The sequence below is a fragment of the Paenibacillus litoralis genome (assembly GCF_046244365.1).
Taxonomy (GTDB): Bacteria; Bacillota; Bacilli; order Paenibacillales; family NBRC-103111; genus Paenibacillus_V.
On sequence record NZ_CP176395.1, the window covers coordinates 7,163,043 to 7,393,728 of the forward strand.

The 230,686-nt window shown below is 51.7% G+C and carries 198 protein-coding genes, 1 tRNA gene, 2 rRNA genes, 5 pseudogenes and 1 riboswitch (1 of these 207 running past the window's edge); of the genes and pseudogenes, 27 read left to right on the top strand and 179 right to left on the bottom strand.

Annotation, left to right across the window (positions count from 1 at the left end; all coding sequences use genetic code 11):
* The 6 genes from ACKGJP_RS30155 to ACKGJP_RS30180 form a co-directional block, all read right to left on the bottom strand.
* Window positions 1-65 (bottom strand) — tRNA-Asn (locus ACKGJP_RS30155) (it extends 11 nt beyond the left edge of the window).
* A gap of 107 nt (window positions 66-172) precedes the next feature.
* Window positions 173-3,092: ribosomal RNA gene (locus ACKGJP_RS30160) — 23S ribosomal RNA — on the bottom strand.
* Window positions 3,093-3,268: 176 nt separating this feature from the next.
* Window positions 3,269-4,809: ribosomal RNA gene (locus ACKGJP_RS30165) — 16S ribosomal RNA — on the bottom strand.
* Together the 16S and 23S rRNA genes with 1 tRNA gene alongside form the textbook arrangement of a ribosomal RNA operon.
* Window positions 4,810-5,235: 426 nt before the next feature.
* Window positions 5,236-6,063: a carbohydrate ABC transporter permease gene (locus ACKGJP_RS30170; protein ID WP_409342455.1), complete on the bottom strand. Its 828-nt coding sequence runs from the start codon at window positions 6,061-6,063 to the stop codon at window positions 5,236-5,238.
* Window positions 6,060-6,941 (bottom strand): carbohydrate ABC transporter permease, encoded by an 882-nt coding sequence (locus ACKGJP_RS30175; protein WP_409342456.1) that lies wholly within the window; start codon window positions 6,939-6,941, stop codon window positions 6,060-6,062. The genes ACKGJP_RS30170 and ACKGJP_RS30175 overlap by 4 nt, the downstream gene beginning before the upstream one ends.
* Window positions 6,942-7,076: 135 nt before the next feature.
* Entirely contained in the window at window positions 7,077-8,360 is a 1,284-nt protein-coding gene (locus tag ACKGJP_RS30180; protein WP_409342457.1) for an ABC transporter substrate-binding protein, read from the bottom strand.
* A 434-nt stretch (window positions 8,361-8,794) separates the two neighbouring features.
* Here ACKGJP_RS30180 and ACKGJP_RS30185 point away from each other — a divergent pair, with 434 nt between their 5' ends.
* The gene (locus ACKGJP_RS30185) at window positions 8,795-9,577 is read left to right on the top strand and encodes an IclR family transcriptional regulator (protein ID WP_409342458.1); all 783 of its coding nucleotides are present in this window, start codon (window positions 8,795-8,797) and stop codon (window positions 9,575-9,577) included.
* A gap of 70 nt (window positions 9,578-9,647) precedes the next feature.
* On the opposite strand, the gene ACKGJP_RS30190 is transcribed toward ACKGJP_RS30185, so the two are convergent.
* From ACKGJP_RS30190 to ACKGJP_RS30200, 3 genes are all read right to left on the bottom strand, one after another.
* On the bottom strand, window positions 9,648-10,421 hold the full coding sequence (locus ACKGJP_RS30190; RefSeq protein WP_409342459.1) for a thiazole synthase: 774 nt from the start codon (window positions 10,419-10,421) through the stop codon (window positions 9,648-9,650).
* 67 nt (window positions 10,422-10,488) lie between these two features.
* Window positions 10,489-10,689, bottom strand: coding sequence for a sulfur carrier protein ThiS (gene thiS, locus ACKGJP_RS30195; RefSeq protein ID WP_409342460.1), 201 nt, complete (start codon window positions 10,687-10,689; stop codon window positions 10,489-10,491).
* Window positions 10,690-10,835: 146 nt separating this feature from the next.
* Window positions 10,836-10,977: riboswitch (TPP riboswitch) on the bottom strand.
* 38 nt (window positions 10,978-11,015) lie between these two features.
* Window positions 11,016-11,879 carry a nucleotidyltransferase-like protein gene (locus ACKGJP_RS30200; RefSeq protein WP_409342461.1) on the bottom strand — a complete coding sequence of 288 codons (864 nt, stop codon included), beginning with the start codon at window positions 11,877-11,879 and terminating at the stop codon, window positions 11,016-11,018.
* A gap of 113 nt (window positions 11,880-11,992) precedes the next feature.
* On the opposite strand from ACKGJP_RS30200, the gene ACKGJP_RS30205 reads away from it, so the two are divergent.
* The gene (locus tag ACKGJP_RS30205) at window positions 11,993-12,361 is read left to right on the top strand and encodes a YgzB family protein (RefSeq protein WP_409342462.1); all 369 of its coding nucleotides are present in this window, start codon (window positions 11,993-11,995) and stop codon (window positions 12,359-12,361) included.
* Window positions 12,362-12,416: 55 nt separating this feature from the next.
* On the opposite strand, the gene ACKGJP_RS30210 is transcribed toward ACKGJP_RS30205, so the two are convergent.
* From ACKGJP_RS30210 to ACKGJP_RS30290, 17 genes are all read right to left on the bottom strand, one after another.
* Window positions 12,417-14,165 (bottom strand): glycosyl hydrolase family 18 protein, encoded by a 1,749-nt coding sequence (locus tag ACKGJP_RS30210; RefSeq protein ID WP_409342463.1) that lies wholly within the window; start codon window positions 14,163-14,165, stop codon window positions 12,417-12,419.
* A gap of 207 nt (window positions 14,166-14,372) precedes the next feature.
* Window positions 14,373-14,822 carry a peroxide-responsive transcriptional repressor PerR gene (gene perR / locus ACKGJP_RS30215; protein ID WP_409347292.1) on the bottom strand — a complete coding sequence of 150 codons (450 nt, stop codon included), beginning with the start codon at window positions 14,820-14,822 and terminating at the stop codon, window positions 14,373-14,375.
* Between the two features lie 230 nt (window positions 14,823-15,052).
* The gene (locus ACKGJP_RS30220) at window positions 15,053-16,219 is read right to left on the bottom strand and encodes a DUF4097 family beta strand repeat-containing protein (protein WP_409342464.1); all 1,167 of its coding nucleotides are present in this window, start codon (window positions 16,217-16,219) and stop codon (window positions 15,053-15,055) included.
* A 17-nt stretch (window positions 16,220-16,236) separates the two neighbouring features.
* Window positions 16,237-16,854 carry a hypothetical protein gene (locus tag ACKGJP_RS30225; RefSeq protein ID WP_409342465.1) on the bottom strand — a complete coding sequence of 206 codons (618 nt, stop codon included), beginning with the start codon at window positions 16,852-16,854 and terminating at the stop codon, window positions 16,237-16,239.
* 26 nt (window positions 16,855-16,880) lie between these two features.
* Entirely contained in the window at window positions 16,881-17,357 is a 477-nt protein-coding gene (locus tag ACKGJP_RS30230) for an anti-sigma factor family protein (RefSeq protein ID WP_409342466.1), read from the bottom strand.
* Entirely contained in the window at window positions 17,305-17,910 is a 606-nt protein-coding gene (locus tag ACKGJP_RS30235) for an RNA polymerase sigma factor (protein ID WP_409342467.1), read from the bottom strand. The genes ACKGJP_RS30230 and ACKGJP_RS30235 overlap by 53 nt, the downstream gene beginning before the upstream one ends.
* Before the next feature lie 59 nt (window positions 17,911-17,969).
* Entirely contained in the window at window positions 17,970-18,404 is a 435-nt protein-coding gene (locus ACKGJP_RS30240; RefSeq protein ID WP_409342468.1) for an NUDIX hydrolase, read from the bottom strand.
* 94 nt (window positions 18,405-18,498) lie between these two features.
* Window positions 18,499-19,191 carry an MgtC/SapB family protein gene (locus ACKGJP_RS30245; protein WP_409342469.1) on the bottom strand — a complete coding sequence of 231 codons (693 nt, stop codon included), beginning with the start codon at window positions 19,189-19,191 and terminating at the stop codon, window positions 18,499-18,501.
* A gap of 126 nt (window positions 19,192-19,317) precedes the next feature.
* A complete protein-coding gene (locus tag ACKGJP_RS30250; RefSeq protein ID WP_409342470.1) occupies window positions 19,318-20,898 on the bottom strand; it encodes a stalk domain-containing protein in 1,581 nt (526 codons plus the stop codon).
* Between the two features lie 185 nt (window positions 20,899-21,083).
* Window positions 21,084-22,529, bottom strand: coding sequence for an Asp-tRNA(Asn)/Glu-tRNA(Gln) amidotransferase subunit GatB (gene gatB / locus ACKGJP_RS30255; protein WP_409342471.1), 1,446 nt, complete (start codon window positions 22,527-22,529; stop codon window positions 21,084-21,086).
* Window positions 22,530-22,546: 17 nt separating this feature from the next.
* A complete protein-coding gene (gene gatA / locus ACKGJP_RS30260; protein ID WP_409342472.1) occupies window positions 22,547-24,004 on the bottom strand; it encodes an Asp-tRNA(Asn)/Glu-tRNA(Gln) amidotransferase subunit GatA in 1,458 nt (485 codons plus the stop codon).
* Between the two features lie 26 nt (window positions 24,005-24,030).
* A complete protein-coding gene (gene gatC, locus ACKGJP_RS30265; protein ID WP_409342473.1) occupies window positions 24,031-24,318 on the bottom strand; it encodes an Asp-tRNA(Asn)/Glu-tRNA(Gln) amidotransferase subunit GatC in 288 nt (95 codons plus the stop codon).
* Window positions 24,319-24,515: 197 nt separating this feature from the next.
* Entirely contained in the window at window positions 24,516-24,812 is a 297-nt protein-coding gene (locus ACKGJP_RS30270; RefSeq protein WP_409342474.1) for a transposase, read from the bottom strand.
* Between the two features lie 143 nt (window positions 24,813-24,955).
* Entirely contained in the window at window positions 24,956-25,228 is a 273-nt protein-coding gene (locus tag ACKGJP_RS30275) for a hypothetical protein (RefSeq protein ID WP_409342475.1), read from the bottom strand.
* Between the two features lie 127 nt (window positions 25,229-25,355).
* Window positions 25,356-27,038: a b(o/a)3-type cytochrome-c oxidase subunit 1 gene (locus ACKGJP_RS30280; RefSeq protein ID WP_409347293.1), complete on the bottom strand. Its 1,683-nt coding sequence runs from the start codon at window positions 27,036-27,038 to the stop codon at window positions 25,356-25,358.
* 36 nt (window positions 27,039-27,074) lie between these two features.
* Window positions 27,075-27,548 (bottom strand): cytochrome c oxidase subunit II, encoded by a 474-nt coding sequence (locus tag ACKGJP_RS30285; protein WP_409342476.1) that lies wholly within the window; start codon window positions 27,546-27,548, stop codon window positions 27,075-27,077.
* 186 nt (window positions 27,549-27,734) lie between these two features.
* Entirely contained in the window at window positions 27,735-27,863 is a 129-nt protein-coding gene (locus ACKGJP_RS30290) for a cytochrome c oxidase subunit 2A (protein WP_409342477.1), read from the bottom strand.
* Window positions 27,864-28,167: 304 nt separating this feature from the next.
* On the opposite strand from ACKGJP_RS30290, the gene ACKGJP_RS30295 reads away from it, so the two are divergent.
* Both ACKGJP_RS30295 and ACKGJP_RS30300 read left to right on the top strand, forming a co-directional pair.
* Window positions 28,168-28,893: a Crp/Fnr family transcriptional regulator gene (locus ACKGJP_RS30295; RefSeq protein WP_409342478.1), complete on the top strand. Its 726-nt coding sequence runs from the start codon at window positions 28,168-28,170 to the stop codon at window positions 28,891-28,893.
* 116 nt (window positions 28,894-29,009) lie between these two features.
* Window positions 29,010-29,273 carry a DUF2533 family protein gene (locus ACKGJP_RS30300; RefSeq protein ID WP_409342479.1) on the top strand — a complete coding sequence of 88 codons (264 nt, stop codon included), beginning with the start codon at window positions 29,010-29,012 and terminating at the stop codon, window positions 29,271-29,273.
* Between the two features lie 21 nt (window positions 29,274-29,294).
* Here ACKGJP_RS30300 and ACKGJP_RS30305 read toward each other — a convergent pair whose 3' ends face one another.
* The 5 genes from ACKGJP_RS30305 to ACKGJP_RS30325 all read right to left on the bottom strand — a co-directional run bounded on the left by ACKGJP_RS30305 (window position 29,295) and on the right by ACKGJP_RS30325 (window position 33,442).
* Window positions 29,295-29,654, bottom strand: a complete 360-nt coding sequence (locus ACKGJP_RS30305) for an STAS domain-containing protein (protein ID WP_409342480.1) — start codon at window positions 29,652-29,654, stop codon at window positions 29,295-29,297.
* The gene (locus tag ACKGJP_RS30310) at window positions 29,638-30,093 is read right to left on the bottom strand and encodes an ATP-binding protein (RefSeq protein ID WP_409342481.1); all 456 of its coding nucleotides are present in this window, start codon (window positions 30,091-30,093) and stop codon (window positions 29,638-29,640) included. The genes ACKGJP_RS30305 and ACKGJP_RS30310 overlap by 17 nt, the downstream gene beginning before the upstream one ends.
* A gap of 82 nt (window positions 30,094-30,175) precedes the next feature.
* A complete protein-coding gene (locus ACKGJP_RS30315; protein ID WP_409342482.1) occupies window positions 30,176-31,975 on the bottom strand; it encodes a BTAD domain-containing putative transcriptional regulator in 1,800 nt (599 codons plus the stop codon).
* A 557-nt stretch (window positions 31,976-32,532) separates the two neighbouring features.
* On the bottom strand, window positions 32,533-33,000 hold the full coding sequence (locus tag ACKGJP_RS30320) for a RidA family protein (RefSeq protein WP_409342483.1): 468 nt from the start codon (window positions 32,998-33,000) through the stop codon (window positions 32,533-32,535).
* A gap of 64 nt (window positions 33,001-33,064) precedes the next feature.
* Window positions 33,065-33,442: an ATPase gene (locus tag ACKGJP_RS30325; protein WP_409342484.1), complete on the bottom strand. Its 378-nt coding sequence runs from the start codon at window positions 33,440-33,442 to the stop codon at window positions 33,065-33,067.
* 91 nt (window positions 33,443-33,533) lie between these two features.
* Here ACKGJP_RS30325 and ACKGJP_RS30330 point away from each other — a divergent pair, with 91 nt between their 5' ends.
* A complete protein-coding gene (locus tag ACKGJP_RS30330) occupies window positions 33,534-34,646 on the top strand; it encodes a HupE/UreJ family protein (RefSeq protein ID WP_409342485.1) in 1,113 nt (370 codons plus the stop codon).
* Window positions 34,647-34,699: 53 nt separating this feature from the next.
* Here ACKGJP_RS30330 and ACKGJP_RS30335 read toward each other — a convergent pair whose 3' ends face one another.
* The 14 genes from ACKGJP_RS30335 to xylA all read right to left on the bottom strand — a co-directional run bounded on the left by ACKGJP_RS30335 (window position 34,700) and on the right by xylA (window position 45,673).
* Entirely contained in the window at window positions 34,700-35,482 is a 783-nt protein-coding gene (locus ACKGJP_RS30335) for an ABC transporter permease (RefSeq protein WP_409342486.1), read from the bottom strand.
* The gene (locus ACKGJP_RS30340; protein ID WP_409342487.1) at window positions 35,479-36,390 is read right to left on the bottom strand and encodes an ATP-binding cassette domain-containing protein; all 912 of its coding nucleotides are present in this window, start codon (window positions 36,388-36,390) and stop codon (window positions 35,479-35,481) included. Before ACKGJP_RS30340 ends, ACKGJP_RS30335 begins: the two co-directional genes overlap by 4 nt.
* The gene (locus ACKGJP_RS30345; protein WP_409342488.1) at window positions 36,390-36,578 is read right to left on the bottom strand and encodes a PLD nuclease N-terminal domain-containing protein; all 189 of its coding nucleotides are present in this window, start codon (window positions 36,576-36,578) and stop codon (window positions 36,390-36,392) included. The genes ACKGJP_RS30340 and ACKGJP_RS30345 overlap by 1 nt, the downstream gene beginning before the upstream one ends.
* 39 nt (window positions 36,579-36,617) lie before the next feature.
* Entirely contained in the window at window positions 36,618-36,842 is a 225-nt protein-coding gene (locus tag ACKGJP_RS30350; protein ID WP_409342489.1) for a sigmaY antisigma factor component, read from the bottom strand.
* Complete coding sequence (locus ACKGJP_RS30355; RefSeq protein WP_409342490.1) at window positions 36,839-37,225, bottom strand: YxlC family protein; 387 nt, start codon at window positions 37,223-37,225, stop codon at window positions 36,839-36,841. The genes ACKGJP_RS30350 and ACKGJP_RS30355 overlap by 4 nt, the downstream gene beginning before the upstream one ends.
* Window positions 37,197-37,748: an RNA polymerase sigma factor SigY gene (sigY, locus tag ACKGJP_RS30360; protein ID WP_409342491.1), complete on the bottom strand. Its 552-nt coding sequence runs from the start codon at window positions 37,746-37,748 to the stop codon at window positions 37,197-37,199. The genes ACKGJP_RS30355 and sigY overlap by 29 nt, the downstream gene beginning before the upstream one ends.
* 208 nt (window positions 37,749-37,956) lie before the next feature.
* Window positions 37,957-38,379, bottom strand: coding sequence for an RbsD/FucU family protein (locus tag ACKGJP_RS30365; RefSeq protein ID WP_409342492.1), 423 nt, complete (start codon window positions 38,377-38,379; stop codon window positions 37,957-37,959).
* A gap of 35 nt (window positions 38,380-38,414) precedes the next feature.
* Entirely contained in the window at window positions 38,415-39,338 is a 924-nt protein-coding gene (gene rbsK / locus ACKGJP_RS30370; RefSeq protein WP_409342493.1) for a ribokinase, read from the bottom strand.
* A 6-nt stretch (window positions 39,339-39,344) separates the two neighbouring features.
* A complete protein-coding gene (locus ACKGJP_RS30375; protein ID WP_409342494.1) occupies window positions 39,345-39,956 on the bottom strand; it encodes an SIS domain-containing protein in 612 nt (203 codons plus the stop codon).
* Window positions 39,957-40,108: 152 nt separating this feature from the next.
* Window positions 40,109-41,101 (bottom strand): LacI family DNA-binding transcriptional regulator, encoded by a 993-nt coding sequence (locus ACKGJP_RS30380; protein WP_409342495.1) that lies wholly within the window; start codon window positions 41,099-41,101, stop codon window positions 40,109-40,111.
* Between the two features lie 79 nt (window positions 41,102-41,180).
* Window positions 41,181-41,588 (bottom strand): GNAT family N-acetyltransferase, encoded by a 408-nt coding sequence (locus ACKGJP_RS30385; RefSeq protein ID WP_409342496.1) that lies wholly within the window; start codon window positions 41,586-41,588, stop codon window positions 41,181-41,183.
* Between the two features lie 480 nt (window positions 41,589-42,068).
* Window positions 42,069-42,794, bottom strand: a complete 726-nt coding sequence (locus ACKGJP_RS30390) for a ThuA domain-containing protein (protein WP_409342497.1) — start codon at window positions 42,792-42,794, stop codon at window positions 42,069-42,071.
* Window positions 42,795-42,824: 30 nt separating this feature from the next.
* On the bottom strand, window positions 42,825-44,318 hold the full coding sequence (xylB, locus tag ACKGJP_RS30395; RefSeq protein WP_409342498.1) for a xylulokinase: 1,494 nt from the start codon (window positions 44,316-44,318) through the stop codon (window positions 42,825-42,827).
* A 41-nt stretch (window positions 44,319-44,359) separates the two neighbouring features.
* Window positions 44,360-45,673 carry a xylose isomerase gene (xylA, locus tag ACKGJP_RS30400; protein ID WP_409342499.1) on the bottom strand — a complete coding sequence of 438 codons (1,314 nt, stop codon included), beginning with the start codon at window positions 45,671-45,673 and terminating at the stop codon, window positions 44,360-44,362.
* Window positions 45,674-45,851: 178 nt separating this feature from the next.
* Here xylA and ACKGJP_RS30405 point away from each other — a divergent pair, with 178 nt between their 5' ends.
* A complete protein-coding gene (locus ACKGJP_RS30405) occupies window positions 45,852-47,015 on the top strand; it encodes an ROK family protein (RefSeq protein ID WP_409342500.1) in 1,164 nt (387 codons plus the stop codon).
* Window positions 47,016-47,078: 63 nt separating this feature from the next.
* On the opposite strand, the gene ACKGJP_RS30410 is transcribed toward ACKGJP_RS30405, so the two are convergent.
* Genes ACKGJP_RS30410 through ACKGJP_RS30435 form a run of 6 tightly spaced genes read right to left on the bottom strand, consistent with a single transcriptional unit; the run spans window position 47,079 to window position 52,703 of the window.
* The gene (locus ACKGJP_RS30410; protein ID WP_409342501.1) at window positions 47,079-47,837 is read right to left on the bottom strand and encodes a DeoR/GlpR family DNA-binding transcription regulator; all 759 of its coding nucleotides are present in this window, start codon (window positions 47,835-47,837) and stop codon (window positions 47,079-47,081) included.
* Window positions 47,838-47,865: 28 nt separating this feature from the next.
* A complete protein-coding gene (locus ACKGJP_RS30415; protein ID WP_409342502.1) occupies window positions 47,866-48,921 on the bottom strand; it encodes an aldose 1-epimerase family protein in 1,056 nt (351 codons plus the stop codon).
* Between the two features lie 3 nt (window positions 48,922-48,924).
* On the bottom strand, window positions 48,925-49,473 hold the full coding sequence (locus tag ACKGJP_RS30420; RefSeq protein WP_409342503.1) for a D-lyxose/D-mannose family sugar isomerase: 549 nt from the start codon (window positions 49,471-49,473) through the stop codon (window positions 48,925-48,927).
* A 25-nt stretch (window positions 49,474-49,498) separates the two neighbouring features.
* Window positions 49,499-50,701 carry a carbohydrate kinase family protein gene (locus tag ACKGJP_RS30425; RefSeq protein ID WP_409342504.1) on the bottom strand — a complete coding sequence of 401 codons (1,203 nt, stop codon included), beginning with the start codon at window positions 50,699-50,701 and terminating at the stop codon, window positions 49,499-49,501.
* A gap of 2 nt (window positions 50,702-50,703) precedes the next feature.
* Window positions 50,704-51,861 carry a Gfo/Idh/MocA family protein gene (locus tag ACKGJP_RS30430; RefSeq protein WP_409342505.1) on the bottom strand — a complete coding sequence of 386 codons (1,158 nt, stop codon included), beginning with the start codon at window positions 51,859-51,861 and terminating at the stop codon, window positions 50,704-50,706.
* Window positions 51,861-52,703, bottom strand: coding sequence for a class I fructose-bisphosphate aldolase (locus tag ACKGJP_RS30435; protein ID WP_409342506.1), 843 nt, complete (start codon window positions 52,701-52,703; stop codon window positions 51,861-51,863). Before ACKGJP_RS30435 ends, ACKGJP_RS30430 begins: the two co-directional genes overlap by 1 nt.
* Window positions 52,704-53,020: 317 nt before the next feature.
* On the opposite strand from ACKGJP_RS30435, the gene ACKGJP_RS30440 reads away from it, so the two are divergent.
* Window positions 53,021-53,119 carry a YjcZ family sporulation protein gene (locus ACKGJP_RS30440; protein ID WP_409342507.1) on the top strand — a complete coding sequence of 33 codons (99 nt, stop codon included), beginning with the start codon at window positions 53,021-53,023 and terminating at the stop codon, window positions 53,117-53,119.
* A gap of 32 nt (window positions 53,120-53,151) precedes the next feature.
* Window positions 53,152-53,256, top strand: a complete 105-nt coding sequence (locus tag ACKGJP_RS30445) for a YjcZ family sporulation protein (protein WP_409342508.1) — start codon at window positions 53,152-53,154, stop codon at window positions 53,254-53,256.
* 108 nt (window positions 53,257-53,364) lie between these two features.
* Here ACKGJP_RS30445 and ACKGJP_RS30450 read toward each other — a convergent pair whose 3' ends face one another.
* The 3 genes from ACKGJP_RS30450 to ACKGJP_RS30460 all read right to left on the bottom strand — a co-directional run bounded on the left by ACKGJP_RS30450 (window position 53,365) and on the right by ACKGJP_RS30460 (window position 54,919).
* On the bottom strand, window positions 53,365-53,613 hold the full coding sequence (locus tag ACKGJP_RS30450; RefSeq protein WP_409342509.1) for a DNA-binding protein: 249 nt from the start codon (window positions 53,611-53,613) through the stop codon (window positions 53,365-53,367).
* A 74-nt stretch (window positions 53,614-53,687) separates the two neighbouring features.
* Window positions 53,688-54,092, bottom strand: coding sequence for a nucleoside 2-deoxyribosyltransferase (locus ACKGJP_RS30455; RefSeq protein WP_409342510.1), 405 nt, complete (start codon window positions 54,090-54,092; stop codon window positions 53,688-53,690).
* Window positions 54,093-54,109: 17 nt separating this feature from the next.
* Window positions 54,110-54,919, bottom strand: coding sequence for an inositol monophosphatase family protein (locus tag ACKGJP_RS30460; RefSeq protein ID WP_409342511.1), 810 nt, complete (start codon window positions 54,917-54,919; stop codon window positions 54,110-54,112).
* A 205-nt stretch (window positions 54,920-55,124) separates the two neighbouring features.
* Here ACKGJP_RS30460 and ACKGJP_RS30465 point away from each other — a divergent pair, with 205 nt between their 5' ends.
* Entirely contained in the window at window positions 55,125-55,664 is a 540-nt protein-coding gene (locus ACKGJP_RS30465; protein WP_409342512.1) for a hypothetical protein, read from the top strand.
* A 188-nt stretch (window positions 55,665-55,852) separates the two neighbouring features.
* Here ACKGJP_RS30465 and ACKGJP_RS30470 read toward each other — a convergent pair.
* The 20 genes and pseudogenes from ACKGJP_RS30470 to ACKGJP_RS30565 form a co-directional block, all read right to left on the bottom strand.
* Window positions 55,853-56,230 (bottom strand): annotated as a pseudogene (locus tag ACKGJP_RS30470) (GNAT family N-acetyltransferase).
* Between the two features lie 394 nt (window positions 56,231-56,624).
* The gene (locus ACKGJP_RS30475; RefSeq protein ID WP_409342513.1) at window positions 56,625-56,807 is read right to left on the bottom strand and encodes a hypothetical protein; all 183 of its coding nucleotides are present in this window, start codon (window positions 56,805-56,807) and stop codon (window positions 56,625-56,627) included.
* 48 nt (window positions 56,808-56,855) lie between these two features.
* Window positions 56,856-57,317, bottom strand: a complete 462-nt coding sequence (locus ACKGJP_RS30480) for a hypothetical protein (RefSeq protein ID WP_409342514.1) — start codon at window positions 57,315-57,317, stop codon at window positions 56,856-56,858.
* A 123-nt stretch (window positions 57,318-57,440) separates the two neighbouring features.
* The gene (locus tag ACKGJP_RS30485) at window positions 57,441-57,836 is read right to left on the bottom strand and encodes a VOC family protein (protein ID WP_409342515.1); all 396 of its coding nucleotides are present in this window, start codon (window positions 57,834-57,836) and stop codon (window positions 57,441-57,443) included.
* A 440-nt stretch (window positions 57,837-58,276) separates the two neighbouring features.
* Complete coding sequence (locus ACKGJP_RS30490; RefSeq protein WP_409342516.1) at window positions 58,277-58,690, bottom strand: SRPBCC family protein; 414 nt, start codon at window positions 58,688-58,690, stop codon at window positions 58,277-58,279.
* A 45-nt stretch (window positions 58,691-58,735) separates the two neighbouring features.
* Window positions 58,736-59,470: a class I SAM-dependent methyltransferase gene (locus ACKGJP_RS30495; RefSeq protein ID WP_409342517.1), complete on the bottom strand. Its 735-nt coding sequence runs from the start codon at window positions 59,468-59,470 to the stop codon at window positions 58,736-58,738.
* A gap of 737 nt (window positions 59,471-60,207) precedes the next feature.
* Window positions 60,208-60,678: a hypothetical protein gene (locus tag ACKGJP_RS30500; protein ID WP_409342518.1), complete on the bottom strand. Its 471-nt coding sequence runs from the start codon at window positions 60,676-60,678 to the stop codon at window positions 60,208-60,210.
* Between the two features lie 61 nt (window positions 60,679-60,739).
* Window positions 60,740-62,062: an FAD-dependent oxidoreductase gene (locus ACKGJP_RS30505; protein ID WP_409342519.1), complete on the bottom strand. Its 1,323-nt coding sequence runs from the start codon at window positions 62,060-62,062 to the stop codon at window positions 60,740-60,742.
* A 333-nt stretch (window positions 62,063-62,395) separates the two neighbouring features.
* Complete coding sequence (locus tag ACKGJP_RS30510) at window positions 62,396-63,490, bottom strand: TolB family protein (protein ID WP_409342520.1); 1,095 nt, start codon at window positions 63,488-63,490, stop codon at window positions 62,396-62,398.
* Between the two features lie 13 nt (window positions 63,491-63,503).
* A complete protein-coding gene (locus ACKGJP_RS30515) occupies window positions 63,504-65,837 on the bottom strand; it encodes a helix-turn-helix domain-containing protein (RefSeq protein WP_409342521.1) in 2,334 nt (777 codons plus the stop codon).
* 74 nt (window positions 65,838-65,911) lie between these two features.
* Window positions 65,912-67,507 (bottom strand): extracellular solute-binding protein, encoded by a 1,596-nt coding sequence (locus ACKGJP_RS30520; protein ID WP_409342522.1) that lies wholly within the window; start codon window positions 67,505-67,507, stop codon window positions 65,912-65,914.
* Window positions 67,508-67,587: 80 nt separating this feature from the next.
* Window positions 67,588-68,454, bottom strand: a complete 867-nt coding sequence (locus ACKGJP_RS30525; protein WP_409342523.1) for a carbohydrate ABC transporter permease — start codon at window positions 68,452-68,454, stop codon at window positions 67,588-67,590.
* Window positions 68,455-68,503: 49 nt separating this feature from the next.
* Window positions 68,504-69,469, bottom strand: a complete 966-nt coding sequence (locus tag ACKGJP_RS30530; RefSeq protein WP_409342524.1) for an ABC transporter permease — start codon at window positions 69,467-69,469, stop codon at window positions 68,504-68,506.
* Window positions 69,470-69,706: 237 nt separating this feature from the next.
* Window positions 69,707-71,671 (bottom strand): glycosyl hydrolase family 28 protein, encoded by a 1,965-nt coding sequence (locus ACKGJP_RS30535; RefSeq protein WP_409342525.1) that lies wholly within the window; start codon window positions 71,669-71,671, stop codon window positions 69,707-69,709.
* A 43-nt stretch (window positions 71,672-71,714) separates the two neighbouring features.
* The gene (locus ACKGJP_RS30540; RefSeq protein WP_409342526.1) at window positions 71,715-72,611 is read right to left on the bottom strand and encodes a carbohydrate ABC transporter permease; all 897 of its coding nucleotides are present in this window, start codon (window positions 72,609-72,611) and stop codon (window positions 71,715-71,717) included.
* Between the two features lie 17 nt (window positions 72,612-72,628).
* The gene (locus tag ACKGJP_RS30545; protein WP_409342527.1) at window positions 72,629-73,543 is read right to left on the bottom strand and encodes an ABC transporter permease; all 915 of its coding nucleotides are present in this window, start codon (window positions 73,541-73,543) and stop codon (window positions 72,629-72,631) included.
* Window positions 73,544-73,619: 76 nt separating this feature from the next.
* Window positions 73,620-75,314: an extracellular solute-binding protein gene (locus ACKGJP_RS30550; RefSeq protein ID WP_409342528.1), complete on the bottom strand. Its 1,695-nt coding sequence runs from the start codon at window positions 75,312-75,314 to the stop codon at window positions 73,620-73,622.
* Window positions 75,315-75,455: 141 nt separating this feature from the next.
* Window positions 75,456-77,066 carry a response regulator gene (locus ACKGJP_RS30555; RefSeq protein ID WP_409342529.1) on the bottom strand — a complete coding sequence of 537 codons (1,611 nt, stop codon included), beginning with the start codon at window positions 77,064-77,066 and terminating at the stop codon, window positions 75,456-75,458.
* Window positions 77,053-78,795, bottom strand: a complete 1,743-nt coding sequence (locus tag ACKGJP_RS30560; RefSeq protein ID WP_409342530.1) for a sensor histidine kinase — start codon at window positions 78,793-78,795, stop codon at window positions 77,053-77,055. The genes ACKGJP_RS30555 and ACKGJP_RS30560 overlap by 14 nt, the downstream gene beginning before the upstream one ends.
* Before the next feature lie 52 nt (window positions 78,796-78,847).
* Window positions 78,848-79,732 carry an AraC family transcriptional regulator gene (locus ACKGJP_RS30565; protein WP_409342531.1) on the bottom strand — a complete coding sequence of 295 codons (885 nt, stop codon included), beginning with the start codon at window positions 79,730-79,732 and terminating at the stop codon, window positions 78,848-78,850.
* Window positions 79,733-79,858: 126 nt separating this feature from the next.
* Between ACKGJP_RS30565 and ACKGJP_RS30570 the strand changes: the two genes are divergently transcribed.
* Window positions 79,859-80,875 carry a hypothetical protein gene (locus ACKGJP_RS30570; protein ID WP_409342532.1) on the top strand — a complete coding sequence of 339 codons (1,017 nt, stop codon included), beginning with the start codon at window positions 79,859-79,861 and terminating at the stop codon, window positions 80,873-80,875.
* A gap of 110 nt (window positions 80,876-80,985) precedes the next feature.
* Here ACKGJP_RS30570 and ACKGJP_RS30575 read toward each other — a convergent pair whose 3' ends face one another.
* The 12 genes from ACKGJP_RS30575 to ACKGJP_RS30630 all read right to left on the bottom strand — a co-directional run bounded on the left by ACKGJP_RS30575 (window position 80,986) and on the right by ACKGJP_RS30630 (window position 94,547).
* Window positions 80,986-81,918 carry a VOC family protein gene (locus tag ACKGJP_RS30575; protein WP_409342533.1) on the bottom strand — a complete coding sequence of 311 codons (933 nt, stop codon included), beginning with the start codon at window positions 81,916-81,918 and terminating at the stop codon, window positions 80,986-80,988.
* 48 nt (window positions 81,919-81,966) lie between these two features.
* A complete protein-coding gene (locus ACKGJP_RS30580; RefSeq protein ID WP_409342534.1) occupies window positions 81,967-82,101 on the bottom strand; it encodes a hypothetical protein in 135 nt (44 codons plus the stop codon).
* Between the two features lie 87 nt (window positions 82,102-82,188).
* Window positions 82,189-83,325, bottom strand: coding sequence for a helix-turn-helix domain-containing protein (locus tag ACKGJP_RS30585; protein ID WP_409342535.1), 1,137 nt, complete (start codon window positions 83,323-83,325; stop codon window positions 82,189-82,191).
* A gap of 146 nt (window positions 83,326-83,471) precedes the next feature.
* Window positions 83,472-84,548: a sialidase family protein gene (locus tag ACKGJP_RS30590; RefSeq protein ID WP_409342536.1), complete on the bottom strand. Its 1,077-nt coding sequence runs from the start codon at window positions 84,546-84,548 to the stop codon at window positions 83,472-83,474.
* A gap of 72 nt (window positions 84,549-84,620) precedes the next feature.
* A complete protein-coding gene (locus tag ACKGJP_RS30595; protein WP_409342537.1) occupies window positions 84,621-85,526 on the bottom strand; it encodes an N-acetylneuraminate lyase in 906 nt (301 codons plus the stop codon).
* Between the two features lie 147 nt (window positions 85,527-85,673).
* On the bottom strand, window positions 85,674-86,426 hold the full coding sequence (locus ACKGJP_RS30600; RefSeq protein ID WP_409342538.1) for an RraA family protein: 753 nt from the start codon (window positions 86,424-86,426) through the stop codon (window positions 85,674-85,676).
* Between the two features lie 17 nt (window positions 86,427-86,443).
* Window positions 86,444-87,244: a polysaccharide deacetylase family protein gene (locus ACKGJP_RS30605; protein WP_409342539.1), complete on the bottom strand. Its 801-nt coding sequence runs from the start codon at window positions 87,242-87,244 to the stop codon at window positions 86,444-86,446.
* A 38-nt stretch (window positions 87,245-87,282) separates the two neighbouring features.
* On the bottom strand, window positions 87,283-88,194 hold the full coding sequence (locus ACKGJP_RS30610; protein WP_409342540.1) for a carbohydrate ABC transporter permease: 912 nt from the start codon (window positions 88,192-88,194) through the stop codon (window positions 87,283-87,285).
* The gene (locus tag ACKGJP_RS30615) at window positions 88,195-89,070 is read right to left on the bottom strand and encodes an ABC transporter permease (protein WP_409342541.1); all 876 of its coding nucleotides are present in this window, start codon (window positions 89,068-89,070) and stop codon (window positions 88,195-88,197) included. It lies immediately after the preceding gene.
* 140 nt (window positions 89,071-89,210) lie between these two features.
* On the bottom strand, window positions 89,211-90,878 hold the full coding sequence (locus ACKGJP_RS30620; protein WP_409342542.1) for an ABC transporter substrate-binding protein: 1,668 nt from the start codon (window positions 90,876-90,878) through the stop codon (window positions 89,211-89,213).
* 100 nt (window positions 90,879-90,978) lie between these two features.
* Window positions 90,979-93,774 (bottom strand): sensor histidine kinase, encoded by a 2,796-nt coding sequence (locus ACKGJP_RS30625; RefSeq protein ID WP_409342543.1) that lies wholly within the window; start codon window positions 93,772-93,774, stop codon window positions 90,979-90,981.
* Window positions 93,771-94,547, bottom strand: a complete 777-nt coding sequence (locus ACKGJP_RS30630) for a response regulator (protein WP_409342544.1) — start codon at window positions 94,545-94,547, stop codon at window positions 93,771-93,773. The genes ACKGJP_RS30625 and ACKGJP_RS30630 overlap by 4 nt, the downstream gene beginning before the upstream one ends.
* A 302-nt stretch (window positions 94,548-94,849) precedes the next feature.
* Between ACKGJP_RS30630 and ACKGJP_RS30635 the strand changes: the two genes are divergently transcribed.
* A complete protein-coding gene (locus ACKGJP_RS30635; protein ID WP_409342545.1) occupies window positions 94,850-95,194 on the top strand; it encodes a n-acetylglutamate synthase in 345 nt (114 codons plus the stop codon).
* Window positions 95,195-95,409: 215 nt separating this feature from the next.
* On the opposite strand, the gene ACKGJP_RS30640 is transcribed toward ACKGJP_RS30635, so the two are convergent.
* Together ACKGJP_RS30640 and ACKGJP_RS30645 are read right to left on the bottom strand one after the other, a co-directional pair.
* Window positions 95,410-96,531 carry a mandelate racemase/muconate lactonizing enzyme family protein gene (locus ACKGJP_RS30640; RefSeq protein ID WP_409342546.1) on the bottom strand — a complete coding sequence of 374 codons (1,122 nt, stop codon included), beginning with the start codon at window positions 96,529-96,531 and terminating at the stop codon, window positions 95,410-95,412.
* A 296-nt stretch (window positions 96,532-96,827) separates the two neighbouring features.
* A complete protein-coding gene (locus ACKGJP_RS30645) occupies window positions 96,828-98,186 on the bottom strand; it encodes a sulfatase-like hydrolase/transferase (protein WP_409342547.1) in 1,359 nt (452 codons plus the stop codon).
* An 85-nt stretch (window positions 98,187-98,271) separates the two neighbouring features.
* Here ACKGJP_RS30645 and ACKGJP_RS30650 point away from each other — a divergent pair, with 85 nt between their 5' ends.
* Entirely contained in the window at window positions 98,272-99,132 is an 861-nt protein-coding gene (locus ACKGJP_RS30650) for a helix-turn-helix domain-containing protein (protein ID WP_409342548.1), read from the top strand.
* A gap of 191 nt (window positions 99,133-99,323) precedes the next feature.
* Here ACKGJP_RS30650 and ACKGJP_RS30655 read toward each other — a convergent pair whose 3' ends face one another.
* Complete coding sequence (locus ACKGJP_RS30655) at window positions 99,324-100,841, bottom strand: malate:quinone oxidoreductase (protein WP_409342549.1); 1,518 nt, start codon at window positions 100,839-100,841, stop codon at window positions 99,324-99,326.
* 573 nt (window positions 100,842-101,414) lie between these two features.
* On the opposite strand from ACKGJP_RS30655, the gene ACKGJP_RS30660 reads away from it, so the two are divergent.
* Together ACKGJP_RS30660 and ACKGJP_RS30665 are read left to right on the top strand one after the other, a co-directional pair.
* The gene (locus ACKGJP_RS30660; RefSeq protein ID WP_409342550.1) at window positions 101,415-102,524 is read left to right on the top strand and encodes a glycosyltransferase family 4 protein; all 1,110 of its coding nucleotides are present in this window, start codon (window positions 101,415-101,417) and stop codon (window positions 102,522-102,524) included.
* A 331-nt stretch (window positions 102,525-102,855) separates the two neighbouring features.
* Window positions 102,856-104,025, top strand: coding sequence for a beta-propeller fold lactonase family protein (locus ACKGJP_RS30665; RefSeq protein WP_409342551.1), 1,170 nt, complete (start codon window positions 102,856-102,858; stop codon window positions 104,023-104,025).
* Between the two features lie 191 nt (window positions 104,026-104,216).
* Here ACKGJP_RS30665 and abc-f read toward each other — a convergent pair whose 3' ends face one another.
* The 8 genes and pseudogenes from abc-f to ACKGJP_RS30705 form a co-directional block, all read right to left on the bottom strand.
* The gene (gene abc-f / locus ACKGJP_RS30670; protein ID WP_409342552.1) at window positions 104,217-105,719 is read right to left on the bottom strand and encodes a ribosomal protection-like ABC-F family protein; all 1,503 of its coding nucleotides are present in this window, start codon (window positions 105,717-105,719) and stop codon (window positions 104,217-104,219) included.
* Window positions 105,720-106,128: 409 nt separating this feature from the next.
* The gene (locus ACKGJP_RS30675) at window positions 106,129-106,302 is read right to left on the bottom strand and encodes a GNAT family N-acetyltransferase (RefSeq protein WP_409342553.1); all 174 of its coding nucleotides are present in this window, start codon (window positions 106,300-106,302) and stop codon (window positions 106,129-106,131) included.
* A gap of 377 nt (window positions 106,303-106,679) precedes the next feature.
* Window positions 106,680-107,060 (bottom strand): hypothetical protein, encoded by a 381-nt coding sequence (locus ACKGJP_RS30680; RefSeq protein ID WP_409347357.1) that lies wholly within the window; start codon window positions 107,058-107,060, stop codon window positions 106,680-106,682.
* A gap of 38 nt (window positions 107,061-107,098) precedes the next feature.
* Window positions 107,099-107,713 (bottom strand): annotated as a pseudogene (locus tag ACKGJP_RS30685) (OmpL47-type beta-barrel domain-containing protein); the annotation flags it as partial.
* The gene (locus ACKGJP_RS30690; RefSeq protein WP_409342554.1) at window positions 107,670-108,452 is read right to left on the bottom strand and encodes a VOC family protein; all 783 of its coding nucleotides are present in this window, start codon (window positions 108,450-108,452) and stop codon (window positions 107,670-107,672) included. The gene ACKGJP_RS30690 and the pseudogene ACKGJP_RS30685, both read right to left, overlap by 44 nt.
* 119 nt (window positions 108,453-108,571) lie before the next feature.
* Window positions 108,572-109,081 carry a GyrI-like domain-containing protein gene (locus ACKGJP_RS30695; RefSeq protein WP_409342555.1) on the bottom strand — a complete coding sequence of 170 codons (510 nt, stop codon included), beginning with the start codon at window positions 109,079-109,081 and terminating at the stop codon, window positions 108,572-108,574.
* A gap of 202 nt (window positions 109,082-109,283) precedes the next feature.
* Entirely contained in the window at window positions 109,284-109,667 is a 384-nt protein-coding gene (locus ACKGJP_RS30700; protein ID WP_409342556.1) for a hypothetical protein, read from the bottom strand.
* 150 nt (window positions 109,668-109,817) lie between these two features.
* A complete protein-coding gene (locus ACKGJP_RS30705) occupies window positions 109,818-110,666 on the bottom strand; it encodes a DUF1648 domain-containing protein (protein WP_409342557.1) in 849 nt (282 codons plus the stop codon).
* Between the two features lie 448 nt (window positions 110,667-111,114).
* Between ACKGJP_RS30705 and ACKGJP_RS30710 the strand changes: the two genes are divergently transcribed.
* Window positions 111,115-111,549, top strand: coding sequence for a DUF4259 domain-containing protein (locus ACKGJP_RS30710; protein ID WP_209979401.1), 435 nt, complete (start codon window positions 111,115-111,117; stop codon window positions 111,547-111,549).
* A gap of 218 nt (window positions 111,550-111,767) precedes the next feature.
* Here ACKGJP_RS30710 and ACKGJP_RS30715 read toward each other — a convergent pair whose 3' ends face one another.
* The 15 genes from ACKGJP_RS30715 to ACKGJP_RS30785 form a co-directional block, all read right to left on the bottom strand.
* Window positions 111,768-112,496, bottom strand: a complete 729-nt coding sequence (locus ACKGJP_RS30715) for a hypothetical protein (RefSeq protein ID WP_409342558.1) — start codon at window positions 112,494-112,496, stop codon at window positions 111,768-111,770.
* On the bottom strand, window positions 112,483-113,028 hold the full coding sequence (locus ACKGJP_RS30720; protein ID WP_409342559.1) for an RNA polymerase sigma factor: 546 nt from the start codon (window positions 113,026-113,028) through the stop codon (window positions 112,483-112,485). Before ACKGJP_RS30720 ends, ACKGJP_RS30715 begins: the two co-directional genes overlap by 14 nt.
* 656 nt (window positions 113,029-113,684) lie before the next feature.
* Window positions 113,685-114,971, bottom strand: a complete 1,287-nt coding sequence (locus ACKGJP_RS30725) for an IS110 family transposase (RefSeq protein WP_409342560.1) — start codon at window positions 114,969-114,971, stop codon at window positions 113,685-113,687.
* A gap of 122 nt (window positions 114,972-115,093) precedes the next feature.
* Entirely contained in the window at window positions 115,094-115,258 is a 165-nt protein-coding gene (locus ACKGJP_RS30730) for an HIT family protein (protein WP_409347294.1), read from the bottom strand.
* Window positions 115,259-115,767: 509 nt separating this feature from the next.
* Window positions 115,768-118,059, bottom strand: coding sequence for a helix-turn-helix domain-containing protein (locus ACKGJP_RS30735; RefSeq protein WP_409342561.1), 2,292 nt, complete (start codon window positions 118,057-118,059; stop codon window positions 115,768-115,770).
* Window positions 118,060-118,257: 198 nt separating this feature from the next.
* Window positions 118,258-120,135, bottom strand: a complete 1,878-nt coding sequence (locus ACKGJP_RS30740; protein ID WP_409342562.1) for a hypothetical protein — start codon at window positions 120,133-120,135, stop codon at window positions 118,258-118,260.
* Window positions 120,136-120,254: 119 nt separating this feature from the next.
* Complete coding sequence (locus ACKGJP_RS30745) at window positions 120,255-121,874, bottom strand: extracellular solute-binding protein (protein WP_409342563.1); 1,620 nt, start codon at window positions 121,872-121,874, stop codon at window positions 120,255-120,257.
* A gap of 126 nt (window positions 121,875-122,000) precedes the next feature.
* The gene (locus tag ACKGJP_RS30750; protein WP_409342564.1) at window positions 122,001-122,867 is read right to left on the bottom strand and encodes a carbohydrate ABC transporter permease; all 867 of its coding nucleotides are present in this window, start codon (window positions 122,865-122,867) and stop codon (window positions 122,001-122,003) included.
* A gap of 15 nt (window positions 122,868-122,882) precedes the next feature.
* Complete coding sequence (locus ACKGJP_RS30755; RefSeq protein WP_409347295.1) at window positions 122,883-123,749, bottom strand: ABC transporter permease; 867 nt, start codon at window positions 123,747-123,749, stop codon at window positions 122,883-122,885.
* Window positions 123,750-124,979: 1,230 nt separating this feature from the next.
* On the bottom strand, window positions 124,980-125,468 hold the full coding sequence (locus tag ACKGJP_RS30760; RefSeq protein WP_409342565.1) for a GNAT family N-acetyltransferase: 489 nt from the start codon (window positions 125,466-125,468) through the stop codon (window positions 124,980-124,982).
* Window positions 125,469-125,735: 267 nt separating this feature from the next.
* Window positions 125,736-129,041: a carbohydrate binding domain-containing protein gene (locus tag ACKGJP_RS30765; protein ID WP_409342566.1), complete on the bottom strand. Its 3,306-nt coding sequence runs from the start codon at window positions 129,039-129,041 to the stop codon at window positions 125,736-125,738.
* Window positions 129,042-129,065: 24 nt separating this feature from the next.
* Complete coding sequence (locus tag ACKGJP_RS30770; RefSeq protein ID WP_409342567.1) at window positions 129,066-130,418, bottom strand: ABC transporter substrate-binding protein; 1,353 nt, start codon at window positions 130,416-130,418, stop codon at window positions 129,066-129,068.
* Window positions 130,419-130,487: 69 nt separating this feature from the next.
* Window positions 130,488-131,462, bottom strand: coding sequence for a LacI family DNA-binding transcriptional regulator (locus ACKGJP_RS30775; RefSeq protein WP_409342568.1), 975 nt, complete (start codon window positions 131,460-131,462; stop codon window positions 130,488-130,490).
* Between the two features lie 159 nt (window positions 131,463-131,621).
* Window positions 131,622-132,686 (bottom strand): alpha/beta hydrolase family protein, encoded by a 1,065-nt coding sequence (locus ACKGJP_RS30780; protein WP_409342569.1) that lies wholly within the window; start codon window positions 132,684-132,686, stop codon window positions 131,622-131,624.
* Window positions 132,667-133,908: a Gfo/Idh/MocA family protein gene (locus ACKGJP_RS30785; protein WP_409342570.1), complete on the bottom strand. Its 1,242-nt coding sequence runs from the start codon at window positions 133,906-133,908 to the stop codon at window positions 132,667-132,669. The genes ACKGJP_RS30780 and ACKGJP_RS30785 overlap by 20 nt, the downstream gene beginning before the upstream one ends.
* Window positions 133,909-134,569: 661 nt before the next feature.
* On the opposite strand from ACKGJP_RS30785, the pseudogene ACKGJP_RS30790 reads away from it, so the two are divergent.
* Window positions 134,570-134,923: pseudogene (locus tag ACKGJP_RS30790) on the top strand (transposase); the annotation flags it as partial.
* 477 nt (window positions 134,924-135,400) lie between these two features.
* Here the strand turns inward: ACKGJP_RS30790 and ACKGJP_RS30795 are convergent.
* Window positions 135,401-135,763: a hypothetical protein gene (locus ACKGJP_RS30795; RefSeq protein ID WP_409342571.1), complete on the bottom strand. Its 363-nt coding sequence runs from the start codon at window positions 135,761-135,763 to the stop codon at window positions 135,401-135,403.
* A 193-nt stretch (window positions 135,764-135,956) separates the two neighbouring features.
* Window positions 135,957-136,532 (bottom strand): dihydrofolate reductase family protein, encoded by a 576-nt coding sequence (locus ACKGJP_RS30800; RefSeq protein WP_053435337.1) that lies wholly within the window; start codon window positions 136,530-136,532, stop codon window positions 135,957-135,959.
* A 353-nt stretch (window positions 136,533-136,885) separates the two neighbouring features.
* On the opposite strand from ACKGJP_RS30800, the gene ACKGJP_RS30805 reads away from it, so the two are divergent.
* Window positions 136,886-138,088 carry an IS110 family transposase gene (locus ACKGJP_RS30805; RefSeq protein WP_409342572.1) on the top strand — a complete coding sequence of 401 codons (1,203 nt, stop codon included), beginning with the start codon at window positions 136,886-136,888 and terminating at the stop codon, window positions 138,086-138,088.
* A gap of 189 nt (window positions 138,089-138,277) precedes the next feature.
* Here the strand turns inward: ACKGJP_RS30805 and ACKGJP_RS30810 are convergent, their stop codons facing one another.
* Together ACKGJP_RS30810 and ACKGJP_RS30815 are read right to left on the bottom strand one after the other, a co-directional pair.
* On the bottom strand, window positions 138,278-138,679 hold the full coding sequence (locus ACKGJP_RS30810) for a hypothetical protein (protein WP_409342573.1): 402 nt from the start codon (window positions 138,677-138,679) through the stop codon (window positions 138,278-138,280).
* A gap of 256 nt (window positions 138,680-138,935) precedes the next feature.
* Complete coding sequence (locus ACKGJP_RS30815; RefSeq protein WP_409342574.1) at window positions 138,936-139,358, bottom strand: GNAT family N-acetyltransferase; 423 nt, start codon at window positions 139,356-139,358, stop codon at window positions 138,936-138,938.
* Window positions 139,359-139,905: 547 nt separating this feature from the next.
* Between ACKGJP_RS30815 and ACKGJP_RS30820 the strand changes: the two genes are divergently transcribed.
* Window positions 139,906-141,552, top strand: coding sequence for an RNA polymerase sigma factor (locus ACKGJP_RS30820; RefSeq protein ID WP_409342575.1), 1,647 nt, complete (start codon window positions 139,906-139,908; stop codon window positions 141,550-141,552).
* A 194-nt stretch (window positions 141,553-141,746) separates the two neighbouring features.
* On the opposite strand, the gene ACKGJP_RS30825 is transcribed toward ACKGJP_RS30820, so the two are convergent.
* From ACKGJP_RS30825 to ACKGJP_RS30850, 6 genes are all read right to left on the bottom strand, one after another.
* Window positions 141,747-142,640: an IS3 family transposase gene (locus ACKGJP_RS30825; RefSeq protein WP_409342576.1), complete on the bottom strand. Its 894-nt coding sequence runs from the start codon at window positions 142,638-142,640 to the stop codon at window positions 141,747-141,749.
* Complete coding sequence (locus ACKGJP_RS30830) at window positions 142,541-142,852, bottom strand: helix-turn-helix domain-containing protein (RefSeq protein WP_409347296.1); 312 nt, start codon at window positions 142,850-142,852, stop codon at window positions 142,541-142,543. Before ACKGJP_RS30830 ends, ACKGJP_RS30825 begins: the two co-directional genes overlap by 100 nt.
* A gap of 236 nt (window positions 142,853-143,088) precedes the next feature.
* Window positions 143,089-144,027 carry a hypothetical protein gene (locus tag ACKGJP_RS30835; protein ID WP_409342577.1) on the bottom strand — a complete coding sequence of 313 codons (939 nt, stop codon included), beginning with the start codon at window positions 144,025-144,027 and terminating at the stop codon, window positions 143,089-143,091.
* Between the two features lie 6 nt (window positions 144,028-144,033).
* The gene (locus tag ACKGJP_RS30840) at window positions 144,034-145,023 is read right to left on the bottom strand and encodes a GyrI-like domain-containing protein (RefSeq protein WP_409342578.1); all 990 of its coding nucleotides are present in this window, start codon (window positions 145,021-145,023) and stop codon (window positions 144,034-144,036) included.
* A 337-nt stretch (window positions 145,024-145,360) separates the two neighbouring features.
* Window positions 145,361-146,017: an HAD family hydrolase gene (locus tag ACKGJP_RS30845; protein WP_409342579.1), complete on the bottom strand. Its 657-nt coding sequence runs from the start codon at window positions 146,015-146,017 to the stop codon at window positions 145,361-145,363.
* 131 nt (window positions 146,018-146,148) lie between these two features.
* Complete coding sequence (locus ACKGJP_RS30850) at window positions 146,149-147,519, bottom strand: flavin monoamine oxidase family protein (protein ID WP_409342580.1); 1,371 nt, start codon at window positions 147,517-147,519, stop codon at window positions 146,149-146,151.
* A 724-nt stretch (window positions 147,520-148,243) separates the two neighbouring features.
* Between ACKGJP_RS30850 and ACKGJP_RS30855 the strand changes: the two genes are divergently transcribed.
* Complete coding sequence (locus tag ACKGJP_RS30855) at window positions 148,244-149,044, top strand: type II CAAX prenyl endopeptidase Rce1 family protein (RefSeq protein ID WP_409342581.1); 801 nt, start codon at window positions 148,244-148,246, stop codon at window positions 149,042-149,044.
* 137 nt (window positions 149,045-149,181) lie between these two features.
* Here the strand turns inward: ACKGJP_RS30855 and ACKGJP_RS30860 are convergent, their stop codons facing one another.
* The 5 genes from ACKGJP_RS30860 to ACKGJP_RS30880 form a co-directional block, all read right to left on the bottom strand.
* Window positions 149,182-149,595, bottom strand: coding sequence for an HIT family protein (locus ACKGJP_RS30860; RefSeq protein WP_409342582.1), 414 nt, complete (start codon window positions 149,593-149,595; stop codon window positions 149,182-149,184).
* A gap of 183 nt (window positions 149,596-149,778) precedes the next feature.
* The gene (locus ACKGJP_RS30865) at window positions 149,779-150,165 is read right to left on the bottom strand and encodes an ankyrin repeat domain-containing protein (protein ID WP_409342583.1); all 387 of its coding nucleotides are present in this window, start codon (window positions 150,163-150,165) and stop codon (window positions 149,779-149,781) included.
* Window positions 150,166-150,189: 24 nt separating this feature from the next.
* Window positions 150,190-151,044 (bottom strand): ankyrin repeat domain-containing protein, encoded by an 855-nt coding sequence (locus ACKGJP_RS30870; protein WP_409342584.1) that lies wholly within the window; start codon window positions 151,042-151,044, stop codon window positions 150,190-150,192.
* A gap of 147 nt (window positions 151,045-151,191) precedes the next feature.
* Window positions 151,192-151,710, bottom strand: coding sequence for a GNAT family N-acetyltransferase (locus tag ACKGJP_RS30875; RefSeq protein ID WP_409342585.1), 519 nt, complete (start codon window positions 151,708-151,710; stop codon window positions 151,192-151,194).
* A gap of 177 nt (window positions 151,711-151,887) precedes the next feature.
* Complete coding sequence (locus tag ACKGJP_RS30880; protein ID WP_409342586.1) at window positions 151,888-152,844, bottom strand: phosphotransferase enzyme family protein; 957 nt, start codon at window positions 152,842-152,844, stop codon at window positions 151,888-151,890.
* A gap of 528 nt (window positions 152,845-153,372) precedes the next feature.
* On the opposite strand from ACKGJP_RS30880, the gene ACKGJP_RS30885 reads away from it, so the two are divergent.
* Entirely contained in the window at window positions 153,373-154,575 is a 1,203-nt protein-coding gene (locus ACKGJP_RS30885; protein ID WP_409342587.1) for an IS110 family transposase, read from the top strand.
* A 283-nt stretch (window positions 154,576-154,858) separates the two neighbouring features.
* Here the strand turns inward: ACKGJP_RS30885 and ACKGJP_RS30890 are convergent.
* The 3 genes and pseudogenes from ACKGJP_RS30890 to ACKGJP_RS30900 all read right to left on the bottom strand — a co-directional run.
* Window positions 154,859-154,951: pseudogene (locus ACKGJP_RS30890) on the bottom strand (short-chain dehydrogenase); the annotation flags it as partial.
* Window positions 154,952-155,062: 111 nt separating this feature from the next.
* Window positions 155,063-155,716 (bottom strand): response regulator, encoded by a 654-nt coding sequence (locus ACKGJP_RS30895; protein ID WP_409342588.1) that lies wholly within the window; start codon window positions 155,714-155,716, stop codon window positions 155,063-155,065.
* Window positions 155,713-157,863 carry a sensor histidine kinase gene (locus ACKGJP_RS30900; RefSeq protein WP_409342589.1) on the bottom strand — a complete coding sequence of 717 codons (2,151 nt, stop codon included), beginning with the start codon at window positions 157,861-157,863 and terminating at the stop codon, window positions 155,713-155,715. The genes ACKGJP_RS30895 and ACKGJP_RS30900 overlap by 4 nt, the downstream gene beginning before the upstream one ends.
* A gap of 201 nt (window positions 157,864-158,064) precedes the next feature.
* Here ACKGJP_RS30900 and ACKGJP_RS30905 point away from each other — a divergent pair, with 201 nt between their 5' ends.
* Entirely contained in the window at window positions 158,065-158,625 is a 561-nt protein-coding gene (locus ACKGJP_RS30905) for a hypothetical protein (protein WP_409342590.1), read from the top strand.
* A gap of 683 nt (window positions 158,626-159,308) precedes the next feature.
* On the opposite strand, the gene ACKGJP_RS30910 is transcribed toward ACKGJP_RS30905, so the two are convergent.
* Both ACKGJP_RS30910 and ACKGJP_RS30915 read right to left on the bottom strand, forming a co-directional pair.
* Window positions 159,309-161,090: a copper amine oxidase N-terminal domain-containing protein gene (locus ACKGJP_RS30910; protein WP_409342591.1), complete on the bottom strand. Its 1,782-nt coding sequence runs from the start codon at window positions 161,088-161,090 to the stop codon at window positions 159,309-159,311.
* 64 nt (window positions 161,091-161,154) lie between these two features.
* On the bottom strand, window positions 161,155-161,316 hold the full coding sequence (locus ACKGJP_RS30915; RefSeq protein WP_409342592.1) for a hypothetical protein: 162 nt from the start codon (window positions 161,314-161,316) through the stop codon (window positions 161,155-161,157).
* A gap of 375 nt (window positions 161,317-161,691) precedes the next feature.
* Here ACKGJP_RS30915 and ACKGJP_RS30920 point away from each other — a divergent pair, with 375 nt between their 5' ends.
* Genes ACKGJP_RS30920 through clpP form a run of 3 tightly spaced genes read left to right on the top strand, consistent with a single transcriptional unit; the run spans window position 161,692 to window position 163,153 of the window.
* Window positions 161,692-162,288: an ArsR/SmtB family transcription factor gene (locus ACKGJP_RS30920; protein WP_409342593.1), complete on the top strand. Its 597-nt coding sequence runs from the start codon at window positions 161,692-161,694 to the stop codon at window positions 162,286-162,288.
* Between the two features lies 1 nt (window position 162,289).
* On the top strand, window positions 162,290-162,532 hold the full coding sequence (locus ACKGJP_RS30925) for a hypothetical protein (protein WP_409342594.1): 243 nt from the start codon (window positions 162,290-162,292) through the stop codon (window positions 162,530-162,532).
* A gap of 42 nt (window positions 162,533-162,574) precedes the next feature.
* On the top strand, window positions 162,575-163,153 hold the full coding sequence (gene clpP / locus ACKGJP_RS30930) for an ATP-dependent Clp endopeptidase proteolytic subunit ClpP (protein ID WP_409342595.1): 579 nt from the start codon (window positions 162,575-162,577) through the stop codon (window positions 163,151-163,153).
* Between the two features lie 84 nt (window positions 163,154-163,237).
* On the opposite strand, the gene ACKGJP_RS30935 is transcribed toward clpP, so the two are convergent.
* The 30 genes from ACKGJP_RS30935 to ACKGJP_RS31080 form a co-directional block, all read right to left on the bottom strand.
* A complete protein-coding gene (locus ACKGJP_RS30935; RefSeq protein ID WP_409342596.1) occupies window positions 163,238-163,456 on the bottom strand; it encodes a hypothetical protein in 219 nt (72 codons plus the stop codon).
* Between the two features lie 249 nt (window positions 163,457-163,705).
* Window positions 163,706-163,879: a hypothetical protein gene (locus ACKGJP_RS30940; protein ID WP_409342597.1), complete on the bottom strand. Its 174-nt coding sequence runs from the start codon at window positions 163,877-163,879 to the stop codon at window positions 163,706-163,708.
* A 47-nt stretch (window positions 163,880-163,926) separates the two neighbouring features.
* Window positions 163,927-164,748 (bottom strand): sugar phosphate isomerase/epimerase family protein, encoded by an 822-nt coding sequence (locus ACKGJP_RS30945; protein WP_409342598.1) that lies wholly within the window; start codon window positions 164,746-164,748, stop codon window positions 163,927-163,929.
* 45 nt (window positions 164,749-164,793) lie between these two features.
* Window positions 164,794-165,960 carry a dihydrodipicolinate synthase family protein gene (locus ACKGJP_RS30950; protein WP_409342599.1) on the bottom strand — a complete coding sequence of 389 codons (1,167 nt, stop codon included), beginning with the start codon at window positions 165,958-165,960 and terminating at the stop codon, window positions 164,794-164,796.
* Window positions 165,961-165,972: 12 nt separating this feature from the next.
* Window positions 165,973-167,124, bottom strand: coding sequence for a Gfo/Idh/MocA family protein (locus ACKGJP_RS30955; protein ID WP_409342600.1), 1,152 nt, complete (start codon window positions 167,122-167,124; stop codon window positions 165,973-165,975).
* Between the two features lie 134 nt (window positions 167,125-167,258).
* Window positions 167,259-168,086, bottom strand: coding sequence for an AraC family transcriptional regulator (locus tag ACKGJP_RS30960; RefSeq protein ID WP_409342601.1), 828 nt, complete (start codon window positions 168,084-168,086; stop codon window positions 167,259-167,261).
* Between the two features lie 258 nt (window positions 168,087-168,344).
* Window positions 168,345-169,535 (bottom strand): M24 family metallopeptidase, encoded by a 1,191-nt coding sequence (locus ACKGJP_RS30965; protein ID WP_409342602.1) that lies wholly within the window; start codon window positions 169,533-169,535, stop codon window positions 168,345-168,347.
* A 195-nt stretch (window positions 169,536-169,730) separates the two neighbouring features.
* The gene (locus ACKGJP_RS30970) at window positions 169,731-170,213 is read right to left on the bottom strand and encodes a hypothetical protein (RefSeq protein ID WP_409342603.1); all 483 of its coding nucleotides are present in this window, start codon (window positions 170,211-170,213) and stop codon (window positions 169,731-169,733) included.
* 146 nt (window positions 170,214-170,359) lie between these two features.
* Window positions 170,360-170,785, bottom strand: coding sequence for a hypothetical protein (locus ACKGJP_RS30975; protein WP_409342604.1), 426 nt, complete (start codon window positions 170,783-170,785; stop codon window positions 170,360-170,362).
* A 26-nt stretch (window positions 170,786-170,811) separates the two neighbouring features.
* The gene (locus ACKGJP_RS30980; RefSeq protein ID WP_409342605.1) at window positions 170,812-170,958 is read right to left on the bottom strand and encodes a hypothetical protein; all 147 of its coding nucleotides are present in this window, start codon (window positions 170,956-170,958) and stop codon (window positions 170,812-170,814) included.
* A gap of 15 nt (window positions 170,959-170,973) precedes the next feature.
* A complete protein-coding gene (locus ACKGJP_RS30985) occupies window positions 170,974-171,123 on the bottom strand; it encodes a hypothetical protein (protein WP_409342606.1) in 150 nt (49 codons plus the stop codon).
* 96 nt (window positions 171,124-171,219) lie between these two features.
* Window positions 171,220-172,122 (bottom strand): hypothetical protein, encoded by a 903-nt coding sequence (locus ACKGJP_RS30990; protein ID WP_409342607.1) that lies wholly within the window; start codon window positions 172,120-172,122, stop codon window positions 171,220-171,222.
* Between the two features lie 60 nt (window positions 172,123-172,182).
* Complete coding sequence (locus ACKGJP_RS30995; protein WP_409342608.1) at window positions 172,183-173,136, bottom strand: hypothetical protein; 954 nt, start codon at window positions 173,134-173,136, stop codon at window positions 172,183-172,185.
* Window positions 173,124-174,524, bottom strand: a complete 1,401-nt coding sequence (locus tag ACKGJP_RS31000; RefSeq protein ID WP_409342609.1) for an ATPase, T2SS/T4P/T4SS family — start codon at window positions 174,522-174,524, stop codon at window positions 173,124-173,126. Before ACKGJP_RS31000 ends, ACKGJP_RS30995 begins: the two co-directional genes overlap by 13 nt.
* Window positions 174,521-175,846 (bottom strand): CpaE family protein, encoded by a 1,326-nt coding sequence (locus ACKGJP_RS31005; RefSeq protein ID WP_409342610.1) that lies wholly within the window; start codon window positions 175,844-175,846, stop codon window positions 174,521-174,523. The genes ACKGJP_RS31000 and ACKGJP_RS31005 overlap by 4 nt, the downstream gene beginning before the upstream one ends.
* Window positions 175,847-175,865: 19 nt before the next feature.
* Entirely contained in the window at window positions 175,866-176,582 is a 717-nt protein-coding gene (locus tag ACKGJP_RS31010; RefSeq protein WP_409342611.1) for an SAF domain-containing protein, read from the bottom strand.
* Window positions 176,583-176,765: 183 nt separating this feature from the next.
* Window positions 176,766-177,197: a threonine/serine exporter family protein gene (locus tag ACKGJP_RS31015; RefSeq protein WP_409342612.1), complete on the bottom strand. Its 432-nt coding sequence runs from the start codon at window positions 177,195-177,197 to the stop codon at window positions 176,766-176,768.
* 21 nt (window positions 177,198-177,218) lie between these two features.
* On the bottom strand, window positions 177,219-177,980 hold the full coding sequence (locus tag ACKGJP_RS31020) for a threonine/serine exporter family protein (protein WP_409342613.1): 762 nt from the start codon (window positions 177,978-177,980) through the stop codon (window positions 177,219-177,221).
* Window positions 177,981-178,040: 60 nt separating this feature from the next.
* Entirely contained in the window at window positions 178,041-178,748 is a 708-nt protein-coding gene (locus ACKGJP_RS31025) for a response regulator transcription factor (protein WP_409342614.1), read from the bottom strand.
* 2 nt (window positions 178,749-178,750) lie between these two features.
* Window positions 178,751-180,904, bottom strand: coding sequence for a sensor histidine kinase (locus ACKGJP_RS31030; RefSeq protein ID WP_409342615.1), 2,154 nt, complete (start codon window positions 180,902-180,904; stop codon window positions 178,751-178,753).
* A 164-nt stretch (window positions 180,905-181,068) separates the two neighbouring features.
* A complete protein-coding gene (locus ACKGJP_RS31035; protein ID WP_409342616.1) occupies window positions 181,069-181,668 on the bottom strand; it encodes a TetR family transcriptional regulator in 600 nt (199 codons plus the stop codon).
* Between the two features lie 133 nt (window positions 181,669-181,801).
* Window positions 181,802-182,950: a YhgE/Pip domain-containing protein gene (locus ACKGJP_RS31040; protein ID WP_409342617.1), complete on the bottom strand. Its 1,149-nt coding sequence runs from the start codon at window positions 182,948-182,950 to the stop codon at window positions 181,802-181,804.
* Between the two features lie 519 nt (window positions 182,951-183,469).
* On the bottom strand, window positions 183,470-185,659 hold the full coding sequence (locus tag ACKGJP_RS31045) for a hypothetical protein (RefSeq protein ID WP_409342618.1): 2,190 nt from the start codon (window positions 185,657-185,659) through the stop codon (window positions 183,470-183,472).
* Between the two features lie 199 nt (window positions 185,660-185,858).
* The gene (locus ACKGJP_RS31050; RefSeq protein ID WP_409347297.1) at window positions 185,859-188,204 is read right to left on the bottom strand and encodes a DUF4838 domain-containing protein; all 2,346 of its coding nucleotides are present in this window, start codon (window positions 188,202-188,204) and stop codon (window positions 185,859-185,861) included.
* A gap of 155 nt (window positions 188,205-188,359) precedes the next feature.
* Window positions 188,360-189,220 carry a carbohydrate ABC transporter permease gene (locus ACKGJP_RS31055; RefSeq protein WP_409342619.1) on the bottom strand — a complete coding sequence of 287 codons (861 nt, stop codon included), beginning with the start codon at window positions 189,218-189,220 and terminating at the stop codon, window positions 188,360-188,362.
* Window positions 189,221-189,232: 12 nt separating this feature from the next.
* On the bottom strand, window positions 189,233-190,120 hold the full coding sequence (locus ACKGJP_RS31060) for an ABC transporter permease (RefSeq protein ID WP_409347298.1): 888 nt from the start codon (window positions 190,118-190,120) through the stop codon (window positions 189,233-189,235).
* A gap of 131 nt (window positions 190,121-190,251) precedes the next feature.
* The gene (locus ACKGJP_RS31065; protein WP_409342620.1) at window positions 190,252-191,844 is read right to left on the bottom strand and encodes an extracellular solute-binding protein; all 1,593 of its coding nucleotides are present in this window, start codon (window positions 191,842-191,844) and stop codon (window positions 190,252-190,254) included.
* 27 nt (window positions 191,845-191,871) lie between these two features.
* Entirely contained in the window at window positions 191,872-193,860 is a 1,989-nt protein-coding gene (locus ACKGJP_RS31070) for a hypothetical protein (RefSeq protein ID WP_409342621.1), read from the bottom strand.
* Window positions 193,861-194,022: 162 nt separating this feature from the next.
* Window positions 194,023-196,335 carry a helix-turn-helix domain-containing protein gene (locus tag ACKGJP_RS31075; protein ID WP_409342622.1) on the bottom strand — a complete coding sequence of 771 codons (2,313 nt, stop codon included), beginning with the start codon at window positions 196,333-196,335 and terminating at the stop codon, window positions 194,023-194,025.
* Window positions 196,336-196,651: 316 nt separating this feature from the next.
* Window positions 196,652-196,774 carry a hypothetical protein gene (locus ACKGJP_RS31080; RefSeq protein WP_409342623.1) on the bottom strand — a complete coding sequence of 41 codons (123 nt, stop codon included), beginning with the start codon at window positions 196,772-196,774 and terminating at the stop codon, window positions 196,652-196,654.
* A 696-nt stretch (window positions 196,775-197,470) separates the two neighbouring features.
* Here ACKGJP_RS31080 and ACKGJP_RS31085 point away from each other — a divergent pair.
* Window positions 197,471-199,810, top strand: a complete 2,340-nt coding sequence (locus ACKGJP_RS31085) for an alpha-galactosidase (protein ID WP_409342624.1) — start codon at window positions 197,471-197,473, stop codon at window positions 199,808-199,810.
* A 66-nt stretch (window positions 199,811-199,876) separates the two neighbouring features.
* On the opposite strand, the gene ACKGJP_RS31090 is transcribed toward ACKGJP_RS31085, so the two are convergent.
* From ACKGJP_RS31090 to ACKGJP_RS31130, 9 genes are all read right to left on the bottom strand, one after another.
* A complete protein-coding gene (locus tag ACKGJP_RS31090; RefSeq protein ID WP_409347299.1) occupies window positions 199,877-199,987 on the bottom strand; it encodes an IS3 family transposase in 111 nt (36 codons plus the stop codon).
* Between the two features lie 547 nt (window positions 199,988-200,534).
* Window positions 200,535-201,836 carry a neutral/alkaline non-lysosomal ceramidase N-terminal domain-containing protein gene (locus tag ACKGJP_RS31095; RefSeq protein WP_409342625.1) on the bottom strand — a complete coding sequence of 434 codons (1,302 nt, stop codon included), beginning with the start codon at window positions 201,834-201,836 and terminating at the stop codon, window positions 200,535-200,537.
* A 37-nt stretch (window positions 201,837-201,873) separates the two neighbouring features.
* A complete protein-coding gene (locus tag ACKGJP_RS31100) occupies window positions 201,874-203,226 on the bottom strand; it encodes a DegT/DnrJ/EryC1/StrS family aminotransferase (protein WP_409342626.1) in 1,353 nt (450 codons plus the stop codon).
* Window positions 203,227-203,323: 97 nt separating this feature from the next.
* Entirely contained in the window at window positions 203,324-204,247 is a 924-nt protein-coding gene (locus ACKGJP_RS31105; RefSeq protein ID WP_409342627.1) for an AraC family transcriptional regulator, read from the bottom strand.
* A 168-nt stretch (window positions 204,248-204,415) separates the two neighbouring features.
* A complete protein-coding gene (locus ACKGJP_RS31110; RefSeq protein ID WP_409342628.1) occupies window positions 204,416-206,809 on the bottom strand; it encodes a hypothetical protein in 2,394 nt (797 codons plus the stop codon).
* 26 nt (window positions 206,810-206,835) lie between these two features.
* On the bottom strand, window positions 206,836-207,672 hold the full coding sequence (locus ACKGJP_RS31115; protein ID WP_409342629.1) for a carbohydrate ABC transporter permease: 837 nt from the start codon (window positions 207,670-207,672) through the stop codon (window positions 206,836-206,838).
* Between the two features lie 15 nt (window positions 207,673-207,687).
* Window positions 207,688-208,635, bottom strand: a complete 948-nt coding sequence (locus ACKGJP_RS31120) for a carbohydrate ABC transporter permease (RefSeq protein ID WP_409342630.1) — start codon at window positions 208,633-208,635, stop codon at window positions 207,688-207,690.
* A 92-nt stretch (window positions 208,636-208,727) separates the two neighbouring features.
* Window positions 208,728-210,185, bottom strand: coding sequence for an ABC transporter substrate-binding protein (locus ACKGJP_RS31125; protein ID WP_409342631.1), 1,458 nt, complete (start codon window positions 210,183-210,185; stop codon window positions 208,728-208,730).
* A gap of 202 nt (window positions 210,186-210,387) precedes the next feature.
* The gene (locus tag ACKGJP_RS31130) at window positions 210,388-212,652 is read right to left on the bottom strand and encodes a helix-turn-helix domain-containing protein (protein WP_409342632.1); all 2,265 of its coding nucleotides are present in this window, start codon (window positions 212,650-212,652) and stop codon (window positions 210,388-210,390) included.
* Window positions 212,653-212,811: 159 nt separating this feature from the next.
* Between ACKGJP_RS31130 and ACKGJP_RS31135 the strand changes: the two genes are divergently transcribed.
* Window positions 212,812-214,389 (top strand): extracellular solute-binding protein, encoded by a 1,578-nt coding sequence (locus tag ACKGJP_RS31135; protein ID WP_409342633.1) that lies wholly within the window; start codon window positions 212,812-212,814, stop codon window positions 214,387-214,389.
* A gap of 208 nt (window positions 214,390-214,597) precedes the next feature.
* Here the strand turns inward: ACKGJP_RS31135 and ACKGJP_RS31140 are convergent, their stop codons facing one another.
* The 3 genes from ACKGJP_RS31140 to ACKGJP_RS31150 form a co-directional block, all read right to left on the bottom strand.
* Complete coding sequence (locus ACKGJP_RS31140; protein ID WP_409342634.1) at window positions 214,598-217,441, bottom strand: phage tail protein; 2,844 nt, start codon at window positions 217,439-217,441, stop codon at window positions 214,598-214,600.
* A gap of 541 nt (window positions 217,442-217,982) precedes the next feature.
* Window positions 217,983-218,195 carry a hypothetical protein gene (locus ACKGJP_RS31145; protein ID WP_409342635.1) on the bottom strand — a complete coding sequence of 71 codons (213 nt, stop codon included), beginning with the start codon at window positions 218,193-218,195 and terminating at the stop codon, window positions 217,983-217,985.
* A gap of 201 nt (window positions 218,196-218,396) precedes the next feature.
* Entirely contained in the window at window positions 218,397-219,707 is a 1,311-nt protein-coding gene (locus ACKGJP_RS31150; protein ID WP_409342636.1) for an ABC transporter substrate-binding protein, read from the bottom strand.
* Between the two features lie 788 nt (window positions 219,708-220,495).
* Here ACKGJP_RS31150 and ACKGJP_RS31155 point away from each other — a divergent pair.
* Window positions 220,496-221,368, top strand: coding sequence for an AraC family transcriptional regulator (locus tag ACKGJP_RS31155; RefSeq protein ID WP_409342637.1), 873 nt, complete (start codon window positions 220,496-220,498; stop codon window positions 221,366-221,368).
* 306 nt (window positions 221,369-221,674) lie between these two features.
* Here the strand turns inward: ACKGJP_RS31155 and ACKGJP_RS31160 are convergent.
* The 5 genes and pseudogenes from ACKGJP_RS31160 to ACKGJP_RS31180 all read right to left on the bottom strand — a co-directional run.
* Window positions 221,675-221,929 (bottom strand): annotated as a pseudogene (locus tag ACKGJP_RS31160) (M81 family metallopeptidase); the annotation flags it as partial.
* Between the two features lie 514 nt (window positions 221,930-222,443).
* Complete coding sequence (locus ACKGJP_RS31165) at window positions 222,444-223,235, bottom strand: VanW family protein (RefSeq protein ID WP_409342638.1); 792 nt, start codon at window positions 223,233-223,235, stop codon at window positions 222,444-222,446.
* An 88-nt stretch (window positions 223,236-223,323) separates the two neighbouring features.
* Window positions 223,324-223,953: a zinc dependent phospholipase C family protein gene (locus ACKGJP_RS31170; protein ID WP_409342639.1), complete on the bottom strand. Its 630-nt coding sequence runs from the start codon at window positions 223,951-223,953 to the stop codon at window positions 223,324-223,326.
* Window positions 223,954-224,287: 334 nt separating this feature from the next.
* Window positions 224,288-229,240 (bottom strand): sugar-binding protein, encoded by a 4,953-nt coding sequence (locus tag ACKGJP_RS31175; RefSeq protein WP_409342640.1) that lies wholly within the window; start codon window positions 229,238-229,240, stop codon window positions 224,288-224,290.
* A 230-nt stretch (window positions 229,241-229,470) separates the two neighbouring features.
* The gene (locus ACKGJP_RS31180; protein ID WP_409342641.1) at window positions 229,471-230,628 is read right to left on the bottom strand and encodes a TolB family protein; all 1,158 of its coding nucleotides are present in this window, start codon (window positions 230,626-230,628) and stop codon (window positions 229,471-229,473) included.
* Between the last annotated feature and the right edge of the window lie 58 nt (window positions 230,629-230,686).

The following is a 230,686-nucleotide window of genomic DNA, read 5'->3' on the forward strand; positions in this document are numbered from 1 at the left end:
ACAGGACTCGAACCTGTGACAACTCGATTAACAGTCGAGTGCTCTACCAACTGAGCTATCAGGGAATGTTTATCCATTATATCAGGTTTGCTCCCTGAAAACTAGATGCGAAGTAATGTTTTTTTGTCCTTTTTGTGTCTTTGTAGTCCTTACACCTGTCGATGCAAAGATGTTGGATAAGCCCTCGACCGATTAGTATTCGTCAGCTGCATGCATTGCTGCACTTCCACCTCGAACCTATCTACCTCGTCGTCTTCAAGGGGTCTTACATACTGGGAAATCTCATCTTGAGGGGGGCTTCACGCTTAGATGCTTTCAGCGCTTATCCCGTCCGTACTTGGCTACCCAGCGATGCTCCTGGCGGAACAACTGGTACACCAGCGGTACGTCCATCCCGGTCCTCTCGTACTAAGGACAGCTCCTCTCAAATTTCCTGCGCCCGCGACAGATAGGGACCGAACTGTCTCACGACGTTCTGAACCCAGCTCGCGTACCGCTTTAATGGGCGAACAGCCCAACCCTTGGGACCTACTTCAGCCCCAGGATGCGATGAGCCGACATCGAGGTGCCAAACCTCCCCGTCGATGTGGACTCTTGGGGGAGATAAGCCTGTTATCCCCAGGGTAGCTTTTATCCGTTGAGCGATGGCCCTTCCATTCGGTACCACCGGATCACTAAGCCCGACTTTCGTCCCTGCTCGACTTGTCTGTCTCGCAGTCAAGCTCCCTTATGCCTTTGCACTCTTCGAATGATTTCCAACCATTCTGAGGGAACCTTGGGGCGCCTCCGTTACGCTTTAGGAGGCGACCGCCCCAGTCAAACTGCCCGCCTGACACGGTCCCTCTCCCGGATCACGGGAGTAGGTTAGAACCTAGATACGATCAGGGTGGTATCCCAACGTCGCCTCCACACAAGCTGGCGCTCATGCTTCTAAGGCTCCCACCTATCCTGTACAGATCGTACCCAAGTCCAATATCAAGCTGCAGTAAAGCTCCATGGGGTCTTTCCGTCTTGTCGCGGGTAACCTGCATCTTCACAGGTATTAAAATTTCACCGGATCTCTCGTTGAGACAGCGCCCAAGTCGTTACGCCATTCGTGCGGGTCAGAATTTACCTGACAAGGAATTTCGCTACCTTAGGACCGTTATAGTTACGGCCGCCGTTTACTGGGGCTTCGGTTCACAGCTTCGGGTTACCCCTAACCGCTCCCCTTAACCTTCCAGCACCGGGCAGGCGTCAGCCCGTATACTTCGCCTTGCGGCTTCGCACAGACCTGTGTTTTTGCTAAACAGTCGCTTGGGCCTTTTCACTGCGGCCCCCTCGGGCTATTCACCCTACCGAGGCACCCCTTCTCCCGAAGTTACGGGGTCATTTTGCCGAGTTCCTTAACGAGAGTTCTTCCGCGCGCCTTAGCATGCTCTGCTCGCCTACCTGTGTCGGTTTGCGGTACGGGCACCTTCGCCTCACTAGAGGCTTTTCTTGGCAGCATGAGTACAAGACCTTCGGTACTTTCGAAATTTCCCTCCCCATCACAGCCCAGCCTTCACGATGTGCGGATTTGCCTACACATCAGCCTCACTGCTTGGACAGACACTTCCATCCGTCTGCGTCCTTGCCCTTCTGCGTCACCCCGTCGTTCAAACGGCTACGGTGGTACAGGAATATCAACCTGTTGTCCTTCGACTACGCCTTTCGGCCTCGCCTTAGGTCCCGACTTACCCTGAGCGGACGAGCCTTCCTCAGGAACCCTTAGGCTTTCGGCGGACAAGATTCTCACTTGTCTTTTCGTTACTCATACCGGCATTCTCACTTGTGTACTGTCCAGCCGTCCTTACGATCGACCTTCAACCTATACACAACGCTCCCCTACCCAACAACATTGCTGCTGTAGCCATAGCTTCGGTGGCGTGTTTAGCCCCGTTACATTTTCGGCGCAGAGTCACTCGACCAGTGAGCTATTACGCACTCTTTAAATGGTGGCTGCTTCTAAGCCAACATCCTGGTTGTCTTTGCAACTCCACATCCTTTCCCACTTAACACACACTTGGGGACCTTAGCTGATGGTCTGGGCTGTTTCCCTCTTGACAATGGATCTTAGCACTCACTGTCTGACTCCCGGACAGAAGTATGTGGCATTCAGAGTTTGACTGGACTTGGTAACCCTTGGCGGGCCCCGCACCCAATCAGTGCTTTACCTCCACTACTCTCATTCCGAGGCTAGCCCTAAAGCTATTTCGGGGAGAACCAGCTATCTCCGAGTTCGATTGGAATTTCTCCGCTACCCCCACCTCATCCCCGAATTTTTCAACATTCGTGGGTTCGGGCCTCCAGTGCGTGTTACCGCACCTTCACCCTGGACAGGGGTAGATCACACGGTTTCGGGTCTACGACCACGTACTCATTCGCCCTATTCAGACTCGCTTTCGCTGCGGCTCCGCCTCTTCAGCTTAACCTTGCACGTGAACGTAACTCGCCGGTTCATTCTACAAAAGGCACGCCATCACCCATTAACGGGCTCTGACTTCTTGTAAGCACACGGTTTCAGGTTCTATTTCACTCCGCTCCCGCGGTTCTTTTCACCTTTCCCTCACGGTACTGCTTCGCTATCGGTCGCTAGGGAGTATTTAGCCTTGGCAGATGGTCCTGCCGGATTCATACGGGGTTTCACGTGCCCCGCACTACTCGGGATCCGTCTAGGGATACGTTCGTTTTGAGCTACAGGGCTGTTACCTGCTATGGCGAGCCTTTCCAGACCGCTTCACCTAACGAACTTTTCCCACATTGACGTCCCACAACCCCAAGGAGCAAGCTCCTTGGTTTGGGCTAATCCGCGTTCGCTCGCCGCTACTGACGGAATCACTATTGTTTTCTTTTCCTCCAGGTACTTAGATGTTTCAGTTCCCTGGGTATGCCTCTACATCACCTATGTATTCAGTGATGAGTACACGCGCATTACCACGTGTGGGTTCCCCCATTCGGACATCCCCGGATCGACGCCTGCTTACGGCTCCCCGAGGCATTTCGTTGTTCGCCACGTCCTTCATCGGCTCCTAGCGCCTAGGCATCCTCCGTGTGCTCTTAGTAGCTTAACCAATGATCTCTCTCGAGATCGCTACAAAAAAACTAAGGATGTTTTGCATTGCTTCGCTATCTAGTTTTCAAGGAACAAACGTTTGAAAGATCAAAAATTGACCCTTCAAAACTGAACATGAGCGAGATAAAACCAGCTTAATGATCCGACAGCCTACAGCCATCATGATCTCCATAGAAAGGAGGTGATCCAGCCGCACCTTCCGATACGGCTACCTTGTTACGACTTCACCCCAATCATCTACCCCACCTTCGGCGGCTGGCTCCTTGCGGTTACCTCACCGACTTCGGGTGTTGTAAACTCTCGTGGTGTGACGGGCGGTGTGTACAAGACCCGGGAACGTATTCACCGCGGCATGCTGATCCGCGATTACTAGCAATTCCGACTTCATGCAGGCGAGTTGCAGCCTGCAATCCGAACTGAGACCGGCTTTTTAGGATTCGCTCCACCTCGCGGTTTCGCAGCCCGTTGTACCGGCCATTGTAGTACGTGTGTAGCCCAGGTCATAAGGGGCATGATGATTTGACGTCATCCCCACCTTCCTCCGGTTTGTCACCGGCAGTCATCCTAGAGTGCCCAACTGAATGCTGGCAACTAAGATCAAGGGTTGCGCTCGTTGCGGGACTTAACCCAACATCTCACGACACGAGCTGACGACAACCATGCACCACCTGTCTTGGATGTCCCGAAGGAGGGCGCTATCTCTAACGCTTGCATCCAGATGTCAAGACCTGGTAAGGTTCTTCGCGTTGCTTCGAATTAAACCACATACTCCACTGCTTGTGCGGGTCCCCGTCAATTCCTTTGAGTTTCACTCTTGCGAGCGTACTCCCCAGGCGGCATGCTTAATGTGTTTACTTCGGCACCAAGGGTATCGAAACCCCTAACACCTAGCATGCATCGTTTACGGCGTGGACTACCAGGGTATCTAATCCTGTTTGCTCCCCACGCTTTCGCGCCTCAGCGTCAGTTATAGGCCAGAAAGTCGCCTTCGCCACTGGTGTTCCTCCACATCTCTACGCATTTCACCGCTACACGTGGAATTCCACTTTCCTCTCCTACACTCCAGTTGCCCAGTTTCCAATGCGACCCAAGGTTGAGCCCTGGGTTTAAACATCAGACTTAAACAACCGCCTGCGCGCGCTTTACGCCCAATAATTCCGGACAACGCTTGCCCCCTACGTATTACCGCGGCTGCTGGCACGTAGTTAGCCGGGGCTTTCTTCTCAGGTACCGTCAAATGAAGAGCAGTTACTCTCCTCACCCTTCTTCCCTGGCAACAGAGTTTTACGATCCGAAAACCTTCATCACTCACGCGGCGTTGCTCGGTCAGACTTTCGTCCATTGCCGAAGATTCCCTACTGCTGCCTCCCGTAGGAGTCTGGGCCGTGTCTCAGTCCCAGTGTGGCCGTTCACCCTCTCAGGTCGGCTACGCATCGTCGCCTTGGTGAGCCGTTACCTCACCAACTAGCTAATGCGCCGCAGGCCCATCTGTAAGTGACAGTTTGCGCCGTCTTTCCTGATCTCTCCAGGTGGAGAAACCAACTATCCGGTCTTAGCACACGTTTCCGTGAGTTATCCCGGTCTTACAGGCAGGTTGCCTACGTGTTACTCACCCGTCCGCCGCTAACCTTTCCCGAAGGAAAGATCCGCTCGACTTGCATGTATTAGGCACGCCGCCAGCGTTCGTCCTGAGCCAGGATCAAACTCTCCATAAAAGTTGAAGCCGAGGCTTCGTTTTATTTCGATATTGACTTGCTCATGCGATTTGTTGCTTGTTTTGCTGGCTTTATTCGCTCATTGTTCAGTTTTCAAAGGACAATTCGTTTTGCCTTTTTTGTCGCTTTGTTTTTCAGCGACTTTTATATCTTACCACATCTTCAGCTTCTAATGCAAGAACTTTTTTTAAGTTTTTTTCTTGCAGTTCGTTGCTCGTTTGTTTTATCGAGCTGCCTTCCGAAGCGGCGAAATCTAATTTATCACATGATTCGACATTAAGTCAAGCACTTTTCTCAACATTTTTTTCAGACGATACTTTGCTCGAATTAACGCCCTTCTTCTTATCCTCAATCTTAATGGAAAAGCGGCCTGTGCAACCCTCTCATCCAAAGAGGAATCGAACACGGACCGCCTACTGTACAGCCTTATCCTTTTACAGCACCTGCGGATAAGCCTTTGACAAAATAGCGCTGGAAGCTGACGAAGATAACAAGAATCGGGAGCAGCGTAAGCGAAATGCCGCCAAACAGCAAACTGTAGTCCCCCATCCCTCTCCCCGCGAAAAACTTGTACAGGTTGATGCTGATCGTCGGATAGTCCTTCGAATTCAGGATAACGAGCGGCAACAGCAGATCGTTCCATATATAGATGAATTGCATAATGATCAACGTAGCGGTGACCGGCTTCAAGAGAGGAAAGATGATTTGAAAAAACGTCCGGAAAGGCGAGCTGCCGTCGATATAAGCCGATTCCTCCAGCTCGAACGGCAGCGAGCGCATGAACCCGCTATAGGTAAAGATGCAAAATGGCGAAAGCACCGCCATGTAGACCAACGAAATGCCGATGAGATTATTATGAAGATGAAGATCCTTCAATAAGAAGACGATCGGAATCAAGGCGGATTGAACCGGAATTAAGATGCCCGACAGAAAGACCCAATACATCGCATTGAAGAACGGATGCTTCACTCTCGCTACGGAATAAGCGGCCAGAGCGGACAAGCTTACGGCAAAAAACAGCGTGATCCCGCCGATCAAGAACGTAACGCCGTAGGAACGCACGATGTCCATTTTCTCGAACGCCGAAACAATATTGCCGAATCCTACGCTGAAATCCGGGAACGCCAGCGGTTTGGTCGCGATTTGCTGATGCGTTTTGAACGTGTTGATAATAATGACGTAGAGCGGTATGGATACGATTAAAGCCAGACATATGGAGAAAAGCTCGAATGACCCGCGGCGCAATTTCTTCATGAATGAGCCCCCTCCTCGTATTTACGGGAAAGCGATACGAAAAAGATCGTAATAATCAGCGCGACCGCCGTCAATACGAAGGAAGCCGCCATCCCGTAAGCAAACTCGGTCGATTGGAACGCATAGCGGTATATGCGAATGGCGAGCGTTTCGCTCGAATACGCAGGACCGCCTCCGGTCAAAGCAAACGGAAGGTCGAAAATCCGGATGCCGTTCGCCAAGCCGATCAGTACGTTAACCGTAATGCCAGGCGCAATCATCGGCAATGTAATGGAGAAGAACTGTCTCCAACTGGAAGAGCCGTCAATCATGGCCGCTTCCTTTATCTCATGGGGAACGCCTTGCAATGCCGCAAGATACACGATAATGATCGGCCCCATCATCTGCCATACCGTAATGAAAATAAGGGAATAGACGACATAGTCAGGGGAATCGATCCAAGGAATCGTTTGTTTATCCCCCAGCAGCTTGCTGAGCGTAACGTTGATCAAGCCCGTATTAGCGTCTAGCATATAACGCCAAACAAATGCGGCAACGACAATCGGAATAATATTGGGAATGTAAAATAATGACCGGAGAAGCGTCTTCGTTTTCAGCTTCTGGTCGAGCAGAATAGCCAGCAGCAAGCCGAACACATTGGCCAAGCACGCCGTCGTCACGCCGATAAACAGCGTCCTGTTCAGCGCTTTCGTAAAATCCTCGCTTTTGAAAATATCGATATAGTTGTCCAGACCGATAAACTTGTAAGCGCCTACCCCTTTCCAATCGGTAAAGCTATAGTAGACCGACTGAAGGATCGGAAAAAACAGAAATACGCCCAGTATGACCGTTATTGGAAGGATAAAGATCACGCCTGTCATGAACATCTTCTTCTGCATAGCCTAGCCCCTTTATCGCTTCAAATTTGTTGGCTCCCGCGCTATCTTTACTCGGAATGGAAATGGACGAAGAGGCGGCGGCAGTTCGCGGCCCCCGCTTCGTCCTAACGTCCCTTTACGGTGACGTGCTCCACCCTATTTCGTTTTCGTTTTATCGTATTCGGCGATGAATTTGTCGACCGCCTTGTTCAAATCGTCCTTAAAGGAGTATTCCTGTGCCGCATTCCCTAAGGCTACCCAAGTTGCGCTAGGGATCGGGCCCGTATTCGCGAACGAAACGACCCGGTTCGTTTCCAGCCACTTCGGTACGTCTTTGTACGATTCGTCAAGCTTGCCGACACCGGTTTGCGCGGAGAACGTGCCTTTGGTCTCCTGAATTTTCGCATACGTATCCTTGCTGAAGAGCCAGTTCAAAAAGGTTTTGGCGGCTTCTACGTTTCTGCCCTTCGCATTGATGGCAATGCCGTCCTCCGGAACGAAGATGTACGGATTTTTGTCTTCGGACAAGTATGGCAGGTTCATGAAGCCCATATCCATCTTCGGCGCAAGCTTCCGCAAAGCCCCCGCTTCCCAAGTACCGCCCATGAGCATAGCCGCTTCCCCATTTGCAAACGCCTGCTGGGCAACGGAGTATTCGTTCGTGAAGCTTCCCGTACGCACGTACTGATTCAATTCCTTAAACTTCTTGAAGCCCTCTTCTACCAATGCGCGGTTTTCGGACTTGCTGAAATCGATGCTATTGGATAAGTAAGCTTTCTTGAACGCTTCATCGCTAACCGCTTTCGCCCCGAACGTCCAGTGGAACACGTTAGCGATACCGGTCTCCCATTTGGAAGAATACACAAGAAGGTCTTTCCCCTTGGCCTTGAGCTTTTTGCCGAGGTCGAGCAGCTCGTCCCACGTTTTGGGCGGCGCCGAGTAGCCGGCATCTGCAAACGCTTTCTTGTCATACGTAAAGCCCATTACGCCAACGCCGAGCGAGAACAACGCTGTTTTTCCGTCCAACGTCGTCGCCTTGCGAATCGAATCGGCGTAGTTTTTGCTCGACTCCAGGGAGCTCAAATCATAAATATACCCGCCCTTATTGGCCATATCCGTCGTCACGTGACCGATGTTGATTTGATACAGATCGGGCACTTCGCCGGTCGAAATTTTCGTCCGGAGCGAATCGTAGATAACGCCGTCCGGCAGCGTCTCCGCTTTAACCTTGATGTTCGGGTATTTGGTTTGGAACTCCTTGATCAAATCCTCATGAATTCCGGCAAACAGCGATTCCGCGAACGTCATCGAAAGCGTGACGGAGTCGGATGATTTGGACGAGCCCGAGGAGGATGCATTATCCTTTCCGCCGCAGCCTGCGAGCAGTGCAGCTACCGTCAGAGCGGAAGCGCCGAGTTTTAATACCTTGCTTGTTCCCATGGTTGGTGACCTCCCGAAGTTGTTGTTCGCGTTGCATAGATTTGTTTTGTATGTTAAACAACGTTTATAAATTACATGATAAACTATAGCTATTTTTGGTCTTTTTGTCAATGAAGCGTTTTCAAATTCATATTGTCGTGCTATTATTTGTGAAATCAGTTTAAAATCCTCTGTTTTTTAAACGATGTTTTAGAAAATACATGTTATTCCTCATCCTATCGCAAACCATTTCCTAAACTTTCCGATCAATTCGGTATCATTCTCCACCATTTTGTGAATATTTGTTTAACAGGAAAACTGGTGTTTGTTTTTTTGAGAAGTAAACCAGAAGGTGCTATACTAGATCAGGGTGAAAACGTTGTCACCGCATGTCCGTACCCGCGAGACATAGGAGCTTACGCCAGCGGACAGCAGAACGATATTGAGGTGAAAGTATGGACACGTCAAAAAAATACACCGTTCCTGCTTTGGAGAAAGCCATTGCCATAATCGAGACGTTGTTCAAGCACGATGAACCGATCGGCGTCAGCGAGCTATGCAAAATGGTCGACATTCCGAAGACGAGCGTTTTCTTCATTCTGAATACGCTCGACCATCATGAATACATCACGAAAACGGAAGACGGCAAATACAAGCTTGGGACCAAGTTCCTTACTATAGGCCTCACCCAACTCAGCAAAATCGAGATCCGTGAACTCGCCCGTCCCCTTATGGACAAGCTGCTTCGGGAAACCGGATTTACCGTGCATTTAGCCGTCCTGGACAACGGCGAAGCCATGTACTTGGAGAAAGTGGAGAGCGGGAAATTCGTTAAGTTCTCCACCTATGTAGGGCAAAGACTTCCGCTGCACGCCTCCGGAGTGGGCAAAGCTATGGCGGCCTATATCCCTGACGACCGGCTCGATCAAATTCTCGAAACGAGAGGCATGCCCCAGAAGACCGAAAATACGATTACGAATGCGGCCGATTTCAAAAAAGCGCTTGACGTCATCCGCAAGCAAGGGTACTCCACTGAGGATGAAGAGGGAGAGCTCGGCATCCGCTGCATCGGTTCCGCCATTTTCGATCACACCAAGCAGCTCAAAGCTGCGATCAGCATAACGGGACTTCGCACGGATATGCCGATCCAGCAGATTCCAGCGTTAGGCGCGCTGGTGAATCAAGCCGCTCAGGACATTTCCCGACGGCTTGGATTTCCGCAGCAGGTGGAAGCTTGACGTCCAAAAGCAAAAAAGCTGTTTGAATCCGCATCCTTCGCGGTTCAAACAGCTTTTTTTACATTATCGTTTATTCGATCATGCCTTCGACCGGGCTGCTGGCGGAAGCATAACGCTTCTTCGGAATGCGTCCAGCCAGGAAGCCTTTGCGTCCCGCTTCTACCGCAAGCTTGAACGCTTCGGCCATAAGAACGGGATCTTGTGCAAGCGACACAGCCGTGTTGAGCAGCACGCCGTCCGCTCCGAGCTCCATCGCAAGCGCCGCGTCGGCCGGTCCGCCGATTCCGGCGTCCACGATAATCGGCACTTTGGCCTCTTCGATGATAAAGCGCAGATTGTTCGGGTTGATGATCCCTTGGCCGGAGCCGATCGGAGAAGCGCCCGGCATCACTGCGGCCGCTCCCGCCTCCTGCAGCTTGCGGGCCAAAATCGGATCGTCCGACGTATACGGGAGAACGATAAACCCTTCGTCCACTAATATTTTAGTCGCCTCAAGCGTGCCTACGGGATCGGGCAGCAGCGTTTTCGGATCGCCGATCACTTCCACTTTGATCATGTCGCACAACCCGCTGGCTTTGGCGAGACGGGCGATACGGACGGCTTCCTCCACCGTATAAGCGCCGGCGGTGTTCGGCAGCAGCGTATATTGCTTCAGGTTCAGCGTTTCGAGAAAATTAGGCGAATCCGGATTGTCGATCGGAAGACGGCGGATGGCGAAGGTCAATACTTCCGTTTTGGATGCTTCAACCGCTTTGCCCTGGATATCCAGAGCGGGAAACTTGCCTGTTCCGAGAAGCAGGCGGGACTGAAATTCATAGGGTCCGATTTTCAAAAGATCTTTCATGATTAGCGCTCTCCTTCATTTATCCGTAGTTTGATAATGTCCTGTTCTGCTAGCGAAATGTCGCGCTTTATCCGCCGCCGACAAAATGCACGATTTCCACTTGATCGCCGTTTTGAAGCTTCGTATCGCTATAATGGGTACGTTCGATAATCGTACGGTTCAGTTCGACGACCAAAATTTTATGCTCAAGCTTGAATGCGGCGAGCAGCTCGCTGACCGTGCCTACGTTCTCCACATCCCGAAGCTCCCCGTTGACGGTAAGCTGCATGGTGTTCCCTCCTTCATGTCTTCTCTGGACTTGCTCCCGGATCGAGAAACAGCGCAATAATAACCGCCGTTCGGGAACCTCCTTGCTTTCTTCGGAAACGAAAAAAAGCCAACCGCATAGGGTTGACTTCAAGGGCTACACGCCAAAAAAACGCATAACCACTTCCCTACGCTGGTATGATCCAGGCGGCGCACAAAAGCGAAATCCGCTATGCGCCTTTTCAGGTTCCAAGGGTTTCAGACGGCGTCTGTTCTCAGCCCGGCAGTTCAGGCTCCCCTAGTGGTAAAAAAGTATTCAATAAGCAATAGTATAGCACATACGGCAAACTATTTGGTATAGCGGATTTCGAGCTCGGCAAAATCGTCCGTCAGCGCTACGGCCACTTCATTGACGAGCGACTTTTTGACGAGCTTGTTCAGCAAGAGCGTCAACTCCTGCAAGTCGCTGAATTCTGGCATTGCCAGGAGCTCCGCGGAGCTCCACGGCTCCTCCCGGCTGCTCAGTGCACGGAGCAGCGGCATACAGCAGCTTTCCATTTTGGACATGACGGAAAACTCGCAGGCCAGCAGCACAAGCTCGACGCGCTGTCTGAGCGTCTCCATGCTCGAGGTCAGCTCCTCGTACAGTTTGTACACGCCCGGATTGATCCGGTGAACCTGCTCCCATACCGTCATCTCCGGATGGCTCCCGTGCTCGATAATGACGATTCGCGCCCAATGATGCAGAGCCGCCATTACACAGCTGTAGGCATCCATGACATGATCCTCGCGCAAGTAATCCTTGGCTTTGGAATACGTTCGTAAAAATGCGGCAAACTCCGCCATCATCTTCCGTTCGCGCAGCCGATCCGGAAATTCAAGCAGCCGGTGACGCAAATGCTCCAGCTCCCCTCTGCGATCCAACAAGATTTCACCTCGTACGATCCACTCCATCGTGTTCCGGTTCTCTTCACCTTGAACCAGGCTCTCCAGCTCGTCCGCTTTCAGCCATCGTTCTTGTATACGGCTTCCGTCTTTTATATAATGAAATAGATTATCGGTGCATAATTCCCGATCGTAGACGATCAGCACCAGCCGATGGAAATGATCGGTCATAGGTCCATGCGCCGTCTCATATTCGTACAGAAGCACACTCATGACGTGTACTTCCATTTTCAATCGTTCGATGAGCTCGGTTTTGAATCGGTCCATGCCAGCCTCCGTCGTAGCCTTAATTTCTGTATACTGTACATTTCTACACCGAACACAACTTTCCTGCCGAATGGGAGAAAAGTCACATTTTCTGATGGAAGAAGAGGAAACGGATGTTATTTAAATCAAGTAAAGTCAATGAATTTCGGCTTTGGGGCCTATTGCTGACGATGTTCGGCCTGCTGATTATGGTACTGGGCATGGCCGGTATCGTGTTCGAGTGGGGCACGTTCGGTCGCGTCATCGCCGCTATATTTCTTGTCCTCGGGCTCATTAGCGTATTTGCAAGCATGGCCGTTTATTTCTGGGCAGGCATGCTCTCGACGAGCGCAGTCGTGCTGGAATGCCCGGAATGCGGCAAAACGACGAAGCTGCTCGGCAAAACCGACCGCTGCATGTTCTGCAAAACGATTTTGACGCTCGATCCGACACATGCGCCGAAAGAAACGGCGGAGGCTGCGACGCAGCATTCCTCACAGTAAGCCATTCAAAAAAAGCACCCGCTCGCGATGAACTCGCTTGTCGGGTGCTTTTGCGTTACGGCCTCTTCTCGAGGGTTTCCTTGATTACGTTCCAAATATCGGGCGTTTCGAATGTCCGGCTCCAGGAGGCGATGCCGGCAAGATCGTGCTTTTTGACAAGCTCGGCCCTGCTCTTCATGGAAACCGCGTCTTCGATCCAGATTTTGATCGTTTTGCCGTCTTCTTTATACTCCACGTAATTGTTGCCGGCTTCCTGATCGTACGTCGGCGTAAGATTTTTGTCTTTGATCGTTTTCTGAATGACGTCCATCCCGACGGCCTTGGAGCTGACCTTCGTTTTGCCGTCCTTCGTTTCCTCGGTCCATACGCGCGAGTAAAAAGGAACGCCTAGCAGCAGCTTGGATGCGGGGACGTCGTCTTCCTTCATGATTTGCGTAATGCCCTTCTCCACCCAGGACAGCGATGCGACGGGTCCGGCTTTCTGACTGGAAGCCCAGTGCTCGTCGTACGTCATGACCATCATATAATCGACCACCTCGCCGACGGCGCGCCGGTCCATGAAGAGGGAATACACCTCCGACCCGTCTTTCACCGTTACGTCGATCGACACGACCAGCCCCTGCTCGTGCAGGAAAGGCGTCAGTTCGCGTACGAACTGAACGACATTCGCTTTATCCTTCAGATAGACGTTCTCGAAGTCGATGTTGATGCCGTCGATCTGATACATTTGCGCGAAGCTGACAAGCTGCTTGATCATTTTGATCCGCTTGTCATAAGTGGAGAGCGCCTCGGACGTCTGCTTCGGCTCGAAGCCGTTCGAGAATAGAGCCCATAGCTGGTAGCCCTGCGCATGCGCCCATTTGACGAAAGCGGCGTCGCCGTTATTTTTCAAGTTGCCCTCGCCGTCGGCCAGATGGAACCACTGCGGGCTGATGACGTTCAGGCCCGGCATGGCGCCGATTTTGGACGTATCGGGATTTTTGTTGTAAACCTGCTGCCAAGTCAAATTGATTTTGCCGCCCAGCGGCTTCCATGGCGCCTTCGGTTCCTTCCGTTCTTGGACCGGAATGGTCTCGACGCGATCGAGCGACACTTCGCTTTTCTTCATGTAGCCGATGTACCCGTTCGCCAGCTGAATCTTATACCAATCCTTCTCGTCCGCAAGCAGCATGACCGCCTCGCCTTGCTTGACGTCGGCGGCTATCGGCGCTTTGACGGTAGGCTCCGTACGCATCGCGCGCAGCTTATCCGGCTTGTTCGCCGAAGCGGCCGCTTTGCCCCACTGGATAACGTCGCCCGCTTTGTGAAGAATGACGGCTCCGGTTTCGGCGGACTCCCGAATCTCCAGCTTGTAATAGGTTAATAGAGGATCAACGGGCACATATGTCGTATTATCGATCTTCTCTACGGGAAAACGGAGCGTAAACGGCTTCTCGTTGACGAGTCCGGTGAGCTGGCTTGTTTTGAGCCGCACGACCTTGTCCTGCGTCGTGATGATAACCGACTGGCTCTGTTCCTCGTAGCGAATGTTAGGATCTATCAAGTCCTTATAGACGTCGATCGGCAGCTTCAACGATTCTTTCTCGCCTGCAGCAGGCAGCCTCAGCATTTCGCCGCGGTAAAAAACAGGCTTTTTGGAGCCGTCGAAGTCAGGCGTCTGGTGCATCGAATTCGGCCAGTAAAAGTGCCAATATCCGTAACCGGCACCGCCGATCATGGCAATCAAAAACAGGATGACAAGTAGCGGGACGACCCTTCTCGGCTTGCGGCCGCGAGGCTCGGCATTCGTTGCTGCCGGTTCCATAATTCACTTCCTTTATTTGTATTGACGCGCCAAAACGCGCGAATGTTGCGGAATAAGGGAAAATTAGGGCCATATCGACCCTACGGGCATAAAAAAAGACGCATCGCGCTGCATCGCGCGCCGATACGTCCTATTATACTATATTTTACGACAAATCTCGCAATCTTTTACAATTGTTCGATTATGGAAAGTTCGTTTGACGTTTGACTAATGCTTAATCGTGCTTGCGCAATCCCGGCAAAGCCCATATACCTCGAGCCGGTGGCCGCGTACGACAAAGCCCGTTTCCTCCGCCGCTATATGTTCCACATCATGCAGCTTCGGATAGTTAAAGTCGACGATTACGCCGCAGCTTTCGCATTGGGCGTGGTAATGCTCCGACATGTCCGCATCAAACCGGCTGGAGCTGTCTCCGTAGGTCATTTCACGCACAAGTCCGGATTCGATAAATACCTTCAGGTTGTTGTACACGGTCGCTACGCTCATGCTAGGGAAACGACCTTCCAATGCCCGATAAATCTCGTCGGCTGTCGGATGCGAAGTCGTATCCAACAAATAGGAAAGTATGGCATGCCGCTGCGGAGTCATTCGCACTCCCGTCGACTTCAGCTTATCCAGCGCTTGTTCAAACCGGGCTCCCAAAGTTATCACCACCATCATTCTTATGCTCGCCTATTCGGCGTACTTGCGAGTTATTCTCATTGTACGTTTGAAATGTTCGTTTTGTCAATGAAACATCCCCCCATAACGCGAAGCCGGCTGCAGCGTAAGAAGAGAGTCGCTCTGTCAAACCTCCGGAAATGACGCTTTCCGCCGCCAGGCAGACCGCTCAAGGCTCCCATCTTATTCCTATTCGGGAGCCTTGAAACGATGCCAGGAAATCGGGATCAATCGATTTTGTTCACCGCGATGTGTCCGTTGCTCGAACGGATCAGCAGCTTGAATTGGCCCGATCCGATTTTGCCTTCGATGCTGTTCTTATCCTTGGTCAGCGGCAGATCCGAATCGATGGAGCTGTTCGTCGTAGCGCCGTCGACCGTGAAGCTTCCTGATGACGGAACTTTAACCTCCACCTTCGAATTCGTCGTACGCAGCTCCCAATTGCCGCCCATCGTACCGCTCTTCGCCTCGATTTTGCCGTTCGTCGTGACGGCGGTAACTTGATCGCTCGCTTCATCGAGCTGAATTTTGGCATTCGTCGTTTCCGCCTTCAACTTTCCTTCGATTCGGCTGATATCCATGGAGCCGTTCGTAGATACAAGCTGCGTGTCTCCCTTGATGTTGGCGGCGTTAACGGAACCGTTCGTCGTCCGCGCCTCCGTGCTGCCGACAATGTCGGTGAGCGTGAGCGTGCCGTTCGTCGTTTGCAGCTTCAGCTTGCTTAGGGCCGTAAGGCGGCTCGCTTCGAGCCTGCCGTTGCGCGTCTCCACATCGTAATCGTATTTGCCGGTCTCCGGCACCGTTACGACAAGCTCCATTTTCGGCGTTCTTCTGACGCCCAGCTTGCCGCTGTAGGATTCGCCTTTTGCTTCTATGGAAAGCTTACTGCCTTCCTTGAATTCGATCTTCGAATTGTCGGCGATGCGTTCCGCTTCCGCGGTGTCAGACAGGTCGACCCAAACCGTCGTTTCTACTTGAATCTTGTCTACCGCGCCCGTCTTGATCACGATAGGACCGTTCGCATTATCGAGCTCGATCTGTTCCGTACCGGAGGCGATCGGGATGCTCGTCACGCCCTTCTCGAACTTTTGTCCGCCGTTCGAAATCACGTTGAACCAATCGAATGAAAATTTGCCGACCTGCGTCGTGCCGATGACAATGGCGGAAATAATGACGGCGATCAGCACGCCGCCCAGATCCAGCTTGAGCTGACGCTCCCCCTTATGATAAATAAAGCTGAACAGCATATACTCGACGCCAAGCGCGATAAGCACAGCCGGCCACCAACCGACGACTTTCCCGAGCAGCGAGCTGCCCGTCGTCTGGTCGATCAGCAGAAGCACGCCTACCAGCACCATCAGCGCCGCAGCCGTATATCTCCCTACTTTCAACATAGCCATTCTCCTAACCGTTATTTTTTGCGCGATTCCATGACGAACAGAACGATGCCCGCTCCGATCAAAATGGCAGCCCCTATATAAGAACCGTTCATCCGGAACAGCTCGCTGAACCAAGCGGGTCTGTTAAACAGCAGGAAGAAAACGACTCCCGCTCCGATCAGCACAAGGCCGAGACGATTCGGACGATCCGCGCCATTTAAAGGATCCGTCCCCCACGCTTCCGGCGGAAGCTCGCCCGACTGCACCATTCTCGCACGCGCATTCACCTTATCCGCAAGCTGCAGCGCATCGAAAACGTTGTAAAAATAGACGACCGGCAGAAGACAACTGATCAGCACGACAAGCGGGATGAAATTATCCCCCTCCATGCTGATGACTACCGTCGGGATCGCCGCGACGTTCAGAATGAACAGCAGCATGACGACAAGCCCCTTTTGCATGAGACCCAAATAGAAATGGCCGATGCCTGGGAACAGAAAGGCGAACAATCCCGTGAGCGCCTTGCTTTTGCGCGGCGGCGCAACGAACGGAACATTCGGATAAGGCGGCATAGGGAACTGCTTCATGCGTTCCTCTAAGAAATCGTCCTTCTTCTTGGTCTCGCTCTGAAAATCATGGTTTCCTTCCATTGCACATTCCTCCATCTATTGGCGCATTAATGACGCATTTGAACGGTCACTTTGTCTACAAATCCAATCACGATTTCAACCTTCCCCCGCAATCCGCTCTCGAGAAGACCGGTGTCCAGGGTGACGATCTGCTGTAAAATACCCAAATGAATGAACAAATAGGTCGCGGCGGCCGCAGCGAATAAATTCGTCAGCTCGGGACGCCAGTAGCGAATGGGAACAGACGTTCTCTTTCGACTTGCGACACTTTGCTCTTGCCTCCCTTGCTCTTCCCGGAGCCGTTCCGAGGCCAAAGCCGCCATGACGTTATCCGTAAATGCCGGCGACGGCAGCTCATCCTCCATCTCTTCTAGCCGCTTATCCAGCTCCAGGTAACCATCCGCAATCCGTCTGCACGGCTCGCAGGTTTCCACATGCTTGCGGACTCTGTGCCGCTGAACCTCGTCGCAGCTACGGTTTGCGAACTGCTGAAGCTCGCGCTCGCTCGGGTGCTTCCGATTCATGCCCGTTCACCTCGATCCATTTTTGCTTTAGCATCGTTTTGCCCCGGTACAGGCGGGTTTCCACCGTTTTGACCGGGATCTGCATAATGTCGGCGATTTCCTGGTACGACAGCTGCTTATAATGATACAGGTGCATGATGATCCGGTACTTGTCGGGAAGCGAGGCGAGAAGCGCCTGCATGTCATCCTGCTCTTCTTGCCGGACGACCTGCTGCTCGGGTTCCGCGGAGCGGTCGCCGAACCAGTTGCGTACCCGGTCCAGCACCGCCTCCAGCGGCTTTCGCCGCTGCGACCGACGGTAGTCCTGCACGAGATTGACGGTCAGCCGGTACAACCATGTCGTAAACTTCGCTTCCCCGCGATAATGGAGAAGCGTCCGGTACAGCTTCAAGAACACTTCCTGCGACAAATCCTCCGCAGTCTCGCGCTGGTCCACCATGCGCAGGATAAGCGTAAACACATACGATCGATGCCGGTCGACGAGTACCCGGTAAGCGTCTTGACGGCCTTGACGAACCGCTTCCGCCAGTTCTTCATCCGTCAAATGATCCATCGTTTCACCGTCCCGTCTCCCCCGAGTATTGATTTTTTTGTCGTATACCTGATTAGACGTTATTTTCTCAAGCAACCCTTCAAATCATTTCGATATTTTTTGAAAAAATATCGCTCCAGCTTGTCCAGCAGCGGTCCGTCGATCGGGAGCCAAGCCACCTCCTGCAAAAACTTGACGTCCCAATCCGCATGCTCCGGATCGTAACCTAGCGTTAACGTCCCCCCCACCGCTTCTACGACGAAGGTCACCGTTCCTGCATATCCTTGACTGACGCCGGCAAAATGCTGCTCGCCCAAATGAGCCGCGATGCGCACGGTCAGCCCCGTTTCCTCCTGCAGCTCGCGGACAACCGCTTGCTCCGGCTGCTCGCCCTGTTCGATCCCGCCTCCGGGCAAGCACCAATACTGCTCGCCGATCGTCGTATCGAAGTGGCGCACCATGAGCAGGCGCCCCCGCTCGATGAGAATGGCCTGCGCACGTTTTTTTATGATCATCCCGAGAATCCTCCTTTCCGCGCTATTGAAAAGCCTCCTCTTCGCTATCGCAAAGAGAAGGCTCCGGTTAAACGTATGATACCCCGGCTTAAGGCTACTCTACCGAAACGCCGGTAATGCCGTTCAGCCGTTCAATTCCTTCGATAAGCGGAACCAGCACGCTCGGCTTCGGAATTTTAACCGAGAGCGTGACGTAAACGAGATTGCTGCCGTCTTCCTTCTGCTCTTCCTCCATCGACAGCTTGCGGACATCGACGCCTTTCTCCTCCAGCAAGCCGGAAATGCGCCCTAGCGTCCCCGCCTGATTGGCCGTACGGATTTTAATGGCGTACACCCGCTTGTCTCGGAAATACTTTTTCTCGACGATGTTAAGCACATATAAGCTGAGCAGCACCATGAACGTCGATAAGATGGCGGCGTAGTAAAAGCCCGCTCCGACCGACAAGCCGATTGCCGCAACGACCAGCAGGGTAGCCGAGGTCGTCAGGCCGGTCACCGTCAGGCCGTTCCGCAAAATGGTTCCCGCGCCCAAGAAGCCGATTCCAGGGAGAACTTGCGCTGCGAGCCGCGCCGGGTCCATCCGCACGTTGTATTCGTCGACGAATGCAGAAAAGCCGTACATCGACAGCAGCATGATCAGCGTCGATCCTAGACAAACCAAAATATTCGTTCGAAATCCCGCCGCATGGCTGTGACGTTCCCGTTCGAAGCCGATCAAGCCGCCCAGCAGCAAGGCTAGCGCCAGCCGCAGCGTTAAATGCAGCGGATCGATTTCCCAAGGGCTCATGCTTGTTCCCCCTTTTACTCCACCCTTTGCGCATCTTTTTGGAAAGGAATGATAGCGTTATCTTATAAATGATCTTATTGTAGCACGATTTTCCAGAGGGTCAATACTTAATCCCCGCCCGGCTTACTACTGGATAAACGCGTTGTCCTTAAACAACCCGTTGTACTTAACGTTGCCGCGTTCGTCGTATACGGTTCCTTGACCGTCAGGCTTGCCGTCGCGCAGCGTACCGACGTAACGCGAGCCGCTGTCGTAATATAGCGTGCCTTGACCTTCTACCTTGCCGTCCCTGAACGCGCCTTCGTAAACGAGCTTGCCGGCTTGGTAATACCGGCCGAATCCTTCGAACTTCCCTTGCCGCAAGTCTCCGACGTACTTCCAGTCCTTCCCGTAATAAATACCCGGATACGGTTCGTTTGCGGCGGCTTTCCGCTTCCAATCGTCGGCCCACCGGTCCTCGAGCTCCTTGAGCGTATGATTCGTAATCAAACGAAGCTGCTCCCCGAAAATCCCGTGCGTATAAAACACGGAGGCGATCGCAGGCTCCCCGTACCGTTCGGCCAAATAGGCGTAAATCGACTGGGAAAGCGCATAGCCGAGCTCGACATCGCTCCATTTGTCCGCCGATTGGGACAGCTCGTCCCATGTCATCAGTTTGCCGGCAGCGAGCGCCTCGTAAATTTCCTTCTCGCGCATCGCCGCGTAGAACGGAGCATCCAGCTCGTGATAGGTAGCCGCCCCTTCCATAAACCAGTACGGATACGTTTTGTCCTTGGACGCGTCCGACGACAGCGTAACGGCGTGAACCGTTTCATGCAGCGCCGTCAAAAGCAGCCGCTCCATCGACGCCTCATCCTGCTTGATCAGCATCGTTCGCTTCTGCACGTTCCATTCTCCTTCGGACCAAGCAAGCGTGACGGCCTTCTCATAGTCTTCCTTGCCGAGGAAGACCAGAGGAATTTTGTAGGAAAGCTTACGATCGAGCGATTCCGTCACCTGACGATAAATCGCATCCAAATGCTGCGCGATCGCAAACACGCTTTCCTCCTGTGCGGCGTAATACACCTCATAGTTCGCTGTGGAAAAGGTTTTCCATTCCCGTGCAGTCATTGCATCTAGAGGCAATGGACCGGCTTTGGCCGAATGCCACGTCTGCCGCTGCCCGGATGGCGGCTCGGCCGCAGGCGAAACAACTATTTCCTTGACGTCGAGCGGCTTGCGCGGCTTCGGCTTGGCTATGGAAGGCCCGGTCGCAATCGCAACGGTTCGCGTGGCGTTGTCCCAGGTCACGGCCGCGCCGAGAGACTCGCCGATAAAACGCGCCGGCACCATCGTGCTGTCCTGCAAAATGACCGGCGCTTGGGCAAGCGCGACCGGCTCCCCGCTGATGAATGCTACCGGAAAGCCTATCGTCAGCTTGATTTGCGTATACGTCTTAAGCGCCGTAACGGTGCGGGTTTCGTTATCCCAGTCGATTTTAGCTCCCAACGCTTCAAAAATGCCGCGCATCGGCACCATCGTCGTTCCTTCGACAATAACGGCCGGTTGATCGAATGTTTGCCGCTTGCCGTCGATCGTAATCGTAACAGCCGTATCTTCCGGTGCCGACTTCGCTTCTTCAGCCAGAACACCCGGCGTGCCGCTCCAAAACGGAAGGCATATCGCGAACAAAACTGCCGCGCTCCATTTCATGAAACGACTCTTCAAGTTATTCCCACCCTCTCCGCGTATTGCCGTAGACGATTCGCCACACGGAGGGGAAATTCCTTCTATTTGTTAAAAATGAAAAAACCGGCAATCGCCGGTTTTTCATTCGCATATCGGAAAGTAAATCCGCGGGTGCCGCTCTCCGCCTACGGTAAACGCCGGCGTCAAAAGACGCCGGCAGTCGTTTAGCGGTTCAGGCATTCGAGAATCAGCTTGTTGGCCAATCCCGGATTTGCTTTGCCTTTCATTTCTTTCATGACTTGTCCGACGAGGAAGCCGACGGCTTTATCCTTGCCGGCCTTGAAGTCGGCAACCGATTGCGGGTTGTTCGCGACAACCTGCTCGATAACCGCCATTATCGCGCCTTCGTCGCTGATTTGGACGAGCCCTTGCTCCTCGACGATCGTCTGCGGCGCCTTGCCGGTTTCGATCATCGCTTTAAAGACGGTTTTGGCGATTTTGCCGCTGATCGTGCCTTTCTCGATGAGCGCGATCATTTCGCCCAAACCTTGGCCGGTCAGCTTCACGTCGGCAAGCTCCAGGCCGTTCTGGTTGAGGAAACCGAGCAAATCGCCCATGATCCAGTTCGATGCCGCTTTGGCATCCTTCGTATACTGGAGCGCTTCTTCGAACAGGTCGGCTATTTTCTTCGATGACGTCAATACGCCCGCATCGTACTCAGGCAGCCCGTACTCGCTGATGTAGCGCGTGCGGCGCGCATCCGGCAGCTCCGGGATGGACGCTTGGATGCGGGTTTTCCATTCGTCGTCGATGAACACCGAGACCAGATCCGGATCCGGGAAGTACCGGTAATCATGCGCTTCTTCTTTGCCGCGCATCGAAATCGTTTTGCCCTGCGCTTCGTCCCAGCGGCGCGTCTCCTGCACGACCTTCCCGCCCGAATCGAGCACGTCCGCTTGGCGCTCCTCCTCGTATTCGAGTCCGCGCTGCACGCCGCGGAAGGAGTTCATGTTCTTGAGCTCGGCCCGCGTGCCGAACTCCGCTTGCTCCCATGGACGAATGCTGATGTTGGCGTCGCAGCGAAGCGAGCCCTGCTCCATCTTCACATCCGATACGTCGCAGTATTCCATGATCGCCTTCAGCTTCTCCAGATATGCCTTCGCTTCCTCGGGCGTCCGGATATCCGGCTCGGATACGATCTCGATAAGCGGGGTACCGACGCGGTTGAAGTCGACCAGCGACGCGTATCCGCCGTCCACGTGAGTGAGCTTGCCGGCGTCCTCCTCGAGATGGAGGCGGGTAATGCCGATCCGCTTCGTCTCGCCGTTCACTTCGATGTCGATCCAGCCGTGCTCGCCGATCGGTTTATCGTACTGGGAAATCTGGTACGCCTTCGGCGAATCGGGATAAAAGTAGTTTTTGCGGTCGAACTTCGTGGTCGTCGCCACTTGGCAGTTCAGCGCCATTGCGGCTTTCATCGCATATTCGACCGCTTGCTTGTTCAATACCGGCAGCACGCCGGGATGGCCGAGGCAAACCGGGCATGTATGCGTATTAGGCGGCGCTCCGAATTCGGTGGAGCAGCCGCAAAAGATTTTGGACTTCGTATGCAGCTCGACGTGTACCTCGAGCCCGACGACGGTTTCGTATTTGCGTTTCGTTTGTGTCATGATCCGCTGCCACCTCCCTACAATTGCGGCCGAAGCTTATGAAATTCGGTGTTCTGCTCGAATGCGTGAGCGGTACGCAGAACGGTAGCTTCGCCAAGCGCCATGCCGATAATCTGCAATCCGACCGGCATGCCGTCTACAAGGCCGCATGGTACGCTGATTGCCGGGATTCCCGCCAGATTGACGGGGATCGTTAAAATATCGTTTAAATACATCGTCAGCGGGTTGTCCACCTGCTCGCCGATTTTGAATGCCGGCGTCGGTGCCGTCGGCCCGATGATGACGTCATAGTTCGCAAAAACTTGATCGAAATCTTGCTTGATCAAAGTACGCACCTTCTGCGCCTTCAAATAGTAAGCGTCATAATAGCCGGAGCTGAGCGCGTACGTGCCGAGCATGATCCGGCGCTTCACTTCGGGACCGAACCCTTCGCTGCGGGATTTGCGGTACAGCTCGATAAGGTTCGTCGCATTAGCCGTCCGAACGCCGTAACGCACCCCGTCGAACCGCGCCAGGTTCGAGGACGCCTCGGAAGAGGCAAGCAGGTAGTAAGCGGCTACCGCATATTCCGTGTGCGGGAGCGATACTTCCTCCCACGTCGCGCCGAGTCCTTCCAGCACCTTCAAGGCGGACATGACGGATTCCTTCACGCGCGGATCCACGCCCTTGCCGATGTACTCCTTCGGCACGGCGATGCGCAGCCCTTTCACGTCACCGGAAAGCGCGCTGATGTAATCCGGAATTTCGACTTTTGCCGATGTCGAATCTTGAGGATCGTGCCCGGCGATCGCCTGCAGCACGTAAGCGGCGTCTTCGACGTTCTTGGTCAGCGGTCCGATCTGGTCCAGCGACGAAGCAAACGCTACAAGGCCGAAACGCGAAACGAGGCCGTAAGTCGGCTTCATGCCGACTACGCCGCAATAAGCCGCCGGCTGCCGAATGGAGCCGCCGGTATCGGAGCCGAGCGCGAAATAGACTTCGCCGGCGGCAACCGCCGCCGCGGAGCCACCGCTCGAACCGCCCGGAACGTACTCCGTGTTCCACGGATTGTACGTAGGGTGGAAGCCGGAGTTTTCATTGGAGCCGCCCATCGCGAATTCGTCCATGTTCAGCTTGCCGATCGTAACGGCTTGCGCCGACTTCAGCTTCTTCATGACGGTAGCGTCGTAGATCGCTTTATAGTTGGAAAGGAATTGGCTCGCGCAGGTGGTCAGCAAGCCCTCGGTTGCAATATTGTCCTTGATGCCGGCAGGCAGCCCGAACAACAGGCCGCGTTCGCCGCCTTGCTGCAGCTGCTCGTCCATCTGCTTCGCGGCAGCTTTGGCATTCTCCTCGTTCAGCGTCAGGAACGCCTTCACTTTACCGTCCACTTCGTTAATGCGGCGGTACGATTGATCGACCAGCTCGGAAACGGTTAGCTCCTTTTGGGCCAGCCGCTTATGTACGTCTTGTAATTTCAGCTCAAACAACGACAATCTGAGCAACCTCCTTTACGATTCGATTATTCCAGTACCGCAGGCACTTTGATTTGCCCTTCTTCTTCATCCGGCGCGTTCAGCATCACCTGTTCGATCGAAAGCGACGCACGCACTTCGTCTTCGCGCATGACGTTCGACAGAAGCATCGCATGACTCGTCGCTTCGACGCCATCGGTATCGAGCTCGTTCAGCTGGTCCGCATATTTCAAGATCTCGTTCAACTGCTCGGTAAGCATCTGCTTTTCTTCTTCCGCCAGCTCAAGCCGCGCCAGATTGGCGACATGCTCGACGTCTTTAATGGTAATACTCATCGGAAAGACACCTCTTTCTATTGATCCAACGGTCTTTTTCGCCAAAAAACGCTTTATTCATTATATCGGTTATGCTCGGACAAAAACAAGCAAATTGCGCGCGAATCCTGCACAGCGCCCTATGCGTCATGCAAGAGTGATGGCTAATTCGACGAAAAACGCGTCAAGCCGGCAGGCTGACCCTGCCGGCTTGCTTCTCACAGCGCCCGGTAGCGATTGAACATATGCATGCACAGCTTGGCGATTCCGTAAATGCCCAAGTAACCGGATGTCAGCAGAAAGAGGTCGTTCGTAAACAATTTGTGAATATCGGTCATAAACACGGTACCGTCGCGCCGTATTTCATATACCGCGAGAGCGGCGATGATTCCGGCGCATAGCGCGCATAAAAGCGCCGCCGCATCGATCAGAAAGCTCCATCTGCCGAACATCCACTGCAGCGCGATCAATAACAGCGGCAGCAGTATGACGGCTGCGGTCATGAGTAGGCCCATCCCGCAATCACCTCATTCACAGCTTATCCTTTTGCGGGCGGAACATACGTCATCCGGCTGCCGGACATCCCCGGTCGCTCTCTCCCGATCTGCCGTCCGTGCAAGCGCAGAGAAGCTTATTCCGCAAAAGCTCTCCCGGCAGGTTAAATAAGCGCAATCGCGAGCAAATCAAACAGCGCGAGCGGTACGATAGCGTCCCCGAAGCCAAAGCCGTTTCCATACCAAAAAGCCGAGGTTTTCGCTTTTTTGCCTTTTTTGACGGATAAGGTGCCTGCCCGGTCGGACGTATCGATATAGACGTTCCGTTCATCCACGCCGACGATCATGCCCTCGTAACGCGTCCCGTTCACGGTAACGACGGATACCCGGCGATGCATGAAGCGTTGACAAGCATAATATCTTTCATAGACATCCATCTCAATCCCTCCCCAATACTTCGTTATTGTACGGCAGGAAGAAAGAGTCCGTGAGGGCTGGAGTCCTGGCGGGAAAGCAAAAACCTGCCGGCAAGGCGATCGCCTTCGGCAGGTTTTTGCTTTCCGATTACCACGTAACGAACGGCTTCGAGCCCGGTGCCGGGTTCTGAAGCATGTCGACGAAAGGAATCGTGTAGGCGAACAAAATGAGCACCACGACCAGACCGATCCATACGCCCCACCGCTCGAACAGCTTCGGCGTATGCTCCGGCGCTTCCGCCGTTTCTCCGATCGGATATTCCGTGACCCCTTTCGGCTGATTAAGCAAGGCCACGATGTTGTAAATCATCAGGATGACGCCGGCGAACAGAATCATCCCCCCGACCGCCATCGCCACATGGTAAGGCATCCATCCCACTGCATCGGCATTGTCCGAATACGTGGTGTACGCGGTGCGGCGAGGCGACCCCAGCAAACCGACGGCATGCATCGGGCCCGACATGAAGAACATGCCGACCATCCAGATGATCGATTGGATAATGCCCAGCCGGTTCATCCGCGCCGTCAGCACGCGGCCCGTCATCGCCGGAATGAGCCAGTAGGTAATGCCGAAGAACGTCATCGCCACGCTCGTAGCCACCGTCAGATGGAAGTGGCCCGTTACCCAAAGCGTATTGTGCACGACCCCGTTCATCTGGTTGCTCGCATTGATAATGCCGCCCGCGCCGGCCGGAATGAAAATGAGCATGCCCATGAACGGAGCGAAAAAGCGGACGTCTTTCCATGGTAAAAACTTCAGCCAGCCGAACAAGCCCTTTGCGCCTTTGGAGCGGCCGAACGTCTCGAACGAGGCGAACAGCGAAAATGCGGTCATAAGCGACGGCACGACGACCATGAACGTCAGCACGACCTGAATATATTTCCATACGGATGGGATTCCCGGCTCCATCAGCTGATGGTGGAAGCCTACGGGAATCGAGAACAGCAGCAGCAGCAGAAACGACAGGCGAGCGAGCGAATCGCTGAAAATTTTGCCCCCGATAATTTTCGGAATAATGACATACCAGCACATGTACGCCGGCAGCAACCAAAAATAAACGAGCGGATGGCCGAAATACCAGAACAGCGTACGCGAAACCATCACGTCGATCGTGTCCACCCAGCCGAACGACCAAGGGATGAACTGTACGAGCACCGTAGCCGCTACGCCAAGCGTCGCGATCAGCCACATCAGCATCGTGACGACGGCCATGAACGAGAACAGCGGGGTCAGCTTGGACGGATTCGTTTTGCGCCACTGCTTGTAGTTGTAGAACATCCCGAAGCCGCTGAGCCAGCTGCCGACGACGAGGAGCGCAAGCGCAATGTAGAAATACGGCGATGCTTTCATCGGCGCGTAGAACGTATACAGGACGGTCGCCTGATTGAGCAGGATGCAGACGGTTGCGATCACCGTCCCCGCCGCCATCAGCGTAAAACCGGCCCAGCCCAGCTTGCGGGTGAGCGGCAGCAGCTTGCCGCCCAGCGTCTTGGTTACGCCGGAGTACATGAAGCCGATGATGAAAAAAGTCGTAAAGACGAGCGCCATCAGCACCCCGTGCGCGGTGAGCAGCTGGTAATAGCCGATGTTCAGCGGCAGCTCGATCATCCCGCCGCGGACGAGCCCCTGCAGCATGCCGGCAATGCCGCCCAGCAGCAGCGCCGCGAAGGCAAAAAAGATATGGACGAGCGTCAGTGCCGCATCGCTCCGCTCGAAGCGCAATTCATTCGTAAACACCGTATCGGCGAGCGATTTGGTTTCTTCGGGCATATAAGGTTCGCGTATGATCATCGTTTATCATCCTCTCTATTTCACAATGATCGTCGTGGCCATGAATTGATGGCCGACGCCGCAATACTCATTGCAAAGAATCAAATATTCGCCGGGCTTTTTGAAGGTGTAGGTCAAATGATTGATCTGGCCGGGAACGACCATCATGTTGACGTTCGTTCCGGGGATTTGAAAGCCGTGCACGACGTCCGTGCTCGTCACCTGAAAATGAATCGTAGCCCCTGCGGGAACCTCCATTTTCTCGGGATTGAAGCCGAAGGCGAGAGCAATCATATAGGCGTTGTATTCGTTGTCGCCGATTTTCTCAAGCCCCGGTTTGTCGAAGGGCGGCGTCTGCGCGACCTTCTCGGGATCGATCGTATGATGATGCTCCGAGGTCGGCGGCGCCATCCCTCTTGCGAACGTGCCGATTCCAAGCACGATCAGAAATACGGCCAGCATCGATAGCCCGAATACCAGCCACATTTTTTCAAGGCGGTGAATGTTCATTGTGGGTTCCTCCTAAACGTTTTGCGGATGCAAAACGACATCGTAAGCATAAGCCGCGTTTTCCGGCAGGAAAACGACTTCGTAAGCATAGACTGCGTTTTGCGGATGCAAAACGACTTCGTAAGCATAAGCCGCGCTTTCCGGCAGGAAAGCGGCCGGCGAATCATCGTAAGCTATTGCGCTCCGCTACGACCTTGCGATAAACAAGAAAAATACGGCCGCCCAGGTTACGACCAGGAATGCTCCCAGCAGCATAACCGACGCGAACGTTCCTCTCAGATCGTGGTCGTCGTGAGAATCTTTTCGTTTGCTCATAGCGCTGCCTTCCTTTCTGCTTGCGGATTCGGCCCTGCGCCAGAGCGGCGGGTCCGTCGAAGACAGCTTCATTGTACGTTGCGTCCGCATCCCGCTCTGTGACGGATGTCACAACAGGGCGCCGTGATTTGTTACACCTTTGTGTCCGATAAGCCAATCCGTCGGCAAGCGCCGTTCCTCACCGGCAAGGCTTGATTGCAGCGCCTGAACGGGTTTGAAGGCATTCCAAATCTGTGACATTTCTCACAAAAGACAAAAGCGGATTTTCGGTATACTACTACCAACAGGCTGGGAGGGATTCGAAATGGAGACGAACTGTCCGACTGCGCAACCGAACAATCCGATGGGGAACTCGCACTGCTTCTCGCAGGAGCATCTGCAGAAGCTGTTCGGCGCGATGCAGGCGGCGAAGGTGCCGGCGGGTACGTATTTGTATTGGGAAGGCGATGCGGCGGATAAGCTGTATTACGTCCGTTCGGGGAGAGTCAAAATGACGAAGGCGAACAGCGAAGGCAAGCAGTTTATGATGTACATGTTCCAGGAAGGCGATTTTTTCGGACAGCTCGATCCGTATTTCGATTCCAGGCAAGCCTTTAACGCGCTCACGGTGGAGGATTGCTGGATCGGCACGATAGCGAAGCCCGAGCTGGAGACGCTGCTATGGCAGCAAGGGGAGCTTGCGGTTGCGTTTATGAAGTGGATGGGGCTCATGCATCGCATGACGCAAACGAAATTTCGCGACATGATGCTGTACGGAAAGCCCGGCGCGCTATGCTCCACGCTGATCCGTATGGCCAACACGTTCGGCGCGAGGCAGGGTGACGACATTTTCATTTCGGAGAAGCTGACCAATACGGACTTGGCCGAATATATCGGCGCCGCCCGCGAAAGCGTCAACCGGATGCTGGCCGATTTGCGCAAAGCGAACGTGATTGAATACGAGAACGGCTATATTACGATTAAAAACATCGATTATTTAAGAAACATATGCCATTGCGACAACTGCCCGACGGAAATTTGCCGGCTGTAGCGCAGCGGCTTTTTTTCGTTTGCCGGCGACCTTTTTGGTTGCATGTTCGTTGAAAAACTTTTATGCTATCTTGTAAAGAACGACGTACATTTTCATTTAAGAAGGGAAGTATCAGCATGAGCGTACATCACGCCATTTCGGAACACTCACGCCGCCAAGCCTCGCGGATCGAAAACTTCAACCGGCTGGACGGCTTGCGCGAGCAGCATATCGAGGAAGCCGTTGCCAAATGCGTACGGGGGGAAGCGTTCACGGTTGCGGCCATTAACGAAATAACGGCGGCGATCAACGAGCTTGCAAGACAAGGCATCGTGCCGACTCGCCGATCAGTCACGGAGCAAATGGTGCGGGATTATGCGGAATCGTTAAAAAATAGCTAAAAATCCGGCGCTCGAGCAGCCTTACCGGATGTCCAGCTTCGTCAGAATCGCGTACTCGTCCGGGTAAATAAGCATGTGGGTCGTCAATCCGACGATCCTGAACAGCTTTTGATAGTGGGCGTTCATCCCGTAAGCGTACGTTTGGCGCCCCGCCTTCGCCCCGCTCCGAACAATGCGGATCAGCAGGGCGATTCCCGCGCTGTTGATATACGGCACTCCGGTAAAGTTCAAAATCAGACTCGTTCCGCCTTCGCCTAACGGCTCGTTCCATGCATGAAGGCCCAGCAGCCTTTCTTCCGCTTGCTTGGTCAAGTCGCCCTTCATATCGACGATAAGCGCGCTGCCTGCGCTGCGTACTCCTGCTTCAAACGATCCTTCCATCCCGATCCCCCTTAACGCTTCTCTGAAATTGAATTTCCATGTACGACTGCCCGTCTTCCGCTCCTACCCGGTATTCATCCGCCAGGGAAGCGATCAGGAACAAGCCCCAGCCGCGCGGATTTTCCGAATCCCAAGGGTCGGCTCCTCCTAGCTTGCCGTTCGGCAAGCCGATTCCTTGTCCCTCGTCATAGATGCGAAAAACGATCGTTTCATCGCTAGCCGTCATCGTCACGCGAACCCGTTTCCCGGATACGTTCGCATGCGCATGCTCGATTGCATTCAGGCAAGCTTCCGATACGGCAGTCGCCATATCCTCGATGCGATCCGCCGCTTCATGCATCTCTTGGACGGTTTCCCGTATCTGTTCGGTTATCGTTTTCTCCTGGCCGTAAATACTTTCGATCTGCCATTCCGCTTGCCGAGATTCGTCCGTTTCCATGCTTGCCCTCCTTTCCTTCAGAAGAAAGCAGTCCCATGCCGCTCCGCCCGACACTTGGAGTAAGGCCCAGAGGCCTGATGACTTACCCCAGCAGTTTGTTGCGTAACTCGGAATCCGGGAGGATGCCGTATTCGGTTCTTAGCATCGATTCCAGTCGGTCATACCATTCCCTAGCCTCGCTTTTGCGTCCTAGAGCCCGTACGGACCGGATCATCGCATGAAAGGCTTGCTCCTTGTATGGAGACAGACGAAGCCATGCCTTCGCGACCGATTCCGCCCGGTCGTACTGCTTACCGCCGTAAGCGGCTTCCCACAGTTTTTGCAGCAGGCCCTCCTGATCATCCAGCAGTTGCTCGCGCATCAAGTCCAGCCAGTCGGCGTTCAGCGCGGCCGGCAGCAGCTCCCCGTAAAGCTGGGACGCTTCCTCCATCAATTCGACGGCCAGCTCCTGCTCGCCGGCATTCCATAAGTTGCCGCCGACCTTGACGAGCGTCCGGTATTTCTCTACATCGACATAATCGAAATCGGCTTCGTTCAGCCTGATGACGCCGTCCTTGACGACAACGGCCTGCTTTAGTCCGAGGAACCGTTCCGCCGTTTGCCTGATTTGATGGACGCACACATAGATCTGATTCGATACTTTTTCGCCGCCGTTCTCATCCCCGCGAAACAGGACGGAGGCTACCTGATCCTTGGGAGCCGTGTAATTTGGCTGAAGGAGTAAATAAAGGAATAGTTCCTGCGCTTTTTTGCGTTTCCAAACAAGCCGCCGCACATCCTGACCTTCCCGAAAAAAAGAGAAGCCGTCGAAGCACTGAACTTTCCATGCCTTCGGCGGACGGCCTGTCTTCTCGTCCTCGTGCAGCCTCATATCCGCTTCGCGTTCCAGCGATGCGGCAAGCCGTTCCAGAAGCTCGGAAACGCTTCCGCCGCTCCGCAGCGCATTGATTCGTTCCAGCCACCGCTTCGTCTGACGACTGTCCCGCGCTGTCAGGCATGACTCCAGATGAGCGCAAGCGATGAGCCATTGCAGCCGGATGTCGCTTCTGTACTTCTCCCAATCTGCTAGGAGCAGCCGGGACTTGCCGCTATCGGCGCAGCCCGAGCGAAGCTCCGCTTGCAGAACCAGAAACTGCACAAACGCGGCGTGAAAGTAGTCGAGCTCCGCCAATCCGGATACCGTCTCCGCCTTCTCCAGAACGAGTGCCCACTGCCGGCTTCGCCCCGCATACGCGCAATCGAGAATCGCCGCATAGCCGTCCATGCTGCTGCTCTCCTGACCGGTCCCTTCCAGCATAGCGCGAAAGTCGGCCAGAGCGTCCTCGCCTGCGCCGGATTCCGCTGCGTATACGTCTGCAAGCAGCATATGGAAGGCGGTCTTGGACGCAAGAACGTGTTCCCCCTCACGCTCATACAGCCGGATGGCTTCGCGGTAGAGCCGCTTACAACTGCTCGCCGGCTTTCCGATCACCGGCCCAAACTCCGCCAGCACGCTCAGTACGGCAGCAGGCGTATGATCCTCCGCACGCCGGCGTTCCTCCTCCAGCTGAAAAAGCACGACTTCCGCTTCGCTCCTATCGCCGAGCCTCGCATGAATCGATGCAAGCAGCGCGCAAGCTATTTGAAAGGAAATGCTAAGTCCCTGCTCGAGGAACGATTTAACGGCAAGCTTCGCATATCCCTTAGCCATGGCGAGCTTCCCCTGCCCGCTTAGGTGTTCCGCATAGGCATGCAGTAAGGCCGGAGATTTGACGAGCAGCTTATCCGGAATTTCCGCAAGCAGCGCAGCCGGAACGACGGCTCCGTCCGCCGCCAGGCATTCCATGCGAAAGACCGCTTCATCGAAGCGCTTCTGTGCCAATAACCGTTCAATCGCTTCCATGTTAATCGATTCCCCTCTTGTCGGCCCCTTGACGCTATGGTTTACGTATTCGACGGATCGTTTGCCTTTCCTTTCCGGATAAAAACAAAAAACGCCAAATAATCATGGTTGGCGATTACCGGTTCGGTTACTCGTTTGGTGTCTGCTAAAACTCTGCAACAGGAAGTTATTCGAGGCATGGAACCAACTTCTACAAAGCATCGATTGAATCGACAATGAAAAAACGTTGCTCCATTACCATATGCACGGAATAACGGATTTTGAAGGCGTTATATTTTCGTTGCTGCCAATGAAGCGAGCTTAACGGATTGTGGAGGCGTTATTCGGTTGGTTTTAGCCCAACCACGGGAAATTCGTCCAGGATAAGACCCTCGCAGTCCGCTATGACTCGGTACGCCGGCTTCATTCGCTTTATAGCGCCTCTAAAATCCGCTAATAGTCGGATCAGGCGGCAAACAATTCTGCAATACGTATCCCTCCGCGTTATCCGCAAAAATAAAAAAAGACCGGCCGGCAGGCCGATCCGTTTCTTTAATAAATCCTGTACCAGGCTTATATTATGCCTTCAGGCTAACGATCATTTCCACTTCGGTCGATGCGCCTAGCGGCAACGTATGAATCCCGAGCGCGGCGCGCGCATGCTTGCCGGCTTCTCCGAACACGTCCACCAGCACTTGGCTGCCCGCGTTCATAATCGACGGATGCTCGGTAATATCCTCCGTGCAGCACAGGTATCCGGTTACTTTGACGATTTCCGCTACCTTCTCGAGACCCACTTCGCGATCCAGGGCATCCAGGCAATTGAGCGTGGACAAAGCCGCCGATTTCTGTCCTTCCTCGATCGTGACGTTGTCGCCGATCCGGCCTTTGTACAGCTGCTCGCCGGCGGTAAATGGCAAGTGGCCCGATACGTAAGCGATATTGCCGTTTACTTTCACGCCGATAAACGGACGTGTTGCCGGTGCTGCCGGCGACGGCTTAAAGCCGTATTGCGCTTTCAATGCTTCGAGCGTTTCACGATTCATGATTGTCGATTCCTCCAAATGGTTACTGCGGCTTTCCCGCTTGCTTCCGAAGTCCCGCGCCTTGCTAGATCCAAGCCCGCAAATTGACTTGTTTAATGAAGTCTTCCGTGCTGCCGACCTCTTTATTCGGCTCCTGCACAGGCTCCTCCGCCTCGCCGTTCATGAGAAAGCGGAACAGCGGCTCGTTCTTGGTCGCAAGCGCGTAGTCGATCAACGCCTCGCGCTCGATCCGGTCCGCCTCTTGCTGAAGCAGCAGCTCTTCCGTCTCGATGTCGTTCCCCACTACGAAAAAGTGCTTATTGACTTTGGGCACTCTCACCACGTATTCAAACACGTTGTCGGCATTGCGATCATGCGCGATAATATATCCGTACTCCCCGATCGGCAGATTCTGCTCGAACGTATCGGCAACGATTACGATTTTGGATCCTAAACGCAGCATGGATATCCCCCCTCCGTGCTTCCTATATGCAAAAAAATTCTAGCAAACTAGCAGTTGTCCATATCGTACTAAAAAAATGAAGAGGTGTCCAATGGATCAAGCCCCTCCGGAGAAAAAAATACGGCTTCTCGGCCTCATTCCGCTGATACTAGCAACCATTCTAGCGGGTACGTTTGCTTTTCTGCCCCAAGAGGCGTCGGCCCATCCCCTGAATAACGGCTATTCCACGCTTACGTTAGCCGGGAATAAGCTAGACTATGAACTGTTTATTCCGGAGCCGAGCCTCTTAACCTTCGACTCCGATCATGACGGCCGGGTCGTTATGGAGGAACTCTCGCAGCAGCACAACGAAATCGCCGCCTACATCGGGGATAACGTAAAGCTGACCGGCGGAGGCGAGGATTTATCGTACGCCCTGCTCTCCATGGAGAAGACGGACCGCGAGACCATTCCCGGCGTTCGTTTTCATCTGGTTTTTACTGGAGAAGACGCGATTTCCTCGTTTACTGTTCATTATAATCTATTATTTGACGACATAGACCCTCTGCATCTCAGTTTTTTGACGATTTTGGACAATGGCGACGTCGATCAGTACGTGCTGGAAACGGACGACAGGTGGTATCACTACGAGTCGCTTCATCCGCAAACGGCGCTTACTGTACTATGGCGCTACTTCGAGCTCGGAGTCGAGCATATTTTGACCGGATACGATCATTTGCTGTTTCTGTTCGCGCTCATTCTCATTTCCGCCAGATTCAAAGACGCCTTGGTCATCGTAACCGCCTTTACCGTCGCGCATAGCGTCACCTTGTTTCTCGCCGCTACGGGGCGCATCAACCTCCCGGGGGTATGGATCGAGTCGGCGATCGCGCTGAGTATTGCCTACGTCGCCGCAGAAAATATCGTCGTCCGTTCAAGCCGGTTCCGCTGGGGGCTCACCTTCCTGTTCGGTTTGATTCATGGGATGGGCTTTGCGGGTGCGCTCGCGGAAACCGGTCTCCCGGCCACGAACGTAGTCGGGACTCTGCTTGCCTTCAATGCAGGGGTGGAAACGGGGCAGCTGGCGATCGTCCTGCTTGCGCTTCCGCTGCTGCTGCGGCTGCGGCGTTTCGTCTGGTATCCGAGGCTGGTGACCGGTTTGTCCGTCATGATCGGGGGCGTGGCCGTATATTGGTTCGCGGAGCGGATCGGGTGGATCGGGTGAAGGGGAAAAGCCGATCATGCGAGAAGCCGGCTGCATGATCGGCAAACGAAGGTTTAGGCAAATAAAGACTTGCTTCTGAAAATGCGCACCGAGCATGCGACAAGCGCGGCTATAAGGACGACGGTTACGATCAGGCTCAGCGCGAAGCTGTCGCCGCCCTTCCCTTGCATCAGGAAGAGTCCCGCATGATCGGCAAGCTTGGACGGGCTCCACCGCATATATTTGGCGAACAAGCCGCCCGCGATCGACAGCGCCATAGCCGAAGCGACGGCAAGGAACGCAATGCCTCCCATCCCTTTCAAGCTCGCGCTCAGCAGAACCGTCAGCGAAACGACGAATGCAAGCCACAGCCCGTAGACGGCAAAGCTTGTTGCGACGCGGCCGACATCCACAGCGCCGAACAACAGATTGGTATAGTACCAGGCTCCCCCGTAGCCGGCCGCAAACGAAGCGATCGTAAGCAGCAATACGCCCGCCCACTTCGCGGTAATATACGACAGGTGTGACACCGGCTTCATCATAATCATGCCCGCCACACCGCTCGTCCGCTCGCCGGATACAACCGTCATGGAAGCGAGCACAAGGACTAGGATGCCGACCGAGCTGAACTGGGACAGTGTCTGAACGAGAACGGCCTCCGGCGCCGGCTGCGGGATTTCGATGACGGTGCCTTCAGGCAGACCGCCCATATTCTCGATAATTTGCGCCATATAATAGGTCGTTACCGGCTGCATGATGCCGAGCGCCAGGAAAACGAGCGGCACCCACAGCCATTTGGCGTTGCGCTTCATCTCTACCATCTCTTTGCCGAAAAGCGTCATCCATTGGCTCATCATGCTCTCACCGCTTTCATAAATAAATCCTCCAAGGATGCCTGCGCCACTTCGAATTTCACGACCGGTACGCTGCCAGCCACGAGCTGCTCCAACAGCCTGCGGTTGGCCTCGCGGATATCGTTCACGTAAACGCGAGCCGTTCGGCCGTTCAACTCCACCTCTTCGACATACGGCTGCCCGCCGATTGCGGCTGCCCACTTGCGAAGCGGCTCTTCCGCGTCCGATTCGATCGTCACGATCGGCTGCCGGCTTGTCTCCCTGATCTCTTGCAGGCTGCCGGCCGCCGCAATCGTTCCGCGATTCATAATCAGCACGTCGTCGCATATTTCCTCCGCATCGTGCAGCACATGCGTCGAGAACAAAATGGTCGTTTCCTTGCGGATCTGCCGCATCATATCAAGCACCTCGCGCCGGCCGATCGGATCGAGCGCGGACACCGGCTCGTCGAGCATGAGCAGCTTCGGCTTGTGAATAAGCGCCTGCGCAATGCCGAGCCGCTGACGCATGCCGCCGGAGTAGCCGCCGATTTTGCGGTTGCCTGCGGCGCTAAGCCCGACGAGCTCCAGCAGCACGTTCGCCCGTTCCTTCAGCTGCCCCGACTGCACGAATGCAAGCTTGCCGACGTATTCGAGAAACTCCCGCCCCTTCATCCAATTGTAGAAGGCCGGATACTGGGGCAAATAGCCGATATGCTGCCTAAGATCCTTGGCCGGTATGCCCGGGAATGCGATGCTCCCGTCCGTCGGCGGAAGCAAACCCGCCAGCATTTGCAGCGTCGTCGTTTTGCCCGCTCCGTTCGGTCCGAGCAGCGCGACGCAGTGCCCCTCGGCAATATCGAAGCTAATTTTGTTTACGGCCGGCGTTTCCCCGAACCGTTTGACCAAATCTTTGACCCGCAGCAGTGCCATCAGTCGTTTCTCCTTCCAACCGTAAAGAATAATACCGGCCCGATCAGGCTAATGAATATAATGATGAGCGCCCACATCCATTTCGGGCCGTTCGTCCGCTCCGCTCTGATACAGCCGACAAGCGCCGTAACCATCAGAATGAACTGAATGGCTATCAGAGGGGCTACCAATCCCCAGTTAATTGACATGCTCCATCCCTCCAAACGATCTTTCCTTATATCATTCGGTTAAACGTCCGATCCGCCCCGCGGCCTGCGGAACGGCTTTCGCACGACAAGCCAATACACGATCAGCGGCATCGGGCACTGGATCAGCCCCCACAGCCCCCATAGCCATGGGGAAGCGCCTCTTTTGCGCGAATCCAGAAAGAGCCAGCTTCCCTGCAATAGCAGGATCACGCAAACGCCGATCAAAATGTAAATCGTCGATCCGGTAAGCTGCGGGTTCGTCATGCGTCCTCCACCCGCTTTCTGCGGTGCCGCGCAATGACGACGGGCACAGCCAAGAGAGCGGCCGCCTGAACGCCGATCCATACCCCGGGCGCGCTGGCCAAGACGGCGATCGTGCCTGCCAGTATGCAAACCGCAACGATCATAAATATAGCGAGATCGCGGTAAAGCCGCCTCCGGAGCGTCTGCCGGTGCTCGGCTAGCTGTTGTCCCAGCTGCGCGAGACTTGGCGGAAAAACGGGAACGCTTCGCTCCAAATGCTCCAAGCCGTTTTGCATCCGCTGGATGATTTCCCTATCCTCTTCCAATCCGAGCGTCTCGTCTTCCGTTACCGGCTTAAGGCTTTCTTCGCTGCTTTTACCGGATTTCGGATATTTCGGGTTCATGGGCGACCAGCTCCTTTCTTAAAGTTTGAATGCCGCTGTGGATTCGCGATTTGACGGTGCCGGACGGAATATCGAGCATTGCGCCGATTTCGTCGTACGTATAGCCGTAATAATGCTTCAGAATGATCGGCATGCGAAAGTCGTTCGGCAGCTCGCCGAGCGCATCCAGCACCTCCGGCCATTCGTCCCCGCGGCCATGGGCTTGCCATTTCAGCTTGCGCAGCGAGTGCTCCTCGGCCAGCAGCGCTTGCTCCCGCTTCTTCCTGCGCAAGGAATCGATATATAGTCTCGTAGCAATCGTGACCAGCCAGGTCGAAAATTTGGATTGCCCGTTGTACAGCTTGATTTTCTCCATGCACTTCAGCATCGTATCCTGCGCCAAATCTTCGGCAAGATGGGGCTGAAGCGTTATCTTGATCAATACGTGCACGAGAAAGGAGTAATGCTTGTGAAGCAGCGCGGCGAGCGCTTGATGATCTCCTTTTTGCGCTTGCCTGATCAAGGCCTGTTCTTCCGCTTCCAAACCGTCCGACTCCTCCTTTCATGCGTGCCTGCTACACCCATGTCTCCATTGTTTGATTTCGATTGCATTGATTATACGACGGGCGACCGGAAATCGTTCGGCGCGATGAAAAAAAATTTGAAACCTTTCATCAGGCAGACAGAAATAGGCCGCCTCCCGCATTCCCGGGGGCAGCCATTTTCGTTTGGACAGGCAGCTTTCTATTTACTTAATGCCGCTGAACAACGCCCATCGTAATCAGCACATTCGCATAGATGCGCTGCTCGCCGGTCACGACGGCAATTTTGACGTTCGGCTCTTTGCCGGCGCCGTAAAAATCGAAGCGTCCGCGCGGATGAAGAGGCAGCTCCGGGCCGAGCAAGCGGCGGAACTCCGCAAAGATTGCCGGTTCCTCGCCGTCATCCGGTATCATGACTTCGGCTTTTTCGATTGCGATCGTTTCATGAATCGCCGACAAAACGTCGGTTACGAGCGGAATGCCGTGCGTCAGGTTCAAAAAAACGCGTCTCGTTTGTTCATGGGTATTCGAGATCGCGGGATAGTTGCCGTCCGCTATCAATATTTTATCCCCGTGCCCGCATTCTCCCAATAAAGAAAGCAGCTCGGGATGCGTAATCGCGCATTTTAACATGCTTCGCCTCCGGATCGCAAAATGGATGAACCCTCTTAAGACACCGCCCTATGCCGGTTAATGAAATCCTCGACCTCCGCTAGAAACGGCAAGGACGGGATCGCCCCCTCCCGGGTGACCGTCAAGGCGCCGACCGCATTGGCAAACCGAACCGCGTCCTCGACCCTGGCACCCGAAACGAGCTGTACGGCGAGAGCGCCGTTGAAGGAATCTCCCGCCGCCACCGTATCGACCGGACGAACCGGATAGCCCGGCACATGCTTCGTCCCGTTCTCGTCGACGATCAGCGCCCCTTGGGCAGCCAGCGTAACGATGACGCAGCGGACGCCCTTGCTTCTCAGTTCCTGAGCCGCTTTCTCGGCATCGGCGGCCGTGTGAACCGGTTTCCCCGTTAAAATGCCCGCTTCCGTCTCGTTCGGCGTCAAATACGCAACGTTGCGCAGAAGCGCATCGCTGAGCGGGACGGCCGGCGCCGGATTTAAAATAACCGGCACCCCATGCTTGCGGGCCATTGCGACGGCCTGCTCCGTCATGGTTAAATCCATTTCGAGCTGCATGACCAGGATGCTCGCGCCGCGGATGACATCCTCGATTTCGGCAAGGTCGCTCGGCGAATATTTCAGATTCGCGCCGGGTACGACAATGATCCGGTTCTCGCCGCTTTCTTCCAACACGATCGAGCCGATGCCCGTCGGCGCTTCATGCAGCCGTATACATTCCGTCGCTATATTTTCCTTCCGCATCACGTGCAGCATTTCCGAGCCGAAGTCGTCCCGTCCGAGCATCCCGGCCATCGTGACCTTTCCGCCGAGACGCGCTGCGGCCACCGCTTGATTCGCCCCTTTGCCTCCGGGAAAACGGTTAAAGCCGCTGCCGATTATCGTTTCCCCCGCAGCAGGCGCCCGGAACGTCCGAACGACAAGATCCATCATGAAGCTGCCGATCACCACAATATTCATCTTCGCTCACCCCGATTTCGATTCGCCAGCAGGGTCGGAAAGCTTCTTTCCAAGGCTCCCGCCGGGATGGTACAAATAAAAATCGTCTTTCCCGAACGACTTCAACCGGGAAATCGTAACCGCCAGCGCGTCTCCGATCGCAAGCTGCAGCATGGCGCTCGTAGTCGGCGCCAAGTCCAGATGATCGGCTTCTTTCTCGTAGTTGTAAGTCAGCGCCACTTCGCTGCCGGCCGCCAGCGTCGAGCCGCTGTTCTTCGTGATCGCGATGCACTGCGAGCCGATCCGTTTGACGACCTCAAGCATGCTTAGCACCTCTGCCGTTTCCCCGCTGTTGGAAATGAGAATGACGACATCCCGTTTCTCGATCATCCCGCTGTCCCCATGCACGGCTTCCGCGGCGTGCACGAAGAACGAAGGCGTCCCTGTGCTCGAAAGCGAAGCGGCGATCTTCTTGCCGACATGACCGGATTTGCCTATACCGGAGATGACGATTTTGCCTTCGCATTTTCGGATGACCTCGACGGCTTTCACGTACTCCTCGCCGACCTCGGCGACTAGGCGGCCTAACGCATTCGCTTCGTTCCGCAGACTTTCCTTAATAAAATCCAAAATAAGCATGTATGAATGCCTCCTCGCGATGTGTTATCGTTTACACAAGCTTGATGACAAGCTGTGGGATAAACTTCGGCAACCCTGAAACGCCTAAAACATGTTATCGTTTACATGTTGAGAAAAAAGCAGAAGCGACTGGTCCCTCGCTTCTTTCCCGCTTACTGCCGGTTCGGGTTCGGTATCCACTCCGGCACGAATATCCGGTTCTCCGCCGCTCCGCCCTGCGTGCCCAGCTTCTTGACGACAAGCTCGCCGACCGCTTCGCCCAGCTGCTGCGGGTTCTGCTTGATCACGGAGAGCCGGTGCCGGAACAAGGAGGAGAACTCCAAATCGCCGAACGACACGACCTCTAGAAAATCCAGCGGGATTTGCAATTGCTGCAAGCCCAAATAAAGCCCGAACGTCATTTCGTTATTCGCCGAAAAAACGGCTGTCGGGGGTTCGGCTAGTGCCATGAACTGTCTAATCGCTTGCGTGCCCGAATCACGTGCGTAATCGCCGCTGAACGCCAGCTCGGGATCGGGCGTTATCCCCGCTTCCGAGAGCGCTTGAAGAACGCCTTCATACCGTTCGCGGGCGGTGATGGTGGATTCCGGTCCTTTGATCACGCCGATGCGCGTATGGCCGTTCGCCAGCAAGAAGCCGACAGCCGACTTTACTGCACGCGTATTGTCCTCCGCGACGGTATCCAGCCGGAGAGCGGACATCGGACGGTCCGCCAGGACGACGTAAACCGACCGGCTTACGCTTTTGATCAGCTCCCGGTTCTCGCCGGTTCCGGCCAAAATGAGCGCCTCCACCCTTTTCTCGGTCAAAAAGTGGATGGCTTCCTTCTCTTTAAGCGGATTGTCCTCGGTATCGATGAACAGCAGATGGTAGCCCTCGGCCACGCATCGGGTTTGGATCGAGCGCGCCATTCGCATAAAGTACGGGTTCGTCATGTCGGGGAGGACGATGCCGATACTCCGCGATTTCTCCTGCTTCAAGCTGCGTGCAATCGCATTCGGCTTGTAATTCAGCTTGTTGATGACCTGCAGCACATGCTTCTTGACGTCCTCGTTCACATAGCCGCTGTTGTTCAGCACGCGGGAAATGGTGGCGGTCGATACGCCGGCTTCCTGTGCGACTTCTTTAATCGTTAGCTTCTGCAATGGCGTATCCTTCTTCGTGTATGTTATCGTTTACATAACGCTAATAAAATTATATTTCGTTTAGTAAAATCTGTCAAACCTATTTATTGCGGGATTGTTGTCTCTTCATTCCCACTGCAAAAACCTCAAAATTCATTTTTTCATAGTACGGCACCAGCTCTTCTTCGCAAAAAAATTGCAGGTGCAAGTTGTCTTTTTGGCAATACTCCACTAGTAAACGGGTAATTTCAGATCCAATCCCTCTATTTCTATAATCGGAGTGAATGCCCAGCCCGCATAAATAAGCATTGATGATCCCGTCGGAAACGATTCTTCCCGTACCTACTAAGCGATCTTCATGATAAGCATAAACGGCGCACCAACTCTGTTCCATGGCGGTCAGCAGCTGATGTTTACTAAGTTGCAAGTATGCATTCCACTGAAGATTCTCATACAACTCATAAATGCTATCTTCAGTCGGCAGCTCTGTATCATATCGAATGTCCATAAGAGGGTCTCCTTCGCTCTAATTGTCCCTTTTTATTATCGCAGCCATATGAGTAATGAAATCAAAATCCTTATCCATATTTGCTAACCAATCGTCCGTGTCCCTCCTTCAAAAGTCATAGATGGGAATGGCGCGTATCCTCAGAATGGCATTCAAATTCCCGTTAGAGTAACCCCCCCTGTTGCGAATCATATAAGGGGGGCATGCTAGGAATTCGGCTTATTTTTATGTCGCTAAATACATAATACTCAACTGGAATAATATGGGCAAAGTAATGATTCCCTATATATAAACAATCCTGCTCGTTCTGATAAATGACGTGCCGGTCCGTTCCAATGACAAAAAAACAGGTCGAAGCCCGACAGCTTCGACCTGCTTATTAAAAGACTCCCTTCCGTTCCGTCCCGTCCCGCAACACCTCTCCTGTCGGTTCCGTCGAAGGAACCGGCTCGTTAGGCTCCGCGTCTTGCTCCCCAACGTTTAACGGCTGTCGCCCATGCCCGTATAACCGTCCTCCGAAGAACGCTTCTCTTCCTTGTCGGCAAGCGCCTTCCCTTCGGCCGACCACAGAAATCCGCGCCGCATGATCAGCTTCATCTCCGGCATGGCTACGATATCCGCCTTGTGGCCCAAGGAGCAATAAAACACTCTCCCGACACCCCATCTTTTCGTCCAAACAACCGGCATATCGACCGCTTTATTGAGCGAATGCGGGCCTTCCGCAATGGGAAAACGCGTCGTCGCCAGCACTTCGACCGCCGGATCGACGTGCATGTAATACTGCTCCGATTTCACGGTAAAATCGTTCATTCCCGCCAAAATCGGGCTGCTGCTATTCTTGACGTTGACGACGTATTCCACGCCGTCATTCCCCGGATGCGCCACCCATTGGCCGCCCGTCATAAACTGCCAATCGACGTTGCTGCGGAACGAATCGCACATCCCGCCGTGGCAGCCCGCTATGCCGACGCCGGCCTGTACGGCCTCGGATACGTTGTCCGCCAGCTCTTTGCCGATTTCGCCCATCGTCCATACCGGTACGATCAAATCGAGCGCCTTCAGCTTCTGTTTATCGGCGAAGGATTCGAGCGTATCGGAACATTCGACCTCAAACCCGGCTTCGGCAAGGACTTCCCGGAAAATGCCGGCAACCTGCTCCGGCTCGTGGCCGAGCCAGCCGCCCCAGACGATCAACGCTTTTTTCATGGTTACGCACGCTCCTATGCTTGTAGTCTATCAGCGAAAAGCCGCCAGCTGCTCATTGATCCCGCGCGTTTGTTCATAGATTTGGCGGTAAATGCCGAATAGCTCCCTGTACGTCCGTACGGCATCCGGATCGGGCGAATAGGAGGCGGCATGCTTGACAAAACAGGCCGCGCAAGCCTCCAGACTGGCGAACCAGCCGCAGCCGTATGCAGCCAGCATAGCCGCGCCAAGGCCGGGCCCTTGCTCGCTGTGAATCGCGATGACGGTTGCGCCAAAAATGTCGGCCTGCATTTGCAGCCACAGCGGATTTTGCGCGCCGCCCCCGATCGAGACGACGGAGTCGATCGTTTTCCCGGCAGCCCGGAACGTTTCGACGGTCTCGTTCAAGGAAAACGTGATCCCCTCCATGACCGCCCTCGTGAAATGCCCACGCGTATGGGAGCCGTCCATCCCGACAAAGCTGGCGCGAATATGAGGGTCCGCATGAGGCGTTCGCTCCCCGACCAAATACGGAGTAAACAGCAGCCCCCCTGCACCGGGCTTTATGCCGTCTATACCTCTTAGCAGTTCATCGAACGATTCGCCTGCCGCGAACGTTTGTTTGAACCAGCTAAGCGAATAGCCCGCGGCAAGGGTAACGCCCATCGCATAGTAGGCGTTCTCTTTCCCGTGGTTGAAGAAATGAACCTTTCCGCCATAGTCCGCCCTCTTATCTTCGATATAAGTAAGCAGAACGCCGGAAGTTCCGATGCTGCTTAGGGACTTCCCTTCGGAAAGGATCCCTGCGCCGATCGCGCCGCAGGCATTGTCCGCTCCTCCCGCGAACACCTTCACGGCAGGAACGAGCCCTATACGCTCAGCCATCGCGGGAAGCAGCGTGCCGACCTGCTCATGGGACTCGGCCAAAGGCGGACACAGCTCCGGCTGAAGCTCGAACGCCGCCAAAATGTCCCGGCTCCACCTTTTCTCGGCCACATCGAGCAGCAGCGTTCCCGCCGCATCGGAATAATCCATATGAAGCGCGCCGGTAAGCCGATAGCGGACATAGTCCTTGGGCAGCAGGAACAGCTTGGAGCGGCGGAACGCCTCGGGCTCATGTAGTCTGACCCACAAAAGCTTCGGAAGGGTAAACCCCTCCAGCGCCGGATTCCGCGTAATGCCGAGCAGCTTCTCGCCCAGTACGCGTTCGATTTCGCGGCACTGCTCCGTCGTACGGGTATCGTTCCACAGGATAGCCCGCCGCACGGGCACCCCTTCTTCGTCCAAAAGCACAAGGCCGTGCATTTGACCCGAGAAGCTGATGCCTTCCACTTCAGAGCCTTGGATGCCGGAAGCTTGCAGCAGCCGGCGAAGCGCCTCCGCGGTCCCGTTCACCCAATCCTCCGGATTTTGCTCGCTCCAGCCCGAATGCTCGCGAAATAACGGATACTCCGCAGAAGCCTCCGCCCTCACATCCCCGTCGCGGTCCACAAGCAGCGTCTTGACGGCGCTCGTTCCAAGGTCGATGCCGATCACATAAGCCATTGCCACTCTTCCTCCCCCCATAAAGTACCTGCGGCTATCCGTTACACGCTATATATGATTTCGTTAAGAACAAGCTTCATCCGCTCCTGGCGGCCCGAGGCGTTAGGGATCGGTTTGTTCTGCAGCGCGTACTGCTCAAGCGACGCCAGAGTGGCTTTGCCGGAGGCTATGTCGGCCCCGATGCCTTCGCGGAAGGAGGCGTACCGTTCTTCCACGATACGGTCCAATACGCGCTCCTCCATGATTTTCGCGGCCGCCTTCAATCCCCAGGCATACGTATCCATACCGGCTATGTGCGCCAGAAACAAATCCTCGGGCTCGAACGAGCCTCTGCGAACCTTCGCGTCAAAGTTAATGCCGCCGCGGCCGAGTCCTCCGGCCTTCAGCACTTCGTACATCGCCAGCGTCGTGGCGTACAGATCCGTCGGAAACTCGTCGGTATCCCAGCCGAGCAGCAGATCGCCCTGGTTCGCGTCAAGCGATCCCAGCATGCCGTTGATGGCGGCCACGCGGATTTCGTGCTCGAAGGTATGGCCGGCCAGCGTCGCATGATTGGCTTCCAAATTCAATTTGCATACGCCGGTCAAGCCGTATTTTTGCAGGAACGCTATCGTCGTCGCCGCATCGAAATCGTACTGGTGCTTCGACGGTTCTTTCGGTTTCGGCTCGATCAGGAATTGGGCGCCGAAGCCGATTTCTTCCGCATAGTCGGCCGCCATCCTCACCAGCCGCGCCAAATTGTCCAGCTCGAACGCCATATCGGTATTCAGCAGCGTTTCGTAGCCTTCCCGGCCGCCCCAGAACACGTAATTTTCGGCGCCCAGTTCTTTGCCGACTTCCAGTCCTTTTTTGATTTGCGCCGCCGCATACGCATACACATCGGCTTGCACAGCCGTGCCGGCTCCAAACACATAGCGCGGATGCGTGAACATATTCGCCGTATTCCAGAGCAGCTTTTTGCCCGAAGTCTTCATGCCCTGCTTCAGCAGCTCCACGATCGCGTCCAGATTCCGGTTCGTTTCCTGCAGCGTTTGGCCTTCCGGCGCGATATCCCGATCATGAAAGCAATAGTAGGGAATGCCGATTTTGTCCAAAAACTCGAAGTTGGCTTCCACCCGCGCCTTAGCGAGGTCCATGCCGTTATAGCGGTCCCAGCCGCGAACGGCTGTGCCGGCCCCGAACGGATCCGCACCCGTTCCGGTGAAGGTGTGCCAATAAGCGACGGCAAACCGGAGATGCTCCTCCATCGTCTTGCCCAGAACCGTTTCCTCGGGATTGTAGCGCTTGAACGCAAACGGATTGTCCGAACCTTTGCCTTCGTATCGAATCTTGCCGACATTCTCGAAATATGCCATGAACGGATACGCCTCCAATTTTCGTTTGGGAGTGAATGTTATCCACATTCTAGCACGCGCAAACTTAGTTTGTCTATTACACAAACTAAGTTATTTGTGATATACTTTCCTCTAAAATAGTGGTACCATGCAACAAATCAAAAAAATCGCGTTCGCGAACGGGGGTTCCACCTTTCCTATGCAAAAACCGACCGGAGACGCCGCATTAATCAAAAAAATAAATACCGCCATCGTGCTTGAATGCGTCTTGAAGCAAGCGCCTATCTCACGTGCCCAAATATCCGAGCGCACCGGCCTCAATAAAGCGACCGTTTCGAACCTGGTCCAAGATCTGATCGCAACCGAGCTCGTGAAGGAAATCGGGACCGGCGAATCGAGCGGCGGCCGCAAGCCGGTCATGCTTCTGTTCCATAATAAAGCCGGCTATGCGATAGGCATCGATCTGGGCGTTCATTACATCCGCGGTATCCTTGTCGACTTGGAAGGCGAGGTGATCCGAGAGTCCGTGCTCGAGCTGCGAAGCGACCTTGTCGAGGAAGTACTCCCCATGCTTTACGATTGCATAGAGGGTCTGGCGCTGTCGGCTCCGGACTGCCCGTACGGGATCGTCGGCATCGGCATCGGCGTGCCCGGCATTGTGGACGGCGAGGGAAATATCCCGTTCGCGCCGAATCTGGAGTGGGAGCAGGTTCCTCTGCGGAAGCTCGTGTCGGAACGGTTCGGTCTGCCGGTAACGATCGATAACGAAGCGAATGCAGGGGCGCAGGGCGAGCTCATTTACGGCGCCGGACGCGGCATCGACAATCTCGTTTACGTCAGTGCGGGGATCGGTATCGGCACCGGCATTGTGATCCATAATCAGCTCTATAAAGGATTTACCGGGTTTTCCGGGGAACTCGGACATTTATCCATCTCGATGGACGGCCGCAAATGCCGCTGCGGCAACAACGGCTGCTGGGAGCTCTACGCTTCCGAGAAAGCGCTGCTGCAGCTGACAGTCCCTCTCCAGCTTCATTCCATAGAAGCCGTATGCCGGGCGGCGGAAGACGGGGACGAGCGGGTGATAGCCCTGCTCCGGCAAATCGGCGTGTATCTCGGGATCGGGATCGCCAACATCGTCAATGTATTCAATCCCGAAGCCGTCATCATCGGGAATCGTTTGAGTCTGGCGGCGCCTTGGATCGGCGAAGCGATGAGAGAAACGGTCGCTCAGCGCACGCTCGCTTACCACCGCAGCGGCATGCGGCTCCTGTTCGCCGAGCTTGGCGAGCGTTCTGCCGTGCGGGGAGCGGCCTTTTACGCGATCGACAGTTTCCTTAAGAAGATGAAAGGGGATATGTGACACACGGGGACGGAGTGGAATAAGCTTACAGTTCGAGGAAGCAGAGGGTTTTGAACCAGCACCTCAGTCCCCGGCTGCCGTTATTTCCATCCCCGCTTCCCGGCACGCCGTCAACAATTCTCCTTCCGGCAGCCGATCGGCGATCATGCGGTGAGCGTGCCCGATATCCGCAAAGGAAACGAGAGAGCTCGCGCCGAATTTGGTATGATCCAGCACGATATTGACTTCGGCGGAACGCGTTATCGCCACCCGCTTCAATTCCGCTTCGTACATGTTGGAATTGCTGAATCCGTCCCTGACATTCAGCCCGCTGGCGCCGAGGAACGCGCGATCGAACGCCATTTTGGACATCGCCTCGACCGCCATCGGCCCGGACATGCTTGAGGTGGTTTCCCTGACCATACCGCCGATGACGATGGTCGGGATGCTCTTCTCGATCAGCTCCGCCGCTACGTTCAAGGCGTTGGTGATAACCGTTACCTGTGTGCCGGGACGGAGGTGGCGCGCCACTTGAAGCGTCGTCGAACCGCCGTCGATGAATACCGATTCTCCCGGTTCAATAAGCGCAGCCGCCAGCCGGCCGATCCGTTTCTTCTCATCCTCGTGCGAGCCTGTACGCTCCCTTAAAGACACGTCCTTGCCTATCAAGATCGCCCCGCCGAACGTACGGCGTACGATGCCGTGCTGCTCCAGCTTTTCGAGATCGCGGCGGATCGTCATTTCCGTCACGGCGAAATGATCCTTCAAATCGGATATTTTGATTTCCCCATCCGCTGTAATGAGATCGATAATTTGCTGTTGTCTGTCGTTAAACAAAGACATTCCCTCTTTTCGCAACAATTCGGTTCTATTATACCGCATTCGCCCCCGTTTTGATTGCAAGCTCCAATTCATATCCGATGCTTTCGCCGGGCTCAAGCCTAACAAGCGTTCCTCTTTGGCGCTCGGCGGCGCGTCCGTCGACCGCGCAGTTCGCCGGCTCCAAGCCGAGTACGTATACGCCTTGCCCGGGCATTTTCCACTGAACCAGATGGGGAAGGTGCTTCGTCGACCAGGACAACTCCGCGCACAAGGGCTGTACGCCGCCATCCGCGCGAGGGAAGCGTTCGTTGCCTATGCGTACGTAGGCTCTCCCTTGAACGGACCGGATATCGCGGTGAACGTAAACCCGTTCTTTGAAGCCCGCTTCCGGCGGCTGCCACCGGTCGTATCCTTCCGCCGGCGTTTCGGGTTCGCGCGGGAAGACGGCCGTGCCGGGAAATTCGATCTCCGTATGCTCGTCCATCAGCGGGAACCCGAAGTTAAAATGATACAGCATCATATGGCCGGCGCGGGTAAATCCGGCATTCTCCACCCGATCGCGGATGCGGATGACGTTCTCTCCCAGCCTGCTGCGGATTTCCCGCGTCAGCCGCAGATGGTCGCCGAAAATTGACGTTTCGTCGATCGTTCCTTTGACGGTCATTTCGTATTCGTCGCCATCCCAGACGCCTTCGGCACCGACATGGCGGGCGGGCAGATGGTGGATTCTGCCGTGAAGCCCGTGCCGCCGCCCGCCGTCTTCGCAAGGACTGCCTACGTTCGACAGACCGCAGGTCATCAGGAGTCCTCCTGCCGCGGTGCGCAGCCACTCCGTTCCTTGCGCGTCATAATAAGCGGGATGGGCGATACCGCCGGGAGCCTGCCAGCCGATCGGCACGCCGGCGAATTCGCTCATCCCGATATCCATTCCTCGCGAGGGACTGACCTCATAGGTTAGTCCAGCGCCCGTCCTTACCCGGACAAGCTCGACGCCGTCCTCCATCCCTTCCGTCCCCCGCACCCGCTGAATGCCGCCGATCTGCTCGATACGGCCGACTCTAGTCTCGATTTCCGTCCGCGTCCATTCCCGGTCATAGAGCTTCACGGGCTAATCCTCCGTCATCTCGGGCATACGCTTGATATTCGGATCGGTAAAGATGTCGCTCTCGTCCCGGCTCGTACTGGAAAATTCGGACACGACCGCTCCCTCGTCTCCCGCTTGAAACCAGTGCAGCGTATCCGGCGGGATCGTGTACTGCTGGCCGGGCGTTAACTCGATCTCATGAAACACCGTATAGTACGGCTCGCTACCTTCCGGTATGACGGCCTTCAGAGCCGGCGCCGGCTCCCCTTCCACGTAAAGGAATACGCTCCCGTAGCGGCAGCGGAACGTTTCCATTTTGCCGGGTTCGCTTCCTACAGGAGGGTGCTTATGCTCGGGACACGTTTGCCTCGGGAATAAGACGAGTTCTTTCGCGCAGTACCGGTCCGTGTTAACGTAGGTGATCAGCTCCAAGCCTTGCCGCTCCAGCTGGCCCAGGCCAAATTCGGCGATTTCGATACCATCCCGTTCCTCCGGCGTCAATACGATTCCGGCCTTCCGAAATATGTCCGCTGTCCGCTCCTGCGCCGTTCTTAATTCGCTTCTTTTGATCATACGGATCTCTCCCTTTCGCTTATGATTACGATATGGAATACGGTCCGATAAACAATCCCGCAGCCCCGTCCCAGCCCCAGCCCGGAAGGTCCGGCTTCGCCGCGCTGCGGGACCATCCGCCGCGAATCCGCTTTTGCACCGCTTCCCACGCCGGTATTCCGCTCGTCGCATCCGCTTGCTCGACGTTAAAGGCGCCGACTGCAACGGCTCCCGTAATAACCTCCTCAACGGAAAGCCCATGAACGAGACCCGCCAGAAATCCGGCGATCGTGCAATCGCCCGCTCCGGTCGTACCGGCGATGTTTACCGAGAAGCAAGGAGCCAACAGCTCCCGCGAGGTCCAGCGAAGTGCGTCCTTCGGGGCGCATCGTCCCATCGCCCGAATGCGCTCCGCATCGTCCGTCGTTCGCACGTACAACCCGAACTCGCCCAGCTTGACGGCCACGATCGCCGCTCCCATGTCGAGCAGCTCCTGTCCCAGAGCCGACAGCAGCGCACCGTCGATCCCTTTCCCTATGTCGCCGGCCCCGTAATCGCGTTCCAACTGCCTATATTTATCGCGATCCAGCATATACAAGATTTCATCCAAGCTGGGCAGAAAGACATCGACATGCGGCAGCGCACGCTGCAAGATCCGTCTCCACGCCGCCTGGCCCGCAGCCGAATCGGGATCCGGTTTGGCCATGTCCAGCGAAGTCGTAAGACCGGACTTCTTCGCGCCGGAGAACATGACCGCCAATTGCTCGCCTTCGTCTTCGTACATCCGCTTCATGAGCGGCGGGTATCCGAAATGGAAGTGCCGGGCGCGCCCGATTTCTTCCATGTTCAGATCGTCCGCGGCAAAGGTATCGTTCGCCCCGGTGCAGTGAAGAAAGACCCGATCGATGCCCGGGGGATTGATAACGACCGAATAGGAGCTGTGCTCGCCGGCGCTGACGATCATGCCTTCGGACAAGCGCCGGTCCTGCCCGCGGAGCAGGTCGAGAATGGTGTTGCCGAACATGTCGTCGCCGATTTTGCCCATCAGGCTCGCCCGGATGCCAAGCCGGTGCAGCGCAAGTCCCGTGTTCGATACCGCGCCGCCGGTAGCGGTTACCGCCGGACCGACGTCAACGAGCTTGCCGGGAACGAGCATGTCCTGCAGTCCGCCTTTTCGTCTTCCGAAGGAAGGGATCACATCCAGGCAGATGTGACCGGCCACCACCACATCAATCGGTTTCGAGCCCATCGTTACGCCTCCCAATCGATAGGAATCGTTTGTCCGGTCCGCTCGGATTCGAGCGCAGCCGTAAACAGCTTGTGGCTGCCTGCCGTTTCGTCCGGCGTGGCGCAGCGGAACGGCTGCTTCATCGCGCCGCGGTGCGCCACTTCGTCGCAGAACGCGGCCCACATTTGAAGAATCGAGTCGGTAAATCCGAATTCGAAAATGCCGCCGGTAATCGTCGGATAAGCCGATTGATAAGGAACGTCGGCAACATGCCATGCTTGCTCGCCGCCCGGCGTATAAGGCAAGGAAGCGACTTGCTTCGGATTTTTGGTGGAAAATTCAGCCGAACACGCCGTGCCTTGGATACGGATAAACCATGTGTTGGCGTGGCCAGGCGCGATCCGCTTCGTGGACAGAATCATCGGAAACTGCTGATCGTCCGTCCGTACGTCGCAAGCCAGAATCGCATTATCCCACGTTTCGCAAGGAACCGGCGCGCCGTCCTTGCCCGGCCTTTCCGGCACAATCTTGGAAAGCAGCGCCCGCACGCTGCGCGGCTTCCAGCCGAAACGCAGAGGCAGATGCAGCACGTGCATCCCGAGATCGCCCATACAGCCGTATTCCCCGTTGGTCGCAACGATTCGCTTCCAATTGATCGGCTTGCTAGGGTCCAAATCGCTAGAGTGCCAGAAGCCGGCCTCCACCTCGATGATTTTGCCGAAACGGCCTTCGTTAACCCATTTGGCGATCCGCATGGCACCGGGGAAGAATGGGAACTCCGAGGAGCTGCGGACGATCACTTCCGGATGCTCTTCGATCGTCTGCAAAATGCGGCGGTTCGCTTCCTGATCGATGCCGAACGGCTTCTCGCCGAGAAGATGCTTACCCGACTTGATGATATCGATATAGAGCGATTCGTGCAAATGATGCGGGACCGCGCAATAAATGGCGTCGATGTCCGGATCGGCCAGCAGCTCCTTGTAGTCGGTCGTCGCCTTGGTAACGGTCGGCACATGGTTCTTGAACCATTCGGTCGCCGCAGCGTTCGCGTCGCACACCGCCGTAATGGCCGGCTCGAAATCCGTATCCGTCAGATGGCACCAGCGTGCCGCCGCACTGGCGAATTCCTTGCCCATCAGCCCGCAGCCGATAACGCCGAAACGAATGACTGTTCTCTGCATTACGCCTGCACCCCCTTCAATATGGCCAGCGCTTGTTCCGCTGAAGCACCTTCATGTACGATGGCCATCAGAGCGGACGTCATGCCGGCCGGATTCGGGTGCTGGATCACATTGCGGCCGTATACGATGCCGGAGGCGCCTTGATTCATCAGTTCCACCGTCCGGTTCACAATCTCCTCGTCGCTTGCCCGGCCGCCGCCGCGCACCAAGACCGGAATGCCGGAAGCGACTTCGATAACCCGGTTGTATTCCGTCACATCGTCGCACGGGTCGGCCTTGATGATGTCGGCGCCAAGCTCCACGGCCTGGCGGACGAGCGGCATGATTTTGCGGATATCGCCGTCCACCATGTAGCCGCCCTTCGCTTCGTTAGGGAGCATGACCAGCGGCTCGATCATAAGCGGCATCCCGTATTTCTCGCATTCCGTCTTCAGCAGCGAGGCGTTGCGCACGCACTGGTGGTGCAGCTCCGGCTGATCCGGCAGCAGCAGAAGATTGACGCATACCGCAACGGCGTCCAAACGGACGGCCTGTTCGATCGCCCGGTCGATCAGCTCGCTGAACAGAAACCGCGGCAGCACGCTCCCGTAAATATTCGCCGCATCCGTTCTCAGCACGAGCCCTGGCTTCTGCTTGCCGGGAATCTCCTGAAGGAGTCTAGCCTGCCCCGCGCTTAACTGTACGCAATCGGGCCCTGCCTGGACGATCGTCTCGATTGCCTGTTTCATATTTTCGATGCCCGACAAAAAAGAATATTCATTAAAAAAGCCGTGGTCGACGGCAACATCGAAGCATTTGCCTTGCGCACTAAACATTCGGTTCATTCTCGCTTTACCGCTCATATTCCCAACCTCCAACATGTTTATTGCAAACAACAAATGTTTGTTTATAACATAACTATAGTACAATTCTAACATTTCTGTCTATACCATTCTTTTTGAAAGGCGGCCGGTCTCCATCTCCCTAAGTAAGAAACCTATAAAGCTACCTTCAAATGTATTTATTCGAAGCTGCCTATCAGCATTTCCCCTAATATTAGAAACTATCGTCATAAACCCAATCAAAAAGAGTTCAATTTCATATTATGATCTCAGACTTCCGGTTGAGATGTCCCCGAAGGGAATAAGCCGGATGAATACCAGCTTAGGAGGGAATTCCGATGTCATTGGGCGGAGCTTTCACATCGACTGGCACTATTTTGGTATTGTTCATTCTGTTGGTGATCGTCGCTTGTTCCGTTTGCGGATTTGGCTACTAATTGCAGGGTGAAATGGAATGGAGGGAAACAAGATGGGTGAAGTTTCCGGAGCACGCGGAGGATTTACTTCTACTGGAGTTATTCTAGTTCTTTTCATCCTGCTGGTTATCGTCGCTTGCGCTTGCGCTTGGAGGTAGAGCGATAGCAGGGGAATCGGCAAAAACACGCCAAAAGGGGCTCGCCGCGGCAGGCTGCCCCTTTAGCTAGTTGAAAAGGAATAAGGCGGCTTCACAATCGGCTTTACGCTAATCGTTTTGCTCGTCGGCGAACGTTAAGTTCTTGTCGGCAAGGGCGCGACGTAACGGCTCCAACACTTTTGGTCCCACGCCGTGCAATTTCAGAATCTCGTCCTTATTGAGCTTGGCGAACTGCTCCAGCCTTACATAACCGGCACTGACGAACGCCCGTTTTGCCGGTTGCGACAATCCGGCCGGAAGATCGCTTTCCGTCTCGTTTCGAGCTCCCGCTTTCGATTCCCTGTTGTTCTTTGTCATAGGGAGCCTCCTTTTAGAATTCAAGTTAGCCATTGAATATCCGGCTTAGTAAGTATTGACCCTCAACACAAGGCTTAGCCTCCCGCTTCATTCTTCGATTTCGAAGCTACAATATCAACTAATTCGTCAATCGTCCCCAAGCATATTTCCACTTCAGGCAAATGATAAAAAGTACTGGTTGTTTCCGTGTTATTGACTTCTTCATCCGGGGAATACAGATATACTTTTTTGCCTTGTCCTAGCGCAATTCCTAATTCGATATGGCTGCCTTTTCCCGCCGGCAATATAACTACAATGAAGTCAGCTTCGATTACCGCGTTTTTCTCCTTCTGACCGATTTCTCTTAACTGCTCGATGGATGCAACCTCTTCAACTTGCGTCCAATCAAAGGTATGAACGTACCCTTTCCTGATCAACTGCTCGCTAACATACCTGACTGTACGCAGGTTTTTAAAACTGGATGCCACATAAAATTTCATTTTATCCTCCGCTATGCCTAATTTCCCGAACGCAGCAACGAGAGAAGCTCTTCATATATGCCAGGATTGGCGTAAACGACTTCTTCTCCCCATAATTCAAGCGGAATATCCGCAGGGATTTCTCCAACGTGGCCAGTGATGACTCCCGCTTCACGAGCGATAAGACCCGCTGCCGCAACGTCCCAGGGAGCCAGACTCTCTGTATGGGCGTCCAGACGGCCCGATGCTACATAACAGATGTCAATGGCCGGGGCCGCCAATCGGCGGATGTCTCTGCAATGGGTAGCCAAGAGATTCACTCTTGCAAGCGCGGGACGCACTTTTAATTTATCGTGGGGAAAACCTGTACCGATCACCGCTTCCGACAAAGCGTCAGAGCGACGAACATGAAGCTGTTCGCCATTGCAGCGAGCGCCTCCTCCTCGAACACCTACATAGGTAACCCCCAAATCCGGCGCATGCACAGCCCCCGCCCACACTACACCGTCAACAGCAATAGCCGCAGATACGGCAAAATGAGGGAGATGGCGCGAATAGTTAACGGTACCGTCCAGAGGATCGATAATCCACAGCGGACCTTCAAAATTAGTAGTAGTCCAGTCTCCATCGGCGGTTTCTTCCGAAAGAATTCCATGTTCGGGGTAAAGACTGGAAATCGCTTCGCAAATGATCCGATCGGAGGCTAAATCCGCCGATGTCACCAATTCTCCGGCGTTCTTGTACGTTACCTCTACGCGGGAATTCTTCCGTAATTCGATCATTTTTTTCCCGGCAGTGCGAACAACTTTATCCGCGAAGGTCGCCCATTCCAGCGCTTTATCTTTCATTTGGTTATACCACCCTTATTCTCTATGCCTTTCCATCATACTATCATGTTTACCGACAAGCATGGGGTATTTTACCTTTTGTTGACCATCTTTCAAAAATTTCGCCGTCGATGCTAGGTGTGCGCTGTTCCGTATACAATCCCTGCGAAAATATGATAATAGCAGATCCTACTGATTGGTAGATTATAGAAAGGGGACCATAAGAATGGCCGTACCTAAACGCAAAGCTAGAGTTCAACTGTCGCCGCCTCAAAACATTTATTTCAGCAAGGTACTGTTTTCCGTTGGCAACGACCTGCATGTTCAAGTTGATCCTTTGCGACAACTCGCCGATGGCAGCTTTCTGATTACGGTGCATGTGAAAGGAACGCAAAAAGCCCGTGCGCTCGCCACATTGCTGGTGCTTCGCAAACAAATAGGCGGTATAATCATCCGCGTTCAAGTTAGAAACCAGAGCGGAAAGCTGGTATGTCCGATTAAGAGGTCGCTTACGCCGGCCGAAATTGCTGCACTCTATCAGATCGCCTTCCGGACGAACAGGCTGTTTGTCTTCGCCGCCGTTCGACGACTCCCCTTTACCGGCGTGTTCCCCGTGTTCAAAGCGAAGGTTGTCCAATTTTTCGCCGATAATTTGGCGGACCTCTTCCGCAACTTGAACGAGGTTGCGGCTTTCGTCTTCCGGGACGTTCTGAAACAAACGATCGGGCAAACGCCGATCCAATTCTCCACCGCACAGAAAAAATAGAGCGTTTCACTAAAACGCGCAAATCACGCGCGTTTTTGTGTTGCAGCTCCTGCATGGAAGTTCCCGCAACAACAAGCCGCCTTATTGGGTATTCCTGGGATGCGGGGCGTCAGCCTCCTCTTCCTTCAAAACAAGAAGAGGAGCTGCCGGCGAGCAAACTCCTCCACAACGTCCCAAACTTTAGGAACTTATTCAAAGAAAACGCTTGGATATTCAACAACTCCTGAAACATGCTCAAATATATTCTCTTGCAGCTCTAACGCCATAAATGCCTCATCTCGCACTTCGAAAGGCGCTTTTATTCCCCATAAAGATGCTGGTTTGAAGCCGAATTTCGGATAATATTCCGGATGACCGAGTACAACAACCGAATGGTATCCAAGTTCTTTTGCTTTTTGTAATGCTTCGAGAATCAGCAGCCTTCCTTAATCCTTCGGATTTTCTGATGCGAGACACCAGTTCATGTTTTTTTTATCGCTGAATTCCATATCGGCAAATGCACGCTTTACGACGTTTTCGGTAATTTGATAATCATCTGCCTGTTCTTCTCTGATCGTTATGTTCATCTTTCCCATCTCCTAATTTTTCTTCCTAATCATCAACACACCGGATATAAGGTAAAGAAATGAAGAAAGCACAAACAATTTAAAAATACTCGGTGTCATAGCCATATACAAGCTTATTGGAAGCGACCAAAGAAAGGCGATAATCATGAGGGAGGATTTTTTCAAGATCGCTGCGAATAATGCTAAGCAAGCAGGCGCCGCCAGCGTAAATAAGGTATGCAGTAAAACGTCATTTCCAACCGGTTCGCGAGTGTATGGATTGTAAAAGGTTAATATAACCCAAAGTACTATGGAACCCATTGAAGCAAGTAGACCGATGCTATACGATAGGCTCGTTCTGCTCAGATCCTCCACCGCCTTTCCCTCTCATAGACCGCTCGGGCTGTAACAAAAACTACTCGTCCCGCCGCTCAATCGGAACTCTTACGATAGTCTGCCATTTCTCAACCGGGTTCCAGTTCGACTGATTTAAATAAATCTCCCGTGTCTTTCCCTTAACCCGGTACCCCATATCCGATATATGACTTACGATTTCTTGAGCCGTCTTTTCCGTGTCGTCGTAATGGCCGACCGCCATTTCCGCAGAACCTCCTCAGCTTGTTCCGCCGCAGCGTTCCATTATTGTTTAGTTCGACGGGCGGATCTTGACCGACTCTATAATAACCTTTAGTTCTTCTTTGTGCTCTTTGGTCAATGTATATCCCTGACTCGTATTATTCGAGTACATAATCATCCCCCCGCCTTCCGGCGAAAGCCAAAGTTGTATGGAAGGCGGAGCCTTCCTGTCATCCTTCAAAACAAATTCAGCCTCGTAGTCCGGCGGACTGGCTTTAAGCGCGCCCGGCATGGGATCTGCAGTCTGTATGGCTTTAATAAACGTTTCTATCTGCTTCCGGTCCTGAACGATACCCGTAACTCCTTTGTTTCCGCTGCTGTCCTTTTTGTAAATAACGATTTTCCGAACGTCTTTATCGTTCCAATCCTCGACACACTTGCTGCTTTTAGCTGCACAGTCTTTTTCCCCATTGCAGCCTGATAGAATGAGAATAATGACACTCAACCAAACGAAAATGACGGTTCTCATCATTCCAATCTCCTTTTATTAGACTTAGCCTAATAACGTGGAGAACGACAAAATAGTTGCGTTAAGCCCCCGTTGTTGAACAGGCTGCCGAAGAGGACAGCCTGCCCGTTGCATGTTGCTATTGCGCTATTCGTTCGGCTGCCATACTTTCAGCTTATTGCCATCAGGGTCATAGAAATCGAATTCCCGGAACCAGCTGTGCACAAGCAGATCCCCGACACGAATGCCATTCGAGCGGGCATGCTCGTATAGGCCGGCAATATCTGAAGTTCGAAAACATACAACCGGCATTTCATAATGCTCCCCGTTTTCCAACCACTGGTTTGTATGAAAAGCTAGAACTTGCCCGTCTAGCCGCTCGCGCAAAAAAACCTCTTGCTTACCCGCAAGCAAATAATCTCCGCCCTGCTCTAACCCGAAATGCTCCATATACCATGCCTCGGATTGCTTTCTGTTGGAAACCGGGATGTATACACCATCTATTCCGGTCAGAACGGTTTTCCTTTTTACCTGTTCCTCCAACGCTCCCCAGCTCCTTTAATTTGAGTTTTCCCCAAAGGGGGAACCGCTCGGCCGTCGTTGCCCCCAGTATTGGTATTAACTAGCAATATTCGATGTATGGAGAAGATATCCTTCTCGCGGCTTGTGAAAGGATCAGCGACCGGCTTCCTATGGAAATGGTAACGATATTCCGGGGCTTAGCCGCCTGATCGTACCGGCTTGTACGTCACCCCAACCACTCTTTGTCGGCCCACTTCTCGGGCGAATTCTCGGGCGAGTCCACGACGCCATCCGATTTCTTATCGATTGCTCCTAATTGGCTTGATCCGATTGAGAAAATGAAAAAGAGCTGCCGACAGGCAAGCTCCTCTTTATTGTGACCCTATCGTTTTCACGAGCCTTAGTCTGATGTTCAAGTCCCGTTCCTCGGTTTAGCTTAACGACCGTATTTGCCTGATCGGCTATCCGCTCTGCGCTTCGGCCTCAATCGTTTGCTTCATGATTTCGGCTCCCCGCTCGACGCGCATCCGGATTTCTGCAGCGAACTCATGAGGCAAAAAATCGGTAATCCAGACGAGCCGACTACGGTTATCGCTCTCGGCAATGATCTGCAGCGAAGCATGATGGTGCACAAGCGGCATACGTGCCTCGACCACCGAGTACGCCAACCTGCGAGACTCGTCATCCACGGCAACGATACGTTCGCGCACGACTCCCCCGTTCGCGAGAATGAGGATTCGGTTGTCGCCATCTAGCTGTGTGTCGGCGGTATAGCCTGGCACAAGGCGCCGATGCACTGCACCGACATCGCGTACCGCCGCCCAAGCTTGCTCAGGAGCGGCCATGATCAAGATTTCCTTACGAATAGTTGCCATTTTCCCTACCTCTTTTTACCATCTTATGCTCTTGCTGCAATGTCTTCAACCCTTGACCGCCGCGATCAGGAGAAAGATAGGACGACGGGTTTCGTCCCGCATGTCCGGATATTTGGCCAATGCTTCTTCGGACGGTTGAGGCTCGGATACGTTCGTAATCTGAAAACCTGATTCCAATAGCGCATTCATATGGGTCGCGACGGTACGATGATATTTGACAACATCATTGTCCAGAAATCTTGCCTGCCGCGGACCTTCATTCTGGTAATTGTCGACGGGCCAATGCAATCGCTCGCCTTGCGGACCGTAATACCAGTCTTGCGCAGAAAGCGCGGTGAAGATCGGATGCTCGACCGAGAGTACGAATGTGCCCCCTGGCGCCAGACAGTGGTGAACCTTTCGGCAAACCGCATCGAACCGCTCGATATAATGCAGGGCAAGCGAGCTTATGACCACGTCGAACGCTTCTGCGGTAAAATCGATATCTTCTATTGCAAGCTTGCGGTATTCGATCGCCGGATCGTCGGTATACGCTCTGGCACGCGCAATCATATTTTCGGAGAGATCTATCCCTACAACCGACCGGGCTTGCTGTTCCCGCGCATATCGGCAATGCCAGCCAAAGCCGCAGCCAAGATCAAGCACCCTTTTATCGCGCAGCTCGGGAATGAGCGAACGGAGGACCGGCCATTCCCCGGCAGCATCCAGCCCGCCGACCGAACGAGGCATCTGACTATAATTCGCGAAAAATCCGGGATCGTCATATTTGTTTTGTTTCATAGCTCGAAGCCCCCTCTAGTGGTTATCCTGTACTCAGTTATCATCATCATCTTTTATTTTACCAGCAATACCAGCCGTATCTAAAATTCAATTGTCCAAGAATGGAATTCCATGGACGTTTAATCCGGTCAACCCGCCGTAATCAAGTTTCCTCCTAGTAAGATTACCACTTCTTCCATGCGCTTTATCGGGGGAGTATTCCTTTAATAAAAGATTCTTCCGCCATCCTTCCCGACTGAATACTTAAAGGCATTCTCCAAATTCGTTCAGGAAAGGGACTCCATAAACCAAAGCAAGCAAGGATAAACGCCATTCGGCTTCTTTGAAGCCAGACGTTTACCGAGAAATGGAACAATCAGCGGAGGATATACTTTCTGACATTTTAAAAAAACACCTGCTCCCTATAGTAAGAGAGCAGGTGCCGGGTAGCATATTTAGGGGTTCACTTTCACGACGATCTTCCCGCTGATCGCCGTGCCGGCATCGTTGATCAGTTCGCCTTGATACTCGTACGTGCCTGCCGGTCTGTTAGCGATAGCCGTTATCGCGTATTGTGCGTTCGGCGTATGATCTAGCCGCTTCCGCGGAAAAAGACGGCCAAACGATCAAAAGCGCGGAGGCTGCCTTGGCCCGACTATCGGACACGGACCCGACCGCCGCAGCGGAAAACTCTCCGTTCGGCATATCGACCCATCTTGCGAGAACAAGCTTTGGTTGGACGCCGGAGTTAAGCGCGCTCATTCATCTTGCAGGCGCCAAAAAAGATAGCTCGTGCCGCCGTTAGATTTAAATACCTCCACTTTCTTCCAATCCGTCGTCGGTGACAAAGCGATAACCTGCTGGTGCACCTGCCCGGTCGAATCCTTCACCCGAAGACCGATGGAAGCGGCATCCGCCGTTTTGACCCAAAACTCCAGCTTCTGCATATCCAAAGGCAAGAACGTTCTGCGAATCGATACGTACTGGCCGCCTGCGTTGAAATCGCCGCTCAGCCTGCCGGAAAAGACTCCCGATTTGGCAGCGGACGAATCCTGCGCATACTCGCCCTTGGCTCCCGGAAACTCGGTGCCGAGGCCGAAACGCCAAACCTCTTCATCGCTTTCAAAGCAGCCGATGGGCGCTTTTTGTAACGTTTCTGCCGCTAAAGCTATCGTGTTCCCTGCAACTAATCCATTCCAAGGCGAGATCATCAAAAGCAGGACCAGCATGAAGCTTAATCATCCACTTTTTCGTTAACAAGTTAACTCACTCCCTATAGAGGTTGCCAAGCTACATTTGAAAACGTTCCGTTTCCCCTTCGACAAACTGTCCGCCGGCTTGAAGCACATACCGGATATGGGCCGCACGCACGTCGCGCGTATTTTCGGCGCCGGTCCGCACCATGATGGCCGCGGCGGTTCCCGCCGCCTCCCCGATCGCGCTGATTCCCGACATTACGCGGTAAGAGCTGTGCGCTTCATGCGTGCCGCTTATGCACCTTGAGCTTAACAACAGATTGCAGAAGCCCTTCGCAATCAAGGAGCGGTACGGGATATGATAATAACCGGCTCCTCCGATCGGCACGAGTTTGGCGCTCCCGCCAAGCGGATCATGAATATCCAGCTCGTAAGCGCAAGCGGCGACCATGTCGTCGAAGGTTTTGGCCGAGAGGCAATCTTCCGCAGTCAGCACATAGTCTCCCACAATGCGCCGCCCTTCGCGGACCCCCAGCTTCGAAGCGATGAAATCGACATGCGCTTCCCGAAATGCCGGATGCCGCCGAATGGCCTCCACCAGCTCCTCGGCTTGTTTGACGCCTTCTTTCATGCCCGCTTCGACCGACTCCTCGGAAGTCGGGTCCACATCCGTCACCGCAGTCGAATTAAACAACAGCGACTTCCCGTCCGGATAAGGAAAGCACAATACGCTTGGCCTTGGATTGCTCGTGCGTCCCTCCTCCTTCATTCGCCGATAATAGTCCGTCAGCTCCTGACGAAGGGATCGGATGCCACCCCATGTGGTGAACGACGGATTTTGCAGCAGCTCCGGAGCAAATCCGCTCAGCTTGAAGGTAACGGTTGCGGACTGCATTTTACCGTCCTCCTCGCGTCCCATTTGGCATTCCGCACCCGCCAGCGCGCTTAGATTTCCGTCGGCTGAAGCATCGAGAAACACCTTGCCCTTCAGTTCTCCTTGCCGGTTGCCGTCAAGAGTCAGACTGACGATGCCGCCCCCTTGAACATGCACACGCTTCACCGACGTGCCGGTCAAGACCGTTAGCGTCGGCTCTGCTGCCAGCAGAGCTTCGTAAGCCGCTTTCAACTCCCACTCGTCGTAAGTCGGAACCGTCTCCTCCTCCCCGTAAATGCCGGTATGGCGGTACGCGGAAGGAAATAGCTCCCGGTGTATGCCGTTATTAATGACACGGCCGCTGTAATCCCTGAACTTGCATACGAGGGAAACCGCGGAATGAACGCCCGTTCCCCCGATCTCCTTCATTTGTTCGATGAGAACCACCTTCGCACGCATACGCGCGGCAGCCAAAGCCGCACAGACGCCCCCTACTCCGGCCCCAACCACTACGACGTCGTACTCATTGCCTATTTGCCCCATGCTTGCCCTCCCGGCTTCATCTTCTTTACCAAGGATACACGGCTTCGCCGTCTTTTTGGCGGCGCGTTTACCGAGAAATATCAGTCTTGTATAATGTGAAACAAATAAATTCTGATATTATCCATAGAGCCGCTGCGCTATGTCTTCATGCGTATAGCGAAGCAGCTCCTCTTGTAGGTCTAGCGTCACTAAAAAAAGAAAGCGTTTACAATATAGTGCCGGCACCGGCTTACGTTGCCGCTTGTTCGGCTCCATTCCCGCATGATCCGTAATCATCGGGTAAATGGCTTTACAATACCGCAATCGCACGACACGACGCTCCTCTGCTTCCTGCTACTTGCGGTCGCTTATGTCCATAATGCCGACCCAAAGCCCATCATGCTTATCGGAAAAGGTGAAGGTGATCTTGCGGCTGTCCGGGCTAAACGAAGGATGCGGGTGTCCGGGATGCATGCCGCGGCATGGCAGTTCGCATAACAGCTCGGATCGTTTCGTAACCGTGTCGATCAGCACGATTTTGGAGATGCCGGGCTCCTGCGTATCCGCAGCCGCATATCGGCCGTCGGGACTGATGCCGACATGCCAATACCTGTAATCGCCGTTGACGAATTCGTGCCGCTCGCCCCGCTTATCCGTGAAATAGACGCCTGTCGGTTTATCCGGACTGTGCGGATATTTCACGAAATATAGCCCGCTTCCGTCGAACGCCCATATTTCGTGCCCCACGTATTCCACATGCCGTCCGCTTTCGTCCTTCTTCTGCGGAAAGACGTTGTGCGTTTCCCCGGTTCGCATATCGATTACCCATAACCGGTCCGGTATGTGCTCCGTCTTGCCCTCGTGGCTATAAAACACCAGTTCCGGGTCGACCGGATTGACCATGGCATGGTTCGCCACCGGGTACGGCTGGGCAAACATCGGACGTATCGCCTCTCGTATGACCCCGCTTGCCGTATCGACCGTACCGATTACCCAGTCTATCTCACTTGGCACAGAAGCCTCGGATGCCTCGTGCCGCTCGCTCCAATAGACGCCGAGCGTCTTGCCGTCGTTCGTAATCGATAGAGGCCCGTCGAAGGAGCAATGCTCCTTCAGCCTGCAAACCGTGCGCCGTGCCCCGCTCCAAGCCTCGATGGCATACAGCTCGTTCTTATCGAATACATACAGGATGTCGTCGCACGAAACGACGCCGCGTCCCCACTCGAGACCCTCTTCGAGCACCTGCGACTCGCCCGTTTCCGTATCGAAGCGCACGACGCTTCCCTTCCAATTATCCCGGTCGATATTCGTGTGCACGATCAAATGCCGGCTGTCCGACAGCCACGTCATCGCGGAAAAATATTGATGAGCCGTATCGCACCCTTCGCTCCCGATCGCGAGGATCGGCAGTCCCGTGATGCCGTCCGTAAACGATGCTTTCGTCAGCATCGTTATCGCCTCCCTATTCGGTATCGCCGCTTTCCTTTCGCGCGGCTTGCTCCCGTTCCCGGTATTCGCCCGGCGTAAAGCCGGTGCTTTTCTTGAAAATTCGCACGAAGCTGTTAACGTTCGTATAGCCGACCGCTCCGGATACGTCCCGGATTAGCATATCGCTGCCTGCGAGCAGCTCCTTCGCCTTCCTCATGCGTATATCCATCAAATAATCGATGAAATTCCGTTCCGTTTGCTCCTTAAATAGCCGGCTCACATGCGACACGCTCAGCTTGAACTCGCTTGCCAAATAATTGAGCGACAAATCGCTGTGCATATAATGGGCATCGATAAACGCGGTGATCCGTTCGACAACGTCGTTCCGCTCCCGGCTGCCCCGTTTCTCCTCAAGCTGGTCCGCGTACCTGCCCAACTGCTCGTTCACGTAATCCGACAACTGACGAATGTTCTCATACTGGCTGAGCAAGTCGAACAGCCTGTGCGAAGGCGCCTCCTCAAGCAGCGCAGGATCGATCTCGCCGACCGCTTTGGCCGCCTTCATCATAAACTGAACGACGAGCTGCCGGATCATATCGGGTGCGGCGCCGCTGCCGGCCATCTCGCCGAACCAGCGTTCCGTCTGCTTCGCCATCTTCTCGCGGTCCGTCAGCCGGAGGGAGTCGACGATCGTATCGGTCATTCCCAGCAGCCTCATAAATTCGCCGCCCGCCGGCTCCCGAATATCCTCGCTGGAGATGATCGTGTTGCCGCCGAGAATCATCTTGTACGACAGCGCCGACAAGGCGTCGTGATAAGATTGCTGCAGCGTATCGATCCCTTGCGTCAAGCGGCCCAGTCCGATCGAAACCGTCCGTTTGAACTGCTCCTCCACATAGCTCTTGATCAGCTCGGCAACCGCCAATGCCCGCAGAACGTTCGCTTCGGCGTCCGCTTCGGCAAAGCTGACGATGAAGACGACGAGACCGTCCCTTGCTTCAATGGCGACACCCAAGCATTCGGTGTTGATCATCTCTTCCGCTACATTGCATAGCGCATAGCAATACAAATGAAGATCCTGCTTCGTGGCGATCTCCGACTTCCGGTCGAATTCCGCAGCCATCGCCATCATATGCCCGGCATATAGCGGGAATCCGATCGCTTCAAGGCTCGGCAGCAGCTCCCCCGGATTTTTACGCGCGCCGATCAAAGCGTCCATCGCCAGCCGCCATTTGATAATCGGCTGCGTTTCGAGCATTTGCCGGAACATCCGGTCGCTGTCAGCCAAAATATGCGACAAAGACGTTTCGATGCCGCCGAACTCGTCGTCCGCCGCATGCTCGGATTTTCGTTCATAGGCGCGGTACGCTTGCAGCTGCTTGGTCACATTGGAGAGCACCCGGTTGACCGGCCTGAACATCCAGCTGTTTACTACGGCCGACATGGCCCCGGCAAGCAGCAGAAGAACGACGGAAATCACGAGAAGCGTGTTCCGTACCCTAACGAGCGGTTTGCTTAGCTCCGCGTCGGATACCACGCTAACGATTTTCCAGCCCGTATAAGGGCTCTTCATGTAAAACACCGTTCTGCCGATCCCGTTCATTTTGGCGCTGAACTGCCCTTCGTCCCGCTCCCTCATGTCTTTGGTCCAGACGGTCTCGCCGGCCTGCGATCCGATCAACGATTTATCCTCATGACTGATAATCGTTCCATTCGCATCGACAATAAACATGTAGCCGAGAGAAGGATCGATCGCATTTTTAATCAGGTTGAAGATGGACAGCTCGTCGATATTGACGGCAACCGCGCCCTTTCGGTACCCCTCCGCGTGCGTAAGCGGGTACGAGCGAATAAGCGTCATCACGTTATGCCAAATCGTTCCCGAATCGTCCAGGGACAGCTTTCTTGTGCCGATTAGCTGATAAAAATTCTTGTAATGCTCGAAGGCGTTGATCAAGCGGTAGTCGATGCCCGATTCCCGCTGCTGAAACGGGTTGGTCTGCGACCAGCGCTTCTTAGCGTACGAATACAGATCGATCGAAAAAATGATGTCGTTGCTGAGCAAAATATCGCCGATTCGGTTGTTGATCGCGATACTGTCCTGCTGATCGGCGGAGTCGTCCTCCATGAACACCCACATATCCCGGCTGCGCAAAAATTGAATCGCCTCGGAATCGACAGCCTTCAGGACCAGCAGCAGCTTGCCGTTTACCTCGCGGAGCAGCGACATGTTCGTTCGCCGGACTTCTGCCTGCAGGTGATCGGTCGTGATGAAATAAGACAGGCCTGCCGTCGAAACGATGCAAAGGCTCAGAAAAAGCAAAATGATCGTGATCGCAAGCTTCGAATGGCTCCGCTTTGCTATCATGCCTCTGCCCCCCGGTTTATCGAAGAAGGAGGAAATAACGGGACCACGCGGGTCCGGTTATTTCCGCTATCGAATTATTTGAAACTCGCTTTATTTTTCTCGTACCATTCCTGCGCCAGCTGATCCGCCTTGTCTCCGCCGGCGTTCTTGTACTCCTTGCGCATCATGTCGAGCGCCTGCTCCGGCGTAATGTCGCCTTTGACGATCGCTCTCGTGCGAATCTCGTCCAGCTTCGGCCCTACGCTTGCAAACACGTTATTGATTTCCGGCATATTCGGCACGTATGGGATATCCCGGCGGAACGGCACGCTGAGCGCCGAATTGATCGCTTCGACGTTCATTTTGGCCCAGCGCTGAGAAAGCGGATCCTGAGCGGCTTTGACCATCAAGTCCTCCGGCTTGAACGTCTTGGCGTCATCCTTGACGATCGCATATTCGCTGGCGTACGCCACTTCCTTCTTGAATTTGTCCGCGTCGATCACTTGAGGAACGCCGTTCACCAATTTGTAATGCGTGTTCTCCACGCCGTTCTTCAGCGCAAACCAGCCTTTATCCATCAGCCAGTCAAGGTATGCCATCGCCGCCTTCGGATTTTTCATATCCTTGTTGAACGCCACGTAAATATTTGCCGGGGTTTCCTGGTAATATCCGAACTTGCCGTACTTGGTCGAGAAGGCGGCCAGCGGCACCGGATTCGCTTCCGGAACGTTCTTCATCAAATCCTTCATGAAGCCGTCTATGCCGTTGCCGACCGTGCCGATCAGAATGCCCGTTTTGCCTTGCGCCCAGTCGCTCATCATCTTCTGGCTGTTCTTATCGGTCAAATATTCCTTGTCGATATACCCGTTCTCATACAGCTTTCTTTCAAATGAAATCGCCCCTACATTGCGGTCCACAAATCTGGCGTTGGCAATTTTGCCCCCTTCGAGGTACCATTGGGTGCTGTGCGTCGCATATAGGCCGCTGATGACGTTGGGCCAAACGTACATCGAAACGACAGGCGCGCTTGCATTCCCGGAAAGCCCTTTGTCCTTGAACGCCTTCACGACCGCGAAAAATTCCTCCTCCGTCGTCGGCGCCTTCATCCCTGCCTTGTCCAGCCAATCCTGCCGGATCCACATACCGGCGTTGGCTAAGCCGTTCGTTGGCCGTTTCGTCGTGATCCCGTATAGTTTGCCGTCGAACGTCATAAGCGGCTTCAAATCCGGATTTTCGCTAATATATTTCTTCAGTACCGTGCTGTATTTCTCTATATAATCGTCAATTGGTTGAATGACGCCCTGCGTGACGAGCGTTCCGATATAATTGCGGTCGAATTCCCAGATCAGGTCCGGCGCTTCGCCGGAGGCAATCAGCGTATTCAGCTTTTCCTGAGCCTGGTTGCGGGGAACCGGAACGTATTTCACCTGGATGCCCGATTGTTCCTGAATCCACTTGGTCCATCGGTTCTGCTCATAGGAGCCTTCGTCTGCGGCGACGGCGCCCCGGTCGTACATGGACACGCTGACGGCCTTCGGAAGCTTATCGTATTTGTCTTCCGTCTTGCCTGCAGCGGACGGCGCCGGACTGCCGCTCGCGCCTTCCTCCGTTTTGCCGCAGCCGGCTAAAGCCACTCCCAGCGTCAATGCCAAAGCCGCCGAGCCTAACACCCATCGTTTAGATCTCTTCATACCATGACCTCCCACAAAGATTGATTATATCATAAGGCGCTTAAGCGCCGTTATGAGCCGAATGCTAGAATGCTAGAAGGCTACCCTTTCACGGAACCCATGAGGACGCCTTTCACAAAATACTTTTGCAGGAACGGGTAGATGAGCAGGATCGGCAGCGAGGCCAGCATGGCCGCGCCTGCGCGCACGCCCTCCGGCGGCAAAGCATTGCTTGCGTCCGTATCTCCAAGCAGCAGCGCGGGATCGAGGTTGTCGATCATCTGGTAGAGCTTGACCATAAGCGACATCTTGTCCGAGCTTTTGATAAAGATGAGCACGTTGTAATAAGCGTTCCACCAGCCGACCGCGTAAAAAAGCGTTAACGCGGCGATTACGGGAAGCGCAAGCGGCAGGACGATCCGCACAAGCACCGTCCAATCCTTCGCCCCGTCGATAGACGCCGACTCCTCCAGTTCGTTCGGGAGACCCTCGTAGAACGTCTTCAGAACGAACAAGTTGTACGTACTGATGAGCCCAGGCAGCCACAGCGACCAGTACGTGTTCATCAGCCCCAAGCTTTTAATAAGCAGAAACTGGGGAATAAGCCCCCCGCTGAAAAGCATGGTGAAAATAATCATGCCGAGCACCGGCCCCCGGCCGCGCAAATCCGCCTTGGACAAAGGGTAAGCGGCCATAATGGTAACCAGCATATTCAGCGAGGTGCCGACGATCGTAATCAGAGCCGTATTTTTCATCGCAACGAATAGCTGCCCGTCATCGATCAAATTGCGGTAGGCATCCCAGGTGAAATCCCGGGGCCATACCGATACATAGCCGGACCGAATCGCTTCACCGGAGCTGAGAGAAACCGCCAACACGTTCAGAAACGGAAACAAAGTCGAGAAGGTGCACACTGCCAAGAAGAGGTATAGGATTCCCCGGGTCAAGCGTCCTTTCCTTACAGCCATCCAACATCACTCCTAACTATGATCGAAACGCCCCCGGCCATGTTCTTCGCTACCATAACGCGCGCTCTCCCATCGCCCGTATGACGCGATTTACCGATAGCACCAGTACTAGGCCCACGAGAGATTGAATCAATCCGATAGCGGTCGTGTAGCTGTATTGAAGGTTGACGAGGCCGAGTCTGTAGATGTAGGTGCTCATGACGTCCGAGACGCTGGTTACCATCGGGTTCGTCAGCACCCATACGTGCTCGAAGCCGACGTCGAGCATGCGGCCCATTTGCAGAACGAGCATAAGCGCAATCGTGCTTCGGATACCCGGAAGCGTCACATGCCAAATTTGCCGCATCTTGCCTCCCCCATCCATACGGGCCGCCTCATAAAGATGCGGGTCGATGCTCGACATGGCCGCCAAATAGAGAATGGTACCGAACCCCGCATCCCGCCATATGCCCGAGAACACGTAAACGAGCGGCCACCAAAAGGTGCTTCCCATAAAATAAACCGGGTCGAGTCCGAACGCCTTCAAGACATAATTGATAAACCCGGAGCCGGGGGACAGAAGTCCGATGACGATCGTGCCTAGAATAATCCAGGACAAAAAGTGCGGCAAATACAGCAAGTTCTGTACGACTCGCTTGTACCATTCCACCCGCACTTCATTTATCACGATGGCGAGCGCGATCGGCACGGGAAACCCGATGCAGAGAGAGTACACATTCAGCAGCAGCGTGTTGCGGATGATCTTCCACAGATCGCTGCTGTGCAGCAGCCGACTGAAATGCTCCAGCCCCACCCATTTGCTTCCCCAAATGCCGTCGGCCAGCCGAAACTCCTTAAAGGCGATGATTTCTCCGTATAAAGGGAAGTACTTGAAGACGATAAAGTAAGCGATTACGGGGACGAGCAGCATATAAAGAAACGGTCTGCGCTTCAGATCCTTCCATAACGATCTTCGCGAAGCTTTCGCGAGGGCACGTTCGGGGCTTCCGGCATCCACAGTTCGTTGTGCAAGCATGCTTCGTTCACCTTCCTTTCTGATGGGTCAGCCTGTTGCGGTTCGGCTTGGTCCCACCATAACAACCGCCATCTCCCCCGGAAAGCTCCACTTTTTGCGGCCCCTCGCTTCTTTTGCCCGAACGGGTATGCACGTTTTGCTCCGATACGCTTTTCATGACAAAAACCCGAGCGCTGTGCGCCCGGGTCTTAATAAAAATGCTTTCTTCCGCTATCCGTACCGTAAATCGACTGGACTCTACTCAAATGTTAAATCCCCATACTGACCTTTGGCTTCTATATACGCCTCCATGTTGTTCTTGGACAATTCCGTACCGTTAAGTTTAACATTGGTAAACCGGATATCCCGCACGTTATGCAGGTCGTCAACGCCGTGAATCAACGATTTGCGCGGAAGCTTGCCGCGATAGAAGACATCTTCAAAGGTGATGCCGCTCACGGAACCAAGCGGTACGCCAGGTACGAATTCATCCGTCTTGATCTGAAACAGCATGGAGTCCTCGGGAACTTCGAACTCGTCGATTCGGATATTTTTAAAGCGAACATTGCTTATCTTATTTCCGCCTGTAGCCCAGAGTTGAATGGCGCCGTTATATTTATTCAGATCCCATACGCCGCGCTGATTCAAGATATGGATATTTTCAAAGCTTACTTGATCGATTGAAGCGTTCGGCGTGGTGCCCAAGCCCAGCAATATGGGGCGTGCGTTGTCGGCCCAGAATATCGAATCCTTAACCGTAATATTCGATGTCTCCCCGTAATGGTACATGACCAAATTATCGTCGGTCGTTCTTATAAATACGCCTGAAACACGAGCGTTTTTGCTGCCCGATAGGTGGATGCCGTCAGCATTTACCATGGAGCCGAAAAAATTGATGTTCTGGATCGTCGTTTGGTCCGTAAAGTTCATCACAACCGACCACATGGGGTAATCGATCAGCGTAATGCCTTCCAGCTTGGAATTGGCGCTTTTCGTAATCCAGATCGCTCCGCTTCGCCCCTCGGCGTACGTTCTGGGCCGCAAAAGATCTCCGCCATACAGGATGCCGCGCCCCCGGATCGTGATATTGTTCCGGTCATCTGCGGAAATTGCCCCCTTAACGACCGACCCCGGCGCCAAATAAACGGTCGTGTCGCTTTGACTGACGTAAAACGCTTCACCCGCATGCCAATTGCCATAACCCGTAGACGACATATAAAAAGTGGACTCGTTGCCATCGACGACTTTTTCATAGCCCGGGAAAGCTCCTCTTACCGCTTTGCCCTTTGCGATGTTCGTCGAATCGCCGTTCTTATAGAGCCTGAACTCGCTTGCTATAGAGGCCATGACATAATGGCTGGAACCGGTATTGCCGAGCAGGGTGAGCTTTACATATCTGGCCTTCACGTTTTTCAAAATATCGGTAACGGTTCCTTCCATCCGGTTCTCGCGTCCGTCGTATATTTGCACATACGGATCCTCCGCTTTCTCCTTGGCCTCGATGAGGAAACGCTGCGGTCCTTTGGCAAACCACTGGGAGTCGGTAAGCGGCTGCACGAAATCGAACTTTTCCAGTTGAAAGACGTCCCCGAGATCAAGTTCAACCCACATGCCCTTAGGCAGCTCATGTTCTCCAGGCGTAAAGTAATACGTATTTTTGCCGGCCGGCAAATAAAGCGGGACAGGATCGCCCGGATGTACGACATACACGTTCTCTGCATCCGGTGAGGGGGCGTCTTTTTCAGGCGTGTTGGAAAGGATGTGCAAATTCCCTTCGCTCCAGCTGCCGTTTACCATGATCGTAGGCTTTAAAGGCGCCTTGTCATCCTGGGTGAGCGTAAAGTATAGGATGTGCTTACCTTTTTTTCTGGCATTGATTGGATAGGAGCTCGGCCGAATTTCAAATTCCTTTATTTCCGCCGGATGATACGTCACCTTAAATTCTACCGTACCGGTAAAGTCAAGGTTCACCATGGCCGCGTCCGTAGGAACGTCCTGCTCCTTCTGCTCGCCGTTCTTGACATTATATACGTAAAGCTCCTTCCAGGCTTTCTTCCCATCCCCGCGCACCCATACCGAGAAGCTGTCGTTTTTCTCTTTCCAGTCGGGCGTTTCCCAAGTAACGACTTCCGCCGGGACCTTCTGTTTTTGCGGCTTTGCGGCAAGCGCCTCTCCATTGACCAACAGAGCTGCCATCAAGAACACCATCATCAACACCTTCATCGTATCCCATCCTCCCCGTATCCTATAGAGTAGATCCGCAGCCCTATCCTTTCACGCTGCCCAGCACGATGCCTTTCATAAAATATTTTTGCAGAAAAGGGTAAAGGATCAGTACGGGCATCGCGGCCATAAAGATTTGCGAAGCTTTGGTCGTACGGTCCGATACTTCCGCCAGCGCCTTCATATCCTCTGCCGTCAAGTTTCCTCCTGCGGTGAACAGCTCCGTACTTACGACAAGCGTCTGCAAATAGGTTTGCAGCGGATAATTGGCCGGCGAGTTCATATAGATCAGGCCGTCGAACCAGGAATTCCATTGACCGACACATGTAAAAAGCAAAATGGTCGCCAGCGCAGGCATCGATATCGGAACCATGATTTTCCACAGCAGCTGCCAGTGGGTACAGCCGTCAACAAATGCGGCCTCCTGGATTTCCTTCGGCGTACCGCGAAAGAAATTGAGCAGCAGCACGATATTAAACACCGCCACCGCTCCCGGAAGAACAAGCGCCCAGATCGTATCGAGCATATGGTAGTTGCGAATGACCATATAAGTAGGAATGAGTCCCCCGCTAAACAGGATCGTCACAAAGAAAAACCACACATAAAAGGTTCGCATGGGGAAATCCGCCCGCTCCTTCGACAGCGGATATGCGGAGATAATGACGACCGCTAAGCTGATGACCGTCCCCAGGACAACCCGTTTTATGGAAACCAGCAGCGACTGCAGAAATTCCGGTTTGGACAGCGCGTATTTATAGGAGCTCAGTGTAAAATCAACCGGCCACAGCTTCACCGCACCCGCCGTTGCCGCCGAGCTGGAGCTGAAGGACAACGCAAGGATGTTAATGAGCGGAAGCAAACAAACCACAGCCAAAACAATCAGAAATACATGGTTGCAGAGGAGAAAAATTTTACGTCCAAGCGAGTCGTTGATGTCCATGAATGCCTCTCCTTTCTTTAGAAAATGCGGTATCCGGCTAATCGGTAAGCCAGCCAGTAAGAGGCCCCGACAAAAATCAAAGAGACGACCGATTTGAACAGGCCGACAGCTGTAGCAACTGCATACTGGGCATCGATAAGGCCAAGCCGGTAGACGAACGTGTCAAGAATATCCCCCGTCCGGTATACGAGCGGGTTATACAGATTGAACACTTGGTCGAAGCCCGCATGGAGCACGCCGCCGAGGCTCAGCGTCGCCATCAGCACGATGATCGGCAGCATGCCCGGCAAGGTCACATGGATCGTCTGCTTCCATCTGCCCGCACCATCCATGACGGCCGCTTCGTACAAGGTAGGATTGATGCTCGTGAGCGCAGCCAGATAAACGATCGTGCCGAACCCGAATTCTTTCCAAGCGTCCGTGACGACCAGCACGTAGGGAAACAGCTTGTCGTTGCCGAGGAAAAATAACGGCTTCATGCCGAACCAGCCCATCGCCTCATTCAGCAGTCCGTGCGAAGGCGAGAGAATATCGATCAAAATCCCACCCAAAATGACCCACGAGAGAAAATGCGGCAAATAAACCAGCGTCTGCACGGTTCGCTTAATCGATGATTTCCGCACTTCATTCAGCAGTAAAGCCATGACGATCGGCGCCATTTGACCGGCTATTATTTTCAGAAAAGCGATATAGATCGTGTTCCACAGCACCTGGCCGATCCCGGGCATCTGAAGCATAAATTCGAAATTATCCCATCCTACCCACTTGGAATCGAAGAAGCCCTTTGAGGGAATGAACTGTTGAAAGGCAATGACGATTCCGGCCATCGGGATGTAATGAAAAAATATTAACAACAGGACTCCGGGCAGCAGCATCAGATGCAGAGGGAGATGCTTCTTCCATGGTCTTCTTTTGGCGGCAGCCGCTTGCATCGCTATCATTCCTTTGTGTAGTCATGTCAGCAAGAAGGAAGCAAGGACAAGCCCCGCTTCCTCCAGGTTCTTCCGTCTATTTTTTGGCTTTGTACCAGTCATTTACCTCGGTTGTAATATCGTCTCCACCCAGCTTCTTCCAGTCAGCGACGAACTTATCGAACTCGCCAATGTCCGCTTGACCCATGATGATCTTCGTGAACACCTCCTGCTTCATTTTGTCCAGCGTGCTTTTCTTGGCTGTCATCGTCGGCGTGCTCGGACCCGAATATTCATCGACCAGGTACTTGTTATCCTTCACATAGTCGCTTACTACGTTCATGCCGCCTTTGGGCCCCGCCCACTTATAGGATGACCAGGCTTGCCCTTCCTCGTTGCTGTCCGCGAATTTGCCCGACAGCCAGAGCTGGTAAAGGTCATAATGATGCTTGACATCGGCAATCGGATTACTCACATACTTCCCGGCATCTACGGATGCCTGAACGCCCCGGTGAATATTAATCAGCTCCAGCGGATCGCTTATGATGACAGCTGCATATGACGCTACATTAATTTCCTTATTAGTGCCGCCGTACCAGTAAGCGTCCAGACGTCCTTCCGGACCATACTGCTTCTCTACCGCAAAATTCAGCAGCTTCACGAGCGCCTCCGGATGTTTGAAGCCTTTGCGAACGACATAATAGTTCCCGACCGGAATACCGCCTGACGTGCTGGCCGGCTGATTGTCAAAGGAGATCAGCGGATACGGCTTCCAATCCGACTTTTCCTTCTTATAATGATCGGTCAGCGGCCACCATACCGCACCTTCGCCGGAGTAGAACATGCCTGTTTTGTTGGAAGCGATCAGCTCATACGCTTTGGCCTGATCCTTGACCGCAAATTCCGGATCGATCAAACCGGCCTTGAACATCTCCTGCAGCTTTTGCAGCGCGGGTTTGAGGCCCGGTTGAATATCCCCGTACACCAATCCCGAACCGTCCTTGACCCAGCGGCCGGGATAAGCGTGGAAGCTTTCGAAGAAGCCCATCATGGAGTTCAAATCCTTATTGATTCCGCCGAGGCCTATCGTGTCCTTCTGTTTATTGCCGTCGGGATCTTGGCTGGCAAACGCATCAGCGATTTTGTATACGTCGTCCATCGTCTTGGGCTCCGCCAGATTCAGCTTCTTCAGCCAATCTTGACGAATCCAGAGCATTTGGGCGCCGGTACCGGTAAACGTAACCCCAGGGAGCGCAAGCAGCTTGCCCCCGAAGGTGGAAGCTTTCATTCCGTTGCCGCCATCGTTGGCAATGACCTTCTTGGTTTTATCCGAAGCATATTTTTCGAATACGGCGGTCATATCCTCGACCATACCGGCATCGACCAGCCGCTTCAGCTCATTGGCGTTCACCGTCAAAATATCCGGAATATCGCCCGACGCAATGGTGACATTCATTTTTTGCTGCCACTGGGTCTGCGGAACGCTCCACTTATTGACCAACTTAATGCCAAGCTCCTCTTCATAGGAGCGGTACCAGATGTTGTTGTCGATACTGTCGCCCTTCTCGAATTTGAGGGACGGCGGCAGCCATCTGGCGGTAGTCACCTCGATCTTGGACTCGTATTTGCCCAGCGGCTCGGCGGCAGTTTGCTTATTTACGGTATTCCCTGTGCCTTGGTCACCCGTGTTCCCGTTACCTCCGCTATCCGTATTGCTGCCGCATGCCGTTATGATGAGAAGCTGTGCGGCTGCGGCGAATAGCAGGTAACGCTTTAGCCTTGCGAATTGCATGTTCAATCCCCCTTATGTTGTAACCGCTATCACTAGCTTGAATCAAGTATAAGCCCGTTACATAAGCTTGCGTAACAGGCCGTTTCTTTACATTCGCTTATCTATTTTTTACCTCGATAACGTCAAACGCTTGCTCCTCGTTCACTGCCGCTCCTCGCGCGTCCGGTAATCCTGCGGCGTATGACCGCAAGCTTTCTTGAAAAACCGCGTAAAATGCGGCGGTGAAATAAAGCCAAGCGCGGCGCTGATTTCATGAATTTTCATATCCGGCTGAAGCAGCATCCGCATGGCTTCCTTCAGCTTCGTCTCATGGATGTAGGCGAGAACGTTCGTGCCCGTCGCCTTCTTGAACGCCCGGGACAAATACGAAGGATTCCACTCTGCAACCTCGGATAAACGCATGAGAGACAGGTCATCGCCCAGGTGATCGTGAATATACCCCTTCACGAGATCGATTGTCCGGTCTCGGCGTTCCGTCTGATCCTGCTGCTGCAGCTCAAAGATCGTTTTGGCCAGCCGGTAATAATAGTCGAGCAGTGCCGCCGAATGAAGCTGAAAGCCGGAAGGCTGCAGCAAAAGCGACAAATCCGTATGAGCCGATAAGCGCTCCTGCAAATTAAACCGGTGCATATGACGCAGGAAAACGAGCGAAAGCGCAGAATAAACCGATTCATGCCGCATAGGCTCGGCTGTGAAATGCTTCCACTCGGCTTCGAAGGCTTCTTCCTGGCCGGTGGCCAAATAGTCGCCGATCAGATCCGATTTGCGCAGCATTTTCGCCCGGTAAAGCTCCGTCTCGTCGAATTCGACTTGAACGACTCCGTTACGGTCGCCGGCTTGACGATTGTATTCATGCTCCAGCATCGCCCAGCGGTCGGCGATATCCTCCCACTCGCAAGGCGAGCGGTCCAACAGACAGAACAGCGAAATATCGAAGGAGCGCAGAAAAGCGCCTTCCGCATTCTCCGCGTAATCCCGGACGGCAAGCTGAATATCGCTCCACCTGGCGGGCTCTTCCGGCTGCTCGTCCGGGCTGCTTGCCGGCGGTTGTACGAACCAGGCGATCGTGTCTTTGCCGACAAACATATACCTCATAAGCAGATGGGCATAACCGTACTGATCCTCGATCGCTTTCATTCCCGCATGAAGCTGCGTCTTGCCGGCTTTCCATGTTCCGCGGTCCGATGCCATAAGCTTGGCCATCATAAGGAGTACGGGACGCCGCGGATCGAGCGGCATGCGCAGCTCCTCGAATTGTCCGGCTATGTCCGGTGTAACGGCGGCTTCGCCATGGAGCAGCTCGCTTAACAGCTCGTTCTGCAGCAGCGGCAGCGATTGTTCCATTTGCTGCATCGCTTTGGCCATAAGTCCCTCGATCTGCCGCTCTCCCGCAATATCTTCCGTCAGCTTGCCGATCGTCTCCAGTATCGTTTCATGACCTTCGGTCTTCAGCAGATAGCTTGTATTGTCATACTGAATAGCCTCGTATACGTAATCGAATTCGCTATGCCCTGTCAGAAAGACGACCTTGCACCTCGGCCATAGACGGCGAATATGCTTATGCAGCTCCAGTCCGCTTAGAACGGGCATTCGAATATCGGTCAGCACGATGTCGAACTTCCCTCTCCTTATCCATTCGAGCGCCATCTTGCCGGAATAGGCCTTGTACAATTCCAGTTCGAACGGAAACCGTTCTTCCAGAAGGGTATAGAGACCGTCCGCGATATCGGGCTCGTCATCAACGATTAACATTCGAAGCATGCTCCTTGTCCCCCTTCCATATCGCCATCCGGACTTCCAATCCTCCGAGGCGGCTGCGCCTTACGCCGATTCCGCTGCTTTCCCCATATTTCAGACGCAATCTTCGATGAATGTTCAGAAGACCGGTCGTTTCGATCGTGCTGTCATCCGTCTCCAGCAATCGCTGCAGCTTCTCCAGCCGTTCGTGATCCAAGTGAGGGCCGTTATCCTCCACCAAAATCAGCAAACAATCGTCCGCCTCCTCGAATGCAATGGATAGAAGACCGCCTTCCTCCATATGATCGAACGCATGCTCAAAAGCATTTTCGATTAACGGCTGGAGAATAAGCCGCGGTACCAAAACCGCCCGGTAGGACTCAGGCACTTCGCCGAACTGCGCCTTCATCCGCAGACGGAAACGCCGTTCCTGAATTTCCACATAGATCATGGCATGCTTGGCCTCCTCGTAAAGCGGAACCTCATCCGAGGAATTACGGGTAATATACCGCAAATAGCTGCCCATTTGCGAGGCGAATTGCTTGGCGCTGTCATGATCCTCCACCGCAATCATGTTATACAGGGAGAAATAGCTGTTATATAGAAAATGAGGATTAATTTGCGACTGAAGCTGCTTCAGCTCGGCGCGCTGCACTAATATTTTGTGCGTATACACCTGTTCGATCAGTTCCCGCAAATGGCGGGACATCTTGTTAAATCCTTGAAGCAAATACCCGAACTCGCTGCGGCTGTTCACGGCGACCGCCACGTCCAGATCGCCCTTCTCCATCTTTCGGAACGCCTGCAAGAGCGCCAATAGCGGCCGGTGGATCATTCGGTATAGGGAAAAGCAAAGGACAATAATAAAGACGAGAAACACCGCTATTAATACCCAGAACAGCTGCTGATAACGGTACAGATTGTTGAACAGGCTTTTCTCGGGAATATAATGAATGAGCGAGAAACCGAGCAATGGCGAGAATCGAGAGGATACAAGCACGTGATCGTCGCCTTTCCCCACGCTGCTTATATTTTCGTATCCGCTCGGCTCACCGGTTTTATATCGATCGATGTACCGGTCCAAATACGGATTCTCGTAATGATGAGTGCGAACGATAAAATCGCCGCTCGAGTCGATTAGAACGGAGCCGCTGTTCTCGCTGCTTCCCAGGCCGGACAACGACTTGCTCAGCTCATTCGGGGATAGCTCCACGATCATGGAGTACAGCGCATTTTTCCCTTCGTACAGACCTCGCACCTCATGAACCAGCACGATGTACGGAATGCCGCCGTGTACATAGATGGCTTTACCCGGACTCTTCTGGGCCAGCTCGCGGGTAGCGTCGAATTGCTCGTGCGCCATTGCGCCCGTCCCCTGCATGGCGGATATCGTGCGGTCGATGGAAGGGATATGAACGGACACATCCGAAATGTAGACGCTGCTGTTCTTCAGAGCAAACAGCCTGTCCTGCAGCAGCAGGATAGCCTGACTTTTATCGAATTTGTTCATATAGTCCGGAATAACCGCCAGTTTGTTCAAAAACTCATCGTTTATCAGCTCAAACTGCAGCAATTGAATCCGTTCGACTTCCTTCTCCATGGCGCGTATATTCGCTTCAACCCGCGACTCCATCGAATTGGATATTTCGCGGCGCAGCGACTCCCGTCCCCCGGCGTAGAAGTTATTCCCGATCAAGACAATCGGTATCAGCAGTAAAGCCAGAATGATGGCAATGCGGAACAACAGTGAGCTCTTCAGCTTGCCTAGCCCCGTACGGATAAACCCACCTCCCCATTCAATTCGTATTGCTTCCGATCACGTTTCTTTTATAAGTAACCGGCGACACGCCTTGATAATTTTTAAAGGCTCGGCTAAACACGGACAAGTCATGATAGCCTACTTCCGCCGCTATTTCCCTGATCGAAAGATTCGTGGTAATGATTTGTTTTTTGACATGTTCCATTCTCAATTGCATGATGTAGCCGATAGGCGAAATGCCATATTTTATGCGAAAACATTTTGAAAGATAATCCGGAGAGAAGTGAAAGAGCTCAGACATGCGTTCCACCGTAACCGAATCCCGAAAATGGCTCTGGATGTGAACATAAATACGCTCGGCTAACAAATGCCCGGCAGGAACCTGGTCCGTCGTATCCATACTCTGTATTTCGGACAATAATTTCAACCATCTGCTTTGTGCCGCGAGAAAGTTTTGATTCCATTTAAGAGACGTTAATTCCTCTAAATCCAGCCTCCATCGTTCCATAGGGAAATATGGAAACCGCATAGCTACCGAACATTCATATTCGGGTATACGTACGCCGTCGCCGGAATTTAGTAACCTGTACTCTCCGGATGCCTTTGCCGCATCGAACCGGATATCCCAATCGCCGGACGGAAGGAAATGAACCCAATAGAACACAGCCTTTTCGGAAGAAGCTTGATGTCCGAAATGCAGCAGGCCCGGGGTTTGAATGAACCATTCCCCTTTCTCCAATTCGTATTCCTGTCCGTTTTCCGTAAAATAAACTTTCCCTTCCATTATGAACATGGCGACAAACGTCGTAAAGACGCGCTTAACGTGTTTCTCTCCAGGCGAAAGCACGGCTTTGCCCGCACTGATAAACATGGGATGCGAGAAGCTTTTGATCATGAGATACGGTCGCCCTTCCGTGTGCATGGCCCCTCCCTCTAATGACGGAAAATGTCAACTAATAATCTGATATTGTCATTTTATATAAAATATACATATGTTATCTTGTTACTGCAACTGTATGGACGACCGGAAAATGCAAAATAAGGAGAGATGGAAATAAAAAAATCTTTGGTAGAAAAGTACGCTACCCCCTACAAACTTGGGCGTCCGGTTCTCGCGGGATCCGGCATGGAAGGCGCGTTCGACAGCATTGCCGTTGACGTCCCTTTCGTCTTTTATCATCGGAATCGATTTTATATGACGTATGTCGGATTTGACGGAATAGGCTATCAAACGGCGCTTGCAACTAGCGAGAATCTCACGGACTGGAGTCCCCAGGGAGTTATCCTAGGACGTAAAGAAGGAGACTCTTGGGATCGCATCGGTGCCGCAGGAACGTGGATTCTCAAAGAATCTAACGATTTGTACGATTTGCCTACGCTCAAAAAAATCGATAATCGCTATTGGATGGTTTATCACGCTTATCCTTCTTCCGGCTACGAGGAAGGAGCCGCCGAGATGGGGCTGGCCTGGTGCGAAGATGAGGATTTACTGGAGTGGCATACGCTGGAACATCCCGTTTTCAGCTGGAAAGAAGGAACGGATTGGGAGAAAGGGGGCTTGTACAAAGCTTGTCTCATCGAATTCGAAGAGAAGTTTTATATGTTCTACAACGCTAAGGATTTGACCTCTCGCGGTTGGATCGAACAAACCGGAGTAGCGGTTTCGGATAATTTACTCCATTGGGAACGGCATGAGCATAATCCCGTTCTTGAGGTAACGGCAGGCCGGTGGGACGGCACATTCGTGTCCGATCCTTGCCTATTCAAGGACGGTGAGCTTTGGTTGAATTTTTTCTTCGGCTATGATGGCGTACATGCGCAAGAAGGGCTGGCATGCTCTTTCGACTTACTGCATTGGGAGAAACACGATACGCCTATTCTCGCATCCGGAGAGAAAGATTCCCTCGACGAAACGCACGCCCACAAAGCAAGCGTGATCTATTATAACGGCATTCTGTATCATTTTTATTGTGCCGTTCGGCCCTATCGGGATGGAGACGTTGCCGGAAAGGAAAGGAATCAATTCCGGGCGATCACCGTCGCCACATCCAAACCGCTGGAATAGGTTAACAAGGGGCCGGCTAAAAGTGTTGGCTAAAAAGCCAAAATCGACTTTGGGACAGCCCCCTTGCGTCTCCAACTAACTAAGGCTTATGGAGTTGTCATTTGTCCGCCTTACTCCGCTTCCGAGCAAATCATGATGACATTGCCGTCCGGATCCTTGACCGTAAAGAAAGCGAGCTCGCCGTGTCTCTCTATATCGGTAAAGACGGGGACGCCATTCGCTTCCAAATAGGCTCTCGAGGAATCCACATCCGGGGTTACCAGCATAAACAGGGTCTCGTAGTCGTCTCCCTGCCGGTAACGATTGTCGTCCAGCAGCACGCCGGTCCCGCTCTTCATCCGGATGTCATAGATGGAATTTTCCGGACCCGGACCGACTTCCCGGTAAGGCAGCCCCAGTACCTCACTGTGAAAACGAATAGCCCTGTTCATGTCCGTTACATTCAGAAAAATACCGCCAATCCGGTTCAAAATGGGACTATCCGTCTGATCCAGCCGCTCTACGACATCCGAAACGTAGTCGGATTGCGTAACCATCAGCGAGTTGCCGTCCGGGTCGGTAAACTTGAAGAAGGCCAAGCCCGGATGGGGCCGCTCTATCGGATATAACGGCCGTATCCCTTGTTTATCCAAAAAGCGGTAAGCTCCCTCGATGTCGGAGGTTTTATACATGAATCGGACACGCGGCGTATCCGGCGCGTTGCTCCGGTTGTCATCCAGGATTATGCCGGTTCCGCCCTGCAGCATCAGCCAATAGACGTTGCCTCCGTTTAATCTCTCTTGCAGCAAGGGCAGTCCCATCACCATGCTGTACCACTCGGCCGAGCGGCGGAGATCGGATACGTGAATAAATACGCTTTCCACCACATGATCGATCGGACTTTGGATACGCTCCATACCTGTCTCTCCTTTATTCGCGTTGGTCGTTCCAAGCGCATAAACCTTGAAAGCGTCCGGCACCCGTTTCGGCTTGTAATTGCCCGGATTTCTCCGAGGCGTATGCTCGTTCATCGCCCTTTTTTTGAGCTTGGCGTTCTGTCTCATCCGACGCTTCCTCCTTCGGTAGTATCCGGTCGATCGGGGTCAAGCCTCCTATCGAATGGGCATATAGATTTTCACAAGGGTGTCCCTCTCTGCATTCCTGCCGCCGAATACGTGATATTCCGCGAACCATTGCCGTTCTTCGTCCAGCCGATAGCTGCCGTTAGCCGCAATCCAGCGGTGCATCTTATCCAGAACGCCGGTCAGCAGGCCGTATGTCTTTGAAATACAGCAGGCATACGGACCGGAACCGATTCGTTTCTGTTCCAGCCCCTACGGTCTCTCCAGCCCTTCCAGCACAGGAGCCTCCGCTCCATCCGTCAGAAACCCGTTTTCCCACCAATAATCGTCCGAATCTTTGTTGCCGTAATGAAAGGACATATAATAGTTCCCTTGAACCGCCGGCCGGTTTTCCGTAGGCCGGTTTTCGTACCAGTCGATCAATCGCCGCTCGGCGGCCGTCTGAGCCTTCGGTCCGTATTCCCTGCAGAAATAGGCTTTTGTCTCGGTCCGTTCGACGACTTCAATCGGCTCGTTATGGAATTTGCGCTGAACGGGAAGATACAGGTGCATTCTCGTAACCCTGCCGTTGTATGCGATGAACTCCTCGATACAGGGATGCGTACCGATTTCAAATGTGCTTTTGGGCAGCCATTCGGACAATAGCCGGTCCCATCCGTCCTGAACGGTTTCCGGGGGCGATGCGGGGACCTTTCTTACGGCGTAGAGCCCACCGACGAACGGCTCCTCGGTAAACGCGCCATCGGCAGCGATCCGGTCTCCATCCGCGACCAGTATCCGGTAACCATAACGGGGTACGCCGTCTTCTTCAGGAAGATCCGTATTGTAGCCGAATATTCGTGTCTTGGTCTTACCGTTCGTCGCTTCTAAGGCGCCGAGCCTTTCGTAAACGATCCGGTAAGCTTCGTTTTCTATTCCTGCTTCTTGCTTGGATATGTGCAGGTAAGCATGCATCTTCACCGGCCATAACCGGATCACCTTGATGTCGGGAAATAGCTCCGCTTGTTCCTTGTCTTCCCTGTAATCCACTTTCTCGAGCAGGTTCACCGGTTCGAAGCTGAAGAACAAGTCCGCGCTGCGGTAGGCTGCCGGAGTCAGCCCGACGATCTTCTTGAACACTTTGGCGAAGGAATGATAGGACTCAAACCCGCTTTTCCAGGCAAGCTCCTCTACGGTACGCTTCGAGTTCCTCAGGTGATTGGCGGCGACGCTTATCCTTCTTTTGCGGATGTAGTCTTTGACGGGGTGTCCGGTGAGCGCATAGAATACCCGATACAACTGAGCGACTGATAGATAAGCCGCTTCCGCAATGCCCGAAAGATCAAGCTCCTCATCCAGATGTTCCTCGATATAGTCGATCGCCCTTTGCACGGAATTCACGTAACTCATACTCTCACCTGTTATCGATGTCGTCTTGATTATTAGTATAACAGAGGAAACAGCCCCTAATTTGTTCAAAATTCTCAGAAATGTCTTCAACAACAAAAAGAACGGATGCCTTGGCATCCGTCTCTTTCAGTCTCTCTTCCGTTCCGTTACTTATAAAACCAGTCCCGTTCGAAGACCGCAACCCATAAATCCATGCCCGTCCGCTTGAAAGGAAGCGACTTGTCGTTCTCCGCGATTTGCGGATCCTCGACCTTCGTGTAGGTCAGAAACGCTAGGCCTGACTCGTCGAACAGGCAATTGATATTCATGTATTCGTACGGGCCGGCGGCGATATCGCCCGCTATGCGCCAAGTGCTTCCGCCGTCCTGCGAAACCGCCGCCGTCAGCGGGGTACGCAAGCCGTAGTGATGTCTGCCGGGGTCGTACTCGCAGCCGTTGTAGAACATGACCAGATCGGCGGTCCCGGGAATCCGCCTGATACAGGTACAGGATTCGGGCGCGCGCAAGCCTGACGTTTGCGGCAGCGACCACGTTTCTCCGTCATCCTCGGAATAGGACAAAAAGACGGCTCCAAGCTGGGTGCGCAGCGACATGATCAAGCGCCCGCCGACGAGCTCTGCCACAGAGGCTTCCATGGCGCCCCGCATCGGCAAATCGACGACGCCCTTTGACCGCCGCCAGCTTCGCCCCTCATCGTCGCTTATCATGCAGCCGACCGTGTTATGCTGGCTCCCTTGATGGCCCGAACCAAAATGATAGGGCAGCAGCAGCCTTCCGGCAGACAATACGTTCATATGATTGGCGCCGCCCTGGAGCCATTGTCCTTCGCTGCGCTCCCATACGTGCCCGGCTTCGCTCCATGTCTTTCCTTCATCGGATGAACGGAATAAACACATGCTGGAGCTGCTGCCGCCCCGGTGGCCGCGCATGCAATGAAGCAGCAGATCTCCGGCAGCCAGCCGGCATAGGCCGGGGGCTTGTACATTATGATCGCCAGGCTGCATGTCCACGAGCAAGGCTTCGTTCTCCCAGGTCATGCCGCCGTCGCTTGAGGTTTTGGCATAGATACGGCACAACCCGAAATCGCTGCCTCCTTCGGGACCGTCCTCGTATTTATGCCAAACCAGGAGCAAGCGGCCGTCCTTCAGCCGGATGACGCTGGCCGTATCGTTTCGCGGGTTTCCCGGTCCGGCTCCGGCCACCAAACTAACCGTTACTGTCATTCTCGCATCTCCTTCCAGGTAATTGCTATTGCTGACACGCATAGTCCGAACGGCCGACGGGCGCATCATGGCTCACAGTTGCCAAGCCCCGTTCTTCCACCGGTCTTGCGCAAACGCGCGAATTTGCAGCCGCTGCTCGTCCGTCAGCTGCTGAATCGGCTTCCTCGGCAGGCCGACGTCCAAGCCTTGGACATGCAGAATCTCCTTCTCAAAGGCAATGAAATCGTATTTCAGCAGCTCGGCGATGACGCGATTCGCCTTCGCCTGCAGCAAACGCGCTTCTTCCCACTGCCCCGCCTGAAAGCTCTTGTACAGCTTGACGAAAAGCTCCGGCATGATATTGTATGTGCTCCCGATCGCTCCGCAGCAGCCGGTGGCCAGCCCCGCCAGCAAGCATTCGTCCGGCCCGTTGAATACGCGAAAATCCGGTCCGCACGCCTCGATCAGCTGCTGCAGCTCGAACGTATCCTTGGAGGTGAATTTGACTCCGGCGATTTTGTCCGATTCCGACAGCTCCTTATAGAAGCTAACGGACGACTGTACGCCCGTCATGGCCGGTATATGGTAAATAATGAGCGGCAGCTCGGACGCCGCCGCAATATCGAGATAATGGCCGCGAACCTGCTCTTGGCCATGCTTATAATAGAACGGAGCAACCGACGACAAGGCGTCGGCGCCAGCCCGCTCCGCATGCTTCGCAAGCGCCAGGCAAGTAGCCGTGTCCATTGCGCCTACGTGAGCGATGACCGGCACGGCGCCGCCGACTTCGTCCGCCACGATCTCGAGAAACCGTTCACGTTCCCGTACGGTTTGGAGAAACCCTTCCCCTGTGCTTCCGCTTAAATAAAAGCCGTCTACCCCTTTGGCGAGCAGATGGCGGACTAACGTGCGTGTCGCGCTCTCGCTTATCGCACCCGACTCATCGTAAGGCGTAATGAGCGCCGGTATGATCCCCTTGATTTGATCTACTGCAAACATGCTGTCACGTTCTCCCCTATTTCAGTTTCCGGGCCGTTGAGCTCTTAGGCGGGGGGTCCAACGAATGTTCAGACCGCACCGCGCTTGCCCTCGGTCCTTGCCCTTGCCCTGTTCATTGCCCTTGCCCTTGCCCTGCCCGAACAGCCACTACCATTCGCCCGTATTTCCGTACCTTTGCTTGAGCTTGGCGCCAAATTGCCGGCCGGCTTCGTCAATGTCCCGCAGAAGCTCCTGCATCGGCTTGCCCGCTGTGCTTCTGGCCGCAGGAATGACGGAATTGCATTCGTTGTCGTCCATGAACTTGGCCGCTTCCAGCAGGCCCGCTTCGTCTTCCTCCGGAATGCAAAGAAATCCGTGCTTATCGGCATGAATGAGCTGGCCGGGCTTGACTTTGCAGCCGAACGCTTCGACCTCGCAGCCCCAGCGGACCGGCGTGCTGTAGGCGTGCCCGATGCACAGTCTGCGCGCCAACGCCTTGAAGCCCGCATTGGTCATTTCATCCAGATCGCGGATCGCTCCGTCCGTAATGGTGCCGACGCAGCCTAGCGCACGGTGAATGTTGCTGTTCACTTCCCCCCAGAATGCGCCGATCGTCCCGGGTTTGTCCAGATCCTGAACGACGACGATTTTGGGACCGGGAACGCTGCTCACATAGTCCCGGTATTCGCTCCAGGCGTGCGGATTGCTCTTCGGATGCGACGGATTGCTCGGCTCGACCTGCACGGTAACGGCATAGCCGATCATTGCGCCCATCTGGGGCATAAAATCCCGCGTCTCTTCCGCATTGAACCCCTTCGTGATGTCGTGCTTCGTGATGGCCTCCCAGCCGTTATAGATCGTCGGCGTATTCCATCTTTTCAATTTCAACAGCTCGCTGTAGCCCAAACGTCGATCGCTCATTGCCGGTCGCGCTCCCCTCATGTCAATTTGATGGTTTCTCCCGATTTCGCCAAGGCGGTTTCCCCTTCTACGCTGAACCATACGTCCGTGGCGGAAGGATTGTGAACGAGCTCGCCGGAAACGGAGAACCGCAGCTGCTCCATCGCCTTCCCATACCGATAGATTTCGCTGTTCGTCGCATACCAAATATCGGGATGGGAGCCGACCAGCTCGCAAAACCGCTCCAGCTCCTCCCAATTCCGGTTATTTTCGAATTCGTAGCTGTGGCCCCACACATACATCAGGGACAACCGGGAATGACCCTTGCGTTCCCCGACGAATGTTTGTCCTAGCGCCAGCATGTCCCGATGATGGCAGCTCGGCGACCACTCCAGCGCGTTGTCCGGCATATCGAAGGCCCCGTGGCTTCTCGTCGTTCGTGCGTACTCCACGCCAAGAGAGGGGAGCATGTCGGTCACCTGCCGGTTCCAAGCGCCGTGCGGGTAGGACAAGCCTTTAACCGGATACTCCACGAGCTTCTCCAGTTGCAGACGATCCTGCAAAATTTCGGCGGCGACTCTGTCCTTCGGCGACTGATCGAGGAAGGGGTGATGGACCGTATGAGCCGACACCTCATGCCCCTCATACAGCCGCTTCACCTCCGAAGCCTCCACGTACCCCGGCTTACCAAGCAGCCCGGAATTCAAATGAAACGTCCCGCGGATGCCGAAGCGGTTCAAGATGCCGATCAGCGTCCGGTCGGCAACCCGTCCGTCGTCATAGCTGAGCGTAAGCGCCCTGCCCTTTCCTCCCGGGAAACGGTCGAATCGGATACGCATGTTGTTCCTCCTGAAACGTCCAAGGCGGTAAGCTCGAATCAACCCTTCACGGATCCGAGCATCGTCCCTTTGACGAAATATTTTTGTATCCACGGATAAACCAAAATAATCGGCCCGATCGAGAGCAGGGCGATTCCCGAGCGGACGTTGTTCATTGCAAGCTCGGCTTGATTCGCGTTATTGTTGAACATGACGTCGTTGCTCTGTTCGCTCACCGAGGTGAGCATTTCGCGCATCACGACTTGAATAACGGTCAATTGCTTGTCGCGTATATAAATCATCGCATCGAACCACGCGTTCCAGTGCTCGACGGCCGCCCAAAGCGCGATCGTAGCGAGCACGGGGGTGGACACCGGAATGATGATCCGGAACAGGATCGTCAAGTAGCCGGCTCCGTCAATCACGGCCGACTCTTCCATCGCCACGTCCAGCGACATGAAATAATTGCGCATGATGATGATGCTGAAGATCGCTACCGCTCCCGGAATAATGAGCACGAGAAAGTTGTCGAGCAGTCCCAAGCTTCTTATGATCAAGTAAGTCGGGATCAGCCCGCCGCCGAAAAACATCGGCATGATGAAGTAAGTGGTGACATAGCCGCGAAAAGGAAGCTCCTTCTTGGCAAGCGGATAGGCCGCCAATATCGTAAAGAGCACCTCAAGCGCCGTTCCCGCCGCCGTCCGCGTGACCGAGTTCAAATACGGACGGACGATATCCCCGTTCGAGAGCAGGAAGCGGTACGCCTCCGCCGACCACTTTTCCGGCCAGAAGTGAAAGCCCAGCGTAGTCGCTTCCCGCCCGTCCGAGAAGGACAGCACGATTAATTGCCAGAACGGGTACAAAATAACCAAAGAAAACACGATCATGAAGGCAATGTTAACCGCGTCGAACCACCAACCGGGACGAAGCCTGCTGCGGCTTCTGTTTGTGTGCAGCTGCAGTCGTTCCATTTACCACACCCCGTAGTCGTTGAATTTGCGCACGATTTGATTGGCGGTGACGAGCAGCACGACCCCTACCGCATTTTTGAACAGACCAACGGCGGCCGAATAATCCATCTTGAATTCGACAAGGCCCGTACGGTACACATACGTATCGATGATATCGCCCACCTCGTACACAAGCGGACTGTACAGGTTAAGAATTTGATCGAAGCCGCCGGATAAAATATGGCCCAGCCGCAGCAGGAACAGGATCGTAATAACCGGTATAAGCGAAGGCAGCGTGATGTAAATCATTTTGTGAAAACGGTTCGCCCCGTCCGATTCCGCCGCTTCATAGAGCTCCGGCGAGATCGAAGCGATCGAGGCTAAATAAAGAATCGAGGCCCAGCCTACTTCTTTCCAGACGTCGGAGATAAGCAGCAGCGGAATGAAGAACGTTTTGCTGGACAAAAAATTGATCGGCGAGCCGCCGAACAACGTAATGACGTAATTCACGATCCCTCTCTGCGGGGAAAAAACTTCCACGACCATGCCGGCGATAATGACCCACGACATGAAATGGGGCAAATACGATATGCTCTGCACCGTTCGTTTCAACCGCGTTTTCGTAATTTCGTTGATCAGCAGCGCGAACAGAATCGGAAACGTAAAGCCGACCAGCAGCCTCAGCACGCTGATGATAATCGTATTTCGCAAGGCGCGTATGAAAATAAAATCATGAAACATCGTTTTGAAATGCTCGAACTGATTCCACGGACTGGCCCAGATGCCGAGCCCCGGCTTAAAGTCCTTGAACGCGATGATGACGCCGTACATCGGAGCATAATGAAAGACCGCCAAATGCAGCGCAGGCAAAAGCAAAAGCAGGTACAGCATTTTCATCTTCTTTATTCGTTTCCAAGTCAACGATCTTGATGTTCCGACCAAGGAAGCCAAGCTCCCACCGCCTTTCTTGACAACGGGGAGACCGGTCTGCCGCAAAAGCAAACGATCCCCCCGCGCGTTTCTACTTTCCAGTTAGCCTATTTTTTGCGCAAATCGGCTACCTTCGGCGCCTTCTCCAGTTCGGCCAGGATTTCGTCGCCGCCGCTGCTGCGCCAATTTTTCACGTAGGCGTCCCATGCGGTATCCACGTCGACTTCTCCCGTAATCGCCTTGAATAAGAATTCGTCCATAATCGTCTTCAGCTTCGCACCGTATTTCGTTTTCAGCTCGTTGTATTGGGTCTGGTTGAAATAATCCCATTTGAAGGGGCGGTACGCCATTTTCCGGCCGGCATCGGTACCGAAGAAGCTTTCCGTCAATTTCCCGACGGCCGCGTTGTTGAAATACGCCGTCACGTCTCCCCGCTGAATCGGCATGTTGTAATACCCGATGCCCATCTTCTCGCGGTCGGCTTCTACCGTTTGTTTCGCAACGACTGCCGATTTGCCGGCTTCACCCTCCCACGAGTAATCCGTTCCTTCTTCGCCGAACGTCGAGAGCATGAAGCCTTCTTTATCCAAGTTGATGTAGTCGAATATTTGCAGGATTCTGGCCAGCTTCTCGTCGGAAACGTCCTTCTTGATAACCATCGCATAGCCGAAGCCGTCTACCGGCGTATACGCGGCCGAGCCTTGCTGGCCTTGGAATCCGATCGGCGGCGGCGTAAACAGGAACTTCGCATTAGGCTCCTTGAGCACCAAATTCCCGGGCGGCCGGTTGAACGTAAACGGCACCATCCCTGCTGCCTGCACCTGCACCTGGGCGACGCCGTATTTTCCAGCCGCGAATTTCTCCCAGCTTTTGGCGCGGTTCAGCGTGGTGAATTCCGGATCGATGTATCCTTTTTTGTTCAGGGATGCCATGTATTTCAAGAACTCTTTGTAGTTTTGGGTGATTGCATAGTCCGTTATCCTCGTGTTATCATCCACGCCGAAGCCGAACGCTCCCGCTTCCGTGTTCATCGCCCATGAGGCATCGCTGTTGTTCAGCAGCAGCCCATACGTATCCTTCTTCCCGTTGCCGTCAGGGTCGTTGTTCACGAAGGCTTCGAAAATTTTCTGCTCCTCGTCGAGCGTAAACGCTTGCTTGGTGAAGAAGATGCGTTCCAGCCCGCCCGATGTGCCTACGGGAACGACTTCGCCTTTCGGCTTGATTCCGACCTTTTCCAGCCAATCCAGACGGTACGCCTGCCCCCAGATCAGATTTTCCCATTCCTGCTTGAAGCCGGTGAGCGCGAAATATTGCCCTTCTTTGCCCTGGACTTGATTCACCTTCCAGCCTGTCGGCTGGTCGGACAGCATCTTGGCGTAGTTAGGCGCGTACTTCTCGATCATGTCTTTGGGAATGCTGCGTGTGACGGCGTCTGCATACAGCTTCTCTGGCGCGTCGATAAACGCGATATCCGGCAGCTCCCCTGAAGCGACCATCAAGTTTTTTTGTTCCTTGTTGTTGACGTCGACTTTGCGGTTGGCCAGCTTCACGTTGAATTTCTTCTCGATCATCTGCTGCACCTTGTTATTATCCTCGACCTTACCTCTGGCCCCTTGGCCGACCCAGCTGATTTCGATCGTTTTGGACGTATCCGCCGGTTTGTCCGATGCTTGCGCAGGATTCGTTTCCGTCGCCGGCTTCCCCCCGGAGCACGCCGAAGCCATAAGAGCGACCGCCAAAAGCGATGCCGCCACGCTTGCTTTGTTTCTAGCCATATTGTTCCCCCTCATTACGTATATTTGACTTGCACGTTCATTATATAAAAGAAGCCCCTGCGATCCGTAACAGAATCATCAGGGGTTTATAATACGATTCTCACCTGTTTGGATACGCTTCCACGGAATCGCTCCTGCGGTAAGGAAGACGGATGGCGACGGTCGTTCCCGTCCCCTCGCTATCGACCGACAAGCCGTAACGGTTTCCAAAATGCAGCTTGATTCTGCTGTTCACATTGTACAAGCCGATGTTGCGCCGATCCCTCCGGTCCAAATTGCGACGAATGTCATCCAGCGTCTTCCGGCCGATGCCGGGCCCGTTATCCGTAATCGTCAATTCGATATCCTCGCCGGACCTCGCCCCGCGAACGGATAGGTTCACCCGGCTGTCCGGCGCCAGAAGGCTGTGCTTGATCGCATTCTCGATGATCGGCTGCAATATCATCTTGTTGATCGTGCAGTCTGCGATGTCCTCGTCTACCCGCCACTCGCAGCGGACCCTCTCGCTATACCGGTAGCTCATGATTTTTAAATAGGACTGGGCATTGGCGACTTCCTCCCGCAGCGTCGTGAGCGGGCTGTCTTTGCCCATCGCATAGCGAAACATCCGGCTGAGCAAGCCGATCATATCGGCCGCCAAGTACCGCTCGCCCTCCTCGACCATATACATGATGTGCTCCAGCGTATTGTAGAGGAAATGAGGATTGATTTGGGCCTGCAGCGCCTCCAGATGCAGCTCCTTTTTCTCGAATTCCAGCGTCAGCCTTTCCTCGCCCGCCGCCAGCGTGTCCGCAACCAAGCCGTCGATTCTCTCCAGCATGCGATTGAACGAGAGGCGCAGCTGCTCGACTTCGTCGATCGCGTAAGGCTGCTCCGATGCCAAGAGCGCCAGGCTGTCCGTTTCTTTGCGTCCATACTGATTTTGCAAGGAAGCGAGCGGCCTTACCAAATACTGCGACATCAAATACGAAAAAATGAGGATCAGCAAAAAGAGGATGAGCAGCAAATAAACGTCGTCATAGAACAGCCTCAAGACTTGGTCCTGTATGGCCGAGGCGTCATACCGCGCGATCAAATACCAAGGTAGCGAACCGATTTTCTCCGCGAAATAAATCGCGCTGCCGGTGCGGAACGAATCGGCCGTCATGCCGCCGGGCGCAAAAGGAAGCTCCGCAAGCTGACCGACCTTTTCCGCATCGGGCTGCGACAGAATGCGCCCCTGATCGTCGACGATGAAAGCATCGCTGCCGCTCCCCTTCAAATCGGCATACAGATTGGTCAAGAAAACGCCGTTGATGTCCGTTTTCAAGTAACCGACCGGACGGGAATACCGGTTGATATCGACGATGCCGATCGCGAGGCTTATGGTGGAAGATGCCGTATCGGCGGGCGGGAGCCAATAAAAGATGTTTTTACGGCTGGCGCGCATTTGTTCGAAAAAAGACGGTTCGATTTTGGCCGCATGCTTGTACCGGTTGCTGTAAATCAGCCGATTGTCCAAGTCGTAAACGCCGATCGCATCTTCGCTAAGCGTCGGAAAGCTGCTGTCGAAGATAAGCTGATCCATCTCGCCCTTCCGCTTGTCGCTCGGCTCCGATACGTAGGATGCCACGAACGCATCATACCCCAGCCTGGTCAAGGCCGTTTCTTTTTGTCCCGCGAACAGCTCGACCCGCTGGGCCGTCTTATCGAACAGCACATGAAACGTTTCTTCCAATTCCCTTGCGATAATCCGCGACGAGTTCACATAGAAGATCGTGACGAACAAGCCGATAGGGAGCAAGATAGTCAATAAAAAGTATACGAAGAAACGGTCTCTCATCGTAACCCTGCGATGCGCAGCGACCCGCTCGTCAAAGGCCGGCTTCCCCGGCGCCTCCGGCGTATATTTCCTTCCGATCCAGCCGATCAGGCTGTGCAGGGGAACCAAAATTTTACGGCCGATCCAGTGGGAAAGGAAAAATGCGAGCAATGCGCTGCCGCCTAAAATGAGCATCGTATAAACGCCCAGCGTTCGCAGCTGTTCCTGGTGAAACCCCGATGCCGCTTCCGCAACCGCGATTCGGATCCCGTGAAAGCCGATATCCCGAAATACATACGTTTTCCCGGAAAGCGGGTATCCGCCGTTCGGCTGCGGCTTGCCCGCGTTTTTTTGCAGCAGCTCGTTTAATTCCGGCGCAACGTCGCTTCCGCTGAACAATACCTGATCCTTGGCGTCGAGAATGGCCAGCGATTCGCCGTAAGACAGCACATGATTGAAAGCGCCTGCATGAATGTCGATTTTCAAGATGCCCAGAGTGCCGCCCGATCCGACGACAGGGCAAATAAAATAGCTCGATCGGTTCCACTCGTCGAGCAGCCTCCGAAACGCATCGTCCTGAACGTCGGAAGAAGTTAATGCTAACGCCGCATACGTCCGGTTCGCGGGCACGAAGCCGATTTCATGGCCAATGCTGTCCAGGGACATTCGGTTGCCTTCAAAGTAGAAGGGCGAATATTGATTGTTGGAGCTGTATTGGCTGTCCCTCGTCCATATCGTGATGCTGCCGATCAGCTCGTTGCCCTTGTTCAGGTTGAACAAGGACGATTCCACATTTTCGGATAGAACCACTTTCTCGTAGGACGCGACGTCCGGACGCTGCAGCCTCTCCAGCGTTCCGATCAGTTTGCTGCTGTTCCGCAGCCGGTCCATCGTTTGGTAAATATCCTCGAACTGCTTCCGCACATCCGCAGCCGTCTGACTGCCTTTCATCGTTTGCATCAAGTCGGTTTTCTCTTCGATATAACGCTCGGTCTTCCCATACAGCACATAGCCGGTCAGAACGATCAGCAGCAGCACGCTCGCGAGGGAGAACAGCATCAGAAACCGGTTCAGTCTAATCGCCCTTCGTTTCACCGCGCGCCCTTCCCGGCCGATAACACGACGCCGCCGCTTTCCCGATACGTTTGGGGCGTAACGCCGCTTAGCCGTTTGAACATTTTATTGAAATACGAAAAATTGCCGTAGCCGACGCGCATCGAAATTTCAAAAACCTTAAAGTCGGTATGCAGCAGCAGTTTCTTGGATTCGTTGATTCGGACTTCGTTCAAATAATCGATAAAGTTGCCGCCCGTCTCTCTTTTGAAAATCGTGCTGAAGTAATTCGGATTGACATGCAGCCGCTCCGACACATCCTCGAGCCGGATCCGTTCGGCAAAGTTTTCGGCGATATACCGTTTGGCGTTAGCGACATAGGAATTGCCTGCTTCTCCCATTCTCACGGCATTCTCCACCGTCACGCGCTGTCCCGCTTCCTTCTCCAAATCTCTGGAAATATCCCGAAAAAGGCCGACCAGCTCGTCCCGCATAACCGGCTTCAGGAGATAGCCTCTCACGCCGAAGCGGATCGCTTCCTTGGCATATTGAAAATCATCGTATGCGCTCATCAAGGCCACTTTAATATGAGGGAACTCCTTACGGAGATGGTCAGCCAGCTCCAGCCCGTTCATATTCGGCATTAAGATATCCGTCAAGACGGCATCCGGACGGCAGTCGCGAATCATCTGAATGGCCGCCTCCCCGTTCGAGGCGCATCCCGCGACTTCGAACCCGATGTCTTCCCAAGGCATGTTGTTCTTCACCCTGTCGCGAATGAACGCTTCGTCGTCCGCTATCAAAACCTTGTACATCGGCTCCCCCTCCTGTCGTGAACGCAACGCATTATAACAAAAACAGCATAATTCATTTTAACATAGGAAGCCTAGAGGCGGATGAACGCGGGTTATCGGTAAATAACACAATTCTCAGCATTTCCTAACACAATTCTCACGAATCGGAGCCGCCGTCTTCCACGGAAAGTCCTCTTCGGCTCTGACAGTTCCTTCCCGATTGGCCAAATATCCTCTTCAAGCGCCATCCCCCTTCTAGTATAATGCTAACAAAGAGAGTCTCCCTGCGGGGCCGATTAATTCTATAGAAACCGGGTGATACGATGGCTATACCTTACAACAACCTGTCTTTTAAGGCGATCAACAACACCGACAACGGCGAAACCTCTTCGGAAACGATCTTTCATTACAAACAGGACGGCAGCATTATTTCCGCTACCTACTCCGGCGGTTCGATCTTATCCGGTACGCTTGTCGGGATCGTCCGCGAGGACGATACGCTTCATTTTCGCTATAGCCATGTGAACGATCGCTATCAGCTTCGCAGCGGGATCTGCACCTCGACCCCGGAAATTATGCTTGACGGACGCATCCGGCTGCATGAGAAGTGGCAGTGGACGGTTGACGAACACAGCGAAGGCGAATCGATAATTGAACAAATCAAGTAACCTCGAGCCGCGGTCGTTGAGAGAACCACCCCAATAGGCCTGTTTGAATAGATGAAAAGACGACCCTCAACCCCAACAATGGGACAGAAGGTCGTTTTTTATTTGTTCCTCTTCACGGATCCGAAAAAGTAGAAGTTCTTCAGGGACTCCCCATAGCGAGAGTGCCTATGTCGTTGCAGGATTTAAGGGCGCGCAGCGGCGGCGGCTTTGTTCGCTTAGCCGACCCGGTACCGGTTAAGCACTTGCTCATCCACCTCGATGCCGAGGCCCGGACGATCCGTAGGGACGGTCACGTAGCCGTCTTTAAACGCAATCTCCCTGCTTACCAGATCGCGGGCCAGCGGCGAAGTCGAAACCGTATATTCGATCATGAATCCGTTCGGAATCGCTGCGGCGAAGTGCGTGCTTGCCGCAACCAGAATTCCTGTTTTGAATGCATGCGGAACCACCTTTTTATGACGGTCGTGAGCCAGGCTCGCAATCTTCTTCCCCTCTGTCAGTCCCCCGACGCGCGCAAGATCCGGCTGAATAATATCCAGATGTCCTTCGTCCATCAGCCTCTGGAAAGCCAGTCTTCCGCTTTCCTGCTCCCCTCCCGCTATCGAAAGACGCGTCCGATCCGAAAGTTCGCGGTAGCCGGCAATATTATTGGAATGGACGGGCTCTTCCAGCCAGAATAGATTGTACTTTTCGTAGATTTCCGCCATCCGCAAGGCCCCCTTCAAATCCCAGGCCAAGCCGGCATCGATCATGATGTCGATATCGTCGCCAACCGCTCCGCGGATCGCTTTTATTTGGGCTTCATCGAATTTGGCGTCCCGTCCGATCGGTCCCCAGCCGAATTTCATCGCTTTGTACCCTTGCTTTGCGTATTGCTCCGCCATACGGGCCGCTTCCTCGATCGTTTCCGGCATCAGGGCGCTGGCATACGCCTTCAGTTTGCGGTTGAACACGCCGCCCATCATCTCGCAAACCGGACGGTTCATCGCCTTCCCCAAAATGTCCCATAGGGCAATGTCCACGCCGCTGATCGCATGGAGTGCAGGCCCCGTTCGGCCGAAGTAAATCGTACCGCGATACATTTTATCCCATAACCGTTCGATTTCGATCGGATTCTCGCCGATCAGCAAGCTGCGAAGTCCGGTAGCAATCGAATGAGACGGCGCAGCATTGACAACGGCCTGCGCAACAAGCGGGGAGGAATCCACCTCGCCTATCCCGACAATGCCTTCATCCGTATGAATCCTTATCACCAGCGTATCCTGCGTTCCATCACACCGCTCGGCATCCAGATCGGGTACTCTCAAGTGAATCGCTTCTACTTCCGTAATTTTCATTGGGTTTTTCCTTCCATCTATTATTTTAGTCCAATCATAAGATCTGCCTCGATAATTGTCAACAATCAATTGATTACAATGAGGTCAGTTACTTAAAATGCCTCCGCTCCCCGAGAACAAATAAACCCCCACCATCCGGTGAGGGCCATTACAGAGTCAACCTGCACATTATTTCCGAAATCTTGAACTAACCATTCCCTTTTCGTTTTTCAGCACCTGATCGAAGTAGGTTTCCAAGTCCTGCAAGGTTTTGATTTCGGGCAGCCCGTATTTGACGCGCAAATCTTTGCGGATAATTACAGGAATAATTCGGCGTACGGATCGTTGACGCGCGCCATCCAATCGGCCAAGTCCAGCTTGAGCTTTTCTAGTTGCGGCCGATATTGGGGGTTGGAAGCGAGGTTATCCAGCTCCCAAGGATCGTTCGCAAGGTCGAACAATTGCACGAAATCGCTCCCCTGTCCGGTGTTTGCCGAACGGCGGTACCGGATCATTTTCCAACGATCGTCCTTCACCGTACGTTGAATATCTTTATAGAGGGAATACACCGTCTCTCTTCCTTCGTTGGTTTCGCCTCGGATCAACGCGTTCATGCTCTTGCCCTCGATATTTGGCGGCGCCCCGATCCCTGTGAGATCGCACAAGGTCGGAAAAATATCGAATTGATAGACAAGCGCATCGATGCTCTGCTCTGCAGGAACCCCCGGACCGCTAATAAGCCAAGGTACGCGAATGCTATGGTCATACATGTTTTGTTTGCCGAACAAGCCATGCTGGCCGACTGCAAGGCCGTGATCCGCCGTATAGACGATGAGCGTATTATCCGCTTTGCCGCTCGCGGTTAACGCTTGCATCACTTTGCCGATATGATGGTCCATATGCGAAATCATCGCGTAATAATCGGCAATATGCCGGCGCACTTCCTCTTTCCTGCGCGGATAGGCGGCCAGCTTTTCATCGCGGATATCGAGTTCCCCATTGTCAAAAGGATGTTCCTCCCTGTAGCTCGGCGGCAGCGGGATTTGCTCCGGATCGTACATGCCGGCATATGGCTCCGGCGCCGTTCTCGGATCGTGCGGGGACGTGTAGGCCAGATACAGGAAGAAGGGATCCGCCTTGTCGTATTGCTCGATAAAGCCGACAGCCGCATCGGTAAACAGCTCCGTCGAAAATGTCGTTTCGATCCGCCGTGCTTCAGAAGGATACCGGCCGTCCGCATGGTAATCGAACACGGGTACTTGGCGGTGATCGCTCATCCCTCCGAAAAAGATGGCATCGCCGCCGCAAAAGCCGGCGGAAAAGCTGGCCGTATCGTTGTGCCACTTGCCGATTGCATGCGTATGGTAGCCGTGCGACCGGAACCACGAGGGCATCGTTGCCGCTCCCGATCGAATGACTTTTGTCTTCGCATGATCGCCGATTCTCTGGCTTTCCGTCGCTTGGAAAATATGCGTTCCCGTATTCACGCAAGCTCTGCACGGGACACAGACGGCACCGTCTACGCCTCCGTTGATATGCGTCTGGGCCATGATTGTACCGGCTTGGGCTAGAGCATCCAGCACCGGCGTTCGTACCGCCCTCTCGCCTGTCGCGCCGATTGCGCTATAACGGTGATCGTCGGCAATAATGAAGATTACGTTCGGTTTCGCAGCCATATGCTCCTCCTTGTATTCCATGTCATGATGGCTATAATTATAGTCATCATGACATCGAATCTACATGGCCAAAAGGATGAATCGCATGTCAAAAAGTCTACTGCCTAGAGAAGCGTCCGTCTTCCTGGACTCCCTTCTTCGTTTGACGCTTTCCACGCAAATGTTCCGTATCCACACCTGCTTTAACGTGACGGTACCCGCATCATGGCATATCGATGAACGCGTGATCGATGAAATTCACATTCTGTATGTCAAAAGCGGATGCGCTACATACGAGGTTGACGGCATTCCCGTGGAGCTGGCGGCGGGCAGCCTGCTGTTTCTGTCCGACGGTACGGTGCATTCGGCGTACCGGGATCTGAAAGAGCCTTTGACCATCGTCCCGATTCGCTTCAAGATAGGCCCATTCGGGGATCACGCTCGGAATTCCGTCACAGAAAGCCCCTGCTACTTCTCGTTTCTTCCGCGGGATACGTCCAAATTTCGCTTGTTGTTCGAGACGATTCACCGTCATTATTGTCTTCCTCCTTCCGTAAGAAGGGATGCGCTGTGCCACTCTTCCATCTGCCAGGCACTGGCTGAAATGTCGTGCGAACTGGAAGAAATCGAGCAGCGCAAGCCGGTTCATCCCGCCATCCTGCAGATTAAGAACCACATGGATACGAATCCGGCCGACCGGCTCTCGGTTAAACAATTAGCCGCTCTTTCCGGGCTGACTCCCAAATATTGCTCGCAGTTGTTTCAGCAATTGTTCGGGCTAACCATCAAGGAGTACCAAATCCAGTCTCGAATCGAATATGCGCGTTATTTGCTGGAGCATTCGGATCAATCCGTCAAGGAAATTTCGTTTCATCTCGGTTATCCCGATCCTTTCGTCTTCTCGAAGCAGTACAAAGCTTTTACCGGGATCGCGCCTTCTATAACGATGCGGGGCAGGATGAGCTAACCGGCGGTTATATGCGGACTGCCGTAAAGTAAAGGCATTGCCTATAAAAAAGAAGGCGCTCCCCCTTTCGGATGAACGCCTTCTTCTTGGTGCCGATTATTGAGCTCGGTAAAAGGATTGAACCATCGCAAATAACATATCCTATGGGGGGGATCGAAATAGGGATGGTTCTCCAATCAAAACTTCGTTATTTACGATACGGTCCGGCGTGCTTTCTGCAACGGCAAGCTTTCGCTTAGACCAAGCGTCCGCGCTGTTGAAGCTTGAATTTCCTGAATAAGCTCCGGGTTTTCCAATAGGGACACGCCGTAAGAAGGAATCATTTCTTTTAGTTTCGGTTCCCACGCTTTTATATGTTGAGGGAAGCATTTATTTATTACCTCAAGCATGACGGAAACGGCGGTAGAAGCACCCGGAGAAGCGCCGAGCAGTGCAGCTATCGAGCCATCAGCGGCACTAATAACTTCCGTACCGAATTGAAGCGTTCCTTTGCCGGCAGCAGTATCTTTAATAATTTGCACGCGCTGGCCCGCCACTAGTAATTCCCAATCTTCGCTTTTGGCGTTCGGGACAAATTCCCGTAAAGCTTCCATGCGCTTTTCTTTCGATAACATAACCTGCTTGATCAGGTATGTTGTCAATGGAACGTTTTTTACGCCTGCCGCCATCATCGTGACGAGATTATCCGCTTTTACGGAAGTGACCAAATCTAACATGGAACCGAATTTCAAAAACTTTGGCGAGAAGCCGGCAAACGGTCCAAAGAACAACGATTCTTTCTTGTCGATAACTCTTGTGTCAAGATGCGGAACAGACATCGGAGGAGCACCAACCGGAGCTTGGCCGTATACTTTGGCATGATGCTGCGCTACAACATCCGGTTTCTGACACACCATAAATAGTCCGCTTACCGGAAATCCTCCAATGCCTTTTCCTTCAGGAATACCGGATTTTTGCAGCAAATGCAGGCTTCCGCCCCCGCCGCCGATAAAGACGAACTTGGCAGTATGGCGTTCGACCGTACCGCTATCGACATTCCGCACTTTCAATTCCCACGAGCCGTCGCTAGTACGTTTAATATCATCCACATTATGCTTGAATTTTATATCGACGCTTTTACTCTTTAATTGGGCAAACAATCTGCGCGTTAACGCGCCAAAGTTAACATCCGTTCCGGATTCGATTCTTGTTGCCGCTATAGGTGTATTCAATGTCCGGTCTTTCATCATAAGCGGAATCCATTCCATCAGTTTTCCTGGGTCATCGGTAAATTCCATTCCTTGAAACAGGGGATTGGCAGACAACGCTTCAAAACGTTTTCTCAAAAACGTTACATCTTGCTCCCCTTGCACAAAACTCATATGAGGCACTGGCATGATAAAGTCCCGCGGATTACGTATCAGATTGCTGTTTACAAGGTAAGACCAAAACTGCCTTGAAACCTGATACTCTTTATTAACTTTTATAGCCTTGCTAATATCTATGGATCCGTCCGGTTTTTCGACGGTGTAGTTAAGCTCGCACAGTGAAGAATGACCCGTTCCCGCATTATTCCATTCGTTAGAGCTTTCTTCTCCTGCGGTTGCGCGCCTCTCAAACACTGTAATTTCCCAGTCCGGCGCTAATTCTTTCAGCAGTGACCCCAAAGTAGCACTCATGATTCCGGCACCAATTAAGATTACGTCTGTTTTCGTTTGTCTGTTGTTCATTTTTACCGTCCTTATACCCTACGTTTTGCAGAAAGGATGCAGACACTCCTGCTTAAGCGCCACAGCAAGCCAAGGCGGGACCTAGTCACACATCTTTCTGGATCAATGATAACCTAATCATAGTGTATCACTATTGATAGTTATAAGCTATTAAAATGCTAGTAAAAAAGTGAGTTGTCCGTCCACAAGGCTCTAGGAACACAAAAAAACCTAGGTCTTAGCCCCGCTTTTGAAAGGGCTGAGGCCTCGGTTGCCAATTTCTCGGAAGCGGTGCTGGATTGGAATACATTGGCGGATTTAAGCCCCCCTCTCGCGACAGTAAGAAAACCCCATCTCAACCAATCCAACAAATCCCCTACTTGGAGTTGCGATGTGCGGGTGCGGGTGCGGGTGCGGGTGCGGATGGGTGCTCCAAGTGCGTGTTGATCGGCTCGCAGATACTCCGGTGCGGATGGCGTGGCGAACCTGGTATGGGCACGGCGGCAGCCGATCTTTGGCGGACGAACGGTCATTTCCTTGGCTTGCGGAATATAAAGAAGAATGAACGTTTCCGTTTAGTCACAAAAGGAAGGAATGAGAACGATCCGTATCTTGATGCTTGTTTATCGACTGGACCTGGGCGGGACCGAAAACTACATGATCAACTTGGCAAGGGCCTTAAGGCCGCTTGGCGTACAGGTAGGAATCGCGACCTCCGGCGGACCGCTCGTCGGCAGATGCAGAAGACAAGGAATCCCGGTGCATTTGATTCCGGGTTTCACGAGCGTCACCGCTGCCGCTACCGCAGCCAGGCTGTCCCGCTTGGTCGCATCCCGCGGTTATCAAATCGTCCATGCGAATGATACGTACTCTTTCAGTGTGGCCGCAGCCTTGTACCGCCGCCGCAAAATACCCGTTGTTATGACCTTGCATGGCCGATTTCACGGCTTGCCGCCTGTGCGGAAGGCGGCGGGGATCGCGCGCCGGATCATCGCCGTTACGCCGAACTTGTCGGCCTGGGTGCGGACGTTGGGGCTCCCCGCACATAAATGCGTCCGAATTCCGGTCGGCATCCGCACGGATGTATTCCGTCCCAGAGACAAGACCGCGTGCAGAAGAAAACTCGGCCTTCCGCTATCGGGGAGGCTGCTCGCTTATGCAAGCAGGTTCGGCGTGGATAAATATCCGATTGCGCGAAAGGTCATTCAGGCAAGCGAACGCATCGCCAAGATTTCGCCGAAATTTACCGCCGTTCTTGCCGGACCCGGGATATATCGCAAACGGCTGTCCGGACTCGCCGCCGCCGCCAATCGGCGTATCGGCAGAAGGGCCATCATCGTGCGTCCTCCCATTATGGACATTTGGCACTTATACGGGGCGGCCAACGCGGTCGTCGGCACGGGAACGGTCGCGAACGAAGCGATGGCCTGCGGTAAACCGCTCATTGCAGCGGGGACCCAAAGCTACTTCGGCATCGTGCGCAAATCGAATGCAGCCGCAGCGATGTGGAACCAGTTCGGCGATCACGGTGGTAAGAGACAGGTAACCGCCGCCCAAATGGCCAGAGACATCAAACGCGTATTAAACGCGCCCGCTTGGAGCGCGTCGCTCGGAAGAAAGGGACGGAACATGACGGTGCGCCGTTTTTCCGTCCGCAACGTCGCTTTGCGTATTCGCGACGTTTACCGAAGCTGCTTGCGCTAACGGTCTCGCTCGCCGCGTCTTTTTCCTGAAACGTCCGAACTCTGGTAGACTGCCTACAGGGAGCGCTCTACTGCCAGTTAGCGGAACAAGCTGCCGATTGTGCCGGCAGCCTGTGCATGGTGCTATTGTGCCCGTTAATACTCGATAATAGGGGTGGGTGGTACCAGCGAAGCTGACACCACCCCTATTACTAAATCCTTCATTTTCATTCTTGTCTCCATTTTTTCAATAAATATTATAGTAGTCTAGCTAATATTAGATACCCGTACAAGCGCTCACCCTATGTCTAACGTAAGATAGGATGTGTTTTTTTACGGGAGGCGATTAGCATATGGGAGTTATGGCTAAAAAAAAGAAACGATGTAGACGTTATGTGAAAACGATCATCATTTGTCCACGGAAGAAGAAATTGAAGAAAAAACGCTGTGTTATTGTCGAGAATCCAACAATAAACGTTGATCCGACTCCGGTTAACGTAATAAGTCCTGACGAAGCTTGTTTTCAAAATCTCCGGGCGAAACTACAGCAATTAGAAGGTCACTTTATTTCGGTCACGATCGCGGGGTTTTTTGATAGTATCCAAGGTCGTATATTCAGAGTAGACGAAGGAAACCTGATTCTTGTTGGTGTATTTGGAACACGTATCATCCCGATCTGTAAGATCAGTTCCATCGATTTCGGCCCTTTTGCGTATGTAACAAAAAGCGATGAAACGGTATCGGTAATTAATACCGCCACCAACACGGTCATCGGATTGATTCCGGTTGGAGATAGTCCTGGAGGCATTGCCATCACGCCCGACGGTACTCGTGCCTATGCCGCAAATAATTTTGATAATACCGTTTCCGTGATCAACACGGCATCGAATATCCTCATAGCCACCATTAATCTCGCTCCCGACGGACTCAGTCCTCAGGGTATTGCCATCACACCCGACGGTACCCGTGCCTATGTCGCAAATGAATTTAATAATACCGTTTCCGTGATCAATACGGCATCGAATATCGTCATAGCCACCATTAATCTCGCTCCCGACGGAGACGGTCCTGAAGCCATTGCCATCACGCCTGACGGTTCCCGCGCCTATACCGCAAATGTTGATAATGACACGGTTTCCGTGATTGACATCACAGTGACACCGAATATAGTCATAGACACCATTACTCTCGCTCCCGATGGAGACGGTCCTGTTGCCATTGCCATCACACCCGACGGTTCCCGCGCCTATACCGCAAATGCTACCAATAACACGGTTTCCGTGATTGACATCACAGTAACACCGAATATCGTTATAGACACCATTACTCTCGCTCCCGACGGACTCAATCCTCAGGGTATTGCCATCACGCCCGACGGTTCCCGCGCCTATATACTAAATAGCGGCAACATCAGCGTATCCGTGATCAATACCGCCACCAACACGGTCATTGGTTCCCCGATTTCGGTTGGGGAGTCGCCTCATGTGCCTGTAGGGATCGCGATTACGCCGATCACGATTTAAATCAAGCATTGGGAAAATCCAGTAATAAGCATCAAGATCTAGAAGTAGTATTGAGTAATCAACCAAACATAGGTAATTGGGGTAGTACAAGTGAAGCTGACACCACCCGCAAACGCATGGATTTAGGTGGTAAATTATTGAAAAAAACAGTGACAGACTAGGACCCCGAAAGACCTAGACTGCCGCTGTTTTTATCGTGCTATCGTGCCCGCCCCACCGAGTTCAATCGTTTTCGTGGCGACACGGTCGTGAAATTCCCGATCATGCTCCACGAACACAATGGTCGGCGCGTACTCAAGCAGCAGCTCTTCAATCTGCATCCGGGAAATCACGTCTACAAAGTTGAGCGGTTCGTCCCAAATATGCAGATGAGCCTCTTCGCATAGGCTTCTCGCGATCAGAACCTTCTTCTTCTGCCCGCCGCTAAACGCCGACATATCCTTCTCAAACTGGATGCGGGCGAAATCAAGCTTACGCAACATGGCCTTAAATAAGCTTTCGTCGATTCCGTGCTCTGCTGCATAATCGGAAAGCGATCCTCGCAGATGAGAGGTACTCTGGGATACATAGGAAAAGCGAAGCTGCGGCTCCAGCCGAAACGTGCCTGTATAGTGAAGCGCCTCGCCGTTGAGCAGGCGGAGCAAGCTAGACTTGCCCGAACCGTTTGGACCTGAAATTGCGATCCGATCCCCTTGTTCGATCGTCAAACAAACGTTCTCGCAAACCGGTCTTTCCCCGTAGTAAATCGTGACGTGATCCAGCACGACCAGTTCGGATTTGGGATATGCGAGCTGAGAGATCACAAGGCTTTCTGACTGTTCGATATTTCGGAGCAGTTTCGACTTCTCCTCTACAGCGGCGGTTTGCCGCTGCTCGATGGATTTCGCGCGTTTCATCATTTTTGCTGCTTTGTGACCGACGTATCCCTTGTCCAGCTTGGAGCCGGAGTTTCGTGTGCCGTTTTTCGATTTTTCGATCTCGTGAGACCAGCCGCTCGTGCGTTTGACAGAAGTCGATAAACGCTGTATGTCTTTGGACAACTTTTCGTTTTGTGCCAATTCGAACGTGTCCTGGCGAGTTTTGTTCGTCCACCAGCTGGAGAAGCTGCCTTTTTGGATTTCGATATTCGTTTTGTTGATCGATAGAATATGATCGACGCAGCGGTCGAGAAATGCCCGATCGTGTGAAACAAGAATAAAACCGCGTTTCGTATTCAGATAATCGCCAACAAGCTTTCGTGCGTGAAAGTCGAGATGATTGGTCGGCTCATCGATGAGCAGAAATCGATTGTCCTGGATGAACAGCACGGCCAGCAGTACCTTCGTCTGCTCGCCTTGGGACAGCGATTCGAATGGCCGGTACAACACGTCTTCCGAAACCTTAAGCAGGTTCAGTTCGCGCATCAACTTCCAGCGCTCATAGCCTGGCACGATCTCTTCGATGACGTCGACGGTCAAATATTCCGGATGTTCGACGGGAAACGGAAAATAATCAAAAGCGACCGGTGCGGAGATCGTGCCGCTGTATTCGTATTTCCCCTGCAGCAGGTTAAAGAACGTCGTTTTCCCCCGACCGTTTCGCCCTGTAAACCCCAGCTTCCAGTCTGTATCGATTTGAAAATGAACATTTTCGAATATAAGGTCATAGCTACCTGGATAGGCAAAAGTAAGATTGGATACCTGTATCGCGGGCATGGCGATCATCCTTTCGTATGGAAATAAAAAGAGCCGCAAGAAAGGTGCTTTCTTGCGGCTCTGATCCATACGAGGAAATCCGGCCCCATTCCAAGGGGCCGGATGACTGTCCGGATAGGGAGCGCAAACGAAATACAGACCTTTCTTGCAGAGACGAAATAAACAAACACAGCCGATAGCTGAGTCCGTTCTTTTCGTGATCTCGCAGCAAGAAAGTTCTACATGTATTCGTTCAACTCCCGTCATCAAAATTACGTACAGTTTATCACAATCGTAATTTAACTACAACCTGCGCCGTCCCGTTTAGGCTGAAGCCTTGCGCAGCTCCGCCATGCTCCTTCGCTTGATTCCTGTTATTTCACTATCCTACCCGTTCAATCATTATTTAATGGCTTGGTACCACGTTTCTTCAATCAATTAATCCCTTGCCAATCCCCGTTCCCTGGTACTCGGGGTCAACCGCGATATCATTAATATAACAATCAAAACAAAAGTCCGTAAATGCTCGCAGGAAGCCCACTAATTTCTCATTATGCCAGGCTGATATTTTTATATTGGCATGCTTTAACATTAGGTGTTTCATCGCTTTTATAAATTATCATTCGTTCAGACCTCATTCAAAAAAATGATTAAATATGACATAATTATACATGTATTTCCTTATTGAGCATAACTCCCGTTAACATAGCGAGGCTGCCGAACCATGCCGGCAGCCTCGTCTAAGTTTGATTTTTTAGATCTCGTCCTCGTCGAGTATGATCGAAACGTCTTTAAAGTAAATCGCTCCTGGCATGCGCAGTGCGCGGATCTTAATGAATGTATGTTCTTGTCCTCCGACACGCGAAATCTAGCGTGTCTACTCTATATATATGCTTACAGGAAGTGAATACAAAAAAACGTGCTCTGACTGAGGCCCTTTCAAGCCTGCAGCCGGAACACGTCTAATAAAGACAGCGGCTATTATTGTCGCCCCGATTGATCGTGAGGCACTGTGGCCGTTACTGATGTATCCGTCTTGTTGCCCGCTTTATCGGTTGCCGTATAGGTAATGGTGTAGATGCGTCCCGATCCGCTGCCTGATCTTTCGGCACGTAATCGAAATGAAGTGTCCGCCGTACCGATATTGGCCTCAATGTCACCTTGACCGCTATCCGGTTCATTGCTCGTAATGGAGGTTAAAACTACCGATTCGACGCCGGAAGCGCCATCGCTCGAATCAAGAACGGCATGGACAACGACCATTTTATGATTAGCCGGCCATATTGACGTTTTATCCAGTTGAACGGAAAGCAAGGGCGCCGTCTTGTCGATTTTGAACTCGATGGTTTTGACCGGTTCCACTCCGCCAGATCCTTGCTGCGATAATTCACCTTATAAATCCCTTCTCCGAATGCAGGAATGGAACCCGTATAGGGGAGCCATTCCCCGTCATTCACTTGATATTCCGTTTTAGCCACACCGGAGAGATGATCATAAACAGACAAGCTTACCGTAACATCCGACTTATACCATCCGTTGCTGCCGTTAGGATCGGCAGGATTTACAGTTGCGGTGCTTACGGGTACCGTCTTGTCGATCCTAACCGTTGCCAGATGCCGGACCTCTTCGTTTCCTGCGTTGTCTACGCTCCAGTAAGTCAGTATATGCTCGCCGTCACCCTCGACCAACATCGTATTCCCCGTCTGTTGTGCGCCTTCATTAAGCGTGTAATAGGTCGCGGCAACAACTGAACCACCTTCGTCAGTCGCTGACAATGTCACCGTAACCTGTTGATTCGACCACCCGGAAGGTGCATCGTCCGTTGTGACAGGAGGTATTTGATCAGAGCCATTACCGTTGCCGCTATTCGTAATCGTGTACACGAAAACCGCCGTTTCACTCGGATCGTACCCATCTTTCGTCGCGATCGGCCTCATTGTCTTGGATGTTGAGCTCTCGTTCCTCGTTAGTTTAATAATTCTGAGAAGGCTCGTGCACCATAAACAAATTTCCATTCGGATCGGTAAACCGGCAAAATCGACCTACCGCTCCAGCGTCCTCGATCTCGCTGACAGCAACGCCTGATATTCTCAGGTACTGATGAAGCCCGTCCATCTCATTGATTCGAAACCCGATGAAAGGCGTGACTTCGTCGCCGCGATATACATTCAAGTTCGCTCTGAATTGCGAACGCCACATCAGGATGTTTGGACCCGGCTCTCTGTGAAGAAAGACAAGATCCGGATTGCCTGGCAAAGTCTTATTGAAGCCCAGGATGTTCACGTACCAATCTGTTGTCAGTTCCAAATCATAGACTGGCATTTCGATGTAGCGGATACCTTCGACCAGCGGATCTTCGTCCCTACTTACCGCATCAGGTAGTTGATGCACCATAAAAAAATTGCCATCCGGATCGTCAAAGTAAAAGAAATGACCATGCCCATAGCTAACGATCGGTTCAAGCGATACTCCGCCCTCCTTCATATGACGGTGAAGTTCTTCGATTCGCGTCGTACGAAATCCAGCCGCCTGTTTGCGCTCATCCCCCAGGTAGAACGCCGTTCGAGCAGGCTGGTTCGTACCGAGCAGCAGCACATTCGGCCCTTCCGGGAAGTCGATAAAACCGAGATCGTCATGTGGTTTTCCCGATATTCTCGCTCCAAGATGCCGCTCGTACCAAGCCAGCGACTCGTCCATCCGACTTACCGGCAAATGTAAGTAGGCGATATGTCCTTGAAATCCTTTTCTTGTCATTTCCTTCCACTCCTTTTATGGTCAAAAAGGGGACTAGTCAACTCCGTAAACGCGGCCGGTTTGTTGGTCATTGTCTACAGTTTACCGCGGAACAATGCGATGCACTGGCTCTTATGTGTTTATTTCGCTCGAATAGGAAAATACAAGTCAATCTCAGAATTCGGATCGTCTGGATACGTGTAGCGTTGGTCGTAAAATTCAAACTCATATTTACCTGTACTGGTTCCGCCATCGTAAACATAAGGACTGTTAGGCAACCATTGTCCCCAGAAATGAGCGAATGCCTTGCCAATATCATCAAGCGGACCTCGATGAGTCAGAACGATATAACGCGCAGCCGGAACCTCAATAAGGGACATCCCATCAGGAATATCACCGTTCTGATGGATTTGTGCGGCAGCCGTGTATTCAAATGGCATACCAGGCGCGTTGTCTGGATTTTGCAGCATGAGTCCGAAACTTCGCCACCCAAGAATACCCGGAATTTCGTCAATTCGCTTACCGAATCGGCTCCAAAGCTTGGCAATGCTATTCTGTGAGGGCGGCATAGACTGATCAAAATGAATCTCTTCAGTGATGCCGACGACGCTAAACGCTGGCTTCTCGATGATTTTGGTTTCGATAATCATAAGTGCTCATCTCTCCATTCATCTTTCGTTTCAATATTATGGAAAATAAATCATCCTAATGATACCGAATGTATGTTCTATTTGTAAAGGTGCAATTTTCAAAACTATTCTGCCCAATCGCGTAACGAGGCTGCCGATCCATGCCGGCAGCCTCGTTCTGGTTACTTATTGAGCTATAGTACCCGTTAGCGGAATAGAAATTTCACTTCGACTGGACCTTTAAATCTTCACCAATCAGCTTTGTTCCTTCATAAAGGATACCATGGTCATAATTCTTGATATCAAAGTAACCATTGTAATAATCCCAAACATTTGGACGATTCGAAAACTCGGCAATAGTATCCAATATGCGTCTGAATAATTTAGTTGCTTCAGCTTCTGTAAGATTCCCCTCAACCATAAGTCTGAATTTAACATCTTTTTCACCATTAAACGAAGATGCTGTAGTAGCTATCCCATCAAGTTTTCTAAAAGAGTCCTCGGTTTTTACTACTGCATCGCCAATATCTATGCTTGTTTTCTTAGTACAAGATACTGTTAATAAAAATGAAATTAGTAATAGGACGAATACTATCTTTCTACTCATCAACTTATTACCTCCATTTCTGGCGACAAATGGGCTCCATTTAATTACTCATCATATGATACCACATATTGGAACTAAACTGCCCGTTAGCAGAACAGGCTGCCGATTGTACCGGCAGCCTGTTGTCATGGTGCTATCGTACCCGTTAGTTCAATCAGAAGTATTTTTAAACCCTTTACTAACGAAGGCGTATAGGATGATTAAGGCTATTATGATTAGGATAATGGGGATAGCGAAATTGATGCTAAGCAGAGATATCATGTTTAGTTGCACGACGGAAAACAGGATAACTATTAAGAAGCTTGCTGTAATCAAAGGTACGTCTTGTCTGATGGAACGGTTAGGATCAGTGGGTTGAACCTGCTGCTTCACTCTGCGAATACTCCAATTCTCAAATATGAAAAAAAGTGTTATGAACACTTGGATTATCGTAGGTATAAACACAGTACTATAAGATTTAGCTGCATAGCGGTCTACGTTCCAACTGCTGTTGTAATGGATCGGAATCTGATCAGGAATCAGATCGTAGTTGCGTAGCACAGTTACAATACTAACAACAATAATTAAACCATGAATGAGGAACCAATTACTAGACAAGCCAATGTTTCTTTTCCGAAATCCAGTGTCCACTGCCATGATCGATGGTTCCGGAGCAATAGGCAGCATAGGTAGTAAACTTTTCATTCTGAAATGATAGCTAATGTTTATGACTAGGGAGATTACGACCATGGCGAGTGAATAAGTGATAATGATCCAACTTTGTTGCTTGGAATGTTCATCACCGTATATTAGGCAGATGATACAAACAATGAATAGGATGGTATGCAAGGTAGCACTAATCCTAGCATATGACTTCCGCATCTGGCGCAGAGGCTCACTGTGGAATTGTACAGCGCTGACGGTGACCCCAAAACTAATCGTCTCTCTTGTTAAATAAGGCATGCTTACCATGAGTACAATGGTAGGTACAAATACAAAGATCATTACTATAACAGGCATTATCGTTATATCATTCGCCTCCTCTTATACATAAGTGTGTATTCGAAAACTCTATAACCCTTATAGCATAGGCGATTCATCACTATGCCTTTTTGCGTATGATTATCCTATTAACTTAGGATAGGTAATCGACTTGAACATAAATTTAATTATAATCGATTTTAGTGACTATAAGGGTGAAATTTATATTTTATCCCACATTTTAATTGAGCATTCCTGCCCGTTACTTCAATAAAACAATAGAGGAGCTGCCTGAAGCAAGCTCCTCCACTATCGTTCCCAGTTAGCTGAACTTTCTCCGCAATTCTTTCGGTCTTAATTACCTTTTGACGGAATCAGCTCTCCTCGTGAGTGCAGGGTGTTGCCATTAAAGGAGTCACGGTAACATTTGACGTGCATTGGACACGCTCCATATAATGAAGAGACGACAGTGACAGGAGGACATCGAATGGGAGCATGGGGAATCAAAGCTTTGGAAAGTGATGAAGGGCTGGATCTAGTGGCAGCGATCGAGGACTTGCTTCCTCGTGACACGTTGGATTTGGGTGAATTGATGGCGAAGTTTGGTGAGGATGATTTCCTTTATGACGGAACAGTGCTCGCCCTCGCGGAGCTGTATATCGAGTTTCTGGAGAATGGCAGTTTGGATTACGATCATGAGGAGGAAGAACGCGCCTTGACGCAAGTACGGGCGTTCACGGCCGATCGTGCCGCGCTTGGGGCTTTGCTGGAGCATTTGAACGTGATTTGGACTGACATTGAGGGGGACTGCGAGGGGGATTTGGCGGAGCTGTGGCGGGAATCGTCGAGCTGGGACGAATGGCGGGCACATGTGCAGCAGCTGATTGCCAAGTTGGAAGCACGGCTTGCCAAAGAACGGTAGAAGGATGATTGAACGAGAACAAAAGCGCCGCAATCCGAATGATAGGGTTGCGGCGTTTTGTTTAGCGGATTTTCCGCTATTTTCTGCTGTTTCTGTCCACGATCTGGTATGATCAGACCCCCGACTGGTAAATCGAGCAGGTTGCCGCGGGGACCTGCTCTTGTAGAATATTTAGAGATACCGTAAAACTTTACTCATTGTGGTCAAAGTTCATTCGTTTATTGAAGAGGAAGCCAACCAACTTTCCAGATGTCTTTATTATTCTTGTTCAGACGAAAAAACTTTTCGTCTTCTTTGATCGGGCCAGAAGGGTTAAGACGAGGCGTCATTCGAATCATGGCCTCATCCCCGTCAACCTCTTCATACAGACGGTATGTTTTTTTCCATTCGAGCCACTGTTTTTTTGTTCGTTCCTGTCCCTCTGGATCCTTGGCCATGTCAGCAGAGTATTCTTCAAGGGAAGGCGTCCCGTAGGTTGAACCTTTAATTAGTAAAGCGTATATCGTATCGTAGTCACCCTGCTGCGATGCATATACATACATCCGAAAAATATCCAAAGGTTCTAATCCTTTCAAAAGTTCCTCTGACTTACTTTTGGAATAAGATTGATAAAGAGTAAAAGTGTCCTCGGGCATAAGCCATTTTCGATCGATCGCCACTAAATTACCTTCATTGTCCAATACTTCCGTTTTAGTGATATTTATAGTTGAATGTGTCCAATCTTCACCCTGCATCCCATTCCCTCTCCAAATATTCAATCCAACTCCACCTATTGCACCAAAAAGTAAAACATAACACAGTGAAATCCAATAAAGTTTATACTTCATTCTTCCATTACCGCTTACTCTTCTTTCAATAATCTTTATTGTCTCCTGTGTTGGTTTAGGGATAACATTTACAGGTCCGACTTTCAACTCGTCGTACCATTGTGGCTTATTCTCCAACATAATTCTCCTCCTCTTTTATTTTTTTTGCTAATATTCGCCGAGCACGATGGAGGCGTGACTTTACTGTCCCCTTCGCAATTCCTAATAAGTTTGATATTTCTTCTATCGACATTTCGTAATGTGCATCTAATACGATGACTTCTCGATGATGTTTGGGAAGGTTCATAACAAACTCCCATATTTCATTAACTAACTTTTTATTAAAATACTGTTTCTCGGCCGATAGTTCATTTTCTCTTGAACGTACTACATCAAATAAGATTATTTTTCGGAAAAATGCGGATCTTTGATGAGAGTACGCTGTATTTCTTGTGATTTTTAAAAGCCATGTTTTGACTGAAGCTTCACCTCTGTACGTATGTAAGGAGCGAAAAGCTTTAACAAATACATCTTGAGCGATATCATTGGATTGCTCGTGGTCCTTTGTGATTAAGTAAGCATAATTCCATATGTCTTTCCAATATTTATTCGTTATTTCACTGATATTGGACTGATCTATGCTAGTAATATTATTGAAATAATCTTCATTCAAATTTTTCACCCCTATTAAACAGACTAATCTAAACGTAAACGGTTCCACAAAGCACATTATATTTTTTAGCTGATGTTGGAATTGTTGGAATAGATCAAATTTGCTTAAAAAATAACCGCGTTGCACGCGGTTCATAATTGGGCATCTATCGGTTCCTCGAAATTTTCCATTCTTCAAGGTCGGTGCTGATTATGCATAACTGCCCTATCGCGTAATAAGGCTGCCGATGTTTTCGCGGCAGCCTCGTCGTGTTTGTAGTTGAGCTAACGTACCCGTCCCTCAGTATTAAGGATTTATCTCACATAAACTCAATCATTCGCAGGATTTCATCACTTTGGAATACAGTGGTAGTAAGGATATTAAGTTGTTGCGACCGCAAGGTGCCCTTTCGAGGCATGCGGGAATAGAAGAAACATCTGGAACATTTCCCCATTTAGATATCTACTGCACGCATACTCCACAATTCCCTGGAGATTGACCATCCCAAGGCTCTACGGGTCGATGCCCTTACATTCCTTCGTTACACCTTTCCAAGGTGTGGAGACCGATAGCGTTTAGCGGATGGGTCTGCGCCCTTTTCGGATACGAACTCGGTCCTCCGTGCTTTCTTTTTTCAAAATCCTGCGAATGAATCAATTTACGTTACTTCGAAAATGTCAGGCAGCCTGAATGTATGTGAGGACCGTTTTTTCAGGTGTAAACGATTCATCGTGCTGTACCATTCCGACTAAGATTCGCGCCAGTTTTCCAAGCAGTTTGAATATGGATTGCTGTTTACTCATACGTTTAGCTTGTACATTGTTTTCATGCAATTGCCGAAAGACAGGGTTTGTTCCCACTAATGTAAGGGTAGCCAGATACATATATTTTCGCAGTGTGGAATCTCCTCGTTTGGAAAGTACGATCTGGCCCTTGCGCTTTCCCGACATGCTCTCTGCCAGGTTTAAACCAGCTTTCCGTAGCAACTGACGCCCGTGAACATACTGTTTCAAATCGCCCGTACCAGCCAGAATTGCTGCGATATAGATCGTCCCTAGACCTTTAACGGAGCGAAGCTGGCTAGTAATTGGAATCTCGCCGAGTAAAGTTGCGATTTCTTTCTCAATCTGATCCAATATACCAGCAATGCGCTCGTACTCTTCTAATAAGCGTTGTAGATCCTGTTTGGCTTCACTGAGTGCTACAGACTCTCCCACGCTTTGTGCCGCTTTAGAGAGTAGTTCAGCTGCCTTCAGAATGCCCGTTGAACCACCAGCTCGTTTCATATATTTTCTCCAACCTGTAATAACCTCTGCCGTAGATTGACCTCTTAGATCAAACGGGGCTGGGAACTCTTTGAGTGTCGCTATGGATCGCGGACAGGTCCAATCTTTAAATACCGAGGCATACTCAGGGAAGCGAATATCCAACCAGCGGACGATCCGATTCTGCATCCGAACACTATTTGTGACCCAAAATTCCCGATCGCTCATTATCGTGCGTAACCGTTGAAAATGAGTTGCTTGTCGGATGTATTCATAATAGTAGCCGCGGCTGACAACATCTGCAATAACAAGAGCATCTTTTGGGTCACTCTTAGAAGGACAATTATCTCGGTTCTCTTTGTTTCGTTTCGTTGTTGCAGGGTTGACTAAAACAACATTTACGCCTTTCTCAACAAGCCAGTTGGCCAAACTATACCAGTAATGCCCCGTCGGCTCCATGCCAATTAGGATGTTTTTTAGCCGGTGTTTTTGTTGCAAGGCATCTATCCAGCGCTGCAATTTTTCAAATCCTTGGAGAGTGTTTTTGAACGAAAGATGCTGACTAGTGAGGACGATTCCACGATAATTCGTAGCTTGAGCTACGTGAGTTTCCTTTGCCATATCGATACCCACAACAAGATGGGAAGTGGTAATTCGTTCAATACGTTGATTTTGTCCGTCTGATTGCTTAAACTTCATAATAAGAGCGCCTCCTTGATGATGTTGGGTATTTACCCGTCGACAAACCCATCATACCGAGGCGCTCCTTTTTTGACAAAGCCCATTTCTTAGCCTATACAGGAATGTTTAGCTTAGTCTTTTCACTGGTTGTTCTTAAATAAATACCTGGTACCTTTTCCAGCCATTTTCTCATTGGCATATCTGGGGATTATATGCAAATGAGAATGGAAGACATGTTGTCCGCCCACAAGACCACAATTCCATCCAACATTATAGCCGTCAGGTTTGTAGTTCCGTTCTAAAATACAACTTAACTTCGCTTAACAGCCGATAAGTGGCAATCCATTCTTCTTCAGTTAGATCAAATACAGTTTCCCTATGTTCCTTAGGGACAATGATTCCATCCCCACGTATCTCTTGTTCTTTTAGAAGAGAGTAAGTGCATTTATCGTTGCTCAGTATGACTTCATGGTATTACCATTATTGGAGATATTGCAATATGGGCAGCAAATCAAGCTCACACCTCGCAAGCAAATTTTAGACTTACTTCGCCGAATCAAACGGGTTTTCCTTTTAAAGAATGCTGCCGTTACTTAAATGAAAATGAGGAACTGCATCACTGTAACTCCTCCACTAACGTACCCGTTGAGCGGTCATCCCAAAATTATACAACCTACATTTACATCAAATTATGGGCAATCGGCATTTGGAACACATTCTTGTCATCCGTTTTTGACAAGAATGTGTTCCGATTAAAATGAAAACCCGCGATTTACGCGGGATCTAATCGGACTACATTCTTGTCATCCGACACTTACCCACCGCTTTGCCGCCAGTCGCTGCGGTATTTGCCGGGAGGAACCCCCGTCATCTGTTTGAACACGCGCGTAAAATTTTGCGTGCTGGCATAACGCAGCCGCTCAGTAATTTCCTTGATGGACATTTCGGTATAGATGAGCCATTCCTTCGCCTTCGAAATCCGGTAATCAATGACATAATCGAAGAAGGTCATGCCGGTCTCTTCCTTGAAGAAGCGGCTGAGCTGATACGGGGACAGCCGAAGTTGGGCGGCCGCCTGCTGCAGTGACAGGTCGGTTTCGTAGTTCTCGTGAATGTACTCGATCGCCTGCCTTATCAAGCCGTGCTTCTGCGAACCGTCCAATTGCCCGAGATGCCCGCGCAGTGTCGGGAAAAATTCGCTCCGGAACCAGTCCTTCAGTTCCGCGAGCGATTCGGCGGAATATACGCGCATATAGAGATTGCCGTCGAACATGCCGGTCAAATCGCTCCCCATCTCTTCCAGCAAACCGTCGACTTCGCCGATCAGATGGGCGAACATCCCGACCGCGGGCAGCGAATAAGCTTCCGTCTGGGGAACGGCGGCCATCATCGCATGGAGCTGCTCCTCGGCTTTCGCCAGATCGCCTTCGGCGATGCTGCGGACGATCGCTTTTTGCATCTTGACGAGCAATCTGCTCGTCTGCGCGACCGGTCCCAAATCATCCAGATTGCGATACGAAATCGTCCTGTTGGAGCCAAGCCAGAAGCTGACATGGAGCAGATCCAAAGCTTCCTGGTAGCCGTCGCATATATGCTTCAATTCGCGGCGCGGCTGACTGAAGGACGCCGTAACGGTGAAATGAAAATATTGCGACACATGGGCGCGGATCGCATCGCATATCCCGCTCAAGGCGCCCTCCGCTTCCTTCCCGCCTTCCTCCGTCCCGAAGAGAACCGCGATCAAGCCCGGCTCCGGCACGGCGGTAACGCATGGGCTTACCTGCTCGCACATTTCCTGAATCAGCTTCGACAAGGCATACATCATCAGCGAGCGATCTTTCCCGACATAGTTTTGCTTGAACGCCATGTATTGATCGACCTTTACGACAAAGACGCAGAAATAGCGGCCAGAGAGCGGGAAGCCGTATCGTCCGGATTGCTCCGCGAACTCCCGTTCCGAAATTTCGCCGCGCAGCAGCTGCAGAAGCAAAAATTCCTTTAGATTCGGAAGCCGGTTGTTGATTTCATCCGTCAGCCGGCGGTTCACCGCAAGCGAATCGTCGATATACCCGTCGATCGCCGTCAGGACGTCCTTATATGGAGCCGTCCCGGGCAGCTTCAGCGCCAGATGGTGAAGCGGAAAATAAAGCCGATTTGAGGCGACGATCGAGATCATGATCCATAGCCCGACTAGGCAAGCTACAACAACCCACGTCAGTTGAATGATGCCGTTCGATTTTTCGGTCAGCGCCTTGTGCGGAGTCAGGGCGATGTACGTCCACTCGTTGATCGCCGACTTCTGCACCGATACCCGGTAATCGGTCTCCCCGACGACGATTCTTTTCGGCGACTCCTCCCCGTTCAGCCGCAGCTGATTGAGCTCGGATAACGAATTGAGCTGCGAGCCGATCTCCGCTTCGTCCTGGCTCATCACGACCCGTCCTTCGTCGTCGACGATGATCATCCGGCTGTTGTTGCTCATTTTCAGCGATTGGAAAAAGTCATAAAATTTCTTGGCGTCCACTTCCATAACAAGCAGCCCTTCAGGCGGCGCAGCGCTGCTCTGGATCGGCCGGATCAACAGCAAATCCTGCTGGTCGCGGTACGTTTTCGGCGGGACGACAAGCGATCGCTCGGGCAACGAAGGAAGCGTTTGCAAATACGGGTAGTAGCGGAAATCCTTCATGTCAACGATCCCGTACCGGTTGGAGTAAACGTAGCCATATTTATAGTAAACCAGCGACGCATCAAAGCGGATATCCGAATAACCCCGGTAAAGATTCATTCGGTCCTGCATATCGAGCAGCGTCTGCAGCTTAACCGGGTCATCCATTGAAATGCCGACTTTCATCGATTTTTCAATCGTAATGTCGCCGGCCATTTGCACTGAGGTTCGCTCGATATTGTACAGAAATGTATCCACTTGGTATTTCAACTGCTGCAGCGTCATTTGCTGGTTATGGTCGACCTCCTCTTGGATCGTCTTCGCGGACATCGACGAAGAGACGAACCCGACGAGCAGCACGGGAACGATGCTGAGCAGCAGCGAGTAAACGAACAACCGCTTTTTGTAAGTAAGCTTTCTCCAAAAACGGAAGCTGCTCATTCGACCTGTTCTCCTTTTGTCGGAAACCGTTTGTTCATAATTTCATCTTACTCGATCCGCAATCCGCTTACAACAAACGTTCGCATCCGCTCACCCCTGAAAAATCAGGCGAACGGCTTGGGCCTTCTCAGCCGAAGCCGCTCGCCTGAAGCCGATACCGGCAGCTGCCGGAGCGATGTGAAAAAGCTGCTCCGCCAGTCAAGCCGAAGGTGCAGCAACGCCGCCGCTCCGATCCATCAGCCGCCGCACCTCCGCGGCCGCCGGCGGCATCCAGCCCGCCGGCGAATCGAAGCGAAAGAACCACCATAGCGATTCCCCGCCGGTCCGCCAGGTTCGGACATGGTTCAGCGTCAGCATGCCTCTGCTTCCTTCATGACGGTACAACCGCGCCGGTTCGAGCGCTTCCTGCAGCGGAGCGTCCGGTGATCCTGAGATCGCGCCGACCCACAGAGCGCGTTCCCCGTCGCCAAGCCGCGCCCAGCCGTCAACGAACGCCCAGGAGAGAAGCGTCCCGCCCTGCCAGTAATAGCGGACCGGCAGCTCGTTAGCGCCGGTAACGATCGTATCCTTAACAACGACCGCGTTACCCTCCTGCGGAATGAGCCACACGTCGCGATGGACCTCGTTGCTTGCATGCAGGCCCGAATAACAGCCGGTCAAGTCGAGCGAAACGAGCTGGCAACCCTCTTCGTCCGTCGCCGCCCGCTTCACGACAGCCGCGCGCCGGGACTGCGCCACGTATCCGACGACCGGGGCGTTATGCGCTTCCGCGCCGATCGTAAATACCCGTTCCGCTCCTTCCCGGTATTGCTGATAGCCCGGATCGGTAATCCAAAACCGGTTGAAGCTGCCGATCACCACATGCCCGCCGTCAACATGCAGATGCCCTTGCGGAGCGCGGGGAGCCCCGACGGCAACAAGACAGTCGCCGATGTCCCAGCCGGTGCGCAGCGAAATGGCAAACGGATGCTCCTTGCTTGCAGGCTGCGGCGCATCGGAAGCCGTTTGGTCCGCCCCCAGCAAGCCTTCAATCGCGTCAAGCGCCGCGGCAGGCATGCGCTCCTGCGGCAGACGCACGATCAGCCAGTTCGCCTGTGGCCAGCCGTACTGCTGTGCAAGCTTCGCGACGACGGTCATCCAAAACGGCATTTCCGGCTCCGTGTCGCCAAGCGGTGCGCTGATATCGAGCCGTCCGGGCAGCGCCAGATGCAGACAGCTGTCGAAGAAGGACAGGAAAGTGCGCTCCAGCTCGCCTCCCCACAGCTGATACGCCCCGCCCGCCGACAACCAGTCGGCGAGCGGATCAAGCCAAAAGCCATCGTATGCGGTCCCTTCCGACAGCCGCTCATCGCTAAGCCTGCCCCGAACCCAGACGCGGACGATTTCCTCCGCTTCCCGTTCCAACTCTTCGGCCGCTTCATGACCAGCTTCCTTCGCCAAATGAGCGCCGCTTATTTGAATGATAAGGTTTATGTTATGCATCGTCTTCGATGACGCTGCCGCTTCCTGCCGCCATAAATGACGGCAGAACGGGACGATGTCGCGGTCGAGCAGGGTTAGCGCCGATTGCTTCGCTAAACGAAGCAGCTCGGAGTCCCATCCTTCCGGATTGTGCAAGCATCCGGCGAGACAGGAGGCTAAATGGCCTGTCGCCAATCCGGCCGTTCCCGGCTCGGCGTGGCAATTTTGCCATTCCGCCGTCGCCGCGAGCTCCTCCTGCAGCAGTCTTCCCGCTTTTTGGTCGCCGAACCGACGCCAAGCGGAGTGCAGCAAATCCCATCTTTCCTTCATCGCCCACATGAACCAAGTAAACCACGGATAACCCTGAAGAGAAGCGAATTTCGGAATGCCTTCCGGCATTTGCCCAAATTCGATTTGGCGGACGGGCAGCCGGAACGAAAGCAGATGGCCGATCCGGTAATAATATACCTGCAGCTCCGTTTTCCGTTTTTCCCGCGCAATTCTTTTCGTCAGTTCCGCCGTGCATGCTTCTCTCCGCCTTACGCGCAGCCCCTTCGGGAACTGTGGCGCCATTTCGTATGCGGCGGAAGAATCGTACCCGAGCCGTTCCTCCACTGCGATCATCTCCGTCGAACGGGACAGCTCATGCCTATGCCCCGTTTTATGATTCCTGCCTTCGTATTACGATTGCGTCTTAAGTCTTCCCGATCCTGCGCGGTGCGCCGTACGCATCTTTATTTCCCGCCGCGCTCCTTGATTTCGGCATTCACTTCCTTCACGATGTCGGCTCCGCCGCGGTCCATCCACTCCTTCACCATTTTATCCCAATCGGACAGCGGACGCTGACCGGCAATCATTTTCGTCTGCTCACCAAGGATGTATTTGTCGAGCTCCGCGCCTTTTTGCGCTTTCGCCTCAGAGTAAATACCGAAGCTCGGGTCGTCGAAAGGCTCCTTGTTGTATTTCTTCTCCATCTCCTCGATGCTTGCGATCAGCTTCTGCATTTCCCGCGATTTGTACGTTTTGGAAAATTCGTTCGCTTCATTGCTCGGCGCCCACGGCTTCCAGTATTCATGTCTTTGCAGCATGTATTGCAGCGGAGCGGCCGTTTCCCACCCTTGCTTCTGCACAGGCAGTCCGTCCACCATCTCGTAGCCGATTCCTTCGCCGCCCATCAGCCAATCGTATCGTTCGTTCTTCGGATTCCGCTCGGATATCGGGATGAATTTGCGGCCATAATCCATAATTTCCAATATTTTCGCCACTTTGTCAGGCTCGCTTTTCAGTCTGGCGGGCAGCGTCATCAACCCGTAATGACCCGATCCCTTCTGGCCTCCCTGCCTGCCATCGGGCGAGACAAAAAACGGAATCGGCGCGAGCTTTGCGTCCGGGCTGACCTTCAGCAGACCAAGATAATAATCTTCAACCATCCCAGTCTGCGTGCCGATGAAAATACCCGCCTTGCCCGAGTAAAATTCCTTGTTTGTCTGCGCCCAGTTCAACGCGGCGAAATCTTTCGTCACCGCGCCTTGCGCGTAAGCGGCAGCGAGCGTTTCGATAACCGTTTTGCGGCCCGGTGAAATAACGCCCGGAATGTATTGCCCCTCAGCGTTCTTATGATACCATGCCGCCGACCAGTAGGCGCCCATATTAAAATCGGGATTGATGTTCTGGCTGAGCGCGAATCCGTACGTATCGTCCTTGCCGTTGCGGTCCGGATCGTTCTTCGTAAAGGCGACGGCAATCTTCAGCAGCTCCTCGTAATTCGTCGGCATCGCCAGCCCAAGGTTGTCGAGCCAGTCCTGACGGATGAGCCCGCTGAACGTTAAAGTCGGCGCATAGATCGGAATGCTGTATATGTTGCCGTTCACCTTAATTTGATTGTAGATCGAATCCGGGACGATCTTGAACGTTTCGTATTTGCCGATATACTCGTTCAGCGGCAAAAACGCTCCTTGCTTCGCCCATTTGTAGTAATTGGAATCGGGGCCCTGAAAAGCAACGACATCGGGCATGTTGCCGGAAGCCATGACGACGCTCAGTTTGCTTTTGTAGTCGGCATCGAGAATAAATTCCGATTTGATGTTGGCGTTGAATTTCTCTTTAATTTTGTCGACCCCTTTACTCTGGGGCGGCGGAAAGATCGTGAAGGCGAAATTCATGAAGCTGATATCGAACGTTTTTTGGGATGCACCGTCCGCAGTCTTCCGCGGAGCCGCACTTGCCGATTTGCCACTGTCGGTGGGCTTCGCGCTTCCGGATTGCTTACCGCTCTCCGACGTTCCGCCCGTCGAACATGCTGCTGCCGTAAGCAGCATACCGGCCGCAGCCGTCATAGCCAAAACCTTCCTCATCGTCTGTTCCTCCCTTTTCCTTCTCGTTCATGTTCGTTTAAATCGATTCACTCGTTCGTCTCGCCGTTTTGCCTGATTGGACAAGCCATGCGGTTCAGGCAACCGCCATCCGGCGGCGGCAGACGGTCAGCCTTTGACGGAGCCGAGCATCACCCCCTTGGCAAAATGCTTTTGCAGAAACGGGTAAATGATCAATACCGGCACCGTCGCCAACAAAATGGCGGCCATCTGCACCGTTTCCGGCGGCGGCGGATCGGTCAGCACCTGCTGCTGCAAGGAGGTCATGTCGTTAACGACGACAATTTGCCGCAGCAGCACTTGAATCGGCCATTTGGACGAATCGCTCAAATAGAGAATGCCGGTAAAGTAGGAATTCCAATGCGCCACCGCATAAAACAGCCCGAAGGTGGCGAGCGCCGGCTTCGACAGAGGCAGAATGATCGTGCGGAAGATCTTCATCTCGCCGGCTCCGTCGATCAGCGCCGCTTCGTGCAGCTCCTCGGGAATGCTGCGGAAAAACTGGCGAAACACGATTAAATTCCATGGGCTAATCAGCACTGGTATAATGAGCGACCATACTGTGTTCAACAGTCCGGTCGCCTGAACGACAAGATACGTTGGAATGATGCCCGCGCTGAACAAAAAAGTGAACAACACCATGAACAGAACCGATCTTTGGCCGAAGAACGGCCTCGACAAGCCGTACGCCATTGTCGCGGTGAATGCCAGATTCATCAGCGTTCCGGCGACGGTAATGAAAACGGTGACAAGGATCGAGCGGATAAACCGGTCCTTCGCCAAGATGTACCTGTACGCGTCCGTCACCCATTCCTCCGGCCAAAACATCATGTCATTCCGCAAATAGCTCTCCATGGAAGAAAAGGATACGGAAAAAATGTACAAAAACGGAAAGAACATCGTCGCCGCGATCAATAAGAGCAGCGCACCGTTCACTAAGCGAAAGAGCCGGTCCCAGACCGTCTTGTGCAGCATGTCGTTTCTCCCCCTCTAAAATACGCCTTCGTCGCCAAACCGTTTGGCCAGACGATTGGCTGCGACTACCAGCACGAGCCCGACAACCGACTTGAACAAACCGACGGCCGTAGCGAAACTGAAATCGGCCTGTAAAATACCTTTGTAGTAGACGTACGTATCGAGCACGTTGCCGACGTCGTTCACATACGGATTGAGCATCAGGTACACTTGTTCGAAGCCGTTGTCGAGCACGCTCCCGAGCCGCAAGATAAGCAAAATGATGACCGTGCTGCGGATGGCGGGCAGTGTAATATGCCAGATGCGGCGAAACCGGTTCGCCCCGTCGACGACGGCCGCCTCGTACAATTCCGGATTGACACCGGTAAGCGCGGCCAAAAAGATGATCGTCCCCCATCCGGCCTCCTTCCATATCACTTCCAGCACAAGCAGCGGCTTGAACAAGCCGGGCATTTGCAGAAAGGGGACGGCTTCCGCATGAAACCATTCCTGCAGCAAATGATTGATCAGGCCGTCGCTGCGCAGAAACAGGGTAACGATGCCGACCACGACGACCCATGACAGAAAATGCGGCAAATAGACGACCGATTGGATGAACCGTTTGAAGATGTCGCTGCGCACCTCGTTCAGCATTAGCGCCAGCACGATCGGCATAGGAAAGGCGAATGCGATCTGCAAAAACGAAAGCGCCAATGTGTTGTACAGCACCCGAATCACTTCGGCATTATCGAATATTCGGTAAAAATGGTCGAAACCCACCCATTCGCTATGAACAAATCCTTGAAACGGGCTGAAATTTTGAAACGCGATGACCGTTCCGAGCAGCGGGACGTATTTATAGATCAGAAAATAAAGCATCCCGGGCAGAACAAACAAATACATATACCTGCTTTTCCAAATCTTTCGGCGTACGGAATCGCCTCGCCGGGACGTTCTCGCCTGCGTACCCCCCGGCTTAATTTCGAAGCGGGCCATTTGGTGTGACGGATTGTGTGACGGTGCTTGACTCATAACTCTCCTCCCTTGCCAATGTACGCTTACTATACAAACTGCAAGGGCAAAACGGAAGTTTCATTTTTGCGGACTCTCGCGGCAAATAGGAAACAAACCTGCAATCGGGGAAACAAGCGCATCGGGACGCCGGCTGGGCGAGCTCGGGGGTGGGTGACCAACCACCGTCACGCCGGGAAAAGCTACGCGCTGAGTTTTGTGTGGCGGTGTGGATCCGATAATTACTATAATTAAATTAACTACTGAACGAAGAAAGGGATGGGGATATGCAGATAACCAAAAACAAGCAGGACAACGTATCTTAAGAAATCAGGATCGAAGTAACCCCCCTACGGATAGTCGGTCAAGCCGTGAGAACTTCCAATGCTCAGCAGCAAAAGGAACAAATCGTTCCCCGCTTGATGTTCGATTTTATGTCGACACGCGTGCGGTAGGTAACGGATCGGGTAAACACGGAGGAGTTTTACGGTATTTTGGATGTGTTGGAGGAGTCGACTATAGCGATTTTTTTACATGGATCGCGGACGTTGAAGTCGGCGGCGAGAGCCGTCCCCGTCTGGATTGACTGTGCGGAAATACCCGGCAATGCTGTATGCCGTAGTCACTTGCGGCCGCATAGCGCCAGCAACTCTATTCTCGTACATCTATCGGGAATGGATGCCGCAGTCCGGCTATGACAGTGTGGCCCGCTATGCCGTGCTGTATCATCGACCGTAATTTAAAGGATAGCTGGATGCCGATTCCAAAATCGAAGTTTAGTTCCCGGTGTTCGGTTAAAATAAAGTATTAGACTGAAGTCGTTTGGTCTAACGTGGTTTTTGAATTGAAAAATCGTTAGCTTTTGAAAAATAAGTTTTAGACTTGATCCGTTAAAAGAAACAGCGGCGGACCAAGACTTGGAAAATAAAGTCTTAGACCAGCCGCTGTTGTCATTCAACTAATGTACCTGTTGAGAAAACGGCAACCGATCGTTCTAGCCGGCTGCCGTCATGTATTTTGAGCTCTCGTTACCCGTTAGTGCATTGGAAAGCCATAAATGCATTTACCACCATTCAATTTTTACTAATTTGTTTGTCTATGACCTTTAACTACTGAAAATACTTATACTGATGGGTAGTCTAGAGCAAAAATTACTTGTTCGGCATTAAAGCGAATAACTCTCTTTACTTCATAAAATCCAAGTTTCTTTAATAAGGCACATGAAGAAGTGTTCGCGGATTGCGCTTCAGCAATGAGCTTATTATATACTTTATCCTCAAAGCAACGACACAATACTTGACTTATCGCCTCAAATGCAAAACCGTTACCCCAATAATTTGATAGAAACATATATGAAATTTGAGTATATTCTCCATCATTGTGTGGTGTTAATAAAATACATCCTAAGAATGCACCTGAAACTATTTCTCTCACTGTCCAATATTGGCAGTTTTTTTGGGGGTTTATCCATTCTGTAATTCTATTTTCGATTTGCTGTGAACTTCTTTGGCCACCCAAGTAATCCCATACTTTAGTATCATTATATAGTTTTTCTAAATCAATGTAGTCAGCTGGATTTGTTATTTTAATGCTACAACGTTTTGTTTCCACTCATCATTCTCCTCGTATTGATGATTTAACTTGCGATAAAATAGTTCACTAATTTATTCGATTATTACCCATACTTTTCCTTTTGTATAGCAATAGCACCCATTACTTGTTAACTACTGCTGTCCGTTAACGTAAAGAGGCAGCCGATCGTCGTGACCGGCTGCCGTCGTGTCTTTATTGAACTATCGTGTCCCGTTAGCGCATGGAGCTATAAGTTTGCCAAAAAAATAAATGATGCGGAGGAACGAGTAGCCGCTGTGACTCCGGCTACGGAGTCACATTCTCCACTAGGGCAAGGTCATCGAGCCAAGCCGGTGCGTTCGCGGATTGATTTATCCTGTACTGGACATAGGCTTGAGTGGTGCCGGCGGGCACCACGAGAGGCAGACTGCGATACATCCAGCTCGAGCTGGACGGCACGGTCAGCCATTGGTAGGATATCGTCGCGCCCGCTGCATTGGCATAGCGCATGCCTAACAGCACTTGTCCTGCCGTCGATTCGTGCTTCGTCCAACCGGATAGGGTGTAGCTTCGCCCAGCAACAAGCGGGATGACCGACGAGGAGATGAAATTGTTGCCGTTCGTGCTGCTAGGCGACAGTCGCTCCGAATGCAGGCCGGCATGCACGCTCTCCGTGTCCCAGTACCCTGCGGTCGCATTCCAATCCGCCGGCGCCGAACCGCTGCCCGCAGCCGTTTCGAATCCCGGATTTTTGACCAAGTTCCGGCTCACGTTCACATTCAGAGTCGGGGAGTAGAACGTCAGGGAGCCGACCTTGACCTGAATGCCTAGCGGGTACATGCCGTCTATCGCCGTGCTCGAGTTCAAATACACCGAGCCTTGAACCGACACCTTCCCTCCGGCTTCTACGCTAACGGCTCCCGGCATATTCACGCCAAGTAGCGGAGCGACTTGCGGCAGCAGCTCGGCTGTTATGGCATGGTTTGCCCTGTTAGTCAATTCGACTTGAAAAGAAACTTGACCTGACCCCGACAACAAGACAGAATCCGGGTTTAGCTCTACAGTCATCAACGGCATTGTACGAATGCTCGTCATCGACTTTGCCGCCATTTTTACGTCGCCGTATACGAAGTCCACAACCCCGCTCACGCCATATTCAGCTTCTCCTACACTGGCCGGGACGGTAAAGGAGGAGGTGCTGCTGTGGGTCCCGCCGGGATTCAGGCTGCCCACGACTTCCGTAATAGGCGCCAGCTGGAACGAATCAGGGAACCGGATCGTCACTACCGCATTCGTAATCGCATTCGCCCCCCTATTCGTAACCGTCACATGGATCTCCGACGAATCCCCGAGCAGGACCGTGCCGTCGGACTCCGTCTGCAGCTCAATCCCGATCTGGGAACCGGCCAGCGGCATAATGGCGTCCAAATACCGCCGGAGCGCGTCAACCATGTCCTCACGGTCACCGCCGAGTGTATGCACGGGCTTCTCCTCCACCCAGGCCTTCAGCGACTGTGCCTTTTGGATCAAGTCCATCACATCCGATACCGCGATATTCCAATTAGGAACCAGCCCGCTTAACCGGTCGGCGACATCCTGGGTTCTCGCGATCAACTGCGCAGTCTTGTTCGACCAGTGCGGCTGTGTCGACAACGACTGATCCTGCAGCAGCCGTCCAGCAGCTTGATCCGCTATCCCGGCGAAAGGGGTCAAGCGATATACATGCGTGGCATATGCCCCTAGCTCTACGTTCAATTGTGCCGACGGACTGCTGAATGACGAAGGCAAATCCCCATACAGCAGCTCCGCTTCATAGCCGGTGACAGGCATCGGAATCGAGACCGATTTTCCCTGGTTCGTCTCATTCAGCGCGACGACGTACAGCTCGCCATTGCTGCTCCCGCTGTTCCAGATCGCCCATTCCGCACCGCCCGCCCTGAATTGATTTATGGGAGCCGAAAGCGCCAACTGTCCGATCAGCTCCAGCTCCGGCTTGAAGGCTACAAGCCCCGGCCATAGCTCCGACGCAGGCAAGCTCCAGCCCGGATCATTTATGGCATAATACCCAAGCCCTGTCGCCCCGGCAAGCAACGATTGATAGGACATATTGCGCACTTCTGTGATCGTAGGCAAGTAGGTCCACGCCGACGGCGGCGGATAGGCGAACGTCTGCAGAAGGGACCATACGGGCCTGCCCCCTCGCGCCGCTTCCTTCGCATCGCGCACTTGATCCCCCACATTCGTGATCGGGTGATTCGGCAAAGGATAGACATCCACTGAGAATATGTCAGGGACACGGGCATAGTTCCCATATTGCAGCGGATCGCCCTCCACCATGTACACCGGATGCATCGAATCCAGCGTTCTCACGAGCGTATACGCATCCGTGACCTGCTCCACGGAGACGGAGTTGCCGCTCGGTTCGTCGATGATCATCCAGCCCAGCAGAGCCGGGTGGTTTTTGAATTCCTCCACGTACATCCGCATTTTCTCATAGTCCTTGGTAACGTTCGCGTAATAGTACAGCGGGAACAGCACTTTAAGCCCGCTCGCCTGGGCAGCGTCCATCGCGATGCGGACATCCGCTATCGACGAAGCTTGTGGCCCCTGCACCGTATTTATGCCGATCTGGTGAAGCTGATCATATTGATTCACATTGGCATGATAAGCGATTACCGGGAAGAAGGGCTCGCCTCCGGATTGAATGAGACCTCCCGAGGGCAGCGTCGCCGGTCGGGCCCGCCGGTAGAGGAGGGAGGATTCCTCATCCCATACCGACGCATCCGGTCCATAGAGAATAGCCTCTACCTTATAGGCTGTATTCGGGGTCATGACGGAAGGATCGAAGGCGATTGCCAGTTCCGGCTGAGCCGGCAACCCGTACACGGAAGCGACGACCGTGCCGTAAACGGCATCGGATACGCGAACCGCTACGGTTTTGCCGGCGTAATCGTGATCGGTAAACCGAGTGCTCAGCTGCACATTCCCTTGCGTTTGATCCGTGTAATAAACGATTTGATCCGTCGTCAGGGTCAGATTGGCCAGTCGAACGGAAGCATCGTCGAACTGCACCGTCCCCGTCCCCCATAGCCGCAAATATACAACGGCAATGACAGACTCTTCCGGGGCGGTCAGACGCAAGGAATAAGGCTGCCAGTCTCCGGTCACCTCGCGAATATAAGGCCCGAATACGCCAGAAACCCAATTGGCGGAGGTAGGCTGCGCCCCCTTATAGAACTCCACCTTAATGACGACGCCCTTGCCTTGAATGCCGGACGTCTTGAACCAGGCGGAAAAGTCATACGTGCTTCCCGCCTCCACCGGGACGACCTGGGAGACCCAGGGATTCGCTAGAGAACCGGACTGGACGGTCACCCCGGCCAGCCCAGTACGCGCCGCTTGCGAGGAAAGGGTGACTGCCGAGCCGCCCCATCCGCCGCTGGCGTTCCATGACCCTGGCACCCCGCCAGTCGCTTGTTCGAATCCGGCGTTTTGCAATAAGTTCGGATTCACTTGCAGCGCCTCGGCCTGCTGTGGCCGGATAGACAAGGTGGACAAAACCAAAAGTAGGACTAGGACAAAAGTCAGCAGCTTACGCAGGGTGATTGCCATTTGTCGACCCTCCAGTGAAAATTGTTATTTTTTCTTTGCCGCGTTCAAATCCGCTATGCGTTTCTTGGCATCCTCATCCGCCTGGCGCAGACCGGTATTCATATCTACACTGCCAATCTGGATCTTCGTCCCATAGCTCGCATAGATGCCGGCGATATCCGCTTCGTAAGACGCTTTGGGTGGGATGGCGGCGAATTTGTTGTAGAAGACGGATCTCCAGTTTTTATCCTTGAAGACCGATTTCTTGCCAAGCTCCTTCTGTACCGCTTCGCTCTTCAAGACGGGCATCGTGCCGATCCGGGCCAACTCCGTCTGGAACTCGTCCGAGAGCATATACTTGAGCACTTCCATGGCGGCGTCCTTCTGCTTGGCCATCTTCGTAATGCCGAAGTAGCTGGGGTACGCCTGCGAGCCTACGCCCGGCAGTTCCTTGAAGGTCGGCATTGATACCATATCCCACTCCATCGATTTGAATTGCTCCTCCCATACGGTGGCAAGGCTGGATACATAATTGATCATCGCTATGTTTTTCGCCTTTACGAAATCATCAATGATCGGCGCTTTGTTCGTAGTTTTCATCATGTTCAACAAATTCGAATCTTGTACGGGATCGAGGAATACCGTCTGAAAAAAGCGCTTCCATCTATCGTCGGAATTGATCGTCGGGGTATCCGTCTTCAGATCGGCGGAAGGCACAGAAAGCTGCATCATGCGAACCGAGTGTGCCGGAGATTGGGCGAATCCCACATATTGGGTTCCACCGTCGACCCGGGTGAGCCTTTTGGACAGATCCGCAATCTGGTCCCACGTCATGCCATCCTTCGGATACTCGACGCCGAATTTATCGAACAGCGACTTGTTGTAGTACAAGACCAGATTATTGTTGTAGATCGGCAGTGCGTAGAGCTTCCCGCCCGAGGCTTGCTTCACCGCTTCGACAATCGTAGGTTCGATCCGGGATAGATCCACCTGGTGCTTCGATACCAAGTCGGACATATCGAATTGAATATCGCTGCCAAACGCATAATTTTCAAAATTGCCAATCGTCTGGAAGAAAATATCAAACCGGGTACCCGATGCGATCAATTCTGGCAGGTTCGTGCCAGGGCCTTTCATGATGTATTTGATCGTGTAGTTGGGAAATTTCTTGCGCAGCATGTTGCCGAATCGAAGGTCAAAGCTCTCGACCGGATCGCCGTTATTGGAATAAAACACGACTTCTGCCGGTTCATTCGACGGTGTCGGCGCATTGGCTGCGGGGCTTGGACTTGGTTCCGCCTTGGGGGCGGTAGAGGGTCCTCCGTTGCTCGAACAGGCTGACAAGAGGCTTAGAATGACGAGCACGATCAAAAAACTCCAGTATTTTCCCTTTTTCATGGAACTGCTCCTCTCAAGATTAGGTAATCGATTTCTTTTATTTTAAAAAGAGAGACAAGATCAACCCCGCTAATCCTTCCAAGGAATCGTCGAGCCTCTCATCGTAACGGAACATACTACTTCTTCCTCCACCCATCTAACCTTTTCCTTCTCCGATGCCTCTCGGGTCAAAATATCCAACGTGCGCTTCGCCAAATATTCGATGGACGGCCCTGCCGTCGTCAGCGGCACGTCAAACGCCTCAAGCTCCGGAATATCGTCATATACGACAAGCGACACCTGCTCCGGCACTCTAATATTCAGCTCCCGAAGCAATCGAGTCGTAGGGAACAAGCTGCCTTGGCTGTCTACGACGATCGCGCTGGGCCTCTCGTCTTGCCCCAGCATGTCCGACAGCTGCGACTTAAAGGAAGGATGAGTCGGATCCAGGATATACTCGGGACGATAATCGAGCTTGAACGCGGCAAGCCCCTGCATGTATCCGTTGAATTTGTGCAGATCCGTCTGGCCGATGAAGGCCACTCTCCGATGGCCCAAGTCCGCCAAATGGCCGACGGCATTCCGCACCGCCCCGATCCTGTCAATCGCGAGGCTATGGGCACGTTCGCTTCTCCAGCCGCCCAGCAAGAGCATCTCCCCGCGGAATTTCTCCTTCTCCTGCAGGAACTCCAAGGTCGGATTCCAATCCGGCCGCCAGTACACGACATAATCGACGAAGTAGCGATTGAACGTGCGCATCGCTTCATCAGGCCCTGCCATCGAGAAAATCACTTGCAGCCCGCGCCGCGCCGCTTCCTTCTGAATCTCGAAGCTTAAGTCGTAGAAGAACAGCCCCTTCAATTTGGGCCAGATCATCCCGAGCATGCTTGGTTGCTTTTGCGCCAGCTTCTTGGCCGCCAGACTCGGGACGTAATTCATCCGATCGGCGATCTTCTTAATGGCCTGGCGCTTCTCTTCACTTACACCGGGCTCGTCATTCAACGCACGGGACACGGTTACGAACGTAACGCCAGCCTCTCTTGCGATATCTTTGATCGTAACCATGACCACGCGCCTCCTTGAATTGCGATTTACGTCCAGTATAGTACAGCTAGTATGTCTTTACAATATTTAATTAAATGAATGCTATTTAAAGATTTTTGAGTAAACGTTTAAGTAATGGGCATAACAAATTCACCACGTTAATGGTCCTATGGCGAATTTTCACGCTTCATGCTGCAACAGTATCGCCTTGCGGGTGAACGAGTAGTCCCCTGACGTCCACGCATACTCGCATTCCGTCTCGCAGTAGAGCTCGACCGCCCCCTTATCCAGATCGTACACGAGCGTGGCCACCTTATCGATCGAATCGAGCACGACAGAGAATCGGCGAGTGAAAATGTAGCCGGCTACGGTCAACCTTCCCTTAACAGCCAGCTCTACGGGCGATCGGTGCATCTGCCGGTGCTCCTCGCTCTCGGCTGCGATGAGCGCCAGCATCTCCTCGGTCGCGCCGCCCCAATGACCGTGCCTCCCTACGTCCGGCAGCTCTCGATAACGCACCAGACTGCCCTTGCCGGCATCAGCCGCCCGGGCTACGAACCTTCTGGAATGCTCCGACGGCACGCGGGAATCCGCCTCTCCATGCACGATGTAGATCGGAATCTGCAAATTGACCACCGTTGTCAGCCCGCTCCGGGACTCATACGCCATCGGATTCGCCTCCGGGCTGCACCCGATCCATACGTCCAATTCATCGCGGAATTCCCCGACCTCATCCTGACGATACCAGAGGGCATAGTCGGACATGCCGCATAAGGACGTAGCCGCTGCGAATGTGTCGGGGAATTTGCCCACGATCGATAGCGCATTGCCTCCGCCGCCGCTGCCCGCTTCGAAATACACGATATCCGGATCCAGGATATACTCCGCATAATGGCGGCGGACATAGTCGATGGCATCGATGATGTCGTAAAGCTCCCAGCCGTTACAGTCCGCCTCCCCCTCCGAGTGCGGTCGGCCGCGCATGTCGACCTCGACCCTCAAGTACGCACTCTCATCCTGCGGTTGATCCATAGGGGTGAAGCCGCGAATCCCCATATGCCAGCCATGTGTGCCGGCCAGGATATAGCCCGGCTTGGCCGGCTTCAAGATCCGGGCTGCGAGCTGGATTCCAGGCGTACGTGACGATTCGTAGTAGACGAAGTCGCAATAAGGCGATGTCTGGTTCATCTTCTCGCCCGTCTGCTTGGCCAGACGAATCCGATCCTCATATTGCTCGTACGCCATCGGGCTGCCTCCTTATTGACGGAGCTAACAGCTCCGAGATGCTAACCGGCTTTCCCTCCGCGATGGAGACGTTGGCTGCGGCACCGATCAAGAGCGACATGGCCCCCGACAAGCTCCCGGCTTGTTGGCCGAGCGGATCCGCCACATCTCCGACGAATAGCATCCGGCGCAGCCGTTCATCGCTGCCGCCATGCCCACCGGCGGCGATCGGTACGCGGTGCTCCTCGGTCTCTCCGCTGGGTCTCGTGATCCTGATCTTGAGCGCGCTATCCTGCTCCTGATGCTGGTCGCTGATCTCCATCCGGCCGGAACTGCCCTGCAGCGTAGCCTTCCAGCCTTCGACCGGACTGAATGCCACCAAAGAATACGTCAGCAGAGGCCCGCCTGCATACTGGACATGGACGGACATCGTATCGTAGATGTTGATCCGTTCGCCGAACACGCATTGGTCGCGGTAATAGCCATCCTCTTGCTCGGCTTGCAAATAGTAGCGGTTCACAAACTCATTTTTTGAGATGTCGAAATAAAACTCGCAATCGGACTTATGTTCGCATGTCAGGCAGCGATGTCCCCGCTTCTCTCGGGTAGGGCCATAGAAGACCCGCTTGCCGAAGGCGTGCACTTCCTCGGGGTGCCGGTCCAGCAGCCAGTTGACCATGTCGAAGTGATGGGTAGATTTGTGCACGAGCAGTCCTCCGCTGTACTCCATCTGCCCATGCCATCTTCGAAAATAATCCGCGCCGTGCGACCGGTCCAGGAACCATTCCAGCGCGACATGGTGGACATCGCCGATAACCCGCTGCAGCAGCAGCTCTTTGATCTTGGCTACATACGGGACATACCTCATGTTGAACGTGACCTTGAGCGAACGGCCGGTTCGCTTCTCCGTGTCGAGAATCTCCCGGCATTTCTCGGCGTCGACCGTCATCGGCTTTTCGGAAATCACGTCACAGCCCGCTTCCATTGCAGCTATGATGTAGGTGTGATGGGTAGAATCGGAACTGGCTACGACGGCCGTATCTGGCCGAACACTGTGCAACATCGTGTCAAAATCATCAAAGATCGGCACGCCCTCGCATTCCTCGCTGAGCGCCTTAGCCCGGCTGGTATTCGGATCATAGATGCCTCCGAAATGGACCGATCCTTTGAGCTCATGGACAAACGGCAATGCAAACATAGCGCGCGCCCGCCCGCCTGCTCCTACCAAGACGACTGTTTTCATGCTTGACTCCTCTCCGGATTAATGGTAATTATAGGGGCACACAAGATGGTAATCGATTTCTTTTTAAGTGTATCATAGCGCTTTCATTTTTCCAATGGCGTTTTTCATCCTTGCTCAACATTATTTTTTTGGAGGTGTGCGCTTACCCTTGTACACCCGACTCCCCACCAATTTTACTTTAAGGCGATTGCTGGATTGCACGTTCGAACAGGCACTGATGCTGCAAAATCAAGGTTTTGAGGGGTATTACACTTATACGCCGACGACAATGGATTGGCATCGTCTTGCAATGGAGTGAAAAAGCCCGTGGTGAGCCGGCGGAGATACTGGTGGAGACGGAACTCCCCCTCATCATGGCCGGAGTCAGGACACCGTGAAGTGTTGCATGCCTAAACTAATTTGCCCGTTGAGAAACGGCTGCCGCGTTCGTAGGTAGCCTTTGTGTTGTCCCACTATTCTCCGAATTATTGGAACTATCCTGCCTCTATGGAGAATCACTTATCTCTTAAATGCTCGCCTTTTCTTAGAATTTGACCATGTTACATCGTTAAAAGACAACTTACTCATGGAATCTAATTGAAGGTGAAGAAAATTGTGGGGCTGTAGAAAGCTGCAAAAGTATCCTCACCCAAACCACTCCTCTGTAAAATGTGGTTACTTCGGGATTAATGCCATTTCATTAGCCAGTATTTTAGGGGAATCCGGGGACTTAAGTGGCTTTACACATGGAAATGCCTTGCTTCGCCATGCAGGGCTGAACCTTACGGAAGCCAGTTCGGGGAAGTGGCGGGGACAAATCGTCCTTTCTAAGCGTGGTCGTTCCCGACTCCGTCGATTCTTATTTCTAGCAACCATGCGTTTGTTGATGAGCAATGGCGAGTTTCAAGCTATGCATGAACATAATGTTAGCGTTAAGAAGATGAAAAAGATGAAGTCTGTCATGAAGCTCTGTGGCAAACTTGCACGCATTTTGGTTGGAATGGCGCGAAACGGATCCGCCTACATTCCCCAAAAACATTGCCATTGGAACAAGCAGCTTAAGACGGGGTCACCATCAATACCACGTAAATTGGCTTATTCGCAGGATTTCAAAGAAAGCACGGAGTACCGGATGTGTTAAGCAAAAGGGCACTGACCCGTTCCGTTAGAAAGACCGGCCTCCACCCCTTGGATAGGTGTGACGAAGGAATGAGAGGGCTTATGACCCGTTGAGACATGGGAGCGAAAACCTCCGGGGGCGGCGTGGAGAATGCGTGCAGAATATGGAAGGATGTGGGGTGGCAAACTCCCCCTCTATTTCCGCACGCCTTCATGTTGCCGAAATCTATCTTAACGTGCCCCTTCTCATCTAATCTCTGCCCTATATGGGGTGAAATCCTGCGAATAAGCGAGTATTCGTGAGTAATTTAAATCGTACCGAGGGAGCTTAACAGGCCGCAACAAGGCGGCCTGTTCTTCATTGTGCTCTCGTACCAGTTAGTTAGATTTTACTTTATTTCCCTTGAGTTATATCGTTATTAGCTGCATCCAAGGCAACAGCCAGTTTAATCTGAAATATTTTACTTAGTCCCTTCATCCATTTCTCAATTGGATACACTTCAACTATCGGAGCAATCGAATCATCATATCGGTCCAATTCAATCTTAATAACAGAGTGAGTATCCACGAGAAAGCTATATATATCTTCACCTTGTTCTGGTGTCCATGATAAAACATGTGCTGTTTTCATTGTGGGGAATGTCTCTATGATAACGTTTAAGAATCTAAGCATGGATATATCATTGAACAAGTGAATTTTTGAGGCATTTAGTTCCTTCCGGTATGCCTGTTCTGTCATAGTCCCTTTGAGTTTCATATCCTGCCTACTTTCTTGAGCCGCTCATTATTATGAGGCTAATATCGAAATTAACATTCCCTTCTATTCTAGAGAGCCGTCAAACTATCCTGCCCTTTCATTTAATGAAGCTGCCGGGATCGCTCCTTGGCAGCTTCATGGTGGCGATATTGAACAATCGTAACCATTAGCGTAATCACCTTAAGTGACAAGGTCATCTTACCGTCTGGTAAACGAGACCTATGGCTCCAGAATCAAAGGTCTTGTTTTCGATTAGCTTAAGATTGATCTTCTCCTTGAGACCTTGGAATAACGGCAATCCCTTACCGATCAAGACGGGAGAAACCGTAATTTTATACTCATCAATTAAATCAAGCTGCATAAGGTGGTGTGCGAACCTAGGACTGCCGAGGATGACCATATCCTTGCCTGGCTGCTGTTTGAGGTTATTGATCTCTTCCTCGACATCTTCTTTCACGAGTCTGGAATTATTCCATTCGACTTTCTCCAGCGTCGTGGAAAAAACGATTTTGGCTGTCTTTTCGATCCACTCGGCATGATTCCGTTCATGCTGCGAAGCTGATGGGTTCGAAGGCACAGATGGCCAGTAACTGTGCATCATCTGATAAGTCCCACGCCCCCAAATGACAGTGTCGGCAGTACTCAGAATTTCTTTCGCGTGTTTCTCCAAATCAGCATCGTAGGAAACCCAACCAATGTCCATTTCACCATTCGGCCCTTCTACAAAACCGTCAAGCGATGCGTGCAGAAATAGAACGAGTTTTCTCATTTTCAGTTCTCCTTTGTTCATGAGGGATATCTACATTATACATTTACTACATTTTAGCATAATTCAACTTGGGTTGTTTCTTATGGATTGCTAATCCCAAACCTGCCCGTTCGTATTATGAGGTCACCAGATCTTTCTGGTCGACCTCTTTTTTGTATGGTCGTAAGATTGCGGTAGCCGGGGATCGAACGTATCTGCCCGTGGGACTTGGATCCCGAGAGCTATTCAGTTCATCCCCCCTACTTGTTCAACCATGGTTAGGCTGGTTGGGACGTTGATCCCGTATCACATGCGATAGTGTGGAAGACAAGAAGGTTAGGGGTTGCCGGTGAAATTACTTCGGGAGTGATGTCATGAATCCAGTCATTGGTTTGGATGTATCCAAGGGAGAAAGCCATGCACAAGCATTTTTAGATCGTGGAGTACCTCATGGAAAGATCTTTAGGTTTAAGCATGATCTTGAAGGATTAGGGTCTTTTCTGAATTATATGAGAGGGGTGGAATCAGCTGTAGGAATGCGTCCCTCCATTGTGATGGAAGCAACAGGCCATTATCATAGCTCCGTCGTTCAGTTTCTAGATGAACATCAGTATCTGAATATCGTCATTAATCCTTTAATCTCACATAACGCCAAGAAAACCAATTTGCGACGATTGAAGACGGATGCCGCTGATGCCCATCTATTAGGAGCGTTGTTTTATAAAGAAGAGTTTGAACCCTACAAAAAACGGGGTCAGCATCTCATGAACTTACGCTATCTAACTCGCCAGCATGAATCTTTAACGGGTATGTATGTCCAAGTAAAACTACAATTTCAGGCCATTCTAGATCAGGTTTTCCCCGAATATCATGGTGTGTTTGGTGACCTTTATTCAAAAGTTTCCCTTCGACTTCTGGCCTTACACCCGACGTCAGGAGAGGTTCTGGAACTAAATGAAAAGGAGATTGCAATAACAATCGGGAGCCTTACAGGACGCGGTAAATCGGCTTTATGGTGTCTCGAGCGCGCTCAAATCTTAGTAGCAGCAGCAAGGCGAAATCCCTTTAAAGAGACGGCTTTTTCAAGCCATCTGATCTCCATGCAGCTGCTCATCAAATTGCTTCTTCAATACCAGGACCATCTAGCAGACCTTAATAAATCGATAGAGGTCCTGGCTGAAGCGTTACTTGAATATGATTTAATCCAATCGATACCCGGAATTGGAACTAAAATTGCTGCAACAATTTTAGCTGAGATCGGGGAAATCGATCGGTTCAATCACGCAAAGAAACTTGTTGCCTTTGCTGGTATAGATCCAAGTGTTTTTTCTTCAGGCAAGTTTACAGCAACCATAAATAAAATAACTAAGCACGGTTCCAGGAGGCTTCGTACTGCCCTATATCAAGCTGTACGATGTGGTATTCGTAGTAATAGAAATAAAAAACTAAGAGCTTATTATGATAAGAAGTGTGCTGAAGGAAAGCTGTTCAAAGTAGCGATAATTGCTTGTGTGAATAAACTCATCCACTGGATTTTCGCCATCTTGACTACTAAGGAAGCGTTCCGTTTAGAGTAGGCAGAACAGGATGGGATTATATGGTATGTCTTTCCGTGCTATGTGGGACGGCTCTTTCCCATGCACTTTTTTTAGTATACCATCCCATGAATCCGACATTAATAATTAAATATTGACAAGCTATTAGCTGGAATAGCTGAACGAGGCTGCCGATTGATTTCCGACAACCTCATGATGTATGCAATACGCTCACCAAAATTTCCACCAAGGGGCATTTAATTTCTTTACTTCATTGACATCTAATTCAAGTCCATCGAACTTTATATCTGTATTAACTACAGATATCAGCAATAGATCCGTTATTTCTAATAAGGCTTCAATACTCAGTTTGCATAATGGAGTTGTAATTTGAATTATTTGTGTTGAATCACCTTGGTTATAAATAGTTGCGTCAAAATCATCACCTTGGAAATTTTTCTTTAATGTCTTTGCTTGTTCGTATGAGTTTGAGATTAAGACTCCTTTAATTCGACCCTTATCCCCTGTTTTTATATCCATCTCACGTAGTTTCTTCCAAAGTGCTTTCGTGAGTTCATGGTGTTTTAATCTTTCAGTAGAGTCGATTAATTCGATTTCTGCATAACCACTCATTTATGTATCCCCCGATTTAATAGGAATCTGCTCGGTCCGGGTTAATGTGGGTCCCGCTGATCAGCAGTAGTTCAACAGTTATTTAAAAAAGACAAGCTACATAATCAAAAGGTTCTACCCCTGTTATCGGTGCTTTTGAATCTTTATTGAAGGCATTTCCTTGATGGCCATAGTAAGAATCCTGCCCGATAGCTTAACAAGGCTGCCGATCAACTTTCTCGACAGCCTGACAAGGAACCGCATTTGGTTCCTTGTTTTATTTATACTCCATAACCCAGTACTTTTCTTCGCCCGGACGGCCTTCCTCAACAACCTTCTTCCATCCATTGCGTTCATAAAATGTCAATGCCTTATGGTTTTTAGATACGCATTTTAATCGCATCGGTTTGTTCATTTTATCGTCAGCTGCTTGCAGCAAACGACTGCCGACTCCTTTACCGGAGCAATTCGGGTGAACAAAAAGATTATGAATGAAGTTATCCGGCAAATACAAGGAGGTAAAGCCCATAAGGATACCGGCATCTTCTGCTATGATGATGAATTCGTCCTCCGTATGCTTGTCAAAATCCTCCAAAGTCATTTCAATAATATTGTCCCATACGAAGGTATTGCGCCGTGATTCGAGATACAGCTTTCTTAGTTCAGGGTAATCCCCTTCATGAGCCTCTCTAATATTCAATTGCTCACTCCCTCTGCACTGAAGATTTGATGTGATATATGCCTCTATAGCCTGTTCGTCATGATGCTATCGTACCCGTTAGCTTAACGTTTCGTGGCCAAAGAAAATAAAGTATTAGACTGGGTTGGGTTATTTGACGCTGTTTCAGAGTTTGAAAAACATCAGGTATTGAAAAATAAGTTTTAGACTGACCCCAATATTTTCATCGGCGGCAACTCTGGACGAGAAAATAAAGTATTAGACTGCGGCTGTGTTGTTGAACTAACGTACCTTAGTTGAACGGAAAAAAGTATCTTTATATACTAAAAGTGAGACCCTTAAATCTTAAGTAATCTTCAGCTTGTTTAATTCTTGTTCCATTATACTCAACAAAAAGTTCATAACGTCTCTTTAACCATTCAAATGACCTATCCGTGATGTTTGTAATTGTACATGTATGAGTGATCCGGTAGGACGTCCAAATTTTTTTGAAAATATCCCAACCTTTATTTCGCCTGGCACACTATTTGATTGTCAGGAATTACAGATGCAACTGCGGAGGCGAAAGATGGATTCGATCGGGAAGAACGGAAAAGAAGCGGCGGAAGCGATTCGGAGCTATGTCAAACCGATTTTCGGTTTTGCGTTGAACCGGGTCAAGCAGCGGGCGGAGGCGGAAGATCTGGCTCAGGAGATTATGCTGCAATTGTTGAAATCCTTCTCCGGGGTGCGGGACATTCGATGCCTGGAGGCTTACGTCTGGACGGTTGCCCGATACACTTGGGTGAATTGGTTGAAAAAGCGTGCGCACGCTCCCCAAGCGATCGAAATCAACGGCATGTCCGAACTGTCGGCCGACTGTTCCCGGGAGCCGCTTGACCGGCTGCTGGTAACCGAAGCTTACCGCGAGCTGCGCCGGGAAGTCGCGTTTCTGTCCGACATCCATCGCCGGATCGTGGTCATGTATTACTACGACGAGCTTAAAATCGGCGATATCGCGATTGCTCTGAACATTCCTGTCAACACGGTGAAGTGGCATCTGAGCGAGGCCAAAAAGGAGTTAAGGAAAGGGATGAAACGTATGCGCGCAACAGGAACTTTGAGTGTCAATCCGGTCAGCATGGGGGAAATGGGCCATTCCGGTTCGGCCGGCAGACTGGGCGAAACCAACGATTTTCTTGGACGCGCCTTGGCGCAAAATATCGTTTACGCGGCTTATCACAAGGCGCATACCGTCCATCAAATCGCGGAGGAGCTCGGAATGCCGCCGTCTTTGCTGGAAGGCGAAGTCCGGCACCTGGCCGATTACAATTTTCTCATCCAAACCTCTCCCGGCAAATATCAAAGCAATACCATCGTCTGGGACCTCTTCGAGTTGGCCGTAGCTGGTCATCGATTCTGGCAAGAGTGCGCCGCCGAAGTGGCCGATGTTCATTTCGACGCGTTAATTGAAGTTCGCCGGCAAGTCGAGGATAGCGGAGTGTACGTTCCGGACGGCGACTATAACTTCCTGCTCTGGACCTTGCTGCCCAAGAACGTCGAGGAGCAATCCTGGCGGAGCATGCCGGCGGGCGACAACTTCGATGCGGTCGCGCCGATGCGAAAGGACGGAGGGCAGTATATCGCCTATGCGGCGTTGAACCGGAGCCGCAATGCCGATCCGGGTTTTGATCTGAGTAGTTACGTCACCTTTGGTCCGAGCATCCGCTACGTCGAAGACAGTCCCTTATACTTGTGGCAATTCAATACGTACTGGAGCGACCGCCAGGTGGATTGGCGTTTCCTGGAATATCGGAATGTCGAGGTTTGCCATGCGTTCCAACAAGGGGAACTGCCCGACAACGAAGGGAACAGCGAGCAATATTCGTTCCTGCTGGAGAAGGGGTACATCCGCAAGACGGAGGAGGGGTACAAGTTCAATGCGGTTTGGATCGACTCTCCGCAAACGCTGGATCGGTTGAACAAGGCAATGCCGGATTTGTCCGCCCTGTATGCGCCTGCTGTCGGCAAGCTCTACGATAAAATGCTCAAGCTGTTCCTGCAAAATCAGCCGAGTCATTTGGAGCCGCAGATTGCTTACATGGTGAGAGGCAATACCGGTGGAGGCCGGTTGGTCGCTTATATTTTGAAGCATTTGATCGATAACGGAAAGCTGAAAGCGCCGTTGCCGCACCAGAGGAAGACGATTACAACCTGGATGGGGCCGGTCAAGTAAGTCGGGTGCGGAAATGGATACGAAGAATGGCCGTTCCCGTGTGGTGGTGGCCATTTCACGCAATACTCTGTCCAACGAAGTGATTAAAACATCGCTATTGACCACGGCCCCCTCCTGAACTTATGAAAATGATCAAAAACCACCCATGACGCACGTTGGTCAAGACCCTTATTTGTGGACATTGTAAAAAAGCCCTAGGCAACAAGCTGGCGTCGGTACTCAAACGGCGTCAGCTTGTTTAATTTTCTCTGTGCTCGTTCCTCGTTATAAAAGCGGATGTATTCCTCAATTCGCCTTTGTGCTTCCTCGATACTTCGGATATCATAGGGATAGAGAGCTTCTACTTTCAAATGTGAAAAGAAGCTTTCCATTGAGGCATTGTCATAACAATTGCCTCGTCGAGACATGCTGATTTGGGCGCCAACCTTTGGCAGCATGTCGTGGTATGCATGGGACGTGTACTGGCTTCCCTGATCGCTGTGAACGATCAGTCCAGTCACGTCTTTATGCGTTTCAAATGCTTGTCTAAACGTTTCTAAAACAAGTGGATTATCGTTACGCCTGCTCATATGGTAGGCCACGATTTCACCGTTCCAAAGATCCTTTACGGCGGATAAGTAAATCCGATCGTCGAATACACGATATTGTGTAACATCGGTAACCCATTTTTGATTGGGGCCATCGGCCTTGAAGTTCCGTTGCAGCAGATTCTCAGCTATTCTCCCGTCCGATACAGCTGCTTCATAGCTTGTTCGGTAGACATACTTTCGACGGATGATTACCTGGATTCCTAGCTCCCGCATGAGGCGTAGAACCTTCTTGTGATTCACGATAAGACCATATTGACGATACAATTCATCTTGAATGCGACGATACCCCACAGTCCCGTTGCGTTGCTCATAGATGGCCAGGATCTTGCTCTTTAGTTCACCGTCGGCATTTTCTGCAGTACGCTTCAAATAGGCATAGTAACCGCTTCTGCTTATCCCTAAATATGCACATAGCCCCTTAACGCTTTGTTTTTCCTTTCGTTCATCGACGACGTAGTGCCTGTCCTGTAACCCTCCCGATTCAAGATTTGTAACCACTTTTTTAGGACGTCCACCTCTAACTGCAGCCGTCGTATTTGGCGTTCCTGTTCGGTCTCAATCTTAGAAGGATTCCCCCGCTTATCCTTGAATCCTGTCATCCGGCATTCCCGATACTTCCTCATCCACCTTTTCACACGGTCCTTATCTTGTATGCCCAAATGTTCCGTGATCTTTCGGTAGCTCCATCCCTCTTCGACATGAAGCCGAATGCACCGTGAGAGGTCAGATGCTCCACATACTCAGCAAGTGGAAGAAATTAGTATGCAGTAGGTATATGTATAATTAAATTCCTTATTTCAAGATCTATTCAGCAAAACTGCCCGTTACTTTAATGAACATCAAATAGGAGCTGTCCTTGCGACAGCTCCACACTAACGTACCCGTTAACTCAATCGTAATTGAGCGTTAACCACGATTCATGGGGAAAGTCAAAGTATCGTTCTTACTATTCCATAAATAAAATCTCTCGGAATTGTTGTTCAAACTCCCCTAAACATCTTACCGCCTCACCTACCGCGTACCAGTCTCCTCGGACGGCAAGAGAATGGCAATTACCAAACATTTCGGATTGTTTTAATTTCAACTCGGACAGTTTGGGGTTCTCAGGTTGAAAGAACTCGCTATAGTTCAATGCTCTCCTTGCACCAACTTGAAACGCAAAATGGGTTAAGTGACCTTGAAGTCCTGGTTCTATCCTTCCTTCCTGAACATGACGTTGCAAGGTCGTAAAAGCATCGGTCCCCGTTATCCAACCGTGTTCCAAAGCACTTCGATCCGCATCCAAATACACTTCTCGGAAGTAAAGTATGGCTTCGCGATACATTTCGTTTGATGTTCGTTGTCGCAGCCTTACAGGTGCGGTCCAATAGTGATAAGTAAGATCGCTTGGATATAACCGGTACTGCAATCGATCTGTTTTACTTGCGTGGATCAAGTCGCTAATCGGCAGAGTGGCAAAAGGATACCCGGCCGGATCATGCAATTGAACCCACCTGTCCTCCAGCCTAAAAGCCAACACATAATGGTCGCAACCATGTAGATAGTGATGATTCGGCATATAGCTCAGGAAACCCATATCGAGCGGACCGATCATGATCGGGTGTTTATTAAGCTCCGCCGAAATTTGCTCGACCAATCCAGTTTTATCCGTCCCTGAACATTCCTTGTATGTAAATCCTAACATGTCCAGTGCTTTGCTAACCCCTAGATGAGGAATGCCATTGGAGAAAAAAATCATGTTGTCCTCTTCAAACCAAACAGCCCCTAGGCCTATACCCGTCAACACCTCGATGAGGCTCGGAGGAACCTGTTCCCCGATGCTATCAAGCAGCATAGATGTGGAATTCGCATAACAATACGCACCGTTTCCAACATATGTAAACAAAACATCTCATCCTTTCTCTATGGGCAGGCAAAAATCAAGGATGACTACCGCTCCTTGTAGCTCAGTATGGTATATCTCCAGACAAGGCCGGTTTGCCAATAAATAATCGCTGTCCGGAAGCCATCGTCCGTACATGTAGTCTACGACATGTCCAAGCTGAGCTATCACTTCCTCTTCGGAGCTTACATTCGTAAGTCTGATCGTATAGACTGCATATAGGCCGGCCGTAACGTCCTGAATGTCCACTTCCTCATGACCAAAGCTGTCCGAGATCTCCGCAGGGATGGTGTATGCCGCATCATATCTGCATTTGTCGCTCACCGTAATATCCGGATTATCATACATAATTCCGATTTCCATCGATTTACGTAAATCTAGGTTGTTTTGCTTTAGCCACGCTTCGGCTTTGTTAAAAGCCTCGACGATCTCCTTGCTAAGTACGCCCTTGCTAAACCCATAACTGTTTCGAACATAATCGACATGAAGCTCCGGCAGCCTCTCGATCCTTACCCGTTCTACATCCATTTGATGGTCGACTCCGTTTGCTACGTTTCCAGCATAACTCTCTTCACCCAAAAGTTCTTGCCTGTTCTTGCGGCAAACTTGACGATTCTTGCGATGTTGTTGATTTTTACGATAATTTCGCGCACTAACTCCGAAATGCTTGGAGAATGCCCTTGAAAAAGTGGATAAGGACGTAAAGCCGAAGGCATAGGCGATATCCGTAATCGATAAATCGCTTCGGTTCACCAAATAATGCGCGCTTTTCTCGATGCGGATCCGTTTTACAAACTCGTTTACGTTCTCACCGACCATTGCCTTAAAAATGCGGTGAAAGTGGAAAGGGGAGAACGCCGCTATTCGCGCTAGTGAGGCTAAAGAAAGGTCCTCTTCTATGTGATTCTCAATGTAATTCATGACTGTATTGATCCGGCTTATATAGTCTCCTCGGTTCATATTCCCTCGTGTTATCGTTTGCGTAGAACCGTGGTTCATGTTCTTACGCTGATTGTCCTCTGTCAAATAGTTCGTTTACTTGGTTACGAGTTCCTGTGAAAAAGGCTGCCATCATGCCGCCAGCCTTTTAAGTTGTTTATTGAGCAAACGTACCCGTTAGCACAATTATACGATTTAGTCCTAGTGTTTATTAAGGATGTACTCATTGAAGCATTAAAACGTAAAATAAACGTTTGGCAACTACGAGACGGTATCGATGAAATGGAAGCAACCATTGAGCGTCTTCGGGCAGAGAGACTTGACCTGCGGGAATAGATACGCAGCGGCACACTTAGACTAGAAAATATTGTCTAAAGTTGCCGCTGTAATATTTTAACTATCGTTCCCCGTTTAATAATATTTCAATTAACTGGTTTGGATTATTAAATAAAAATGTTGGGTTTAGTGGGGAAAGCCTTCCAAGTTTACCTTCTCCCCAAAGAGCCGCAACGCTAGTCATGTTTGCGGCATGTGTGGCTTGTATATCTGTCGGCTGGTCTCCAACATACAAACACTGCTTTGGCTGTATATTAAGTTTTTCTGCTAATTGTAATAAAGGAACAGGACTTGGTTTAAAATCAAGACAATCTTCCTTTGCCAAAACTGCCTCAAAGAAAGAAAACAACCCAGTGTTTCGTAATTCTGTCTCTGCATTTTGTTTTAATTTAGAAGTGACAATCCCAAGTTTAAATCCATTTTCATGGAGGATTTTAATCATTTCCCGAATCCCATGATATTCTTCAATCAGATGATTATATTTTCTATAATAGACTAATGTTTCTTCAATAATCTCTTCTTTTTCGGAAGATGATAAAAATGGGAATACAATATCTAAAGCGTTAAACGGTTTTCCGAGTAAGAATTGTTTTTCAGTTTCGTTCATTTCTCGATTTAAGACTTTTTGAATCCCGTAATTATACGCTTCTGTACCCAGTCCCTCACTATTAATTAAAGTACCGTCCAAATCAAAAAAAATACCTTTAAATCGGCTCATCTCAACTCAGCTCCCTCTCTCATCTCAACTCAACTTTTCTCAAACCTGTTCCCAAATATATCCTACTTCCTTATTATAGGCGATGGTCATTTGTAACTACACGGATATTACTATACCCAGCCATTACCGTGCTATATGCTGTTTCCGGCAATAATTTGATTTACAGTTCGTAACGCAGAAGAGATCGCACCTTCAATCCAACCGGGAAAAAGACTTGTATTATCGCCAGCAAAGTAAATTCTACCTTGTTCGGCAGACAGTGTTGGGAGCATTCGAATCATCTGTTTCGGCTTATACCAAGCATACGCACCTCGAGAGTAAGGATTATGATCCCAAGAAAAGACCGTCCCACCTTCATAATTATACGACAATTCAGGAAGCACCAGTTTGATTTCTGATACAGCTGAATTAAAATTACCAGCTCTAGATATTTCTCGCGCCGATTCACCGGAGGAGTACGAACAAATTAACCCTCTCCTTGATGTCGTTTGAGTGAATGTAGCATCAAGCAACCAACCAATTTTCAGATCCGTATTTACTGTAGTAAAGGAACTTAAATTGTTCCAGAATCTAGTTCTGCTTTGTATGACGGTACGCGTAACGGAAGTTGAAAGTTGATTTTGAATGACATCATTTTTTTCTTTGCTAAGTGGCGGAGAAAAATGAATTGTACGCAAGACTGTAGAGGGAATGGCCACAATGACCCGATCACAGCAGATAGTGAAAACTTCGCCGGAATTATTAAAATGGATAGTTACTCCTTTATTACTATGTTCAATATGCGTCACAGCACATCCATAACTGATATTAGAGCCAATTGTAAGGGCAAGCTTTTTCGGTAGTTGATCCATTCCACCTACTATAGTCTTTGCACTTCTTTCGGAACTGGCCATTTTTAGGTCAAGCAGTCGCTGTAATGCAGATACTTTGCGAATACCATCACCTAACATCTGCATATATCCGATTTCAAACAGCTTAATCGCACCCGAAGATGCTCCTTGACCTTTAAGATATTCTTCCATTGTCATTGAATCGAGCTGTGCCGCTTGTTTTGTGGGCCAGCCCGGCAAAAAAGGATTACCCGTCGCTTTAAGCCCCGGCTTGAGATACTTTTCCAACATTCCCGCATATCCTAAAATTCTTTCCTCGGCTGTAAGTGAAACAGGCCATAGTGCAGGTTCAGCCGGAGAATCTATTATTAATCTCCCGTCGATATATGACAAACTTCTATTGGGGACTGGTAAATTTATTAATTGAACCCCGGCTTGCTGGGCATAACTCAATGTGAGAAAATGATGCGCTCCAATGAAGGCAGCCCCGATTTCGCAAAACAATCCGTCGGCAAATTGATCCCGCATCGTGTATATGCGACCACCCGGTTGACTATTTGCCTCTAATAAACGCACGTTATATCCTTGTTTCATAAGCTCCAAAGTGCATACCAAACCCGCCATCCCTGCCCCAATAACTACAATGCGCTCAGGAAAACGACCTATTACCATAAAATCCGATTCCTCCAAATATTACTTTTATATACATCATGTGTGTTTATAATCCTTTAGTTCCTAGGCACTTCTTATTATTCTATGCTGCCCGTTACTTCAATAAAACAATAGAGGAGCTGCCTGAAGCAAGCTCCTCCACTATCGTTCCCGTTAGTTTACCTTACTCCATGGATTTCGCCAGCTCTACCATCATTTCCTTAGCTGAAGGTTGTGCCGGCAGCTTCGTTCTGTTTTGCTATTCAACTAAGTCTCAGATCTCAACATTATTCGAGAATTGTGAATGCACGGGAAGATTTGCATAGTGCATAGGTTATTTTAGGGCTTAATAATTGCTTCCAGAGCTTCTGCGGCTATGGTCTTGGCTGCCTCATTACCATGTTCAGTACTCTCCACAATGGTCTGCAGCGCTTTCTTCGCGATCTCCAGCTGTTCGGTTAAACGGTCAGCAATTTGTGCGATTTCGATGGTAAAATCGTCTGTTAACTCGCCATTACCTATTAAAACAACCGCAGTAAATTCGAATCTATTCTTAATCTTTATACATCTCCTTCAGGTTGGGTGAACTAACGTACCCGTCAGTTCAACAATTTTGTATTTTTCCTTAAATTAAAAATGATTTTGGCGAACCCTTCCAGGGCGGTATTATATTGTTCATGGTTAAGGAATATTCTGAATAGGGATGACTTAGTTTATTTTTCGAAATTGAGAGGCGGTGATTCTTATGAAGAGATATTTATCGATGATGGGAAATTACTTGCTCTATTTGGCAGTCATCATTTTAGTGATCTTCCTCTATAATACCGTCATTGATCCTGTCTTAGGATGGGGGCAGTTCGGAAAAGGAACGAACATCCCGATCCAGGTATTCATGGTACTTGTAATTACGATCGCTCTTTCCGCCATTGTTTACACCATTAAATACCGGCTTTTGAAACAGACACCGGGAAGCTTTTGGAGACTTTGCGGCTTCTCGCCGATCAGTCCGAGCTTTTCAGTTCACATGATCACAATCGGGCTGGCGTTCACTTTATTAAATGCTGCCACCATGAAACTACTTCTCTACTACAACATCACAACGTTCAATGAATTCACAGAGGAATATTACAACTCTGTTCCTTTCCCTTACTTAATCGTTTCCTCCGTGCTCACCACTTCTCTTGAATTGATCCTGTTCATCGGAATCATGTTTAACGAAGCCCGGAAACATGTACCCGTATTCTGGCCAATTCTGGTCATCGCCCTGATTATTGCGGCGTTGCAGCCGGGAGGAATTGCGATGCAGCTTCTGGGAGTAGTGTTAGGATTCATTTACGGATACGTCTATGCACGCTTTTCATCCATATGGTCCGCTATGCTGATTGGGATTGTGTTTAACATCAGTCTGTTCGGCATGAAAAAAATCGGTTGGCTCGATTCCATGGAGAACATGTCGGAATTCACCCTTATAGTGCTTGCAGCAGTCATGGGGCTGTATCTTATCTTTAGCACCCTCTTTTACTGGAGAAAACCAAAAGCAAGGTAATGTAATCTTTTTGACTACCTATTTTATTTAGCGTGGGGTTTACCGGGTTTACCAAGGTTACAACTATTTGATTTCAGACCAAAAGAAAAACCACCTTATCATTAGGCGGTTAATTCCGAACTATCGTACCCGTTAACTTAGTCAACTGTACCAGACCGCCGATTAATGGAACTTTTAAACATATACCTTATTCCTTTACCAGCTAGTGTTTCATCAGCAAATCTTGGTATAACATGAAAATGGGAGTGGGATATATGTTGTCCTCCAGTTGAGCTACAATTCCACCCAAGGTTATATCCTTGTGGTTGAAAATTATCATCTAAATAATTCTTGACCTCTAGAAGAAGCGACTGAGTTGCATTCCACTCTTCTGGTGTAAGGTCAAATGCTGTCTCTCTATGGTTTTTTGGCACAATCACACCAGCACCTTCAAGTTGACTACCCTTTATAATTGATTCTTCAAGTTGTATAAACATACAATGTTCATTTTGTAAAACAACTCTTTGAGATGGTTCTAACTCAATATGGCAAAATACGCATTTCTCTTCCATTTCAAGTCTCCTGTTGCGAATGTTGTTATATAAACTTTACCTATTAGGAAACACGAATTCAATGTATAAATTGGTTAAAAATAACTGCCCGTTACTCAAGCGAAAGGCTGCCGATTACCGGCAGCCCTAGTTGAGCAAACGTGTCCCGATAGCGTAACAAATGCAGGAATTTGTAAAATATTATTATCTTAAGTACTCAACAACTAGGAGTGAATCATCTCCACCAGCTTCAGCATGATTTATAAGGGGGATACCGTGAGGGCCAAGTGAATTTTTAAGATCAGGATTATCAGTAAGCATTGCAATGACAATATCGATCTTCCCTAACATTGCAGCTGCAAAAAGATCAATGCGTGCCCCTTTACTTAAAAGAAAACTCGCAATGTCTTTTCTACCCATATGAGCGGCAGCACCTAATGCAGTCTCCCAATCACCATTTCCCCAATCCCAACTTGCATTTATAAGGCCTGGTTCTTGATCGAGTAGTTGTTTAATCCTTTCTAAGTCACCATGGGCATTACCTACGAACTCTTGTACTAGTTCAGGATTAATAGATTGTTTGTGTTCCATTAATAATCTCCTTTGTTTTTTAGTTTATTTTAAGAGTTCAGCTGACTCGAGATGCCTATTTAATATTGCTACTGTATATGCAGTTTCCCCACTATCGTTTAATGTGGTTTTATCAGCATTATTTTCTAATAGAAGCTTAATGATCGAATCCCTACCTAAATACCCAGCAACATGAAGTGGAGTATACCCTAAACGCCATTTCCCTTCACATTTAGCATTAATATCTGCTCCACTAGCAATAAGGGTTCTTACAATATGCTCGTGATTACCAGCGATTGCCGCGTGTATCGCCATGTTGTTTAAGTTCTCATCTTTGCTCCTTGCGTTTACTTCTGCACCACGATCCAATAAAAAAATAACAGTCTCTTCATTACCAAAATGGGACGCTAACCCTAGTAGAGTAAAGCCATCAATACTATAACTGTGTAAAAGTTCAGGTGATTTCTCCAATAGCTTCTTAAGTTGGGCAATGTTACCGACGGCTGCTGCTTCGAAAATACTTAGTTCAGCACCGTTACTAATTAGCAATTCTTTAATCTCATTTGTACGATAATAAGCGGACATGAGAACTGCTGTTTCTCCCTTATAATTGCTTGCGTTTACAAGCATCGCATCTTTATTTATTAGTTCAGCAACTTTTTCGAGATCGTTTATTTTTACAGCCTCAATCATTTCATTTTTTAGTTGATGAACATTATCTGCAAGGCGCTGAGCCTTCACTAAAAGATCTTCTGATGATTTAATACCAGCACTAATGAAATGGGAAACTGCACGAGAGCGATTTGATTCTAATCCCGATTCAATTAACAAATCAACAGCACGTAACGATATTTCATCTAAGCGGATAGATATAACTACACTCTGTTTCTTATTTTGCATAAGGATCTCCATTTGTATTATATATTACAAAATTACAATATCACATTTCCATTTTTTGTTCAACTCTTCTGCCAAATAGCTTAATGGACAACGGCAGCCGATCGTGTGGCCGGCCGCCGTCATGACTTGATTGGACTATCGTACCCTTTAGTTTAAAAGTCCCAATCTTAATATCATTAAGTCTTCATCGAAATACTGTTCATCAAACTTTAAAGCATGTGGTTCTATACCGTAAACTTCAAACCCCAGCGAGACATATAAGCGTTTTGCTGATTTGTTATTAGACACAACCGTCAAATGAATCTGTTCCAACCCTTCACATTCTTTTGTTGCTCTTTCAATCAAGGCTAATAGAAGGGCTTTACCTACCCCCCGTCCTCGAAATTGAGGCTCTACGTACATACCGTAAATGTTTCCTTTATGTGCCGTCTTAAGCCTGTTTTCACGTGAAAAATTGACAATGCCAACTAATGTGTTACTGTCGTCAAAACATCCCAATGTAAATTGATCTTTTGTATGGTGTATCCTTTCTATAATGTGCCCCAGTGGTTTAGTTTCTTCTTGCTCATACGTTGATCCAAATGCATCGGGGTCATTTTTCAATGCACGCAACCTTACTTCTCTATACACTTGGGCATCAGAGTCATTCAACAGACGAATGTTCATTAGTCACTTCCGATCATTTATCAAATTGTTCTAAATAAAACTAGCGGATTGAAGTAAACTCCCCTTTACTTCAACGGAAAACGACAACTTATCGTCTCGCCGGTTACCGTCGTTTATTGATGGAACTCTCGTTTTCCGTTAACAAAACAAAAAGGTTGTTTCTAAACCTAACGAGATTCACCCTAGAGTCGCCATAAAAAGCTTCAATTGCTCCAACTGTCTTTGGTAAGTCTCCATGGTCCCTTTTCCTTCTAATAAGCGGTTACGGTGATACCAGTAACTATCAAACTTTCTTGAAAGTACAGCAACTTCCAAGACATTAGGGTCAACGCTCCCTCCCCCCCCATATTCATAAGCTTTAATTATTTCCGTTATTAATTTGTCTTGTTCACTTAGATTTGAGTAATTAAGTAGCGTAAGAACCACAGATGCTAGATCTAACAACGCCGGGTCTACACTGCAAAATTCTAAATCGAGTACACCGATTAGTTTGGTATGATCCTCCTTAATTCGAAGATTGTAGTGCGTAAAATCCCCGTGTATTAACTGAACAGGCAACGCTTGAATTCTATTGAAATTTGAGGACAATCGTTGCGCTGCAGTTTTAATGAGAAGGATGTTTTCCTCTTCAATATCCTTAACCGCTGAGTCCTCGCGTATGACCCAAGATAAGTTACCGATCCCAGAAACATACGTTTCTACGGTTCTTACCACTTGTGTACTTGTTACCGCAAAGTCTGCAGGGACTTCACGAAGTTTTCTATGGAAATGACCCAAACCGTATGCAATTATGGGGTACAACTCAGCACTTTCTTGTGACGGCATTATTCCTTCCATGTGTTTACTTAATTTCCATAGATGTGTCCCATCATCGTAAAATCGGGTACCTCTTGTAGTTCTTATAACCTCCGGAACAAATAATATCATGTCGGGATCTCTGACTTGATTAATAGAAAGATATTCATATAATTCCAACTCGCGAATGACTCGATTCACTTCATCTCTATTGTATCTAGCAAGCCAGGGCCCATCCCCCACTTGCCATGTAGTGTTGTTTCCTCCAATCCATTCCTTATTTATTTCCGAATCTATGTTCCACCCAGCCTGTAATACTTTTTGCACCTCATTAGTCATTCTCATCGCACCTCATATCCGGTTAATTTCTTGAAATCTGCCCTCTTCAATCATCAGGGAAGTGCATCAAATTGAACTCACTCATCTTGTTAGTTACATAGGTTTTAATGATATCGATGATTGCGTAGTGGAGGGTGTCAGTCTTGTTCAAGCTCACTAGAAATATAAAATCTGTACTATTTTCCCCTGCTCAGTCGATATAATCAAACCACACAATTTCAGTCTACCAGTTACTCCTTTTATTGGGCAGACAAAAAATACTTAAAGTTGAACTATCCTGCCCGTTCGTATTATGAGGTCACCAGATCTTTCTGGTGGACCTCATTTTTGTGTGGTCGTAAGATAGCGGTAGCCGGGGATCGAACGTTTCTGCCCGTGGGAGCTAGATCCCGAGAGCTATACAGTTCATCCCCCCTACTTGTTAAACCATGATTAGGCTGGTTGGGACCATGATCCCGAATCACATGCGATAATGTGGACGACAAGAAGGTCAGGGGTTGCCGGTGAAAATATATTGGGAGTGATTATGTGAATCCTGTCATTGGTTTGGATGTATCCAAAGGGGAAAGTCATGCGCAAGCTTTTGCAAACAAAGGAACGCCCTATGGAAAGATTTTTCGTTTTAAACATGATCTTGATGGTCTTGCGTCTTTTCTTCGTTATGCTCAAGATTTAGAATCCTTTACGGGGAAACGTGCGGCCGTCATATTAGAAGCAACAGGTCATTATCATAGTCCAGTTGTTCAATTCTTGGATGAGCATCAGTTTCTGCATATCGTCATTAATCCGTTACTTTCCCACCAAGCGAAAAAGGCAAATTTACGCAAGGTAAAAACGGATGCCGCTGATGCATACCAATTGGGAGAAATGTTCTACAAAGAGGAACTGGAGCCTTACAAAAAACGAGGCCAATATCTGATGAATTTGCGTTACCTGACAAGGCAACACGAGTCTCTCACGGATATGTACGTTCAAGCAAAATTACAATTCCAAGCGGTGCTGGATCAAGTGTTCCCGGAGTATCATGGCGTGTTTGGTGACCTTTATGCTAAGGTCTCCCTTCGTTTCCTGGCTCTTTATCCAACGTCACAAGCGGTGCTAGCAATGTCCGTGGAAGAAGTCAAGACACACATTCAGAATCTTGCGGGATATGTGAATCCCAACTGTTGGACAATAGAAAGGGCGCAAAAGCTAATGGCTGCAGCAAAGCGTAATCCCTTCAAGGAGATAGCTTTTCCAAGTCATTTAATATCGATGGAACTACTCATCAATTTACTTCTTCAATACCAAGAGCATCTATCCAAACTTGATCAGTCAATAGAGGAGTTGGCTCAAGAATTATTGGAATATGATTTAATGCAATCGATCCCCGGTATTGGAACTAAACTTGCGGCAACAATTTTAGCAGAAATCGGGGAAATCGATCGGTTCGATCATGCAAAGAAGCTGATCGCATTTGCGGGTATTGATCCTAGCGTTTTTTCTTCTGGAAAGTTTACTGCTACTCGAAATCCAATTACTAAACGTGGTTCTAGAAAGCTCCGAACAGCCTTATACCAAGCTGTTCGTTGTGGTCTGCGAAGCTCACGCAACAAAAAATTAAGGGCTTATTACGATAAGAAACGTGCTGAAGGCAAACTGTTTAAAGTAGCTGTGATCGCTTGTGCAAATAAACGAATCCACTGGATTTATGCCATCTTAACCAAGAAAGAAGCTTTTCGCTTAGTCTGAATTAGCAACCCTTAGCCATTGAGGGAAACCTTCCCATATAATGCGGGACGGTTATTTGTTGTCCCCTTTTACGAGTATACCACCCTTCATTTCGTTCATTAATTATTAAATATTGACAGCCTATTAGCTGGTATAGTTCAATAAAATGAGCAGGCTTCGGTAGCCTGCTCAACAATATGTGGTATTCAAACATCAGGAACTTTACCATAAGTAACGGCAAGGTTTACGATGATTAAACATAAAAACAACCCTCCGTCTTGCCTAGAAGGGCTGTTGATTGACCTTATAAGTGTGATCCGCCCGTGGCATCAACCATCTGTCCAGTAATCCAACGGCCGTCCGATGACGAGAGGAAAACCACGATGTCCGCAATATCCGAAGCTAGTTTGCTGGCTTTTCTTTTAAAATCGATTTACAAATTAGGTTTTAAAATACTTCTTACAATTATTTCTTCTTGCCGATTAAACACAACTTTGTATCAGTGACTTTACTTTTCGAGGTCTTCTGCTTCATGAAAATTCCTCAGCACCTTTTTGGCTTCGTGACGGTCTTGAACTTGAAGCTTATTTAATATATTCGTGACATGGTTGGCGATCGTTTTCGCGCTCAAATGCAGACGGGATGCAATTTGTCCATTCGAGTATCCGTCCGCAATCAGCTCAAGCACCTCCGTCTCTCGGCCCGTCAGTTCGGAGAGCGCCGGATTTAAGGGCTGTGCCTGCTTCGGCATCGTAAAATAATGCATCATGCGTGCTGCGATATCGGAGCTGAATACAGCACCACCGCCACCAACTATTCGAATGGACTGCAGCAGCTCCATTTCCCCAGCATCTTTAAGTACATAACCTCGTGCTCCCATTTGCATGGCCATAAAAACGGACTTGTCGTCTTTTAGCATCGTTACGATGAGTATTTTTTGTTCAGATTGCTTCTCCCTGATCATTCTCGTCGCTTCGATACCGTTAATGCCAGGCATCCGAATGTCCATGACAATGACATCAGGCCGCAGGGAAAAGGCCAACTGCACCGCTTCTTCCCCGTTTGAGGCTTCTCCTACTACTTGCAAATCTTCTGTAGTTCCAATTAAGTTGCGCACGCCTCCGCGAAATAGCGGATGATCGTCTGCGAGCAAAATTCTCACTTTATTTCCTCCCCACGCAGTAGCGGCAGCAGCGCCATTACACGCGTACCGCCAGTTTCCAATCTTTCAAATATGCATTGACCGCCAAGCTCCCCCGCTCTCTCGCGGATTGAGGTCAGTCCGATGCCACCATTTCCTGATGACTTCATAGGAACAGGAAGGCCTTTCCCGTTATCGATGACTTCGACTTGCAGCTCTTGCGCCGGCGTCAACCGTATATGTACATCACAAGCCGTTGCCTCAGCATGCCTTATGACATTAACTAATGACTCTGTTACGATGCGATACACCGCTACCTCCACCGCTGCCGGCAAAGCTGGAAGCGCCTCCAATACGTGTAATTTCACACATATCGGGTCATTATGCAGTGTAGCTGCCATTTGACCGGACGTCTTCAAGATCTCGTCAATGCGTGCCTCAATAGAGCCCAACAGCCCAAACTCGTCCAGCGTCGGCGGGCGCAAATCGTGTACCATTGTACGGATTTCGTTTACGGTCGTTCGGATGACCTGCCTCAGCTCTCCCAGTAGCCCGATCGCCGTATCCGGACTTTTTCGAATATACTGTTCCGCAGCCGCTACGTTAAACGCGAGCGACATCAGACGCGGCGCAAGATCGTCGTGAAGATTTCTTCGGATTTGCCTTCTCTCTTCCTCACGAGCAAGCACCAAACGTTCGCGCGATTCCTGCAAATCTTTGGCCAATAGTTCCATACCAGCAGTCATATTTATATTTTTGGCGATCGGCACGGTCTGGCGAAGCAAAATATCCAGCAACTTGCTGTCTTCCGTGCTGAATGCCTCTCCTGGCGAACGACTCGACAGCCAGAGCGTTCCGAGCTCTTCACCGCTGTGAATAAGAGGAAAACCGTGCATATCATACTTTTTTTCACCGACGGATATCGCCATCGTCTCCTGACCGTTCATTCCTATCGAGATGCCGACATGCGGAAGCCGAAGCGCGTCTTGAATCGTTCGAGCGACGGCATCTAGCACCCGTTCGGGCGCCATCGGTTTTATCAGGCTGTCTCCGAGCTCGACTAGCACGGCAAACGGGTCATCGTGCCTGCCTTTCATCAACCGATTCACGATACGCTGAAGCCACTGCTTCAGTGGTGCGAAGAGAATAGCGACGATGGAGGTTGCGAGAAGGGAGATGATATAACTTTTCTCCGTCCGGAACACGCTGCTTAAATATAGTACAGATGCGGAGTAGACGAGTACGATGGCAAGGGACAACACACCGTAGACAATCGTCCGGTTGACGAGCGGATCGATATCCCACAGGCGATGACGAAGGATGGCAAATGCAAGCGTCAAAGGAATAATGGACACAAATACATGCAAAGCGACAGTTAAATAAATGTAGGAGGCCGGGCTGAACGCTGTATCCGAAACAAAAAAGGCACTTATTCCGAAAAAACCGAGAAACGAAATTGTGACGCCGTAGACGACCCATTTCGTCTGCTGCCGCTGCTCGGCATTGGAAACCTTCCTATATCGATAAATTTGCGAATAAATGATACTGCCGATGGCAGTCAAATAGTACAGGATCCTCGCTGTTTCGGACCATTGATGCAAATTGATACTGGTATCCGGGAATAGGAAGCTGGCAAGCTGAATCACGCTAAACGGGATCCATACGAAGAATGTCCAGGAAGGTGCTAGCTTTCCGCTCGGAAACAATAAGAAAAACAAAAATAACGTCATCCAGCCGACAGTGCTGATTCCATCTGGCCACCTCTGCAGCACCTCACTTCCTTCCGAAGAAAGATAGACGAGCGAGGGAAACGTAGTACCATACGCAACGAGGGCGAGCACCGCAAGCTTCCCCATCCTCTCCCGCCCGCTCTTCCAAAGGATGATGCCCGCACCTGTATAAAAGAGGAATGCAAGCCCGCAGTCAATCGCGACGAGAACCACAGCATACGAATCGACCGTTAAGTTGTTCTGATTCAATACCTCCGTCGTGGTCGGTGGCGGAGCCAATGAACCGCATGACTGCAGGATGCATTGACTGTGCAGCTTTTCATAATAGCCTGAAATACTGCTAATGAGAAAAACAACGATTATGGCGCTAATTGCAACCATAAGCGCCTGCAATAGCCATTCCGTTTGACTGCTGAGTTTCTTGCTTATCTGTCTCATATTCCCTCCTACTCGCCAAGTTTAGCTATATGGAAATTATAATCCCTGACCCAGTATCTGTATATGACTTGCGGTTTACTTCCCGGATCTACCCATAAATCTTCCTGTCTCCGCTAGGTAGGGGATACTCTCGTTGACGGGAACGATCATTTGGTACAATTCGTTACAAGGAAGTCAATAAAGAGTTGGAGGTTGGTCAAAATGACAGTAGAAAAAGTAGTGAAATTGCTCGGATTTATCTGTTTCTTAGCTGGAATCGTACGAATCGGAATGACACCGTCGTCGCTCATCTGGGGAGATGACAGCACGCCGGAAGTGATTTGCGGGTTTATCGCTTGTATCCTCATGGCCTTCAGTTCCATTGCGCTGTATATGGCACAATCTAAGGAGACTGGCGTATTGGGATTTATTTCCACAATGCTTATCATGATCGGCAATTTGCTTGTTGCATCTAACTTTTACGGTCTGTTCGCATACGGCGAATATGCCGAAAAGGGGCAGTTGTTCGTTGATCTTACCGGAGCTGTCTCCGGTATGGGGATGCTGCTCGGAACTATCATTCTGATGATCGTTACTTTCAGAGCAAAGGTATTTCCTCGTTGGACGATTATCCTTTTTATACTCATGCTCGTATCGTTCGGAATGCCGGGGCTTGAGAGATGGTTCGCCTTTTTCTGGGGCTTGGTGTATGTAGGGATGGGCTTTATGGTATGGACAGGAAATTTTTTCCCAAAGGCGAATACAAAGAAATTAACCGCTTAATTACAAGCAAGGAACTCCGGCCGTGTGGTCAGAGTTTTTTGCTTTTTTTAGCGCAATGTAAGGCTCAAGAATAAACCGCAATCATATGCGGTTCTTGTCATGTTCTTGAACTTAAATATGGGTATGTGTGGGGGTATGGACATGGATATTGGTGTCTAGTCTTCATGAACGAGAACCATTGCTCCTTTGTTCGTATCCGTAGGAAATAAAGCAAAAAACGTGTACCAACACAAATGAAATATATCCATTAACGATGGAACTAACGTTTTTGTTAGCATAACAACGGCTGCCCTAGGGCAGCCGTTTCATGTCTTAATGAAAGTTCACCATGCCGCTTCCTCTACACCATTGGATTTTTGGCTGTTGTTCCAAGTTCTGCACAGCTTCCATGGCCTACGTCTAACTAGGCGGACTCATCTTTCACTTTTCCTCCTTGCGAAGCCTTTTTAACGATGCGGCTTGATGTTACGGCCTAGTATGATGCTATCCCTGTCTCAGACAAGTACTATTGTCGAAGCGGTTTTACGCACAGATTTCACCATACGTAAGCAACCTAGCTACAAGAGTAGCATGGTCCCTCCCTTGGTTGGAATTGCAACATCTAGATAATATATGCCTCTGGGCACGTCAGCATGCAAAAAGGCTGCCTTTCGGCAGCCTCTGGCGCTTGGATGCACCACTTTTTAAGGTATTTTAACGACGAGTTCACTGAGATAATTGGTTGTGGATACTCCTTTAGGAGGACCGAATTCGAATTCTACAGACTCTGCATATTTACCGATAGAGTCACTAATCTGCAAGGAAATCGGCGCATGCCCTTCTGGCACCCATCTGGCAGTAGCCTTGTAGCGGCCAATCGGTATTTGATCAATGCCCGCTCCACCTGAAATCGGACCTCCGCGCTTCGTTATCGTATGACCTGCACTGCCATCGAGCAGCGGGCCGACGGGTGTCAGTGTTACTTCCAGATCGCTCATATCGAACTCCGGCAGCGAATCGTCCGATGCTGTAAAAGACGGATAAATATAAATCTGTCCATCAAATTTGCTCCAAGTAAAATCACGGACGGCTCCAGTACTTCCCGAAAGCGGAAGATCCTTGTCAGCGTTTAAATGGAAGGTGTAATTCATTCCATTGAATGATTTAGTTACATCGGCGCCCATATGCCATGAAGTAGCTAAGTGAGGCAGCTCGATCCGATAGTGTCCCGATTCATCGGTAACTCCAAGGATATTGCTGTCATAAAGCAATGTATTATCGGCAAAAACGACGATATCAGGGATGGGATGACCTTTTGCATCGCGCACATAACCTTTGACGACATAGGGCTCAGCTACCTCTTTCACAGGATCGGGGATTGGAGCAGGAGAAGGGACCGGTGATGGTGTTGGCGTAACATCTGCATCATCAATCCGAACTGTCGCTTCGTTGCCGCTCCTGGAGTAAGACACCTGGTACCCGCTGTTTTCCGCTACAAAGCGAAGTGGGACTAAGGTGCTGTCATTCAGGATTTGGGCAGGGACATCCAAGCTCACGTTTTTTCCATTCACGACTGCGGTGGTGCTATTAATTGTCAATTCAATCGTGAGACCATCCTTGATTCCAATCGCCTTTTGGGACCATTCAGTTTCCTTCCACTGAACCTCGAAGCCAAGCGTTTCGAATAATTTACGGAACGGCACGAGTGTTGAACCATCTTTCAGTATCGGTCTGACTTGATCAAACTGAAGCTCTTGGCCATTGAAAAGCACATGAATCAGCGGACTTTCTGAAGTTGGAGCTGGGGTTGGTGTCTGAGGTGTTGGCACAGGTTGCGGAATCGGTGTTGGTGTTGGTGTTGGTGTTGGTGTTGGTGTTGGGCTTGACGAGCCAGTAGTTTCCCCTGTTGTCATCGGACTTTTATATTTTATCGGTTTGGAAACAATGGTACCTTGCGGAGTCAAAATTTCTAAGACATAATATTGCGTTTCCTTGATCGTGCCGTTATCGCTAGCGTACAGGTCTAGGTTAAGCTCACCCTCAAATTCACCGACAGGTTCTTTAATATCCTTACGAAAGCCTGGGTCGATGATGATGCTTTCATGTGTTGTACCGCTTGACGATGTAACAGTTTTATCCTGTACAATGCCGAGCAGCCACCCCGTTGTTACATGGTTGGTTCTCCATACCCCTTGGTAATTATCCTTACCATAAGCATCCGTGGAACGTAGTACGACAGAATTGATAACCGTAGACTGAGCTAGGCTCAGCCGCAGCTTGAAGTGACCATCCTTGTTGCCCTCAGGCGTAAAATCAGCTGCACCTACAATGTCAGATGACGTATCAAGAAGACTGAATTCCTTGATCTGCACGCCTGAAGGAGGCGTCTCGCCAAAAGCGCTGGCGATACTGCCGAACGCCAAACAGCCCGCCAACAAAAGTGTGATTGCAGAAGTTTGTTTTCGTTTACTGAATTTCAATGTCATAGGTTCAATTCTCTCCTTTTGAAAATACATTGTATTTATTCAAATAAGTCCAGTTAACTGCTACTTACGCTTCCGGTTTGGCTTCTGGCTTGGCTGCTATAATCACTCCCGGTCTTGTGGTTTTCGTCGCCTCTGGCTTCGCTTCAGGTCTTGCACTAACCGTTGCGGGAACCGCCATTGACGCAAGCAATGCAACCCCTAAAATCCATTTCAATGCTTTGTTCATCGTTATAACCTCCAACTGTTGAGTTTGCTTTCTGGATTTATCATACAACACGTGAAATTCACTTTTCTTGAGACACAGCTGGGAAATGTTTAGGAAAAACTCGTGAAACAGCTGGGAAGGTTTTCGGGAATATAGATTCATTCATCGAGCAAGATCACCTTCTCCTCCAACCTGCTTAAAAAAAGCGTTCACCCGGTTGAGTGAACGCCTAATTACTTCGAAACTTTATTTGTTACTTCAAATCTCTTTGTCAACTTCAAAACATATTTGTTAGCCAACTCAATGGTTGTTAGGCTCGTCCCCGGCTTGACATCCTCCCCCCCACGTAATAAAATATTTTTACGTGAAATATTATTTATATGAGGTGCACTGGCTTTGACTACTCCTGAAATCGCCGAAACTTATGTTGTTCAGTCGCCCGCGCAGGCCATGGCGCTGCTCAATCCGCTTCGTGCGGAGCTGCTTGCGTTGATGGCGGAGCCCGCTTCGGCGGCGGAAATCGCCCGCGGGATGGGGGAAACGGCGCAGCGGATCAATTACCATCTGAAGGCGCTCGAGAAGGTAGGACTCGCCCGCAGGGTAGGAACCCGCCAAGTCCGCAACCTCGTGGAAGTACTGTACCAAGCGGCGGCCAGAACATTCGTCATCGCCGATTCGCTCGGTTTCCAGCCGCAAGCGGCGCAGCAAATGCGCGACCAAGGCTCGCTCGCCCATCTCATCACCTTGTCCGATCGGATGAAAGCCGATGCTTTGACCCTTATGGAGCAATCGGACCGGGAGGAAAAGGTGCCGAGCGCTTCGCTTGCCTCAACGGTGCGATTGGCAGACGAACGCCAACGCGAAGCTTTTATGAACGAATATGTCGCATTAGTCGAGCAGTTGGTCCGCAAGTACGAAACGACAGCCGCGGACAACGCAAGCGCCTATCGGCTGCTTGCCGCCGTGTATCCCGATCCGCTTAAGGAGGAGTAAGATGAACGACTCGAAAATAGCTTCCGCCCCCGACAATGTGGTGCCTCTGCCGAAGCGCGAACCTAGCGGCGGCGCGGATATTATGCCGAACGTAACCGTCCGTACAATCGGCAGCCGGCAAGAGGGCTCGCCGGCGCAAATCGTCGTCGTATCGTCCGGCTTCGGTACGATTCGCGAGGTTGCTGCGCCGCAAGGACGCGGCTCGGGCAGCCTGCGCATCAACAGCATGCTGGCTGCGGCGTAACATCGCCGTTAGACCATGTAAACCATTCAAGGAGGGATTACCATGAGCTTTATTCCAATGGTTGTGGAGCAATCCGGCAGAGGTGAACGTTCCTACGATATTTATTCGAGGCTATTGAAAGACCGGATCGTCTTTCTCGGCAGCGAGGTGAACGATCAGGTTGCGAACGCGATCATCGCGCAGCTGCTTTTCCTGGCTGCAGAGGATCCGGAGAAAGACATTCACTTGTACATCAACTCGCCGGGCGGCTCGGTTACCTCCGGATTCGCGATCTACGATACGATGCAATTTATTAAACCGGACGTCGCCACGATCGGCGTCGGCATGGCCGCTTCGATCGGAGCCTTCCTGCTCATCGGCGGCGCCAAAGGCAAGCGTTCGGCGCTTCCGAACGCCGAAGTGATGATCCACCAGCCGTGGGGAGGCGCGCAAGGGCAAGCGACGGATATTCAAATTCGCGCCGACCATATCATCAAGACCCGTAAGCTGCTTAACGGCATTATGGCCGAACGCACCGGACAGCCGGTCGAAAAAATCGACCGCGACTCGGATCGGGACTATTTTATGAACGCGGAAGAAGCGCTCGCCTATGGGGCGATCGATCGGATTATTACGCAATAAAGCATTCCCGTCCCTTGTCCATGACATCGCCCCGTTTCCACTAGCGTGGAGACGGGGCGATGTTTTGACGCGCTTAACCCGCAGCTACATGCGTACGATAACCGAACCTCCGCCGGCCGAAACGACCCGGCTCTGCTGCTGTTCTATCGAGCGCAGCAGTTTATTGTTTTCCTCCATCAACTGAATGAGTTTATCCAACCGGCTATCCAGACTAATCATGATTTGCATAACCTGCTGCGCATTCGGCGGTGCAGGGACGTTTCCGGACTGGTAAGGCGGATAAGAATGCCAGTTCGCGTTCATCCTTCCTACACCTCCCTGGACATAGACCTCTGTACTCTATATTACGTTTAGCGCATAGAAGCGTTCGCCTATTTTGCACCGGATTCGACTTCCCTAGTGACGATGAGGCCGGTGATGGTCATGATCGGCTCCTGAAGTCCGTCGTTCCGGCAAAATAAAAACGGAATGAACGACGTCCTCCATCTCTTCCGAAAGTTTCTTCGAAGATGGCTGACAATCCTCATTCCGTTCTATGAATAGATGACCGGTTCACTTACTCTTAAGCTTCTGCGGCTTGGCGGCACGGATCGCTCGATCCTGCTGCAAGGATTTCCGTTTGGGCTTGCTAGACCTTTGCAGCGGAGGATGGTTTCCGTTCCGTTCCTCGATCCTATCCTCGTTCGGCCAGCACAATACGTGGCAAATAAAATCCGTATCCATCATGCGGAACGCCGCCTTTACGGATAATTTTCCGGTAATTTCCGTCTCCGCTACACATGCTCCAAGTATCGCTCTTTCATCAACGCAATCGCGTCATCGCCCGCCATCGCCCATATATCCTTGTTGAAAATCTCCACTTCGATCGGTCCTTTATAGCCGGCCGCTTCAACCGCATGCCTGATTTTGCGAAGCTCGATGACGCCGTCCCCCATCATCCCTCGGCCCATCAAAAGATCCGGCGTCGGCACGATCCAGTCGGACACGTGGAAGCCGAGAATACGGCCGGCCGCGCGGGAAATTTGGCGGTACAACTCCGGGTCCCACCACACATGGAAAACGTCGACCACCACGCCGACTTGATCCGGACGGTAACGCTCCGCGATGTCGCTCGCCTGTGCAAGCGTGTTGATAACGGATCGTTCCGCTGCGTACATCGGGTGAAGAGGCTCGATGCCCAAGCGAATCCCGCATGATTCCGCATAGGGAACGAGCTGCGCGATGCCTTCCTCCACCATTTGCCGGGCGCCGGCGATATCGCGGTCCGGAGCCGGACCGCACACCAGCACCAGCACCTCCGCACCCAGCTCGGCCGCCTCGTCTACCGCGCGCCGGTTGTCGTCGATTCTTGCCTGGCGCTCGGCAGCCGTTGAGGCAGGAAACATACCGCCGCGGCACAGGCTCGATACGTGCAAGCCGGCGTCCCGGACGATTCGCTTGCTGGCGGCAAGCCCCGCTTCCGCCACTTTATGGCGCCATAATGCGATCCAGGAGACTTCCGCCCGCGCGCAGGCGTCAGCCGCTTCCGCCAAAGTCAATTTGTCCGTGGTGATTTGATTCAAGCTCAGCCGATCAAACGTCGTAAGCCGTTCCATAGGATTCCTCCGGTCTTAGGTTTCGCAGCTGGTTCCCCATCCGCCTTATGATTCGATGCCGGCCAGCGCCAAGGCGTGCTTCATCCGCCGCGCCGCCAATTCCGGGTTGGCGAGAAGCCCCGCTTGATCGGCCAGAACGAACAGCTCGGCCAAATGCACGATGGAACGCGCGCCTTCCGCGCCGCCGATCATCCGGAAATGGTTCTGGTGTCCGTTCAAATAGGCCATGAACACGATCCCTGTTTTGTACGCATAGGTCGGCCGCTGAAAAATATGTCTAGACAAGGCTACCGTCGGCTGGAACAAAGCGTCGTACCGCGCCTCATCCCCTTCGTCGAGCGCGCTGATCGCCGCCGCGGCCACCGGGGCAATGGCGTCGAATATCCCCAGCAGCGCATGGCTGTAACCCTGCTCGTCTCCCCGAATCAGCTCCGGGTAATGGAAGTCGTCGCCCGTATACATCCGGACGCCCGCAGGCAGAAGACGGCGCATGCGCACTTCCTTGTCCGCATCGAGCAGCGATATTTTGATGCCGTCCACCTTGTCCGCGTGAGCGTTAATGATACGCAAACAGACATCCATGGCGCTGTCAAGATCGCGCTCTCCCCAATAGCCGGCCAGAGCGGGGTCGAACATGTCGCCGAGCCAATGCAGAATCACAGGGCGGGATACCTGCCGCAAAATACGGCCGTACACCCGCTCATAATCTTCAGCCGAACGGGCACAGGCCGCCAAGGCACGGCTCGCCATCAAAATAACCTGCCCGCCCCGGCTCTCGATAAAGTCGCATTGTTCTTCGTAGGCAGCCTCCACTTGCTCCAGAGTCACCTGCGGCCCGGGAGTCAGATGGTCGGTGCCGGCCCCGCAGGCGATTTTGCCGCCGACGGATTGGGCTTCCTCCAGCGAACGCCGGATCAGCTCTTGAGCCCGAAGCCAATCGAGTCCCATCCCGCGCTGGGCGGTATCCATCGCTTCCGCGACGGACAGCCCGAGCGACCACAAATAATGGCGATAAGATAAAGTCGCTTGCCAATCGATCGCAGCGTGGTGGAGCGGTTCCGCATCCGCCAGCGGATCGCATACGACATGAGCCGCCGAAAATGCGATCCGTCCGGTCAACGGCTTGCCGGGAGGCGCGACGGGAAGACGGTCGCTAAGGGCATACGTGTAGAGCGATCCTCCCGCACGTGGAAGCTGAAGCGTAAATGTCATGTCCGTATCCTCCTATAGCGTGAGCTTAGGGACGTCGAGCCAGCGGCGCTCGCTCCAGGATTGGAGCCCCAATTCCGCCATCTGCGTTCCTTTGGCACCCTCCAGCAAATCCCAAGGGAAAGGCGTTCCGGTAACCAGATGCTTCAGGAACAGCTCCCACTGCACCTTGAAGCCGTTATCGAACGTTTGATTGTCCGGAACCTCCTGCCACTGCTCCGTAAACTTGAACGGGTTCGGGATGTCCGGATTCCAGACCGGCTTCGGCGTGGCGACCCGGTGCTGAATTTTGCAATCCCGCAAGCCGGCGACGGCGCTTCCTTCCGTGCCGTCCACCTGAATCGTAAGCAGATCGTCGCGGTCGACGCGCACCGTCCAGGAAGAATTCGCCTGAACGACGATGTCGCCGTCGAGAAGGAACGTCGCGTAGGCTGCATCATCGGCCGTACAGCTGTAGGCGGCTCCCCGTTCGTCCACGCGTTCCGGAATATGCGTGACGCCGACACACGAGACGGCTTGAACCTCGCCGAACAAATTGTCGAGCACATACCGCCAGTGCGCGAACATGTCGACGATGATGCCGCCGCCGTCTTCCTTCCGGTAGTTCCAGGAAGGACGTTGCCCCGGCTGCCAGTCGCCTTCGAACACCCAATAGCCGAATTCCATCCGTACGGACAGAATGCGTCCGAAGAAGCCCGAGTCCACCAGCCGTTTCAGCTTGAGCAAGCCCGGCAAAAAGAGCTTATCCTGCACGACGCCGTTCTTGCAGCCCGCTTCCTTGGCGAGGCGCGCCAGCTCCAGCGAATCTTCGAGGCTTGCCGCTGTCGGCTTCTCGCAATAAATATGCTTGCCTGCGGCAATCGCCTTCTTGATGCTCGCCGCGCGGTGCAGCGTCGTTTGGGAATCGAAATAAACCGTGTTATACGGATCCGCCAAACATGCGTCCAGATCGGTGCTCCAGCGCTGTACGCCATGCTTTTCGGCAAGCGCTTTCAATTTATGTTCCTGCCGCCCTACCAGGATCGGATCGGGCATGATGACATCGCCATCCGGAAGCAGTACTCCTCCTTGATTGCGAATGGCCAAAATCGATCGGATCAGGTGCTGATTCGTCCCCATTCGTCCCGTTACGCCGTTCATGATGATTCCTATCGTATGCGTCGTCATGGCAATGCTCCCTTCAAATGTCCTTGCTGCATACGTAGAATTTTATAGCATACCCGGTATACTGTCTTATCAAATGAAGAACCTCGTTTGCAAATTCGGAACTGCTTTACGGAAGGCGTTCACCGCTCTCTCCCCTATTCCAGCGGAGCCGCTTGCGTATGATATTGCCGGTATTGGTGGGGGGACATATGCACCGCTTGCTTAAAGTTCCGGTAGAAGGTGGGAAGCGTCTCGTAGCCGACCTCGAACGCGATGGACACGATCGCCTTATCCGTTTCCGCCAGCATGGATTTCGCCAGCTCGATCCTGACGTCGGACAAGTACTGCGTCGGCGTTATGCCGTATTGCTCTTTAAAAATCGTATTGACGTATCTTGCGCTGATCCCCATCCGCAGGCCGATCACGTCGGCCGACAGCTTCTCGAAATAATGGGAATTGATGTAGGCGCGGATCCGGTCCGCCCGCAAGCTGTTGGAGTCGGCTGCCTGCGACTGCATGCTTCTCGCGATGACGAGCAAAATTTCGATCAAGGCGATTCTGATCGCCAGCGGATACAGCGAATCCTGCTTCGATTGCTCGAACAGCATCTTGCGGAGCAGCTGGCGCAGCTCGTTAGCGGTAAACGAATTCAGCTTCCTGTAAGCGGACGCCGAGAAGGAAGCCTGCAGCAGACTGCCGAGGGAATCCGCTTTGAATATGCTCGCGTCGAATGCAAGAACAAGCAGCGTAAGCCGGGAGCTCGATTTGACGGAATGCTTGGCTGACGGAGGAATAATCAGGGCATGATCCGGTTCAAAACGGTACTGCTGCTGCTCCAGCGTAACGGTTCCTTCGCCTTCGAGCGAATATAAAATCTGGTAAACGTCATGGAAATGCTCGTTTACGATATCGCCTTCCTTATGCTTGCTTTCATATAAATTAATGCCGCATTCCGGCAACACGATTTCCTTGAACCTGCTCATAGCCACTGCGCCTCCCTGCGTAAAAGGGTGTGTGTTCGGGATTCCGAATGATTTCCATATTCTTATTCTCCAGCGCCAGGCAAACCCCTTTTTCACTTAGCTGCGCGGCAAAGATGCCATCAAGGATAAACGGCTTCGCCGTCCTTTTAGGGACAAGCGCGTTTACCGAGATTTAGAGCGACTTCCTCGATATACTTTCTGATAAATGTACGGAAAAACGGCTGCCTCCGATGTTCGGAAGCAGCCGCCTTACCTGTCTCAAAGCTTTTTGAACGTAATACCCGGACGAGATACCGTCAGCTTTTCGAAGCCGGACTCCGTAATCGCATAGCTGTCCTCGATGCCGACGACGCCGACGCCCGGGAATGTGAATTTCGGTTCGATCGCGATGACCATGCCCGGCTCCAACGGGTACGTAAACCCTTTGGCCAGGACCGGCAGCTCGTCGATCTCAAGGCCGATGCCATGGCCGAGAAACTTCACCTGATCCGCGCCATAGCCCATAAAATGATCGGCAAGCCCTTCCTCGCGGGCGATCCTCAGCGCATTCGCATACAGGTCCTCGCATATCGTTCCCGGCTTCAGCAGTTCCTCGGTTTCACGAAGGATGCGCTCGGACACCGCATAGGCCCGGGTCAGCTCTTCGCCAAGCTCCCCGATTACGATCGTCCGCGTCTGATCGATGACGTAGCCGTCGATGCAGCAGCCGATATCCACGAGCACCGGCTCGTCCCGCTCGATCCGTTTGCGGCCGCAGCTTTGCGGAGCTGCTGCGCTCAGCCCTTGCCCTCCTGCCGGACCGTCGAAGTAAGTCGGCATCGCGGCGGCTGCGCCGGAGCCGACCATTCCGGTAATCAGCTCTTGGTTATACCCGCGCATCCGCATCAGGCCTGCGTGTCCGTGAAGACGCGCAGTCAGCTCGATCATGCTCATCAGCTCGAACTCGTGCATGCCGATTTGCACATGGTTTACCGCCTTCTCGAAGGCGATATCGATCACATGCGCCGCCTCTTTGATTTTGGCGATCTCCGCCGGCGACTTGATCATGCGCGTCTCCCGGACCAGCAGCGAGCCGTCCGCCCAGTTCGCATGCGGAACCGCCGCTTTGAGCCGCTCGAAGGCTTGAACCGGGAGCACGTCGTACTCCGTTGCCAGAATCGGGCTGCGCCCGTTCTCGAACAGCTGCGGGGATTGCCGTTTCAGCCGCTCGCCGAAGCTTCGCATGGAACCGAGTTCCTCGATCAGCACGGCCGACTCCTCCTGCGCCCTCACGACGCTGCGGCGGACATAGAAAACAGCCTCTCCCTCGGCGGGAATAAACAGATAGCCCGTCTGCATCGTTCCCGTAAAATAATAAATGTCGACGTTCTGCGTCACGACAAACCCGTCGATTTGTTTACGCTGCATCTTCTCCTGCAGCCTCTGCAGGCGAGACAAATAATTAATCATGCGTACCGGACCCCTTTCTCCCCTGATTATACATGGAAAAAGTGCCGATTCCTATCGGGCCGGAGGGAAATACACAGGCGAGCGGGCAGTAGAACCGGAAGGGGAGACGGCCGTTCGCTTGCGTTCTCGAGAACCGTCCAGGTAAACGAAACCTCTGCTCGATACTCAAGCGGTTCTTTCCTCACCCAGAACCGCCTAGTAAACAACTTCCGACGCGCTTTTGATGTCCCAAACAATCGGACCCATCACGGAAAACGTACGCGGGTACTCAAGACGAACGATCAGGATGACGCCCGGGCGATTCAGAACAACGGAATAGCCGGTTGCCGGGTGAACGAACGAATAGGGAAACGTTTCGTCCGCATTCACGACCCGGCACGTCAGCACGTCGACCCGCGCTTTAAAAAACGTCCCGGGCTGCGGCACGTTAGCGGTATCCAGCCGCAAGTTGCGCTGCACATACTGCAGCGCCGTCGCCTCCGCACGCGCCGGGTCGAGCGCCACGACACCGCCTGCCAGCCGCTCCAGATCAAGCTGCTGGGCAGCCGCGTGCGTTGCATAATTGACGCCGTGCTTGGCCCTGAACAACGTCTGCATGGCCAGCTCCTCATCCGTCTGGAGCGCATGCAGAGTCATGACAAAAGCAAGCACGAACATATACAGAATCAGCTTGTACATCCGTACATTCCACCATTCTTCTCCAGGAGGAAACGAGGCAGTTGCACGCGCTGCCCAGCGCTCCAGCCACCCCTGCTAATCGATGCGATAGACAGGCATTACAATTCGGCGGGAACAGCATCGCGCCACCCTTCTCCCGTTTGCCTTCACGGCACGTATTCGCTCATTTTGAGACCGAATGCGGATATGCGCCCGTTATCGGGCGGGAGCGTCATGCCCACAAGCCGGTCGATACGAAACGCATTGCCGAACGGATAGCTGATTTCCAGCTGAATGCCGATGCCCCGCCGTACGGGAACGCTTGGATTGGTGCCGTCCGCACCGTTAGTCGTCGTAACCGAATAGGTCAAGTCCGAGGGCGTAAACCCCCACGCTCCGAAACGGGTGCGGGACTCTGCGATCATCGCGGCGTCGATATAGCCGTGGGCTCCGTTCGCTCCGATCTCCAGCAAATAATCGGCCTCCTTTTGCAGGACGGCTTGTCTGACCAGCAGCACATGCTTATAAACCGGAGCGAACATGACCCAGCAAAGTACGGCTGCAAACATGACGAACATCAATATTTGTTTCACGACCGGCCTCCTTCCCCCGCATCCGGCTACGGATTGATTCGCTGAATCGTCGCGTTGACCCTCGCTCCGCCATCGCGCACATTTTGCTTGCTGCCTCCTGGCCCTCCTATCGTCGTGTTATAAATAGCGATTACGACGATAATCAGCATGACCGTAATCAAGATCTCCCGCATCTCCCCGTCTCCCCGCTACGGCTGAAGCGCGTTAATATCGGTATTGGCCGTAGAGCCCTTCGTCTGAATATTCGCCCTTATCCCCGTACCGCTGTTATTGACGATACTTGTAAACAGCAACGCAACGACAATCAGCATCATAACCGTAACTAAAATATTTCTCATTTTTTCTTCCTCCTCGTAGCATGCAAATTGGGTTAACCGTAATCCGAATCCGGTGACAAGGATAGCGAACAATAGGCGTCTCAATCCCGCAACGTGTCAATTCAACGTTTGAAACAGCTGCTGGCCTTCCTGCACCCATGGATAAATGAACAACCGGAACGTGTTAAGAATCGGAATGCCTGCCAGAACGAACAGCACATACGATGCCGCTTCCTTCCGGCTTGCTTTCAGAAGATCGAGCTTATCCTTGTAGTCCTGAATCCGCTGCTTCAGAAGCTGATAATACGCATCGCTCTCGTTCTGCCGGATTGCGTTCAGCGTGTCGCCGAAGGAATAAGCTTCATCGGTGCCGACTCTTCGCTTGAACGCTTGTATAGCCTCCTCCGCATCGTGGTACCACTCGTTAAGCAGCAAATGAAACTCGCTGCGGATCGTCCTCGCATGCGGCAAGCACCGGGCCAGCTTGCTGTGAAGGTTCCATTTGGAGCCGCCGTAATAAAGAAGCTGATGGCTAAGCACATAAATTTCTTTAACGATCCGATCGGACCGCTGCTTCTTGAGCGCCCGAAGCGTCAGCTTATCGAACAGCAGCAGCAGGCCGAATGTAATAGCGCCCGCTAACACGTAGGCGGGAGGCAAGTACATCGTGAACGAAGGCTTGCGAAAACCCATATAAGCGGCAGCAGCGGCTGACCCGGCTGCCGCTATGCCGATACGCCGAATCGCCTCGTACAGCCAAACATGCAGCGGCAAGCCGATTCCGTCGAGCAGCTGCTGCTTTTCTTCGCCCGCCTCCGGACCGGGTGAAACGAGCAGCAGGCGCAGAAGCCGCGCCGGCGGTATTAGGCGCTTATCCGGCCCCGTCCATTTGGCGATTCTCAGCCGCCGCTTTCGGTAAGGGATCGTTTGCAGCGCGTAGTAAAATGCGATAAAACCGAACGCTCCGAGCATCGCGTGCGCGGCCATGCTAACCCAGGCCAACTCCGCCCAATCCAGCATGATCTTCCTCCTTTCTGCCGCCGTAATGCGGCGCAAGCCCAAACTGCCGGGACGCTCCTCTTACATCCGCCGCATGGACAAATAAATGCCCATCAGCAGCGAAGCGAACATCAGCAAGAGCGCATCGAGCAGCATATTTCTGCCTTCCGGATCGATGAAATAATACTTGTACGCATTTTCATAATTGATTTGGAAATTGACGAACAGAAAGACGCCCAAGAAGAAGATCGGCGAAAAGCTGGCTATCCGGATTTCCAGCATCCGGTTGCGCTCCGCCTGCTCGAATAGCTGCGCCTTGCGCATGTCGGCGATCAAATCGCGTAAATTATCGCTCACGTCGACGCCTTCCGCCAGCCCGATTTGCAAAATACCGGCAAAATATTCGGCCCAAGCATGGCCAAGCGACATCGTAAAAATCCGCAGGCAGTCTTCTGTAGAACGGTCCGTGGATAAATGCCGGTGCAGCTGCTCGAAAACCGGCTTCATCGGATGGCGAATGCGGTTATCCGCGATGGAGGCATGCACGACGTTCCGGATATTTTTGGACGGCGCCATCACGTAATATTGGTAGAACAGCTCCACCGCCGGCAAAAAATCAAGGCGTGTCTTCACATACAAGTTAAGAAGCCGGAAGCGAAGCAGCAAATAAGGCAGCGAAGCCAAAATGACGCCGGCCGTAACGACCCCCTTCAAGGAAACGAATACGAAAACGCCAAGCGTCAAGCCAAGCAGCAGAAGCGCTGCCGAACCGGTCACGAATGCCGGTATCGACAACCGCAATCGGGTCGATTCCAGCAGATCGGCCAAATGTCCGTAGACATGCCGGTACCGGGACAAATAACCGGCAAACCGCTCGCCTGCGGCAGCCCGCTTGACATGGATGAGCCTAGACCGCACGGTACGCCTGCTAGTCGCTGCCGCCAGCAGTCCGCGGACGCACACGAAGCAGAGCAGCGCGAGCAGAAGCAACAGGGACGCTTCGGCAAGCGGCATCGTCGCCTTCAGAGCGGCCACCCCCTCTCGGCAAGCATGAGGCATCCGGTCGGGTCGAAGCGCCTCATTCTCTCCTTCGCCCGCGGCGAAACGCGCATCGGATACGTCCACTTCCCGGTTGCCGGGCTGTACGCCACCCAATCGCGCAGCGCCACTTCCCCTTGCTCCCAGCCGTATTCGGCGATGCGCACAAGCTTTCTTTTGCCGCCGACGATCGCCATCTCGAAGCCGATTTGCGTCACGAACTCGGTGATCCGCTTCACCAGGCGGGACGGATTCATGCCGCGCCCGTCGAGCATGCACATGTCCGTTATCGCGTCGGGTACGTCCTCCAGCGCATTGACATGCACCGTCGTGACGCTTCCTTCATGTCCGCGCGTGCACGCCCGCACATAGATGTTCGCATCGTCGTCGCGAATCTCGGCATGACAAATGCGCTTGGGGGATTGGCGGAGCGCAAGCTTGAACGCCTGCTGCGAGCCGTGCTTCGGATCATCCTCGTCGACCTCGTACTCGACGACGTTCTTGTCCGGGAAGTCCCGCTTCAGCATCAGCTCGTACCGGGACTCGATCGTGACGATCCGCTCGTCATCCGGCATTTCTGCGATGAACGCTTTGATCAGGTTCGTCTTGCCGGAGTTGGTCGGACCGATAACCACCATATTGAAATACGAGCGCAGCACGCACCGGATCAGCTCCATAATCGGCTGCTCGATCGTCTCGAACGACGGCGCGCAAAGCGCCGCCAAATCGTAATGCATGACCGTATAAAAGCGGATCGTCAGCGTCGGCTGCGCCGTGTACCCGAACCCCGTCATCGTGACCCGCGAGCCGTCCCGCAGCGTGACCTCCGCCCAACGTTTGCGAGGATTCAACGTATCGCTGTTAAACAGCACGAGATTTTGCTGGATGCGCTCCAAGTCCTTGACCGATTGCATCCGATGGGGAGAGCGGACCGGCGTGCCGCCGCGCACTTCGAAAATATCGCGGCCGACCGCTTGAATTTCTTCAATTCCCTCCCTGTTTTTCAGAATGAGCTCCAGTACGTTCATTCCGATCACCTCGGCAAAAATCGCTTCGGCCACCGTCTCGTACGTCCTTCCGGGGGACGGTAAATCGTGAATACGGCGTTTGGCCAGCAGATCCTGAATGATCGCCATCATCGCCCTGCGCTCGTCTTCGTAGCCAAGCACGGCCCGGTTCAGCATATCGCCGTACTGCTGGCGCTCCTCCTCCGTTCTGCCGCGGGCCGAAGCCAGCTCTCCGCGAATATCCGCGGCAAGCTTGAGAAACGAATCGTCACGGGCGCTTTCCTGCTGAGCGGCCGCTCCCGGTCCTGCCGCCCGGCCGGCTTCCGACTCCCTACGCTCTCCCGCATAGGCAAGCAGCGAAAACTTATTCGCTTTCAACGCCGCTCACCTTCCTCCCCTCCTGACAATAATCGGCCACGCCGTCCTTCCGGGATCGGCGCGCTCGCCGGAGAAGCCTCGTTCGGCAAGCGGAACTCGACCTTTCGGAACGTGGAGCGCCATCCCGAAAGCCACCGCTTCATTCGCGTGCGTTCCGTCCGGCCGGCAGAGCGCGGCAGGCCCCATTGCCGGATCCATCTGTCGGCCATCCGAGCCGCCGGCTGACGGATCGGATGGTCGCCCGTGAACAGCTCAAGTATTTTCCCTTCGTTCAAATAGCCGGGAATATCGGGAAACCGGGCGATTTCCGCCGCCAATCGCATGCCGGTCTCTTTGCGTACTTCCTTCGCGCGTATGCCGTTCAGCATCGACCGTTTGTCCAGTTGATTGACGACCAGATCCAAACTTCCGGATGACAGTCCGAATATCGGACCTACCGTGTGCACCCACCGGTGCATATCCTCTTGAAAATGGGAGATCTCTCCCGTCGTAACGGCTACCCGGACATCGGCATGAAGCATGACGCAAACCGTCGCGGCATTATCCCAATAGGCATTTACCTCAACGACGCAGACATCGAAGGCCGATCTTGCCGCTTGCAGCAAGCATTCGATCTCCTCGGGACGAAAAAACTCCGCCTGCTCCCTCAGCATATTGCCGTATAGCACACGAAGCCCCGGCACGCCGCGAACCGGCTCGCACAAGCCGTATAGCCGGTTCCCGTCCAGCCGCTGTGCCTTCAATTCGGCGCGGATGCCGTCCAGCGTAGCCGCCGCGCTCTCTTGCCCGCGATAACGGTGAAGCTTCGAGCTTTTCAGATTGAGGCACATATACCCGACGGAAGCCTCGCTGTCGAGCGCCAGCCGCACCGCAGCGCCGTACGACACGAGCGTCGTTCCGATGTTCGGGGTCGTGCCGACGAATGCGATCAGCTTGCCGCCTTCATGACGTACCGCTCCGCCAAACAACCATCGCCCCGCTTCCTCCGCCATCGCTTCCGCCGACCGTTCCGGCTGCAGGGCGGCAATCCCCAGCCGCTCGCAAAGCTCCCTCACCTCGCTGTTGCCTCCTGCATCGCTTCCCTTGTCGAGCAGCAGCATACGCGAAGCATCGCCTTCCCTGTTCGCCGCTTCCGCAATATCCTCCAGCCGCTTCAGCCCGAACCGTTCCGCCTGCACGATCATGCGTTCGAAACCGGCTTCGCGGCAGGCCGAGAGAAACAGCTCCTCGCGGTTGTAAAACGACCATTCCACACCCGGCCGGGTCCGCGCCAGCAAAGCCGCTTCAAGCTTTTCATCTCCCGATAGAACCGCAATACGCATATCCTTCTTCCTCTCCTGTTTATTGGCCAGGCAACATCTCGACGATCGAGGACGAAGCGAAAGCGATGACGAGCCTCGCTTTCTTGTCGCGGCATGCTTCGTCGATCGTCAGCCACTCCTGCTCGGTCAAATTCAAGTTGATTTGATCGATCGCGCCGTTCGCCTCCCGCCTTGCCGCATACATCTTTTCCATATCGCCGCTGGCGCGGGAATACAGATTCGGATTTTTGGGATCGTCGATCTCCACGTTCGCCGCCGACTTGACCGATGCGACGACGACATCGTGCCCGAACAGCGGCCGGGAGCCCTCCTTGCCGGATACGTAGAGCTTGACGGCGTCCCCGGCGCGGATGCCGTTGGACAAGGAAAGCACATATTCCTTCGGAATTTGAAACGTCGCCTGGTCGCCGCGCGGCAGCAAATGGAAGCGGTCAAGCTTCCAATCCAGGACCGGCTCCCCCCGTCCGAGCGGGAGCAGCGCCTCCTTGCCCGCCGCCGCATCGATGGACGCTACCATCCCCTCCCGGTACGACCCGCGCACGACCGGCTTCAACTCCATCATATCTGCCGTCAATAACGTCCCGGAACGAATGAAGTCCTTCGGCACGACGACGTCCACTGTCTCCTGCAGCCTAAGCTGCTTCAACTGCAGCTGATAAACGCCATACACGAGAACGCAAGCGAGAAGGCCGGCAATCAGGCTGATCGTCACGCTGCGTCCGCGGTTCAACAACATAAACGCACCTCCTTTCCCTCAATCTGCCGGGAGCCTGAAGCCCCCGAAACGCCAAAAAAGGACGCAACCTGCGGAATCTCGTTCCGCAAGTTTGCGTCCTTCGCAAACTAATACATCCTATAAAAAATCGATTAGGTTAATACTACCAAACGTTAATAATATTGTCTAGTAGCCGCAGCAAAATTATAGCCGCGACCTGCGTATGACCTGGTTCAGCACCTCCGAGAACACGAGCCCGATCGCGATCGCGCCGGAAATCATGAACGCTTTGGCCGCAAGCTGAACCGCCTGGTCGTACTGATTCTCGACGGCGTTCCGCATCGCGTCGTACGCCATGCCCCCCGGCACGAGCGGGATGACGCCCGCTACGTTGAAGACGATGATCGGCGTCTTATACGCTTTGGCGAACAACTGGCTGATGACCGTTACGGCAAATGCGGCGATAAGCGCCGCCACCGTGACGTCCAGCGAAACCTCCAGGCACCACATGTACAACAGCCAGCCGACCATGCCGATGAACCCGCACTGCACAAGCGTTCGCTTAGGCGCGTTAAAAATAATGCCGAACGCCGCGGAGGCGATGAAGCTGGTTACAAGCTGCGCGAATAGGTTCATGAGGTTTCATCTCCCCCGCTTTTAATAAAAGGAAAGCACGAAAGCGATTCCCGCGCCGATTGCGAAGGCGGTCAGAAACGCTTCCGCCCCTTTGGAAAGCCCGGATACGAGGTGACCCGCCATCAAATCCCGCACCGCATTCGTTATCAGAAGTCCCGGCACAAGCGGCATGACGGAGCCGGTAATAATTTTGTCCAGATCCTGCCCGAGTCCGTTCCAAACGAACAGGTAAGAGATGACGCCGATGATCAGCGAAGCCACGAATTCCGCAAAAAATTTGATCGACACCCAGCGGTGCAGGTAGTCCAAAGCCAGATAACCCAAGCCGCCGGCAACGATTGCCGGTATCACATCGCCCAAGACGCCCTTGAACATGATCAGAAAGCAGCCGCTCGCCAGCGCCGCAGCAGCAGCCTTAAGCCAGGCCGGATAGGCCGACCTGTCTCTATCGACCGCTTGCAGTTGCTTGAAAGCCTCGGCTGCCGTCATCTCGCCGAAGCCGATTTTACGGGAAATATCGTTGACCAGCGTCACCTTTCTCAAATCCGTCGAACGCTCCGATATGCGCGTCAGCATGGCCCGGGGAGCCGCCCCGTCGGCGGCAAAAAGAATCCCGGTCGGCGTCACGAAGCTATGCGAAAGCGGAATGCCGAACGAAGCCGCAATCCGCATCATCGTGTCCTCCACCCGGTACGTTTCGCCGCCGTTTTGGAGCATGATTTTGCCCGCCAGCAAGCAAACCTGTATAATCTCGTCATGATCCTCGTTGATCGGTTGGCTCATTGGCCCGACCTCCCTTACCGGATTGCCGTCCCGCCGGCATAGCGCTCTTCTATTACTCTCTTACCCAGCGCCTTGAAATTTATACCCGAAACCGCGCACCGTATGAATATATTTGGGGGTTGCCGGGTCCTGCTCGATCTTTTTGCGCAAGTTGCTGATGTGAACCATGACGGTCCGGTCGTCGCTGTCGCTTTCCCAGCCCCATATCCGGTCGTATAACTGCTCGACGCTGAATACTTGATTCCGGTGCTTCAGAAGCAGAATGAGCAGCTGCCGCTCTTTCGGCAGAAGAGGTACGGGCTGCCCGTGTACGAGCACCTCGTAGTTTTGCAGATTGACGTACAGTCGGTCATCCCTCCATGCCTCGTCGGACGCTTTCTTCCGCTGATGCAGAACCCGCCGCAAGTTTGCCTTCACCCTCGCAACGAGCACAGCCGGATCGAAGGGCTTCGTGACATAGTCGTCGGCTTCCGCTTCGAATCCGCTAATCATGTCCTCCGATTCCCGCTTGCAGGTGACGAAAATGATCGGAACATCGGAACGTTTGCGGATGATCCCGCACAATTCGATACCGTCCGTATCCGGAAGCACGATATCGAGCACGACCAAATCCGGCTTCTCCTGCTCAAACAGCTGCAGAGCCTGCTCCCCGTCTTCGGCCAGCACGGCAACGTACCCTTCGTTCTGCAAGTATAAGCGGATCAGCTCCCGGATCTCCTCTTCATCTTCGACGACCAAAATCTTGGCGCTCTTTTCTTTCCCGGCCATCCTCAAGCCTCCTCCTTCGCGCTTGCGCTTTGAAGCTCCGCCGCATGCACATAACGAACGGGCAGCGTAAAATAAAAGACGCTTCCTTCGCCCAGCTTGCTGCGTACCCCGATTTCCCCGTCATGGCAGGAGACGATCTCTTTGGATATGGCCAGTCCGAGGCCGACCCCGTACGTTTCCTGCTTTTGCGACACGCGCCCTTTATAGAAACGGTCGAATAGGAACGGAAGCTCGTCCTCCGCAATGCCTCTTCCGGTGTCGATTACCTTGATTGTCACGCTGCCTTGCCGGCCGTCCCCTGCAGCCCATTCCGTTTCGATGCGGATCTTTCCGCCCGCCGGCGTATTTTTCTGCGCATTGACCAGCAAATTGCCGTATACCTGCTCGATGCGAATCGGGTCCACAGCCGCAAACGCCGTCCTGTCCCGCACGGGCTCGATAATGGGCCCCAGCTCGTAAGCAAGCTTTCGGTCCCGCATGTCCAGCTCGAATTTGGCAAAAAGGCGCCGGATGAGCTGTTCCACCTCCGCCTCTCGAAACTCGAACCGGATTTGCCGGCCCTCCAGCTTCGAAAGCTCGAACAAATCGCCGATCATCCTGTCGAGGAATACGGTTTTATCGTAAATAAGCTGCAAATACACCGGATCGCCGACTTTCACGACCCCGTCGATCATCGCTTTGATATAACCGCGGACGGTAGTCAGCGGCGTTCCAAGCTCATGCGAAATATTCGAAAGCAGCCGTCTGCGCGACTGCTCCATCCGGGACAGCACGCCGTTCGCATCCTCCAGCTCCCGCTTCTTTTCCTCAAGCGTAGCGGTGCGTTCTCTTACCTTATCCTCCAACGAACGGTTAGCCGACTGCAGCTCGACCGTCAGTCCTTCCACTCTCGCAAACGATTTGGAGAACGTCAACGCCAAATTGATCGTCTGCGCGAACAAAAAGACGAGCAGCCCGAACGGAATCCAATCCCCCGTCGCCAAAACATTATTGTAAAACAAAATATCGTTGATGATCGATGCGAAAAACACCGTCAATCCGATTAAATTATTAAGCGAACCATGCCTTTTGCGAATAAAGGCGCGGATGAAAACGATAGTCACATATAGAAAAACGACGACCGCCATCAGCTGCAGCGGCAGCATCAGCTTCGTATACACACGCGCGGGCGCGAGTAAAATAAACAGCATATACGACCAGGTAAAAAGGCCGTACCACCGGTTCACGGCTGCTTTCGCCTCAAGCGGATACTGCGAGTGAACGAACAGAAGCACCATGAGCACCGCTACATCGGTCGGTATGTATTCGAGTTTTACCGACAGTTCCCAAGGGAATGCGGGCATCAGCTTCACTGCGATCGCCTCTCCCTGAAACAGCGCCCGTATCGCAATCATGAGGCAAAGAACGCCGAAATAGAAAGGCGACCGCTCGTTGCGCCGCATGATGTACAAGCTTATGTGATACAGCCCCATAACCGTCAGGCTTCCGATAATGAAGAGCTCCGAAGCCATCCTTCGCACCATTCCGCCAAAAACCTGCTGCTCCTCGCCCAGCTGCAGCGCTTCCCACATCCCGCCCTTGCGTTGGACGAAATTGGACACTTGAAGGATGAGCTCGTATTCCCCCGCGCTTCCCAAAGCGACCGTCTTCGGCAGGTTTTTGGGAACCATCTGCTCCCTGGCCGTTCCGACAACGCCGTTCCAAGCGGCCAGCTTGCCGTTAATCCACAATTTATAGGCGGATGCGACGCTTGGCACGTAAAGCGATAAATTGTGATCGCGCAGCCGGTCCGGGGCTTTGACGAGCAACCGGTAAGTCGCGAACCCTTCGCTGGACGTGATGCCATCCGCTTCCGGCGCTCGGTCGTTCTTCCACACATGCGGCACAGCGGCATAGGGCACGGACTCCAAACCCGGCGTATCGGCAGGGTATCCGTTCGGTCCGAAGCCCCCCGGCTCGATCAGGCGGTTCCAGTAGAATGCCCATTCTCCCTTCAACTCGACGATGCCGTCCCGCTCCGGCTCCCACTGGGATAAATCGAGCTCTCCCCGCATCGCTTGCAGTCCGCCGGCCCGATCTGCGGCATGGACGGTTTGCGAACCGAAGAGCGTCAAAAGCGATATCCATATCAGCACGCAAGCAGTTGCCGCTCTCATTTCGCATTCCCCCCTCGTTTCTAGCAGATTCCGCTAGTCTCATCTTACCAACGCTTTACGAAAAACGCCATCGTTCCCGCGCATTCCGGCAAGTCAAAAAGAGGCGTGGCGAATTTCTTCGCCAGCCTCTTAGTAGCCGTATTTCCGCGTCTTTTTACTTAAGCTTAGTCCTCGGATACTGCCGCGCCAAGTCCCCGCAAAACGAAAATCTGCGTTTCCCTAACGAGCTGATCCACCGTCAATGGCTCCTCCACCAACAGAGACGCAACCATATGCGCGTTTTTGGGAAATAAAATCGAGCCCATAACGAACAGCAGCGCATGATCGAGCGAGCCGAAGCGAAAATCGCCCTGCTCTCGTCCTGTCTCCAGCATGCCGCGAAGCTTTGTCCACAAAGGAAGCACATGCCTTTTCAAATAATGGGTGCGAGGCGACTTCGTCACGACCTCCTGGTCGGTAATCGAGGCCATTTCGGGATCCAGCTTGCGGAAACGGACAACTTCCGAAACGACCAGCTTGACGCCTTCAACGGGGGGCAGCTGCTGTCCGAAAAAATCGGAAATGCGTTCCCCTGGAAAAAAGGAATCGAAAAGCGCGGCAAACACGTTTTCCTTGCCGCCGAAGTAATACGACACCAGAGCCACGTTCGTTCCGGCTTCGTCGCAAATTTGCCGAACGCTTGTGCCGTCGAAGCCGTTTACGGCAAACAGCTTTTTGGCCGCCAGCAAAATTCTCATCTTCGCATCAAGTTCTGCCTGTGTCATGATCCGCTGCTCCTTCGATTCGCATTTCTGCTGCGCTCGATCGCCGAAACTACCTTAAAAAGAGCCGACGACGCAATTATTCTATGTGTCCTATTATGCCGTGACTCGCCCTTCCGGCGCAACCTTCGGCAGCTTATTGGGCGGAAGCCGCCGCACGCTGCACGACGCTCTCCTTGCGAAGCGCCACTGCGCCGAACGCTACGGCCGCCGTGATCGCCGTCATCCCGAGGAGTACGCCTACATCCGAACCTACGCCCGGCCCCCCGAACAGCAGGTTCATATTGCCTTCGACCGCATAGGTCGCCGGCAGGTACCGGCTCAGTTCCAGATAGAACGAGGACAGCATTTCGCGCGGCACCATCGCTCCGGATGTAACGAGCTGCACCGACATGCCGATTATGTTGAACAGCATGCCGCCTATCCCGAACAGGACGACGAACATTTGCGTAAAGAACATGAACGTCATCAGAAACACCGTCTGGAATCCCCACATAGCGAGGAATCCATGCGCCGACTGTCCGCCGAAGGCCAGCACGAGCGAGGAACCGATCGCCGAAATGAAAACCGCGGCAACGACGTTGATGAGGAAGCGCATCCCTATCTTTTGCCACTTGTTGAGCGACTGAATCATCATCGACGACTGCTGCAAATTCATCGACATGATCATGGAGCCGACGAACGATGCAAGCACCAGCATCATCGGAATCATTTGGTTCGACATATTTTTCACTTTATTGACGGATTGAAAATCCGAAACGACCTTCTCGGAAATGCCTTGCGCCATCGTCTGCGCTTGCTGGGCCGGTACGTTCGCCTGGGTCAGTATCGCCTGCGCTCCCGCCGCAACCGCTTCTTTGTTCACCATGGCCGTTACGTTGCCTGCCACGCCCTGCATAATGCTTTTGATCGTGGCCGGATTCGATTCGTTTACGAGAAACTGCACGCTGGCCTTGTCGCCCGCCGTTTGCAGCTTTTTAGTGAAAGCCTCCGGAATAATAATCACCATCTGTACGTCGCGGCTGTTCAAGCTTTCCTCCGCCGCGCTCTTGGACGCTGCCATTTCCGTCTGGAACGGCAGGCTCGCTTGAAGCTTCCCGGCGATTTGTCCGCCCATGCCCGCGTCTTCGTTCACGATGGCAATCTTAAGATGCTTGGCGTTATCCGTTACGCCGTCGTAGCCGGTCATCCAAATCACGCAAAAAATAAGCTGAAACATAAGCGCAACCGCGATACCCGCTTTTGTCGTCGGCTGTTTAAAAAATGTCTGCAAAGCCTGCTTCATCGATTCCCTCTCCATTCGCTCCACTAAATTGTCCGCACATTTAAACGGTCGTTTAAATTAAACGTTTGTTTAAAATATACGAGAATCCGGCGGCTCTGTCAACAAAAATTCGAGCTGCAAGCAGTACAACGACATGAAATTACCCTGAATAGCGACAAGAAAATACCAATTTCCTCAAACGAGATGTATTCTGCGACAAGAAAATACCATCAATTTATGCAGAATTTGAATTGGATTACTATTCATAAAAAAGAAGGCAACTTCTCCTGCTATTCGCGCAATTCAGGCGCATGCTCGTCTTGCTCTTCCACGACCGAACCGTCGTCCAGCCGCGCTTTTTTACACACGAAAGGACCTCAAATTCCACTACAAAGTGGAGGATGAGGTCCCTTTTCTTGAAGCAATTCGCTTCTAGTGTGGGGCTCAATAAATCACAAATTGATTTTGGGTCACTCGTTTCATTGAATTGCTTTACAACCGCATATCCATTCTTGGATGCATTATCGTAGCAGATTTGTATTAGACAATCTTAACTGCAATCGTTAAATTAGCAAGATCAATCGCAAACCCTGTGTCATTTCTAAAATAAATAGTGACTGTATCTGTTGCCGTAACTTCCGCCCACATCCGCATACCGTTTAATGCACGGTTTATGGAGCAAACAACAATATCACCCATAACCGCACCCGGTAGAGCTAAAGTAGTAGAAGTCTGCGTATCTGTTGGGATCGATGGCGGATCGTAAACAAGTGTCGCTTTCTTTTCAGCTTTATTGATTGCATTGACTTTTAGTGTGTTCGCCGCTGTTCTTGAAACTACAAGCATTAACGACTGTTGATAATCGGAGCCTTTAAATGTTACTGACGAGCCGCCGTTAATCGTTAAGCCAGCACCTGCATTCAAAACGATATTACCGGTCGGTGCGCCGTTTGCTGCACTCGTACTATGGAAACAGTAGATAATCGAAGCTTTCCCGTAATGAGAAAAAATCTTTTCATCGCAAGTAAGCGTTAATGTTTGTCCGTTTGTTGCAAATATTTTTAGCGGAAGGCTATCGGTTAAATCCGTGCCAACTTTTTGCCAGTCGTTAGCAGAATAAGTTTTCCCGCCAATAACAACTTCGGCGTCCAGTTTCTGATATCCGCCAGTGTCGATACGTCTGCCGCCTGACAAAAACGTATATAAAGAAACCATCTTATTCTTGTCTAATGCTGTAGTATTGTTATAAGTTGCGCCTTTGACAGTCGGATGAGACCAGGTTTCAACATGGTCAAAGGTGTTGCCTTCAAAGTATCCTTGATTGATAACCGAACCGTAATTTGCCGCGTTTCTTCGTGCTGTGCAAACGCCAATTCCACAAAACTCTGACGTGAATTCTTTAACTGATGTTCCATACAATGCTGATAAACGGTTGCCAATTCCAGCACAAATACCGTGAACTTCATCAATGGATGTGTTTGCCGTATTGTTTCCAAGTGTAATATAGGTTCCGCCAAAAATATAATTCAGTGTTCCTGATGTTGCAGAAGAGGTGATTTGCGGCACCACTTTCAATGTATTCGCTGATCTATTTACTTCATAAACAATGTGCAGCTCACCGTTAATCACAACAAATGTATTGGAATTATCCCCCCACAGCTCAAGCTCTGCCGTTTGTAGCGGCGGCAGTACATCAACTGTGATCGTGCTTGATCCGCTAATTGTTCCTGCGTTTGCATCCGTTTTGCCTGACCAGCTGGCTGCCATATGTGTTGCCAGATTACCAAGTGCGGACGGTTCCGCCGAGCCGACGTAACCGCCACGGACAAACCCGACCCTAACAAAATGCGAGTTTTGGCCAATAACCAAGGCATAGCCTTGCAGGTTGTCTGCTGTTATCGAATTAATAAAAGAACCAACAGCAAAACCATCATTGCCGCCTAGTAACACTCCATTTTTACAGTTACGCGTAGACATGTCAGTAGAATTGGACTGGTAGCCAAAGATACGGATAGCGCCTAAAAATTGTGAAAAATACCCCTGCCACACTAAGAAATAATCTAATGCCGCATCAGGTGTAGGTGTTAAGTGCAAGTTTCCATAGATTACATTTGTCGCATGAAAATTGCCTTTATATGTCAGTGTTTTATTGATAACAGCATTACATGATACATTCGCATGAACAACACGATTTGAGTGACAGTAATTGAAGAATGCTTGTAAAGCCGCCCAGTCAATGGAATCCGTCAGGGCTGCGGCGTGCGAGTATACAGCTTGGGCCTCCGCAAGCGTTGAGTAACGTTCGGATAAAGGGTGATAAGTCCCATCGCCAATTGCACCGAAATCAAATGGAGTTAAATTTTCGCTGTTCTTGTCTCGCTGGGTTCGACCACTCGGCAATACAACCATTTGGTCAGTAATGAGCAAAGGCGGTTCGCCGCCTGAATCCCCATAAACCGATTCCGTCACCGACAGGCGGGAAGACGCTCTTCCCCAAGCCGTAGGTCCGGAAAACGCGATTGCGGCGCCGGCCATGCCTAAAGAAGCGAGCAGTTTCCGGCGGGTGATTTTGCCGTCCGTTTCCGCGGATGGTTCCGCTTCTTCCTCTTTCCCGGCGCACGCGTTCGCTTGCTCGCTCGTTGCCGCCTCACTGTTCTCGCTGTTTGGGTATGCATTATCGGATGTGTGTCTTTGCACGATCGTATTGCCTGGTATCCGTTTATCAGGCATGCCGAACCCTCCCAATCTATGATTGTTTCCCCGTTAACCTCGCTGGCCCAAATGTTCATCTTTAACATAGCCCCCGAACCATGTGTCCGCTCAAGCGCGACGCTTCCATTCAATCCTATGGATTGGCGCGAACTCGCGTCCGGTTCGCCGCGCAAGAGCATGAGCGGCACCTGTAATCCTATTGCAGGCCGACGGCAGACTAGTTGGATACAACCTCCCAAAGCATTGCCGGGCCCGTAATACCGCCTGTACCCAATTCATCCAATATCGCATTGCCTACATCAACGACGACTAAATTGGACTGTCCGAAATTGATCGCGCTTGTTGCGTCAAACTCCCATGGCGACGTTAACCCGCTGCCCTTTTTTACTAACGGCAGTTCTTGCCCGTTCATCCAAACCCTGGCCGTCTCGTCGATACTGCTGAACCAAAGGCGGATCGGATTGCCGTTGTCGAATTTCTTGTCTACCTTTACTTCCGTCCGATACCATGCGTGCCCTTTGTAATAGCGAAGTCCTTGGCTGGACCAGGTCTCGGAATACGTCTTCAGCTTCATCCACGACTTCGTTCCCAAGCCGGGTTTCCACAAACCTAACAGATCTCCGTTGTCGTGCGGGACCAGCATGACATTCCATTCATCGGGCATTTGGGCGACAACCCGATTTCCTCCGGTAACGCGCTGCTCGCCTTGAGTTATCATATTTTTCCAAAATATATCGGTATACAGAAACGATGCCCACGGATTTAAAATGACAGGCGAATGGAGTACGGCTTCATTCCGGATCGTATAGATCCGATCAAACTGCTCTTTGGCCTTCACAAAATCCAGGCGATTGATGTTATCCATCATACCGAGGAAATTGTCGCCGAAGCTGTAAGCAAGCCGCACCATCGCAACGCGTTTGCCGTACACCGGGTCGTTCGATTTATTCGCTTCCTTCTCGGCTTTGCTGAGCGTTTTCTCCATTTCTTTCCTAACCTTGTCCGTCAAAATATGAGAGAAATCATAGATGTTTCCGGCAAAGTAATCGGCCTTGGCAAAAGCCTGCTCCAGCGTTTCAAAATGCTCCCGTATAGATTTGGCCGCGGGACCGTAAAACTTCGTATAGTAATCGTCCAGCAAAGCCTCGACATCCAGATCCGGATTCCACATCATTTTGGCCGCCAAATAAAGTCCCGGACCATGATAGGCCCAAGCCGGCAAGTTTTCGGCGCGAATGCCAACTATCTCGTTCTGCTTATAATACTTGAATTCGCTGGAAACTTGATCGACCAACGAAAAGGGAAGGCCAGGATCAGCAAGGTTGTATAAGTATTGATAAATGAAAGGTTTAACACCCAAACTTCTCCATCCATCAATCATATCTTTCAGGTGACCGCGCTCCCAAGAAAGAGGATTGTCTAAGGCATGGTAACGGTCTACTGTAATCGAAGCGATGATCGGAATGAGTTTCGGATTCGGTGTCCAGCGTACCGGCGGTTGATAGTACGTGTCATAAGCATAGAAGGCGATGCTGACATCCGTATATCCGAGCTTCCCAAGCTCCTCCAAAACAAGATTGAAAAATTTCACATAACGATCCGTTAACGATAAAGTGTCGTGCGTAGCATCCCAGTCAGTCCCATCCCAGTCAGGGTTAGGTTGAAGCACCTTCACAAGACCGTCGTTCGGTCCCATGTGCAGCACTTTCAGATTCGGATCTAGTTGCAATTTCGTCACCGAGCTCTGTACGACACAGGCCAAAACGTCAGGCTTCGTAACGTCAAATTGATTTGTTGGCGTTCCATTCTCGTTCGGCAGAAACAGATCGGGCCGAGTCTTTGAGGTGATGGTGCACGGAATGCCATGCGTTCCGTAAAACTTTTGATTCAGCCGCATATGCTCAACCCAAGGCTTGCCTTCATTCAAATTGACGCCGTTCGGAAGTCCGGGGGGGTTCTGATAGGCTTCGGTTGCTTGCATCGCCCTGGCCGAAAAGCCCGGGTGCTGAATCGTATCTTGCATTGGAAGCGCTATCGTTTTCTTCGACGGGATTACCGTGCCAATGTCGCCCGGCATGAACCAGCGTACGCCTAGCTGCTCAAGCAGCTCGAAAGCCGCGAATAACGTACCTTGATCCGAGAGCCCGTATAACCGGATGGAGTCCGCCGCTGCCGCTAAGCGGAAAGATCCGGGATCATTTCCGCCTTGACGAATGGCGTTCAGGTCGATATCGGGCGTTGCCCCTCCGATATAGATTTTCGTTCCGGTTGCTTCCACCTCATTCGTTACAATGGGAAGCTCCGCCCCGGAGATGCTTTTTATGTAATTCACCAGTTCAGTTGCCGCCTTCTTCTCCAATGCCGAAGCATATACCGTCGTCACAACGGTTGCCGAAGGGTTGCCGTCGCTCACAAGCACAACGCCTTGTTCTACGCCAAGATTTGTTCTTACCTCAATCTCTGCCTCTTGTCCATTGGCGTTCGCTTGCCCAGCCATCATAAACAGCGGGGTTACGGTCAAGACCAAAAGCAAAAGCCAGATGAGCCCTTTCCCTTTCATCATTTTCAAACTGATTCCTCCTTTTTTTTGAACCTCTCGGAAATGATGCTTCCGAGAGGCTCCGACCTAATGGCCAATGTTTTTATTGTTTCACCCCAAATATGGAGCGCAAACAATCTTTCCGTATTACATCCAATTTTTAATTTTTTAAAGCCTGCTCACTCCTTCAACGAGCCGAGCAGCGCCCCCTTGACAAAATATTTTTGCAGGAAAGGATACACGAGCAAAATCGGAATCGTTGCAAATAAAATAATGCCTGCCTTCATCATCTCCGGCGTCGCCGCGAGCAAATCTCCGGACGGCTTGTTCAGCGAGCTGCCGTCCTCGATGATCAAGCTGCGCAGAAGAATTTGCATCGGATACAATTCTTTGCTCCTGATGTAGATGAGCGCACTGAAGTAGGAGTTCCACAGACCTACCGCCTGAAACAGCGCCAGCGTTGCGTTTACCGCCATCGAAAGCGGCATCGCGATGCGGGCGTAGATGCGGAATTCGCCGCAGCCGTCGATCTTCCCGGCGTCGAATAGCTCTGACGATAAGCTCTGAAAAAACGTCTTCATAATAATGACACCGAATGCGTTAATCGCGCCTGGAAGCATAAGCACCCACAACGTATTTTCCAGCCCCAGCGAACGGATGATCAAATATCCGGGAATCAGCGGCGAAGTGAAAATAAACGTGACCAACACGAATTTCATGATCAAGCCTCTCGCCGGCGCGTGAGGGCGGGACAAGCCGTATGCCATTGTCGAAGTAAAGAAAAGATACAGCAGCGTTCCCCCGACGGTTATCGTAATCGTGACGCCCATCGACCGCCAAAGAGACTCCATGCCCACTATGGTCTTGTATACGTCCAAATTAAAGCCTTTCGGCCACAAATAAACCAGCTTCGCATTCGCGTACACGGAAGAGCTTAACGACACCGCCGCAAGATGGATAATCGGTGCCACCATCGTCAGCGCCGCGATCGCCAGGAACGTTCCGTTCACCCACTGAAAGATGCGATTGGATCTGTTCACATGCTCGTCCTCCTAGTAGATGCTTTCGCCGGTCGTTTTTTTGCTGATCGTATTCAAGCCGACGACAAGCGCCAGTCCGACAAGCGACTGAAACAGACCGATAGCCGTTGTGTAGCTGAATTGTGCTTTAAGCAGCCCGACTCGATAAACGTAGGTGTCCACCACTTCTCCGACGTCCCGAACGAGCGGATTGAGGAAAATAAGCAGCTGTTCCGTATTGGAATCCAGCACGGTTCCGACCCGCAGCAGCAAAAGAACGACGATCGTCGGCAGCAGCGAAGGCAGCGTCACATACCAGATTTGCTTCCAACGGCCCGCGCCGTCGACGACGGCCGCCTCGTATAAGCTCGGATTGATCCCGGCAAGCGCCGCCAAATAAATAATCGTTCCCCAGCCGACTTCCTTCCATATCCCGATCGCCACGACGATGCCGCGGAAATACCCGCCCTCCGTCAGAAAATCAATCGGCGCTGCGCCGAACCAGCCTCTTATGACATTAATCATGCCGTCCAGCGACAGCAAATTGATGAAAATGCCTCCGACAATGACCCAGGACAAAAAATGCGGTAAATACAGCAGCGTCTGAATCGGCCGCTTGAACCACATCTTCGAAACCTCATTCAAGAGGAGAGCCAAAATCAAGGGAGCCGGGAAGCCGAACAAGATCGAAAGGAAACTAAAGGCCAGCGTATTGCGCAGGACGTTGAAAAACTCCTCATACGTAAAAATCGTCACAAAATGCTTGAAGCCTACCCAGTCGCTATGCATGATGCCCTTGAACATGTTGTAGTCCTGAAAGGCGATCATATTGCCGGTCAACGGCGCATAGCGAAAAACAAGAAAATGCAGGATACCGGGAAGCATGAGGACAAGAAGCGCCCAACGATCCTTCTTCATCATTCTGTTCAACACAGCGTTTCTCTCCTTCGCAGCGGATGCGTTCAGCCGAGACCATGCCGGAAATACGGATTCCGGTTTCTCCGGCAGGGTCTGACCATCCGCTCCGATCCATCTATCCGGTGAACGATGCTCTATTTTTTAGCCTTCTTGTTGTACCATGCTGTCGCTTCCTTAATCGCTTCGTCGCCGCCACGGCGCTTCCACTCGCTGACGAACTTGTCGAATGCAGGATCGAGCTCTTCTTTGCCGGTGACGACTTTGGCAAACATATCGAGGAACAGCGTCCCTGCTTCGGTGCCGGGCACAAGCTCCGGATGCGTCTCGAGCGCCTTGAGCGCCGGCATGTTCAGGCTATCGTGCTTGATTATGGCTTCCTTCGCCATCTGGATGCCGCGAATAAGCACATCGGAGTTAGGCGAAAACTTCAACACGTCCTGAACCATGCGGCCATCCCCGCGCGGATTGATCGACAATTGGTAGAACACGGAGTCGCCTTTCTCTTTATTGATTGGAGCATTCGCGTCCCATTTGACCGCGCCGTTCTCGACTGTATAATTCGTTCCTTCGATCCCGTAGGCAAAAAACTTGTTCGCATCATCGGACCAAGCCCAGTCCAAAAATTTGATCGCCGCTTCCGCCTGCTTCGACGAAGTCGGAATGACCCATACATAGGAAATGCCGCTATACTGCTTAGTCAGCCCACCTGGCCCTTTCGGTCCGATCGGAGGCTCGATCAAGCTGATTTTCGCGTCCGGCTGATTGACGAATGTGTCCGCCCTCCAGTCCGAATTGTAATTGATCACTTCGTGTTCCCACATGCCCGCTTTGCCTTGCTTGATGCCGGCTCCCCAATCCGCACCTTTATTCGTGAACATATTCGGATTGATGTAGCCCTTATCGTATAGCTGCTTCCAGAATCGGATCGCGTCCTTCATTTCCGGACGGATCATGTCGGGGATAAGCTGCCCGTCCTTCATATTCCAAACATTCGGCGAAGCGCCGAATTCTTTGAAGAACAAATCGGCGTAGGCCATATTTTCCCGAACGTAAAAGCCGTATTCGTCGTTCGGATCGCCATTGCCGTTCATATCCTTCTGCTTCACCGCTTCGAAATAAGCCAAGTATTCGTCCAATGTCTTCGGCTGCTTCATGCCGAGCTTATCCAGCCAGTCTTGCCGGACATAGACGACTTTGGCGGCCGGCAGCGCACCGAAGGCGGGAATTCCGTAAATTTTGCCGTCCTTGCTCACCTGCGGACTGTCCCAAGCTTCTTGCGGAATTTTTTTCTTCAAATTGGGTCCGTATTTGTCGATAAGCGGGCCGAGCTCCCGGAAGACACCTTGCTCCACCGCGCCCGGATGCATCGGAGCTTCGATGCTGTACGTCCGGATCATGTCCGGCAAATTGTTCGAGGCGAACCGGACCGTAAGCTGCTGTTCGTAATCTTGCGCATGGCCTAAAAATTCGAATTGCAGGTCGTAGCCCGAAAGCTTGGACAATTCCTTGAGATACGGGTCGTCGGCCACCTTCACTCCTTTGGCATAGGCGGCGCCCGCATGCGACGTCAGCAGACTCAGCGTCGCTTTTGGCCCGGCAGTAGCCGCTCCTTTTTCCGAAACTTCGCCGGTTTGCCCGGGTTCCCCGTTTTTTCCGCAACCGACGATAGCCGCAGTCATCATAAGCGCCAGTCCCCCGAGCGCCGCTTTTCGTTTGAATGTAGACATGCTGTTTCCCCTTTCTCTCTCCTCAATTTAGATCGTTTCCCGGAAGGACGACAGGCAGCCTTCGAGAATGACGACTTCTCCAGGCGTCACCAGATAGACGGAATCGTCCTGGACGAAGCAATGGTACGCAGCCTCTTCTTCATGCAGAAGCTGCAAACGCCTTTGCACATTCATATCCCATAATTCGAAAGCGTTGCCATTCCATATCACGAACAAGCCTGGTATGCCAGATCCGACGATACTGCGCGTATCCCCGGGGACGATATCCATCTCGTCCAGCCCGGGAACGCTCATCCGTTCCGCGTCGAGTACGAACATCCGGGTACGGCCGTCTCCTGAGAAATCGCCGGATACGGTGCACAAATAACGCCCCTGTCCCATTGGACCGCATACCGTCGCGATCCGGGTTCCCTCGGGCGCTGGGCTTTTCCGCACGGCGGAAAGGTCGCGCTCGTCAAGACGGACGAAATAGCAAGCCGGCGAGGCGGGCGGGCAGCTTTGGCAATCGGCATCCATCGTCGTACCTGCGATCAGACCGCGCGTTTCGCCGTCGTGCCAAAGGCTGCGTATCATTTGTCCAGGGACGGGGTCGTCCTTGTAAGCGGCGATGCCGGAAATCGTATCGTATCGGGTCAACACGCATCCCAAAATGCCGTATTCATGACTGCAGGAGTAATAAACAAGATGGCCGTGGGCGGCGCCCGCAACCGGACGCATGCCCCCCGGCGGATCGGCGACCACGCGGGGATTTTCCGGAAAACAGGGATGCCGGGCGGGATCGTATTCGACGAGTTCTCCGCCCGCGTAGGCGGCCATGTACACCTTTCCCTGGACGTTCCAAGTAAGCAATATTTCTCCGACTCCCGGAGCCGCCCTGCCGCAGTCGGTCCCTTTGTCCGTCCTCAAGTCGATTTCCCAAAAGCGTTGGGTGATGAAGGGGGTGCCGAGCAGCCGATCCCGATCGATCCGGCATAAACAGTCGACGTGCGCAACCGAATCGGCCGGAAGCCGCTTCGATACGAGAAGCGCGCCGGTCTCTCCGTCAAACCGGTAAAATACCCCGTACAGATTGACGGCTACTATATCTCCGGAATCGGTAATGTTTACGCTGAAGGCGTTCGCGTCGGGAATACGGCAAATTTCGGTTACGCGGCCGGTCGTCATATTCCAAACCGCTATGGACGCATTCTGAAAATCGGTATGCACGCCCATCACCCGGCTCCCTCTTCTGGCAAACCATTCCATCTCCCGCTCAGGGAGCGGAGGACCGCTTACGATTTGTCTCGTTAGCGGGTCGTACCAGCCGCAGTAAGGGAAATACGTCCATCCTTCCTCGCTGCGGATCAAACGTTTGACATGCTCTCTTCTTTGCGACGGGTTCGGGATAAGCCCGGCTATTTCGCCCAGCACGACCGACTCAACCGTTTCCTTCCGCGGATCCCACTGCAGCAGCGCAACATCCGGGTTATCGATCACGATGCTGAACGTGCCGTCGCCGTTCGCAAATGCCGCCCGCATATAGTGCTCCCGACATACTTCCGCATACTGTTTAACCGGCCTTCGATTCCGATAATCGAAGGAGAACGCCGCTGTCGACGGCGGCGGAAACGCGGCCGCGAACAGCTTCCCTGTCGCCTGATCGAGTGCCATTCCTTGAAAAACAAGGGCGGACGGCGCGCCGGTTTCGCAGCATTCGATCTCGCCTGTGCTCAGCGTCAGCCGAACGACGCGAGAGAGGTCCCCGCACAGCCATAGCGTGTCGCCGTCCTCTTGGGCGGCGCTGTAAAATCCGGAATGGATGGACGGAAAACGGTAAATCCGTTCTTTGCCGGACTCGGTGACGACTATGCCTATGGTGCCGCTGACGCTGTTCCATGAGCTGATCCAAAACCGTTCTTCTCCGTCGCTTCCTTTCCCGATCTGAAGCATTGGGGTGTTGATAAACGGATCCCTTCCGTACGGAATCGCTGCCCGTTTTATTTCTCCTCGCCATCTCTCCGCTTCAATTGCCTTCATGTATTTGCATCGACTCCCTTCCCCCTATGTGAACTCGCCTGTTCGGCACATTCAGCCTATCTTCTTTTGCGAATGAACGGCAATAATCACGTATTGGAGGGGTGGAAAAGAAAGAACCAATGATGCAAAACGGGAGCAGACCGGCTGAATCGCGTTCGCTCGTCAATGTTCCGTTCCATTCTCCTCTTCTTCTGCCTTCTTCCGGAACGCGCCCGGCGGCAAGCCTGTAAACTGCTTGAATGTCCGGTTGAAATTTTGCACGGTCGAATAATGGAGCCGCTCGGCGATTTCTTTAACCGGCATGTTCGTGCGGAGCAGCCATTCCTGCGCTTTCGTCATGCGCTCCCGAATCAAGTAGTCGGAGAAATGCTCCCCGGTCTTCTCTTTAAATAACCGGCTCAAATGCGAAACCGAAATGTCATGCTGCCGGGCGATCTGCTGCAGATCGGCGTCCCATCCGTCATGCACATGCTGCAAAACATGCTGCACGGCCTTGTCTTGCCGCGATACCTGCGCGGTATCCATATACGCGACGACGGAAGGAAATACGGAACCGGCCAGCCAATCCTGCACAGCGGAGAGCGTGCTTAAGCTGTGCAGCTTTTTATGCAAATCCTCCGCAAAAATGTCCCGCAGCTCGCAGCCATACTCATGCAGAAGCGAATCGAGCTCGACGAGCAAATAATCGAAAATGCCGAACATCGTTTCCGGGCTCGCGACCGATTCGCCGATTCGTCCGGCCAGCTTGGATAACAGTCCGTTCGCTTCTTCAAGGCCGCCGCCGGTCAGATTCGTTAATATGCTCTTCTGAAGGCTGACGATTTCGCGGCCCGATTGTGCGATAGCCGGCTCGGTTTCCTGTTCGGTTATCGTGACATTCGGTCCCATCAGGATACGGTAAGCGGAAAGCTCCGTCGCTTCCCGATAACCCTGCTTGATGCCGTGATAGTTCTTATAGGAACGGCTTATCGCGACGCTTACGGTAAATTTGAAATACTGCTCCGCGGCAAGCCGAATTTCCGCGGCGATGTTTCCCAGCTTCCGCTCCGTCTCCACCTCCGCTTCACCTCCGCCGGATTCGCCGATAATGAGCGCCACCTGGCCCGGCTGCGTAGTCAAGGCCAAACAAGGGAAGACCGCTTCGCATATTTCCTCGGCCATTTTGCGCAGCGCGTATTGGATCAGGGACTGGTCTTTCCCCTGGTAATTTTCCGTAAGCATCGCGTAATCGTCCGCCGTGACGAGACAAACCCGGAACGCGGAGCCGTGCAGCGGCAGCCCGAGCTGATCGCGCTTGTTGCGAATTTCCGCATCCGTCATGTCCCCCCATAGCAGATGACGCGACAGGTTCTCCTTCAGGGACGGCAAATGGGCGTTAATTTCGCTGCGCAAATGGCGGTTATCGCGGATCGTTTCGTTCAATACCGATTCCAGCATTTTCAGCCCGTCCGCTCCTTTCATGCTGCCTGCATATTCCGCCGGCACTCGCTTGAGCATGCGTTCGATTGGAACATACAGCCTTTTGGAGCCCGTCAGCGCCACAATGGACCAGAAAGCGACGAGCGCTCCGATGATCTCCCACGTTATTTTTTTGATTGCGGCGGATCGCTTTGACAATTCGGCCGTCGGCGTCATCGCGATGATCGTCCAATCGTAATTTTTCAGCTTTAGGGATGAAAGTTTGTACGGAACGCCGTCAATTCGGATAAGGCCGTCATATTCTTCGGGATTTTTCCAGAATTGATACAAATCCGTAGTCGATGCCAGCTTTGCGCCAATATCGTCGCTGTTGCTGCCGATCATCACCCTGCCGTCCTTGTCCACTACCGCCATCCGTCCCCGATACTGCTTTCTCTCTTCGCTGTCGCCCAGCACTTTGGACAGTTCCGCGATGGATACGCTCAGCACCACGATTCCTTCCGTATAATAGGAATGAAGTGGGATCGGGCGAAACAGCATAAGCTCCTTGTTGTTGTACGTATTCGGCGTCACGACGAAAGGCGCGTTGCGGTTCGTTTGCGTATTTTGCATAATCGTTTCGTAAACGGATCGCGAATAAGGAGTGGATTGATGGACGGAGGAGTATACGTGATCGAACTTCTTATAGATGAGCGTGACGTCGTAGCGGATGGGCGAAAAGTTCACCTGCTTGCGCAGCGTCTCCATCATATCCATCGTTTGGCTGACATCGTTGCGGTCCGGTGGCCCCGATTCGACTGATCGCTCTACCGTAACGTTCGTAGCGATGGAGACGGCGTGAATGCCCAGGTTTTCCATCAGGTGGTTCAGCCGGTATTCGACCTGCTTGAGCAGCGCCTGGTGATTAAGGTCGACTTCCTCCTGAATACTGCGCGACGCGATCGACGAGGAGAGCAGGCCGACCACCAGCACGGGAACCGCGCTGATCGCGATGGAGTAGAGCGCCAGTTTTCTTTTGAACGATACCGTTCCGAACCGCCCGCTTATCCGTTTCATGCACATACCTCCAGATTGAATGGCGCTTGGACGCCTTTATTTTGCCAATGCGATACCGGAAAAGAGTTACCTCTCCGAATGAAATGCCAATAACAGCTACCGGCTATCAACCAATAACTGTCGTGTGCGGAACGCGCGTCAATCCTATAAGAACGGCGACAACCCGCATAAACCCAACTATAGTTGGAGTCGTCCTGAAACTCAATGATCAAATTTGCGGCGGAAGCAAAATATGAGCAGTTTGCGAAATAAAAGAACCGAAGGCAATCAAACAAAAGAGACGCCCGGTTTCCCTGCGTCCCTTTCGCTTTTCCTGCTATTCGCGCACTTCAGGCGAATACTCGTCTTGCGCTTCCACGACCTTGACGTCGTCGAACCGCAGCCATGATTCGAAGCCGCGCTCGCTCGCCTTCAGCTTAATTCTTGACGCTAGGATCACTTCCGGGTAGTTTCATGTCTGTATTTTTACGTCATGAAATTACCCTGAAAACGCAAAGAACCTTGACATTATCAAGGTTCTTTGTTCGGAGAATCATGTCGTTGTACTTTTATATAAAGATGAGGCGTCTCTTCGTCCACCCGAATACCCGCCTCCCGCATTCTTCCTCGAAGGCGAACCAGCGCTGCTTGAGTGATACTGGGGTTGTGACCGGGGCTTCGATAAAGTCGAAGATGGAGAAGCCAGTCTTGTCGTGCCGCAAGCGAAATACTCCAGCTCCAGCGAGTTAACAATACTCAGCAGCGCTTTTTGTTGATCCAAGCGAATGCCCCTCGCTTCCGTACGCCTTTATTGTAGAAAAACGTGCACGCAGTCACATACTGAGAAGCAAAGATAATATGACAATAAAAGCAGACGATATGTGCTGTTTCCGCACCGTACAGCAAGAGATAATATAAAAAAATAGGGAGGGCACCCGCCATGCAATACAAAAAATAGGTCATGTTAGCTTCAATCGCATCTTTGCTGGCTGTGGAACGGCTTGCACCAACAAGAAGGAGGTCGACCGATCGTCCGAAGCTCTTCCATCGCAAAAACCATAAAAAATCAAAATTAGAGGTGTATATAGGCATGTTATACCCGTTAAGTAACAAATTCGGAGCAATTTCATTTGATTCCGTTGCAGGAACATGGTCAATGACTGCAGATCAACGCTTGGTCATGGAATCCTTTTCGCTCGTATGGGAAATAGATGACTCCCAGATCCGCTGTCTGGAGAAAACCGATTCGGTCGAAATGAATCAAGGCAAAGACTTGCATGGACGATACTCGGAACTTGTTGCCTATAGTGGCGCCTCAGGTACGGGGAAGAAGTTTGCGATCTCGTTCCGGTTATATGAAGAGGAATGCTTCTTGACCATAAAAGCCCGGGTCAAAAATGTTGGGAAAACAGTCATTAAGCTCGGGAAATGCCATTTATTGCACGAGAGCGGCAATATTGATCTTGGCGAGGGAGCCGAGGAAACGGTGGCGCTTTGTCAAACGGCCTGGGTTACCGATAATTATGTGAAAAAGCTTTATTCTGAAAACAACTGTCACCGGAGCAAAACTGTCGGTTTGCTATATAATCGGTCCCATAAACTTGCATTCAACTGCAGCTTTATGACCTTTGACAGAATAAATACGGAGATTGCATACAGCACGTCTCACAACAAGATTCATGTTGATGGTTACTGCGACTTTGATGATTATGAGCTTCAGCCGGATCAGGAAATCGAGTCCGAAACGATCGGGTGCGATTGGTCATACGATCCTTACGCGTCTTTGGAAAATTGGGCAACGAAGGTGGGCCATTATTACAAACCCCGGATAGCCCCGAAACCGTCCGTCGGCTGGCTCGGAGGATGGACATGGAGGGACGGTTTTACCCAACAAACGTATGAAGAACTTGTGCTGGAGAATTCCGCCGCCATCCAAACGAGACTCGAAGGGTTTGATGTCACGAATTTCTGGGTAAGCATCGGCAATTTTAAGGATATGCTGCCGGGAAACTGGACAGCATTTAACAAAACGACGTTCCCCCACGATCTCGAATGGCTTGTTTCCAAATTGGCGAAAAACGGACAACGTCTTGGCTTTTGGATCGCTCCTTTCTGGATACCGGACAAACTGAGTCCCCTGTTTGAAGAACACAAGCATCATCTGTTAAAAAGGCAAGGAGAGTTCGTCAAATGCAATTCCAGGTGGAGGTTCGGGAAGTCCGGCGATTTGCCGCCTGACGAACGGGCTGGCTTCTATTGCCTGGATGGAAGTCATCCCGATACGGTTAACTTTTTGAAGCGAACCTTTGAATTTTATCAGAAGCTGGGGATCAGGTACTATATGATCGATTTTCTTTATGCGGGATCAGGCTCGACCCCGGGACACTTCCTCTATGATGAATATTTCGACCGCTCCAAGGTGAAAGGTCCCGAAGTATACAGAGAGGCTTTGAAAACGATCCGGGAAGCTGCAGGCGAGGATGCGTATATTTTGTCTTCGACCGGAACAACATTCCAAAACATCGGTTGTGTCGATGCTGTAAGGGTTGCCCCCGATTGCGGTGAAGGACGTCCGCTTATAAAAGGGATGAATGAATACCCTGCCATGTATACGATCAATACGTGGAATTTGATTCGAACAGTATCGACCACAATGGCCAACACTTATTTTACGGATCGGAAGTTGTATTATAACGACGCTTTCAATGTGATGACCATCGATAAGCCTGTTCCTTTGAACGAAGCGATTATCACGGTCAGCATGTTTGCTTTGTCAGGCGGTCCCGTGATGCTCGGGGACGATATTTCGACCATTGGCGAAGAACGGCTTGCGCTTATCAAGAAGGCGCTTCCGCCATACAACAAGATGGCAAAACCGGCAGACTTGTTTGACGCCGTATATCCGGATTGGCCCAAAATATTCAATTTGAAGGTCGAGAAGGGCTGGGACGAATGGAACGTTATCGGCGTCTTGAATACCGAACCTACTACCGTAAAAATGGAGCTCTCGCTGGACAAACTTGGGTTGGAACACGGCCCTACCTACACCGTGTTTGATTTTTGGAACGAGATGTATTTGGGTGAAATAAAAGACCGTCTCGAAGTCGAGGTGCCCCCCCATCATATCCGGGTATTTCGAATAGCCAGGTCGAGGCCGCATCCTTGGCTGATAGGGACCGATATGCATGTAACCCAAGGAGGGGTCGAAATCGAGCAGCTTGAGTGGAATCCGAACAAACGCTATTTGAGCGGTGTATGCATCCGGCCAAAAGGGGAAGCAGGGAATTTGTTCTTGAAGCTTCCGAAAGGGTGGAAGCCCGTTCAATATGAAGGGCTTCAAACCGCAAAAGTCCCAATGGATAAAAGCTTAATTGTCCTCAAGCCTTTGGCGTTTCGAACAGAGACACTCACTTGGCGCATTGATTTCGAACCGGAAGACGAAGCAGAATTTCGCAACTTGCTGCATGTCGGGGAAGAGAGGGTCATTTTGGAATGAAAAAATGAGGCTGCCGGGAAACGTTCCGATGGTCGTATCCCCGTTAAGCAGGAGAAAAAAGAGCGCTCATGCGGCGATCGTTTTCCGGTATTCCACCGGAGAGCGGTCGCTAAGTTTTTTCTGGAACCGTTCCTTATTGTAAAAGGCGATGTAGTTGGCAATTAAACGTCGAGCTATCTCTTAACATAACACCGATGTTTGGCCTGGGAGACAGCTTCCCTGCGGCGTTGGTAGCATCCGTCCATATTGTCCGCGCCGGTCGCGGCTTCATCGGAAAACCTCGCAGAACCAACCCCAAATCAAAATCAATTGATTTGGGGTTACCTTTTCCTTCCCGTCTATACGCGGCAAAGCGCGGATCCCGACAATTCAATTGTAACCCGGTATCGCGCCCCTTTATGGATAGCGAAATTTAATCCTGCCACGAAGCAGCTAATCAAGAGCTCGGAACGGAATCTGGTCAACATGAACGGCGGATATATGTTGGCTGCAGGCTTTACGGTAACGAATGCTACACAGGACAGCACCTTTATCGGGACGTCCGAATATGGTTTAGGCGCAAGGGTAATCGTATCAAGATTGAAATGGATTAGCCCAATACGCTTGTAACCGCAGGCGTTAAAGATTTGGTAATCCGCGCTGCTGCGAGATGCCGGGAGGGCGAGCCTATTGCTGCTCGCCCTCGATTTGCTGTACCCGTCCATCCTGAATCCTTCAGCGGAACTCACTCAATCTGTTTCATTTTATTCATCAAATCGCCTACTGCCCCTTTGACACGGGCTTCAACATCAGACGCAAACGGAGCGGGATATCCGAACACATAGCCCGAACTGACACCTTCATACCCGCCTTCTTCGATTTGTATGGCGGTAGGAACGTAACCGACCATCCCGTTGCTGTAACCGAGTGGCAGAATGTGACCGGCAGACCTGTTTTTGATCCATAAACCATAGTCCACCACCATTTCTCCGCTTAACCCCATCAATGCGAATCCTTCCGCCAGCTTCAGAAGCTGCACATCCAACGTGACGGCATCCTTCTTCCCGGACGGCTCGGTATCCATCATATTTTTCCAAACTTGCACGATTTCTTTCCCTTGAGCAGACTCTCCCATATATCTATCCAAGGGAATATCCCGAAACGGCAGCTCCGCTTGCGCGACCCATCCTTCGATCCGGGCCGCTTCCAGCTTTTTCATCGATTTGTTCAAAATGCCCTCTACCGCTTCCGAAAGGATTGCGCCGGCTCTCTGAATATCCTCGTCGTTCCCGCCATAAAATTGACCCTCTCTGATCAAAGAAGGACGAATATCTCCGCAGCAGCCTTGAAGGAAACAACTGACACCATCCCCCATCGACTGATCCAACAGCTCCATAGCGACACCGCAATATTCCGAATTCACTAGGTTGGCTGACGTAGTCGTAGGATGGCAGGTGAAGTGGAACAACAAGCCTTTCGTTCGCCCATCCGCAGTCAAGCATCGGATAACCGTTACTTGGTTGTCATTCGGCCCCTCTTGATTGGGTGCAAAGACGGCCGTACCATCCATGATCTTGCGGCGATTGATGCCGATACCTTCGCAAATGCCGGTTCCCTTCTCCATGGTTACGGCTTCCACATTTTCGTGCGCCTCCGCAATAGCCTGATCCAGCATCTGTTCCAAAAAGCGGATGTACTCCGTTACCATAAGCCCCAATAGCGGACTAAATTGGTCTGTTGTTTGAGGGCCTCCATGCGTGTGGGAAGCGTGAAAAAAAACATATTCCGGATCAATGTTCCATTTGTCTTGTATGTTTCTCTTCAATGCATGTACATGGTCCGAGCCCCACCAGATCAGGTCGGCTTGCACCAGCAGCGCTTTTCGCCGTTCTCCGCCGTCGCTTTCGGGCTGATCGAACAACCAAACCCGCACTGACAATGGCCTGGTAACATCATCGTATACATCCCTTCTATTGGAGTAGCCGGCAAGCGGAACAGGAAAAGGCGGTGTAATATCCGCCTTCGCCGTCCCTAGCTTTATTTTCATGGTTGTCCCTCGCTTCTTTATCGAGAATCGTTTAATATTAGCCTCGGCGCCCCGCCGAAGTGACGCGGGACAAGTTCCAATTGCCCGTTCTCGCCGGATCGCCCGGATCGCCCGCCAACAGCTCCTTGTAGCTGCCGATGACTTTGCGGAACGCCTCCACATATTGATCGATGATCTCCGTCCTGCAATGCTTGAACCACGGAATGCCATAGACGCGGGTGTTCACCTTTTCGCTGACCGGCAGGCTTCCCGGTTCCTCTCTGACGTCGCGCGCGGAATGGGCGATCCGAGTCGGTTTGCCGTGTCCGTAGACGTCCGCTTCATGGAACAGCGGGTGCAGGTGAAGCGGCAGATTGCATCCCGGCGAACAGTCGGCGGCACCTTCCGCCCGAAGCGCTTCGCAGAACCGGGTGATGGACAGTCCTTCCAGCTCTTCGCTCACATAGAAACCATGCGGGCTGTACCAGCCGCCCATCGTGCTGCCCGAATCCTTGTCCGGCCGATGTGCGCGGATTCCCGGCAATCCCTCCAATTGATCCCAGAAATAACTCATCGCCTTGTCGATCTCCGCAATGCGCTGTTCGTAATATTTCAGTTGCACCCTTCCTACAGCCGAGCTCAATTGGTGCATGCGGTACTTGTAGCCCCCGAGCGGCAGTCCGGCGAACGGCTGCAGATCCTCGGTCTGGATGTTGGCGCCGAAACGCTCATAATGGCCGAATACGGCAGCCCGTTCATACAGCTCGCGGTCGTCCGTCACCAAAATGCCGCCTTCCCCGATCGCGAACGACTTGCCGGTCATGAGTGACATGGCGCCGATGTCGCCGATCGTTCCCAGCTTGCGGCCTTTGTACAGCGATCCCTGCGCATGGGAGACGTCCTCGATCACCTTCAGCTTATGCCTCCGGGCAATCTCCATGATCCGATCCATATCGGCAGGATAGCCGATATAATGAACGACGATAATCGCTTTCGTCCGCTCCGTAATACGGTGCTCGATATCGTCGGGGTCGATGCACAGCGTCACCGGGTCTACCTCCGCGAACACGGGCGTTCCGCCGAGCGAATACACCTGAAGCACAGACGCCCAGTAGGTCAGGCTCGGACAGATGACTTCATCGCCCACGCCGATTTGGCACGCGAACATGGCCGCATGGATGGAGGCGGTGCCGGTATTGCACGCCAGCGCGTACTCCTTGTTCAGCCAGGCGGCGAACTCCTTTTCGAACTGCAGCGTGACGTCGGTGCCGGACATGGCTCCCCTGCGGAGCACCTCCAGGGCGGCGGCTTCATCCTCATCCGTAATAATCGGCCATTTGAACATATCCCCACGACCGGACTGCACTGCCGGAGTGCCTCCGAATAAGGCCAATCGTTCGTTCATTTTCATCGTTATCGTCTCCTCTATCCCGTTTCTTACGTCCATCATAAAGGAAGAGATAACCCGTTTCCGGCCAGTAGTTAACCATTTTGTCTCACTTTATAACCTATTCATTTTTTCTCGATTCGGGAGTCGGAGTATTGACATTGCGATATTTCAGCGGCGTCATGCCCTTCTTCTTGAGAAAAACGCGGGAGAACGTCTTGAACGAGCCGTACCCGGACTCCCCGGATACATCGAGAACGCTCATGCGGGTGGAGACGAGCAGGCTGCAGGCCATCTCGATCCGGAGCTCGTGTACGTATTCCGTATAATTCATGCCGGTTATTTTCTTAATCATTTTGCTCAGGTAGGGGGTAGTGACAGCGAATTTCTGCGACAGGCTGCCAAGCGACATGTCCTCCAAATAATGGCTGTTGATATATTGCAGCACTTGCGAGATTTTCGTATTGTTCGATTTGACATTGCCGTACAAGGCCGGTTCGGCCGATGCAGCCGAGCTCTCCGGAGCTTCGCTTCCGCTCTGGCTTCTGGCGATGCAAATGAGAATTTCGATCAGCTTCGAGCGGATGAACGACTGCCTGAACGGACGGTCCGAATCGTAATCGTCGCTTATTTCGCGGAACAGCCGCTCCATGAACGCCGTATGTTCCTCGTTCAATTGAAAGAAAGGGGCGCGATTCTCATCGGAAACGAAGTAGTAAAACCTTCTCATTCCGGAATCAATCTCCGATTCCAGCAAAATATCCACGTCGAACATCAACGTGTATTTGGAATAGGTTTGTCCCTTCTCAACCCTCGATTCATGAATGCGGTGAGGCAGCTTGCAGATGACCGTCCCCCGCGACGCTCTTATCATTTGGCCGTTGACCAGGTCCAGAGCGCTTCCCTGCACGTAGAACGAGAGTTCATAGAACTGATGGTGATGGGGTGGTATCCAAGTTTGCCTCTGAACCGCTCTGCCGATTACGATGGGAAAAGGGAACGTTTCCTGCGTCAAGCTTATGTCGATCATTGGATATTTGCTCAACTGAATCGCGCCTCCAAGGGGACCACGGTATTTACGAACATTGTAGCACAAAACGAAACAGCTTAAATACAGGTTGATTGGACACTCCCGCATTTGTAAGTAGTTTTTGTCTTTTGTTTTGTCAAGAACTTGATCCCATAAAATAAAAAAGCCCCGAAGGGCTTTATCTTAAGTAACCACCATAGGAAGCCAGTTTGCACCATTGTCTGCTGTATTAATCCAACCGATGCGAGTTGCATTAGGGTCAGACGCTTTAAATATGGTTCCTGCTGGCAATTTTGTGCTGTTTGTTGGAGCGGCAGTAGCTTTATAACTGTAAGCAACCTCAATTGCACCAAACAGCGGCGTCGTGATTCTTGAGTTATTATCCAACGTTAACGTCGCTTGACCGGCAGAGTAGTATTGATTAACCCCATTGGCCGATGTAATTTTTGCATTTGTAAATGCTACGTTTGCTTTATAGAACGATACGCCTTTATTACTAACATTAATCGCAGGTCCCAGGTAGAACTCTACATTTTCCACAGTGAAGTCAACACTAGACAGTTGGCTTGGAATTCCAAATGAAATCCCCCCATTACCGGAAAACACAATTCTACTTGTTCCATCTGCATGGCCAATTAAGCGAACTCTACCCACACCACGGGTTTTTGAATTACACAAATAAACGGTTCCGTTTATTTCGTAATCTCCTGACGGTAATCGAATAATGACATCATGAACTAACTCCGTATCGTAAGCTAATTTTGTTAAATTCGCTAAATTAGTCGTGTTTGTTGTGGCATTACCTGTGTTTGTTAACGTGTTATCCTGTGTCTTTTTAGAAAAGTCATTCAATATGAATCGGATAGGTTTTTCAAATCGCCAATTAGATGAATAAGTCACTTCTGTAGCAAAAATACTCTGATCAAGAATGGTGACGCTTTCAGCAGAGAATGTATTCCCCAGCGATAATACATAAGTCGCACCCTTCTTATTATGATTCCATAACCCTGAGATTGTGGTAGAATGACCACCGTCAATTCGTATTAAGTGGTCTGGCGGAGTTGTGGCGTTGCCGATTGATAATGTCATAAATCCATTAATAGTCAACCCTTGTGCAACACGGACTTTCATAATGCGAGTAGAACTTTCAGCACCGCAGCCATTAAGGGCTACACCTCGCGCAATATCAATATAGTACGGATAAGCTACTACACCATTACCCGTGTTATTAATGATGTGATCTGCTGCACATGAGTTGAACGTCATATAGGTTGACTCACCGAACCAGTAACCGAACTCTGTATGGTCTAAAGCATAGCAACTATTTAATGTCACAGAAGTACATACACCTGAATCATTAACCCCGGATCCTGCGATAACAATTCCGCGTGGAGAATAGGCCGTTTGAAGTTGCTCAAGCAATGTCACATAGGTTGCCAGACGAACACAGTCTTTCTTTGCAACATAGAATTGGCATTGGCGAATAGCCATATTCGGGTAATAGGTGTCTGAACCTTTTAGAACATAATTACAGTTTGGAGTTGTTTTGGTTGCCCCACCCCATACCGATAAGTTTTCAAATTTCTTATACAGACCGCCGCCTTTCAATAGAATTGCGGCTTCAATGGTAATATCTGTGCCTAAATCCACTTTAATAGACGTTAAGTTAGCCGTACCGCGAATCGAGATAGGATCTAAGTAAATGCTTCGTGTTGGCGCAGGAATAACTAAACATGCGGAGTCTGTAGGATCATAGGATTTCCAGCGGTACTCTACTACAGGCTTTGGAACAACTAACTCACCACCGCCACGCCCGTGCAGGTAGTTAATAGCAGCCTGAAATGAAGGTCGATCATCGTAGACACCATCACCTTTTGCGCCGAACATCTCTACGGTAACTTCAGAGCAATCCAAGCGAATCCATCGACCGGTAGCAATTCCGGAAACTTGAAAAACTGTACCGCCATTTGCTGGAGATGTACTTGCAGCATCCCAAATAAAGTTACCGCCACCCTTATACGGATTAAGTTCGATAAAAATGTCGGGTGAATGATACCCTTTTACAGCAACACGCATACCATTTTGCTGTGAAATGATGGCCAGCATGTCGGAAATGGAATCAACACAGCGATTATAATCATTAACCTGCTGCTGGGATAACCCGCTTGAATCCAAAATCGCGCTCGCTGGATGGGCTCCAGCCATCTCACGACCTGCCAGCTCGTTATGGGAGATAAGCTCAAGCTTCTTCGCTATTCCTGGGGGAATTTGGCCCTTGTCGTTAGACCCTTCGTATACGTTATCGGTAACCGATAAACCCTCTTTCCCGTAAGCCGTTGACGCTCCCCGGAGTATGCTGCCCGCGGCTAAGGCCGCACCGGCCATGCCGAAGGACGTTAGCAGCTTTCTGCGGCTTATATGGATGCCGGGCTCCTCCGACCGTTTTTCAGTCGAAACAGGATGTGAGCCATTGCCATCACCAACGCCGACATGTGTAATCTCAAGCTCAAGCTGATTTTCAGAGGTTGCACCGGCTAATTTCGCTTTTCCATTTTCCGTTACATTTGCATCTGTCATGATTATCCTCCTCCATCTAAATCAGATTATCCTTTCACAGCTCCCATGGTTGCTCCCTCCATGATCGAGCGCTGCAGAAAAATATACATAAGAACCAAGGGAACCATCGTAATGACAAGTCCTGCGAATAACGTGACCCAATCTGTTCTATATTGCATAATCATGTTTGCCTGGTACATCGCTACCCCGATCGTATACTTCTTGGGATCGCTCAAATAAATAAACGGCCCGAGAAAACTGTTGTACAACCCGAGAAACTTGAAGATCGCCACCGTCACAATACCAGCGGTCGACAACGGCATGATGATCCGGAAAAAAATTTGAAAAATCGACGCCCCGTCAATCGCCGCGCTCTCTTCAAGCTCCTTCGGAAGCGATTGAATAAATCCGGCCAGCATCATTAAATAAAACGCTTTCTCGCTAAAGCTGTCCAGAATGACGAGCCCCGTAAGACTGTTGGTCAAGTGCAAATCCCGCATTAGAATATACTGCGGTACAAGCGCGTTAATCCCCGGCAGAAACAGCGATAGCATGATGAGTCCCCACACCAGCTTTCTCCCGCGAAACTCCAGCCGGGTCAGTACATAAGCGTTAATCGCGGTCAAAAACGTGCCGATCGCCAAACTTGCACCGACATAATAAGCCGTATTCAACATCGCGTGCCCAATGCCGTACGCTTCCCATGCTTTGCGATAATTCGACCATTTCAGCTCACTCGGAAGCTTCCATGCGTCCTGGAAAAATTCCTGGTTCGTTCTGAGCGATTCATAGAACACCCAAATCAACGGAAACAGGATCGTTACCGACCAGATCAGAAGGAGGAGTATCCACCCTGCATCGATGATCGTTCGTCTCTCTCTCACGGCTGCTTCTCCTTCCTAGTATTCGGCATCCCGATTCGCCGTGAATTTGTCGATGATCAGCTTCGCCAGTACAAGAATAACGAACAACAGCATGCCGATCGCCGATGCGTAACCATAATTGCGTGTGCTGTCACCGAACGCGATATCGAACATATAAAGCCCGATTACCTCTGTCGAGCCTGACGGTCCGCCGTTGGTCATAATCAGCACGTTTTCAAAGCCTTTAAATACGCCGAGCACCATGAATATAGCGGAGACACGAATAATCGGCATCATCAGCGGAAACGTGATCCGAAATAACCGGGTCATATGGCTTGCCCCTTCGAGAACCGCCGATTCATACAACGATTTCGGAATCGTGCTCATCGCATTCATGAAAATAACGAAATAGAATCCAACTCCTCCCCAGACAGACGGAGGAATGAGCGCCCACAACGCGGTTTCTTTTTCGCCCAGCCAATACCAATTCCCGACATCAAGTCCGATCAACCGAAGCATGGCATTCAGCAAGCCGAAGCTTCCGTCGTAGATAAAAGCCCATAATAATGAAACGACAACCGTGGAAAGCACATTTGGGAAAAAAAACAGCACTTTCAATCCCGAACTGAACCGATAGCTTTTATTGGACAACAAATAAGCAAGAATCAGCGAAATGAAGATGACAAGCGGTGGAATCGTCAGCATAAACAGCAGATTATGCCACAATGCCCGCCAAACGTAAGAGTCGTGAACAAGCTGCTTGAAATTGTTCAACCCGACAAAAACAGGTTTTTGGATGCCATCCCAATGGAGCAGCGAGTAATACACAGACAGCACATTGGGGTACAGCGTAAACAGAATGTACCCTCCGAGGGCAGGAGTCAAAGCCAGCAAGATAAACAACCGTTTTTGAAACCTGGCTTTCTGCTGCCAACTGCTTCTGTGAAGGGCGGAATCGGCGGCAGGTACCCTTATTTCTTTCATGATGATGTCGCCCCCTCTTGATATTCGCGGAGCGCCGACGCGTTAGCGCTCCGCAGCGTGCTCGAATGTTGCTCGAACGTGTTTGCGTCGACTTATTTCTTCGCCTCAATCGCTTTTTTCAGCAATTCCTCGGCCTCTTTCAACTTCGGCTGCGGGTCCTGCTTGCCGGATGCAATATCATTCAACGCATCCGATATCAACTTTTTCGCATTCAAGGCATCCGGTTCGCTTCGCGTCACGTTTTGCGCTGGGCTTATGCCTCTAAACGGGTTATTCTTCAAATACTGCAGCACAGCTTTCGGCGCATCCTGCAGTTTGTCAACCAACGCCGCATCATTCATGAAATCGACTCGTACCGGAAGCGTTCCTGCTTGCACCAATCGTTGCTGCACGTCCAGATTCCACAGCCAGACGATAAATTCCTTCGCCCACTTCTTATTCAACTCCGGCTTCGCCGCCCAAATATAGTGGCCGCCGCTCACCGTGCTCTGATAAAGCTTCGTGCTTTCCGGCTTATCGCCCATCGGCGCCAGCATGAAGCCCCACTTGAAACCATCCGGGATCGAATCCTTCATTTCGTTCTGCACCCATTCACCGGTCGAGGCTAGCGCGGCTTGCCCTTGCAGCAACTGCATTTGCGATTGCGTATGGGTCAATGCGGCTATTCCGTCCGGAAACGCTTTCTTCTGACCCAGCTCGTAAATACGTTTGTGCAACTCCTGGCTTTCCGGAGACATAAAGTATGGCAAATCATATTTTCGGTAGGTCGTCTCGAACTCCTTCAGGTTCCCGTTGACCTCAGCAAGCTCGAATTGCTTCGCAATGCCAAACGAGAATTGCAAATAGGCCGGATATTTGCCCGGATACGTAATCGGAATCAGTCCTGCTGCCTTGATCGTATCGACAAGCGCTGTGAACTCCTTCCACGTCTTCGGATTTTGGTTCCATCCGTTTTTCTCGAACAGCGTTTTATTGTAGAACAGACCGGTAACACTTTGAGCATAAGGAATCGAGTACATTTTCCCTGAAATGTTACCTGTAGCCTCATAAACGCCCAAGCCCGATTGAAGCTCTTTCAACGTTTTCCCATTGTCGTAAGCTTTATGTTCCCACAGATCATCCTGCGTCTCAATCTTGCCCGCTTTCGCCAAGCTGGGGGCCGTCCCTCCGGGTAAGGAAGTCGAGAAAATATCGAACATGTCGTCATCGTTGCCTGCAGATATTTTCGTACTTGTAATCGTATCGATTTTCGGCGAATACGTCGTGTCGAAACTTACGTTCGGAAACTTCTTCTTGAATGTATCCATCGCATAATCGATCCACTCTCTGCCATTACCGTTTTCAAAATAACCGAACTTCAACGTTACTTTCTGATCTTTCGGAAGTCCGTTTTCGGGGTAAACGTTGGATGGGCTTGCATCCGGCGAGCTGCTGTTTGCCGGCTTGACGCTGCTTGTCGGGTTCGGGTCATTGCTGCCGCAAGCGGTTACAGAAGCAACCAACAACAGGCTAACCGTTGACAACCCCCATTTTTTCATTTTTTGTCTCAATGCGTATTCCTCCCTGACTGTGATTGACTTGCACGAAAAACGTATCACGATCGCCGAAACCGCGTAAATAGACCATTCGGACGCCCTAGACAAAAAGGAACAATCCTCCGTTTGACGAAGGATAGACGTTTTGTCACCGATAGATTTTTTGTCCGTAAGCCCGGATCTGCGCATAAGAAAAGCCTGAACCGTAGGGCACGCCCTAGTCGGTCTCAGGCAATGTCTTCATCTTCCGGTATTGGCCGGGGGTTGTGCCGGTATATTTCTTGAACACGCGAATGAACGTTAACGATTGTTCATAGCCGACGGCTTGGCCGATTTCCTGAATCGTTCCTTCCGTTTCGAGTAATCGTTGCATCGCCTGCTCCATCCGAACGGCGGTTACGTATTCGACAAATTTGACACCAAACGCTTCGCGGAATACCCGGCTCACATATTTGGCGTTCAAGCCAAATTCGTCGCTCAGATGCATAAGTGACAAATCCGGATTATGGTAATTTTCCCTGATGTAACGCTTCACCTGATGGACAAGCTGATGCGTGGACTTGCTTTCTCGAAGCTCGCTCATCCGTTCATAAGCTTCCTGCAGAATGATACGGAACTCCCCATAAATCTCATCCAGCGTTTCTTTCCGCTCCAGTGCCGCCTGCAGCTTGTCATGCGTGAATTCCTGCCATACTTGATGCAATTCCTCCGGTAGTTCGGCCATCTCCTTCTGCAAATGCCCGATCAGTACGTTCATCAGACCGGCCAAATCTTCGTACGCATACAGTTGATCCCGTATACCTTCGTACATTTCCTCGTAATACGTCTCCCACTTCTTTTCCCCCGCACGAAACGATTGGCTGATGGAGCGAATGCACTGCAGCTGTCTGAACAATTCGCCTTTCGGTTTGGAGATGACGTGAGCCGGTTCGATGATGCGGTTATAGCCAAGCGACGATTTGAAGCCTGTGGCGGCAACCGCTTCGCGGAACGATTGGGAGACGCGATCCATATCTTCGACATGGCAGCCGATGCCGATCGTAACGGTAAAATCGAGATTTTCCTCTACCCATTGACGAAGCCCCTCGCAAAAATCGGCCGTTTCCCGCTCTGCTTTTTCCTGCCTGCTGTATATGACCAAAATCGCCATCCGACAACGATCGATCCATTCGGTCCATACCGTATAAGGCTTCGTTTCCGCCATTTCCTGCACAACCTTGCTCAGCACATGCTTCAACAAATGCTGATCGTTCTTATACTGGCGTTCGAACTCCGCATAATGGTCGATTTCCGCCAAGGCAACGGCCGTTTCCGTCACGGGGAAGACAACTCCCATTTGCTCCAGCTCTGCCAGCCCGGTCTTCGGCCGAGTACCCGCCGCCCCCTCCATCATGCTCAGAAACAAATAACGTTTGCGGTACACCATATTTTTCTGATGCTGCTCCTGGAGCATATTCGATTCATCAAGCAAACCTTCTATGGCCGATTCGATAAGCTGGAACTCGTCTACTTTGCCCGTCCGTGCGTCTTCGGCTGAAGCCGGCCGAACATTCGAGATGCGGTTCATGAGCGATCGAATCGGTTTGTAATTTCGCCTCGACACATAGATCAGCCATGCCAAACCGGCAAGCACGATGAAACAACCGAGCGCCATCCATATATAAAACAGGGAAGAAACGAATTCGGCGAACACTTCTCCGTGATTCCCGCTTCTGAACGTCCAACCGGTTAGTTCGGAATGCGCCTCGGACAGCGTTTTGCTGCGAAAACCTTTCGCCGGCTCCAGTCCGGTACCCGTGCTGCCGCCCCCATCCGTAGATACAACGAGCCGTCCCGCCCGGTCACGCACCTCCATGAAGGTCGTTTGTGTGTACACCATACTTTGCATAAGCAAGCGCAACCGCTCCGGCCGGATATTGACGACCATCGTGCTGTAATCAGACAGATTAGCGATTTTCGCCAAGCTGATAATTTTCTCCTCCGGCTTGGAAGCATCTTGCTCGGGTTGCGGATAACTTCTTAACGTCCAGGCGTATGGTGTCTTGGTGCTGACGGTGAGACCGAGGTACTGCCTATCGGCGAACGTATCCAGTTTCGTTATCATGAATGGGGTCAATACGGTCTGATCGGCTAGCCGGTACAAATAGATCGAGTCGATCAGCGGATTGTTCGCCGTCAGTTCCTTAATGGCGCTTGCTGCTTGTACGTCCGCATATTGGCGTTCATCCTTAGGCTGTTCGGCATAAAAAAGCTGCAATCGCCCATTGGACTGAATTTCCTTCAACATCAACGAATCGATTCCTGCCAGCGCATCGTCTATCAGTTGCATCACATTATGCGAAAGCGCCTCGTTGGCTTTGTTCGCCGATCGCTTGGACATCTCGCTGATCGTCAAATACGTCATCAACAACAGACTCAGGCAAATAATAAAAAATACCGGCAAATAGGAGAGCAGCAGTCTGTAAAACCAATTTTTCCGCATCGAATCACCTGTCATTTCCTACTGTTCGGGCTTTTGCCCGGTTTGTCTATATTATCCAAGCAAATGCATGCCCTGTAAAGCAACCGAATTAGCGCTTCCTTTCAGCGGCAAAAACGATTACCATGTGAGTAACCACCAAATCTTGATGGAGGCATGGATATGAAAAGGATCCGAATCGGAGTCGTCGTTATCGCGGTTCTGTTCCTCGCAGCCGTCTATTTCGTGCTTCATGGCGGGTGGGCGAGTGAGAGAGGAGCCGGGACGAAAAAAGAAGACTCTTCCACAAGCAGGCTTACCTTGCGTTTCTTTGTTGGTGGACCGCCTGCATCACATTTACCTGAACCGGATATGGATTTCGTCAAACAAACGATTGAGAATAAGTTTAACGTCAATCTGGAAGTTACCGTCATGCCGCCAGGCGATGATTATACCGCCTCCATAGCCGCCAGGCTGGCCGCAAACAATCCTCCGGACATGTGGCTGAACATCAGCCCCGATGGCGGCGCCAAATATACGCTTGACAACGTGCTGGCGGATATGACCTATTATGTCAATCCATCGACGATGCCGAACTATTTCAAATACTGGATGTCGGAGAAGGAGCTGCGCGAATATCAGGTGCACAACAAATTTGCCCGTGCGCCGATCCCCTACGACCGCAAATCGTACCGCGCTTATTATATTCGCAAGGACTGGCTGGAACGGCTTGGTCTCGGTATTCCGCAAACGTACGAGGAGTACCTGAATGCATTAAGGGCGTTTACGTTCCGCGACCCTGACGGCAACGGCTTCGCCGATACGTACGGCTTCACAACGGCCGGCAACGGGACGAGCATCTCGCTGGAATGGCCGGAATATATCCGGAACGGACTGCTTTATCCAGCTTATTACGAGGAAGGCAAACTCGTCGACATGCAGACGGATATTCGCGTCGGGCAGACCGTTACCGATATCGCGAAGGTGATCAACGAAGGATTGGTCGACCCGGATTGGTTTATGAACTCGCCCAAACAGCAGTTGAATAAGGCCATCCAAGGCAAGGCGGGGGTCGTATTGGGAGATTCGGCTGATTTCGCCCTCGATTCGAATCCGAACAGCTTGCAGACGAGAAGCCGCTCCATCGACCCGTCTGCCGAATGGGTGCCGTTTAACCCGTTCGGCAACACACCGCTTCGCGTAGCGGTGTCTGCAGGATACCCGTTCGTCTTCTCCAACAATACGGCAGGCGCAGAGCCAAATAAATTAATGAAGACGGCGAGCATTCTTGACTGGCTATCCGGCGAGGAAGGCTTCCTGCTGACGCATTACGGCGTCGAAGGCAAACATTATACGCGGGAGGGTAACCGGATTACGCTCCTTCCAGCAGAAATCGTGAAGAATGAGAAAGCTCATGGAGATTTTCTGAAAATATGGAGTTTCTTCACGCCGGACGCACCCGAAGTTCTCGGACTTACCGTTATCGATCCGCGGTTGACCGAGCGGGACAAAACGATTATTCAGGCACTGGCTACAATACCGACCCATGAAGGCGTCGGCACAACCTTGACCCCGCCGTTCACGGTGAATGTTGAAACGATGCGAGCCAGACAAAACGAACTTCAGTTGAAAATGCTCTTCTCGGAGAAATCCGGAGAGCGTTGGCCCGCATATCGTCAGGAATTGATGACATTGTATAACGGGGATGTCATTATGAAGCATTACGTTGATAAAATCAAGGCATCGCAGCTGAAAAAATGATGCTCCATCTATAGCGCTACGAGGCTGCGGGAAAAACTACTTTCTCCTTTTTACCGATCTGTGTCGCTCGACGTCTCGCATGATTTTCTCAAGCTTGTCCTTTGATGAAGGAAAGGCGTTTTCGCCAATCGCGAAAAGGAGCCCTGGTAGGCTCCTTTTCTTTAACGTCCCTATTCCCGGCCAGCAGCCGGCATTTAACTAATCCTGATTAAGCAACAAAAATCTTGTTGGCTACTACGAAGTTTGATGCATCAACGTTGTTGTTAGAAGCTTCATTGCTTTTAACAGTCGCACTTCTGTTCGCTGTTAATACTGCAACATTAAAGAACCCGTAACTGCTAGTAGAGTATAAATATTTACCCGTCCAAGACGCCATATTGACGTTAGACTCAACAAATAGATTTACATTGCCAACCATAGAGTCGCCCCGAACAATGGCCGATGCCCCAGACACAGTTACATTCGACAATCTAATATTTGCAACTGGCGAATATGTTGCGAACTTTGGCTCAACTAAAGGTGAATTAACTACTATACTGCCGCCACCGTTAAAGGTAATGTTATTGCAACCAACCATAAATCTATTGCTTATAGTTAAAGTAACACCGGCGTTAATAGTGAAAATAATGTTCTGAATATTATTCAGTACCGAGAAATCATAACTTGCTGAAATAGTTAAGTTGTTGGTTATGTTAATTACACCATTCCAGTTCGAACCAAGTATCCTGATAGCCTCTACCAAATCAGATAAACTTTGTACAGCGTTACTGGCACCCAAACCGATACCCTTACTTCCTGAACGTGATGCGTCCATATAGATTGGCAGCTTAACAACGTTCTCACCTTGCAATCCGACTTGCTTCATATTTCGCAAGTCAGATATATGGAATCCATTTATTGCTTTATATGTTGGCACATTAGATATTTTGAGAAACGCTGTGTTCGTGTATTGGTCGTAAGGAACACCGTCCAATAGATTAAACAATGAATTGTCTCCATAGTACGATGAACCATGTAAGTGTACATAATAACCCTTATCGCTAGCCATACCGCAACTGTAAATAACTGACGTACCTGCACGTAATTGCATGCTGCGGATGTTACCCCAGTTGTATACATCTAACTTACAATTGTAAACAATCCAATCATGCATCATAATATCATTCGGGCCTTCGATATGTGGTGTAAACATCGAAAAGCGTCCGCCAAACAGCATATACGGTGCACCCCACCCCTCCGTTACTGTGTCATAGATAGATACGTCTGCACCTACTGCTGTGATCGCTGAAGTTAAACCCTGCTTAGATACCGGTAATGCACTGTGACTGTAAACCAAACCGTCTGTAACCGAACTAGCTGCTGAAGATACTTGTCTATTGATATAACCTTCCCTAATAACTACGGAACCAGTTGATCCAGCCAAGTAAAGCCCTTGATTGTGCGCTAAGATACGTGGTCTGTCGAATACTAAATTCCAAGCTGTGCAGCAAGTAATGCCTACTTTTGGAGAAAGATCGTCTGGATTATAGTCCCCCCACGACGCTTGTTTCTGAGGTCTCGCCCATGATCCAAGCGTTCCGATCGCTACATTTATTTTTCCAGACTCCGTACCAAATGCGTTAAGGCCGATCTTTGTTTTGCGTCTGGTAACCAAGTTAAATCTGTACTCACAGCCGCGTACCATAGAGTGCGTGTTCACATTTGCCGAGTAGGAGAAAAACTCCGTACTGTCTGAAATCAACACCCAACTATTGTTTACATACTTGAACATCGGTGTGTACAGTGCAGCTACCTCTAAGTTATCGCCATCGTAAAATAATGTGGCTCTGTTTTTTTGAGTTACGACATCTGGTCCTGCAAAATAATTCAAGTTACCTTCGCAAGTTATCGTGCCTTTACATGGTAGACGCAGCGGTTCTGTATAGCGGTAGCATCCGCGAGGCAAGTGAAATGTCAATGATGGTATTGCATGCTGTAAGGCATTAGGGTCTGTTGTTCCGACTTCTGGATTGAAGTGGTGGTTAAAACAGTTGTATAAAGCTTGGTAATCATCTTTAACACCGTCACCTACAGCTCCAAACCATTTCACATTAATAGCAGCGTTGTTAGTTACCCGTACCCAGCCGTTAAAGCAAATGCCACCATCATTTTTGTTCGATTTAGTTGCGTCGTATACAAACTCACCGCCACCTTCTAAAATCCCTTGCGCAGCATCATAATGTTTTACGAAAACCTTAGAGCCGTTAGTTGGATTGGAAATAGCTAGCATCTCGCTAATATCTTGCAATCCACTATTGATTTCTTGTTGGTTCTTACCTGTTGAATCTTTAATCGCACTCGCTGGATGCGCCTCAGCCATATCACGACCTGCCAGCTCGTTATGGGTTACAAGCTCAAGCTTCGCCGCTATTCCTGGGGGAATTTTGTCCTTGCCGTTAGACCCTTCGTATACGGTACCGGTAACCGATAAACCCTCTTTCCCGTAAGCCGTTGACGTTCCCCGGAGTATGCTGCCCGCGGCTAAGGCCGCACCGGCCATGCCGAAGGCCGTTAGTAGCTTTCTGCGGCTTACATGGATACCGGCCTCCTCCGGCCGTTCCTGCTCCAAACCTTTCCCCGCTTGCTGCTCCATCTTTCCTGTTTGTAAAATAAGATTTGTTTCAGCAGCATTTGCCAGTTCGATAAGGATACGCACGGTCATATTGATGCCAGTTGACTGCGTCGGCAGTGGTTTTTGCTGTGCAGGGTCAACATGCCCGATTGCAATCATTGCACCTGATCTGTCATAAATAGCAATCTCTCGAATGGTAAAGCCGCCAACATCTGGTGGAATAGCGGACTCAAACATCAATGTATTTGGTGCCTGCTCACGAATTGGAGTAGAAGCAGTACCACGCCAAACTTCATTAGCCAATGTCGCCATATTTTCAGTCAAAACAGGATATGATCCATTCCCATCACCCACAGCCACATGAGCAATTTCAAGCTGATTTTCAGGGGTTGCACTGGCTAATTTGGCTTTGCCGATTACAGTTAAAATTGAACCAGTCATTTTATTTATTCTCCTCATCTAAGCCGATTTTTGAAAATCGAAGAACCCCAGCAAGTATGGGATATTTCGCTGCTTGCCCCCCCTAAATCTGCAGGCACCACGCAAAGTTATCCACAACCGCCGAATGCCTTGTCCTGACAGGGCTCGGGGCGGTTTGTGCATCTACGGACTGTCGAAACCGGGTCTTGCTCCCCTGGAGCGGGCTTGCGAGTACGGGCAGCAGTCCCGCCGCACCGCTTGCAACCGATGGCTTCAGTATGAATGTTTAAAAGCACTTTCAAGTTGGTAATCGCTTCTATATCGGCATGAGAAATGTATGCGTTTACATTCATTATAGACGGTTCTTTCGGAAAAACGCGCCAAATTGATCGTGGCCCGGGTCAATTATATTAGGGGGATTTATAGACGAATAAAAAATACGAGATTCGACTCCAAATCAAAGGTATTCGGCATCGTTGTCTCGTACTTCTTTTGGCAGACGACTGAATATTCTGGATTCCGTAGGACGGGAGACGATTCGTACGACGTTAAAAAACGAAACTTAAACCTCACATAAAGAAACAATGGTGCACGACTGAAAACCTACACCCGGTTTGTCCTTAAAAACCGGCACAGACACCGCATCCCAGTCAGGTATTTTCCCCGCCGCCGCTCGGACGTGGCCGCTCGGGCCCATGAACATCGCCGCCGTCTGGCTGTCGGTGAACAGATTGATCGGACTGCTGTACTTGTTGTTCGGCAGCCCGTCAATCAATCAAAATCTTAGCTTCGTTACCTAACGCCTAGGCCGATCCCCTGCGATTGACCGTTCCTCCGGAGTAAGAGCTGCTGGAGAGACGCAGCCAAGTTCCCGAATACGCAATCCCGAATCGTCCTCGACATCAGCGGCGACGGGCCCGATGACGACGATTCTATCTGATCCGATCGATACGTTGCCGCTGATGGGGACTATTCGTTACTTTTTCATCTGAATCGCTTCGGCGATCTTCTTGGTCGCTTGCTCTTCGGCGGTCCGCAGAGCCGAGTTCAGATCGGTTTCGCCGGCAATGACGGATAGGACGGCGTTGTTCATCGCGCTTGTCGCGTTCGAGTCAAACACGCCGGCGCGGGCTGGCGCAGCAGGCTTTAGTGCAGCGATCGCGCTAACGTTTTTCCCTTTCCACTGCGCTACGTTGCGGCCAAAAGCTTCTTTCACCGCCTGGCTCTTCAGCGGCGTAATCGCGGCAAAGTCGGAGGTGATCGCCGTTTGCACTTCATCGGTCAAAAGCTGGGCGATGCTTTGGAACGATTCATCCCGATGCTGGCTCGTCGGGGCTACCGTAATAATGACCGGGTATGGCTGCGAGCCGACGCCCGGCAAGCTTTTCAACTCTGGCAGGCTGACCGCGTCCCAGTTCATATTTTCCTCAGGCTTCGGAGCGTCAGAGTTCATCGCCAGGTACATGGCGCTTGTCTTCTCTTTGACGAAGACGTTCCGCGCATCGTTCATAAGCTTGGCGTTTAAGCCCGGCGCTTTATACAACGGCAGCAGCGTGTTAATCCACGATTTCCACTGGTCGGTCTGCAATACGGCTTTCTCGCCCTTCTCGTCGGTATACGGAATTGAAAGCGGATTACCGACAAGCAACGGGTTTGAGTGGGCGACAAATCCGCGGTACTGCACGCTGCCATCGGTTCGCGTCAGCTTCGTCGCAACATCCGCCACTTCTTCCCAAGTCATATGATTTTTCAAATAAGGAACGCCGAATTTATCGAAAATATCTTTATTGTAATACAGCGTCAGCCGCAAATCGTACAAAGGCAAGCCGTTCTGGTGTTTCCCGTCCACCTTCGCCGCTTCTACATATGAAGGCTCGAGTCGGCTGAGATCGAACTTGTGCTTCGCGATCAGATCCGAGATATCGCCGCCGTACAGGTCGAGCAGGCTGGCGCGGTAGTTGTTGACGGAGGAAATAATCAGGTCGACTTTGCGCTGCTCCGTAACGAGATTTTGCACATTGTTTCCGACGCTCTCCACCACTTCAAACTCATAATGGGGATACTTTTTCTGAATCTGACTGCCGTATCGGGCCATAAACCATTCCATGTTACCGCCCTGTGGCGTGATGACGAGCAGCTTGACCGGTTTCGCCGGTTCCGCAGACTTATTGCCGCCCGTTGAGGCGTTCCCTTCCGTTTTCGCGCCTTCATTCCCGCCGCCGCATCCGGCAATCAGCAAAATGATGACCATCACAGCGGCTAACGCCGCACCGTTCCATTTTTTCATATAGACCCACCCCATTGAATAAATTGGATTGCTTGAAACTTGATCTTACAACTTTGTAACAATGTGGTACCGTTCGCTTACCTTCTTGGACTCCATCCAATGGGGCAAGCGGAAGAAGCGTCAAATCGAGCTGCAATTCCTTAAGCAAAAGAGCGAGAGTCCGGACTCCATTCTCGCGATAACGCGCCGATCGATTCGACTTCCATCCGGTCCGGCTCGACTTACGACATCGAAGTAACCGATTGAATGTCGGCCCCTCACCCGGACGAAGCACGTCAATCTGAGACAGCTCATGGTAGTGCCTCCATCCAGAATTTGACAGCGCTTACATAAAGAAAAAAATCCTTGACATGTTGTCACCGTATAGCGCCCCCTTCACCCAGCAGCTTGCGAATCACTTCTTGCTTGCTCGAATTCGGATCCGTACGACGATCTCCACTTTGTCTTTTGACCGCACAAAAGCCGGATCACGCGCCTACAAAATCTCTCTACCTCCAAAACTACCGATCTTCACTTTGTTTGTCATGAGTATGCTCCCTTCGTTGCCCATTTGGCTTATCGTCCACTCAAGCACTCATCGTGTTGCAAAGCCATTATCACACATGGACCATCGGACAAAAAGCACGAATTGTGCAGTCGAGTACACATATCCTCTGCACTTACGAAACGCCTGCAAAAATTCGTATTGACTGCGACCCGATACCCCCTATAATGGTAGCAAGACACCGCGTAGTACAGCCTCTTTTCGAAGGGGTATCAGGTGAATATCGGTAAAGGAAGGGACTCGTATGCAAGGTTCGCCAGATGCTTTCCGTCTCGTTCATTTGCTCACGACACTGAGGCTGTCCGAATTCGAATGTGGGACTTCCACGCTAGGCACGCATCCCGACAAAAGCTACTACACCTCCATTCGCATCCAGCCGTGGGCGCTGCTGACTCAAATTACCGGTGGGCCTGTACAAATTACGTTGGAGCATGAAACGTTTATCGTGAATCCGGGGCAAGCGCTGTATATACCGGCCAATCAGCCTTACACGTTGCAACTGATCGACCGCGACGTCGTCTCGCACTGGCTTAATTTCAATTTCACTGTATTTGAACATTTTCCGCTGCTCGATCTGTTCGATGTTCCTTATGTATCCCCTGTATCCATTGGAAACGAGGTAAGGAGGCTGCAAACGCAAATTAACGAGCTCGTTCATGCTGAGCGGTCTGATCCCGGCGAGCTTATGCGCACAACCAGCCTTGTGAAGCAGCTCATGTACGTCGTGCTGGAGCTGGTCATATCATTTTCTCGCTACAAACCCGGGGGTATTGAGAGAATCAGTAAACTTCAGCGTTTCCAGCCGGTACTCGATTATATCGAAAGCCATCTGGATGAGAAAATAATCATATCCCAGTTAGCCGGCCTGATGTTCATCTCTACATCGCATTTCCATAAAGAGTTCCAAGAGGCGTTCGGCGTTTCTCCGTTGCAATATATTCAATCGCAGCGATATAAGAAAGCGCAATCGTTGCTGGCTACTTCCGATTTGACGATCCATGAAATCGCAAATCGGGTCGGCTATGAACAGCCGTTTCCATTTATCCGCTTTTTCAAATCGCTGTACGGTTCAAGCCCCGGCCATTACAGGAAAATGATGATCGAGCGGTTTAACTAAGATGTTTCGCCATTTGACTGTTCCATTGGGCATCGTATCTGGCAAAAAAGTGAGATCGACCTTGTGTCCCAACTCGAGCAAACGTTCCTTTAGCCCGATAAATACCTCCTGGATGGTCGTGCTGTACCGGGACGTCGTCACCAACCATCGAATAGCCGCAAGTGAAGAATAGCAATCTTTGAAAACGAAAGAGAATGCTTTTTCAAATATGTCGCATTTACCTAACAAAAAGGAAGGGTTCCCCCTTCCCAGAATGGAATGGCTGTCTATGGATTCAAAATAAACAATGAATTTACTCCAGTTGTTTTAAGTAAGGTATGTTGCGCAGCAGTAAATCTGCGAATGCCGCGTCAATATGTTTCCCGGACTGGCTTTGAACATGTTTTTCCAAATCTTCCCCGGAATGGAGTGTGAACAACTCAACGTCCCACCCGAAACCGCCTTCGCATAGAAAGCCGGCACGACCTCGACGCTCTGCTCCTTCGCAGCGGTCAAGCAGCCGCCGATCTCGTTGCGAACCATTTCCAACCGTCTAATGTCGTCGCCGCGCTTTATCAATGTTTCGTTCCGCTTAGTCGGTTGCGGTCAGTCTGCCTGACGGTTGTGTTTCCAAGCAAAATAGATCATGATGGCGGCTTCCGCGCGGTTGCTAGCGTTACTGGTCTGAAACTGCCGTCCTCATGGCCCTGCATCAGGCTCGCGCCTTGCACCCTGCCGACCGCATCCGGCCAGATTGTCCCCTTTGCCCTCCACGTTATCCCGGGCAAACAGAGCTTCAATGCTTTCACGAGCCCAGTTGGCGGAATCAAGACCCGTTATTGCCGTTGTTGATTTGCTGCTCATCATTTATACTCCTGCCAGCATCTATATTCTACTCTCGTTGACCGGTTGTAACAATTATCATATTTTCTAATTTTGCCTGTCGTCTTATCTGTTCTATAAATCATTGTTCTTACTACTGTAACAAGCTTTGCATTGTTCACAGATGCAGGCAAATATTTTACATCCGAAGCTTACTTGCCCTCTGAGATGCGAGAATGCTATGTTCTCCGGTTCTATATACTTTTTGAGATGCCTAATGAGATATTTCATATTTTACTTCTGAATAATTGTGTATCATTAACTGTTCCTGTATAAGATCCCCAGTTCGTTTATTAATGACTCTTCTCCATATCTCGTTCTCTCTAAAGTTCTTCCCTTCTTTATGATGAAATTGATGATTTCTTTCTTCCAAATGGTATGAAAAGGGTAACTCGTTCTCACAAAATACAATTCCTTTTAGATGCTGATCGGTTAACCACACACGAAATTGAAACTTATGACTGGTGGGGTTACAAAAACGCAAATCAATGTAATTATAAAATACGCTTGCACCGCTCCCAAAAGGTAAGACTCTATGCTCATCCGGAAATGGATCAAAACTATGATGATGTCTTTCCTTAATTTCTAACGGTGTATGTAAGGCAAGCCAAAAAAGTAAATTAGCTAATTGACATAACCCTCCCCCAACACCTGTTTTCACTTCGCCTTGAGATAACAGCAATCCTTCAATATATCCTTTGCTTGCTTTAGGTTTCCCAATTAAATGCCAAAAAGAAAATGTTTCACCTGGGTTCAATACAATACCGTCAATGGATTTTAGAGCAATACTTAAATTTGTAATTTTATTTTCCTGTAACCTAGGGTCAGATGTTCCCAATTTTCTCCGCAAGAGAGATTGATGCCGTTTTATGACATAGGGAAATTTTTCAACTATTCTTTCATTTGCAAAATTCACGAAAAAATTACGACTGGTTCTCTTCAAGCGAAGCTGAAGGATTCGAAGTCTATATACCAAGGGTAATTTAACTAAGACCTGTTTGATCATTGGCCAGCCACCTATTAAAAATTGATTTTTCGCATGCCTGCCCGTTCGTAAGAAAAGGCTGCCGAACTGTTGGCGGCCTTGAAGGTGTTTATTTAGCAAACGTTCCCTTTAGTTGAAAAATAGGTTTTAGATTCAATACCCCCAAATCAACTGCCGTCTCCATATAACCAACTATCTGATCAAATGTAAATATACTTAGCTTTTCATTTATGACTTCCTTATCGTACTCCATATCTCCTAGTACATAAGGAATGAATGCCTCGACATCTTTGGACTTAACCTCATGTAAATCAAAAATTGTTGGAATATAACAAAGCGTTTTTCTCAATTCATCTTTAAAACCATAGTATTCCAATAATTTTCCATTTAGTACTCTGAAATCATTATGGTATAAATGCAATACTTCTTTATTAACTTCCATTCTGTTTCTCAACCAAGGCAAATAAAAACCTTTCAACCATATATGATCTGCGATTAAATGCGTAAAATACCCCAATATATAATGACTTTCTTCTTGCGAACTATATTTATATAAAAACCCTTTGTAGTCAATACTTCTTGAATAATCTCGTACATCACCTATAAAGAAGTGTGATGCGTCTTTAGGTGAAACAGCATCTGGAGCAATGCTTCCAAGTAAAAATGGTGTTCTATCTTCTATTGACAAACACTCTGCAATTCTATTAGCAATAATCACGTGCATTATTCTTGAACCCACATCATCGTCCTCCCATCCTTTAATTAACAAAATAATATTACCATCATTTCCCTGAAGGCGGTATGCTGCCCGTTACTTCGATACAATGAAAGAGGAGTCGCCGCTTGGCAAGCTCCTCCGCAATCAGTTCTCCGTTAGTTTCTTAATTAAACTTACTCGAATTATATCATCCCAAATTGGACCACGCCGAACCACATGGTACCCAATTTTTTACCTGTATATTGACTAATATTAGCTTCAATATATGGGAGAACTAGTACATATCGAATTATGCGTTAATATCCAGTCGTAAAAAACACTCGCTCCCCTTATCGAGAGCAAGTGTTTTCGTCATTTATCGATTCGTTACTTTCACAATCATCTTCCCGCTGACTGTCGTGCCGGCATCGTTGATCAATTCGCCTTGATACTCGTATGTGCCAGCCGGTCTGTTAGCGATGGCCGTTACTGCCGATTGCGAACTCGGCGTATGATCGGCAAGCGCCCGCGTATCGATCAGAACGCCGTTCTCATACAAGCGATACGTCGTGCCGTTCGTGCCCCACCACATATTCATGGCGACTTTGTAGTTTCCGTCGCCGTCCCAATTATCGTGGGAGAGCACCGGTACGGCCGGCGACGCTTGCGTGACGGTTACCGTATGAACGTCGCTTCTCGTCGTGCCCGACGCATTGATGAGCTCCGCAAAGTAGCGGTACGTGCCATTCTTACGGTACGTCACGGACGTCACGGTTGATTGAGCATTCGGCGAGTGGGCCGTAAGGGTTTGCGTATCGATCAGGACGTCATTCTCATAAAGCTTATATGTGCTGCCGTTATTCCCCCACCACATATTCATCCTCACCGCATACTTGCCGTCTAGAATACCATTGTCATGCCCATTGTCATCCGACAGGTAGGGCTTTCCCGGGGCTTCTGCCGGATTCGGCGGAGGTAAACGCTTGACCGTCAACTCCCCGCTCCCCTCGCTGCCAAGGAAATATGCGGCATCGTTCCGGCCGAACGAAACGTGTATCGGGTAAACCGTATCCTGCTCGGCACTCGCCGCCAGTTGGATATTGTAATTCAGCGCCGCTGCCCCATTCGCATCGGTTACCGCCGTTCCGACCGCATTCCCGTTCACGGCAAAGGATACGCTTTCCCCGGCAACCGCCAGGCCGTTCTTATCCCGGAGCGCCGCCCGCAGCGTCACCGTTTCGTTAACTTGCCCTGCTGCGTTTGAAGCCTCCAATAACGTGCTATGGAATAGCTTGAACGTGACCGTTCGCTCGGTCATGTTCCCTGCCTGATCGGCGGCTTGCACGGACAAAGTATGACTCCCTTTGACGGTTACCGGCGTACCGGATGTCCAGGCTTCGCCGTTCAGCAAAATCCGGACGCTTTGCAGATCGCCGTCTTCGTCTTCCGCCTTCACGACCGGAACGGCCGTATCCGTGTAGCTTTGCCCATCTGCGACCCCTTCGATGGCGATGACAGGGGCGGACGGGTTTTTGATCCATTGAACGGTTCTGTACTTTTTGGGATCCTTCGTCTCCCCGATTCCGGACCCCCACTCGATCCAGCCTTTCCTGCCGTTACCGTCGTTGTCGTTGACCAGCAGCGAGAAGCCGATGACTCCATCCTTGGCAGGCTTGATCGGCGCAAGCTCCGACCAAGGAAGCGCGAGCTCATAGACCGTAAGCTTCTGTTCTTCGTCTCGCGCAATTTGCAAGGAACCGTTCGTTACAATACCCTTGTTGGCGGAATCGGGCGTCATCCAACGGTAAATTTGCGGTCCCTGCGGCGTTTGGGACAGCCCGTATTCGTACCATCCCAAGTTCTCCCCCGGGATACCGGCTATCGCGGCAAACTGGATGCTGTCGTTTTTCCATATTTCTTCTCCGCTAGCGGGAGCGAAATGTACGTCGTCTTTGATGGTCGCGGTCAGGTAGAAGTTGTCCCGATCCCAGTTCAACCAGACGCTGCCGTCCAAATCCGCCGGACCCGAATAGTTTTGCAGTTTCTTCGTTCCCTTCGACAGCTCGATGAATGGCGGCGCCGCTACGATTGCGGAATCTGCCGCACCGTCAACCTGTACCGTACCGGGAATAACCGGATTGAAATCCAGCTTCCCCGCGTACACGAACGGCTCTTTCCCGTCAAAACGGACGGTCACTTGGGCCTGATAGCTGACCCCGAAGTCGAAGCCGGCAAGCGGAATATCGAATGTCCGCTCGGAGCCAGGCGGAACGACCCCGGACCATTCCCGGCTGCCCGACTGGGAACCGAGCTGCCAATCGGCTGACTTGACGGCGAGCCCTTGCACGTTCGAATAGTTGCGGATCTGCACCTTCAACGCTTCGCTCTTCGTATTTACGTCGGAAATGATCGGGACGATACGCGCTCCGTAGGAAGGAAGCGTTCGGACCGCATGCTTTAGCCTGCCGACTTTGCTTCCGTTTACGGTCAAATCTCCGGTTACATACCGGACGCCTTCCCGATCCAAGCCCGGCAGAGCGAACGGCTGCATTGCCGTCTGGCCGGCTTCCGCGTACAAGGAGAAGGACGCCCCTTCCACGTCGAACGAAACGGCGAGAGGCGCAGCTTCGGCATTGTTCATCTCCACCTTCAGCGCGACGGGTTCCCCCGTTACCGCCTCGTCCCCGGTTAGAGCAAACGTCGAATCGGCCGAAATGCCGTCAATGTCGCTTTTGATGTAGATCGGTTCTCCGGTAAGCGTTACATACACTTTGCCGTCTAGCGGCGTGAACGTTTCAGTATTCCCCATCATATCGGCTACTTGAATCGGCGAATCTGTATGAATCGCTGCCTGTACGGGGGCATTGGCCCAGACGATCCTTATGTTCCGGCCGTCTTTATCGAACTTGTAGCTGGAAATGCCCGGGCCGAACGATTCCCGTTCCACGAACCGAGCGCCGATCAGCGCTCTTGTCATCGCCGCGTAAGCCGCATAGGCAGGCTTTGGCGTAAACTGTCCTTGCGGGTCGTTCGCATTCCGAAGGAGGCCGAAATTTTCTTCGTGATAGTCGGCTTTCATGCCGTCGTTCATCAAATCGTACCAGAATACTTTTTCGACGCCCTCTCCCAGCGCCTGGACATGCGTGCGTACCACATAATCGGCTTGCGTATTTTCGGTAATGCCTATGCCTCCGCTATACGTAGGCCAGCCGATCTCCGTAAACCATAGCGGCTTGAGCTGCCCTTGATTATATTGGCGGATCAAGCTCTGCGTATTGCGCACGGCATCTACGATTCCGTCCGGCGGTCTTTGGCTCTGGTAAGGATGGATCGAAACGGCGTCCATATACTGAAGCCCGCCGAGCTTGAACACTTCCTCCATCCAGCCCAGCGGCGTTCCGGCCGTTGCCATCCCGACAACTGTTACGTCAGGTCTGGTGGCTTTTATCGTCTCATAGGTTTTCTTCAGCAGCTTGTAGTAATAATCGGGACGGGAGTCCGCGGGACCGTTTCCTCTGTCTCCGAAGCCGCCGTTAAATTCATTGTAAACTTCCACCCATTCGATCTGATTTCCGTACAGGTCCAACAAGGCCTTTCCGTAATCGGCGTACCCCTGACGTCCCGCGTCCGTATACGGCGTACTGTTCTGATCGTAGAACGGATTCGTATAGTCCAAAATGATGAACGGCTTCAGGCCGTCCTGCTGCGTTCTCTGCATATAGGCGTCACGGTTCGCAGGCTTCCGGTATTGCCCTTTTTCATATTCGACCGCTTCCCACGGAATTTCATCGCGGAAGTTTTTGGCCCCTGCACGGCTCAGCAGCTCGCTTAGCTCCGGGGTCCACCCTTGCGGGTTTTCCCATGCAAGATGTGTCGATATGCCGAACGGAGAACTTGCCGCTGCGGTCGGGTCTGCATCGGTTAAACGGGCAAACGAAACGTCCGCGCTTTTGATCGTTTGGCCGCCCTTTTCGGCGGTAAGCGTTAGTTTATGATAGCCGAGCTTCTGCAAGGGAATCGTCAAGTTCAGCAGCCCGCCTTGTACGCTATCCCTTCCTTCCGCTACCTTATGATCCAAATGGTCATATACGCTCCAGCTCACCGTATCTCCTCTTGTCGCGAGCGGAAAGGCCACGGGTTCGCTTTCCAGGAAAATATTGCCCATACGAACCTGCTGGACGGACAAATCCGGCAAGGCAGCAGTCGCCACAATATTGTCCAACCGGATGTCTCCGCCCGATTTTCCGCCGGTCAAGCCGGACTTCTCCAACAAAAATTCGATTTGCTGGGCGGGACCATGCCATTTGCCATCATTCGCCCCGCTAAAATAAAGATAATTTAGGCCGCCGTCGAATTTAAAAATCTCTAGCTTCTGCCAGTTGGAAGTCGCCGCTAAAGCTATTTTCTGCTGATGCACCTGCCCTGTCGCATCCTTCACGCGCAGCGAGATCGAAGCGGCATCCGCCGTTTGAATCCAAAATTCCAGCTTCTGCATATCGATAGGCGCGAAGCTTCTGCCCAGCGTTATATATTTGCCGCCGCCGCTGAAATCCCCCCTCAGCTTGGCGGAATAGGCTCCGGCCTTGAACGCGGACGCATCCCGCACATATTCGCCTTTGGCTCCCGGAAAGTCGGTGCCGAGGCCTAATTTCCATATATCAAAAGCGTTCTCGAAGCTGCCGATCGCGGCTTCCCATAGAGGCTCCTGCTGCGGAACCGTCGCCGAGATCTCGTCAAACCGCACGTCCCCGCTTGTTTTGCCCCCGGTCAAGCCGGACTTCTCCAGCAAAAACTCGAGTTCCTGAGTGGGACCGTGCCATTTGCCGTCATTTGCGCCGCTGAAATAGAGATAGCCTAGCCCGCCGTTAAACTTGGTTATCTCGACCTTTTGCCAATTCGCGGTTGATGCCAAGGTAATCCTCTGCTGGTGCACCTGCCCGCTAGAATCCTTCACCCGAAGCGTAAGCCAAGCGGCGTCCGCCGTTTTCACCCAAAACTCGAGCTTTTGCATATCCAAGGGCAGGAATCTTTTACGCAGCGTCACATATTTGCCGCCCGCGCTGAAATCGCCGCGCAGCTTCCCGGAAAATGCCCCGGATTTGAACACGGACGCATCCCGGGCATATTCGCCTTTGGCTCCCGGGGCTTCGGTTCCGAGGCCAAAGCTCCAAACCTCCTCATCGGTTTCAAAACCGCCGACGGTTACGTTCTGTAAGGAGGCTTCAGCCGCATCCGCCGCCTTCGTTACTCCCGGCACAAGCCCGTTCCTTGGCCAGGCAGACAAAAGCAGAACCAGTACCAGGCTTACCAACCACTTTTTCCGTACCACATCCATTCACTCCCTTATGCGTTTTTTAGGTTGCACCCCAAAGTAAGCGCTTGCAAAATAATGCCGTATCATCGATGCGCCTCCTGCAAACCATGCCCCTTTCCTCCGCATGAACCTCCAAGGATAAACGCCTTGCGGCGTCTTTTTTACGCCTTGCGTTTACCGAGACGATGAACAATCAGCGGAGATATACGTTCTGAATCGTGGACAACAAAGGCATTCCTTCCACGCTACCACTCGAGCGCCAAGCTATCCCCCTCTCCGCCAAGCCGGTTACCGTCGCTAACCTTCATCACGCCGACCCAAAGCGCATCATGCTCATCCGAAAAGGTGAAGGTGACCTTGCGGCTGTCCGGACTAAACGACGGATGCGGATGTCCTGGATGGACGCCGCGGCACGGAAGCTCGCAGAGCAGCTCGGATCGTTTCGTGGCCGTATCGATCAACACGATTTTGGACTTGCCGGGCTCCTGTGTATCCGCAGCCGCGTAACGGCCGTCCGGACTTATGCCGACATGCCAGTACCTGTAATCGCCGTTAACGAATTCGTGCCTTTCGCCCCATTTATCCGCGAAATAGACGCCCGCCGGTTGATCCGGACTGTGCGCATATTTCACGAAATATAGCCCGCTGCCGTCAAACGACCATATTTCATGTCCTACATACTCCACATGCCGTCCACTTTCGTCCCTCTTCTGCGGGAAGATGTTGCGCGTTTCTCCGGTTCGCGTATCGATTACCCATAACCGGTCCGGTATATGCTCCGTTGCTCCCTCATGGCAATAGAACACCATCTCGGGATCGACAGGGCTAACCATCGCATGATTCGCCACCGGGTACGGTTCGGCAAACAGGGGGCGAATCGCTTCCCGCACTTCCCCGCTCGCCGTATCGACGGTGCCGATCACCCAGCATTTCCCCGCCGCCGCCGCAGCCTCGGATGCCGGGCTTCCCTCCAACGCCGCCTCGTGATTCAACTCGCTCCAATAGACGCCAAGCGTTCTGCCGTCATTCGTAATCGACAGAGGCCCTTCGATGACGCAATGCTCCTTCAGCCTGCAAACCGTACGCCGTTCGCCGCTCCATGCGTCGATCGCGTACAGCTCGTTCCGGTCGAACAAATACAGAACGTCATCGCACGAAACGACTCCGCGCCCCCAAGCGAAGCCTTCCTCGAGCACCTGCGCATCGCCCGTTTCCGTATCGAAGCGCACGACGCTTCCCGTCAGCTTCTCCCTGTCGATACCGGCGTGCACGATCAAGTGCCGGCTGTCCGAAAGCCACGTCATTGCCGTCATGTAATGATGAGCCGTATCGGTTCCTTCAAGCCCGACCGCAAGTATGGGCAGTCCCGTGACGGAATCCGCAAACGACATCCGTCTTAGCATGTTATCGCCTCCTGTTCCTGCATGTTCACCCTCGCCAAAGCTCCCCCAGCCATCGCAA

What these genes read in the sequence shown, in the direction of transcription:
- ACKGJP_RS30170 (WP_409342455.1), bottom strand. Translation starts at nt 6,063, where the DNA reads ATGAAGAAATTGCGCCGCGGGTCATTCGAGCTTTTCTCCATATGTCTG.
- ACKGJP_RS30175 (WP_409342456.1), bottom strand. Translation starts at nt 6,941, where the DNA reads ATGCAGAAGAAGATGTTCATGACAGGCGTGATCTTTATCCTTCCAATA.
- ACKGJP_RS30180 (WP_409342457.1), bottom strand. Translation starts at nt 8,360, where the DNA reads ATGGGAACAAGCAAGGTATTAAAACTCGGCGCTTCCGCTCTGACGGTA.
- ACKGJP_RS30185 (WP_409342458.1), top strand. Translation starts at nt 8,795, where the DNA reads ATGGACACGTCAAAAAAATACACCGTTCCTGCTTTGGAGAAAGCCATT.
- ACKGJP_RS30190 (WP_409342459.1), bottom strand. Translation starts at nt 10,421, where the DNA reads ATGAAAGATCTTTTGAAAATCGGACCCTATGAATTTCAGTCCCGCCTG.
- thiS (WP_409342460.1), bottom strand. Translation starts at nt 10,689, where the DNA reads ATGCAGCTTACCGTCAACGGGGAGCTTCGGGATGTGGAGAACGTAGGC.
- ACKGJP_RS30200 (WP_409342461.1), bottom strand. Translation starts at nt 11,879, where the DNA reads ATGGACCGATTCAAAACCGAGCTCATCGAACGATTGAAAATGGAAGTA.
- ACKGJP_RS30205 (WP_409342462.1), top strand. Translation starts at nt 11,993, where the DNA reads ATGTTATTTAAATCAAGTAAAGTCAATGAATTTCGGCTTTGGGGCCTA.
- ACKGJP_RS30210 (WP_409342463.1), bottom strand. Translation starts at nt 14,165, where the DNA reads ATGGAACCGGCAGCAACGAATGCCGAGCCTCGCGGCCGCAAGCCGAGA.
- perR (WP_409347292.1), bottom strand. Translation starts at nt 14,822, where the DNA reads ATGGTGGTGATAACTTTGGGAGCCCGGTTTGAACAAGCGCTGGATAAG.
- ACKGJP_RS30220 (WP_409342464.1), bottom strand. Translation starts at nt 16,219, where the DNA reads ATGTTGAAAGTAGGGAGATATACGGCTGCGGCGCTGATGGTGCTGGTA.
- ACKGJP_RS30225 (WP_409342465.1), bottom strand. Translation starts at nt 16,854, where the DNA reads ATGGAAGGAAACCATGATTTTCAGAGCGAGACCAAGAAGAAGGACGAT.
- ACKGJP_RS30230 (WP_409342466.1), bottom strand. Translation starts at nt 17,357, where the DNA reads ATGAATCGGAAGCACCCGAGCGAGCGCGAGCTTCAGCAGTTCGCAAAC.
- ACKGJP_RS30235 (WP_409342467.1), bottom strand. Translation starts at nt 17,910, where the DNA reads ATGGATCATTTGACGGATGAAGAACTGGCGGAAGCGGTTCGTCAAGGC.
- ACKGJP_RS30240 (WP_409342468.1), bottom strand. Translation starts at nt 18,404, where the DNA reads ATGATCATAAAAAAACGTGCGCAGGCCATTCTCATCGAGCGGGGGCGC.
- ACKGJP_RS30245 (WP_409342469.1), bottom strand. Translation starts at nt 19,191, where the DNA reads ATGAGCCCTTGGGAAATCGATCCGCTGCATTTAACGCTGCGGCTGGCG.
- gatB (WP_409342471.1), bottom strand. Translation starts at nt 22,529, where the DNA reads ATGACACAAACGAAACGCAAATACGAAACCGTCGTCGGGCTCGAGGTA.
- gatC (WP_409342473.1), bottom strand. Translation starts at nt 24,318, where the DNA reads ATGAGTATTACCATTAAAGACGTCGAGCATGTCGCCAATCTGGCGCGG.
- ACKGJP_RS30270 (WP_409342474.1), bottom strand. Translation starts at nt 24,812, where the DNA reads ATGGGCCTACTCATGACCGCAGCCGTCATACTGCTGCCGCTGTTATTG.
- ACKGJP_RS30275 (WP_409342475.1), bottom strand. Translation starts at nt 25,228, where the DNA reads ATGGATGTCTATGAAAGATATTATGCTTGTCAACGCTTCATGCATCGC.
- ACKGJP_RS30280 (WP_409347293.1), bottom strand. Translation starts at nt 27,038, where the DNA reads ATGCCCGAAGAAACCAAATCGCTCGCCGATACGGTGTTTACGAATGAA.
- ACKGJP_RS30285 (WP_409342476.1), bottom strand. Translation starts at nt 27,548, where the DNA reads ATGAACATTCACCGCCTTGAAAAAATGTGGCTGGTATTCGGGCTATCG.
- ACKGJP_RS30290 (WP_409342477.1), bottom strand. Translation starts at nt 27,863, where the DNA reads ATGAGCAAACGAAAAGATTCTCACGACGACCACGATCTGAGAGGAACG.
- ACKGJP_RS30295 (WP_409342478.1), top strand. Translation starts at nt 28,168, where the DNA reads ATGGAGACGAACTGTCCGACTGCGCAACCGAACAATCCGATGGGGAAC.
- ACKGJP_RS30300 (WP_409342479.1), top strand. Translation starts at nt 29,010, where the DNA reads ATGAGCGTACATCACGCCATTTCGGAACACTCACGCCGCCAAGCCTCG.
- ACKGJP_RS30305 (WP_409342480.1), bottom strand. Translation starts at nt 29,654, where the DNA reads ATGGAAGGATCGTTTGAAGCAGGAGTACGCAGCGCAGGCAGCGCGCTT.
- ACKGJP_RS30310 (WP_409342481.1), bottom strand. Translation starts at nt 30,093, where the DNA reads ATGGAAACGGACGAATCTCGGCAAGCGGAATGGCAGATCGAAAGTATT.
- ACKGJP_RS30315 (WP_409342482.1), bottom strand. Translation starts at nt 31,975, where the DNA reads ATGGAAGCGATTGAACGGTTATTGGCACAGAAGCGCTTCGATGAAGCG.
- ACKGJP_RS30320 (WP_409342483.1), bottom strand. Translation starts at nt 33,000, where the DNA reads ATGAATCGTGAAACGCTCGAAGCATTGAAAGCGCAATACGGCTTTAAG.
- ACKGJP_RS30325 (WP_409342484.1), bottom strand. Translation starts at nt 33,442, where the DNA reads ATGCTGCGTTTAGGATCCAAAATCGTAATCGTTGCCGATACGTTCGAG.
- ACKGJP_RS30330 (WP_409342485.1), top strand. Translation starts at nt 33,534, where the DNA reads ATGGATCAAGCCCCTCCGGAGAAAAAAATACGGCTTCTCGGCCTCATT.
- ACKGJP_RS30335 (WP_409342486.1), bottom strand. Translation starts at nt 35,482, where the DNA reads ATGATGAGCCAATGGATGACGCTTTTCGGCAAAGAGATGGTAGAGATG.
- ACKGJP_RS30340 (WP_409342487.1), bottom strand. Translation starts at nt 36,390, where the DNA reads ATGGCACTGCTGCGGGTCAAAGATTTGGTCAAACGGTTCGGGGAAACG.
- ACKGJP_RS30345 (WP_409342488.1), bottom strand. Translation starts at nt 36,578, where the DNA reads ATGTCAATTAACTGGGGATTGGTAGCCCCTCTGATAGCCATTCAGTTC.
- ACKGJP_RS30350 (WP_409342489.1), bottom strand. Translation starts at nt 36,842, where the DNA reads ATGACGAACCCGCAGCTTACCGGATCGACGATTTACATTTTGATCGGC.
- ACKGJP_RS30355 (WP_409342490.1), bottom strand. Translation starts at nt 37,225, where the DNA reads ATGAACCCGAAATATCCGAAATCCGGTAAAAGCAGCGAAGAAAGCCTT.
- ACKGJP_RS30365 (WP_409342492.1), bottom strand. Translation starts at nt 38,379, where the DNA reads ATGTTAAAATGCGCGATTACGCATCCCGAGCTGCTTTCTTTATTGGGA.
- rbsK (WP_409342493.1), bottom strand. Translation starts at nt 39,338, where the DNA reads ATGAATATTGTGGTGATCGGCAGCTTCATGATGGATCTTGTCGTTCGG.
- ACKGJP_RS30375 (WP_409342494.1), bottom strand. Translation starts at nt 39,956, where the DNA reads ATGCTTATTTTGGATTTTATTAAGGAAAGTCTGCGGAACGAAGCGAAT.
- ACKGJP_RS30385 (WP_409342496.1), bottom strand. Translation starts at nt 41,588, where the DNA reads ATGGACATTCGATATGATACAGAGCTGCCGACTGAAGATAGCATTTAT.
- ACKGJP_RS30390 (WP_409342497.1), bottom strand. Translation starts at nt 42,794, where the DNA reads ATGAAAAAAGCGTTGATCGTCTGGGGCGGCTGGCTCGGCCACGAGCCG.
- xylB (WP_409342498.1), bottom strand. Translation starts at nt 44,318, where the DNA reads ATGGCTTATGTGATCGGCATCGACCTTGGAACGAGCGCCGTCAAGACG.
- xylA (WP_409342499.1), bottom strand. Translation starts at nt 45,673, where the DNA reads ATGGCATATTTCGAGAATGTCGGCAAGATTCGATACGAAGGCAAAGGT.
- ACKGJP_RS30405 (WP_409342500.1), top strand. Translation starts at nt 45,852, where the DNA reads ATGCAAAAACCGACCGGAGACGCCGCATTAATCAAAAAAATAAATACC.
- ACKGJP_RS30410 (WP_409342501.1), bottom strand. Translation starts at nt 47,837, where the DNA reads ATGTCTTTGTTTAACGACAGACAACAGCAAATTATCGATCTCATTACA.
- ACKGJP_RS30420 (WP_409342503.1), bottom strand. Translation starts at nt 49,473, where the DNA reads ATGATCAAAAGAAGCGAATTAAGAACGGCGCAGGAGCGGACAGCGGAC.
- ACKGJP_RS30425 (WP_409342504.1), bottom strand. Translation starts at nt 50,701, where the DNA reads ATGGGCTCGAAACCGATTGATGTGGTGGTGGCCGGTCACATCTGCCTG.
- ACKGJP_RS30430 (WP_409342505.1), bottom strand. Translation starts at nt 51,861, where the DNA reads ATGCAGAGAACAGTCATTCGTTTCGGCGTTATCGGCTGCGGGCTGATG.
- ACKGJP_RS30435 (WP_409342506.1), bottom strand. Translation starts at nt 52,703, where the DNA reads ATGAGCGGTAAAGCGAGAATGAACCGAATGTTTAGTGCGCAAGGCAAA.
- ACKGJP_RS30440 (WP_409342507.1), top strand. Translation starts at nt 53,021, where the DNA reads ATGTCATTGGGCGGAGCTTTCACATCGACTGGCACTATTTTGGTATTG.
- ACKGJP_RS30445 (WP_409342508.1), top strand. Translation starts at nt 53,152, where the DNA reads ATGGGTGAAGTTTCCGGAGCACGCGGAGGATTTACTTCTACTGGAGTT.
- ACKGJP_RS30450 (WP_409342509.1), bottom strand. Translation starts at nt 53,613, where the DNA reads ATGACAAAGAACAACAGGGAATCGAAAGCGGGAGCTCGAAACGAGACG.
- ACKGJP_RS30455 (WP_409342510.1), bottom strand. Translation starts at nt 54,092, where the DNA reads ATGAAATTTTATGTGGCATCCAGTTTTAAAAACCTGCGTACAGTCAGG.
- ACKGJP_RS30460 (WP_409342511.1), bottom strand. Translation starts at nt 54,919, where the DNA reads ATGAAAGATAAAGCGCTGGAATGGGCGACCTTCGCGGATAAAGTTGTT.
- ACKGJP_RS30465 (WP_409342512.1), top strand. Translation starts at nt 55,125, where the DNA reads ATGGCCGTACCTAAACGCAAAGCTAGAGTTCAACTGTCGCCGCCTCAA.
- ACKGJP_RS30475 (WP_409342513.1), bottom strand. Translation starts at nt 56,807, where the DNA reads ATGGCGGTCGGCCATTACGACGACACGGAAAAGACGGCTCAAGAAATC.
- ACKGJP_RS30480 (WP_409342514.1), bottom strand. Translation starts at nt 57,317, where the DNA reads ATGATGAGAACCGTCATTTTCGTTTGGTTGAGTGTCATTATTCTCATT.
- ACKGJP_RS30490 (WP_409342516.1), bottom strand. Translation starts at nt 58,690, where the DNA reads ATGGCAACTATTCGTAAGGAAATCTTGATCATGGCCGCTCCTGAGCAA.
- ACKGJP_RS30495 (WP_409342517.1), bottom strand. Translation starts at nt 59,470, where the DNA reads ATGAAACAAAACAAATATGACGATCCCGGATTTTTCGCGAATTATAGT.
- ACKGJP_RS30500 (WP_409342518.1), bottom strand. Translation starts at nt 60,678, where the DNA reads ATGCTGGTCCTGCTTTTGATGATCTCGCCTTGGAATGGATTAGTTGCA.
- ACKGJP_RS30505 (WP_409342519.1), bottom strand. Translation starts at nt 62,062, where the DNA reads ATGGGGCAAATAGGCAATGAGTACGACGTCGTAGTGGTTGGGGCCGGA.
- ACKGJP_RS30510 (WP_409342520.1), bottom strand. Translation starts at nt 63,490, where the DNA reads ATGCTGACGAAAGCATCGTTTACGGACGGCATCACGGGACTGCCGATC.
- ACKGJP_RS30515 (WP_409342521.1), bottom strand. Translation starts at nt 65,837, where the DNA reads ATGATAGCAAAGCGGAGCCATTCGAAGCTTGCGATCACGATCATTTTG.
- ACKGJP_RS30520 (WP_409342522.1), bottom strand. Translation starts at nt 67,507, where the DNA reads ATGAAGAGATCTAAACGATGGGTGTTAGGCTCGGCGGCTTTGGCATTG.
- ACKGJP_RS30525 (WP_409342523.1), bottom strand. Translation starts at nt 68,454, where the DNA reads ATGGCTGTAAGGAAAGGACGCTTGACCCGGGGAATCCTATACCTCTTC.
- ACKGJP_RS30530 (WP_409342524.1), bottom strand. Translation starts at nt 69,469, where the DNA reads ATGCTTGCACAACGAACTGTGGATGCCGGAAGCCCCGAACGTGCCCTC.
- ACKGJP_RS30535 (WP_409342525.1), bottom strand. Translation starts at nt 71,671, where the DNA reads ATGAAGGTGTTGATGATGGTGTTCTTGATGGCAGCTCTGTTGGTCAAT.
- ACKGJP_RS30540 (WP_409342526.1), bottom strand. Translation starts at nt 72,611, where the DNA reads ATGGACATCAACGACTCGCTTGGACGTAAAATTTTTCTCCTCTGCAAC.
- ACKGJP_RS30545 (WP_409342527.1), bottom strand. Translation starts at nt 73,543, where the DNA reads ATGCAAGCGGCTGCCGCCAAAAGAAGACCATGGAAGAAGCATCTCCCT.
- ACKGJP_RS30550 (WP_409342528.1), bottom strand. Translation starts at nt 75,314, where the DNA reads ATGCAATTCGCAAGGCTAAAGCGTTACCTGCTATTCGCCGCAGCCGCA.
- ACKGJP_RS30555 (WP_409342529.1), bottom strand. Translation starts at nt 77,066, where the DNA reads ATGTTAATCGTTGATGACGAGCCCGATATCGCGGACGGTCTCTATACC.
- ACKGJP_RS30565 (WP_409342531.1), bottom strand. Translation starts at nt 79,732, where the DNA reads ATGCACACGGAAGGGCGACCGTATCTCATGATCAAAAGCTTCTCGCAT.
- ACKGJP_RS30570 (WP_409342532.1), top strand. Translation starts at nt 79,859, where the DNA reads ATGGAAATAAAAAAATCTTTGGTAGAAAAGTACGCTACCCCCTACAAA.
- ACKGJP_RS30575 (WP_409342533.1), bottom strand. Translation starts at nt 81,918, where the DNA reads ATGAGACAGAACGCCAAGCTCAAAAAAAGGGCGATGAACGAGCATACG.
- ACKGJP_RS30580 (WP_409342534.1), bottom strand. Translation starts at nt 82,101, where the DNA reads ATGCACCGCTGGATTGCGGCTAACGGCAGCTATCGGCTGGACGAAGAA.
- ACKGJP_RS30585 (WP_409342535.1), bottom strand. Translation starts at nt 83,325, where the DNA reads ATGAGTTACGTGAATTCCGTGCAAAGGGCGATCGACTATATCGAGGAA.
- ACKGJP_RS30590 (WP_409342536.1), bottom strand. Translation starts at nt 84,548, where the DNA reads ATGACAGTAACGGTTAGTTTGGTGGCCGGAGCCGGACCGGGAAACCCG.
- ACKGJP_RS30595 (WP_409342537.1), bottom strand. Translation starts at nt 85,526, where the DNA reads ATGTTTGCAGTAGATCAAATCAAGGGGATCATACCGGCGCTCATTACG.
- ACKGJP_RS30600 (WP_409342538.1), bottom strand. Translation starts at nt 86,426, where the DNA reads ATGAGCGATCGACGTTTGGGCTACAGCGAGCTGTTGAAATTGAAAAGA.
- ACKGJP_RS30605 (WP_409342539.1), bottom strand. Translation starts at nt 87,244, where the DNA reads ATGCGTATCCGATTCGACCGTTTCCCGGGAGGAAAGGGCAGGGCGCTT.
- ACKGJP_RS30610 (WP_409342540.1), bottom strand. Translation starts at nt 88,194, where the DNA reads ATGGAACGACTGCAGCTGCACACAAACAGAAGCCGCAGCAGGCTTCGT.
- ACKGJP_RS30615 (WP_409342541.1), bottom strand. Translation starts at nt 89,070, where the DNA reads ATGAAAATGCTGTACCTGCTTTTGCTTTTGCCTGCGCTGCATTTGGCG.
- ACKGJP_RS30620 (WP_409342542.1), bottom strand. Translation starts at nt 90,878, where the DNA reads ATGGCTAGAAACAAAGCAAGCGTGGCGGCATCGCTTTTGGCGGTCGCT.
- ACKGJP_RS30630 (WP_409342544.1), bottom strand. Translation starts at nt 94,547, where the DNA reads ATGTACAAGGTTTTGATAGCGGACGACGAAGCGTTCATTCGCGACAGG.
- ACKGJP_RS30635 (WP_409342545.1), top strand. Translation starts at nt 94,850, where the DNA reads ATGGCTATACCTTACAACAACCTGTCTTTTAAGGCGATCAACAACACC.
- ACKGJP_RS30640 (WP_409342546.1), bottom strand. Translation starts at nt 96,531, where the DNA reads ATGAAAATTACGGAAGTAGAAGCGATTCACTTGAGAGTACCCGATCTG.
- ACKGJP_RS30645 (WP_409342547.1), bottom strand. Translation starts at nt 98,186, where the DNA reads ATGGCTGCGAAACCGAACGTAATCTTCATTATTGCCGACGATCACCGT.
- ACKGJP_RS30650 (WP_409342548.1), top strand. Translation starts at nt 98,272, where the DNA reads ATGTCAAAAAGTCTACTGCCTAGAGAAGCGTCCGTCTTCCTGGACTCC.
- ACKGJP_RS30655 (WP_409342549.1), bottom strand. Translation starts at nt 100,841, where the DNA reads ATGAACAACAGACAAACGAAAACAGACGTAATCTTAATTGGTGCCGGA.
- ACKGJP_RS30660 (WP_409342550.1), top strand. Translation starts at nt 101,415, where the DNA reads ATGAGAACGATCCGTATCTTGATGCTTGTTTATCGACTGGACCTGGGC.
- ACKGJP_RS30665 (WP_409342551.1), top strand. Translation starts at nt 102,856, where the DNA reads ATGGGAGTTATGGCTAAAAAAAAGAAACGATGTAGACGTTATGTGAAA.
- abc-f (WP_409342552.1), bottom strand. Translation starts at nt 105,719, where the DNA reads ATGCCCGCGATACAGGTATCCAATCTTACTTTTGCCTATCCAGGTAGC.
- ACKGJP_RS30675 (WP_409342553.1), bottom strand. Translation starts at nt 106,302, where the DNA reads ATGAAACACCTAATGTTAAAGCATGCCAATATAAAAATATCAGCCTGG.
- ACKGJP_RS30690 (WP_409342554.1), bottom strand. Translation starts at nt 108,452, where the DNA reads ATGACAAGAAAAGGATTTCAAGGACATATCGCCTACTTACATTTGCCG.
- ACKGJP_RS30695 (WP_409342555.1), bottom strand. Translation starts at nt 109,081, where the DNA reads ATGATTATCGAAACCAAAATCATCGAGAAGCCAGCGTTTAGCGTCGTC.
- ACKGJP_RS30700 (WP_409342556.1), bottom strand. Translation starts at nt 109,667, where the DNA reads ATGAGTAGAAAGATAGTATTCGTCCTATTACTAATTTCATTTTTATTA.
- ACKGJP_RS30705 (WP_409342557.1), bottom strand. Translation starts at nt 110,666, where the DNA reads ATGCCTGTTATAGTAATGATCTTTGTATTTGTACCTACCATTGTACTC.
- ACKGJP_RS30710 (WP_209979401.1), top strand. Translation starts at nt 111,115, where the DNA reads ATGGGAGCATGGGGAATCAAAGCTTTGGAAAGTGATGAAGGGCTGGAT.
- ACKGJP_RS30715 (WP_409342558.1), bottom strand. Translation starts at nt 112,496, where the DNA reads ATGTTGGAGAATAAGCCACAATGGTACGACGAGTTGAAAGTCGGACCT.
- ACKGJP_RS30725 (WP_409342560.1), bottom strand. Translation starts at nt 114,971, where the DNA reads ATGAAGTTTAAGCAATCAGACGGACAAAATCAACGTATTGAACGAATT.
- ACKGJP_RS30735 (WP_409342561.1), bottom strand. Translation starts at nt 118,059, where the DNA reads ATGAGCAGCTTCCGTTTTTGGAGAAAGCTTACTTACAAAAAGCGGTTG.
- ACKGJP_RS30745 (WP_409342563.1), bottom strand. Translation starts at nt 121,874, where the DNA reads ATGAGGAAGGTTTTGGCTATGACGGCTGCGGCCGGTATGCTGCTTACG.
- ACKGJP_RS30750 (WP_409342564.1), bottom strand. Translation starts at nt 122,867, where the DNA reads ATGCTGCACAAGACGGTCTGGGACCGGCTCTTTCGCTTAGTGAACGGT.
- ACKGJP_RS30755 (WP_409347295.1), bottom strand. Translation starts at nt 123,749, where the DNA reads ATGTATTTGTTTGTTCTGCCCGGGATGCTTTATTTTCTGATCTATAAA.
- ACKGJP_RS30765 (WP_409342566.1), bottom strand. Translation starts at nt 129,041, where the DNA reads ATGGCAATCACCCTGCGTAAGCTGCTGACTTTTGTCCTAGTCCTACTT.
- ACKGJP_RS30770 (WP_409342567.1), bottom strand. Translation starts at nt 130,418, where the DNA reads ATGAAAAAGGGAAAATACTGGAGTTTTTTGATCGTGCTCGTCATTCTA.
- ACKGJP_RS30775 (WP_409342568.1), bottom strand. Translation starts at nt 131,462, where the DNA reads ATGGTTACGATCAAAGATATCGCAAGAGAGGCTGGCGTTACGTTCGTA.
- ACKGJP_RS30780 (WP_409342569.1), bottom strand. Translation starts at nt 132,686, where the DNA reads ATGGCGTACGAGCAATATGAGGATCGGATTCGTCTGGCCAAGCAGACG.
- ACKGJP_RS30785 (WP_409342570.1), bottom strand. Translation starts at nt 133,908, where the DNA reads ATGAAAACAGTCGTCTTGGTAGGAGCAGGCGGGCGGGCGCGCGCTATG.
- ACKGJP_RS30795 (WP_409342571.1), bottom strand. Translation starts at nt 135,763, where the DNA reads ATGAAACTCAAAGGGACTATGACAGAACAGGCATACCGGAAGGAACTA.
- ACKGJP_RS30800 (WP_053435337.1), bottom strand. Translation starts at nt 136,532, where the DNA reads ATGAGAAAACTCGTTCTATTTCTGCACGCATCGCTTGACGGTTTTGTA.
- ACKGJP_RS30805 (WP_409342572.1), top strand. Translation starts at nt 136,886, where the DNA reads ATGAATCCAGTCATTGGTTTGGATGTATCCAAGGGAGAAAGCCATGCA.
- ACKGJP_RS30810 (WP_409342573.1), bottom strand. Translation starts at nt 138,679, where the DNA reads ATGAGTGGTTATGCAGAAATCGAATTAATCGACTCTACTGAAAGATTA.
- ACKGJP_RS30820 (WP_409342575.1), top strand. Translation starts at nt 139,906, where the DNA reads ATGGATTCGATCGGGAAGAACGGAAAAGAAGCGGCGGAAGCGATTCGG.
- ACKGJP_RS30840 (WP_409342578.1), bottom strand. Translation starts at nt 145,023, where the DNA reads ATGAACCACGGTTCTACGCAAACGATAACACGAGGGAATATGAACCGA.
- ACKGJP_RS30845 (WP_409342579.1), bottom strand. Translation starts at nt 146,017, where the DNA reads ATGAGCCGATTTAAAGGTATTTTTTTTGATTTGGACGGTACTTTAATT.
- ACKGJP_RS30850 (WP_409342580.1), bottom strand. Translation starts at nt 147,519, where the DNA reads ATGGTAATAGGTCGTTTTCCTGAGCGCATTGTAGTTATTGGGGCAGGG.
- ACKGJP_RS30855 (WP_409342581.1), top strand. Translation starts at nt 148,244, where the DNA reads ATGAAGAGATATTTATCGATGATGGGAAATTACTTGCTCTATTTGGCA.
- ACKGJP_RS30860 (WP_409342582.1), bottom strand. Translation starts at nt 149,595, where the DNA reads ATGGAAGAGAAATGCGTATTTTGCCATATTGAGTTAGAACCATCTCAA.
- ACKGJP_RS30865 (WP_409342583.1), bottom strand. Translation starts at nt 150,165, where the DNA reads ATGGAACACAAACAATCTATTAATCCTGAACTAGTACAAGAGTTCGTA.
- ACKGJP_RS30870 (WP_409342584.1), bottom strand. Translation starts at nt 151,044, where the DNA reads ATGCAAAATAAGAAACAGAGTGTAGTTATATCTATCCGCTTAGATGAA.
- ACKGJP_RS30875 (WP_409342585.1), bottom strand. Translation starts at nt 151,710, where the DNA reads ATGAACATTCGTCTGTTGAATGACTCTGATGCCCAAGTGTATAGAGAA.
- ACKGJP_RS30880 (WP_409342586.1), bottom strand. Translation starts at nt 152,844, where the DNA reads ATGACTAATGAGGTGCAAAAAGTATTACAGGCTGGGTGGAACATAGAT.
- ACKGJP_RS30900 (WP_409342589.1), bottom strand. Translation starts at nt 157,863, where the DNA reads ATGAGACAGATAAGCAAGAAACTCAGCAGTCAAACGGAATGGCTATTG.
- ACKGJP_RS30905 (WP_409342590.1), top strand. Translation starts at nt 158,065, where the DNA reads ATGACAGTAGAAAAAGTAGTGAAATTGCTCGGATTTATCTGTTTCTTA.
- ACKGJP_RS30910 (WP_409342591.1), bottom strand. Translation starts at nt 161,090, where the DNA reads ATGACATTGAAATTCAGTAAACGAAAACAAACTTCTGCAATCACACTT.
- ACKGJP_RS30915 (WP_409342592.1), bottom strand. Translation starts at nt 161,316, where the DNA reads ATGAACAAAGCATTGAAATGGATTTTAGGGGTTGCATTGCTTGCGTCA.
- ACKGJP_RS30925 (WP_409342594.1), top strand. Translation starts at nt 162,290, where the DNA reads ATGAACGACTCGAAAATAGCTTCCGCCCCCGACAATGTGGTGCCTCTG.
- clpP (WP_409342595.1), top strand. Translation starts at nt 162,575, where the DNA reads ATGAGCTTTATTCCAATGGTTGTGGAGCAATCCGGCAGAGGTGAACGT.
- ACKGJP_RS30935 (WP_409342596.1), bottom strand. Translation starts at nt 163,456, where the DNA reads ATGAACGCGAACTGGCATTCTTATCCGCCTTACCAGTCCGGAAACGTC.
- ACKGJP_RS30940 (WP_409342597.1), bottom strand. Translation starts at nt 163,879, where the DNA reads ATGATGGATACGGATTTTATTTGCCACGTATTGTGCTGGCCGAACGAG.
- ACKGJP_RS30945 (WP_409342598.1), bottom strand. Translation starts at nt 164,748, where the DNA reads ATGGAACGGCTTACGACGTTTGATCGGCTGAGCTTGAATCAAATCACC.
- ACKGJP_RS30950 (WP_409342599.1), bottom strand. Translation starts at nt 165,960, where the DNA reads ATGACATTTACGCTTCAGCTTCCACGTGCGGGAGGATCGCTCTACACG.
- ACKGJP_RS30955 (WP_409342600.1), bottom strand. Translation starts at nt 167,124, where the DNA reads ATGACGACGCATACGATAGGAATCATCATGAACGGCGTAACGGGACGA.
- ACKGJP_RS30960 (WP_409342601.1), bottom strand. Translation starts at nt 168,086, where the DNA reads ATGAGCAGGTTCAAGGAAATCGTGTTGCCGGAATGCGGCATTAATTTA.
- ACKGJP_RS30965 (WP_409342602.1), bottom strand. Translation starts at nt 169,535, where the DNA reads ATGATTAATTATTTGTCTCGCCTGCAGAGGCTGCAGGAGAAGATGCAG.
- ACKGJP_RS30970 (WP_409342603.1), bottom strand. Translation starts at nt 170,213, where the DNA reads ATGTACAAGCTGATTCTGTATATGTTCGTGCTTGCTTTTGTCATGACT.
- ACKGJP_RS30980 (WP_409342605.1), bottom strand. Translation starts at nt 170,958, where the DNA reads ATGCGGGAGATCTTGATTACGGTCATGCTGATTATCGTCGTAATCGCT.
- ACKGJP_RS30985 (WP_409342606.1), bottom strand. Translation starts at nt 171,123, where the DNA reads ATGAGAAATATTTTAGTTACGGTTATGATGCTGATTGTCGTTGCGTTG.
- ACKGJP_RS30990 (WP_409342607.1), bottom strand. Translation starts at nt 172,122, where the DNA reads ATGCTGGATTGGGCGGAGTTGGCCTGGGTTAGCATGGCCGCGCACGCG.
- ACKGJP_RS31005 (WP_409342610.1), bottom strand. Translation starts at nt 175,846, where the DNA reads ATGCGTATTGCGGTTCTATCGGGAGATGAAAAGCTTGAAGCGGCTTTG.
- ACKGJP_RS31010 (WP_409342611.1), bottom strand. Translation starts at nt 176,582, where the DNA reads ATGTTGTTGAACCGCGGACGCAGCGTGACGATCAGCCTGATTGCCGGC.
- ACKGJP_RS31015 (WP_409342612.1), bottom strand. Translation starts at nt 177,197, where the DNA reads ATGAACCTATTCGCGCAGCTTGTAACCAGCTTCATCGCCTCCGCGGCG.
- ACKGJP_RS31020 (WP_409342613.1), bottom strand. Translation starts at nt 177,980, where the DNA reads ATGAGCCAACCGATCAACGAGGATCATGACGAGATTATACAGGTTTGC.
- ACKGJP_RS31025 (WP_409342614.1), bottom strand. Translation starts at nt 178,748, where the DNA reads ATGGCCGGGAAAGAAAAGAGCGCCAAGATTTTGGTCGTCGAAGATGAA.
- ACKGJP_RS31030 (WP_409342615.1), bottom strand. Translation starts at nt 180,904, where the DNA reads ATGAGAGCGGCAACTGCTTGCGTGCTGATATGGATATCGCTTTTGACG.
- ACKGJP_RS31035 (WP_409342616.1), bottom strand. Translation starts at nt 181,668, where the DNA reads ATGACACAGGCAGAACTTGATGCGAAGATGAGAATTTTGCTGGCGGCC.
- ACKGJP_RS31040 (WP_409342617.1), bottom strand. Translation starts at nt 182,950, where the DNA reads ATGAAGCAGGCTTTGCAGACATTTTTTAAACAGCCGACGACAAAAGCG.
- ACKGJP_RS31045 (WP_409342618.1), bottom strand. Translation starts at nt 185,659, where the DNA reads ATGCCTGATAAACGGATACCAGGCAATACGATCGTGCAAAGACACACA.
- ACKGJP_RS31050 (WP_409347297.1), bottom strand. Translation starts at nt 188,204, where the DNA reads ATGATGAAAGGGAAAGGGCTCATCTGGCTTTTGCTTTTGGTCTTGACC.
- ACKGJP_RS31060 (WP_409347298.1), bottom strand. Translation starts at nt 190,120, where the DNA reads ATGATGAAGAAGGATCGTTGGGCGCTTCTTGTCCTCATGCTTCCCGGT.
- ACKGJP_RS31065 (WP_409342620.1), bottom strand. Translation starts at nt 191,844, where the DNA reads ATGTCTACATTCAAACGAAAAGCGGCGCTCGGGGGACTGGCGCTTATG.
- ACKGJP_RS31070 (WP_409342621.1), bottom strand. Translation starts at nt 193,860, where the DNA reads ATGAAGGCAATTGAAGCGGAGAGATGGCGAGGAGAAATAAAACGGGCA.
- ACKGJP_RS31075 (WP_409342622.1), bottom strand. Translation starts at nt 196,335, where the DNA reads ATGAAACGGATAAGCGGGCGGTTCGGAACGGTATCGTTCAAAAGAAAA.
- ACKGJP_RS31085 (WP_409342624.1), top strand. Translation starts at nt 197,471, where the DNA reads ATGACTGCAGATCAACGCTTGGTCATGGAATCCTTTTCGCTCGTATGG.
- ACKGJP_RS31095 (WP_409342625.1), bottom strand. Translation starts at nt 201,836, where the DNA reads ATGAAAATAAAGCTAGGGACGGCGAAGGCGGATATTACACCGCCTTTT.
- ACKGJP_RS31100 (WP_409342626.1), bottom strand. Translation starts at nt 203,226, where the DNA reads ATGAAAATGAACGAACGATTGGCCTTATTCGGAGGCACTCCGGCAGTG.
- ACKGJP_RS31110 (WP_409342628.1), bottom strand. Translation starts at nt 206,809, where the DNA reads ATGACAGATGCAAATGTAACGGAAAATGGAAAAGCGAAATTAGCCGGT.
- ACKGJP_RS31120 (WP_409342630.1), bottom strand. Translation starts at nt 208,635, where the DNA reads ATGAAAGAAATAAGGGTACCTGCCGCCGATTCCGCCCTTCACAGAAGC.
- ACKGJP_RS31130 (WP_409342632.1), bottom strand. Translation starts at nt 212,652, where the DNA reads ATGCGGAAAAATTGGTTTTACAGACTGCTGCTCTCCTATTTGCCGGTA.
- ACKGJP_RS31135 (WP_409342633.1), top strand. Translation starts at nt 212,812, where the DNA reads ATGAAAAGGATCCGAATCGGAGTCGTCGTTATCGCGGTTCTGTTCCTC.
- ACKGJP_RS31140 (WP_409342634.1), bottom strand. Translation starts at nt 217,441, where the DNA reads ATGACTGGTTCAATTTTAACTGTAATCGGCAAAGCCAAATTAGCCAGT.
- ACKGJP_RS31150 (WP_409342636.1), bottom strand. Translation starts at nt 219,707, where the DNA reads ATGAAAAAATGGAACGGTGCGGCGTTAGCCGCTGTGATGGTCATCATT.
- ACKGJP_RS31155 (WP_409342637.1), top strand. Translation starts at nt 220,496, where the DNA reads ATGCAAGGTTCGCCAGATGCTTTCCGTCTCGTTCATTTGCTCACGACA.
- ACKGJP_RS31165 (WP_409342638.1), bottom strand. Translation starts at nt 223,235, where the DNA reads ATGATCAAACAGGTCTTAGTTAAATTACCCTTGGTATATAGACTTCGA.
- ACKGJP_RS31180 (WP_409342641.1), bottom strand. Translation starts at nt 230,628, where the DNA reads ATGCTAAGACGGATGTCGTTTGCGGATTCCGTCACGGGACTGCCCATA.